Origin of the sequence: Trinickia mobilis (assembly GCF_017315705.1) — a bacterium.
Lineage (GTDB): Bacteria > Pseudomonadota > Gammaproteobacteria > Burkholderiales > Burkholderiaceae > Trinickia_A > Trinickia_A mobilis.
In genome coordinates, this window is sequence record NZ_JAFLRF010000002.1 from 57672 (window position 1) to 288357 (window position 230686).

208 protein-coding genes and 8 pseudogenes (2 of these 216 only partly in view) are annotated in these 230686 nt (G+C 63.2%); 99 read left to right on the forward strand and 117 right to left on the reverse strand.

Annotated elements, in window-relative coordinates:
- Positions 1–1083 carry the 3' portion of an AMP-binding protein gene (locus J3489_RS03080; RefSeq protein WP_206996181.1) on the forward strand. 573 nt of this gene lie to the left of the window's left edge, so 1083 of the gene's 1656 nt are visible here — the last part of the coding sequence; its start codon lies beyond the left edge, outside the window; it ends in the stop codon at positions 1081–1083.
- A gap of 17 nt (positions 1084–1100) precedes the next feature.
- On the opposite strand, the gene J3489_RS03085 is transcribed toward J3489_RS03080, so the two are convergent.
- The gene (locus J3489_RS03085) at positions 1101–1793 is read right to left on the reverse strand and encodes a Crp/Fnr family transcriptional regulator (RefSeq protein ID WP_206996586.1); all 693 of its coding nucleotides are present in this window, start codon (positions 1791–1793) and stop codon (positions 1101–1103) included.
- A gap of 1020 nt (positions 1794–2813) precedes the next feature.
- Between J3489_RS03085 and J3489_RS03090 the strand changes: the two genes are divergently transcribed.
- Positions 2814–3077, forward strand: coding sequence for a DUF4148 domain-containing protein (locus tag J3489_RS03090; RefSeq protein WP_206996183.1), 264 nt, complete (start codon positions 2814–2816; stop codon positions 3075–3077).
- 174 nt (positions 3078–3251) lie between these two features.
- Positions 3252–3539, forward strand: a complete 288-nt coding sequence (locus tag J3489_RS38255; protein WP_206996184.1) for a dioxygenase family protein — start codon at positions 3252–3254, stop codon at positions 3537–3539.
- A 20-nt stretch (positions 3540–3559) separates the two neighbouring features.
- Here J3489_RS38255 and J3489_RS03100 read toward each other — a convergent pair whose 3' ends face one another.
- The 3 genes from J3489_RS03100 to J3489_RS03110 form a co-directional block, all read right to left on the reverse strand.
- Positions 3560–4012, reverse strand: a complete 453-nt coding sequence (locus J3489_RS03100; protein WP_206996186.1) for a hypothetical protein — start codon at positions 4010–4012, stop codon at positions 3560–3562.
- A 1408-nt stretch (positions 4013–5420) separates the two neighbouring features.
- Complete coding sequence (locus J3489_RS03105) at positions 5421–6389, reverse strand: SIR2 family protein (RefSeq protein ID WP_206996188.1); 969 nt, start codon at positions 6387–6389, stop codon at positions 5421–5423.
- A 193-nt stretch (positions 6390–6582) separates the two neighbouring features.
- The gene (locus J3489_RS03110; RefSeq protein WP_206996190.1) at positions 6583–6780 is read right to left on the reverse strand and encodes a hypothetical protein; all 198 of its coding nucleotides are present in this window, start codon (positions 6778–6780) and stop codon (positions 6583–6585) included.
- 961 nt (positions 6781–7741) lie between these two features.
- Between J3489_RS03110 and J3489_RS38725 the strand changes: the two are divergent.
- From J3489_RS38725 to J3489_RS03130, 3 genes and pseudogenes are all read left to right on the forward strand, one after another.
- Positions 7742–8095, forward strand: a pseudogene (locus J3489_RS38725) (carboxymuconolactone decarboxylase family protein); the annotation flags it as partial.
- Positions 8096–8500: 405 nt separating this feature from the next.
- Positions 8501–9397 (forward strand): annotated as a pseudogene (locus tag J3489_RS03125) (LysR family transcriptional regulator); the annotation flags it as partial.
- Positions 9398–9740: 343 nt separating this feature from the next.
- Positions 9741–10349, forward strand: a complete 609-nt coding sequence (locus J3489_RS03130) for a TetR/AcrR family transcriptional regulator (RefSeq protein ID WP_242539748.1) — start codon at positions 9741–9743, stop codon at positions 10347–10349.
- Between the two features lie 413 nt (positions 10350–10762).
- Here the strand turns inward: J3489_RS03130 and J3489_RS03135 are convergent, their stop codons facing one another.
- The 5 genes from J3489_RS03135 to J3489_RS03155 form a co-directional block, all read right to left on the reverse strand.
- The gene (locus J3489_RS03135) at positions 10763–11824 is read right to left on the reverse strand and encodes a zinc-binding dehydrogenase (protein ID WP_206996196.1); all 1062 of its coding nucleotides are present in this window, start codon (positions 11822–11824) and stop codon (positions 10763–10765) included.
- A 72-nt stretch (positions 11825–11896) separates the two neighbouring features.
- Positions 11897–13420: an efflux transporter outer membrane subunit gene (locus J3489_RS03140; RefSeq protein ID WP_206996198.1), complete on the reverse strand. Its 1524-nt coding sequence runs from the start codon at positions 13418–13420 to the stop codon at positions 11897–11899.
- A gap of 7 nt (positions 13421–13427) precedes the next feature.
- Positions 13428–16622 (reverse strand): efflux RND transporter permease subunit, encoded by a 3195-nt coding sequence (locus J3489_RS03145; protein ID WP_206996201.1) that lies wholly within the window; start codon positions 16620–16622, stop codon positions 13428–13430.
- A 45-nt stretch (positions 16623–16667) separates the two neighbouring features.
- A complete protein-coding gene (locus J3489_RS03150) occupies positions 16668–17843 on the reverse strand; it encodes an efflux RND transporter periplasmic adaptor subunit (RefSeq protein WP_206996202.1) in 1176 nt (391 codons plus the stop codon).
- A 29-nt stretch (positions 17844–17872) separates the two neighbouring features.
- Positions 17873–18694 carry an alpha/beta hydrolase gene (locus J3489_RS03155; RefSeq protein ID WP_206996210.1) on the reverse strand — a complete coding sequence of 274 codons (822 nt, stop codon included), beginning with the start codon at positions 18692–18694 and terminating at the stop codon, positions 17873–17875.
- A gap of 200 nt (positions 18695–18894) precedes the next feature.
- Between J3489_RS03155 and J3489_RS03160 the strand changes: the two genes are divergently transcribed.
- Positions 18895–19056, forward strand: coding sequence for a hypothetical protein (locus J3489_RS03160; RefSeq protein ID WP_206996212.1), 162 nt, complete (start codon positions 18895–18897; stop codon positions 19054–19056).
- A 756-nt stretch (positions 19057–19812) separates the two neighbouring features.
- Here J3489_RS03160 and J3489_RS03165 read toward each other — a convergent pair.
- On the reverse strand, positions 19813–20415 hold the full coding sequence (locus J3489_RS03165; RefSeq protein WP_206996214.1) for an NADPH-dependent F420 reductase: 603 nt from the start codon (positions 20413–20415) through the stop codon (positions 19813–19815).
- A gap of 373 nt (positions 20416–20788) precedes the next feature.
- The gene (locus J3489_RS03170) at positions 20789–21259 is read right to left on the reverse strand and encodes a sigma-54-dependent transcriptional regulator family protein (protein WP_206996216.1); all 471 of its coding nucleotides are present in this window, start codon (positions 21257–21259) and stop codon (positions 20789–20791) included.
- 484 nt (positions 21260–21743) lie between these two features.
- On the opposite strand from J3489_RS03170, the gene J3489_RS03175 reads away from it, so the two are divergent.
- From J3489_RS03175 to J3489_RS03190, 4 genes are all read left to right on the forward strand, one after another.
- Positions 21744–22814 (forward strand): aldo/keto reductase, encoded by a 1071-nt coding sequence (locus J3489_RS03175; RefSeq protein ID WP_242539749.1) that lies wholly within the window; start codon positions 21744–21746, stop codon positions 22812–22814.
- A gap of 49 nt (positions 22815–22863) precedes the next feature.
- Positions 22864–23394: a flavin reductase family protein gene (locus J3489_RS03180; protein WP_206996227.1), complete on the forward strand. Its 531-nt coding sequence runs from the start codon at positions 22864–22866 to the stop codon at positions 23392–23394.
- A 26-nt stretch (positions 23395–23420) separates the two neighbouring features.
- Positions 23421–24548, forward strand: coding sequence for an LLM class flavin-dependent oxidoreductase (locus J3489_RS03185; protein WP_206996229.1), 1128 nt, complete (start codon positions 23421–23423; stop codon positions 24546–24548).
- 172 nt (positions 24549–24720) lie between these two features.
- Positions 24721–26169: an NAD-dependent succinate-semialdehyde dehydrogenase gene (locus tag J3489_RS03190; protein ID WP_206996230.1), complete on the forward strand. Its 1449-nt coding sequence runs from the start codon at positions 24721–24723 to the stop codon at positions 26167–26169.
- A gap of 214 nt (positions 26170–26383) precedes the next feature.
- On the opposite strand, the pseudogene J3489_RS03195 reads toward J3489_RS03190, so the two are convergent.
- Positions 26384–26572, reverse strand: a pseudogene (locus J3489_RS03195) (IS5/IS1182 family transposase); the annotation flags it as partial.
- 363 nt (positions 26573–26935) lie between these two features.
- Positions 26936–28537 carry a peptide chain release factor 3 gene (locus tag J3489_RS03200; protein ID WP_206996232.1) on the reverse strand — a complete coding sequence of 534 codons (1602 nt, stop codon included), beginning with the start codon at positions 28535–28537 and terminating at the stop codon, positions 26936–26938.
- Positions 28538–28846: 309 nt separating this feature from the next.
- On the opposite strand from J3489_RS03200, the gene J3489_RS03205 reads away from it, so the two are divergent.
- The 3 genes from J3489_RS03205 to J3489_RS03215 all read left to right on the forward strand — a co-directional run bounded on the left by J3489_RS03205 (position 28847) and on the right by J3489_RS03215 (position 31133).
- Complete coding sequence (locus J3489_RS03205) at positions 28847–29998, forward strand: hypothetical protein (protein ID WP_206996234.1); 1152 nt, start codon at positions 28847–28849, stop codon at positions 29996–29998.
- Complete coding sequence (locus tag J3489_RS03210) at positions 29976–30446, forward strand: hypothetical protein (protein ID WP_206996236.1); 471 nt, start codon at positions 29976–29978, stop codon at positions 30444–30446. Before J3489_RS03205 ends, J3489_RS03210 begins: the two co-directional genes overlap by 23 nt.
- Before the next feature lie 222 nt (positions 30447–30668).
- Entirely contained in the window at positions 30669–31133 is a 465-nt protein-coding gene (locus tag J3489_RS03215) for a hypothetical protein (RefSeq protein ID WP_206996244.1), read from the forward strand.
- A gap of 57 nt (positions 31134–31190) precedes the next feature.
- Here the strand turns inward: J3489_RS03215 and J3489_RS03220 are convergent, their stop codons facing one another.
- From J3489_RS03220 to J3489_RS03265, 10 genes are all read right to left on the reverse strand, one after another.
- A complete protein-coding gene (locus J3489_RS03220; protein WP_242539774.1) occupies positions 31191–32312 on the reverse strand; it encodes a glycosyltransferase family 4 protein in 1122 nt (373 codons plus the stop codon).
- A 95-nt stretch (positions 32313–32407) separates the two neighbouring features.
- Positions 32408–33616 carry a glycosyltransferase family 4 protein gene (locus J3489_RS03225; protein ID WP_206996248.1) on the reverse strand — a complete coding sequence of 403 codons (1209 nt, stop codon included), beginning with the start codon at positions 33614–33616 and terminating at the stop codon, positions 32408–32410.
- Entirely contained in the window at positions 33613–35100 is a 1488-nt protein-coding gene (locus J3489_RS03230) for a glucose-6-phosphate isomerase (RefSeq protein ID WP_206996250.1), read from the reverse strand. The genes J3489_RS03225 and J3489_RS03230 overlap by 4 nt, the downstream gene beginning before the upstream one ends.
- A gap of 7 nt (positions 35101–35107) precedes the next feature.
- Positions 35108–36262 (reverse strand): glycosyltransferase, encoded by a 1155-nt coding sequence (locus J3489_RS03235; RefSeq protein WP_206996252.1) that lies wholly within the window; start codon positions 36260–36262, stop codon positions 35108–35110.
- 101 nt (positions 36263–36363) lie between these two features.
- Positions 36364–37287 (reverse strand): glycosyltransferase family 2 protein, encoded by a 924-nt coding sequence (locus J3489_RS03240; protein ID WP_206996254.1) that lies wholly within the window; start codon positions 37285–37287, stop codon positions 36364–36366.
- Between the two features lie 7 nt (positions 37288–37294).
- Entirely contained in the window at positions 37295–39529 is a 2235-nt protein-coding gene (locus J3489_RS03245; RefSeq protein WP_206996265.1) for a polysaccharide biosynthesis tyrosine autokinase, read from the reverse strand.
- A gap of 88 nt (positions 39530–39617) precedes the next feature.
- Positions 39618–40784, reverse strand: a complete 1167-nt coding sequence (locus tag J3489_RS03250; RefSeq protein WP_242539750.1) for a polysaccharide biosynthesis/export family protein — start codon at positions 40782–40784, stop codon at positions 39618–39620.
- Positions 40778–41212, reverse strand: a complete 435-nt coding sequence (locus J3489_RS03255) for a low molecular weight protein-tyrosine-phosphatase (protein ID WP_206996268.1) — start codon at positions 41210–41212, stop codon at positions 40778–40780. Before J3489_RS03255 ends, J3489_RS03250 begins: the two co-directional genes overlap by 7 nt.
- Positions 41213–41257: 45 nt before the next feature.
- The gene (locus J3489_RS03260) at positions 41258–42664 is read right to left on the reverse strand and encodes a UDP-glucose dehydrogenase family protein (RefSeq protein WP_206996270.1); all 1407 of its coding nucleotides are present in this window, start codon (positions 42662–42664) and stop codon (positions 41258–41260) included.
- 74 nt (positions 42665–42738) lie between these two features.
- Positions 42739–44151: an undecaprenyl-phosphate glucose phosphotransferase gene (locus J3489_RS03265; protein WP_206996272.1), complete on the reverse strand. Its 1413-nt coding sequence runs from the start codon at positions 44149–44151 to the stop codon at positions 42739–42741.
- A gap of 87 nt (positions 44152–44238) precedes the next feature.
- Between J3489_RS03265 and J3489_RS03270 the strand changes: the two genes are divergently transcribed.
- Together J3489_RS03270 and J3489_RS03275 are read left to right on the forward strand one after the other, a co-directional pair.
- On the forward strand, positions 44239–44559 hold the full coding sequence (locus J3489_RS03270; RefSeq protein ID WP_206996273.1) for a hypothetical protein: 321 nt from the start codon (positions 44239–44241) through the stop codon (positions 44557–44559).
- Positions 44560–44599: 40 nt separating this feature from the next.
- The gene (locus J3489_RS03275; RefSeq protein ID WP_206996274.1) at positions 44600–46126 is read left to right on the forward strand and encodes a mannose-1-phosphate guanylyltransferase/mannose-6-phosphate isomerase; all 1527 of its coding nucleotides are present in this window, start codon (positions 44600–44602) and stop codon (positions 46124–46126) included.
- 13 nt (positions 46127–46139) lie between these two features.
- Here the strand turns inward: J3489_RS03275 and J3489_RS37365 are convergent, their stop codons facing one another.
- From J3489_RS37365 to J3489_RS03295, 4 genes are all read right to left on the reverse strand, one after another.
- Positions 46140–47285 (reverse strand): DUF6566 family protein, encoded by a 1146-nt coding sequence (locus J3489_RS37365; protein WP_242539751.1) that lies wholly within the window; start codon positions 47283–47285, stop codon positions 46140–46142.
- A gap of 610 nt (positions 47286–47895) precedes the next feature.
- A complete protein-coding gene (locus tag J3489_RS03285; RefSeq protein ID WP_206996275.1) occupies positions 47896–48477 on the reverse strand; it encodes a DUF3501 family protein in 582 nt (193 codons plus the stop codon).
- Positions 48478–48553: 76 nt separating this feature from the next.
- Entirely contained in the window at positions 48554–49891 is a 1338-nt protein-coding gene (locus tag J3489_RS03290; RefSeq protein WP_206996276.1) for a (Fe-S)-binding protein, read from the reverse strand.
- A 177-nt stretch (positions 49892–50068) separates the two neighbouring features.
- Complete coding sequence (locus J3489_RS03295; protein ID WP_206996277.1) at positions 50069–50491, reverse strand: rubrerythrin family protein; 423 nt, start codon at positions 50489–50491, stop codon at positions 50069–50071.
- 439 nt (positions 50492–50930) lie between these two features.
- Here J3489_RS03295 and J3489_RS03300 point away from each other — a divergent pair, with 439 nt between their 5' ends.
- The 3 genes from J3489_RS03300 (at position 50931) to J3489_RS03310 (ending at position 53944) form a co-directional block, all read left to right on the forward strand.
- Entirely contained in the window at positions 50931–51959 is a 1029-nt protein-coding gene (locus J3489_RS03300) for a YncE family protein (protein WP_242539752.1), read from the forward strand.
- Positions 51960–51974: 15 nt separating this feature from the next.
- Positions 51975–52946, forward strand: a complete 972-nt coding sequence (locus tag J3489_RS03305; protein WP_206996278.1) for a sterol desaturase family protein — start codon at positions 51975–51977, stop codon at positions 52944–52946.
- Between the two features lie 407 nt (positions 52947–53353).
- Positions 53354–53944 (forward strand): hypothetical protein, encoded by a 591-nt coding sequence (locus tag J3489_RS03310; protein ID WP_206996279.1) that lies wholly within the window; start codon positions 53354–53356, stop codon positions 53942–53944.
- A gap of 131 nt (positions 53945–54075) precedes the next feature.
- Here the strand turns inward: J3489_RS03310 and J3489_RS03315 are convergent, their stop codons facing one another.
- Positions 54076–54567 (reverse strand): Lrp/AsnC family transcriptional regulator, encoded by a 492-nt coding sequence (locus tag J3489_RS03315; RefSeq protein WP_206996589.1) that lies wholly within the window; start codon positions 54565–54567, stop codon positions 54076–54078.
- A gap of 116 nt (positions 54568–54683) precedes the next feature.
- Here J3489_RS03315 and J3489_RS03320 point away from each other — a divergent pair, with 116 nt between their 5' ends.
- The 4 genes from J3489_RS03320 (at position 54684) to J3489_RS37370 (ending at position 58431) form a co-directional block, all read left to right on the forward strand.
- Complete coding sequence (locus J3489_RS03320; protein ID WP_206996280.1) at positions 54684–55715, forward strand: histone deacetylase family protein; 1032 nt, start codon at positions 54684–54686, stop codon at positions 55713–55715.
- A gap of 61 nt (positions 55716–55776) precedes the next feature.
- Positions 55777–56856 (forward strand): ornithine cyclodeaminase, encoded by a 1080-nt coding sequence (ocd, locus tag J3489_RS03325; protein WP_206996281.1) that lies wholly within the window; start codon positions 55777–55779, stop codon positions 56854–56856.
- Between the two features lie 45 nt (positions 56857–56901).
- Positions 56902–58035 (forward strand): branched-chain amino acid ABC transporter substrate-binding protein, encoded by a 1134-nt coding sequence (locus J3489_RS03330; RefSeq protein WP_206996282.1) that lies wholly within the window; start codon positions 56902–56904, stop codon positions 58033–58035.
- A 162-nt stretch (positions 58036–58197) separates the two neighbouring features.
- On the forward strand, positions 58198–58431 hold the full coding sequence (locus tag J3489_RS37370) for a hypothetical protein (protein ID WP_242539753.1): 234 nt from the start codon (positions 58198–58200) through the stop codon (positions 58429–58431).
- Here the strand turns inward: J3489_RS37370 and J3489_RS03340 are convergent.
- From J3489_RS03340 to J3489_RS03355, 4 genes and pseudogenes are all read right to left on the reverse strand, one after another.
- Positions 58407–58760, reverse strand: a pseudogene (locus tag J3489_RS03340) (DUF2778 domain-containing protein); the annotation flags it as partial. The gene J3489_RS37370 and the pseudogene J3489_RS03340 sit on opposite strands and share 25 nt — an antisense overlap.
- Before the next feature lie 160 nt (positions 58761–58920).
- A complete protein-coding gene (locus J3489_RS03345; RefSeq protein ID WP_206996284.1) occupies positions 58921–59658 on the reverse strand; it encodes an SAM hydrolase/SAM-dependent halogenase family protein in 738 nt (245 codons plus the stop codon).
- Positions 59659–59699: 41 nt separating this feature from the next.
- A complete protein-coding gene (locus J3489_RS03350; RefSeq protein ID WP_206996285.1) occupies positions 59700–60086 on the reverse strand; it encodes a VOC family protein in 387 nt (128 codons plus the stop codon).
- Position 60087: 1 nt separating this feature from the next.
- Complete coding sequence (locus J3489_RS03355; protein ID WP_206996286.1) at positions 60088–61362, reverse strand: MFS transporter; 1275 nt, start codon at positions 61360–61362, stop codon at positions 60088–60090.
- A 111-nt stretch (positions 61363–61473) separates the two neighbouring features.
- On the opposite strand from J3489_RS03355, the gene J3489_RS03360 reads away from it, so the two are divergent.
- Positions 61474–62346, forward strand: coding sequence for a LysR family transcriptional regulator (locus tag J3489_RS03360; protein WP_206996287.1), 873 nt, complete (start codon positions 61474–61476; stop codon positions 62344–62346).
- Positions 62347–62384: 38 nt separating this feature from the next.
- On the opposite strand, the gene J3489_RS03365 is transcribed toward J3489_RS03360, so the two are convergent.
- Positions 62385–63266, reverse strand: a complete 882-nt coding sequence (locus J3489_RS03365) for an aldo/keto reductase family oxidoreductase (RefSeq protein WP_206996288.1) — start codon at positions 63264–63266, stop codon at positions 62385–62387.
- 102 nt (positions 63267–63368) lie between these two features.
- Between J3489_RS03365 and J3489_RS03370 the strand changes: the two genes are divergently transcribed.
- The 4 genes from J3489_RS03370 to J3489_RS03385 all read left to right on the forward strand — a co-directional run bounded on the left by J3489_RS03370 (position 63369) and on the right by J3489_RS03385 (position 70009).
- Positions 63369–64271 carry a LysR family transcriptional regulator gene (locus J3489_RS03370; protein ID WP_206996289.1) on the forward strand — a complete coding sequence of 301 codons (903 nt, stop codon included), beginning with the start codon at positions 63369–63371 and terminating at the stop codon, positions 64269–64271.
- A gap of 161 nt (positions 64272–64432) precedes the next feature.
- Complete coding sequence (locus J3489_RS03375) at positions 64433–65839, forward strand: TolC family protein (RefSeq protein WP_242539754.1); 1407 nt, start codon at positions 64433–64435, stop codon at positions 65837–65839.
- Between the two features lie 10 nt (positions 65840–65849).
- Entirely contained in the window at positions 65850–66965 is a 1116-nt protein-coding gene (locus J3489_RS03380) for an efflux RND transporter periplasmic adaptor subunit (RefSeq protein ID WP_242539755.1), read from the forward strand.
- On the forward strand, positions 66962–70009 hold the full coding sequence (locus J3489_RS03385; RefSeq protein ID WP_206996292.1) for an efflux RND transporter permease subunit: 3048 nt from the start codon (positions 66962–66964) through the stop codon (positions 70007–70009). The genes J3489_RS03380 and J3489_RS03385 overlap by 4 nt, the downstream gene beginning before the upstream one ends.
- On the opposite strand, the gene J3489_RS03390 is transcribed toward J3489_RS03385, so the two are convergent.
- The 4 genes from J3489_RS03390 to J3489_RS03405 all read right to left on the reverse strand — a co-directional run bounded on the left by J3489_RS03390 (position 69983) and on the right by J3489_RS03405 (position 77739).
- On the reverse strand, positions 69983–71587 hold the full coding sequence (locus tag J3489_RS03390) for an EAL domain-containing protein (RefSeq protein ID WP_206996293.1): 1605 nt from the start codon (positions 71585–71587) through the stop codon (positions 69983–69985). The genes J3489_RS03385 and J3489_RS03390 overlap by 27 nt on opposite strands.
- A gap of 468 nt (positions 71588–72055) precedes the next feature.
- Positions 72056–72733, reverse strand: a complete 678-nt coding sequence (locus J3489_RS03395; RefSeq protein ID WP_242539756.1) for a glycine-rich domain-containing protein — start codon at positions 72731–72733, stop codon at positions 72056–72058.
- Between the two features lie 18 nt (positions 72734–72751).
- Complete coding sequence (locus J3489_RS03400; protein ID WP_206996294.1) at positions 72752–76168, reverse strand: bifunctional diguanylate cyclase/phosphodiesterase; 3417 nt, start codon at positions 76166–76168, stop codon at positions 72752–72754.
- A 482-nt stretch (positions 76169–76650) separates the two neighbouring features.
- On the reverse strand, positions 76651–77739 hold the full coding sequence (locus J3489_RS03405) for a porin (RefSeq protein WP_206996295.1): 1089 nt from the start codon (positions 77737–77739) through the stop codon (positions 76651–76653).
- A 403-nt stretch (positions 77740–78142) separates the two neighbouring features.
- Between J3489_RS03405 and J3489_RS03410 the strand changes: the two genes are divergently transcribed.
- The 4 genes from J3489_RS03410 (at position 78143) to J3489_RS03425 (ending at position 83522) form a co-directional block, all read left to right on the forward strand.
- On the forward strand, positions 78143–79567 hold the full coding sequence (locus J3489_RS03410) for a C45 family autoproteolytic acyltransferase/hydrolase (protein WP_206996296.1): 1425 nt from the start codon (positions 78143–78145) through the stop codon (positions 79565–79567).
- A gap of 100 nt (positions 79568–79667) precedes the next feature.
- Positions 79668–80918 carry a phosphatidylserine decarboxylase family protein gene (locus J3489_RS03415; protein ID WP_206996297.1) on the forward strand — a complete coding sequence of 417 codons (1251 nt, stop codon included), beginning with the start codon at positions 79668–79670 and terminating at the stop codon, positions 80916–80918.
- Positions 80919–81230: 312 nt separating this feature from the next.
- Positions 81231–82832: an MFS transporter gene (locus tag J3489_RS03420; protein ID WP_206996298.1), complete on the forward strand. Its 1602-nt coding sequence runs from the start codon at positions 81231–81233 to the stop codon at positions 82830–82832.
- A gap of 54 nt (positions 82833–82886) precedes the next feature.
- A complete protein-coding gene (locus tag J3489_RS03425) occupies positions 82887–83522 on the forward strand; it encodes a flavin reductase family protein (RefSeq protein WP_242539757.1) in 636 nt (211 codons plus the stop codon).
- A gap of 52 nt (positions 83523–83574) precedes the next feature.
- Here the strand turns inward: J3489_RS03425 and J3489_RS03430 are convergent, their stop codons facing one another.
- Complete coding sequence (locus tag J3489_RS03430; RefSeq protein ID WP_206996300.1) at positions 83575–84459, reverse strand: LysR family transcriptional regulator; 885 nt, start codon at positions 84457–84459, stop codon at positions 83575–83577.
- A gap of 234 nt (positions 84460–84693) precedes the next feature.
- Between J3489_RS03430 and J3489_RS03435 the strand changes: the two genes are divergently transcribed.
- Positions 84694–85440: a pirin family protein gene (locus J3489_RS03435; RefSeq protein ID WP_309491321.1), complete on the forward strand. Its 747-nt coding sequence runs from the start codon at positions 84694–84696 to the stop codon at positions 85438–85440.
- A gap of 45 nt (positions 85441–85485) precedes the next feature.
- On the opposite strand, the gene J3489_RS03440 is transcribed toward J3489_RS03435, so the two are convergent.
- Entirely contained in the window at positions 85486–86382 is an 897-nt protein-coding gene (locus J3489_RS03440) for a LysR family transcriptional regulator (protein ID WP_206996302.1), read from the reverse strand.
- A 105-nt stretch (positions 86383–86487) separates the two neighbouring features.
- Between J3489_RS03440 and J3489_RS03445 the strand changes: the two genes are divergently transcribed.
- A complete protein-coding gene (locus tag J3489_RS03445) occupies positions 86488–87555 on the forward strand; it encodes an alkene reductase (RefSeq protein WP_206996303.1) in 1068 nt (355 codons plus the stop codon).
- Between the two features lie 254 nt (positions 87556–87809).
- On the opposite strand, the gene catC is transcribed toward J3489_RS03445, so the two are convergent.
- From catC to J3489_RS03460, 3 genes are all read right to left on the reverse strand, one after another.
- The gene (catC, locus tag J3489_RS03450) at positions 87810–88100 is read right to left on the reverse strand and encodes a muconolactone Delta-isomerase (RefSeq protein ID WP_206996304.1); all 291 of its coding nucleotides are present in this window, start codon (positions 88098–88100) and stop codon (positions 87810–87812) included.
- Positions 88101–88204: 104 nt separating this feature from the next.
- A complete protein-coding gene (gene catA, locus J3489_RS03455) occupies positions 88205–89110 on the reverse strand; it encodes a catechol 1,2-dioxygenase (protein ID WP_206996591.1) in 906 nt (301 codons plus the stop codon).
- A gap of 56 nt (positions 89111–89166) precedes the next feature.
- Positions 89167–90327 carry a muconate/chloromuconate family cycloisomerase gene (locus J3489_RS03460; protein WP_206996305.1) on the reverse strand — a complete coding sequence of 387 codons (1161 nt, stop codon included), beginning with the start codon at positions 90325–90327 and terminating at the stop codon, positions 89167–89169.
- 93 nt (positions 90328–90420) lie between these two features.
- Between J3489_RS03460 and J3489_RS03465 the strand changes: the two genes are divergently transcribed.
- Positions 90421–91308, forward strand: coding sequence for a LysR family transcriptional regulator (locus tag J3489_RS03465; protein ID WP_206996306.1), 888 nt, complete (start codon positions 90421–90423; stop codon positions 91306–91308).
- 25 nt (positions 91309–91333) lie between these two features.
- Here J3489_RS03465 and J3489_RS03470 read toward each other — a convergent pair whose 3' ends face one another.
- The 3 genes from J3489_RS03470 to J3489_RS03480 form a co-directional block, all read right to left on the reverse strand.
- The gene (locus tag J3489_RS03470) at positions 91334–92017 is read right to left on the reverse strand and encodes a lysozyme inhibitor LprI family protein (protein WP_206996307.1); all 684 of its coding nucleotides are present in this window, start codon (positions 92015–92017) and stop codon (positions 91334–91336) included.
- A 147-nt stretch (positions 92018–92164) separates the two neighbouring features.
- Positions 92165–93793, reverse strand: a complete 1629-nt coding sequence (locus J3489_RS03475; protein WP_206996308.1) for an NADP-dependent glyceraldehyde-3-phosphate dehydrogenase — start codon at positions 93791–93793, stop codon at positions 92165–92167.
- A gap of 81 nt (positions 93794–93874) precedes the next feature.
- The gene (locus tag J3489_RS03480; RefSeq protein ID WP_206996309.1) at positions 93875–94729 is read right to left on the reverse strand and encodes an urea carboxylase-associated family protein; all 855 of its coding nucleotides are present in this window, start codon (positions 94727–94729) and stop codon (positions 93875–93877) included.
- A gap of 325 nt (positions 94730–95054) precedes the next feature.
- On the opposite strand from J3489_RS03480, the gene J3489_RS03485 reads away from it, so the two are divergent.
- Together J3489_RS03485 and J3489_RS03490 are read left to right on the forward strand one after the other, a co-directional pair.
- Positions 95055–95693, forward strand: coding sequence for a LysE family translocator (locus J3489_RS03485; RefSeq protein ID WP_206996310.1), 639 nt, complete (start codon positions 95055–95057; stop codon positions 95691–95693).
- Positions 95694–96011: 318 nt separating this feature from the next.
- Positions 96012–96818 (forward strand): hypothetical protein, encoded by an 807-nt coding sequence (locus J3489_RS03490; RefSeq protein ID WP_206996311.1) that lies wholly within the window; start codon positions 96012–96014, stop codon positions 96816–96818.
- 122 nt (positions 96819–96940) lie between these two features.
- On the opposite strand, the gene J3489_RS03495 is transcribed toward J3489_RS03490, so the two are convergent.
- Positions 96941–99148: a xanthine dehydrogenase family protein molybdopterin-binding subunit gene (locus J3489_RS03495; protein ID WP_206996312.1), complete on the reverse strand. Its 2208-nt coding sequence runs from the start codon at positions 99146–99148 to the stop codon at positions 96941–96943.
- Positions 99149–99151: 3 nt separating this feature from the next.
- Positions 99152–99613 carry a (2Fe-2S)-binding protein gene (locus J3489_RS03500; RefSeq protein ID WP_206996313.1) on the reverse strand — a complete coding sequence of 154 codons (462 nt, stop codon included), beginning with the start codon at positions 99611–99613 and terminating at the stop codon, positions 99152–99154.
- Positions 99614–99855: 242 nt separating this feature from the next.
- Between J3489_RS03500 and J3489_RS03505 the strand changes: the two genes are divergently transcribed.
- Complete coding sequence (locus J3489_RS03505; RefSeq protein WP_206996314.1) at positions 99856–101169, forward strand: MFS transporter; 1314 nt, start codon at positions 99856–99858, stop codon at positions 101167–101169.
- Here J3489_RS03505 and J3489_RS03510 read toward each other — a convergent pair.
- Positions 101166–102200: an AraC family transcriptional regulator gene (locus J3489_RS03510; protein ID WP_206996315.1), complete on the reverse strand. Its 1035-nt coding sequence runs from the start codon at positions 102198–102200 to the stop codon at positions 101166–101168. The genes J3489_RS03505 and J3489_RS03510 overlap by 4 nt on opposite strands.
- 167 nt (positions 102201–102367) lie before the next feature.
- Between J3489_RS03510 and J3489_RS03515 the strand changes: the two genes are divergently transcribed.
- Positions 102368–102652: a hypothetical protein gene (locus J3489_RS03515; RefSeq protein WP_206996316.1), complete on the forward strand. Its 285-nt coding sequence runs from the start codon at positions 102368–102370 to the stop codon at positions 102650–102652.
- Between the two features lie 395 nt (positions 102653–103047).
- Positions 103048–103788 (forward strand): SDR family NAD(P)-dependent oxidoreductase, encoded by a 741-nt coding sequence (locus tag J3489_RS03520; RefSeq protein WP_206996317.1) that lies wholly within the window; start codon positions 103048–103050, stop codon positions 103786–103788.
- Positions 103789–103864: 76 nt separating this feature from the next.
- Here the strand turns inward: J3489_RS03520 and J3489_RS03525 are convergent, their stop codons facing one another.
- A complete protein-coding gene (locus J3489_RS03525) occupies positions 103865–104125 on the reverse strand; it encodes a hypothetical protein (RefSeq protein WP_206996318.1) in 261 nt (86 codons plus the stop codon).
- A 140-nt stretch (positions 104126–104265) separates the two neighbouring features.
- Entirely contained in the window at positions 104266–104907 is a 642-nt protein-coding gene (locus J3489_RS03530; protein WP_206996319.1) for a TetR/AcrR family transcriptional regulator, read from the reverse strand.
- A 228-nt stretch (positions 104908–105135) separates the two neighbouring features.
- Here J3489_RS03530 and J3489_RS03535 point away from each other — a divergent pair, with 228 nt between their 5' ends.
- Together J3489_RS03535 and J3489_RS03540 are read left to right on the forward strand one after the other, a co-directional pair.
- The gene (locus tag J3489_RS03535) at positions 105136–105537 is read left to right on the forward strand and encodes a nuclear transport factor 2 family protein (RefSeq protein ID WP_206996320.1); all 402 of its coding nucleotides are present in this window, start codon (positions 105136–105138) and stop codon (positions 105535–105537) included.
- A gap of 43 nt (positions 105538–105580) precedes the next feature.
- Positions 105581–106336 carry an SDR family oxidoreductase gene (locus tag J3489_RS03540; protein WP_206996321.1) on the forward strand — a complete coding sequence of 252 codons (756 nt, stop codon included), beginning with the start codon at positions 105581–105583 and terminating at the stop codon, positions 106334–106336.
- A 68-nt stretch (positions 106337–106404) separates the two neighbouring features.
- Here J3489_RS03540 and J3489_RS03545 read toward each other — a convergent pair whose 3' ends face one another.
- Complete coding sequence (locus J3489_RS03545; RefSeq protein ID WP_206996322.1) at positions 106405–107313, reverse strand: LysR family transcriptional regulator; 909 nt, start codon at positions 107311–107313, stop codon at positions 106405–106407.
- Positions 107314–107440: 127 nt separating this feature from the next.
- Here J3489_RS03545 and metE point away from each other — a divergent pair, with 127 nt between their 5' ends.
- Together metE and J3489_RS03555 are read left to right on the forward strand one after the other, a co-directional pair.
- Entirely contained in the window at positions 107441–109735 is a 2295-nt protein-coding gene (metE, locus tag J3489_RS03550; RefSeq protein WP_206996323.1) for a 5-methyltetrahydropteroyltriglutamate--homocysteine S-methyltransferase, read from the forward strand.
- A gap of 415 nt (positions 109736–110150) precedes the next feature.
- Entirely contained in the window at positions 110151–111521 is a 1371-nt protein-coding gene (locus tag J3489_RS03555; protein WP_206996324.1) for an MFS transporter, read from the forward strand.
- A 124-nt stretch (positions 111522–111645) separates the two neighbouring features.
- Here the strand turns inward: J3489_RS03555 and J3489_RS03560 are convergent, their stop codons facing one another.
- The 7 genes from J3489_RS03560 to J3489_RS03590 form a co-directional block, all read right to left on the reverse strand.
- Positions 111646–112131 (reverse strand): aminoacyl-tRNA deacylase, encoded by a 486-nt coding sequence (locus tag J3489_RS03560; protein ID WP_206996325.1) that lies wholly within the window; start codon positions 112129–112131, stop codon positions 111646–111648.
- Between the two features lie 203 nt (positions 112132–112334).
- Complete coding sequence (locus J3489_RS03565) at positions 112335–112532, reverse strand: hypothetical protein (protein WP_206996326.1); 198 nt, start codon at positions 112530–112532, stop codon at positions 112335–112337.
- 74 nt (positions 112533–112606) lie between these two features.
- Positions 112607–113299 carry an OmpA family protein gene (locus J3489_RS03570; RefSeq protein WP_206996327.1) on the reverse strand — a complete coding sequence of 231 codons (693 nt, stop codon included), beginning with the start codon at positions 113297–113299 and terminating at the stop codon, positions 112607–112609.
- Positions 113300–113331: 32 nt separating this feature from the next.
- Positions 113332–114096, reverse strand: coding sequence for a flagellar motor protein (locus tag J3489_RS03575; RefSeq protein WP_206996328.1), 765 nt, complete (start codon positions 114094–114096; stop codon positions 113332–113334).
- A gap of 132 nt (positions 114097–114228) precedes the next feature.
- A complete protein-coding gene (locus tag J3489_RS03580; RefSeq protein ID WP_206996329.1) occupies positions 114229–115464 on the reverse strand; it encodes a Crp/Fnr family transcriptional regulator in 1236 nt (411 codons plus the stop codon).
- A gap of 237 nt (positions 115465–115701) precedes the next feature.
- Positions 115702–117294 carry an MFS transporter gene (locus tag J3489_RS03585; RefSeq protein ID WP_206996330.1) on the reverse strand — a complete coding sequence of 531 codons (1593 nt, stop codon included), beginning with the start codon at positions 117292–117294 and terminating at the stop codon, positions 115702–115704.
- Positions 117295–117426: 132 nt separating this feature from the next.
- On the reverse strand, positions 117427–118905 hold the full coding sequence (locus J3489_RS03590) for an MDR family MFS transporter (RefSeq protein ID WP_206996331.1): 1479 nt from the start codon (positions 118903–118905) through the stop codon (positions 117427–117429).
- A 187-nt stretch (positions 118906–119092) separates the two neighbouring features.
- On the opposite strand from J3489_RS03590, the gene J3489_RS03595 reads away from it, so the two are divergent.
- From J3489_RS03595 to J3489_RS03610, 4 genes are read left to right on the forward strand one after another with little or no spacing between them, the layout of a single operon-like run.
- A complete protein-coding gene (locus J3489_RS03595) occupies positions 119093–119569 on the forward strand; it encodes a ferritin-like domain-containing protein (RefSeq protein WP_206996332.1) in 477 nt (158 codons plus the stop codon).
- A 26-nt stretch (positions 119570–119595) separates the two neighbouring features.
- Complete coding sequence (locus J3489_RS03600; RefSeq protein ID WP_206996333.1) at positions 119596–120282, forward strand: ABC transporter ATP-binding protein; 687 nt, start codon at positions 119596–119598, stop codon at positions 120280–120282.
- Between the two features lie 6 nt (positions 120283–120288).
- Complete coding sequence (locus J3489_RS03605) at positions 120289–122904, forward strand: FtsX-like permease family protein (RefSeq protein ID WP_206996334.1); 2616 nt, start codon at positions 120289–120291, stop codon at positions 122902–122904.
- A 4-nt stretch (positions 122905–122908) separates the two neighbouring features.
- The gene (locus J3489_RS03610) at positions 122909–124048 is read left to right on the forward strand and encodes a lipocalin-like domain-containing protein (protein ID WP_206996335.1); all 1140 of its coding nucleotides are present in this window, start codon (positions 122909–122911) and stop codon (positions 124046–124048) included.
- A 30-nt stretch (positions 124049–124078) separates the two neighbouring features.
- Here J3489_RS03610 and J3489_RS03615 read toward each other — a convergent pair.
- A pseudogene (locus tag J3489_RS03615) lies at positions 124079–124258 on the reverse strand (GNAT family N-acetyltransferase); the annotation flags it as partial.
- A 64-nt stretch (positions 124259–124322) separates the two neighbouring features.
- Complete coding sequence (locus J3489_RS03620; protein ID WP_206996336.1) at positions 124323–124796, reverse strand: YbhB/YbcL family Raf kinase inhibitor-like protein; 474 nt, start codon at positions 124794–124796, stop codon at positions 124323–124325.
- A gap of 762 nt (positions 124797–125558) precedes the next feature.
- Here J3489_RS03620 and J3489_RS03625 point away from each other — a divergent pair.
- A pseudogene (locus tag J3489_RS03625) lies at positions 125559–125968 on the forward strand (cupin domain-containing protein).
- 380 nt (positions 125969–126348) lie between these two features.
- Here J3489_RS03625 and mdtD read toward each other — a convergent pair.
- Entirely contained in the window at positions 126349–127770 is a 1422-nt protein-coding gene (mdtD, locus tag J3489_RS03630; protein ID WP_309491322.1) for a multidrug transporter subunit MdtD, read from the reverse strand.
- A gap of 82 nt (positions 127771–127852) precedes the next feature.
- Between mdtD and J3489_RS03635 the strand changes: the two genes are divergently transcribed.
- The 3 genes from J3489_RS03635 (at position 127853) to J3489_RS03645 (ending at position 131998) form a co-directional block, all read left to right on the forward strand.
- Positions 127853–128713, forward strand: a complete 861-nt coding sequence (locus J3489_RS03635; RefSeq protein WP_206996338.1) for a LysR family transcriptional regulator — start codon at positions 127853–127855, stop codon at positions 128711–128713.
- 195 nt (positions 128714–128908) lie between these two features.
- The gene (locus J3489_RS03640; RefSeq protein WP_206996339.1) at positions 128909–130951 is read left to right on the forward strand and encodes a bifunctional DedA family/phosphatase PAP2 family protein; all 2043 of its coding nucleotides are present in this window, start codon (positions 128909–128911) and stop codon (positions 130949–130951) included.
- Between the two features lie 15 nt (positions 130952–130966).
- Positions 130967–131998, forward strand: a complete 1032-nt coding sequence (locus J3489_RS03645; RefSeq protein ID WP_206996340.1) for a VTT domain-containing protein — start codon at positions 130967–130969, stop codon at positions 131996–131998.
- Here J3489_RS03645 and J3489_RS03650 read toward each other — a convergent pair.
- Positions 131995–134034 (reverse strand): M3 family metallopeptidase, encoded by a 2040-nt coding sequence (locus J3489_RS03650; protein ID WP_206996341.1) that lies wholly within the window; start codon positions 134032–134034, stop codon positions 131995–131997. The genes J3489_RS03645 and J3489_RS03650 overlap by 4 nt on opposite strands.
- Positions 134035–134335: 301 nt before the next feature.
- On the opposite strand from J3489_RS03650, the gene J3489_RS03655 reads away from it, so the two are divergent.
- Positions 134336–135697: a sensor domain-containing diguanylate cyclase gene (locus J3489_RS03655; RefSeq protein WP_206996342.1), complete on the forward strand. Its 1362-nt coding sequence runs from the start codon at positions 134336–134338 to the stop codon at positions 135695–135697.
- A gap of 43 nt (positions 135698–135740) precedes the next feature.
- On the opposite strand, the gene J3489_RS03660 is transcribed toward J3489_RS03655, so the two are convergent.
- Together J3489_RS03660 and J3489_RS03665 are read right to left on the reverse strand one after the other, a co-directional pair.
- A complete protein-coding gene (locus tag J3489_RS03660) occupies positions 135741–136160 on the reverse strand; it encodes a DUF1810 domain-containing protein (RefSeq protein ID WP_206996592.1) in 420 nt (139 codons plus the stop codon).
- A gap of 80 nt (positions 136161–136240) precedes the next feature.
- The gene (locus tag J3489_RS03665; protein ID WP_206996343.1) at positions 136241–137488 is read right to left on the reverse strand and encodes an MFS transporter; all 1248 of its coding nucleotides are present in this window, start codon (positions 137486–137488) and stop codon (positions 136241–136243) included.
- A 99-nt stretch (positions 137489–137587) separates the two neighbouring features.
- On the opposite strand from J3489_RS03665, the gene J3489_RS03670 reads away from it, so the two are divergent.
- The 9 genes from J3489_RS03670 (at position 137588) to J3489_RS03710 (ending at position 146345) form a co-directional block, all read left to right on the forward strand.
- A complete protein-coding gene (locus J3489_RS03670) occupies positions 137588–138544 on the forward strand; it encodes a LysR family transcriptional regulator (RefSeq protein ID WP_206996344.1) in 957 nt (318 codons plus the stop codon).
- A gap of 196 nt (positions 138545–138740) precedes the next feature.
- Positions 138741–139355, forward strand: a complete 615-nt coding sequence (locus J3489_RS03675; RefSeq protein WP_206996345.1) for a LysE family translocator — start codon at positions 138741–138743, stop codon at positions 139353–139355.
- Positions 139356–139630: 275 nt separating this feature from the next.
- Positions 139631–140548: a LysR substrate-binding domain-containing protein gene (locus J3489_RS03680; protein WP_206996346.1), complete on the forward strand. Its 918-nt coding sequence runs from the start codon at positions 139631–139633 to the stop codon at positions 140546–140548.
- Between the two features lie 120 nt (positions 140549–140668).
- Positions 140669–141886 carry a CaiB/BaiF CoA transferase family protein gene (locus J3489_RS03685; RefSeq protein WP_206996347.1) on the forward strand — a complete coding sequence of 406 codons (1218 nt, stop codon included), beginning with the start codon at positions 140669–140671 and terminating at the stop codon, positions 141884–141886.
- Entirely contained in the window at positions 141883–142881 is a 999-nt protein-coding gene (locus J3489_RS03690; RefSeq protein WP_206996348.1) for a hydroxymethylglutaryl-CoA lyase, read from the forward strand. Before J3489_RS03685 ends, J3489_RS03690 begins: the two co-directional genes overlap by 4 nt.
- 91 nt (positions 142882–142972) lie before the next feature.
- On the forward strand, positions 142973–144331 hold the full coding sequence (locus J3489_RS03695) for an MFS transporter (protein ID WP_206996349.1): 1359 nt from the start codon (positions 142973–142975) through the stop codon (positions 144329–144331).
- 6 nt (positions 144332–144337) lie between these two features.
- The gene (locus J3489_RS03700; protein ID WP_206996350.1) at positions 144338–144496 is read left to right on the forward strand and encodes a hypothetical protein; all 159 of its coding nucleotides are present in this window, start codon (positions 144338–144340) and stop codon (positions 144494–144496) included.
- 122 nt (positions 144497–144618) lie between these two features.
- Positions 144619–145944, forward strand: a complete 1326-nt coding sequence (locus J3489_RS03705) for an MFS transporter (protein ID WP_206996593.1) — start codon at positions 144619–144621, stop codon at positions 145942–145944.
- A 152-nt stretch (positions 145945–146096) separates the two neighbouring features.
- A complete protein-coding gene (locus tag J3489_RS03710; RefSeq protein WP_206996351.1) occupies positions 146097–146345 on the forward strand; it encodes a hypothetical protein in 249 nt (82 codons plus the stop codon).
- Between the two features lie 47 nt (positions 146346–146392).
- Here J3489_RS03710 and pcaC read toward each other — a convergent pair whose 3' ends face one another.
- The 9 genes from pcaC to pobA all read right to left on the reverse strand — a co-directional run bounded on the left by pcaC (position 146393) and on the right by pobA (position 154092).
- Positions 146393–146794, reverse strand: a complete 402-nt coding sequence (gene pcaC, locus J3489_RS03715; protein ID WP_206996352.1) for a 4-carboxymuconolactone decarboxylase — start codon at positions 146792–146794, stop codon at positions 146393–146395.
- Positions 146791–147582 (reverse strand): 3-oxoadipate enol-lactonase, encoded by a 792-nt coding sequence (gene pcaD, locus J3489_RS03720; RefSeq protein WP_206996353.1) that lies wholly within the window; start codon positions 147580–147582, stop codon positions 146791–146793. Before pcaD ends, pcaC begins: the two co-directional genes overlap by 4 nt.
- Positions 147583–147587: 5 nt before the next feature.
- Positions 147588–148955 carry a 3-carboxy-cis,cis-muconate cycloisomerase gene (locus J3489_RS03725; RefSeq protein WP_206996594.1) on the reverse strand — a complete coding sequence of 456 codons (1368 nt, stop codon included), beginning with the start codon at positions 148953–148955 and terminating at the stop codon, positions 147588–147590.
- Positions 148956–149088: 133 nt separating this feature from the next.
- Entirely contained in the window at positions 149089–149748 is a 660-nt protein-coding gene (locus tag J3489_RS03730; protein WP_206996354.1) for a 3-oxoacid CoA-transferase subunit B, read from the reverse strand.
- Positions 149749–149820: 72 nt separating this feature from the next.
- Positions 149821–150522 carry a 3-oxoacid CoA-transferase subunit A gene (locus J3489_RS03735; RefSeq protein ID WP_206996355.1) on the reverse strand — a complete coding sequence of 234 codons (702 nt, stop codon included), beginning with the start codon at positions 150520–150522 and terminating at the stop codon, positions 149821–149823.
- A gap of 324 nt (positions 150523–150846) precedes the next feature.
- Positions 150847–151557 carry a hypothetical protein gene (locus J3489_RS03740; RefSeq protein ID WP_206996356.1) on the reverse strand — a complete coding sequence of 237 codons (711 nt, stop codon included), beginning with the start codon at positions 151555–151557 and terminating at the stop codon, positions 150847–150849.
- Positions 151545–152231 (reverse strand): DUF6402 family protein, encoded by a 687-nt coding sequence (locus tag J3489_RS03745; protein ID WP_206996357.1) that lies wholly within the window; start codon positions 152229–152231, stop codon positions 151545–151547. Before J3489_RS03745 ends, J3489_RS03740 begins: the two co-directional genes overlap by 13 nt.
- A 10-nt stretch (positions 152232–152241) precedes the next feature.
- Positions 152242–152835 carry a DUF6402 family protein gene (locus J3489_RS38260; protein ID WP_206996358.1) on the reverse strand — a complete coding sequence of 198 codons (594 nt, stop codon included), beginning with the start codon at positions 152833–152835 and terminating at the stop codon, positions 152242–152244.
- A gap of 78 nt (positions 152836–152913) precedes the next feature.
- Positions 152914–154092: a 4-hydroxybenzoate 3-monooxygenase gene (pobA, locus tag J3489_RS03755; protein WP_206996359.1), complete on the reverse strand. Its 1179-nt coding sequence runs from the start codon at positions 154090–154092 to the stop codon at positions 152914–152916.
- A 123-nt stretch (positions 154093–154215) separates the two neighbouring features.
- Between pobA and J3489_RS03760 the strand changes: the two genes are divergently transcribed.
- Positions 154216–155142, forward strand: a complete 927-nt coding sequence (locus tag J3489_RS03760; RefSeq protein WP_206996360.1) for a LysR family transcriptional regulator — start codon at positions 154216–154218, stop codon at positions 155140–155142.
- Between the two features lie 140 nt (positions 155143–155282).
- Positions 155283–155921, forward strand: a complete 639-nt coding sequence (gene folE / locus J3489_RS03765; RefSeq protein WP_206996361.1) for a GTP cyclohydrolase I FolE — start codon at positions 155283–155285, stop codon at positions 155919–155921.
- Positions 155922–156053: 132 nt separating this feature from the next.
- Here the strand turns inward: folE and epsC are convergent, their stop codons facing one another.
- Both epsC and J3489_RS03775 read right to left on the reverse strand, forming a co-directional pair.
- Positions 156054–156980, reverse strand: a complete 927-nt coding sequence (epsC, locus tag J3489_RS03770) for a serine O-acetyltransferase EpsC (protein ID WP_206996362.1) — start codon at positions 156978–156980, stop codon at positions 156054–156056.
- Between the two features lie 92 nt (positions 156981–157072).
- Positions 157073–157312, reverse strand: coding sequence for a hypothetical protein (locus tag J3489_RS03775; protein ID WP_206996363.1), 240 nt, complete (start codon positions 157310–157312; stop codon positions 157073–157075).
- A 271-nt stretch (positions 157313–157583) separates the two neighbouring features.
- Between J3489_RS03775 and J3489_RS03780 the strand changes: the two genes are divergently transcribed.
- On the forward strand, positions 157584–158072 hold the full coding sequence (locus J3489_RS03780) for a DUF3005 domain-containing protein (protein ID WP_206996364.1): 489 nt from the start codon (positions 157584–157586) through the stop codon (positions 158070–158072).
- An 88-nt stretch (positions 158073–158160) separates the two neighbouring features.
- The gene (locus J3489_RS03785) at positions 158161–158766 is read left to right on the forward strand and encodes a short chain dehydrogenase (RefSeq protein WP_206996595.1); all 606 of its coding nucleotides are present in this window, start codon (positions 158161–158163) and stop codon (positions 158764–158766) included.
- A gap of 138 nt (positions 158767–158904) precedes the next feature.
- Here J3489_RS03785 and J3489_RS03790 read toward each other — a convergent pair whose 3' ends face one another.
- From J3489_RS03790 to J3489_RS03805, 4 genes are all read right to left on the reverse strand, one after another.
- Complete coding sequence (locus tag J3489_RS03790; RefSeq protein WP_206996365.1) at positions 158905–159318, reverse strand: GtrA family protein; 414 nt, start codon at positions 159316–159318, stop codon at positions 158905–158907.
- Positions 159319–159698: 380 nt separating this feature from the next.
- The gene (locus J3489_RS03795) at positions 159699–159875 is read right to left on the reverse strand and encodes a DUF1427 family protein (protein ID WP_206996366.1); all 177 of its coding nucleotides are present in this window, start codon (positions 159873–159875) and stop codon (positions 159699–159701) included.
- A 304-nt stretch (positions 159876–160179) separates the two neighbouring features.
- Positions 160180–161004: an AraC family transcriptional regulator gene (locus J3489_RS03800; RefSeq protein WP_206996367.1), complete on the reverse strand. Its 825-nt coding sequence runs from the start codon at positions 161002–161004 to the stop codon at positions 160180–160182.
- 46 nt (positions 161005–161050) lie between these two features.
- Complete coding sequence (locus tag J3489_RS03805; protein WP_206996368.1) at positions 161051–161989, reverse strand: SMP-30/gluconolactonase/LRE family protein; 939 nt, start codon at positions 161987–161989, stop codon at positions 161051–161053.
- 289 nt (positions 161990–162278) lie between these two features.
- On the opposite strand from J3489_RS03805, the gene J3489_RS03810 reads away from it, so the two are divergent.
- Together J3489_RS03810 and J3489_RS03815 are read left to right on the forward strand one after the other, a co-directional pair.
- A complete protein-coding gene (locus tag J3489_RS03810; RefSeq protein WP_374193424.1) occupies positions 162279–162935 on the forward strand; it encodes a helix-turn-helix domain-containing protein in 657 nt (218 codons plus the stop codon).
- Positions 162936–162993: 58 nt separating this feature from the next.
- Positions 162994–163809 (forward strand): DUF72 domain-containing protein, encoded by an 816-nt coding sequence (locus J3489_RS03815; RefSeq protein WP_206996369.1) that lies wholly within the window; start codon positions 162994–162996, stop codon positions 163807–163809.
- A gap of 91 nt (positions 163810–163900) precedes the next feature.
- Here J3489_RS03815 and J3489_RS03820 read toward each other — a convergent pair whose 3' ends face one another.
- The gene (locus J3489_RS03820; protein ID WP_206996370.1) at positions 163901–164794 is read right to left on the reverse strand and encodes a LysR family transcriptional regulator ArgP; all 894 of its coding nucleotides are present in this window, start codon (positions 164792–164794) and stop codon (positions 163901–163903) included.
- Positions 164795–164904: 110 nt separating this feature from the next.
- On the opposite strand from J3489_RS03820, the gene J3489_RS03825 reads away from it, so the two are divergent.
- Both J3489_RS03825 and J3489_RS03830 read left to right on the forward strand, forming a co-directional pair.
- On the forward strand, positions 164905–165558 hold the full coding sequence (locus tag J3489_RS03825; RefSeq protein ID WP_206996371.1) for a LysE/ArgO family amino acid transporter: 654 nt from the start codon (positions 164905–164907) through the stop codon (positions 165556–165558).
- A 193-nt stretch (positions 165559–165751) separates the two neighbouring features.
- Positions 165752–165940 (forward strand): hypothetical protein, encoded by a 189-nt coding sequence (locus J3489_RS03830; protein ID WP_206996372.1) that lies wholly within the window; start codon positions 165752–165754, stop codon positions 165938–165940.
- 35 nt (positions 165941–165975) lie between these two features.
- Here J3489_RS03830 and J3489_RS03835 read toward each other — a convergent pair whose 3' ends face one another.
- The 3 genes from J3489_RS03835 to J3489_RS03845 form a co-directional block, all read right to left on the reverse strand.
- Positions 165976–166353 (reverse strand): cupin domain-containing protein, encoded by a 378-nt coding sequence (locus J3489_RS03835; protein ID WP_206996373.1) that lies wholly within the window; start codon positions 166351–166353, stop codon positions 165976–165978.
- Positions 166354–166403: 50 nt separating this feature from the next.
- Positions 166404–167648 carry an MFS transporter gene (locus tag J3489_RS03840; RefSeq protein ID WP_206996374.1) on the reverse strand — a complete coding sequence of 415 codons (1245 nt, stop codon included), beginning with the start codon at positions 167646–167648 and terminating at the stop codon, positions 166404–166406.
- Between the two features lie 205 nt (positions 167649–167853).
- Entirely contained in the window at positions 167854–168729 is an 876-nt protein-coding gene (locus J3489_RS03845; protein ID WP_206996375.1) for a LysR family transcriptional regulator, read from the reverse strand.
- A gap of 285 nt (positions 168730–169014) precedes the next feature.
- Here J3489_RS03845 and J3489_RS03850 point away from each other — a divergent pair, with 285 nt between their 5' ends.
- Genes J3489_RS03850 through J3489_RS03860 form a run of 3 tightly spaced genes read left to right on the forward strand, consistent with a single transcriptional unit; the run spans position 169015 to position 170007 of the window.
- A complete protein-coding gene (locus tag J3489_RS03850; protein ID WP_206996376.1) occupies positions 169015–169506 on the forward strand; it encodes a flavin reductase family protein in 492 nt (163 codons plus the stop codon).
- 57 nt (positions 169507–169563) lie between these two features.
- Positions 169564–169761: a CDGSH iron-sulfur domain-containing protein gene (locus tag J3489_RS38730; protein WP_374193426.1), complete on the forward strand. Its 198-nt coding sequence runs from the start codon at positions 169564–169566 to the stop codon at positions 169759–169761.
- Between the two features lie 24 nt (positions 169762–169785).
- The gene (locus J3489_RS03860; protein WP_206996378.1) at positions 169786–170007 is read left to right on the forward strand and encodes a CDGSH iron-sulfur domain-containing protein; all 222 of its coding nucleotides are present in this window, start codon (positions 169786–169788) and stop codon (positions 170005–170007) included.
- Positions 170008–170118: 111 nt separating this feature from the next.
- Here J3489_RS03860 and J3489_RS03865 read toward each other — a convergent pair whose 3' ends face one another.
- The 4 genes from J3489_RS03865 to andAc are packed head-to-tail and all read right to left on the reverse strand — an operon-like array spanning position 170119 to position 173475.
- Positions 170119–171336: an NAD(P)/FAD-dependent oxidoreductase gene (locus J3489_RS03865; protein ID WP_206996379.1), complete on the reverse strand. Its 1218-nt coding sequence runs from the start codon at positions 171334–171336 to the stop codon at positions 170119–170121.
- Positions 171337–171363: 27 nt separating this feature from the next.
- Positions 171364–171696, reverse strand: a complete 333-nt coding sequence (andAb, locus tag J3489_RS03870) for an anthranilate 1,2-dioxygenase ferredoxin subunit AndAb (protein WP_206996380.1) — start codon at positions 171694–171696, stop codon at positions 171364–171366.
- A 14-nt stretch (positions 171697–171710) separates the two neighbouring features.
- Complete coding sequence (gene andAd / locus J3489_RS03875; protein ID WP_206996381.1) at positions 171711–172187, reverse strand: anthranilate 1,2-dioxygenase small subunit AndAd; 477 nt, start codon at positions 172185–172187, stop codon at positions 171711–171713.
- A gap of 1 nt (position 172188) precedes the next feature.
- Complete coding sequence (gene andAc / locus J3489_RS03880; RefSeq protein ID WP_206996382.1) at positions 172189–173475, reverse strand: anthranilate 1,2-dioxygenase large subunit AndAc; 1287 nt, start codon at positions 173473–173475, stop codon at positions 172189–172191.
- Between the two features lie 230 nt (positions 173476–173705).
- Here andAc and J3489_RS03885 point away from each other — a divergent pair, with 230 nt between their 5' ends.
- On the forward strand, positions 173706–174725 hold the full coding sequence (locus tag J3489_RS03885; protein WP_206996383.1) for an AraC family transcriptional regulator: 1020 nt from the start codon (positions 173706–173708) through the stop codon (positions 174723–174725).
- Between the two features lie 9 nt (positions 174726–174734).
- Here J3489_RS03885 and J3489_RS03890 read toward each other — a convergent pair whose 3' ends face one another.
- Positions 174735–175907: a porin gene (locus tag J3489_RS03890; protein WP_206996384.1), complete on the reverse strand. Its 1173-nt coding sequence runs from the start codon at positions 175905–175907 to the stop codon at positions 174735–174737.
- Between the two features lie 331 nt (positions 175908–176238).
- On the opposite strand from J3489_RS03890, the gene J3489_RS03895 reads away from it, so the two are divergent.
- On the forward strand, positions 176239–176532 hold the full coding sequence (locus J3489_RS03895; RefSeq protein ID WP_206996385.1) for a DUF1330 domain-containing protein: 294 nt from the start codon (positions 176239–176241) through the stop codon (positions 176530–176532).
- An 80-nt stretch (positions 176533–176612) separates the two neighbouring features.
- Here the strand turns inward: J3489_RS03895 and J3489_RS03900 are convergent, their stop codons facing one another.
- The gene (locus J3489_RS03900; RefSeq protein WP_206996386.1) at positions 176613–177611 is read right to left on the reverse strand and encodes a PDR/VanB family oxidoreductase; all 999 of its coding nucleotides are present in this window, start codon (positions 177609–177611) and stop codon (positions 176613–176615) included.
- 68 nt (positions 177612–177679) lie between these two features.
- Positions 177680–179218, reverse strand: a complete 1539-nt coding sequence (locus tag J3489_RS03905) for a Rieske 2Fe-2S domain-containing protein (RefSeq protein WP_206996387.1) — start codon at positions 179216–179218, stop codon at positions 177680–177682.
- A 189-nt stretch (positions 179219–179407) separates the two neighbouring features.
- On the opposite strand from J3489_RS03905, the gene J3489_RS03910 reads away from it, so the two are divergent.
- On the forward strand, positions 179408–180076 hold the full coding sequence (locus tag J3489_RS03910) for a GntR family transcriptional regulator (RefSeq protein WP_206996388.1): 669 nt from the start codon (positions 179408–179410) through the stop codon (positions 180074–180076).
- 1 nt (position 180077) lies between these two features.
- Here the strand turns inward: J3489_RS03910 and J3489_RS03915 are convergent, their stop codons facing one another.
- Together J3489_RS03915 and J3489_RS03920 are read right to left on the reverse strand one after the other, a co-directional pair.
- Complete coding sequence (locus J3489_RS03915; protein WP_206996389.1) at positions 180078–181391, reverse strand: MFS transporter; 1314 nt, start codon at positions 181389–181391, stop codon at positions 180078–180080.
- Between the two features lie 97 nt (positions 181392–181488).
- Positions 181489–182331, reverse strand: coding sequence for a class II aldolase/adducin family protein (locus J3489_RS03920; protein WP_206996390.1), 843 nt, complete (start codon positions 182329–182331; stop codon positions 181489–181491).
- 116 nt (positions 182332–182447) lie between these two features.
- Here J3489_RS03920 and J3489_RS03925 point away from each other — a divergent pair, with 116 nt between their 5' ends.
- The gene (locus tag J3489_RS03925; protein WP_206996391.1) at positions 182448–183356 is read left to right on the forward strand and encodes a LysR substrate-binding domain-containing protein; all 909 of its coding nucleotides are present in this window, start codon (positions 182448–182450) and stop codon (positions 183354–183356) included.
- Positions 183357–183479: 123 nt separating this feature from the next.
- Positions 183480–183564, forward strand: a pseudogene (locus J3489_RS37375) (aquaporin family protein); the annotation flags it as partial.
- 5 nt (positions 183565–183569) lie between these two features.
- Here J3489_RS37375 and J3489_RS03930 read toward each other — a convergent pair.
- Both J3489_RS03930 and J3489_RS03935 read right to left on the reverse strand, forming a co-directional pair.
- On the reverse strand, positions 183570–184730 hold the full coding sequence (locus tag J3489_RS03930; protein WP_206996392.1) for a DUF6895 family protein: 1161 nt from the start codon (positions 184728–184730) through the stop codon (positions 183570–183572).
- Positions 184731–184813: 83 nt separating this feature from the next.
- Entirely contained in the window at positions 184814–185050 is a 237-nt protein-coding gene (locus J3489_RS03935; protein ID WP_206996393.1) for a hypothetical protein, read from the reverse strand.
- 111 nt (positions 185051–185161) lie between these two features.
- On the opposite strand from J3489_RS03935, the pseudogene J3489_RS37380 reads away from it, so the two are divergent.
- Positions 185162–185296, forward strand: a pseudogene (locus J3489_RS37380) (transcriptional regulator); the annotation flags it as partial.
- Positions 185297–185395: 99 nt separating this feature from the next.
- On the opposite strand, the gene J3489_RS03940 reads toward J3489_RS37380, so the two are convergent.
- The 5 genes from J3489_RS03940 to J3489_RS03955 form a co-directional block, all read right to left on the reverse strand.
- Positions 185396–186229, reverse strand: a complete 834-nt coding sequence (locus J3489_RS03940; RefSeq protein WP_309491334.1) for a sensor histidine kinase — start codon at positions 186227–186229, stop codon at positions 185396–185398.
- 14 nt (positions 186230–186243) lie between these two features.
- The gene (locus tag J3489_RS38265) at positions 186244–186378 is read right to left on the reverse strand and encodes a hypothetical protein (protein WP_255554909.1); all 135 of its coding nucleotides are present in this window, start codon (positions 186376–186378) and stop codon (positions 186244–186246) included.
- A 219-nt stretch (positions 186379–186597) separates the two neighbouring features.
- Positions 186598–187200 carry a DUF1326 domain-containing protein gene (locus J3489_RS03945; RefSeq protein WP_206996394.1) on the reverse strand — a complete coding sequence of 201 codons (603 nt, stop codon included), beginning with the start codon at positions 187198–187200 and terminating at the stop codon, positions 186598–186600.
- A 277-nt stretch (positions 187201–187477) separates the two neighbouring features.
- A complete protein-coding gene (locus tag J3489_RS03950) occupies positions 187478–188314 on the reverse strand; it encodes a c-type cytochrome (RefSeq protein WP_206996395.1) in 837 nt (278 codons plus the stop codon).
- A gap of 67 nt (positions 188315–188381) precedes the next feature.
- Positions 188382–189317: an AraC family transcriptional regulator gene (locus tag J3489_RS03955; protein WP_206996396.1), complete on the reverse strand. Its 936-nt coding sequence runs from the start codon at positions 189315–189317 to the stop codon at positions 188382–188384.
- A 92-nt stretch (positions 189318–189409) separates the two neighbouring features.
- Between J3489_RS03955 and J3489_RS03960 the strand changes: the two genes are divergently transcribed.
- Positions 189410–190342: a zinc-binding dehydrogenase gene (locus J3489_RS03960; RefSeq protein WP_242539780.1), complete on the forward strand. Its 933-nt coding sequence runs from the start codon at positions 189410–189412 to the stop codon at positions 190340–190342.
- Between the two features lie 24 nt (positions 190343–190366).
- Here J3489_RS03960 and J3489_RS03965 read toward each other — a convergent pair whose 3' ends face one another.
- The 3 genes from J3489_RS03965 to J3489_RS03975 form a co-directional block, all read right to left on the reverse strand.
- The gene (locus tag J3489_RS03965; RefSeq protein ID WP_309491324.1) at positions 190367–192634 is read right to left on the reverse strand and encodes a xanthine dehydrogenase family protein molybdopterin-binding subunit; all 2268 of its coding nucleotides are present in this window, start codon (positions 192632–192634) and stop codon (positions 190367–190369) included.
- A gap of 163 nt (positions 192635–192797) precedes the next feature.
- Positions 192798–193250: a (2Fe-2S)-binding protein gene (locus J3489_RS03970; protein WP_206996600.1), complete on the reverse strand. Its 453-nt coding sequence runs from the start codon at positions 193248–193250 to the stop codon at positions 192798–192800.
- A gap of 169 nt (positions 193251–193419) precedes the next feature.
- The gene (locus J3489_RS03975; protein WP_206996397.1) at positions 193420–194418 is read right to left on the reverse strand and encodes an aldo/keto reductase; all 999 of its coding nucleotides are present in this window, start codon (positions 194416–194418) and stop codon (positions 193420–193422) included.
- 145 nt (positions 194419–194563) lie between these two features.
- Here J3489_RS03975 and J3489_RS03980 point away from each other — a divergent pair, with 145 nt between their 5' ends.
- The 6 genes from J3489_RS03980 to J3489_RS04005 all read left to right on the forward strand — a co-directional run bounded on the left by J3489_RS03980 (position 194564) and on the right by J3489_RS04005 (position 199810).
- The gene (locus tag J3489_RS03980; RefSeq protein ID WP_206996398.1) at positions 194564–194950 is read left to right on the forward strand and encodes a winged helix-turn-helix transcriptional regulator; all 387 of its coding nucleotides are present in this window, start codon (positions 194564–194566) and stop codon (positions 194948–194950) included.
- A 472-nt stretch (positions 194951–195422) separates the two neighbouring features.
- On the forward strand, positions 195423–196322 hold the full coding sequence (locus J3489_RS03985; RefSeq protein ID WP_206996399.1) for a phosphate/phosphite/phosphonate ABC transporter substrate-binding protein: 900 nt from the start codon (positions 195423–195425) through the stop codon (positions 196320–196322).
- Positions 196323–196408: 86 nt separating this feature from the next.
- Complete coding sequence (locus tag J3489_RS03990; protein ID WP_242539759.1) at positions 196409–197179, forward strand: phosphonate ABC transporter ATP-binding protein; 771 nt, start codon at positions 196409–196411, stop codon at positions 197177–197179.
- Positions 197176–197976: a phosphonate ABC transporter, permease protein PhnE gene (gene phnE / locus J3489_RS03995; protein ID WP_206996400.1), complete on the forward strand. Its 801-nt coding sequence runs from the start codon at positions 197176–197178 to the stop codon at positions 197974–197976. Before J3489_RS03990 ends, phnE begins: the two co-directional genes overlap by 4 nt.
- A gap of 27 nt (positions 197977–198003) precedes the next feature.
- Positions 198004–198660 carry a DapH/DapD/GlmU-related protein gene (locus J3489_RS04000; RefSeq protein ID WP_206996401.1) on the forward strand — a complete coding sequence of 219 codons (657 nt, stop codon included), beginning with the start codon at positions 198004–198006 and terminating at the stop codon, positions 198658–198660.
- Positions 198661–198784: 124 nt separating this feature from the next.
- Complete coding sequence (locus J3489_RS04005; RefSeq protein ID WP_206996402.1) at positions 198785–199810, forward strand: aldo/keto reductase; 1026 nt, start codon at positions 198785–198787, stop codon at positions 199808–199810.
- 19 nt (positions 199811–199829) lie between these two features.
- Here J3489_RS04005 and J3489_RS04010 read toward each other — a convergent pair whose 3' ends face one another.
- The 3 genes from J3489_RS04010 to J3489_RS04020 form a co-directional block, all read right to left on the reverse strand.
- Positions 199830–201128, reverse strand: coding sequence for an MFS transporter (locus J3489_RS04010; RefSeq protein WP_206996403.1), 1299 nt, complete (start codon positions 201126–201128; stop codon positions 199830–199832).
- Between the two features lie 78 nt (positions 201129–201206).
- Positions 201207–202028: an N-acyl homoserine lactonase family protein gene (locus J3489_RS04015; protein WP_206996404.1), complete on the reverse strand. Its 822-nt coding sequence runs from the start codon at positions 202026–202028 to the stop codon at positions 201207–201209.
- A 67-nt stretch (positions 202029–202095) separates the two neighbouring features.
- Positions 202096–203643, reverse strand: coding sequence for a UxaA family hydrolase (locus J3489_RS04020; RefSeq protein ID WP_206996405.1), 1548 nt, complete (start codon positions 203641–203643; stop codon positions 202096–202098).
- A gap of 123 nt (positions 203644–203766) precedes the next feature.
- Here J3489_RS04020 and J3489_RS04025 point away from each other — a divergent pair, with 123 nt between their 5' ends.
- Entirely contained in the window at positions 203767–204642 is an 876-nt protein-coding gene (locus J3489_RS04025; RefSeq protein ID WP_206996406.1) for a LysR substrate-binding domain-containing protein, read from the forward strand.
- Between the two features lie 14 nt (positions 204643–204656).
- Here the strand turns inward: J3489_RS04025 and J3489_RS04030 are convergent, their stop codons facing one another.
- The 5 genes from J3489_RS04030 to J3489_RS04050 all read right to left on the reverse strand — a co-directional run bounded on the left by J3489_RS04030 (position 204657) and on the right by J3489_RS04050 (position 209617).
- The gene (locus tag J3489_RS04030; RefSeq protein WP_206996407.1) at positions 204657–205364 is read right to left on the reverse strand and encodes a ribonuclease activity regulator RraA; all 708 of its coding nucleotides are present in this window, start codon (positions 205362–205364) and stop codon (positions 204657–204659) included.
- 49 nt (positions 205365–205413) lie between these two features.
- Positions 205414–206199, reverse strand: coding sequence for an SDR family oxidoreductase (locus J3489_RS04035; protein ID WP_206996408.1), 786 nt, complete (start codon positions 206197–206199; stop codon positions 205414–205416).
- Positions 206200–206263: 64 nt separating this feature from the next.
- Positions 206264–207550 (reverse strand): MFS transporter, encoded by a 1287-nt coding sequence (locus tag J3489_RS04040; RefSeq protein ID WP_206996409.1) that lies wholly within the window; start codon positions 207548–207550, stop codon positions 206264–206266.
- A gap of 99 nt (positions 207551–207649) precedes the next feature.
- Positions 207650–208591 (reverse strand): SMP-30/gluconolactonase/LRE family protein, encoded by a 942-nt coding sequence (locus J3489_RS04045; protein ID WP_206996410.1) that lies wholly within the window; start codon positions 208589–208591, stop codon positions 207650–207652.
- A 24-nt stretch (positions 208592–208615) separates the two neighbouring features.
- Positions 208616–209617, reverse strand: coding sequence for a 2-hydroxyacid dehydrogenase (locus tag J3489_RS04050; RefSeq protein WP_206996411.1), 1002 nt, complete (start codon positions 209615–209617; stop codon positions 208616–208618).
- A gap of 115 nt (positions 209618–209732) precedes the next feature.
- Between J3489_RS04050 and J3489_RS04055 the strand changes: the two genes are divergently transcribed.
- From J3489_RS04055 to J3489_RS04080, 6 genes are all read left to right on the forward strand, one after another.
- The gene (locus J3489_RS04055) at positions 209733–211472 is read left to right on the forward strand and encodes an IlvD/Edd family dehydratase (protein WP_206996412.1); all 1740 of its coding nucleotides are present in this window, start codon (positions 209733–209735) and stop codon (positions 211470–211472) included.
- Between the two features lie 124 nt (positions 211473–211596).
- A complete protein-coding gene (locus tag J3489_RS04060) occupies positions 211597–212340 on the forward strand; it encodes a GntR family transcriptional regulator (RefSeq protein ID WP_206996413.1) in 744 nt (247 codons plus the stop codon).
- Positions 212341–212521: 181 nt separating this feature from the next.
- Complete coding sequence (locus J3489_RS04065; protein WP_374193425.1) at positions 212522–213697, forward strand: mandelate racemase/muconate lactonizing enzyme family protein; 1176 nt, start codon at positions 212522–212524, stop codon at positions 213695–213697.
- A 31-nt stretch (positions 213698–213728) separates the two neighbouring features.
- Positions 213729–214511, forward strand: coding sequence for an N-acyl homoserine lactonase family protein (locus tag J3489_RS04070; RefSeq protein ID WP_206996414.1), 783 nt, complete (start codon positions 213729–213731; stop codon positions 214509–214511).
- Positions 214512–214527: 16 nt separating this feature from the next.
- Positions 214528–215337, forward strand: a complete 810-nt coding sequence (locus J3489_RS04075; protein WP_206996415.1) for an NAD-dependent epimerase/dehydratase family protein — start codon at positions 214528–214530, stop codon at positions 215335–215337.
- Positions 215338–215439: 102 nt separating this feature from the next.
- Positions 215440–216486, forward strand: a complete 1047-nt coding sequence (locus tag J3489_RS04080) for a LacI family DNA-binding transcriptional regulator (protein WP_206996416.1) — start codon at positions 215440–215442, stop codon at positions 216484–216486.
- Positions 216487–216568: 82 nt separating this feature from the next.
- Here J3489_RS04080 and J3489_RS04085 read toward each other — a convergent pair whose 3' ends face one another.
- On the reverse strand, positions 216569–218050 hold the full coding sequence (locus J3489_RS04085) for an MFS transporter (RefSeq protein ID WP_206996417.1): 1482 nt from the start codon (positions 218048–218050) through the stop codon (positions 216569–216571).
- Between the two features lie 248 nt (positions 218051–218298).
- Here J3489_RS04085 and J3489_RS04090 point away from each other — a divergent pair, with 248 nt between their 5' ends.
- The 5 genes from J3489_RS04090 to J3489_RS04110 all read left to right on the forward strand — a co-directional run bounded on the left by J3489_RS04090 (position 218299) and on the right by J3489_RS04110 (position 223048).
- Entirely contained in the window at positions 218299–219606 is a 1308-nt protein-coding gene (locus tag J3489_RS04090) for an MFS transporter (protein ID WP_206996418.1), read from the forward strand.
- Positions 219607–220250: 644 nt separating this feature from the next.
- Positions 220251–220808: a c-type cytochrome gene (locus J3489_RS04095; RefSeq protein WP_206996419.1), complete on the forward strand. Its 558-nt coding sequence runs from the start codon at positions 220251–220253 to the stop codon at positions 220806–220808.
- A gap of 161 nt (positions 220809–220969) precedes the next feature.
- The gene (locus J3489_RS04100) at positions 220970–221593 is read left to right on the forward strand and encodes a cytochrome b/b6 domain-containing protein (RefSeq protein WP_206996420.1); all 624 of its coding nucleotides are present in this window, start codon (positions 220970–220972) and stop codon (positions 221591–221593) included.
- 2 nt (positions 221594–221595) lie between these two features.
- Positions 221596–222387, forward strand: coding sequence for a molybdopterin-dependent oxidoreductase (locus J3489_RS04105; protein ID WP_206996421.1), 792 nt, complete (start codon positions 221596–221598; stop codon positions 222385–222387).
- A gap of 46 nt (positions 222388–222433) precedes the next feature.
- Positions 222434–223048, forward strand: a complete 615-nt coding sequence (locus J3489_RS04110) for a hypothetical protein (RefSeq protein ID WP_206996422.1) — start codon at positions 222434–222436, stop codon at positions 223046–223048.
- Positions 223049–223115: 67 nt separating this feature from the next.
- Here J3489_RS04110 and J3489_RS04115 read toward each other — a convergent pair whose 3' ends face one another.
- From J3489_RS04115 to J3489_RS04135, 5 genes are all read right to left on the reverse strand, one after another.
- The gene (locus tag J3489_RS04115) at positions 223116–224267 is read right to left on the reverse strand and encodes a porin (RefSeq protein WP_206996423.1); all 1152 of its coding nucleotides are present in this window, start codon (positions 224265–224267) and stop codon (positions 223116–223118) included.
- A gap of 209 nt (positions 224268–224476) precedes the next feature.
- Positions 224477–226705 carry a xanthine dehydrogenase family protein molybdopterin-binding subunit gene (locus J3489_RS04120; RefSeq protein WP_206996424.1) on the reverse strand — a complete coding sequence of 743 codons (2229 nt, stop codon included), beginning with the start codon at positions 226703–226705 and terminating at the stop codon, positions 224477–224479.
- Positions 226702–227166, reverse strand: a complete 465-nt coding sequence (locus J3489_RS04125; protein ID WP_206996425.1) for a (2Fe-2S)-binding protein — start codon at positions 227164–227166, stop codon at positions 226702–226704. Before J3489_RS04125 ends, J3489_RS04120 begins: the two co-directional genes overlap by 4 nt.
- 141 nt (positions 227167–227307) lie before the next feature.
- Entirely contained in the window at positions 227308–228792 is a 1485-nt protein-coding gene (locus J3489_RS04130; protein ID WP_309491325.1) for an MFS transporter, read from the reverse strand.
- Between the two features lie 81 nt (positions 228793–228873).
- Positions 228874–229845, reverse strand: a complete 972-nt coding sequence (locus J3489_RS04135; RefSeq protein ID WP_206996426.1) for an amidohydrolase family protein — start codon at positions 229843–229845, stop codon at positions 228874–228876.
- A 168-nt stretch (positions 229846–230013) separates the two neighbouring features.
- On the opposite strand from J3489_RS04135, the gene J3489_RS04140 reads away from it, so the two are divergent.
- Positions 230014–230472, forward strand: coding sequence for a MarR family winged helix-turn-helix transcriptional regulator (locus J3489_RS04140; protein WP_206996427.1), 459 nt, complete (start codon positions 230014–230016; stop codon positions 230470–230472).
- 65 nt (positions 230473–230537) lie between these two features.
- On the opposite strand, the gene J3489_RS04145 is transcribed toward J3489_RS04140, so the two are convergent.
- Positions 230538–230686: the final stretch of a cupin domain-containing protein gene (locus J3489_RS04145; RefSeq protein WP_206996428.1), read on the reverse strand. It continues 283 nt past the right edge of the window; only the last 149 of its 432 coding nucleotides appear in the window; its start codon lies off the right edge, out of view — the gene reads right to left on this strand; its stop codon occupies positions 230538–230540.

The following is a 230686-nucleotide window of genomic DNA, read 5'->3' on the forward strand; positions in this document are numbered from 1 at the left end:
TCCGGCACGACCTCCGACCCGAAAGGGGTCGTGGTCAGTCACCGTGGGGTTCACCTGATGAGCATGCTCCAGTTGATTGACTGGGGCATGCCTCGCCGGCCGGTGTATCTCTGGACCCTCCCAATGTTCCACGCCAACGGCTGGTGCTTCGCCTGGGCAGTCACGGCAGCGGGTGGCACCCATGTCTGCCTGCGCAAAGTCAATGCCGCAGGGATATTTCGAGCCATCCGCGAGTACGGCGTCGACCATTTTTGTGCGGCGCCTATCGTCCTGGCCGCGCTGGCAGACGCGCCCGCCAGCGAGCGTAGCCCGTTACCTCGCGTCGTTCGCGTGCGCACGGCGGGTTCGCCGCCCCCGGCAACCGTGTTGAATTCGGTAAGCGAGATGGGATTCGAGGTTGAGCACGTATACGGCATCACCGAAGCCTCCGGCACGCCGGTCAGTTGCTTGATTCAGGCAGACTGGCGCGCATTGGCCAACGAGGAGCAGGCGCGCCTGAAGGCGCGGCAAGGTTATCGGGCCTCTGGACTGGAAGCCGTGCGAGTAGCAAATCCCACCACGCTTGAGTCAGTTCCTGCGGACGGAAAGACCGAGGGAGAGGTACTTCTGCGCGGCAATGTCACGATGAAAGGGTATCTGAAGAACGAGGAAGCTACGCGAAACGCCTTCAAGGGTGGCTGGTTCCACACCGGCGATATTGCCGTGGTACACCCGGACGGATACATGCAGATCACGGATCGTTGCAAAGACATCATCATTTCGGGTGGCGAAAATATTTCATCGGTAGAGGTGGAGGAAATATTGCACCAGCACCCGGCTGTACTCATCGCGGCAGTGGTGGCGCAGCCCGATGCCAGGTGGGGCGAAGTGCCCTGCGCATTTGTCGAATTGAGGCAGGGTATCGATGCACCTTCTGAACGAGAGCTGATTACGTTCTGTCGAGAGCGGCTCGCTCACTACAAGTGTCCTGTGAGGATCGTGTACGGCGAGCTGCCAAAGACAGGCACAGGAAAAATTCAGAAATTTCGACTTCGAGCACAGGCTGGCAGCCGGGAAGCCATTACGAAGCTGTCTGACGCGTAGTCACGTACGCGGCCTAATCAATCTTCGGAATGCGCAAAATCTCGAAGTCCTGTTAGGTCAAGAATTCGGACTGAGCCATATTCGATCGTCAAAAGCCCCGCACCAGCGAGCTCGTGAAGCGCCCGGTTGGTGTTCTGCCTCGAAAGGCCGGACAAACGTCCAATTTCTTCTTGCGAAAGACCCAGCGTCAGATCAGTGACGCCAAAGAGTTGCGGGTTGAACAGTTCAGCGAGACAGAAAGCGACTCTTGCAGACGCTTTCTGCAAACGGAGGTTTCCAACCAGACCGACGTAGTATCCACACCGTGCATTGAGCTGATCGATGACAAACCGACTGAACGAATGGCTATTGTCAAGCAGCCACTCAAATGTGCTGTGCGGAATAAACCCGACTTCGCTATCGCGCAGCGCTACCACCGAGTACGGGCGAGGCTCATCTTTTAATAGGGCTCCCTCGCCAAACCAAGAACCCGCCGGCACGCCGGCGAAGGTCGTGGCCCGCCCACCTTTCGAGACCGTATCGACTTTGACTAACCCTTCGATCACGCCTATCCAATGATCGGCAGGGGCTCCGCGATGACAGACCAGCGCGCCGGCAGAATACGACCGTTGAAAGGCATCTTTCTGGACGCGAGCGAGTTGCTCCTGTGTCAGTTTAGCCGACCAGGCGGAGCGCGATATGAAGCACTGCAACTCGACTGACAGGGGCATAGCCAAGTTAGGTTCGAAGGGTCCAGAGGCTCTAGTTTAACCATTTGCCGGCCGACGTTTCCCAATGATCCAATCGGCTGATATCTGCTCGAAGGTCCGGTCCGCAAACCCAAAGTCGCCGTTCGCGAGATCGCGGATCAAGTTCGCCTTGAACGTCCCCTATCGAGAAAACGAATAGTCACTGTCGGCTCAATCCAGAGGCTCGAATTCATCGCACGAAAGACTGCTCTGTCGTCTATGCGAACAACCGGTTAGCGTAGACATCACGTTGTGCGGATGTCCTCTTCCGCCGCGTGTGAACGAGACCGCGGCAAGAATCGTCCATACGACCACCACCAGCGCAGCGCTAAATCGCCACCATTCGTTGATCAGACCTGGAGCGGCACTCCGTACAAGCGCTTCCTGTCGGAGCTCAACCGCTGAATAGGGCGATCCCCTAGCCTCTTTTAGCAACGGCGCCTTATTCATGCGCATGCGGTCGGGGCATACAGTGTAGTCATGCCTGTCGGCGTGCCGCGATCGTTGGGCGGGGGGCAGGCGCAACCCAAAAGCTCCATCGGGGTCGCCGCCACGAACATCAAATTCCAGCGAACCGTTGTAGTTCTGATTTCCGCACTGTCGTGGCCCTATGGATGGACCGCGGGAGATAGGACTTGCCCATCCAGACACAGCCTTGAGTTGGCTTGCGTGGGCTATGCGGACGCTCTGCTTTCAGAGCAGAAAAATAATTCCAATATTGTTCCGACTGGAACAACCAGCAGAGCATCCAGAAACACCAAGGGAGTAAGTTGCAGGTAAGAAAAATAGTTCCAGGCTGGATGCCCGAGGCCCATCCTCGAGCGGTCGTGATACCACAAAAAGAGCTAACTCGGGGATAAAGGAAATTCTGCATTGGTATTGCAAGAGCGTGCCAAGTCCTCGCAAGAACTTTTAATGCCTTTCGAAGCGGCACGAAATCCCGGCGCAAACTGCATGATTCGATTGGCGTCGGGTATGTCATGCATCATGCTGGAGGATACGATGAACACTCTGACTTTAATCCCTATTGCCGCATTGACGTTGTGCACCACACTGGCCTATGCGGGTGACAACAGTGACGCATCCAGCACGGCCTCCGACAGCAACGCAGCTATGACGTCGGACGCAGTCGGCGGCACGTCAGGGGGCGGCAGCATGAGCGGTGCCCCCAGTGGCAAGACTCGCGCGGAGGTCTATCAGGAATTGCTGCGGGCCCAGAAGGACGGCACGCAGGAGCGCTTGAATGCGCTTTACGGCGGGCAGTGAGCAGATGCACGGGATGCCGTACGGTGCGCGCCGCACAGCGTCCCGGGAGACGACGCCAAAGATTGGAGCGAGGGGCCACAGCCCGGGAGAATGACAGGACTCGCGCCGGGCGGCAGAACGACCATGGCGAGCGGCACAACGATGAGCACAAACGGGACATAGCATCGTCGGGATGTGCCGAGGATACCCGTAGTCTTCGGCGCGATCGGCGCGTGCGCTCCGCTCAGATTCGCTCTTGCGCAGTCGACGCTGCTGCGCACCCCCGACGAGATCCTCGGCCCCTTCTACCCGGTGGGGAAAACGCCTGACCCGGGCGCCGGCCTGACGCAACTGCCCGGCAAGCCGGGGCAGGCCACGTGTCAGCTTCTAAATGTGATGGGACGTGTCCTGAACATCAGGGGAGAGCCCGAGCGCGATGCGAAGCTGGAGATATGGCAGGCGAACGCGTACGGTCGCTATTGAGGGTCGGCCGGGATTCGGCTTTATGGAACGCTTCGCATAAGGCCGACGACATGTTCGTAGAACCAGTCGTTGAACGCGTCGAAGCCCTGCACGGTCAACCCGAGCCGGTGCGCATTCTCGCAGGCCCGCACCAGCATCCAGCATGCAGCCTCCTCGAGGTCGGCTTCGAAGTCCGGCGCATCGGCCTTGTCAAAGTACCGCACCACGTTGGCGACCAGGTTCTCCGCGTCATCGAAGGCCGTGGGATCCAGCGGCCGGCCATGCAGCTTCGTGTGCGCCAGGTCGGTCGCATCGAACTTCCAGTCGAGGACCGCCTGCTGCCCATTGTTGCGCAGCGCCTGCGCCAGTACGCGCTCGGCCGCGCTGGCCAGGGTGATGGCCGACGCGAAGCGGTGGCGCTCCAGAAACGCGTCAAGGGCCATCTCGAGTTGCTCGAGTGCGAGGGCGACGCGGTTGCAGGTTTGCGAGGTCATGGTCAGCCTCCGGAGACGGATGTGGAGGTCCCAGTCTACTGCCGCCGCCCTTCCCGCGTTGCCGAGGTGAATATTTGACGGTCATCGTGTCGGACACGCCGACCGCGCTTGCTTCCTGACGACAAGCACGCGCGCGAAGTCCGCGCGGTGCGCAGCGTCACGGCTAATACGACGACCGCCACGGGGCAGCAGGCTCGCGCGGATCGAGTGACTGCTTCAGAGCGACGCGACAGACACGCTTGATGACCCCTCTCGGCCACTTGGCTGCTGGTTGTTGAAACGCCGAAGAGGCAAGGAATCGACCATCGCCAACTTCGGACTGAACGACCGCTCGTCGACACTCTCCGGGCCTTCCGCAGGCAGAGCAACTTGCCCGACTGCAGTCGCTCGGAACGCCTAGTTCGCCGCTAAGGAGCGATAGTCGAGATCCTAATGAATTGCGGTGGTTTCAACGCACTGTGCGACGTCAATCTACTTTGCGTCCTGCAATGCCCTCTCCCATGCTGGGGCGCCCTCGGGGAGTTCGCGACAGCAGTCAAGGCTAGCCAGTCGTCGACCACTTGCGATATCGACCAGCGTGCACGCCATGTTGAAGTGCAATGATCCAGTTTGATAAGCGACCTGTTTTCCGTTTTCCCGAAATATCCATCTCCACACAAATGGATCTCCTTCGATTCGACGAATAACGTGCCTCCGCTGGGCAATAACCAAGGTAGTGGGGTAGTTCAGACCGCCCGCAAACGGAAAGCTCTCTGTCCATCCTTCAAGGTTGTGCGGCCTCGCCCGATGTGCTGACTCGATTGGTTCGTCTGCCGTCGATGCGTGAGCAGAGACACCGCCTGTCAACAGGAGCATGCCGATCATCGATAATATTCTGCCTATGCTTCGCATGGTTGAGGGGGGAGCGGTACCCGCGAGATAAACGTCACCAACTTCTACCGTGATGTAGGGGGATCAAGGTTCCGATGGCGCGTCGCGTGTACGCTTACGACGGTTCGGGTCGAAACGTCGACAACCCGCTGCCGGTTTCCATCGACTTTCATACCATCGTGTGGCGCACGGAATAGGCTCGTAAGCCAAACACGAAAATCATTCACACGTGGGCTCCCGGGTAACCTTGGCGTAAGCGAAGCGTTTAGTGGTAAAAAAAAATACGCCAACTAGGTTCCCGTGCGTGACTCAATTTTGTTCAATTGAGCTATTTCTAGAATCACCCGCATACTTTCCTGCCGTTGTTCGGATCACCGGAATAATCTCAACAAGCGCGTCAACCGATCGCAATTGGAGTCGCGGTGCGCATGCTGAAGAACAAGGCATCGTCATGCTTAACGATGCCCTCCTCTAACGTTAGCCGCCTCGGCATGCGAGTGAGCAGTTGAGACATGTCCGATCGGGCGCTAGAGGCCATCTAGCAGTCGAGGAATCGCAAGACCTTCTTTAGTTCGAGCGTTTCGCGTTCCCCAAATATTTCGTTTAGCGGCCTGCGCGACGCTCCTATGAGTCCGTGACGGAAAGCATTCTCGACGAGGGCTCGCCCCCCGCGTTCGTCGCCGGACGACAATGGCGCATTCGCGGCTGCGTCCGAACCCTCCGGCGCTATGACGTAAAGCTGCAATCCGTTTTCAGCCACTGCCTTCGCGATTACATCGTTGATATAGATGTCACGAAAGCCGTAGCCAATAGTCATAAGTCGATGGTTAGGCTGAGAGACATAGCGCGCGAACTGCCGGTGATACCAGTCGAGAATGGGAGGGAGTCCACGCGCGCGAGCGTTCTCGCCTCCTGTGATAAGCAGCGAGCCGCCTACGCTGTCAAGCCAATTCCAGGACCCGTGTAGCTTGAAACATGGCTGGCGATTCGCAGTGGTGCGAAATTCGCTTTCATTCTCAGGAACCCATTGGTCCGTCCAAGGAATTCCGCACGGACCAGTGCCCACGTTCGAAGACAATCGCATCCCAGGTAGCTCGACCCCGTCCCACCGCTGGAGATACTGATACTCCAGAAGGAGATCCTGGTTCAGGGTGAAGATTGCATCGAAGCGACTTAGCAATTTGCGCACTGATCCGTTCCCGAGACCGAGGTCGAAATTTGCAAGGCGGGATATGCAATAGTCCATCGCGCTGAACATAGTTCGAATCGCAGTCTCGAAGCTTCGCAAATCGGCGGAGTGTCTTTCGGGATCGAGCCTTGCCCTACCTTGCAGCTCCGCCAAAACCGATTCAAATCCACCAACTTCGTTGAAGCTCCAAAGCAACTCCTTGATGGCCGGTGACGATCCAACCTCGGGACATCCGAGCAAATATTCGAAAGCCTCCGACCCAAGCCAGCCACCCCAATTACGGGTGAACCCTGCTCCCAGCAATACCGAACAAGCCATCTCCCCTCCGCAAGGAATAGAAAACCCGTTCCTACTATCTTTGACGGGGTCGCCGGTTTTACTGACAAGCCTGAACCCATTTTATAAGTTGCCGCATCCGTGTGCATCGTGTGCACCGTGCCCCACCCAACGCCCCGTTCGCGCACGAATCCGCTCGTGCTGATGCCACGGTTGTCGGGCGCAACGCTGCGTCTCACGCTCCTACGCTGCTGGCGGCGAGTTCGCGTACCGAAGAAAGAGTCTCGCCCGACAGTTCGGGATCGGATTTCTCTACGGCGCGAGAGAACGCGACACCGCCAATCACAATCGTGGGAATTCCAACCGGCTTGATGCGCCGCGGCGCTGCGCTCGCCTCCGACGCCTCTCCGATCGCCTGCTGGCGAGGTGACATCAGTGACGTCCAGCGGCTACCGAGCCTGCTCAAGCCACTGCCCAACGAAATTCCTCCACTCAACCGGTAGGGGCAGAAACAGCATTATGCCTATGCACCGTCGGTCCATTGACAATTCTCCATCTATCTGGCGTACACTCATCATTCAGATTTACGCCTACAGGACGACAATGCCATCATGGGACATTCTCAGTCAGATAAGTTGCGGACCCACAAGCGCATCCTCGAAGTAGCGGCCAAACGGTTTCGCGAGCGTGGAATCCAAGGTGTTAGCATCTCCGAAATAATGGAAGAAGTCGGCATACGGTTGGAGGCTTCTACAAGCATTTCCCCTCCAGAGAGGCCTTGATCGCGGAAGCGGTGTCCGTGGCGTTCTCGCGCTAGCAAGGCAGCTGCGATTCTCTCTGCACTTGTGGGCGCATCACTGCTTGCACGAGGAACGTCCGACAGGAATCTGGCTCAGATGCTGTTCGGCGCCGTCTCGGCCGAGCTTCGCTTCGCATACCTCTCAGAGGTCGTTCCGTCGCAGTGACCGTGTGATCAACCAACTCCGGCCCGAGCAATGAACAATCGACACCGGATACGCTCAATTGCTTGCATAATCTGAATTGAGAGCGATTAACAACAGCTTTTTCGCAAATCGTTACATTGAGACAAAGTGGGTGAATACATTCACCAATCGCCGGCCGACGGCCAGTGTCCGGAACGAATAAAAGCGCGAGCGGCAGTGCCAGCAACGTCGCAGGCATGCAGGTTACATGGTCCGACATCTCCTCCGACGAAAGTGTCAATGGAGAGTTATCGATGAGCGATGATTTATTGGTGCGAGGACTGGCTACAAAACGGAAACTTTCGAGCCAACGGGAACTCGACGAGGCGTTCGATGACCCCCAGACCCTGCGTGCAGCTGTTTGAAGAGTTTGCTACCGCACACTATTGATGAGAGTGTTGGTCTGACGAAACCTTGGGTTATCGTGAGCGCAGCCGGCTGAGTTTAGGGATGACTGCAGTACCCGGACGCCTCCATGACTTCGCCAATGCAGTCAGGTCTGCTCTGAACAGTGGCGTCACCGAAGCGGAAATACACGCCGCAATCAGGCAGATTGTCGTTTGGCGTGGCATGTCAATCGGTTCGGAGTGTATGAGGATAGCGCGGGAAGCGCTCGCTTGCACCAAGCCCTCAGCCGCCAGATCATCCACCGGCAAGCGCCAGCGAAGGCCTTTGACCCAAGTGAATCTCGCGCCGGGAGGCAGCGTTTTCCCCGGACGGCGGCGACTACTCACGAAGCTTCACTGGAAACGCTACCCAGTATGAACGCGAAGTAAAGTTGAATTGTGGAAGCCCGTCCCACTACAAGGATTGGCCAAGGCTATAGGCTATACACGAGGTAACACCAACGCATTGACGCTGTTACTCCGGATCCTTTTCCATCGATCAACAGGCCGGCGAAAGCGTGCACATTGTTCAAACTCACACGGGCGCCCACGAACCATTCACCGTTAATTTGATTGTTCCAAGCAAGCAAGTAGAGTATTTTTGAAAGCTCGGTTTATTCGTCCAGCGGTACCTATAGGGTGCAAATTTTTTGGATTGAAAACAATGGGCAGACCGCCGAAGAAACAGCAATTAGATGAGCTGGATATTGACGGCAGCAGAAGTATCAACTGCGTCCCCGCTTGATTTCCCGGGGGTATGTCGCTGAGCGTGAGGCAAGGGAATATGGACAGGCTCCTGGCTATGAAGGTCTTCACCAAGGTCGTCGAGATGAACAGTTTCTCCCGTGCGGCAGATGCATTGCAAATCCCACATGCGTCGGCAACCACCATCATTAAGAACCTGGAGGCGTACCTGCAAGTACGCCTGATGCAACGGACCACTCGCCGGCTTAACCTTACTCCCGAGGGCGCGGAGTACTACGAAGGCTGCGTGCGTATCCTCGCTGACATTGACGAGACGGAGCACAGTCTTGCCAACGCGGGCAAAGGCCCCCGCGGAAAACTGAGAATCGACATGCCGAGCTCACTCGGTCGTATCGTGGTGATGCCCCGCATTGAAGAGTTCAGACACAAGTACCCTCACGTCGATCTCATGATTGGGTTTGGTGACCGTCCCGTGGATCTGATTCAGGAAGGTGTGGACTGCGCTATCCGGGTCGGCAAGCTGGAAGATTCCAGCCTTGTTGCGAGGCGGCTAGGCGTGCTCTCCACGGTAACTGCTGCGAGCCCGTCTTATCTCGCGCGGTATGGCGAACCACATTCGCTGGAAGAACTGCAGCAACACATCGCAGTACAGTATTTCTCAAGTCGTACTGGCCGGACTACCGAACTGAACTTCGAAGCGCATGGCAAAAGCACCGAAATCAAGATGGGCGGGAGCCTCTCTGTCAATGACGCTGACGCCTACGTAATGTGCGGACTCCACGGAGCAGGCATCATCCAGCCACCTCTCTTCATGATCGTGTCACACCTGGCCTCAGGCGAGCTTACGGAAATCCTGAAACCGTGGAAGGCCCGCTCCATGCCGTTATCCGCCGTATACCCACACAACCGGCACCTTGCCCCCAAAGTTCGGGTCTTCGTCGAGTGGATAGCGGAAATCTTCGATCAATCCCAGTTGCGTCCACAGAAAGAAAAAAGTCGTTGACGGCGTCGATGATAACGGCCGCGCGCTGACGTCGCTACCGCCGCTCGCCAACCTCGCCTCCAGAAATGAGACCGACATGACGCCCGGCATGTGAAGGGAGGTTGGCTGGCGCAAAGTCTGGTGCCGAACTGATCCTGATTGATCCGGCCTACACACCGCCATCGGTGCGGTGATGTATGCATCGCGACAGGGCTGGAGTGTGCTAGGCACCGGCACGGTTGTCCGACCGGTCAGCGCGGGCTCGCTGCTCCCAAAACACAGTGATCAACGCAAGAGTTCAGCCAATTCAATGACTTTTGTTTCGCTGAGGATTACAATGCAGCTCCTGAAGCATCGAGCCGAGATAATGGGACATTCTCAAGCTGACAAGATCGCCACGCATCAGCGTATTGTCGACGTCGCCGCCAAGCGTTTCCGCGAGCTTGGAATCGAGGGTATCAGCATAGCTGACCTGATGAAGGAAGCTGGCTTGACCGTTGGTGGTTTTTATAAGCATTTTTCCTCCAGAGAAGAGCTGGTGGCTGAGGCTTTCGAGCATGCGCTGCGTGACATCGACCCATGGGAAGCATCAATTGCGACAGCCCCGCGCCAAGCGATGCGGACCTATATTTCAGAAACACACCGCGATACTGTCGCAACCGGCTGCCCGATTTCGGCGCTGGCCAACGACATGAGCCGCAGTACCGACGAGACCCGCGAAATCTACACAAACCGCGTCAGGCACATTCTTGAGCAGATATCGAAGGTACATCCTGCGGAAGACAGTGCAAGCAAGCGTTCGGAAGCCGCGCTTATATTCAGTGCATGTGTCGGCTCGATTACGCTCTCCCGTGCTGCCTCCGACCCAAAACTCTCAAAGCAGATTTTAGATGGTACTTTGACGAAAGTCCTCGAGTTGCTTTCGACGAAGCGCAGTCGGAAATAGAAGGGATTCCTTGACAGGGTTTTCGGCCGCCCGCCGTCGAAGACGCCAATGCTGGAAAGCGGCCGAAGTTCGACCTCTCGAGCGAATCGCGAACCAGCTGGACTCAGCCGCCCCCTCGAGTCTGCCCAAGTCAATGACCGCATAGCCTGTGCCTGATCGGGTGTTCATTTGACGAACTGTTTCGCCTGGACGTCGTCTTCCGAAACGAATGAAGCGCGTCGCCGTGCGCCAACGTTTGGACCCGCTGAGAAGTCCTCCACCTCTGCGTGGTTCAACGCCTTGATTACGCGCGCTTCGCGACAGAGCCGCTCGGCGGCTGATCTTTCATTTCGGTGATGGCAAGCTCCGACATTCATGCCGATAAGTTCCGGCAGGCCATGCAGCCTGCCGATCGCATCGAGCTATGGTCCGACCTAGCTTGTTAGAAGGACCACACCAGTCTTTCCTGGTCCACTCGCATGTTCAATTGCTTTTCTGAAATCGACAAGAGGATACTCGCCCGCAATCGCGAAAACGTGAGGAGCTTCTTTGGCGAGCCGGATGGCCATGTCGCGATGTTGCTTCTGCTCCTCTAAAGAGAAGTTCATCCATTCGGTAAAGACCACGCCTTTAAACGCCAACCCTCTCGGCGCAAACTCAGACAGATCCGACGCGCCATTGCCCAGCCAGCCAAAGTTGACGAACGTTCCCCCGTCTGAGAGGAACGAAACGAGGCCATCAACCATCGCTCCGCCGACCGCGTCGAAGATAACGTGCACAGGGCTGGACCCAATCGCGGAGTGCACCTGCTCCTTCCACTCGCTCGCCTCTGTCGCAATCACCCGCGAGCCTGGCAAAGACGCCTCGAGAAGTTCGACGCCCTCCTCTGTCCGGACAAGCCGAATCAAAGTCAGGCCGATCTTCTGTCCGAAGGCCGTCACGATACGCATCACCGATGAGCCTGCCGCCGTCTGGATTACCGTAACAGGCAATTCGGGGACCGGCAAGGCGTTGTGTCCGGCGCGAAGCACGACCTGAGCGGTCATGGTGTTGATGAGAATTTGTGCCGCTACTCCGTCGCTCACTTCGTCCGGAACTGCGACCAGAGAAGCGACAGGAACCTTTGAATACGTTGCCCATGTTCGCGCCGCTCCGGAAAGGAACATCACTCTTTGCCCAACAGCAAACTGCCCTTGCTGCGCGGCATTGTTCCCAAGTTTTTCGATCACGCCAACGCCTTCAAAACCCGGCGTACGTGGCGCTTCCGCCGCGATCGGGGCCGCCCTTCCACCGCGTTTGTCGCCGGCAATCATCAGGAGGTCTCCCGGATGGATTGGGCGCTTTGAGACGCGCACAAGTGCGTCGTGCGGCCCGGGTTCAACCTCGGACATCGGACGCGCGACAAGGCGCAAGACCGAAGTGGGGTTACCATATTCCGCATGTTCAATCGCAGTGAAAACGCCCACATCTGCAGCTTCTTTCTGATTTGATGACATAGCATCTCCTGATTAAAAGCTCCGTGTGCGCTACGCATGCTTGATGCACCGCGCACACACGCAACACGAAACCTACTTGGTCTGTTGTTGCGTATCGGCAGATCCGACGGTTACGGCATCGCCCCACCCGCCACCCAGTGCGCGGATAAGGTTTACCGTAGCAGCCGCCTGAAGCCCGGAAAGCTGAACGGCCGTCGTCTGCGACTGAAGTACCGTGCGCTCAGCGTCGATCACGTCCAGATAATTGACGGCGCCATCCCTGTACTGGGTGCGCGAAATCTCTGCAGCGCGCGTCGACGCCTGTACTGCCTCGTTCTCGGTTTGCGTCTGCTGCTCAAGAATCCGCAGGTCCGACAGGTTGTCCTCGACTTCCTGGAACGCCTGAAGCACCTGCTGACGATAGTTCGCAACGTCTTCGTCGAACACGGCTCGTGCGTTTGCGAGGTTTCCTTTGCGACGGCCCCCGTCGAAAATGGGCACGGTTAAGGCAGTGCCAGCCAGAGGGCCGAGGAGAAAGGCTCGACTGGACCATTTGAAAAGGTCTCCCAACGTCGCCGACTCGAATCCGGCATTACCGGTTATCGATAGCGACGGGAAATAGGCCGCCTTGGCTACACCGACTCGCGCATTGGCTGCAGCCATTGCCCGCTCGGCCGCAGCAATATCTGGCCGCCGCTCAAGGAGCGCGGACGGCAGTCCCGGGGGAATCCGAATCTGAACAGCTTGCAACGGGCTCGACGCCATCGAAAATTCCGACGGCGCCTTGCCCAAAAGAACCGCGAGACTATGCTCGGCGGTCGCCCGTTGTCGCTGTGCCGTCATCTCGTCAGAGCGCGCAGTTGCCAGTTCGGCCCGAGCCCTGGCCACATCGAGCTCGGCAATGTCGCCATTCGCAAATTTCGATTGCACGAGTTTCAGTTGCTGCTCACGAAGCGAAACGTTTTGCGCATAGACCTGCAGTTCCGCGTCCAACTCGCGGACCTTGAAGTAGTTCGCGGCGACATCTGCCTGCAGGGTAAGCTGTACCGAGCGCAGGAGCGCTTCCGATTCCTCGCTTTCTGCACGACTCGCCTTGACCGCGTCAGACACCCGTCCGAAAAGGTCCGCTTCATAACTCGCGGTTGCTTGAGCGCGCCACAACGTCTGAGCCGGAACATTTCCACCATCGGGCTGGAATTGCGACGCGGGCGAGACCTTTTCTCGTGTTGGACCAAAGCCTGCGTCGATAGTCGGAAACAGGCCCGCGCGGGTGGCCTGCTGGATCGCGCGAGCCTCCTTGACCCGCGCAGTTGCCGCAGCCAGGTTCTGGTTTGCGGCGAGCGCCTGGTCTTCAAGCTCATTGAGGGTGGCGTCATCAAAAATCACCCACCACTTTCCTCGAGGAATCTGGTCGGACGGCTGCGCGATTTTCCAGGTTCCCGCCTCGCCTTCCGCTTCGGCCGTGGCCGTTGTGGCTGGTGCCTCCTTGAACGCCGATGAGTCAGCAACGTTTGGCGTTCTGTACGCCGGCGCAAGTGAGCAGCCTGCTGACAGCAGTGCTGCGCTCAAAAGCGTCAACGAACCCCAAAGAACGCGCTTCACTTTATTTGTCGACATGGTGACCTCACGCTTCAACCGAGGCATCGACACCGCGCACGTGCGGGTGATGTCCGTGCTTGTCCACGATGTGCTCTGTCCTTGCGAGCTTTCGCAGAACCACATAGAAGACGGGCGTAAGCAGCAACCCGAACAAGGTCACCCCAAGCATCCCGAAGAACACGGCGATACCTATGGCATGACGCATCTCCGAACCTGCGCCACTTGAGACGACCAGCGGCACCACGCCCATGATGAACGCGAAGGATGTCATCAGGATTGGCCGCAAACGCAGCCGGCTAGCCTCGATGGCGGCCTGGACGATCGAGCGCCCTTCCATCTCCAGCTCGCGAGCGAACTCGACAATGAGAATCGCATTCTTCGCCGACAATCCGACAAGCACCATGAGGCCAATCTGCGTGAAGATGTTGTTGTCTCCGCGAGTCAACCAGACTCCGAGCAGCGCTGAAAGCACGCTCATGGGGACAATCATCAGAATGGCCAGAGGCAATGTCAGGCTTTCATACATCGCTGCCAGCACCATGTAGACAAGCAGAACGCTGATAGGGAACACCCAGAGAGCAGCGTTGCCAGCAAGAATCTGCTGATAAGTCAGGTCAGTCCACTCGAACTTCATGCCGCGCGGCAACGTCTTGGCGGCAATCCTGTCGATGGCGGCCTGCGCCTGCCCCGACGAGTAACCCGGTGCGGGACCGCCATTGATGTCAGCAGAGGTGTAGCCGTTGTATCGGACGACCGAATCAGGACCATAGGTCGGGGTGACCTTCACAAGAGTCGACAGCGGCACCATCTCACCCTTATCGTTACGCGTCTTCAGCAATCCGATGTCGTCCGTATGTGCGCGGAATGGTGCATCCGCCTGCACCCGCACCTGGTACACACGGCCGAAACGGTTGAAGTCATTCACGTAGAACGAACCGAGATAGACCTGCATAGTCTCGAAGATGTCGGGTACGGACACGCCGAGCTGCATGGCCTTCACGCGGTCAATATCGACATTCACCTGCGGCACGTTGATCTGATACGTGGAGAACGACGGACCGAGCTCCGGCGCTTTCGCTGCCTCCTTGAGGAAAGCCTGGGTAGCGTTGTCGAGCGCGGTATAGCCCTGGGCCTGCTGATCTTCAATCTGAAGCTTGAAGCCACCAAGCGTGCCCAGGCCCAAAACCGGCGGCGGCGGGAAGACTGCGACGTACGCCCCCTTGATCCCCGAGAGTCGCTTGTTCAGTTCTGCAGCAATGCTCAGACCGGTCAGTGACTTGCTCTTACGCTCTTCGAAGGGCGTTTCGCCCAAGAAGATGACCGCCGAACTCGACGAGTTAGTGAAACCGTTGACGGACAGGCCCGGGAACTGCACGGCTGCCTCGACGCCTGGCGTCTTCAGCGCGACGTCGCCAACTTGTCGCACGACCTCTTCGGTCCGGTCGAGGGAGGCGCCGTTGGGCAGTTGCACGATTGCGACCAGGTACTGCTTGTCCTGGACCGGAACAAACCCACCCGGCACAACTTTTCCCATGAGAACCGTCAATCCCAGCAAGACGGCGTAGATGACGAGGATGATGACCTTGCGGTTGACAACCCTGGCTACCCCTCGGCTGTACGATTCAGAGCCGCGGTGAAATACGTTGTTGAACGCGTTGAAGAACGGTCCGAACACCTTGTCCATGGCGCGCGAGAGCCAATCCTTCGGCTCGTGATGCCCCTTAAGCAGCAAAGCGGAAAGAGCCGGTGAAAGCGTGAGCGAGTTGAAGGCAGAAATGACCGTCGAAATTGCAATGGTCATCGCGAACTGCTTGTAGAACTGGCCCGTCAGACCACTCATGAACGCGAGCGGCACAAACACGGCAATCAGCGTCAAAGCGATTGCGATAATCGGCCCGCTCACCTCCTGCATGGCCTGGTGGGTTGCCTCCTTTGGAGACAGGCCCGTGGCGATGTTGCGCTCGACGTTTTCGACCACCACAATCGCGTCGTCGACCACGATGCCGATGGCGAGCACCATGCCGAAGAGCGACAAAGCGTTCACCGAGAAGCCAAAAGCAAGCATCAGCGAGAACGTCCCGACTATCGACACAGGTACGGCGATCAGCGGGATGATCGATGCGCGCCATGATTGCAGAAATACGATGACCACCAGCACGACCAGTGCGACAGCTTCCAGCAGCGTGTGAATCACCGCATGGATACTCGCTCGCACGAACTGCGTCGGGTCATAGACGATCTCATACTTCACGCCTTCCGGCATATCGGCCTGGAGCGCCTTCATTTGTTCCCGAACGTGTTGCGAAATATCCAAAGAGTTCGCGCCCGGCAGTTCAAAGATCGCCATCGCGACTGCCGACTTGTTGCTCAGTAGCGAGCGGCGTGCGTATTCAGACGCGCCCAATTCGACGCGTGCGACGTCCTTGAGTCGCGTCACGGCGCCATCGGGTGATGTCTTCAGGACGATATCGCGGAACTCGTCTTCCGTATGAAGCCGGCCCTGTGCATTCACGTTAAGCTGCAGCGGTACATCCGGAGTCGACGGAGACGCGCCTATCTGACCGGCAGCAATCTGGAGGTTCTGTGCCCGAATCGCCGTCACTACGTCGTTTGCGGTCATATTGTGCTCGGCCACCTTCTGCGGATCGACCCAGACGCGCATGGAGTAGTCGCCGGAACCCCACAAGGTGACCTGACCAACGCCAGGAATACGCTCCAGACGGTCACGAACGTTGATGAGCGCATAGTTCCGCAGATACGTGCCGTTGTATTTCTCGCTCGGCGAAATAAGGTGGACAACCATGGTAAGCGTCGGGGACGACTTGACGGTCGTCACCCCAAGGCGCTGCACGTCTTCAGGCAAGCGAGGCAACGCCTGGTTCACCCGGGTCTCTACCTGCTGCTGTGCAAGGTCAGGATTCGTCCCAAGCTTGAACGTGATTGTCAACGTGAGCGTGCCGTCGCTATTGGCCTGCGACTGCATGTACAGCATGTTCTCGACACCGTTGATCTGTTCTTCAAGCGGCGAAGCAACCGAGTCAGCGATAACCTTGGGGTTAGCGCCGGGGTATTGCGCCGTCACCACGACGGACGGCGGTACGACATTGGGATATTCCGATATGGGCAGATTGACCATGGCGATCAGACCCGCCAGCAGAATCGCTGCTGACAGGACCGCCGCAAATATCGGACGCTCGATGAAAAATTTGGAGAGGTTCATGACAGTCTCTGGCTAGGTACGAAGCGCGTTGTGGAACGTGCGCACTCAGGAAGCGCCCGCCGCGGAAGCGGCGTCGCCCGACATCTGCACGAGGTTCGGCTTGACGGGGTCGCCCGGACGGACTCGCTGCATGCCGTTCACCACAATGCGGTCACCCGGCTGCAGCCCACTGGTGATGACGCGCAAGCCCCGATGCTGGTCACCCAGCTTCACTTCCCGGTACTGGACCTTGTCTTCCTTGTCCACCAGCAGCACGAACTTCTTTTCCTGATCGGTCTGGATTGCTGCGTCACTGACCAGCACTGCTTGATGCGGCGCGCCACCACCAACGCGAGCCCGAACATAGAGCCCCGGTACCAGCACGCCGTCCGCGTTGTCAAAGCGCGCGCGCACACGAATCGTCCCGGAACTAGTGTCAAGCCGGTTGTCCACGGAATCGATCACGCCCTGTCGGGAATAGCCCGTCTCGTTGGCCAGGCCAATCCAGGTCGGAACCGTCACCTTCGAGTCGTGGCTGAGAAAACGCAGGTACGTCCGCTCGTCGACGTCAAACGACGCATAGATGGGTGACATCGAAACCAAGGTCGTCATCACGGGAGCGTTCGTCCCTGTAGAAACCACGTTTCCGACTGTTAGCAACGCACGAGAGACACGCCCGGACACGGGCGCCGTAATTGCCGTGTAGCCCAGATTGATCTGTGCCGCTTCAAGCGCTGCTTTCGCGGCCTTCACACCTGCCATGTCTTCACGGTTGGCGTTCTGCGCCTCGTCATAGTCGCGTTTGGCGATTGCATTGTCGGTCAGCAGTCTCTGGGCACGCTCCCAATCAGTCGAGGCATATCCGCTGCGGGACTCCGCCGAAGCGAGTTGCGCTGCTGCCCGATCGACCTCCGCCTGATACGGACGCGGGTCGATGGTAAAAAGCAGGTCTCCCTTCTTGACCATCGCGCCGTCCTGGAAATGGACGGCGACGATCGTTCCCGAAACGAGGGGCCGAATCTCTACATCGTTGATGGCCTCGATTCGACCCGAGTACTCCTGATAGTCGGTGATGGACCGCGAGACAACAGTCGCAACATCAACGTCCGCTGCGGGCGGCGCTGCAGCGGCGGCCGCCTCGGGGACGGGTGCGCCACCGGACGTGTGATACATCGCGCCAACGCCGGCGATGACCGCCAGGGAAATCGCGCTGGCGGCAACCAGCTTGCGCTTGAAGACCATTTCAAACTCCCATTTACTGGTGATATGAATCAGGATCGGGATCGCTCTGAAGTCGCGCCGAATATCCTGTTGAAGAACGCGGCAACGTCAGCGAGCACCTCCTGTCGTGACGCCAGTTCGTTGTGCGCGACGTTCTGGTAGCGCGTAACCGTCGTGGGTACGCCCGCGGAGATCAGTTCTGCAGCGTACTTCTCTGCTTCCACGTGCATCAGGTCGTTCTCCGCGCTGGCAATGAATGCAGCAGGCAGGCCCTTCAGGCGGCGGGACTCGATCGGTGCGGCGTACGGATGCAGCCGGTGAGACATGAACGGCAGATATGCCCTGTAGCCATACGCACACTCTTCTACATACATATCTGGATTTATATCGCCACCCAGATCGGCGATGCGCGTCATGCTCGGATCGAGCAGTGGTGCAAGAAGCGCTTGAGCCGAAAACCGGAATTCGGCTTGGTCACGCACCATGGCCGCCAGGCCCGCAGCCAGATTGCCGCCGGCGTCATGTCCAGCCACAGCCATACGTTTTACGTCTGCGGAAAGTGGACGTGCGTTGGCCACAACCCACTGTGCAGCACAGTATCCGTCGCAAAGCGCGGTAGGAAATGGGAATTTAGGCGCCAGCGAATAACCCACGGATACCACCAGGGCCTGCGCTTCCGTAGCCAGTTGGGAGCAAATCGTGTCGGCCTGCTCGGGCGTCCCCTTAACAAAGCCGCCGCCGTGAAAGAAGAAGATGACAGGCGTCGCGCCGCGCTTGATTGGGAGACGATACGTACGCAATCGGATCGCCTTTACGTGGCCGTCCAGTTCCACGTCCCGAATTTCGATTACCTGTTCGACATTGGATTTCATACCTTTCAGGCCTAGTGCCTTCCCGGATGTTTCGATAGGGTGGATTGTGATTGCGGACCGCAAACAGATAAATGGTTGTAATTCAGAACACAATTCACGCCAACCGAAGAATCAGCTTCATCCGCGAGCTATTCTTTCCGCACGTCCGGGATATGCGGCCAGTTTGTATGGGGTAATCGAATATGGACAGGCACCTGGCGATGCAGGTCTTCACCAAGGTCGTGGAGATGAACGGCTTCGCATGCTCGGCGGAGGCTCAAGGAATTCCGCACGCGTTGGCCGCAACAATCATGCAGAAGCTGGAGGCTCTCTGCCTGTTCGTCTCGTGCAACGGACGACGCGCCACATCAAGCTGCACCTGATGGCGCGGAATGTTACGAGCGCTGTGTGCGTACCCTCATCGATATCGATGAGACGAACGAAAGGCTAACCAGTAGAGCCACGGGTGTTCGCGGCAAATTCAGAGTCGATATGCATAGGGGCGGGTGCTTGTCATGACACGTATAGAGTGCCGTGAGCGATACCCAACGTTGAACTCAAGCTGCCTTTTCAGGAACCCGCCTGTGGACCTGATCCACGAAGAAGGCGACTGCGCGCTCCGGGCGAGCCAGTTGGATGACTTCGGTCCGGTCGCGCAAGGACCCGGCACCATTCCCACTATGATTGCCGCAACCTCAGCATACCGTGGGCGCTAGCTGAATTCGATGTCCGTATAGTCGATCCAGATAAGAAGCCTGTCTTCCATTACCCGGTAACTATCGTCGCAGAGATACGCTCTTCTCCGATTCGGAATCAACAGGCCGTTCGAGTTCGACAAATCATATGCGTAATTCGCAACGTTTACACCGCCCGCAATATCCAGCGTGTAGTCTTGGCGACGCATCAGGAATCTATCGTCGAAATAAAACGTCTGGATGGGACTATGACTGACAATTGCGGACGGAAAAGTTACGCGCAGTGCATGCCACGTCTCTAATCACAGAATCAGCGAGTACGCACAATCTTCCTGTCCCAGAATGACCGTACTCGCGCGGTTAGATAATCGGCGCCCACGCCGTGGCATTGAAGCGAGATGTCCGATTCCAACCTATCCCGCGAATTCCCAGGAGTAAAGCGATCTACGGAGCCACGACCCAGTCGCGACCAGCGATCGGACCACCGGCTTGCTGCATGCGACCGCCGGCAACGAGACCGCCAAGATCCACGGACGCGTAGCCAAACTGTTCGACGAGGCCAATCACCACGGCCTTTGCGTCCTGGTCGTCACCCGAGACAAAGATGACGCGCTTTCCCCCATGAAACTGCGGGCCCTTGTCGTAGTGTTCCATACGGATGGCGTTGAACGCCTTGACTACCCGAGCCCCAGGTGCGAGTGCCGCAACAAGCTCGCTAGCACCTGTACCGCCCAGGTCCGCCAGTACGAGCTCAGGTTCGACCTGCGCAAAAGGGTTGGTTGTATCCACCAGAATGCGGCCTTCCCAATTCGGCAAACCTTCTAGAGCTGCTGGAACTTGAAGCCACGGAACGGCAAGCACGACCATTTCGAGCCGAGCCGCCTCCTCCACTGACACTGCCGAAGCCTTCGTACCGAGTACGCCCACGATATCGCGCAAACCCTGCGGTCCACGCCGCGCGCTCAAGAGAACCTCGTGCTCAGCCTGAATGGCGCTTTTGGCAATAGACCGCGCTACAGCGCCGGCTCCAATGAAACCAATCTTCATGTCGACTCCTGTTCGGCAATCTGACTCGATAAAACCATGCCCGCATAGGAGCATGGCTCCTGGAAAACGGTCTGTTCAGTAAAACGTGCGCTGGGTGTCCACGAACTTCAGCGGTTTGCCAGACTCGGCATTACACGGGTACAAAGTTCGAATTGCCAGCCGACCAGCTACGCGCCCTCAATGTCTCCCCCCTGAGAGGCGGGAAAACAATTGCCCGTCGCTTCGTGGTGCATCTGCGAACGAGTTTTTGCGCGGCGACGCTCGACTGGTGTCGTGGGTGCGCTTTTGAGCGAGCTCGCTGCACCGCCATCCACTTTTCATTCGGACAGCAATATTGGAGCGATCACTCTTTTATGGCATCATAGGTTCGCCTCTATAGATGACTGCCGAAATGATCTCCCATCACGACGGACACGGCCTGCCTTTCTTGAATGCACGTGCCGATTCCATTGGTTCCCTGGTGAGACTCGCCCCATACGCTACCAAGAATCAAATGATGACTCGTCACGCGGCTCAGAAGCGCTTCGGGGCAACGCAACGCAACGAGTACACCATCTCGTTGGGCTAGTGAGACCAGATAATCCTGAGATTCGAGCCGCGAATACAGGCGGTCGACTTCCGGTCGGGCCACCATAAGGAGCTCGTCCAAAGGACCTAGCACGTCCTTGTACGCGTCGCCTTCCAGAATTCTCGCCTCCGGCACCCGGTCCGGCTGCAGCCCATAGTTCGTAATGCACCGTTCCCAGGACGAGCGGACCGTGTCTGGAAACGTGTGCACCCCATCGAGTGCCGCCGGCCGAGCCAGTTGAGTCAGCACGCCAATTGCGTGGGAAGACGTGTTCATTGAATCGATTCCGTGATTACGCCGTTTCGGCTGCCGATGCCTCTGAATACTGCGGGCCAGAAAATCCAAGCGCAAAGGCCCGACTTTCGCATCGGCGTGGTGAAACGCAATCCGGAATTGCCCTCATCAGCCTTTCTGGCGGGGCCAGACGAGCGGATGACCTCGTCCGGGCCTCGGACTGCTGTCGCACTTGCGACGTTCCAGTGTCGCGCTAGTGTCGCGCCACACCCTGGCGCAAAACCCTAAGTGGTTGATTATCTGTCGATTATTTGCGCTGGCACGATGCATGCGGATGTCGTGTGCGAAGGCAAGGCGCACACGGTTCGATCGCGTTGCCGCATTCCGAATCGAACCGGTGAACGGGAAGACGCTCGTTTTAACTGCCTGACGCAGCGCAGTGCCTCGCCATCATGTAAGCGACTTTGAATCAACACACCGCAGTCCTGACTGCAACCGCTCCGGCGAGAACATGAAGGAGACGAAGATGAGAAACCTCGAAACACGCGCACTTGGCAAGTCCAGCGTGAATGTCACCGCGATCGGATTGGGAACGGTGCCTCTGGCTGGCTTTGGCGTAGGCGTGGACTATGCGCAGTTCGAGAGCACGTTGTTGAGCGCGTACCAGCAGGGCATACGCTATTTCGATTGTGCTCCGATGTATGGCCTCGGGAAGGTCGAGCACTTCCTCGGTCACTTTCTTCGCACCCACGGCATCAGATCAAATGTCGTTGTCAGCACAAAGGTCGGTCGCTTGCTGAAGCCCGTCAGCCGGGCGACGAAGGGCGACGTCATCTTTGGAATCGACTGGATAGACGCGCTGCCGTTCGCAGAAGAGTTCGATTACTCATACGACGGAATCATGCGTTCATTCGAAGACAGTCAGCAACGACTGGGACTGGACTTTATCGACGTCATCTTGGTACACGACATCGGTCGCCTCGCCCACGGCGAAAAGAACGCAATCTATTGGAAACAGCTGACGAGTGGTGGCTTGCGCGCGCTCGATGAACTTCGCCGCAGTGGCTGCACGAAGGCAATCGGGATCGGCGTGAACGAAACAGCGGCCGTTCTCGAGATGGCTGATGAATTCGATCTCGACTGCTGCCTGCTCGCCGGCCGATATACCCTGCTCAATCACGAGCCGCTAACGCACTTCTTTCCGGAATGTATCCGGCGCAAGATCTCGGTGATCGGCGCAGGCGTCTTTAACTCGGGGATCCTGGGCGCCGGCACCCGTGCGGTAATCCGAAGTTACGATTATCAGGCAGCACCGGACGACATTCTTTCCCGAGTTCGGTCTCTTGAAGAGGTCTGCGCGAAGCACAACGTAGCCTTGCCGCAAGCCGCCGTTCAGTTCGTCTATTCCCACCCAGCCGTATCCAGCCTGGCGCTTGGAGCCAAAAACGTCGGCGAAGTCACTCAGAACATCGCCGCGCTATCGGCACCCATTCCGGCTTCGTTCTGGGACGAACTCAAGGAACGCCGACTCATCCCTGAAGAAGTGCCGCTGCTCCCCTCGCGCAATGCGGCATCAGAAGTGGCTCGGACCACCTGATCGATGGCAGGCGCACGTTGCAACAAGCCTCTTACGACGGTGACTGAAAATGTCCGAAATCTTTGAAGCAAAGCGAGCGGTTATCGACTGCTCGAATGTCCTTCCCGCATTCAAGGCCGCCCTGCGGGGCATGGCAAGCTCGGTATGTGTGATCACAACATGCGACGAGGCCGGCAAGCCTCACGGCATGGCTGCGTCGGCCGTCGTTTCCGTATCTTTCGATCCGCCGTCGATGCTCATTGCCGTCAACGATTCGGCAAGCATTGCTGAGCGGCTGAAGGCAAAAAGAGCATTCTGCATCAACGTCCTGACGTCCGACCATGGTCCGGTCGTCGAGGCGTTTTCCAGTTCCGCAATGCGCGAACACCGCTTTGCGTCGCAACAGTGGGTACGGGGGACGCGAGGTCTTCCTTACCTCCGTACGGCACAGGCGTCCATTTTTTGCGAGGAAGACGGCTCCTTGAGATACGGCACGCACACCGTGTTCATCGGCCGGGTCTTCGAAGTCGCCCTGGGCAACACGACGGGTCCCTTTGTCTGGCACAACGGCACCCGGGTTGAAATTCAGACCGCTGCGTAAATCATCAATCTATTCTGGAGACTACTGTGAAACTCGGCCTTTTCCAAATGCCGCTCCATCCGGCAAATCGTCCCTTCCACGAAACGCTGAAGGAGAACGCCCGGAAAATCATTTACGCCGACAAGCTTGGGTTTGATCAGGCATGGGTAGGCGAACACTTCTCCGCGACAACGGAACCCATCGCAGCGCCCATGATGTTCATGGCTTCGCTCTTGCCGCAGACCAAGAACATCGTTTTCGGTACGGGGGTTGTCGCCTTGCCGAATCACAATCCTGTAATCGTTGCCGCTGAAGCCGCGCAATTCGACCATATGTCGGAGGGGCGCTTCATGTTCGGCATCGGTCCGTCCGGCCTGTCAAGCGACCACGAACTGTTTGGCAATACCGACGGCAAGGTGCGAACCGAAAAGCTCCTGGAGTCGATCGATATCATTACCAGGATCTGGCAACAGGACCCGCCCTACGACATTCAGGGCAAGTACTGGCAGGTCAAGATCACCGAGTCGATTGTTCCTTCGCTTGGAATCGGCTACATGCCGAAGCCCTACCAGCGGCCCCTTCCGCCGATCGCGATGTCTGCGATGTCGCCGTATTCGAGTACCGTCAAAACGGCGGCCGAACGCGGCTGGATGCCGATCAGCGCCAACTTCTGCCCTGAGTACATCGTGGCGAGCCATTTCAAGAAATACGTCAAAGGATTTGAAGCCGTGGGACGCGCACCAGACGGAAAGGACTGGCTCGTGGCACGCAACATCGTCATAGCCGACAGCGAGCAGGAAGCGCTCGACGCCGTACTCGATCCCAAGGGTAGCCTCTACTACTACTTTGACTATCTCTGGACGGTCATGAAACGGGCCAACTATACGGTCGTGATGAAGGAAGACCCAAACTCGCAAGACGATTCGCTCACCACGGAAGACCTCATCAGAAGCATGACGATCTATGGATCTCCGGCAACGGTCACGGAGAAGCTCGCTGCATTTCGCGAGCGTGTCGGTCCTTTTGGCGGTTTGCTCATGTCGTCGCCTGATGGGTCGGGGCCGGAACTCGAGCGTCAACTGAAAACGATGCGACATCTGGCGCTCGATGTCATGCCGAAGCTGCGGTCGTATGCCGCCAGGCAGGAAACGCTGATGGCAACTTCGGATACCTGACACCTGAGAGACCTTCTGGTGAGCTGTGGCGGCCGATGTCCCGGTTCATCCTCGCTGCGATAATATTAAGCATTCCTATACTATTCGTTGCGCGCCCGGCCACTGGTGAGAATCTTCGTCGAGCAACCGGGCAGCGCAGAAGTCACTCCGGTCATGAATCAAGGAACCAGACATGAATTTGAAGAATCCGGCCCTCTTCCGGGAGCTGGCATACATTGCCGGCGAATGGCAAGGTGCCGACGACAACGGCACGTTCGATGTGTTCAATCCGGCTGACGGGACCATGCTGGGTAAAGTCCCCAGGATGCGTGCACCGGAGACCCGGCGGGCCATTGACGCCGCCAGCAGGGCCTGGCCTGCCTGGCGAGCCAAAACCGCCAAGGAACGTGCGACAATCTTGCTGAAGTGGCACACCTTGATGCTCGAGAACGCCGATGACCTTGCCCTGATCTTGACAAGCGAGCAGGGAAAGCCACTGGCCGAAGCGCGGGGCGAAGTCCTGTACGCGGCGTCCTTCCTCGAATGGTTCGCGGAGGAAGGCAAGCGTGTCGCGGGCGACACCCTGCCGACACATGCGCCTGACAAACGAATCTTCGTCACGAAAGAGCCGATTGGCGTCTGCGCAGCCATTACGCCTTGGAATTTTCCGGCGGCGATGATCGCCCGTAAAGTTGGGCCCGCCCTCGCCGCAGGCTGTCCGATCATCGTGAAGCCTGCTGAATCAACTCCGTTTTCGGCGCTGGCAATGGCCGTGCTTGCCGAGCAAGCAGGCATCCCTCGCGGCGTCTTGAGTATCGTGACCGGCGAACCCAGGGACATTGGCGCCGAATTGACCGGGAATCCCACCGTCCGGAAACTTTCCTTTACGGGCTCGACCCAGGTTGGGCGCTTGCTGATGGCCCAGTGTGCTCCGACAGTCAAAAAAGTCTCGTTGGAGCTCGGTGGAAACTCACCGTTTATCGTTTTTGAGGATGCGGATATCGACAGCGCCGTAGAAGGCGCGCTTGTCTCCAAGTATCGTAATTCTGGACAAACTTGCGTCTGCGCTAATCGCTTTTACGTGCATGAGCGGATCCACGATCTGTTCGCGGAAAAGCTCGCAGCTGCCGCAATGCGCCTCAAAGTCGGCCCCGGAATCAGTGCGAATGTCGCGCTCGGGCCGCTCATCAACGAAGCCGCCGTCAAAAAGGTCGAATCCCACATCGAAGATGCGGTCGGGAAGGGTGCAAGAATTGTGACGGGGGGTAGGCGGCATTCACTTGGCCAAAGCTTCTTCGAGCCCACGGTAATTACTGGGGTGACATCCGACATGAGGTTTGCCCGGGAAGAGACCTTTGGACCTGTGGCCGCCATCTTCAAGTTCTCGACGAACGACGACGTCATCAAGCTCGCGAACGACACTGAGTATGGGCTTGCCGGTTACTTCTACAGCCGCGACGTTTCGCGGGTCTGGAAAGTAGCCGAAGCACTCGAATATGGCATCGTCGGGATCAACACCGGACTGATTTCGACTGAGACCGCCCCATTCGGCGGCGTCAAGCAATCCGGGCTCGGACGCGAAGGCTCGAGCTATGGCATCGATGACTATCTCGTGATCAAGTACATCTGCATGGGAATTTGACCGAGCTGGCGCGCAGATCGGCGGGGCAAGAGACGCAGCGAATTCGCAAGGCCCAGTTCGATCTCGCGAAGCTCGGCCTCGAGGATACCGCTGCGCCTGCTGTACAGAATGCTGTCCGGTTCCATCGATAAAGCGCCCTGCCGATAGCAAACTTCTCGCCGATGTTGTTGCATAAATCCGGCGTGAGGACGAAGCGGTGCCTTTGTTCACGATTTCAGGCGATGCGGACGGACTGCGGGCGCGCGAGCTCGATCATCCGGATAAGCACGCCCACGCGCACAGCGACTTCGGTCGCCTGCGAGTCGATACGTCGAGCCCAAAGGCATGCGCCGGTGAGCGTCTTGAACCGGTACATCGCATTTTCGGGCAGCGAGCGACGGTGATAGCCGCTGCGTTTCCTCCATGGTTGTTGCGCGTAAACGTCAGGCGACTGCGCGACGGCCGGTTTTATGCAACAACGCCGTGGAAAGCAACATTCTCCTTCAAGCGCCACCGCCTTCTCCTGCCTCCTCCCTACGCCGCGTACACCACTTTTAACGATAGCTCGCAATTCAATCAGGGAGCCGACATCATGAACAGCAATATCGCCGGAAAAGTCGTCGTCGTTACGGGCGCAAGCTCGCGTGGGCCAACCCAGGAGAAAAACGCCTAAATCTTAGTTTTTAATAGAGTAAGTTCAGATCAGGTGACGCCAACGTGATCCGAACCCAAATGACAACTTTATTTTAAAAATGACGACTCTATTCGAATCGGACAGCCCAGCCCATCACATGCTCTTTCTGAACGGCGCGCCCGAGTGCTCGCGCAACTCGTTGAAGACGATCTTCGGCCAGGCCTTCTGCGCGACCTCGATCTCCGAGATGTGCGACGCGAGATAAGTCGGTGCGTTCGACGCGTCGAGCGCAATCCGCGCCGCGTAGGCGTCCATGAAGCGCCGCAGTTCGCCCGCATCGTCGCAGGTGACCCAGCGCGACATGCGATAGCGCGCCGGCATGATCCGCACGTCGACCTTGTACTCGGCGGACAGCCGGTGCGACACCACCTCGAACTGCAGTTGCCCGACCGCGCCGAGAATCGTCGACCCGCCGTGCGCCGGGCGGAACACCTGAATCGCGCCCTCCTCGCCCAACTGCTTCAGCGCTTCGCCGAGCTGCTTTGCGCGCATCGGATCGACCACCTCGATCGTCTGGAAGATTTCCGGCGCGAAGAACGGCAGGCCGACGAATTGCAGCGTCTCGCCTTCGGTCAGCGTGTCGCCGAGGCTCAGCGTGCCGTGGTTCGGGATGCCGATGATGTCGCCGGGATAGGCTTCGCTCACGGTTTCGCGACGCTGCGAGAGGAACGTCACGACGTTGTTCGCGCGGAACGTCTTGCCCGAGCGCGACACCTTGAGCGCCATGCCGCGCTCGAAGCGGCCCGAGCACACGCGGATGAACGCGACGCGGTCGCGGTGCGCCAAGTCCATGTTCGCCTGCACCTTGAACACGACGCCCGTGAATTTCGGCTCGTCCGGCTGCACCGGACGCTGGACCGCCATGCGCATCGACGGCGGCGGCGCGAGGTCGACGAGCGCGTCGAGAATTTCCTTCACGCCGAAGTTGTTGATCGCCGAGCCGAACAGCACGGGCGACTGGTCGCCGGCGAGAAACGCTTCGCGGTCGAAGGTCGGCGTCGCGCCCGAGATCAGCTCGACCTCCTCCATCGCCTTCTTCCAAGGAAAACCGAAACGGCGCTCGCCTTCGTTGTCGTCGATGGCTTGCAGCGTCTCGACGTCGCCGCCCGCGGTGTCCTGCCCGGCGCGGAACACGCGCACCTGATCGCGCTCGACGTCGTAGACGCCGTGGAATTCCTTGCCCATGCCGATCGGCCAGGTGAACGGCACGGCCGACACGCCGAGGTGCTGCTCGATCTCGTCGAGCAGGTCGAGCGGCTCGCGCACTTCGCGGTCGAGCTTGTTGATGAAGGTGACGATCGGCGTGCGGCGGCTGCGGCACACTTCGAGCAGCTTGAGCGTCTGCGCTTCGACGCCGTTCGCGCCGTCGATCACCATCACGGCCGCGTCGACCGCGGTCAGCACGCGGTAGGTGTCTTCGGAGAAGTCCTCGTGGCCGGGGGTGTCGAGCAGGTTGATGACGGCGTCGCCGTATTCGAACTGCATCACCGAGCTCGCGACCGAAATGCCGCGCTGCTTTTCGATCTCCATCCAGTCGGAGGTCGCGTAGCGGCCGCTCTTACGGCCCTTGACGGTGCCCGCGATCTGAATCGCGCCCGAGAACAGCAGGAGCTTCTCGGTCAGCGTCGTTTTACCGGCGTCCGGGTGGGAAATGACCGCGAACGTGCGGCGGCGTTTGAGTTCAGATACGGGCATGTTGGTCGGCGATTCGGGGATTTTGGGGCAACCCGGAATGATACACGGGGTTGATCCCGCCCTTCTTCCGGCATCAGTCTCCGTTGCCGTGCAGCAGTTCGCTTTCCAGGGGCAAGCTCCGCGAGAACGTCAGCGAATACGCCCGTTCCTTCGCCGGCACAGGAAGACTACGCTGATCAGCGCAACGTCGACGTTTTGCCATAGTCCGATAGCCAACCGATCAGAAATGAGAATGGTCTCATAGCGTCCTAACGGCCTTGTCGGCTACGCTTCGTCTCTTTCATTAGACAAACAACAGGGAGACAAGCCATGCGGGACCGACCGCTCTTTTTCGGCATACCTGAACTGCTGCGCATGCGCGACCTGACTCCGGAACAAGCGTTTCGCGTCGAGCTGCCGATCTTCGCGTGGCCGCCGCTCGCGTGGCAAGCTCAGTCGGCTTTGGTTCACATGGAGGTCGATTACGAACCCTCACATGTCGGCGAGCACCAGTTGACGGCATTCCTCGACGACACGCTCGGCTCGGACTGGCGCCGTGCGCCGGTGAGAAACGAAATGGTTTGGCGGGCGATGCTCGATCGCCTGCAGCGTGAAATCGAGCAGGGCACATGGGTCAAGCTGGCGAGCACGAAATTCGGCACAGGGCTCGTCGATTGGGTCGACGATCTTGAGATGCCGGATGGCGGGCGCTGGCAGGTCAATCGGAAGGGGCACAACTCGAGCATCGGCGGGGCGCTGCGGTGGCAGCTCGATTATGTGTATCGGCAGCGGTCGATGCGGGCGGGTGCCAACCAAGAGAAAGACGGCGGCGCTCAGGTGGAGCGGGAAGTTGCGGCGGCTGCTTGGCGGGTCGCTCCGCCGATGCCCAAGGCGCCGAAGCCTCAGACTACTGTGGAAGTGCCTGAGTTGGGCCAGTCAGCCAATGCGATCCTGGCGAAATCACCGACGTTGCAGCGGGATTTGAAAGAGCTGGCAGCGAAAAAGTGGGAGCTTTCTTACGGACAATCAGGCAAGGGCTCTTTTGCCAATCGCGTCTCTGACGATTCAGATTCGCCATCTCAAATCGTACTGGACGGTATTTATAAAAATGATCCGCGCGGCGCAATTCAAACCTTGGCGCACGAAGTCGGACACGCTAAATACACATACGCCGTAGACCCGACCAACAAAGCTGCTTGCGTCAATTCATTTTTATCTGACGAAGGGGCCGCAACGATAAAAAACATCGAGGTCCAACGTGAAATATTGGCTAATGGCGGTCCTGACATTGGCATCGCCGGCGATCCACGCAACCACTCAGCCTACAACCGAGCTTATGACAGCTACCTCCAATCCGGCAATGCCAAGCAAGCTCGCAGCGACATTGGAGCCATCCTCGGAAACGGCGAATACACCTCAAATACTCGTCAGACCTATGGCAGCTACTATGGAGATTGGTGTGAAAACAACGCAGGAAAATAAGTCCTTCAACGCCGCTCAAGCGAATATCTGGAGCTTTACCGCCGCATTTGTAGAGGTTATCCGCACGCAGCAACTCGACGAGGTCAAGAAGTTCCTGGGCGATCTTCGCATTCGCCAACAAAACGAGTTCTTCACGTTCTACACAGCCAAGTCCGTGGACTTGGCCTCGGGCGAACGCGTCATGGCGTTTTCGATCGCTTCGGATCGAAACGGAACGAACATCAGCGCTAGATTTGAAGTTTCGAACCGCTGCATTTCGCACGATGAGGTCAAACTACACTACCCAGGCTGGCGCATAGTCGCGGGTCCTCGTGGCGGCAGCTTGGAAGAGGAAACGCGCTATCAAGTCAATATCGGCGGTTACGCCTATACATTCGGCTTTGCCGAAAAGGCGCCTGATTGCCTTAATTCAATAGGTGTAGGCCGGCTGAGCAAGCCCGAGTCCTGAGGCAGGTTGTTGAGGTACAACGTGAAATATTGGCTAATGGCGGTCCTGACATTGGCATCGCCGGCGATCCGCGCAACCATGCCGCTTACAATCGAGCCTACGACAGCTATCTCCAGTCCGGCAACGCAAGCCAAGCGCGCAGCGACATCGGGACCATCTACGGGAACGGCGAATACACGTCCCGTACCAATCAAACCTATGGCAAATACTACGGAGACTGGTGTGAAAGCAACGCAGGAAAATAGCTCCCCCAACATCGCTCCCACAGATATCTGGAGCTTCACTACCGCTTTTATTCAAGTGGTCCGATCGCAAAACATGGACGTGTTCGCCGAACTATTGAGCGGCATTCGGGAAGAAGAGAGAAACGAATACGTAACGTTTTACACCGCGGACCCGATAACCTTGCCGTCCGGCGAGCGCTTAAGAGCAATCTCGATATCCGAAAATCGATACAGAAAGCGAATCGGCGCCGGCTTCGAGATTTCGAACCGCTGCATTTCCCGCGACGAGGTCAAGCAACACTATCCTGGTTGGCGTGTGGTTGAAGCCCCGCGCGGCGGCAGCTTAGAGGAGCAAACGCTGTTTCAAGTCGATGTCGACGGTTACGCCTATACATTCGGCTTTGCCGAAAAGGCACCCGACTGCCTCAATTCGATCAGTGTCGGCCGTTTGCGCAAACATTGACGGCCCGAGGGGCCAGCCCCATGCGCCGCGCTCGCCATTGCCACTCCATCTCCAACCTCACCCCGCCGCAATCGCCTCCGAATACACCTCGGCCACCCGCCGCGCGATCACCGCGTTGTCGAAATGGTCCCGCGCATAGGCGTGGCAGGCTTGCGCGTCGGGCAGCGCGATCTCCCCGTCGAGCACCGCCCCGACCCCTTCGGCGATCGCCCCGGCCCCGGTCGAGCGCAGCACGAGGTCCTTCGACAGCCCCGCCACGGCCTCCGGCAGACCGCCGACCGGCGTCACCAGCACGGGCGTACCCGCAGCAAGCGATTCGACCGTGATCAAACCGAACCCTTCCAAAGCCACCGTCGGCACCACGCTGATCGTCGCCGCGCGGTACAGCGCGGCCAGATGCTCGTCGGGGACGAAGCCGAGCAGCTTCACGTTGTCCTGGAGCCCGCTCGCGTCGATGCGCGCCTGCAGCTCGTCTTGCAGCCGCCCCTTCCCGGCGATCAGCAGCAGCACGTCCGGGTGCCGCTCCTTCACCACCTTGATCGCGTCGATCAGATCCTCGAGCCCCATGCGCCTGACGAGCCGCCGCACCGCCAGCACGAGCGGCCGGTCCTGCGGCAGTTGCAGGCGCCGGCGCGCCTCGCGCTTCGTGATATCCAGATCGAACTGCGCGACGTTCACGCAGCCCGGCACCACGCGGATGCGGTCCGGCGCGATGCCGTAGCGCGAACTCAGAATCTGCCCGAACGCCTCCGACAGCACGATCAGCCGCGACGAGCGCGCGTACACCGTGCGCTCCAGCATGTGCTTCGCGCGCTGCCCGAGCGAATCGGCGCCTTCGACGTGGCTCTCGTCCGCCCACGGCCCCTGGAAATGCGACACCTGCGGAATGCCGCGCAGCACGTCGAGGCCGGGAAACGTATACAGCGCGAAGTGCGACGAAATCACATCGGGCCGCTCTTCGCGCACGACGTTCGCGAGCATCTTGCGCGCCGCCATCAGGCGCAGCGGCAGCGAGCGCGCAGCCGGACCGAAGCCCTGGATCGCGCCGCCGGTATCGGCGGCGACGCGCGGCGAGCCCGCCACCATCCCGCGCACCGCGACGCCCGCCCCGGGCAGCGCGCCGACGAGCGAGTAATACATGCGGTCGAGGCCGCCCGCGCGCTCGGGAAACCAGTGCATGCCGATTTGCAGCGACTTGATCGGGCGCGCGGGCCGGCCGCCGGGGGCGGCATCCGTCGCGCGAAAAGCAAGGATTCGTGCCGCAGCAGCTTGGCTCATGACTGTTTCGCTCCTTCGTTGGGCGCAAACTGCGCCGGTGCGAGATTCGAATTCGTGCGGGCGCGCAGCTCGCCCTTCGCGTCGGCCATCTGCCGGTACAGCGCGATGTATTGCATCGCCATGCGCGACCAGCCGAAATCGCGCGCGAGCCGGCTCGCGGCGGCGCCCATCGCGCAGCGCGTGCGGTCGTCGCTCGCGAGTCCCGCGATCGCGTTCGCGAGCGCAGGCGCGTCGTCGGGATCGTCGAGGACGATGCCGCATTCGGGCGTGATGATCTCGGCGCCGCCCGCCGTGCGCGCCGTCACGACCGGCAAGCCCGCCGCCATCGCTTCGAGCAGCGACAGGCTCATCGCCTCGTAGCGCGACGGAAACACGAACGCATCGACCGAATGCATCAAAGCCGGCATCTCCTTCACGAGCCCGAGAAAGTGCACGCGCGATTCGATCTTCAGCGCGCGCGCCTCGTCCGGATAGGGGCTGCCCGGCAAATAGCCGGCCACGGCGAGATGAACGTGCTGGGACAGACGCGTGAGCGCTTGCAGCACGGTGCCGAGGTTCTTGCGCGGCGTGCGCAAGTCGCCGACGAACAGCAGCACAAACGCATCCGGCGGCAAACCGAATTTGCGGCGATCGCCGAGCGCCGCCGCGAACGTCTCGGTATCGACGCCGTTGTAGATCACGCCGACCTTCTGCGCGGGCACGCCGGTATGGCGGATTTCGGCGGCGACTTTCTGCGAGACGGCGGCGACCATGCGCGAGCGCCGATAGGCCCAGCGTTCGAGCCGCGAGTTGAGGTACGTATAGACGAACTGATACCCGGACCACAGGCCCTTGCCCAAGCCGAACGGGTAGTACGGGCTCGCGAACCAGCCGCCGTGCACGAAGTGCGCGGTGTTCACGTCGGCATGCGCCCACGAGATGAAGCCGTTCACGTGCAGCACGTCATATTCGTCGCGGTGCTGCTTCAGCCACAGTCCGCTTTTCAACGCGAACACCTGCTGGCGCAGCAGATTCGACGGCCAGCCGCGGCCGATGCGGATCGGCACCCAGCGCACGCGCGGGTTCGCAAGCAGTTCCGGCGCGACGTGCGAAGCGATCAGCGTCACCGAGATGTTTTCTTCCAGCGCGGCGCGCGCGATTTCGTAGTTGACGCGGCCTTGTCCGTCGTTATGACGTACCACGTGCGTAACAATGGCGACTCTCAATTTGACGGACTCCCCCGTAAAAGCCGCAAGCGCTGGATCTTCTGCCAGTGCGCGGCGGACAGCAGTAAAAACACGCTCATGAAGAGCAGCAGGCCCCCGGTGCCGATGAGCGAATTGGTAAAGACGAGCATCGCGAACACCGCGAGCGCGAGGCTCAGGCAGGCCGCGGCGAACTTGTCGTCGCCGAGCGCGAACGACGCGCGCACGGCGCGCGCAAGCAGCCACACGATGCCGGAGAGATAGAGCAGCGTGCCCGGCCAGCCGAGCACGAACGGGATGTTCATCACGCCGCTGTCGAAGTTGCCGTACTTGCCGAGTTCGCCGCCGTCGTTCGAGAGCTTCGTCGACGTGCCCGTCGCGCCCATGCCTTCGCCGGAGACGTCGGTAAACGCGGTCTGCGCGAACGTCGCGTAGAACTGGTTGCGCGCTTCGTAGCTCTGGTCGTCGTGGAGATTGCCGACCGTCTGCAGGCGCGTCGACAAGCGGTCGGCGACCGGCCCCACCGCGAGCAGCGGCACGCTCAATCCGGCGAGCAAGACGGCGCTCATGATGATCCGCACGCGCACGCGGTTGCTCGATTTCGCGAGCTGGATCACGACGGCGATCACCCAGCCGCCCCACGTCGAGCGCACCAGGCTCAAGCAGAACGCGATGAAGCCCGCCGCGCCCGCGAGCCAGCGAATCCGCTGCGCGGCCGCGAGCACGAAGACGAGCGAGCCCATCATCGCGAACGCAAACGGTCCCGACGAGTTCATCGTGCTGAACACGCGCACGCCGAACGGCACGGGGTCGCCTTGCGAATTCATCTGCGAGCCGAGCATCCACAGCGCGTCCCACGGCGGCATCACGAAGAACTGCACCATGCCGTAGACGCCCATGATCAGCATCCCCCAGACGAACGCCGAGAGGATCGCCTCGCGATACTGCGGATAGTTGCGCGAGTCGGCCATGATGTGAAAGCCGATCAGGATCGGATAGACCCAGTTCGCGAGGTCGTAGACGGCTGCGAGCGGGCCGCTCGCGACCACGCCGACGAGGAACGCGTAGATGAGGCCGAGCAGGACCAGGAGCACCGGCAGGCCGCGCCGCTGCGCGAGCATCCGGTAGTGGCGCAGGAGCGTGAGGCCGCTCAGCATCGTCACGGCGAGCGGTGCGATCTGGATCAGGCTCGTCGGCGTGAACGCGCCTTTCGCAAAGTCGGCCAGACGCCGCACCTCGGGGCTCAGGAACCACATCCACCACATGAAGCCGACATAGCGCGCGGGGCTCTTGAAGTAGAGCCAGAGGCCGGCCATCGTCGCGAGGACCGGGAAGGCGAGCGTGAGAACCGTGCCCTGATGCGCGGCGATCAGGACGAGCGTGATGAACCACAGGATCGCCTGCGCCGCCCAGTGCTTCGGGTCGGTGCTGAAGAGGCCGCGCTTCGCGCTTTTCGCTTCGGCCGATGCAGCCCTGAAGTTGCGTACGAGGTCGGGAGTGCTCATGCGGACTTTAGCGGCGCTCGATCGGGACGGCGCGCTCGGCGATCCGTACGTCGCGAGCGCTATTACGCTCGCGAACCGCAGGTGCGCCGCGCTCGCTGAGCATCGCGCGCGTGATCTGCACGTGCTGCTGCGCGAAGTGCTGCGTCGTCAGTCGGCGGGCGGTCAATTGCGCGCCGGCTGCCCACACGCGGCTCAGCGTCGCCTCGGGATGCGCCGCGAGAGCGTCGGCGGCGCGGCGCAGCGCGGCGGCATCGTGCGGCGGCACGTAGCTCACTTGTTGCGCGGTGAAGTAGTCGCGCAGGCCGCCTACGTCGGTTGCGATCACCGGCTTGCCGAGCGCCGCCGCTTCCAGCACGACCGTGATGCCCGAGGCGTGGTAGTTCGGCCGCAGCGGCACCACCACGAGATCCGCCCAGTCGTACAGCTCGCGCTGCTTCGCGAGCCCGGAAGCGGGCGCGATCTGCACGTTCGGCGCATGGAGCGCTTGCGGGATCTTGCGGCGCGTCGCAAGCCGCACCGTATAGCGCGGATCGTTGCCGAACGCTTTGACGAGCGTGGTCCAATCGCGGTCGCGGTCGTTGCCGATCGCGGCGATCCGCAGCGGCGCATGCGGCTGCCACGTGTGCGGCTCCGCAAGCGGAAAGTCTGTCATGTTCAGGCCGTAGTGGACGCGGATCGCATCGCGCTTCAAATAGCGGCGGCACAGCTCGGCGTTGTCGCGCGCGAGCGTCGTCAGCACGTCGGCGCGCGCGAGCAGTTTGCGATAGACCCAGCGGCGCAGCGCGCCGTAGCCGCGCCACTTGTCGAAGAGCCACACGCTTTGCGCGAGCAGCAACGGCTTCCTGCCGCGCTCGCCGGCCAAGAGCAGCACGAGCGCGACGGCCAGATGCTCGGCTTCGGTGTGCGTCCAGATCACGTCGGAGCGCAGGATCTCATCGCGATTGCGCAGCGTGTGGATCAGATCGAAGCCGAGCACCAGCTTGAGCGCGCGGCGCGCGACGCTCACGGGCTTGCTTTCCTTCGCGTCGCACGAATAGGTCAGCGCGAACTCGTCCGACTCCGCATGGTGATAGCCGTACAGACAGCCGAAGTCTTCGCCCTTGCGGTAGACGCGCGGGTCGGCGCCGTAGAAGAGGTGCACGTGCACTTTGGTCGCTTGCATGCTTGAACTCCGGTGAGCCGGTGTGGGGGGCGCGTGGTCGTTCGCCGGCGGCGGGCTGCGGCGGGCCGCTCGCGCATCGGCTGCAGCGCGCCGAGCGCCGGTCACGGCGTCACCCGCCGCGCGTCTTGCGCGCCGAGGCGCACCGCGCGCCAGCGCGAGCGGACGGCCGCGCCGTTCTTCGAGGCCGCCGACAGCACCGCGTGCACGAAGCCCGGATACACGCGCGTGCCGACCAGCGTGTACCACCACCACGCGGTCTCGCGCTTGAGCGGCGGCAAGTGCTCGCGCAGCACGAGATGCAGGTTGTAGGCGGCGTTGCGCACCGCGGCCATCGTCTGCACGTCGCGCCTGTTGTCGTCGAAACGCTCGGCGGGGTAGTGATCGACGGCCACGTGCGGGTCGTACATGAGCTTCCAGCCCGCGCGCTTGACGCCCATGCTGAACGCCATGTCGTTGTGGACTTGCGCGCCCGCGCCGCGCAAACGCTCGTCGAAGCGCAGGTTCGCAATCGCGGCGCGCCGGTAGCTCATGTTCGCGCCCTTGAGCATGTCGACTTCGCGCGCGGCGCCCACGCCGAGATGGTGATTGCCGATGATCTTGCCCGACGGCAGGATCTTGCCGACGCACTCGCGCCGGCCGTCGAGAATGCGGCCCCTTTCGTGCACCCAGTCGCGTCCGCCGAGCGCGCCGAGCTGCGGGTCCAGCTTGAACGCCGCGGCGATGCGCAGGAGCCAGTCGGGGCGCGGCGCGGCATCGTCGTCGGTGATCGCGATCACGTCGCCCGACGCGGCGTCGAGCCCGCGATTGAGCGCCGCAACCTGCCCCGGCACTTCGATCAGCGCGACGCAGAGCGGCAGCATGCCGCGCACCGCAGGGTCGGCGAGCCGCTCATGCGTCGCGTCGTCCTCGGGCCGCGCGACGACGATCACTTCGTCGGGCTGCTTCGTCTGCCGCTGCAGCGCGATCAGGCAACGCGCGAGGTCGGCGGGACGGCGGTAGGTCGGAACCAGTACGGATAGCTTCATGCGGTCCTCATGTACTCAGGTATTCCTGCACGGCCGCGTAGCCGGCACGCCCGTAGCCGCGCTGATGCCGCGGCATCGCGTTGAAGATGCCGCCTTGTACCTGGATGCCGGCCGCTCTCAGGCGCTTGAGCGAATCGGTGATCTCGACTTCGTTGTGCATGCCCGAGCGCAGCACGAGGAAGGTCGAGCCGGCCAGCTCGGCGAAGATCGAGGCGTCGGTGACGGCGAGCACCGGCGGCGTGTCGACGAAGATCACTTCGTAGCGCTTGCTCAAGCCCTCCAGATACGTTTGCAGACGCGGCGACATCAGAAGTTCCGACGGATTCGGCGGACGCGTGCCGCTCGAGACGAAATCGAGGCCCGTCACGACGGTCGGACGAATCGCTTCCTCCAGCGAGATCTGTCCGCTCAGCAACTCCGAAAGGCCGTTTTCGCGCCGGCCGCCGATATAGCGCTCGAGCGAGCCGCGCCGCATGTCGCCGTCGATCAGCAGCACGCGCTTGCCGGAGTTCGCGAGGAGCACCGCGAGATTCATGGTCAAAAAGCTCTTGCCGATGCCGGGCGAGGGACCGGTCAGCACCGTGACACGATTCTTCGCGTCCATCAGCGTGAACTGCATCGACGTCCTCAAACTGCGCAGGCTTTCGACGCAGACATCCTTCGGCCGCAAGAGCGCGAGGATCGGACGGTCGACGCGATTCGCGCGCTCGTTCTGGAGATCGAGCTTGACGAGTTCCTGGCTGAGCGGCACGAGGCCATAGAGCGGCAGGCCGAAGTTGCGCTCGACGCGCTCGGGATCGTCGATGCCCGCGAACAGGTTGCGGCGCAGGAACACGACGCCCGTGCCGACGATGAGCCCCAGGAACACCGCCGCCGACAGGATCAGCATCTTCTTCGGCTTGACCGGCTCGCCGGGGCGCAGCGCGGCGTCGATCAGATGCACGTTGCCGCCGGTGCCCGCCTTCTGCACGGCAAGCTCCTGCACGCGGTTGAGCAGCAGCACGTAGATGTCTTCGGCGACCTTCGCGTCGCGCTGCAGCGCGACCGCCTTCACTTCCGATGCGGGCAGGTCGCGGAAGCGGTCGGAGAACTTCTGCTGCTCGCCTTCGAGCTGCGAGAGCTGCTGCTTGGCGGTCTGCATGACCGGGTTCTCGGCGCCGAAACGCTGCTCCATCGACGCGATCTGCAGGCGCAGCGCCGCGATCTGCTGCTCGTACTGGATGCTGCCTTCGAGGTAGACCTTCGCTTCGTCGCTCGCGTTGATCGAGCCGGACTTTTGCTGGTATTGCGTGAGCGCCGCCTCGGCGCGTTCGAGATCGGACTTCAGGCGCGGCTCTTCGCTCTGCAGGAAGCTCAGCATCTTGCTCGCCTCTTCCTGCTTGCTCGCGATGTGCTGGCGCAGGTATGACTGCGCGAGCGCATTGGCGATTTCCGCCGCGTGCGCCGGATCTTTGTCTTCGAGCGAGATTTCGATGACGCCCGTCTGCTTGCCTTGCTCCGACACCGTGATCGCCGATTGGAACGCGGTGATCGCGTCGAGATCGTTCGCGCGCATCACCTTGAATTGCGTGCCGGGGCGCGCGACGAGCCGGCTGACCGTGATCGTCACGCCGCCGCCCTTTTCCTGCTCGCCGACGCGGCCCCGCAGGAGCAGCCCGCCGTCGGCGGTCTGCAGCGTGTACTGGCCGTCGCCGAGCGCGGTCATCGTGAGCTTTTCGTTTTCGAGCAACGGCGTCACTTCGATCGAATCGACGTCGGCCATTTCGCCGCCCCACGCGTACGACTTGAGGCCGAGCCACGGCTTCGCCGGCTTGCCCGGTTCGGCGAGGTGCGCGGCGATGCTGCCCAAGAGCGGAATCGTCTTCGGCGTCACCGAGAAATTCAGCTTCCAGTGCTCGACCACCGGCGCGACGACGCCGCGGCTCTTGATCATTTCGATTTCGGCGTCGGTCGGCAGCGTCGGCGGGCCGCTGCTGATGACCGCGCCGGTTTGCGTCTGCGTGAGCGCCTGCGAGGTGTTGTCGCCCGCCTCCACGCGCACCTGCGCGTCGGCCGAGTAGATCGGCTTGGCGAGGTAGGTATAGAGCGCGGCCATCATGACGATCGTGAGCGCAATGCCGATCAGCCACCCGATGTCGTCGAGAATCACCTGCAGCAACTGGCCGAGGACGAGATCCTCCTCCTCGGTCTTGATCGCCGCGAGGGGGGCGGTATGGGTGTGCGTGCTCAAACTTGTGCTCATGCTTCGTTCCCGTTTCTGGTCACGGCCGCCGCCGAGCGGCAGCGGCCTAGGGGCCCTAAACTCATTTCGGTCACTTCGGTCGCTTCGGTCACTTCGTCAGCTCTTTCAGATAGAACGCCGTCTCCAGTGCCGGCAGCACCTGCTGGATGACGCGGTTGACCTGGACTGCGCTTGCGGTGCCGACATAGACCACGTCAAACGGCTGCAACTGGAACTGCGCCGACAGGAGCAAGGCATCGGGCTGCGTCATGTCGAGCCGGTAGATGTCGGGCGTGCCCTGCTTGCCCTTCAAGCCGCGGATCACGTAGACCTGGCGCGGATTCGCATCGGTATCGAGAATGCCGCCCGCGTTCGTCAGCGAATCGGCGATCGTCAGGCTTCCGCGGATCATCGGCACCGGCATCGGCGTCTTCACTTCGCCCATCACGAACACGCGGCTGTCCGAGCGATCGGGGACGTTGATGATGTCGCCGTCTTGCAGCATCACGTTGTTTCTCACGTCGCCGCGATCGAGCACGCCGTTCAGGTCGATCTGATAGAACTGCTTGTTGCGCGTGAGGCGCACGCGCTGCAGATCGGCATCCGCATTCGCGCCGCCGGAGCGCGTGACCGCATCCACGAGCGTAAGCGGCACATCGGTGACCGCGAGGGGACCGGGCGTCTTCACATCGCCCGTCACCTGGATCTTCTGGCCGCGATACGCGAGCACGCGCACGTCGAGCTGCGGGTTCTTGATGTACGGCCCAAGCGCGGCGGAGAGCTGGTCGCGCACTTCCTCCGTCGTCTTGCCCGCCGCCTTGAAGCGGCCGATGAACGGAAAGAAGATCGTGCCGTCGGCGGACACCGTTTGCCCGAACGGATCGGCCTGGCCCGGCAACGCGGTGGTGTACGGCTGCGCGAGCGCGCCGGCGATCGATTGCGTGGTGTTGCCGCCGGTCGAGAACGACTGGCCTTGCTGCGTCGTCAGCTCGGGATGGTCCCAGACGGTAATGCCGAGAATGTCTTGCGGCGAGATGCGGTAGACATATTTCGAGGCGTCGGCAAAGCGCGCTTGCGGCAACGGTGCCGGGGCCGCTTGCGCGGTTGCTTCGTCCCTGAGCAGCGTGGGCGTGATCAGATGGACCGGATAGGTCTCGGTCGGCGCCGGGTCGTTGTCCTTGAGGCGCGACGTATCGAGGTCGTAGCCGGGTGCCCAGGCGCAGCCTGACAGAAAAGCCGCCAGCAAAAGAGAAGTCGCAGCGCAACGTTTCAGCATATTTTGTTCAGCCATCCGGTGACGAGATGTTCGATGAGGGCGAAGCTCCGGCGATAGGCGTCTTCGTGGCCGCCGTGGGGGTCGTCGACGTCCGAGTCCTCCCACTTGCCGAGCATATGGACCTTGCCGCGCGAGGTGGGCGCGAGCGATTCCACTGCGGCGATTTGCTGACGCTCGCTGACGAGGATCAGGTCGGCGTCGCGGATGTACCGCAGGTTCAGGCGCTTGGCGCGGTGTTCCGTGCTGTCTATCCCGTGACCGGCCAGCAGACGGCGCATCGTGGGGTCGATCGATGCGCCGTCTTGGGCGCTCAGGCCCGCCGACCGGAACTCCATGCCCTTGTGCGGGCGCCGCGCCTTGAAGAGCAGCTCCGCTGCGGGGCTTCGGCAAACGTTGGCGTGGCAGACCACCAGGATGTTTTTAAACATAAGCCGTTGTCTCGCTCGTTGGCCCGCTTTCGAACAAACCCAGCGTCAGCGCGCCGCGACGGCAACCGCACCCGCCCCAGCGCCGACAACCGCGCCGCCGCGTCCGATCGCGTGATACTCCACGCCGATCTCGCGCATCGCGTCCGGCTCGTACAAATTGCGCCCATCGAAAATCACGGGTGCCTTGAGCGCCTTCTTGAGGCTGTCGAAGTCCGGGCTCTTGAACGCCTTCCACTCGGTGAGAATCACGAGCGCATCGGCGTTCCTGACGGCCTCCATCTGCTCGTTGGCAAACGTCAGCCGTTCCAGCCACTCGGGCTCATCCTGCAAGTCGGCAGCGATGACGCGCCTGGCGTCCCGAATCGCAACCGGGTCATAAGCCACGACTCGCGCGCCGCGTGCGAGCAAGGCGGCGATCAAGGTCCGGCTGGGCGCCTCGCGCATATCGTCGGTATTGGGCTTGAACGCCAGCCCCCAAACCGCAAACGTGCGATCCGACAAATCGTCGCCGAGGCGCGCGACGATCTTCTGTGCCAGCACTTGCTTCTGCGCATCGTTGACGGCCGACACCGCCTTCAGGATCTTCAGCTCGTGCGCGTTATCGGCCGCCGTGCGGATCAGCGCTTCGACGTCCTTCGGGAAGCACGAGCCGCCATAGCCGCAGCCCGCATACAAGAAGTCGTAGCCGATGCGCGGGTCCGAACCGATCCCGCGCCGCACGGCCTCGATATCGGCGCCGATGCGGTCCGCGAAATTCGCGAGTTCGTTCATGAATGAAATGCGCGTCGCGAGCATCGCGTTCGCCGCGTACTTCGTGAATTCCGCCGAACGCACGTCCATCCACAGGGTGCGTTCGTGATTGCGGTTGAACGGCGCGTAAAGACGGCGCATCAGCTCGCGCGCCTTCTCGCCCGGCACGTCGTCGTCGCAGCCGAGCACGATGCGGTCGGGCCGGGTAAAGTCTTCGACCGCCGCGCCCTCTTTCAGGAACTCGGGATTCGACACGACCGAGAACATCGGCTCCTCGCCGCGCGCGGCCAGCTCCGCCGCCACGGTCTCGCGCACGCGCAGCGCCGTGCCGACCGGCACCGTCGATTTGTCGACGATCACCTTGAAGCCGGTCATATGGCGGCCGATGTTGCGCGCGGCCGCGAGCACGTATTGCAGGTCGGCCGAGCCGTCTTCGTCCGGCGGCGTGCCGACCGCGATGAACTGCACGTCGCCGTGCGCCACCGCGGCGCGCACGTCGGTCGAGAACTTGAGGCGGCCCGCCGCCAGGTTGCGCGCGATGACTTCCCGCAGGCCCGGCTCATGGATCGGAATGCCGCCGCCATTCAACACGTCGATCTTCTTCTGGTCGACGTCGAGGCAAAACACGTCGTTGCCGATGTCGGCAAGGCATGCGCCCGTCACGAGACCCACGTAACCGCTGCCAATGATGGTCAGATTCATCCGTTACTCCTAGAAACAGGAAACTGAGCAGAAAAGTGTCGCGAAGCCGGCATGCGATGCGCACCGGCCCGCTTTCAATATGCGTTGCTGCCGGCAAAGCCCTTCCACAGAGTCAGGGCGACGATCTTGATGTCGAGCCAGAAAGTCCAGTGCTGCATGTAGTACAAATCGAGCTTTACGCGGCCCATCATCTTTTCGATGCGGTCGGTTTCGCCGCGGTAGCCGTTGATCTGCGCCCAGCCCGTGATGCCGGGCTTGATCCGGTAGCGGTGCATGTAGCCGCGCACGAGATCCTTATAGATGTCGTCGTGCTCGAGCGCGTGCGGACGCGGCCCCACCACCGACATCTCGCCCTTCAGCACATTGATGAACTGCGGCAGCTCGTCGAGACTCGTGCGGCGCAGGAAGCGCCCGAGCGTCGTGACGCGCGAATCGTTCTTCGTCGCCTGAGTCACGGTGCCGGCCTTCTCGGCATGCATCTTCATCGAGCGGAACTTGTAGATCTCGAACTCGTTGCCGTCGATGCCCTTGCGCTTCTGCCGGAAGAACACCGGCCCCGGCGAGGACAGCTTGACCATTACCGCGATCGCGGCCATCAGCGGCGAGAGCGCAGTGAGCGCGCAAAGTGCAAAGAGGCGATCGAACACGAACTTCGGCAGGATGCGCACGTCGGTGATCGGCGACGCCGCCAAGTTGATCGCGGGCACGCCCAGCAGATCGACCACCGCATGATTGAACAGCGAGAGACTGCGCACGTCGGGAATGAAGCGGATGTTGACGAAGTCGTTCTTGAATTCCGTCACCATCTTGTGAATCGTGCGCTCCTGAGAAATCGGCAAGGCAAGCCACAACTCGCGAATGGCGCGGCTCTTCACGAGCTTCGTCAGCTTCGCGAAGTCGTGCTCGATCGGCACGCCGGCCACCGTCGCCGCTGCAGCGGCTGGGGCTCCGGCGCCTTGAATGCCCGCATCCTCGCCGGGGTCCTCATTGAAGATGCACACCGGGCTGAATCCCGCATCGGGACGCTTGTGCATCTGCTCGACCAGAAACTGCCCGTACTGCCGGCCGCTCACCACGGCGACCGCTTTCTGATTGAAGCCCTCGCGGCGCAATTGGCGCAGGATCGCGTAGACGAGCGTCTTCGTAATGAGCAAAAGCGCAATCGTCGCTACGGCCCAAAAAGCGAGCCACAAGCGCGACAGCTCCTCCGCGCGATGCGCGCTGAAGCTCATGAGGATGCCCGTGCCCTCGACGATCAGCCAGCCGAACGCCACGCGCCACAACAGCTCGCGCACCGGCTTGCCGCGCCACGACTGATAGATGCCGAGCGCCGGAAAGAACACGATCACCAGCACGCCGTTGAATGCGACGGCGATGGTTTCCATATCGTTGAGCCATACGAAGCGGCCTTCGTGCAGCCGTGCCGCAATGAGCGCGCCTAGAGCGGCCATTGCGATGTCGATGATTCTCGATAGAACGCTCAGCATCCGATACACCCCAGTTCGTCAGTCACGTTCCGCGTATTGATTCGGTGTCGCCAGGGTTCGAATGCCTGCCGCGATTCGTGGAAACCCTTGCTTGACGACAATGAAGCGGCATTAAAAAACATGCTGCAAGTGCAGCAATATTTCGAAAATTATTCAGCAAGAATTGCCGAATTTTTTCCGATTTCGTGTGGAATGTTTTTCCGAATTCGGAGTGGGAAGGCAGTGCTGGCGGGCAAATCGGCGGGGGACGGACGCGATTTCGCACGGGCCTCGGCAGACGAGCGCGCAACACGCCGCTCGACGCCTTGGTCACGCGCAATTCAGGTTCTCAATTGTTTTCTATTTTTTATTCCAAGCGCTTCAAATTGCGGAAACACAATCTTTTATTGTGAATTTACGTCGTGCTAAAACTTGAGGCATTCCTTTTCATGCCCCAAGGAGTACCACCATGATTGCTCCGGTTGCCGTGGCCGACATCGATCTCGCCGCCACGCAGGAACGTCCGCGTACGGCGGGCGTGCGGCTCGAAGTGCACCCCGTGATTCTGGCAGGCGGCTCAGGCACGCGCCTGTGGCCGATGTCGCGCGAGCACTTTCCGAAGCAGCTCATCGGCTTGCTAGGCGAGGAGTCGCTGCTTCAATCGACCACGCATCGCCTGGAAGGACTGACGAGCAGCTACGCACTCGCCGAGCGCGTCATCGTCGTTTGCGGCGAGGAACACCGCTTCACGACCGCCGAACAATTGCGCGCGAGCGGCCACGCCTCGCGCATTCTGCTCGAGCCGCTCGGGCGCGATACGGCGCCCGCGCTGACGATCGCGGCGCTCGATATCGCCGCCGATGCCGGCGACGCGCTGATGGTCGTGATGCCCGCGGACCACGCGGTCGCCGATCTCGAAGGCTTCCAGGCCGCCGTGGCGGCAGGCGTGCACTACGCGTCGGAAGGCATGATCGCGACGATGGGCATCGTGCCCGATCGTCCGGAAACGGGCTACGGCTATATTCGCCTCGGCCAGCCGGTCGGCGAAGCGGGCGGCATCGCGGCGCGCAAGCTCGAACGCTTCGTCGAAAAACCGCACGTCGAACTCGCGCAGCAGTACGTCGCCTCGGGCGAGTACTGGTGGAACAGCGGCATCTTCATCGTGCGCGCATCGACGTGGCTCAAGGCCGTCCAGTATTTCCAGCCCGCCATTCACGAAGCCTGCGTGCGCGCGCACGCAAGCGGCAAAACCGACGGCGACTTTTTCCGGATCGACGCCCAAGCGTTTGCCGATTCGCCCTCGAACTCGATCGACTACGCGGTGATGGAGCCATTGAGCAATGATCAGTCCGTGTGCGGCGGCGTGGTCGTGCCGTTGAACGCGGGGTGGTCGGATGTCGGCTCGTGGGACGCGATCTGGAAGATTCTGCCGAAGGACGACAACGGAAACGTCGCGCGCGGACGCATCATGTTCGAAGGCGCACAATCGACGCTCGCTCACTCCGAAGGCCGCTTGATCGCCTGCGTCGGCACGCAGGACCTCGTCGTCGTCGAGACGGCCGATGCGATTCTCGTCGCCGAGAAATCGCACGTGCAGGACGTCAAGAAGATCGTCGGCCGCCTGAAGGCCGAAAGCGGCCCCGAAGCGGCGAGCCACCGCAAGGTGCATCGCCCGTGGGGCCACTACGATTCCGTCGATAACGGCGAGCGCTTTCAGGTCAAGCGCATTGTCGTGAAGCCCGGTGCGCGGCTGTCGCTGCAGATGCACCACCACCGCGCGGAACACTGGATCGTCGTGCGCGGCACCGCGCTCGTCACGCGCTGCGAGGAGTCGTTCATCCTGTCCGAGAACGAATCGACTTACATCCCGCTCGGCGTCACGCACCGGCTCGAAAATCCCGGGAAAATGCCGCTCGAAATCATCGAAGTGCAATCCGGCGCCTATCTCGGCGAGGACGACATCGTCCGCTTCGACGACAAGTACGGACGCGAATAACGCGCCCCCTCGCTCATCCGATCTGGTAAAGCAGTTCGGATGACTTAGCATCCGGGCGGCTGTCTTTGGCGGCACGCCGCTCGGGCGCGGTGCGTTTGACCACCGGCTCGAGCGGGCGCGTGACGCTCGTCACCGTAGGCTTGGTCGGGACCGGAGGCATCGCTGCGGCAGAAGCGGAGGCAGGCGCAGGAGCAAACGGCGCGGACGGCACGGCAGAGGCTTCATCGGCGCTGCCGTCTGCGGCGGCTGGCGCAACGCGGTCGACGGCTTCCGTGCGGCTTTGACCTTCGATCCAGTCGCGGCCCCAATCGAGCGCGTAGTGCTGAGCCGCTTCGGCGTCGGTGAAGCGAGGGCCGATCAGCCCGGAGCGCTCGGTGCGCTTGCCGTCCTTCACGATTTCCGTCCACGCGCGATACATCAGCTTCGCGACGGGCTGCGCCGACGCGTAGATCGTGTAGCCCTTGTAGTTGTCGACCTGCGCGTCGCTCGACCCGAAATGCACCCAGGGCGTGCCGCGCGGAAGGCCGCGCTTGGCCGCCTTGCCGGGCGCAGCGAGCAGGCCGGCGCCGGGCAAAGGTGCCGAGGCCCGCGCAGGGCCGGATGGCGTCGCTCGGCCCAGTTGCGTCGCAGCCCAGGCATCGGCACGCAAGCGCAGGCCTTGCAGAGCGTCGTCGGCCTCGGGTGCGGACAGCAGCGCCTCGCCGCCGGAGAGCTGGCGCGTCATCGCGGCAATCGGGTCGCCCGGCGCGCAAACGTTTGCGTGGACCGGCGACGATTGCCACGATTCGGGATTTTTCCAGAACACGCCGCGCAGACGGTCGATATCGGCTGCGGGCTCCGGGCGCGGCGCGGCAGCGGGCACAGGCGGCTCAGGAATATATGCGAACGAGCGGCCGAACTCCTTCAGCAAGCGGATCATTTCCAGCATCGTGCCGTCGACCAGCCACTCTTCGAAACGGCGCCGGCATGTGGGCCCGGACGGATAGCGTCCCGGCAGCTTCGACCAGGGGTTGCCCGTCGTGAGGATCCACAGCACGGCGTTCACCACTACCCGCGTTTCGGCACGCGGCCTGCCTCGACGATTCAGGCGCACCGGTTCATCGGCCACCAGCGGGGATAGTCGCCCCCATTCGTCGTTGTTCAACTCATCGAAGAACATGCTTTTTTTCTCCACGCGGCCAGGCCGAGCCGCGACTATCGGCAATTGTTGGCGGACCATGCGCATTCGCCATCAGGTTGCACAAATTGCTGGTTCGTTGGGCGCATCGGTCAATTTCGCACGTATGCAGTGCAGAATTTCCCTCGCTTGACGCACAAAACTCGGTCTCACTCGTGCATGGGAAAAATTGTGCAGGAAGCATACCATCGCTAGGGTTTGTCTGAATATCTGATCCTCTTTATGTTACGTACAGAAACAACTTGGCGGCAATTCGTTACAGAATTATGAATTGATTTTTTTTATTCGACTGTTATCTAGCCGACATGAAAGCAACCGTAAGGCATGTGGCTTAAGACCTCAAGCGCTAGCGGCTAAGCCTGTGGAGGCGGGCCTTGAACGATACAGGAAAAGGCGTAAATCAATAGCGAACAACCGGTAAGAAATTGCAAAGACGATGTAAAGGTGTATTGAATTTTGCTAAGCGGCCTTTACGGAGGAATGAAATGGAGGGGTAAGCGAGAAGAGCACGGCGGCACGTGTCGCGCACGCCGCCTGCAGAGGGGGACGCTCAGGCCAAACGGCCCAAGCCAAGTGACACGGACCTAAAGGCTCAAGCCAGATCCTTGAGAAGCGAGGCCAGCACATCAGGCTCAATCGGCGTAAGCGGCACGGGGTAATTCGGATGGTCGCTTCCCATCGAAAGCCCGGCGCCCTGCTTCAGCTTCGACTTCATTTGCGGCGTGAATTCGAAGCGCACGAAATGCACGGCCGAGGTCTTTTCGTCGTTCTCGCGCTCGAGGTCTTCGTCGGCGATCGCAAAGACGGGCGCTTCGCCGTCCACCTGCATGAACACGCGGTCTTCGATGCCGATCAGGCGCCCTAGGGCCGCGCGCCGCTCGATCACGTGCTCATATTCGATCTGCATCGTCGCGATGAGATTGCCGCCGTTGGGCACGAGCGGCAGATACGTGTTCAGCTCGCCGAGGATCCCTTCTTCGTCGAAAATCTTTTCGATGTGGAGCATTTCCTGAATTTGATAACGGATCGTCGTCTCGTCTTCGAACAGGAACGTGAGATGGTTGCCGAGATGCACGGCGCGAGTTTTCTTATGTTCGATTACCCTTGCGCGCATTTCAATGCGCACCTTCGAATAGGCCTCGAGCGTCAGCAGCGAATTCCTGGAAATGATCATTGCGCGTTCCTTGCATAAAAGAATGGGAGCGGCCTTAAGCGAGCCAGCCCTCGAACGTCATGTAAGCGTCATGCCGTCATACGCCATAGGCTTTGCGCAGCAACGTCAGCGGATGCGCAAGCGGCGCTTCCTTCAAGCCGTTTTCCTCGATGCCTTGTGCGATGTGGTGTCCCGCCAATTGGCAATCGGACGCAATGTAGTCCGGCTGCGCCCCCGCCATAGCCTTGAACACCGGCGTGCCGATCTGCATCGCCATGCGATGAAACTCTTTCTTCACGCCGAAAGTGCCCGCGTGCCCCGAGCAGCGTTCGACCACGTTCAACTCGGTGCCCGGCACGAGCGACAGCGTCTCCGATGTCTTGCGCCCAATGTTCTGGACGCGCCCGTGACAGGGCACGTGATACGAAATCTTGCCGAGTTCGTTTTTGAAGTCGGTCTTCAAGAGGCCATCGCGATGACGCGACACGAAGTACTCGAACGGATCCCAGAACGCCTCGCTGACTAACCGCGCCTCTTCGTCGTCGGGAAACATCAGCGGCAGCTCGTGCTTGTACATCAGCACGCAGCTCGGAATGGCCGACATCAACGCATAGCCTTCGCGCGCATATTTGGCGAGCACCGGCATGTTCTGCGCCTTCTTCGCCGCCACGCCTTCGAGATTGCCTTGTTCCAACAGCGGCATCCCGCAGCACGCTTCGCTCGACACGAGCACATACGGAATCTCATTGTGCGCAAGCACCGCGAGCAGGTCGTGGCCGATGCCCGGCTCGTTGAAATTCACGTAGCACGTCGCGTAAATCGCGACCTTGCCCGCCGTGCGCTCGCCGTCGCGCACGGCATGCTCCGGCGATTTCTGTGCGGCGCTTCTGAACTTGCGCGGCGCGAAGTCGGGCAGCCATGCGTTCTTGTCGACGCCTAACGCCGATTCCATCGCACCGCGTGCAAGCTTCGTGTGATTCACCGCGTTGACCGTCTGCGTGACGATCGGAATGCCCGCAAAGTGGCCGAGCGCATCGGTATTCGAAAGAAACTTGTCGCGCAGGCTCACGTCGCCGCGCCGGTAGCGCGTTGCCTTCGCGCGCAGCATCAGATGCGGAAAATCGACATTCCACGGATGCGGCGGCACGTACGGGCATTTCGTCATGTAGCAGAGGTCGCACAGGTAGCACTGGTCGACCACTTTCGGATAGGCGCTCGGGCTGACGTCGTGCGCTTCGCCGGAATCGGTCTCGTCGACGAGATCGAACAGCGCGGGAAACGCGCCGCATAGCGACACGCAGCGCCGGCAGCCGGCGCAGATATCGAACACGCGCGCGAGCTCTTTATCGAGTGAAGCCTGATCGTAGAAATCTTCCGAGCGCCAATCCAGCGGGTGACGGGTGGGCGCCTCGAGACTGCCTTCTTTATGTGGCATGACATCACACTCCTTGACGGTATCGGCCTTCAAAGCGATGAGCGAAGTGCGGAGCCAGGCTTAGGGGCTGCACACGCGTGCGACAGCCCTAAAGCGCGCAGCGCCCCCTTGGGCGCCGCGCGCTCATTGAAACGATGCTGCGCATGCCGGTGCTTACCGGCATGCTTTGCGCCCACGTCAATCGACGAGCTGGTCGAGCGCCTTCGTATAGCGATTGGCGTGACTGCGTTCGGCTTTCGCCAGCGTTTCGAACCAGTTGGCGATTTCGTCGAAGCCCTCTTCGCGGGCCACCCGCGCCATGCCGGGATACATGTCCGTGTATTCGTGCGTTTCGCCGGCCACTGCCGATTGCAGGTTCAGACGCGACGAACCGATCGGCAATCCGGTTGCCGGATCGCCCACTGCCTCCAGATACTCCAGATGCCCGTGCGCGTGGCCCGTTTCGCCTTCAGCCGTCGAACGGAACAGCGCCGCGACGTCGTTCTGTCCCTCTACGTCCGCCTTGGCCGCGAAGTACAAATACCGCCGGTTCGCCTGCGATTCGCCTGCGAACGCATCCTTCAGGTTCTGCTCCGTCTTCGTACCCTTGAGTTGTGTCATCTGAACCTCCTGTTGATCCGGCGCCGTGGGGACGCGCCCTTTCGGATCTGCAACGCTTGTAGGGATGATGCACGCCGCGGCGCCCGCCAGAGGGCACCGTGCTTTTAAATCTAGGAGGTGGAACGCCGGTTCCCAATAGGCATTTTCAATGCCTGCGATAGCAGGGACCGGCGCAAGGGGGGGAAGGTGGAAAATTCAAAGGAATTGCTGTGCCGCAGCGATTTTTGAGGGCTACGGCCGGCTCCCGCTGCCCTGAAACGGCGCGAACAGCGCGGGCTGGCGCACTTCCGCGCAATTCGACCGAAACCTTGAATCCCATGACGTAAATGAAAGAAACGATGCGTATAGTGACGTGCGACCGCTTCACCCTCTATTGGCTTGGCCCTTGCTGCAGACCTTCCCGTAGAAGACGCCGCCGCCCTCCGTACCGCACACATCCATGAAGCTTTCCCGTCGCGAACTGCTTGGCCGTAGTCTTGCCATTCCGCTCAGTCTCAGTCTGTCGCCAATTCTCGCGCTTCGCCCTCGTATCGCCGGCGCTGCCGCATCCGCTTCGGCACCCTCGCTCGCCATCGTGATGAATTCCGGCGAAGCGAGCGTCTCGGTCATCGACATGGCAACGCACCAAGTCGTCCGCAATCTGCCGACGCTGCGCGAGCCGAGCCACTGGGCGCTCTCGCCGGACCGCAGCAAGCTGTATATCGCCGACGCGAGCGGCAACGCGCTTTTCATCGTCGATCCGAAGAACGGCACCGCGCTCGGCCACAAGACGATCGCCGATCCGTACCAGCTCGGCTTCACGCCCGATCATCGCTACCTCGTCGTCAACGCGCTGCGCCTGAACTACGTCGATATCTACCGCGCCGACGATCTCTCGCTCGTCAAGCGCTTCTCGCCGGGCGGCATGCCGAGCCACCTCGATTTCTCGCCCGACTCGCGCTGGAGCTTCAACTCGATGCAGCAGTCGGGCACGCTGGTCTCGTTCGACCTGACCAACATGACGACGCGCTGGACCTCGAAAGTGGGCCCGACGCCCGCTGGCGTGCTCTGGCACAACGGCAAGGTGCTCGTCTGCGTGATGGGCGCCGACCACGTGGCCGAGGTCGATCCGGCGAACGGCAACGTGCTGCGCCGGGTGAAAACCGGCGTGGGTCCGCACAACGTGTTCCTCACGCCGGACGGCAGCACGCTCTATGTGACCAACCGCATCGGCGGCTCGCTCGTCGCGCTCGATCCCAACACGTTCGCAATCCGCCGCACGTATCCGTTCCATGCGGCGGGGCCCGACGATATCGGCATCGGCCCCGACGGCAAGCTGTGGGTGACGCTGCGCTTTCGCGAGCAGGTCGCGGTGCTGGACCCGGCGAGCGGCCAGTACGAGACGATCGACGTCGGGCGCTCACCGCACGGCATCTTCCTCTCGACCGAAATGAGCCGCCAAGGGTTGCTCACCGCGGAAACGCTATAACGAGGCTCAAGCGCCATGCTGGTATTTCTCGACCGATTCTTCAACATGCTCGCCGGCGAAATCGACCAATACCTGGTCTTGCCGGTGCTCTATCACTTCGGCTGGATGGAGTGGGAAGAACTCTCGTTCGATTGGGCGCTGATCTGCGTCTACGGGCTCTTTGCGGTGATCGCGACGTATGCCGTGTGCTGGCCGCTCGAAGCGTTCTTTCCGATCGAGAAGTGGGAAGACCGCAAAGCGGTGCTGACCGACGCGTTCTATACGATTCTCAACCGTGTCGGCGTGCTGCCTGTCGTGAGCTTTCTGCTGTTTTATCAGGTCCAGGTGTGGGTAAACGGTTTTCTCGTCGATCACGGCTATATTCCGCCGACGCTCGAAACGCTGATCCCGCCGCTGCTCGGACACCCGATCGTCACGTTCATCTGCTACGCGCTGATTCTCGATTGCGCCGATTACTGGCGTCACCGCCTCTCGCATTCGTTCCGCAGCTGGTATGCGCTTCATGCGCTGCATCACGCGCAGCGGCAAATGAGCTTCTGGTCCGATGACCGCAACCACCTCCTCGACGATCTCGTCGCCGGGATCTGGTTCGGCATCGTGGGCCTTGCGATCGGCATTCCGCCTCTGCAGTTTCCGCTGCTGTTCCTGTTCATGCGCTTCATCGAGAGCTTGAGCCACGCGAACATCAAGCTGTCTTTCGGCTGGCCGGGCGACCGGATTCTGGTGTCGCCGCGCTTTCATCGCCTGCATCACGGCCTGCGCGCAGCCGGCCGCAACTCCTGCAACTACGGTGCGGTGTTCCCGATCTGGGACATGATCTTCGGCACGGCCGATTTCTCGGCCGAGTATCCGCCGACGGGCGACAAGCGCGCGCCCGAATCGATGGCGACCGGCGGCTACCTCGCGCAGCAGCTCGGCGGCTTGCAGTTCTTCGTCGACGAGTTCAAGGCCGCGTCGCGCAGCAAGAGGATGCGCCGCAGCGCGTAAGAAGCATCGACAGCGGATCACTCGCTGCGAAACAGGCGCTCATTCCATACAACCGGGCTCGGCTCACCGACGACATGCCGGTGATGGTGCTGCTCGTCGACGATCACAACATCGATTTTCACTATGGAGCTGCGCTCGGGGTTTGCCCTGACTACGAGGTCCTCACTGCCTCTTTTTGTTCTCTGGCGAACAGACTCTTCTTGTCCGCTGGCAAAAATCTTGTCCACATAAAGAAGGGGAGAACAAACAACCGGGGACGAACCATGGCTAGCCAAATCGCGGTAAGAATCAGGTCTTCAGCGAATCGTCGGTGTGCATCCGTTATCTTAGTGCTCCTGACCGGCGCGGTCTCGGGTTGCACGGTGCCCCATCAGGGTAGCGAGCCGCAATCATCGACGCGTCCCTCCATGCCGGCCCCCGCCGCTCCAGCACCCGTCGAGACCACGGAGGACACGGGACTGTACGGCGTCGTGATTGCCAAGCCGATAGGGGGATTTCCGGAGTGCCCGACTCAGGTTGCCGTGCCTGCCGACAATGACGCCCCTGCCTATGCATGTTTCCAGCACGCCGACGCGCGGCGTTACGGTTTTGCGCCCTTCGGCACTGAGACGCTGTACGTCAAATGGCCGGCGGGCAAGCAGCCTGACCTTGTCAACGGCTACAGCATGTGCGTCAGCATCATCAACGGCATCGTCGAGGGCATCCGTATGAGCACCCGAGGGTTTGCACTCCAGCAACGCAATTACAGGTTGCTGGAGGCCCGGTTTGGTCGACCGGCATTCAAATGGAAGGTCACCATGAAAAGCCAGACGGGGGCCAGATTTGAAGTGCTCAAGGCGGCCTGGAAGCGGCCGGGACGAATCACGATCGTTTATGACGGTGCGGAGAATTCACCAGACTCCGGTGCGCTCTATATTGTTAGTGCCCGGGAACAGGCCCGTACGGACGCGGCGCTCGAGCAGAACCACACAGGAGGTCTCGCTTCGATCTCGAACTGACCTGAAGATTCCTTCCTAAGCGTGGTCGGCAGCTGATATGACATGAAGCGTCGTCCGTTCTCTGTATCGATTTTGCCGATCCGCTTTGGCATGCCGGTGCCAATCTTGCCCCCGGGTGAAAGAGGAAGCACTCAGCCTCCGTCAGGAATCGGAAAACGTGACGAAAACTTCACTTCGCGTAGCGCAAGGCTGGACTGTATCGAAGCGATGCCCGCCTGCCGCCTTAACACGCGCTCGACGAAATCGCCGTAGGCATCCAGATCGCGGGCGACGACCTGCAGGATATAGTCCGCGTCGCCCGTGATCTTGTGACAAGAGAGAACCTCGGGGCGACTGCGAATGACCGCTTCGAAATTGTCGGCCGTCTTGTCCGAGTGCATGTTGAACCTGACGTGCACGAATGCAAGCAGGTCTAGTCCGATCGCGCGCCGGTCGATGTTCGCTTGATACCCCGTAATCACACCCTGGTCTTCCAGGAGCTTGCGGCGTCTCCAGCAAGGCGTCACGCTGAGCGAAAGCTTCTCGCCGAGAGCGGCATTCGACAGCGCGCCGTCTTCCTGCAGAAGGCGCAGCATTGAGCGATCGACGGGATCCATCTCGATTTTTGGGCGGTTTGTGCTCATTGCGAATGATCCATAGGCAATTTTTCTAATAGTGTAGGCTTTGATGCAACCGAAAGCAAAATCATTGCAGCGGTGCGTCGCTAGACTGTTGGCTACCCTCAATAGCGTAGTCAGCCATGCTTACCATCTACAGCAGCGATCACAGCCTGCATCACGGCATCGAACTCAAGGACGGCGCGATCTCCGAATCGTTCGAGAAGCCGCTTCGCGCCGAAACGGTACTCGCGCGAGTCAAGGCAACTGCACTGGGCGATGTGATCAGCCCGAAGTCCCATGCACCCTCAAGTTACGTCGGCGCACACAGCCAGCGGTACATCGATTTCCTGGCGGGAGCGTGGAGGGAATGGTCCGCTACGGGCCGCAACTCCCAGGCGCTTCCTCTCGTGTGGCCCGTGCGCGGGTTGCCAGGCACGGACCTGCCGCAATTCATCGACGGCAAGCTGGGCTTCTTCTCGATGGATGCAGGTTCACCGATTAACTCGGGTACGTGGGATGCGGCATGCTCGAGCGCCAACGCGGCGCTGACGGGCATGGACGCCGTATGCGACGGTGCGCGCGCCGCATTCGCGCTGTGCCGTCCGCCCGGACATCATGCCGGGCGCGAGTACATGGGCGGCTATTGCTATCTGAACAACGCCGCAATCGCGGCGCACCATGGCATCAAACGCGGCGCGAGCCGCGCGGCAATTCTCGACATCGATTTCCATCATGGAAACGGCACGCAGGACATCTTCTACGACCGATCCGATGTGCTGTTCGTATCGATTCACGGTGATCCAAGCATTTCATATCCGTATTTCTCGGGGTATGCCCGCGAGCGGGGCGTAGGCGCCGGCGAGGGATTCAATTTGAATTTGCCCCTGCCGAAGGCAACGGCCATGAACGCGTTCGAGGCGGCGCTGCATCGCGCCGGCGCAGCGATCGGCCGACATGCGCCCGATACGCTGGTCATTTCCCTGGGTGTCGACACGTTCGAACACGATCCCATCAGTCACTTCCGCCTGCGTACGGCTGACTACCTGCGCATCGGCGAGATCATCGCGGGTTTCGACGTCCCCACACTGTTTGCGATGGAGGGCGGATACATGGTCGACGAGATCGGGATCAATGCTGTCAACGTTCTGCTGGGCTTCGAAGGACGTGCGTGACACGTCTTTCCAATGCATGGCAGCGCAACTCGGCAATTGCTTAAAGAGAGGAGCAAGAGTGATGACGCGATATATCGATGTCAACGATGTTTCAAAACTGGTTCAGGACGCAGGCATTACACGAGTGCTGTATTCGATGGCGAGTTACATCGAGCAGGACTATCGCCGTTGGCACACGTTCGAGAAAACGGCGCGGCTGGCAAGCCACTCGACCGGCGGCGTCATCGAGCTGATGCCGACGTCCGACGCCAAGCTTTACTCGTTCAAGTACGTGAACGGACACCCCAAGAACACCAAAGCGGATCTGCTGACCGTGATGGCTTTTGGCGTGCTTGCCGATGTGGACACAGGCTATCCGCTGTTGCTCAGTGAGATGACGATGACGACGGCGATTCGAACCGCCGCGACATCGGCGCTCTTTGCCCGCTTCCTGGCGCGACCGGACTCGCGTTCCATGGCATTGATCGGCAACGGCGCACAGAGCGAATTCCAGGCGATCGCGTTCCACGAAATGCTGGGAATCGACGAGATCCGGGTGTTCGATGTCGACCCGGCGGCAACCGACAAGCTCGTTCGCAACCTGGCGCACCTGAAGGGTCTTCAGGTCGTTCGCTGCAAGTCTGCGACGGATGCGGTGCGCCGCGCGGACATCGTGACGACGGTGACTGCGGACAAGACGAACGCGACCATTCTGACGGCGGACATGATCGAGGACGGGATGCATATCAATGCCGTCGGCGGCGATTGCCCCGGCAAAACGGAGCTGCACGCGGATGTGCTGCGGCGCGCGCGCGTGATCGTCGAGTATGAGCCGCAAACGCGAATCGAAGGCGATATCCAGCAGCTCGGGCCGGAGTTTCCCGTGGTCGAGTTTCATCGCGTGCTGTCCGGCGAGCAGAAAGGCCGCGAGTTTCCCACGCAGGTTACGGTGTTCGACTCGGTCGGCTTTGCGCTCGAAGATTTTTCGGCGCTGCGCTATCTGCATGCTGTCGCGCGCGAACGCGACATCGGCATCGAGCTGGACCTCATTCCCGCGCCGCACGATCCGAAGGATCTCTTCGGTTTGGCAGCGGGCGTCTGCCAGGACGAACTTGTGCGGCCGGCAGGGGCCGTGCGGGCCGAAACCGTCATTCGTCAATAGAAGGCACAAACGGGTGCTCGCAAGCGCCCATCAAGGAGACACGAAATGAAGCAAAGTTACCGGAGCGGCCTGGTTGCAGCAGCGGCCCTGGCTCTTTCATTTGCAGCACAGGCAGACGAGATCGTGCAGATTGGTCACGTGGCGCCGCTCACCGGCGGGACAGCCCATCTGGGGAAGGACAGCGAGAACGGTGCGCGGCTCGCGGTCGAAGAGATCAACGCCCGTGGCCTGTCAATTGGGGGAAAGCGCGTGACGCTGCGGCTCGATTCTCAAGACGATGCAGGCGATCCACGGACTGCCACCCAGGTTGCGCAGAAGCTGGTCGACGACAAGGTGCTCGGCGTTGTCGGACACTTGAACTCTGGTACGTCGATTCCTGCATCGCGAATCTACAAGGATGCCGGCATTGTTGAAATCTCGCAGGCCGCAACGAATCCGGCCTACACGCAGCAAGGCTTCAATACGACATACCGGGTCGTTGCCACGGATGCCCAGCAGGGGCCGGCACTCGCGGCTTATGCAGCGAAAAGCCTTGGTGTGAAGACGGTCGCTATCGTCGACGATTCCACGGCATATGGTCAGGGGCTTGCCGACGAGTTCGGGAAAGCGGCGGAAACGTCGGGCATGAAAGTGTTGTCGCGCGACGCGACGAATGACAAGGCGGTCGACTTCCGCGCCATCCTCACGAAGATCAAGGGCGAAAACCCCGATGCGATCCTGTACGGCGGCATGGATGCCACCGGCGGCCCGTTCGCGAAGCAGGCACGGCAATTGGGCGTGCGAGCGAAAATACTCGGCGGCGATGGCGTCTGCTCGACCGATGTCGTGAAACTTGCTGGGCCCGCAGCCGACAACATCGTTTGTTCGGAGGCCGGCATGGCGCTCGAAAAGATGCCCGGCGGCGCGGAGTTCGCGCGAAAGTACGAGGCTCGCTTTCACCAGCCACTGCAGGTCTACGCGCCATTTTCCTACGACGCCGTGTACATCATCGTCGACGCAATGAAGCGGGCGAACTCCACCGACGCAGCGAAAGTGCTCGCGGCGATGCCGTCAACGGACTACAAGGGCGTGATCGGCGAGACGAGCTTCACGGCACAAGGCGATCTGAAGCATGGCGCAATTTCGGTGTTCTCGTATAAGGATGGCAAGAAGATCCTGCTTGACGTAGTGCGGATGTGAAGCGGCCTAAATGGGTACCGAGAGGGATGCCATGCCGCATTTCCTTGTGTACCCATTTTCAGAGCCACTATGTGCGCCGTCTAATTGAGCGGCCCCCCGGTAAACAGTGCCATGATGTAAGCGAGTCTTCGGCAGACTTTTCGATGGGAAAGAAGCCGTGCGATGAAACGCAAACGCTTCCGTGTCGAGCAGATTGTGGCGGTCTTGAAACAGGCGGAGTGCGGCCAACTTTGGGCATTCGACATCGTTCCTCGAATTGCTGACAATAACGTTTCCTTCAGGGCTAGGCGGCGTGATATGAGATTTTCCGTTGAAATTCGCGATACCGCCCGGTATGAAAACGGCAAAGCAAAGAATAGCAATTGTTTTTTTCATTTCACCACAAGAACTCCATAAGCCTTCATATTCGAACCCGGAACGTCAATCATACTCGAGCGTAAAAGCATACTCCTAATTATCACAAAATCACTCCGTTCCTCGATCGTTACACATCCCTCACTGAGTCCGTTTGGCCCCTTCGGGTGCAATCGAAAATGTCCGCGCTCCACTTTATTGCAAAACGTATAATCGTCGATTTTTCCATCATTGGCATATAAGGCGAACCAATCTTCCTTGCCTTTAATGAAATCCATGACTGGGCCTAGCCGGCCGCCAGTCGGCCTATCGACAATATGATATTTACCTTTCGGAATCGCGCCAAAATTAGCAACGCATTGGTATATAGACTTATTCCTATATTACTTTTGACCCGAGAACGCCTTAAATTTCTGCACCCCATATGGCGACGAGCGCCGCCTCGATTGTCACGGTTTGCTTCGCCATGGCATGCCGATAAACACCGAGCTGCTTCTCGAACTCGAGCACTCGCATTTATCGAACAGGCATTTAGGCCGACAAAGTCACCCGCACCGCATCCCCCACCCTCACCCCAAGCTCCACCGCCGCACTCCCGCAATTCACCGCAATCTCCACGAGCCCGATCGAGTTCTCGTACCAGAAGGCCTGGCCGGGCGAGGCGTCGGCAAAGACCCGCGCATAAGCGACCTGTATGCCCGCAATGCCAAGCGTCGCGCTCTTTGCGACGGTCCCTGCCCGCAGCCCCGTCAGTGCGTTGCCATAGTGATCGATGTAGATGAGTTCGGCCAAATCGTCCGCGCCGAGCTGCACTTGCAAGCCCGCGGTCTCTTCAAGCTTGTCGGCGGGCAAGTCGCCACGGCTGACCCAGGCCGCCATCGGAGCGAACAGATCGCGGCCATGAAACGAGGCGGCAAGCGCTTCAGGACGCCACGTAATGCGCCATGTTCGAGTGCGCGCTGCGCGCGCCGCCACGACCGAGAGCAGCCCGTTGTCCGGTCCGACGAACCATTGCGTATCGGCTTGCAGCACGACGGCGTTGCGCGCGCTGCCCACGCCCGGGTCGACTACCGTCAGAAAAACCGTATCCGCGGGATACCAGCCTCGCAGCGCGGCGAGCAAATGGGCTGCGCCGCGCGGGTCGAAATTCGGCACGCTGTGCAGCCCGTCGATAAGCGTGGTGCCGGCTGCCGCGTGCTGCAGCAACGCGACTTTCATCTGGCCGACGTAGATGTCGTCGGCTCCGAAATCGGTAAATAGCGCGATCATCGCGTGGCCTCCTTCGAACCCAATGCCGCCCTCGCCAGCGCTCAACCGATCAGCTCCGAAATCTCGATCAGATTCAGATCCGGGTCGCGCACATAAACCGAGCGAATCTTCTGCGTCGCGCCGGTCCGTTCCACAGGCCCCACGACGATCGGACAGTTGCACGCCTTGAGGTGCGCGATAACGTCATCCAACGGCAGTGACGCGATGAAGCACAGATCCAACGCGCCCGGCACCGGCAGATGCGCTTTCGGCTCGAATTCACTGCCGCGCACGTGCAAGTTGATCTTCTGATTGCCGAAGCGGAATGCGATGCGCCCGGCACCGAACGTTTCCAGCCGCATTTGCATGACCTCGGTATAGAAACGCTTCGTCGCTTCCACGTCGACGCAGGTCACTACCAGATGGTCGAGATGATCGATCATTGTCATTTCATCCTCCTTGCTTGTTACGCGACTGAACTCGCGCGACGTATATCGCCAGCGCGCCGCACACCGCAAGCAGCGCAAACGCAAAGCCGGCAACCGAAGGCCACGCACCGTTTTGCCAGAACCAGCCGCCCCACGACCCGAGCACGCTCGACCCGAGGTAATACGCAAGCAGATACAGCGACGTAGCGTGTCCCTTGGCGCCGTCGGCCAGTTGCCCCACCCAGCCGCTCGCAACCGAGTGCGCGACGAAAAAGCCGATGGTCAGCACGACAATGCCGAGCACGATCGGAACGAGCGTGTGCATCATCGTCAACGCAATGCCGAGCGCGGCCACCGCGACGCCGCCGGTCATGATCGGTCCGCGCCCGCAGCGGTCGGCGAGCGCGCCTGCAACGGATGCCGCCACGATGCCGAAAATATACGCGCAGAAAATCAGGCCGGTTTGCGTGGCGCTGAGATCGAACGGCGGCGCCATCAGGCGAAAGCCCGCGTAGTTATAGACGGTGACGAACACGCCCATCGCCAAGCAGCCGATCGCGAAGACGGCGGGCAGTGTCGAAGCCGTCAGATGCTTGCGCCACAGCGCGAGGTGATGAGCCGGGCTCAGGTCGCGGCGTGCCGCGAAATTGCGCGATGCGGGCAACAGCAGCACGAACGCGATGGCGGCAGCGATGTCGACAACGCCGATCGCCAGCATTGCGGTGCGCCACGACAAGTGATCGCTCAAATAGCTCATGCCGACCCGGCCGATCATGCCGCCGAACGCCGTCCCGCCAACGTACAGCCCCATCGAAAGCCCCAGCCCGCGCGGATTGATCTCCTCGGCGAGATACGCCATCGCCACCGCCGGTACGCCGCCGAGCGCAAGGCCTTCCAACGCGCGCGCCGCCAAAATGCCGTGCCAGGTAGGTTCGACGGCGGCCCACAAGTTGCAGACCGCCGCCAGCGTCATCGACGCAAAAATCAAGCCGCGCCGCCCAAGCCGTTCGGAGAGCGCGCCCGCACAAAGAATCGAAAACGCCAGAAAACCCGTCGACATCGAAAGCGCCAGCGAGCTTTGCGCAGCGCCGATATGAAACTCGCTCGCGAATTCGGGCAAGAGTGGCTGCACGCAATACAGCAGCGAAAACGTGGCAAAGCCCGCAAGAAAAAGCGCCATGCTGATACGGCGATACGCTGACGAGCCGGGACTCACGCCGCCGGCGCCGTCCGCCCGCGGACGAACGGATGGCGACGGGGCACGGCTTCGTTGTACGACGGCGGGATCTGAGTTCATGGTGAATAGCGTTGCCTTGGACGTTCAACCTCGATGCGATCGATTGTCCTGCACCGCAGCTATACTGTCCAATATATAGAGCTAGCTAACCCGATACGTTTTAGCACTAGCATGGAACTCCGTCATTTGCGCTATTTCGTTGCGGTCGCAGCCGAAGGCAACTTCACGCGCGCCGCCGAAAAGCTCGGCATCGGGCAGCCGCCCCTCAGTCAACAGATCAAGCGTCTCGAACGCGAACTCGGCGTCGAGCTATTTCGCCGCATGGCGCACGGGGCGGAACTCACCGTTGCGGGCGAGGCTTTTCTGGTCGAGGCGCGGCGCGTACTGGACGGCGCCGAACGCGCGGCACGCGCGGCGCAACGGGCCGCACGCGGCGAAACCGGTCGCCTTCGCATCGGCTTCATAGGCTCAGCGGCGTTCAATCCTGTCGTCCCCGCGTTGATCCATCGCTTCAAGAGCAAGTACACCGCCGTGGACGTCACGCTCGAAGAAGCGAATACCCCAAGTTTGCTGCAAGGGTTGTTCGACGAGCGGCTCGATGCCGTGTTCTTCCGTCCGCGACTCGTGCCGCCGGACGGTGTGCAGGTGCATCGCTTTCCCGACGAACCGATGAAGATCGTGCTGCCGTCCACGCATCCGTTGGCAGCAAAGAAGCGTCTGCCGCTCACGGCGCTCGCCAACGACGCATTCGTGTTCGTGCCCGGACCTGCCGGCGCGGCGCTTTACGACGAGGTCATCCGTGCATGCGGCGAAGCGGGTTTCAGTCCGCAGCTCGCTCACCCTGCGCCGCAGGTCTCGTCGGTCGTGAATCTGGTTGCCGCGGGGCTCGGCGTTTCGATCGTGCCGCTCTCGATTGCACAGGTGCTGGTGAAGGGCGTGCGTTATATCGACGTGCAGGGGTCGACGCTCAGCGCCCATCTCGCGCTTGGCTGGCGGGAGGGCGACCGGTCCAACGCCCTCGGCAACTTCGTCGCGCTGTTGTGAGCCGTTTCATCGTGCAGCCGGGTCGGCCTACACGACGCTCACTGCTCTCCATTGCTCCGGCCAATCGCGTCGAGTTCGGCGAGCACGGCATCCGTCAGCACGCATTGCGCCGCCTTCATGTTTTCGCGCAGGTGCTCGAGCGACGACGTGCCCGGAATCAGCAGAATATTCGGCGAGCGATGGAGGAGCCACGCGAGCGCGACCTGCATCGGCGTCGCACCCATCCTCTGAGCGACACTCGACAGCGCCGACGATTGAATCGGCGTGAACCCGCCAAGCGGGAAGAACGGCACGTAGGCGATGCCCTTGCTCGCGAGTTCGTCGACGAGCGCGTCGTCTGCGCGATGCACCAGGTTGTAATGGTTCTGCACGCAGACGATCTCCACGATGCGCTGCGCCTCGGCGACCTGAGCCGAAGTCGCGTTGCTCAGACCGATGTGACGCACGAGTCCGCGCTGCTGCAACTCGGCCAACGCCGTCACTTGCTTTTCGATCGATCCTTCAGAGGGCGCATGAACGTCGCCCATGATCCGCATGTTGACGACGTCGAGCCCATCGAGACCCAGGTTGCGCAGGTTGTCGTGAACACCGCGCTCGATATCTTCGGGCTCGAACGCCGGCAGCCACGAGCCGTCGCTGCCGCGCACGGCGCCGACCTTGGTGACGATCACGAGGCCGTCCGGATAAGGATGCAGCGCCTCGCGAATGATCTGATTAGTCACGTGCGGCCCGTAGAAATCGCTCGTATCGATGTGATTGACGCCCGACGCCACCGCTTCGCGCAGCACGGCGATGCACGCGTCGCGATCTTTCGGCGGCCCGAATACGCCGGGCCCGGCCAGTTGCATCGCACCGTACCCCATGCGGCGCACCGTATGGCCGGCAAACGGAAACGTGCTGACAGGAATGAAATTCGACATGGCGCTCTCCTCAATCAAAGTTGAGAGCGAGTATGGCCGCGATTTCGTTGTTAGATAATCCGGCCTAGATCGTACGGGCTGTGCAAAAAGGTGAACAATGCTATGGAAATGAATGATCTTGCCGCGTTCGTTTCAGTCGCGCGTGCCGGGGGGTTTCGTGACGCAGCCCGAATCAGCGGCGTTTCCGCGTCGAGCCTCAGCACCGCCGTGCGGCGCCTCGAAGCGAAGCTCGGTTTGCGGCTGCTCAACCGGACCACGCGCAGCGTCGCCCCCACCGAAGCGGGGCTGCGCCTCATTGAAAAGCTGACGCCGCTGTTCAGCGAAATGGAAGCGGCGCTCGACGTCCTGAACGTGTTCAGGGACAAGCCCACCGGCACGCTCAAGCTCAACGTGCCCGCGAACGCCGCGCGCACCATCTTGCCGTCCATCCTCGCGGAGTTTCTGAAGACGTATCCCGACATTCGCGTCGAAGTCGTGGTGGAAGACGGTTTCGTCGACGTGCTTTCGATCGGCTGCGACGCGGGCATTCGCTACGAGGAGCGGCTGGAGCAGGACATGATCGCCATCCCGATCGGGCCGCGCGTGCAGCGTTTCGCTGCCGCGGCGGCGCCGCGCTATCTCGATGCGCACGGCAGGCCCGAGCATCCGCGCGAGCTGCTTTCTCATGCGTGCTTGCGCGTCCAATTCGCCGGAGGCGCCATGCCTGCCTGGGATTTCGAGCGCAACGGGGAGGTGGTGCGGCTCGACCCGCCGGGGCCGCTTCTGGTCAGGCCCGGCGCGGCACTCGATCTCGTGATCGGCGCTGCGCTGGCCGGCGTAGGCGTCATTTGGCTGTTCGAGGACATGCTCCGCCCGCATCTGGACAGCGGGGCGCTGGAGCCGATCCTCGAGCCGTGGTGGCAGTGCTTTTCGGGGCCGTTTCTTTACTACCCCGGGCACCGCCACTTGCCGGCGCCGTTGCGGGCGTTCGTCGATTTTTTGAAGCTCGAGGCCCCGTCATCTTGATCATGGAAGCCGTCGTGGAAATCACACAAACAGCTTTCATAGCCCTGCCTTAGCGCCCCGCTAAGGCTTATCTAAGCCAGTGCCTGCATAATAGGCACCCGTCCCAATGCGTGTCCCGCGGCCCCTGCGCATGCACGCCGTTGCCTGCCAGGAGCCCGAATTTGCGCGCATTTCCCACCGCCTGCCGCACGACGCTGCGCGTCCTCGCGCCTGCGTGCGTGCTGCTGTTAGCAAGCTGTACGTGGTATCACCGCGAGCCATTGTCCTTCAACGATACGTCGACGTCGGCGCGCTCCCTCGAGCGCATCCGGATCGATCCGTCGACGATGCCGCTGCCCGAACTCGCCGCCCATCGTTTCGATCCGTCCAACGGGCTCGATATCGAAGACGTCGCGATGCTCGCGGTCGCGAACAATCCCGATCTGAAACTCGCGCGCGACGATCTCGGCATCGCCCGCGCGCAGGCGTTTTCCGCGGGCCTGCTGCCCGATCCGCAACTGAGCGTTTCGAGCGACTATCCCGGCGCCGTGGGCTTCGAGCGCGCGTTCAGCTACGGGTTGAGCATGGACGTGCTGGCGATCGTCACGCGCGGCGCGAACAAGAAGTCGGCTGACGCGACCGTCGCCAAGACCGATCTCGGCCTGCTGTGGCAGGAATGGCAGGTCGTCGCGCAGGCGAAGCAACTGTTTCTGAAGGCGCGCTTTCAGGACGAAACGCTGCCGCTGCTGCAACAGCAGCGCGACCTCACGCGCACGCGTTACGAGCGCATGGCCGAAGCGCAGCGCGAAGGCAATTTGACCGAAGACACGTTGACCGCCGCGCTCACGTCCTACAGCGACGCGCGCAAGCAATACACGGACGCGCAACGCGCAGCGGAACAGACGCATCACGATCTCAACGCACTGCTCGGCCTTGCGCCCGAGGTGCAGCTACAGCTAAAAGGCGGCGGCGACGCGGCCCCGCTAGCCGATGCGACCATCGACGACGCCGTCGCCGCTCTGCCGAAACGGCGTCCCGATCTGATCGCGCTGCAAGCGGGCTACGAAGCGCAGGAGCAGAAATATCGCGCGGCGATCCTGAGCCAGTTTCCGAGCCTGTCGGTCGGCTTCGTCCGCTCACGCGACACGTCGGAAATCTATTCGAGCGGCTTCCAGATCAACCTGAGCCTGCCGATCTTCAACCGCAATCAGGGCAACGTCGCGATCGAAAAGGCCACGCGGGCGCGGCTGCGCGACGAATATCAGAACCGCCTGAACCAGGCTTATGCCGATGTCGCGCACCTGCGCGCGGACACCGCGATCCTCGCGCGTCAGCTCGAACAAGCCGAGGCCGCGATGCCCGGCGTCGAAAGCGGCGCGCAGCATGCCGGGCAAGCCTACGCCCGGCACGACCTCACGCTCGGCGCGTATACCGATGCGCAAAGCGCGCTGCTGGTGAAGCGCGTCGATGTCGCGACGCTGCGCGAATCGCTCGCCGAGCAGCGCGTCGGTCTGCAGGCGCTGCTCGGCAGCGCGATTCCCGACGCCTTCTCATCCGATCAGACCTACACCGACAACCATGCGAAATAGCCGCTACCTCATGCAATCGCGGCGCGCGGCAGCAAGCTTCATCGCTGCCGCCGCGACCGCCGCGCTCGCCGCCTCGGCAGGCGTCAGCCTCAGCGCCCACGCCGACGATGCGCCCGATGACGCCGTCGCCACCGTCCAGACCGTGCGCGTGGCGCGCAGCGCGATTGCGCAACCGGTGCGCGCGTACGGCGTCGTCGCCGCTTCCGCATCGAGCGTGACGACCGTGAATCTGCCCTACGTCGCGCGCATCGCGCAGTTGCGCGTGCAGCCGGGGCAGGCCGTCACGCGCGGCACGCCGCTCGCCGTCGTCGAGGCCGATCCGTCCGCCGTGCTGGCCGCCGCACAAGCCAAGAGCGCGCTGACGCTCGCGCAAGGCGAACTCGGCCGCACGCAATCGCTGTACGACAAGGGCCTCGCCACGCAATCGCAGCTCGCCGCCGCGCAGAAGGCGCTGCTCGACGCCCGGCAGGCACTGCGCGCACAGGACCTGATGGGGATCAGCGCGGGCGACAAGACGATCGTCGCGCCGTTCGACTCGGTCGTGCTGCAAGTGTCGGTCGCGCCCGGCGATCAGGTGCAAGCGGGCGCTCCGCTCATGCAGTTGAGCGCCGCGGCAAGCGGCAAGGACGCGCGCGCGAACGTGATGCTCGGCATCGAGCCGTCCGACGCGGCCGCCGTGCATGTCGGCGACACCGTCACGCTGCACGGCCTCTCCACCGCGCTCGCGAAGTCCGCGGTGACGGGCCGCGTGGTCATCGTCGGCGCTTCGGTCGATACGCAAAGCCAGCTCGTCGACGTCGGCGCCAGCGTGCCGGTCGACCAGACCGCGTTCATCCCGGGCACGCGCGTGGCCGCCGATATCGCGACGCTCACCGGCACGCACTGGGTCGTGCCGCGCTCGGCGGTCTTGCAGGACGACAAAGGCGAGTACGTCTACCAGATCACGCCGAATCACAAAGCGCGCCGCGTCTCCGTCTCGACGAAAGTCGAGGACGGCGGCCGCTACGGCGTCGACGGCACGCTCGACGCATCGCAGCCGCTCGTCGTCAGCGGCAACTATGAATTGAAGGACGGCATGGCCGTGCAGCTCGCGCAGGGCGTTGCAGCCGGGGGCGCTGCACGATGAATTTCGGCCAATGGATGCAGATGCACCGGCGGTCTTTGCTGTTCGTGATCGCGCTCGCCGCGATGGCCGGCGCGCTGACCGCCTTCCGTCTGCCGATCTCGCTGTTTCCGAACGTCGCGTTTCCGCGCGCGGTCGTCTCGCTCGATGCCGGCGACCGCCCCGCCGAACAAATGGCGACGCTCGTCACGATGCCCGTCGAAGAGGCGCTGCGCCGCGTGCCGAACGTGCTCGACGTGCAATCGACCACGAGCCGCGGCTCCGCCCAGATCTCGCTCAACTTCGCCTGGGGCACCGACATGGCGCAGGCCACGCTGCAGGCGCAATCGGCGATCAGCGAGATACTCGCGTCGCTGCCGCAAGGCACGACCATGCAGGTGCGCCGCATGGACCCGACCGTGTTCCCGGTGCTCGCCTACAGCCTCACGTCGAAAGCGCAGTCGCTCTCCGCGCTGCACGATCTCGCGCAGTTTCAGATCCGGCCGCTGCTGTCGTCGGTGGGGGGCGTGGCGCGCGTCGACGTGATGGGCGGCGCGCAGGACGAGTTCGAAGTCGAGACCGATCCCGAGCGCCTCGCCGCGTACAAGCTCACGCCCGCCGATGTGTCGAAGGCCATCGGCGCGAGCAACGTGCTGTTGGCGACGGGACGCATCGAGGATCACTACAAGCTCTACCTCGTCATCGCGAACACCACGATTACGCAGCTCGACGAGTTGAAGAACGTCGTCGTCTCCACGAACGGCACGACGCAGATCCGCCTCGGCGACGTCGCGACGGTCCGCCAGGGCGCGATTCCGCAATGGATGCGCGTGACCGCCGACGGTCAGGACGCGGTGCTCGTCAACATCTATCAGCAGCCGGGCGCGAACAGCGTCGCGATGGCCAAGGCGATCCGCGCCAAGCTCACCGGCTTCCAGAAGCAGATGCCGCCCGGCGTGCATCTCGCGAACTGGTACGACCAGAGCGAGCTGGTGGTCGCGTCGGCGAGCAGCGTGCGCGACGCGATCATGATCGGCGTCGTGCTCGCCGCGTTCACGCTGTTCGCGTTCCTGCGCAACTGGAAGATCACCGCGATCGCGGTGGCGCTCGTGCCGGTCGTGATGGCCGCGACCATCCTGCTGCTCGACGTGTTCGGCATGGGCTTCAACATCATGACGCTCGGCGGCATGGCCGCCGCAGTCGGCCTCGTGATCGACGACGCGATCGTGATGATCGAGCACATCGTGAGGCGCATGCGCGAAGCGGGCGCGCACGCGTTCCACGGCCGCGTGATGAGCGCGGCGCTCGAATTCACGCGTCCGCTCGCGGGCTCGTCGGCGGCGACGCTGATCATCTTCGTGCCGCTCGCGTTTCTGTCGGGCGTGACGGGTGCGTTCTTCAAGGCGCTTTCGGTGACGATGGCAAGCGCCCTCTTCATCTCGTTCCTCGTCACGTGGCTCGCGGTGCCGATCCTGTGCGACCACTGGCTGAAGGCGAAGGACGCCGAGGAGCACACCGAATCGCGCTTCGCGCTGTGGATGAACCGGCGCTACGCGTACCTGATCGAGCATGTGACGGCGAAGCCGGCGCTCGTGCTGATCGGGCTCGTGCCGCTCGTCATCGTCGCGGCGCTCGCGTTCACGCGGGTCGGCAGCGGCTTCATGCCGACGATGGACGAAGGCGGCTTCGTGCTCGACTACCACACCGAACCCGGCACCTCGATCACCGAGACCGACCGCCTGATGCAGCAGATCGAAGCGATCATCCGCGCAAATCCGAACGTCGCCACCTATTCGCGCCGCACGGGCGCGGGACTCGGCGGCGACCTCAACGAGCCCAACCGGGGCGACTTTTTCGTGCGGCTGAAATCGGGCAAGCGCGAACCGATCGAGACCGTGATGGAGGAAATCCGCACGAAGATCGAGACGCAGGTGCCGGGCGTCAACGTCGAACTCGCGCAGTTGATGGAAGACCTGATTGGCGATTTGACCGCCGTGCCGCAGCCGGTGCAGATCAAGATCTATTCCGACGATCAGGGCACGCTCGACACGACCGCGCAAAAGGTTGCGGCGCGCATCGGCAAGATCCCGGGCATCGTCGACGTGGACAACGGCATCAACCCCGCAGGCGACGCGCTCGAACTGCACATCCGCCCCGACGCCGCCGCGGCGGAAGGCATGGACCCGCAGTCGATCGCGCAAGCCGTGTCGGACATGGTCGAAGGCAACGTCGCGACGCAGTTCCAGACGGGGCCGAAGACGGTCGGCGTGCGCGTGCGCGTCGCGAATGCGATGAAGCTCACCGATACGCAACTGGGGCAGTTGCAGATCCGCGCGCCGGACGGCCACCTGTTCGCGCTGCGCCGCGTCGCGGATCTCGTGAAGGTGACCGGCCAGCCGGAGATCAGCCGCGACAACCTCAAGCGGATGGTCGCGGTGACGGCGCGCATCGACGGCCGCGATCTCGGCTCGACGATCGCCGATGTCCAGAAAGCGCTCGGCGAACCTGGCCTCCTGCCCGCGAGCGTCTACTACGAACTCGGCGGCCTCTATCAGCAGCAGCAGATCGCGTTCAAGGGCCTCTTGACGGTGTTCGGCGCGGCGGTCGCGCTCGTGTTCGGCCTGCTGCTGTTCTTGTACGAGCGCTTCCGCGTCGCGCTCGCGGTGATGGCGATGCCGCTGCTCGCGGCGGGTGCGGTCTTCGTCGGCCTCTGGCTGACGGGCATCGAGCTGAACATCTCCGCGATGATGGGCATGACGATGATCATCGGGATCGTGACCGAGGTCGCGATCTTCTACGTGTCGGAGCTGCAGGGGCTCGTGCGCGACGAAGGCGTGCCGTTCAGGCAGGCGGTGATCGACGCGGGCCGCAACCGCCTGCGCCCGATCGCGATGACGACGATCGCCGCGATTCTCGCGTTGCTGCCGCTCGCGTTCGCGCTGGGACAAGGTTCCGCGATGCAGCAGCCGCTCGCGGTGGCGATCATTTCCGGCCTGATCGTGCAGTTGCCGCTCGTGCTGCTGCTGTTGCCGGTGCTGCTGCTACTGCTGATGAAAAAGGTCGACTGACGGCGCCGGCGCAATGGAAGACGCCGTGCGGGCGCGCAAGTATTCGACGAGCGCGCTTGCCGGCATCGGCGCACCGAACAGCCAGCCTTGGCCGTACCGAACGTCGCGCTGCTCGAGATAGTCGGCCTGCGACGTGTGCTCGACGCCTTCCGCGACGATCTCCAGACCGAGCGCATGCGCCATCGAAATGATATGCGGCGCGACGATGCTGGTGGCCGCGTCCTGAGCGATGGTATCGATGAACGATTTGTCGATCTTGAGCACGTCGACCCTGAAGTTCTGCAGGTAGGACAGGCTCGAATAACCGGTTCCGAAATCGTCGATATAGACGGGGTGTCCTGCGTTTCTGAATGCCTCGATGGTTTTGCGGGTTGCGTCGGCATCCAGGAAACTGCGCTCGGTCGCTTCGATGCGGACCTGATCGGGAAGGATGCCCGTGCCCGTCAAGCTCGACGTCAACACGCGCAGGAAACGATCGGTCTGGAGATCCGCGCCGCCGACGTTGATGGACACATAGAAGGCAGGACGCGAGCGCAAGAGCGCCGCCAATTCGGCAAGCGTTTTCTGCAGGACGAGATCGGTCAGCGGCTGAACCAGGCCTTGTTCCTCGGCGACGGGAACGAAGATGTCGGGGGAGATGTCGCGCCCGTCGACTTGCCACCTGACGAGCGCTTCCGCCCCGACGCATTCCCGGTCCGACAGCCTGACAATGGGCTGGTAGTGCACGTCGACTTCCCGGCGCTTGATGGCCCGTTCGAGCAACGCCGGAAACGACAATTGGCGCGACAGCAGCCGGAACGCCAGCCACCCGACCAGCGCGCCCGCCAGAACGCCCACCGACAGCCACGCCGCCAGCAGGCCGGCCCAGCCGGCCAGCAAGCCGACGCGCGGCGACTTGACCACTACGCCCATCGGTCGCGTCGACGAACGCGCCACCGCGTACAGCCAATCACGGCTCGCCACTTTGCCCTGGCGCTTCCAGGCATCGAGCATCTCGGCGCTGTCCGCGCCGGGCGACAGCGCAAAGATCGCGTTCGTCTCGGCATTGACCGCGGCGACCGGCCGCCGGCCCTGATCGACGACATCGACGTAAGACCGCGGATCGATCGACACGTACTCGCCGTTGCGTCCGATCATGACATCCTCGCGCACCACGTCGAGCGGGCTTTTTTGATGGAACCACTCCAGGTAGCCGTCCTTGCTCTGCCAATCGGGCGGCGGCAGCCTCAGGTGCTTGAGCCTGACGTCGCCGAGCAGCGGCGAACACCGGTATTCGCCGTCGCCAAAGACGCCGGAGTCCTGAACGTAGCGGTAGGTGAAGCTGATGCGGGCCAACTGCTGGAGAAAGGCCGGCGTGCATCGCTGCCCGGACAGCGCCGCCATGTCGCCGATCGCGGACAACGCCTGGCTCGTGACGAGTTCCGAGCGGATCACGGCTTTCTCGGCGTACTCCTGGAGATCGCGTTGCTCCCTGCGCGCCGCTTCGCGATTCGCGACATAGAGGCTGGTGAGAACGGGCGCGAGCGTCGCCACGCACGCGACGGCAACGAAAGCGGAGATCAGCGAGAGACGGCGCATGGAGTTGGCCCCTGTGAGACCCGGATACGTGCCTGCCGCGACGCGCGCCCTTCAGCGGGTCGCGGCTCGAGCCGCACTCGTATGATCATATATCCCGGTGACGTTTTTGGGGTCTGAGGCTGGAAAACGAACCGCAAACCCGACCTGCTACTCAACGACGCCGAGGAATTTCGTCGGCTGCCGCAACCAGTGTCCACGTACTGACGGGAATTGCTGCTCGATGATCCGGTTGCCGCCTATCTCGCGATCGGCTGCCTGTTGTCGGTGCTCGTTGCGGCGGGGATGAAAAAGAGCTGAGTCGACGGCGGACCTGCGCTTGCCCGCGCGTGCAGGAAGAATCCGGCCTCGGCGTCGAAGCGAGCGGCATGCGTAAGGTTCGCATTGAGCTCGCGTTGAGTCTCGCTGGCCGGCCGTTGCGGCGTCGCCGCCGCTAACGTGGGTCGATGCCCTTTCCCGTGGCGTGCGGGATCAAGCGTCGAGCGCCCGTAAAGCCGCCGGCTCGATCGTCGTGACCGCAACGGTCCGGACGGCGCAATAGGCAGGGGCGTCGGCGACTGCGCAATAGGCTGGCTTGGTCGATGCGGCTACTGCGCAATAGGCGGGTTTGCTCGATGCGGACACCGCGCAATACGCCGCCTCGCCCGAAGCCGAAACCGAAGCCGAAACCGCACAGTACGCGGCCTTCCCCGCCGCCGAAACGGCGCAGTACGCCGCCGGCTCCACCACCGGCTTCGCGCAATACGCGCCCGCATCCGCCGCGTCCGCGCAAAACTCCGACGCCATCAGCTTGTTGGTCTCCTCCGCCAGGCTCATGAGCCGCGCTTCGTCCTGCGGCCCGTCGATGCCCACATACGGATCGTGATGCAGCAAGCCGCCGAAAATACGCCCGCAATCGGCCGCATAGCGCTGCGTGTCGAGAATGTGCGCGTGCCAGAAGTCGTCGACAGCCTCGCTCGGCACGACGGGCATCCGCGGATATTTCGCCGCGAGTTTCAAGAAGCGCCGATACCCCTCCTCCGCGTGCGCGAGCGTCGCGGCCGTCCACGTGCAACGCTCGCCGTGCAGCATCTTCTGCTTCATGCGGTCGAAGTCCAGTTCGTCGATGGCCTGCCACATCGCTGTAACGTTTCGCCCCCGTTGTTTCATGGTGTTTTCTCCTTCCTTTCAGGTGTGATACGCGCGTTCCAGGCTTTCGTCCTGGACGCGCAACGTAGCCGGTCTGCGCCGTTCGGCGGGACCGGCATCCTGCCGGCGATCGACAAAGCTGCCCACCTCGCCGGCGGGAATCGGTCGGCTGAAGAAGTACCCCTGGACTTCGTCGCAGCCCTCGTTGCGCAGAAAATCCACCTGCGCCTGCGTTTCGGCCCCCTCCGCGATCACCCTGAGCCCGAGGCTGTGCCCGAGCGCGATCACGGCGCTCGTGATCTGCGCGTCGCCGCGGCTGTCCGGGATGTCGCGAATGAACGAGCGATCGATCTTCACGACGTCGATCGGGAAACGCGTCAAATAAGCGAGCGACGAATATCCGGTGCCGAAGTCGTCGATCGACAGCCGCACGCCGGTTCTCTTCAAGCTCGAGAGCCACCGGGACGCCTGTTCGGGCTGGCGCATGACCATGCTCTCGGTCAGCTCGAGTTCGAGCGAATCGCCGGGCAAATGCGCTTCGTCGAGCGCTTCGAGAATGTGATCGAGGAGATCCGGCGTCGCGAATTGCGCCGCCGATAGATTGACCGCCACGCGTATCTGGCCGATGCCGGCCGCGCGCCATTCGGCGCTTTGCCGGCATGCCTCGCGCAGCACCCACGCGCCGAGCGGCACGATCACACCGGTCTCCTCGGCGAGCGGAATGAAATCCGCAGGCATCACGAGACCGAGCGCGGGGCTCTGCCAGCGCAACAGCGCTTCGACGCCCGTGCAGCGGTTCGTCGCGAGGCAAACGCGCGGCTGGTAGCGCAGCGTGAACTCACGATTCTCGACGGCCTGCCGCAGATGCGCCTCCATCTCGACGCGCCGCTGCAGCGACATGCTCATCTGGCGCATATAGAGCTGATAGGTGTTCTTGCCGCGCTGCTTCGCGCCATACATCGCAATATCGGCGTGCTTGAGGAGCGTTTGCGCGTCGTCGCCGTCGTCGGGGAACGAGCTGATGCCGATGCTCGCGCTCACTTGAAGCTGCATGTCGCTGACGACGACCGGCCTCGCGAGCGCGGCCTGGATCTCATCGACGGTGCGGGTGACGTTGGCGTGATCGCTGTGCTGCTTCACGAGCACCGTGAATTCGTCGCCGCCCAAGCGCGCAATCATTTCGGCATCCTTGACTTCGTCGCGCAGACGATCGGCGACCGCACGCAGCAGCGCATCGCCGACGTTGTGCCCGAGCGAATCGTTGATGTCCTTGAAGCGGTCGAGATCGATGAACAGCACGCGCAGCGTCGTGCCGTCTTCGCGTGCGTGCGAGAGCGCGTCGTCGAGGCGCTCCTTGAACATCAGCCGGTTGGGCAAGCCGGTCAGCGCGTCGTGATTCGCGAGGAAGTGCAGATTGTCTTCGGCCTGCCTGCGCTGCAGGAAGTGGCTCAGCTGGCTCGCGATCGAGCGCGCCATCGCGAGCGCATTCGGCTCGGCGTGGCCCCGCTCGCGCGAATAGAATTCCGCGACCCCCAGCACCACCGAGCCCGTGCGAAGCGGGAACGCGAACACGGTCAGGATGCCCGCTTCGGCCAGCCATCGCGCGTGCGCGAGCTGCGTCACCTGGTGTCCCGCGTACCACGACGGCACGCCAGGCAGGTCGTCGCTGTCGGGCGCGATCGGCGAGCGCGACGCGAGCCACGGTTCGAGATCGCGGCATGACGCGACATACGTCGGCCGCAACGACTGCTTGAGACCCGCTCGCGACGGCCAGAACGCGCCGGCTTCCCAGCCCATGCCCTGCGCGAGCGAAGCGGTCACCTGCTGGAAGACTTCGATTTCGTTCGTTGCCGTCGCGAGCTGCAGCGTGATCGCGTGCTCGAGTTCGCGCACCCGTTCCGCCGATTTCTGCTTCGTGATTTCGAGCGCGGTGCCGCGCAGCACGCGCTGATCGGCCGAGCCGTACGCGTAGCCGATCATGCGCAGCCATCCGCGCCGCCCGCGCTTCGAGCGGTAGCGGCACTCGAATTCGAAGGCGGCGCGGCTTAGCAACGTGTGCTTCACATGCTCGATCAGCGCGGGCCGGTCCGCCGGCTCGATGGCCCGCATCAGCGCGGTCAAGGTCGGCTTGCCGCTGCGCCGGCCGATGAGCCGCGCCATCTCGTTCGAAAGATGAACGACGCGGCGATCGAGGTCGACGCGCCAGTCGCCCAGATGCGCGATGCGCTGCGCTTCGGCGCGCGCCATTTCGCTTTCGCGCAGCGTGTGCGTGATCTGGTTCGCGAGCTTCACCGCGCGCACGCGCGAGGTCGACAGCGCATACGCGAGTCCCGAGAGCAGCATCGTGATGATCGCGCCCACGGCGAACGCGAGCGCGGGCAAGAAGCGCTGCGGACCGCTCAAGGCCATCGGGTCCGCGTCGAACACGATCAGCCAGCGGCGCCCGCCGAACGATTGCACGGCGCGCCGCTCCAGGCGCGGGTTGTCGCGATCGATCGCCGACACCGCATCGGCCGATTTGGCGCGGGCGGGCAACAACCGCGCGCCGGCGCTCGCGCCGGTGGCCGTCCGTTGAGCGCTCGTCGCGGACGAAACGCCCGCGATGCTGTCGTACAGCAGCGTCGAGGGCGTCGGCGGCACCGCGGGCACGCGGAACGAGCCAGCGTCGTAGATGCGGAATTGGATCAGGCGCTGCGTTTCTTCGCCGAGCAAGCCGGCCAGCAGGTCGCTCACGCGAATCCCCGCGCCGACCGAGCCGATATACGCGCGGCGCCGCTCGTCCACCGTCGCGAGCGGCAGGCCGCGGCGATACACCGGCATGCGCACCGCAAGCCCCACTTGCTGACCGCCGCCGTCGACGAAGATCAGGCGCCCGCTGCTGATCGCTTCATTGTTGTCGCGCGAGCGCTCGAGCGCCGTGAGCCGGCGCGCGTCCGAACCCATGTCGATGCCGAGCGACACGCGATTCTGCGCAAGCGGCTCGACATAGCTCAACACGTAGTATCCGGCACGTGCGCCCGGCGGGCGAATCGAGAAATCGATTCCAGCCTTCTGCAGAACCGGGTCGCGCTTCTGGCGCGCGACGAACGCCGCAACGTCCTCGCTGCGCACATAGGGCGCGTAATTCAAGGTCTGGAAACCCGGGTAACGGCCCGGCAAATCGAGGCCGTCGACAAAATCGCGAAACTCGCCGCGCGCCACTTCGTCTTTCGCGCCGAACAGCGCCTGCATCGTCACGAGCACATCGGAATAGAGCCGCACGCGCATGGCGATCTTTTGCTCGACGTCGCCCGTATCGTTGTCGAAGCGCAGCCTCGATTCGCGATAGACCAATTCGGAGCTGACGAGATACATCGTCACCGTTGCGCCCATGCCCAGCATCAGCACACCGAATGCAAGACCGGTGGAGCACCGGTTTCGTATCAGCCGGCGCATGAGTCCGAGTGTTTTGCGCATACCTCCCCCGAGCCGTGTCGGATGAACCTCGCGCTCATGCTGGTGCGCGCCGTCAATGCATGCCCCGATTCAGCGCGTCTTAGACGCACCAAAAACGCAAATGCCGAACTTGTATCGCTTAAAAAAAAACGAATTGCACGAATTGCACGGTTTAACCGTTCGGCTTCAGCGGTTTAAAGTAAAACTATTTCGCCGAAGCGAACCGAAAATATGCAACGCGGCCTCTCGCTGTTCCGGATTTCAGGGAGGCAAAACGTCAATCGGTTTGTTTTCTTTAGTATGGTATCGGCGATCGGCCCGATTCAATCAGGCGAATTCCCTAACAAAAACCCCGCAAGTCGGTGAATTGGCGTCCGCCTCGAAACCGCCGCACCATTAATAAAACGAGCGTACTTTTAAATCGCGCGAAAAAGGCCATTCCTATGCTCGGTTTCGTGTAAACAGTTAATTCCAAGGCGATTGCTTTCGGTCATGCAAAAGGGCTAGAACAGATGACGCAACCCGAGCGAAACAACCGTCTGCGTGTTCGTGCTCGACGCCGGCAACAGGAATAACTCGGCTTGCGTTCCGCTGCTCGCGTGTAAATACACCGCATTCAAATAGATATCGGTGCGCTTCGAAAACGAGTAATCCGTACCGATCGCCACTTGATTCCAATGGTTTTCCCCGAGCTTGGAATACGCATAGCTGGCTGCCAGCGACCACGCGTAGGTCACGTAATATTTCGCGCCGCCTTCCGCCGTGCGCAACACGTCGGATTCGCCGTTTTGCTGAAAATCGACCAGCGTGAACAACCCGTGGAAATAAGCCGGGCCGAGCTGATATCCGGCGCCGAATCCCGCCACGGTGACTTTGCCGAAGCTCGCCGGCTTGGCCAGCAAGCCGAGCTGACCCGTGCCTCGCAGCGATTCGCCGAGCACCGAGGTGCCCATGCCGAACGTCTGCACGTAGTTATGCATCGCCACGTATGCCGCCGCGAGATGCAATTGGCCGAGCGCGTACTGGAGGCCGAACGCGTTCGCGCTGTTGGCCGAGAAGTTTCCGGCCTCCCCGCCGAACGAATACAGCGCGCCGAGGCGCAGGCCATAGAACTCCGGTGTCTGGTACTTGACCGCGTTGTTGAGCCGCTCGCCGCCCAGGCGATCGAGATCGCCCAAATGAAACGCAAAGACCGAAGGCGTGACCGACCCCGCCGAAAACTCCGTCAGGTAGACCGTCATGAAGTCGTATTGACGGCCCATCGTCAGGCTTCCGAAACGATCGCTCTCCAAACCCACGAACGCCTGCCGGCCGAATTCCAATCCCCCTTGAGCCAATTGGCCGTTATTGAGGGTGAAACCGTTTTCAAGCCGGAATATCGCGCGATATCCGCCGCCAAGATCTTCTGTGCCGCGCAAACCCCAGCGATCCGATTGGCCGACGCCGCTGAATTGCGCCCACGCATGGCCGCCGCCTTCGTTGCTCACGTAAGTCAGCGCGTCGTCGACTATGCCGTAAAGCTGCACACTGCTTTGCGCCTGCACCGTATTCGCGAGCGCGAAAAACAACGCGCCAAAGAAGATGCGCTTCATGATTTCCCCCGGTCGACGGTACGCCGTCTGTTTAAGCGACGAATTGCTGAGGCAATGCAACTGGCTTCAGAGAATTTGCTTTTGCACGAGATCGGGGCAGTCCGATAGAGAGATATTCCTAATTCTTTATCGCGGCCATTGCAGCACTGATTGCGCCGCGGCAATACCTGCTAGAGATGACAGGCCGGGTTGTTGCCGATCACGCTTGATCGCGCGATTTCTTCTACATAGCGAATGCAATCGCATAGAGCGTGCCCGGGCCAGCACGTAGTCTCCCTCACTGTCATGGTTGACAGCTTTTACTCGATGGCACGCCTGCTACATTTTTTGTGACCCTCGCCGCCGGCGCGGCAGCATGTGCCGCGCACGCAAGACGGTCGAGACATGCCACCAGGAGACGCCCATGTCCAACGCAACGTCCAACACGGCAGCGGTAGCGGGAGGTGCAGGCCTCGAAGACTTGAACGCGCAGGAGCGCGCCTGGCTCGCCAAAGCGAGCCGCAACGACATCAACGGCTGGGTTCACCTGAAAACGCGCGGCGCGCCGTTCGAGCGCGGTTTCCAGCACGGTTTTCTCGCCGCACGCGAATACGCCGAGGCGCTGCGCGTCTACAAGGCGATGACGCTGCAGACGATCGGCATGGACTACTCGTTCTTCGTCGAAGCCGCCGCCAAATATCACGGCCCGATCATCGAGCGCGTCGCGCCCGATCTGCTCGAGGAAATGCGCGGCATCGCGGCGGGTCTCACCAAGGCGGGCGTGCCGTCGTCGCTCGCCGACATCATCGGCTGGAACGCCTACGAAGAGCTGACCGGCTACTGGTGGCCGACCGTCGCGCAGAACTATGCGTCGGCACCCGTCACGGCGGGCTCGCAGGCAAAGAGCCATTGCAGCGCGTTCATCGCGACGGGGTCGTCCACTACGGACGGCCGCATCGTGCTCGGTCACGAGAGCTTCACCGAGTTCTGGAACGGTCAGTACATGAACACCATCCTCGATATCGAGCCGGACGACGGCCACCGGATGGTGATGCAAAGCTGCCCCGGCTGGATCGCCAGCATGACCGACTTCTGGGTCACGGGGGGCGGCCTCGTCGTCGCCGAGACGACGATCGTCGGCTACAGCGGCTACGACATCCAGAAAGTGCCCGAATACATCCGCGCGCGCCGCGCGTGCCAGCGCGCTTCGACCATCGACGAGTGGATCGCGCTGATGGACGCCGGCAACAACGGCGGCTACGCGAACATGTGGCTCGTCGGCGATATCAACACGAACGAGATCGCGAAATACGAACAAGGCCTCACGTACCAGAATCTCGCGAAGAAAAAACACGGCTGGTTCTACGGCGACAACGCGCCCGACGATCCGCGCATCCGCAACCTCGAATGCACGGATGTCGGCTATAGCGACATCCGCCAGCAAACCGGCGCGCGCCGCATGCGCTGGCCGCAAGTGCTCGAGCAGTACGACGGCAGGATCGACACGAGCGCCGGCCAGGCAATGCTCGCCGATACGTTCGACGTGTACCTCATGCGGATCAACCCGTGCTCGCGCACGATTTGCGCGCACTACGACACCGACCCGATGGAATACGCGAGCGATCCGAACGCGGTCTGGAACGTGCCGTACTTTCCGGGCGGCTCGGTCGACGGCAAGGTCACGACGGCGGCGCTCGCGAGCAAGCTCGGCCTATGCGCACGCTTCGGACGCGCCGACGGCGCACCGTTCGATGCCGATGAATTCCTGCGCATCCATCCGCAATGGAACTGGCAGGAAGGCTATCTGGCGAGCCGCCCGCACCAGCCCTGGACGCTGTTCAACGAATAGACGAGCCGCCCGCCGCGGCGGCGCATGCCGCGGCACCACATCGCCGCGGGTGCCCAACGTCGCAACGCGGCGGCCTCATTACGCCAAAGAAGGGGACCCTATGAACGCGAAATCGAACCCGCCGCTCGACACCCGGCGCCGTCTCGGCTACTGGCTGCCTGCCGACGAAAGCGTCGTCGCCAACTTCCGCAAGCGGATTGCGGCGCAGGCGAAGGACAAGCAGGTCGTCACGCCGCTCTTGCCCGTCGTGCAGGAACTCGCCACGCTCGTCAACGAGGACCCCGTGCTGCGCATGGGCTTCACGCAGGCCATCGACGAAGCGCTCGCGCGCGGCTACAAGTTGCACTATTCGACGATCGACGAGCTGATGGTGCTGATCAACCACGTGATGACCTATGCGCCGCCGTTCGACACGACGGAGCTGGTCGGCTGCCCGCTCAACGCGCTGCTCGACTGGCCGATGTGCATGCCGGCCGGATTCGCGCTCTTCCGTTCGCCCGCGCTCAATGCGCAGTTCAAGCGCGTGCTGAACTTCTGGTGCTCGTTCTTGAGCGGACCTTATTCGCGCACGTACTTGAACACGACCGCGCCGAACGGCTGGTTCTGCCCCGAAGCGCTCAAGGCCACGGACATGTCGCAGTTCCGCAGCGATCCGGCGGCACCGTACTGGGGCTTTGCTTCATGGAACGGCTTCTTCACGCGCGAGTTTCTGCCTGGCGCGCGGCCCGTTGCGGACCCGTCGAACCACAAGGTGATCGTCAACGCATGCGAATCGACGCCCTATCACCTAAGGCACGACGTGAAGCTGCAGGACCGCTTCTGGATCAAGGCGCAGCCGTATTCGCTGCAGGACATCTTCACTGCGCAGCATGAGGATCTGGCGCAGAAGTTCGTCGGCGGCGACGTCTATCAGGCGTTTCTCAGCGCGTACAACTATCACCGCTGGCATGCGCCCGTGAGCGGCACGGTCGTGAAGGCCTATCTCGTCGACGGCACCTACTACTCCGATGCGGAATCGGAAGGGCTCGATCCCGCCGGCCCGAACGACTCCCAGGGCTACATCACGGCGGTCGCCGCGCGGGCGGTGCTCGTCATCGATTGCGACGATCCCGCGATCGGACTCGTGGGCTGCGTGTTCGTGGGGATGGCGGAGATTTCGTCGTGTGTCGTCGAGGCATTGCCCGGCACGCACGTGAAGAAGGGCGACGAGATCGGCTACTTCCAGTATGGCGGCTCGACGCACTGCCTGATCTTCCGGCCCGGCGTGATTCAGCGCTTCGTGCCGAAGCCCCCGTTCAATTTCAACGCGCCGCCGATCAAGATCAATACGCAAATCGCTACCGCGAATTAGTGAGGTGGGTATCGCCGCCGGCTGCAATGCGGCGGCTGAAGGACAAACGGCGTCGCGTAAGTCGCGACGCCGTTTTCACGTCGCACGCAGCCGTTGCTGCATCATCGGCTTGTCGCCTGCGAGCGCATCGCTGGTATTCCTGTTTCGAATAGAAGCGCTTGAATGTTTGATTACCCCCGCCAATTTGGCGCTTCTAGACTCGGCATCAGTATCGACTGCACGGCCAATTCGCGCGTTCGCCCATGCCTTTCCCGGCGTGTGCCGGGCTCGCCGAACGGCATGCCGACTCATTTCGAGGAGCGGGGAGACCAGATGAATGCCGATTCGATTGCCGGCTACGCGGCACCGACTGTTTCCAGGCGCGAGGAAATCAAGGTGGTGGTGGGTGCCTCCGTCGGCACCGTCCTTGAGTGGTACGACTTTTTTGTCTACGGCAGTCTGGCGGTCTTTTTCAGCGGGCACTTCTTTCCCGCTGGAAGTTCGACGGCAGGGTATCTCGCCTCGCTCGCCACGTTCGGCGTCGGCTTCGTAATCAGGCCGCTGGGCGCCGTCCTGTTTGGCCGTTTCGGCGACAAGGCCGGCCGCAAGGCCACCTTTCTCGTCACGATCGTCCTGATGGGGTCGTCCACGGCGGGCATCGGGGTGCTGCCGTCGTTCGAGTCGATCGGCTGGGCTTCGCCGATACTGCTCGTCGCGCTGCGACTGCTTCAGGGCCTCGCGCTCGGCGGCGAGTATGGCGGCGCGGCGACCTACATCGCCGAACATTCGCAAGCCAACCGGCGCGGCTTTGCCACGGGCTTTCTTCAGACGACGGCTACCTTCGGCTTTCTGCTATCGCTCGGGATCACGCTGCTTTGCCGGGCGTTCATCTCGAGCGATGCGTTTGCTCTTTGGGGATGGCGTCTGCCCTTCCTCATTTCGCTGATTCTGCTCGCCATCTCCACCTATATCCGCACAACGCTATCCGAATCGCCGGTGTTCTCGCGGATGAAGGCCGAGCATCGGTTGGCGGATTCGCCGATCAAGGAAAGCCTGTTCGTGTGGGCGAACGTGCGCAAGATGCTCGCGGTGCTGTTCGGCGCCCAGGCGGCGGTCGGCCTGATCTGGTACACGTGCAATTTCTATACACTGTACTTTCTCACCGCCACGATGAAGGTTCCGCCCGCGCAGGCCTATGGCTACATCGCCATCATGCTGACGCTCAGCCTTCCGCTCTATGTGTTCTTCGGCTGGCTGTCCGACAAGGTGGGGCGCAAGTGGATCGTGCTGGCGGGGTGCGGGTTGGCGGTCCTGACGTTCTTCCCGATTTATTCGCGGTTGTCGGAAGCGGTCAATCCTGATCTGGTCGCGTTCCAGCAAACCGTGCCGATCCGTATCGAAGCGAACGACTGCAGCGCGGGTCTGTTCGGCGCGCCGGCTACGGCCTGCGACCACGCGCGCGACTATCTCACCCAGGCCGGGCTGTCTTATACGGTGGAACCGGGCGGCGAGCGGGGCAGCTTCGCGATTCGCGTCGGAGAGAAGGTACTCGACGGCTTCGACGCGGGCGCGCTCAAGGCAGCGCTGATCGGTGCGGGCTACCCGGGCACGACGAACGTGCAGAAGATCAACCGGCCGCTGATGTTCGCCTTGATCGCGCTGCTGATGATCTGGGGCGCGATGGCCTATGGCCCGATGTCCGCGTACTACGTCGAATTGTTTCCCGCGAGGATCCGCTACACGTCGATTTCGGTGCCCTACAACATCGGCGCGGCGGTGTTTGGCGGCCTTGCGCCCTTCATGACGACTGCAATCGCCGTCAAGACGGGAAACGTCTACTACGGCATCTGGTATGCGATTGCGGTGGGCGGCGCCGCCGTGCTGATCGGTGCACGCTTCATGCGCGAAACCAAGGATCTCGACGTGACGCAGTGAGCGCGGAGAGGGAGAAACACCCATGAGAGGGAGTCGTCGATGAAGCATATCCCGATGGCCGGGCTGAGCGAAATGCAGCGGTACTGGCTGATTACCGGCAGCGTCGGTCCCCGCCCGATCGCGCTCGTCACGAGCCTCGCCCCGGATGGCTTGTGCAACGCCGCGCCGTTCAGCGCGTTCAACTACATGGGCGAGGATCCGCCGCTGTTTGCCATTGCAGTGGTGCGCTATGGTGAGGAAAGTCATCGGCTCGGCGAGGAGAAGGACACCCTGGCCAATATCCGGCGGCGCGAGGAATTTGTGGTGAACATGGTCGACGAATCGATCGTGGACAAAGCCGTGCAGTGCGGCAGCGATTTCCCCGCGCATGTGTCGGAGGCGGAAGCCGTCGGTTTGACGCTCGAACCGTCCACCACCGTGCTCGTGCCGCGCATTGCCGAGGCGCCCATTTCTTGGGAGTGCAGATTGTTCCGCATGCTCGACATTTCCGCGCAGCGTGCGATCGTGTTTGGCGAGATCGTGGCGATGAACTTTCGCGACGATCTTCTCGACGAAGAACGCTTGCGCGTCAACGTCGACCGGTTTTTCCCGGTCGGCCGGCTGGGCGGGCCCCACTATTGCAGCACGAGCGAGCGCAGGCGGATTCCAGTCCCGACCTATCTGGCGACGGCAGGCAAGCCCCGCGAGTGACGGTGCACGGCATGGCTGCGCGGATAGGTCGATGAAGTGTCGGGTAAGCAGCCTACTTCCTGAGCTGTGCGATGAAGGCGCGCGCCGCCGGCCCCGGCGGCGCGTCCTTGCGGTACACAACCTTCATCGCCATCTGCGCATCGCCCGGCAGGCCTTCCGTGCGAATCTTCACCAACGCGCCACTTTCGAGATCCGCCTTGACCATGTGCAGGGGCATATGCCCCCAGCCCAGGCCCGCCTTCAGAAAGGCATGCTTGGCCCCCAGATCCGCGAGCCTCCAAGTCAAGGGGGACAGCACACCGAAGTCGCGTCCCTCGGACAGGGCGGTTCGGTCGCTGAGGACGAGTTGCACGTGCTTCTTGATGACGGCCGCGGAAACGACGCCGCGGCGATTTGCGAGCGGATGAGAGGGGCTTACGACGGTCACCAGGTCGAGCTCGCGCAAAGGTTCGACCTGCAGTTCGTCCGTGACGATCGGCAGCGTGCCGATCACACCGATGTTGCAAGTCCGATCCGCCACCAGCTTCATCACGCCGCCCAGCGCCTCGACATAGAGCCGCAGCGGCGTGTGCGGGTAATCCTTCTTGGACTGCGCCGCCGCGCTCGTCAGGCTGTCCATTGGGTACATCACGTCCATCGCGACGGAGAGCTCAGGCTCCAGACCGTCTCGCATCGCGCGCGCTCGCGCCTTGAAGCCATCGATCGAGTCGGCCACGGAGCGGGCGTCGAGCAGCAAGCTCCTGCCTGCGTCGGTGAGCTGCGGGTAGCGGGCAGCGCGATCGAACAGCTTCACCTCTAGCTGCGCCTCGAGATTCGCGAGCGTCTGGCTGACCACGGATTGCGCGCGCCCGAGCTTTCGCCCGGCTGCCGAGAAGCTCCCTTCATCGACCGCCGCGATGAAGGTCCGAAGCTGGTCCAACGTCACGCCATCAAGCATATCCATCGCTCCTGACGATAGGTTATATCCAAATATATAGGCTTTCGAGATGGAAAGCGAGCTCTTACATTACGTGCATTGTGCTTTTTTGAGGGCAGAGCCATGAACATCTCAACAGCCGTACGCACCCCGATTCCGGAAACAAGGGTTGCGCCGCGCCGGGTTGCTTTTCGCACCGCTGGCAGGGCGCACGGCGGCATTACTCGTCTGGTCAGTCCTTCCGACATCGGAGAGTTGATCAAGCCTTTTGTGTTCCTTGACCACGCCGTGGTCGTGCCGACCGGCAAGCCGATGTTCGGGATGCACCCGCACTCGGGCATCGCAACCCTCACAACCGTGCTGAGCGGCGGCATCTCCTATGGAGACACGACCGGCAAGCATGGCGAACTTCCAGCCGGCGGCCTCGAATGGATGAAGGCCGGCAATGGTGTTTGGCACGACGGAAACGTATTGCCAGGCGAAACCGTACGCCTCTTTCAACTTTGGGTCGCCCTTCCGCCCTCGCTGGAGAATTCGCCGCCGGAAAGCCAGTACATCTCGCCAGCCCAGGTCCAGCGGGATGGGCCGGTCCGCGTAGTCCTCGGCCGCTACGGTTCTGCGGCGAGCGCTATCCGCGCGCCTGAGGGCATCAACTACTTCCATGTCGAATTGAACGCTGGGGAGTCGTGGCGATACGTGCCGCCTGCCGGACACAACGTCGCGTGGCTGGCGATCGACAAGGGCCGCTTGAACGCATCCGAGCCGATCGAGGCAGGGGAATTCGCCGTGTTCGAGGAATCCGACGGCGCGCCCATCGAGCTGCAAGCCGAGGGCGCGACGTCGTTCGTCATCGGCTCAGCCATCAAGCACCCCCACCCACTGGTGCTCGGCTACTACTCGGTGCACACGAGCCCGGACGCGCTTGCACAGGGTGAGGCCGAGATCCGCCGCATCGGTCGCGATCTCGCCGCACAGGGTCGCGTCGGCACGGCTCGACAATGATGCGGGGCCGAGGGGCGACGGAAACGACGAGCGCTCACACGCGCTCTACGGTTCGCGCAACCGCGCCTTCAGGAAATCGATGAACAGCCGCGTTCTTGCGGGCAGCAGACGGGTCTCGGTCACGGCGTGCACCTGAAGCGGCGCGAGGCTCCAGTCGACCAGCACGCGAACGAGGCGCCCCAACGCGACGTCGTCCAGCGCGAGCACGTTGTCCAGCACGGCGAGCCCGACACCTCGCATCGCCAGCGCGCGGCTCAGCGCGACACTGTTCATTGCAAAGCGTGTCCCGATCATCACGTCGACCGACTCGTCGCCGCGATAGAACGTCCTCGCAACTTGCCCCAGCCTCGCCGCCCCCTCCACGATGCACACCACGTGTCGGTCGAGATCGTTCGGGTGCGTGAGCGGCGCGGCGCTCCTCAGGTAATCCGGCGACGCGTACAGATAGCGCGGCAGTACCGAGATCGGCCGCGCGACGAGCGTCGACGGCGCCGTGGGCGGCGGACCGATGCGGATCGCGAGATCGAAGGGCTCCGTCTGCAGATCGACAGGGCGCGGCGACAGGTCGAACTCGAAAGCGATCAGCGGGTACGCCTTCGCGAAATCCGCGATGATCGGCGCGAGATAACCGGTGGCGAGGTCCGCGGGCATCGACACCCGCAGCGTGCCGGTCGGACGCTCGGCCACGTCGAGCAGCGACTCGTGCGCGATCCGCGCTTCCTCGACGATGCTCTGGCAGCGCTTGAAATACACCTCACCCGCTTCCGTCAGCTCGACCTTGCGCGTCGAGCGATTCAACAGCCGCAGTCCGATCGCCTTCTCCAGCTCCGCGATGTGACGCGACAGCGTCGAGTTCGGCATGTCCAGCGCATCCGCCGCCCGGCGAAAACTCTTCGTGCGCGCGACCTCCACGAACAGACGCATGTAGCTCAGCAGTTCCACGTCGATTACTCCACTGATGGACCAGTGTTTTCAATTCTAGATCTTTATCCCACTGGTGAATCGGTTCATCGTGTCGATACTCCTTCAACCTTTCGAGGAATCGACATGAACGCTCTCAACGAAACCGTGCGCATCGGACGCCATACGCTGCGCAACCGTCTCGTCATGGCGCCGATGACACGCTCGCGCGCCGACGACGCGACCGGCGTGCCCTCCGCCCTCGCCGCGCAGTACTACGCGCAGCGCGCGGACGCCGGCCTGATCATCGCCGAAGGCACCTTCCCGTCGCCGATGGGCAAAGGCTACGTGCGCACGCCGGGCATCCACTCCGCCGCGCAGATCGACGGATGGAAGCGCGTCACCGACGCGGTCCACGCGCGGGGCGGCTTGATTTTCGTGCAGTTGATGCACACCGGACGCATCTCGCACCCGAGCCTGCTGCCGAACGGCGCGACGCCCGTCGCGCCTTCGGCGATCGCCGCCGTTGGCCAGGTGTACACCGCGACAGGACCCCAGGACTTCGTCGTGCCGCGCGCGCTCGAGACCGGCGAGATCGCCGGCATCGTGGACGAATACCGACGCGCCACGCGACACGCGTTGCAAGCCGGCTTCGACGGCGTCGAACTGCATGCGGCCTCCGGTTATCTGCCGGAACAGTTCCTGTCGTCCGGGACCAACCGACGCACCGACCGCTACGGCGGATCGCCGGAGAATCGCGCGCGCTTCATCGTCGAAGTGCTGAACGCGATGATCGACGAAGCGGGCAGCGACCGCACCGGCATCAAGATCTCGCCGGAGATGGGCTTCAACAGCGTGACCGACGCGGCGCCGCAGGAAACCTACCAGTACCTCGCGCAGCGGCTCGGCATGCTGAAGCTCGCGTACCTGCATCTCGTGCGGACCGGCAGCGCGTTCGATTACCGCGCGCTGCTGCGGCCGCTGTTCGACGGCACGCTGCTTCTCGGCGGCGGACTCGACCGGGACAGCGCGGCGTCGCTGATCGCGCAGCGCGGCGCCGACGCCGCCGTATTCGGCAGCCTGTACCTCGCGAATCCCGACCTGCTGCAACGCTTCGCCGCCGGTGCACCGCTCAATGCGCCGGAACGCGACACGTTCTATTCCGACGGCCCCCAAGGCTACGTCGACTACCCTGCTCTGGAGCAAACACGATGAACCGCCCACTTGGCATCCGTGCTTAGGGCGGCTGCGCGGCCGTATCGATCGATCAGGCGCAGCAAGCGGCTTCCCGTGCGCCTGCGATTCGCACTCCGAACTATGCCGACGCTGATTTTGATTCACTCCCGCTGTCGGTGTCTGTGCTGTCGTTCGCCGCGAGCGTAGTCGATTTGATCTGATCGATGCGAGAAGGCCCGTTGTCTCGCATGGAGGCAATGGGCCGCCTACGGAAGTTCGTCGCGACGACGGTATCAGCGGTCGTCTTCGTGAATCGACGACGGATGCCGGCACAGCGCATCCACTTCGATTTCCATAAAACGGAACAGCGGCAATTGGAACAGCAGTTCGTTGAGCTGAGCCGCGCTTTCGACATCGAACACGCTGTAGTTCGCGTATTGCCCGGCGATTCTCCAAAGATGCCGCCATACGCCGTCACGCTGGAGCTTCTGCGCGAACGCTTTCTCTTCCGCGATGAGGCGCTGCGCCGTTTCGGGCGGCAGGTCGTGCGGAAGCTTAACGACCATCTTGACGTGAAATAGCATCGGATTCCCCGTTGGCCAACGCGTATCCGCCGCGAAAGCGGACCGCGCTTCGTTTCGACAGCGCCGCGGGCCTCGAGAAAGGCTCGCAGCGCGCTTCACCCGCCTTACGCGATTTCGGCGCGAACGCGCTCGACTTCGGTCGACGGCAGGCCTTGGCGATCATGCACCAGCGTGAAGTCGAAGTCGATCAGTGAGAACTGTCCATCGATGCCGTACGACTTGCCGGCCGCGCCCTCTTCCTTCTTCACTGCCGGCACGAGGCCTTCGCGCGTCGCGAACGCGAAATCGTCCCACAGGTACGGGTCGCCCTCGATGTTGATCTGCGTGGTCAGCTTCCGGTAGCCGGGCGCCGAGACGAAGAAGTGGATGTGCGCGGGCCGATGGCCGTGACGGCCGAGGAGATCGAGCAACTGCTGCGTCTTGCCCTCGGGCGGCACGCTGTAGCCGATCGGCACCACGCTGCGGAAGCTGTACGTGCCATCCGCATTCGTGCGGATCGAGCGGCGCAGGTTGAACTCCGGCTGCGATGCGTCGAAGTACGAGTAGTTGCCGAGATGATTCGCGTGCCACACTTCGACGAGCGCGCCGGCGACGGGCGTGCCGTCTTCGGCTGCCACGCGCCCGCGCATCACGAGCGTTTCGCCCGGCTCGTTGCCGTTGTCGAGCCGCGCGTGACCGGTCGATTCCGGTGCGCCGGCCACATAGAGCGGGCCCTCGATCGTGCGCGGCGTGCCGCCGGCCAGCCCGGCTTTCTGCTCGGCTTCGTCGAGGCGCACGTCCAGGAAGTGCTCGAAGCCCAGGCCCGCGGCGAGCAGCCCGAGTTCGGGACCGGCTTCGCCGAGATAGTTGAGCGCGGCCCAGAATTCGCTCGGCGTCACGTCGAGGTCTTCGATCGTATAGAAGAGGTCGCGCACGATACGATTGACGATCGCCTTCGCGCGCGCATTGCCTTCATGAGTGGCGCTTGCATCGATCTTGCCGAGCAATGCGTCAATGGCTTTCTTGTCCATCTGTGTCTCCTTGATAGAGTCAATATCCATGCTTGGCTGCAGTTACGGCCGTCGCGTCAACGGGTGACCGTCACGCTCGCACCACGTGTCGCGTCGCGGCGCAGCCGGCCGATCCGCTCCCAATCGAGTTGAATGCCGAGCCCCGGCCCGTCGGGCAGGGCCAGCGAAAAATTCTCGTAACGCAAAGGCTCGGTCAGAATCTCTTCGGTCAAGAGGAGCGGGCCGAACAGCTCGGTGCCCCATTTAAGCTCGTCGAACGTGCTGAAGAGCTGCGCCGACGCGATCGTGCCGACCGCTCCTTCGAGCATCGTGCCGCCGTACAGGTCGATGCCCGAGGCGAGCGCGATGGCCGCGACGTCGGCCGCACCCGTCAAGCCGCCGGATTGCGCGATCTTGACCGCGAAGACGTCGGCGGATTTCGTGCTCGCGAGCGCAAACGCGTCGACAGGCCCATGCAGCGCCTCGTCCGCCATGACGGGCACGCGAGCGAGCGCCGTGAGCCGTTTGAGCCCGCGCGGGTTGCCGGCGCCGATCGGCTGCTCGACCAGATCCACGCCCGCGTCCGCCAAACGCCCGATCGCCCACACGGCTTGCGCTTCGCTCCACGCCTGATTCACGTCGACGCGCACCTCGGCACGGCTGCCGAGCGCCGATTTGATCGCCGCGACATGCGCCACGTCATCGGCGACGGCGCGTGTGCCGATCTTCAGCTTGAAGACGCGATGGCGTTTCATCTCCAGCATCGACTCCGCTTCGTCGATATCGCGGCGCGTGTTGCCGCTCGCGAGCGTCCAGGCGACGTCCACCGAATCGCGCACCCGCCCGCCGAACAATTCCGACAGCGGCACGCCGGCCCGGTGCGCTTGCGCATCGTAGAGCGCGGTTTCGATCGCGCACTTCGCAAAGCGATTGCCCTGGAACAGCGTGCGCAGCCGCTTCATCGCCGCGCCGGGCCGCGTCGGGTCCGTTCCGGCGAGCATCGGGGCGAAGTATGTGTCGATGTTGGTCTTGATGCTCTCCGGACTTTCCTCGCCGTATGCGAGTCCGCCGATCGTCGTTCCCTCTCCCCAGCCCGTTATACCGTCCGAGCATCGAATTCCGACCAATACCAACGTCTGACGATTCATCGTCGCCACGGACAGCTTGTGCGGGCGAATCGTGGGCACGTCGACCAGAATCGTCTCGACGGCCTCTATTTTTAGGGGCTTTGCTATCATGCGGCTCTCTCCTGCTGTTGCAGACCATACTAAGAGCAGCGGGCGGCGCAGTCCAACACCGATTCGATCTACTTTCATACTTTGCGGGTATGCATGGAACTCCGACTCCTCCGGTATTTCGTGGCGGTCGCCGAGGAAATGAACATCACGCGCGCGGCCGAGCGTCTGCATATGACGCAGCCGCCGCTGAGCCGCCAGATTCAGCAAATCGAGGAAAGCGTGGGCCTCGCGCTGTTCGAGCGCGGCTCGCGCCCGTTGCGGCTCACGGAAGCGGGCCGCATCTTCTACGCACAGGCCCAGCGCCTGATCGCCGAGAGCGATGAGCTGCTGCCGCTCACGCGCCGGCTCGCTCAGCTTGCCGAGCGCATCATCATCGGGTTCGTGTCGTCGACGCTGTATGGGCCGCTGCCGGAGGTCATCCGCGCCTTCCGCGCGGCCGCGCCTCACATTCAGCTTTCGCTCGTGGAGATGTTTACGATCGAGCAGCTAAGCGCGCTGAAAGGCGGACGCATCGACGTCGGCTTCGGCCGCCTGCGCTTCGACGACCCGCAGCTCGCGCGCGAAGTGCTGTTCGACGAGCCGTTGATTGCCGCGCTGCCCGAGGGCCACCCGCTTGCGGCGGCAAACGCGCCGGTCACGCTCGAAGCGCTGGCTTCGGAAACGCTGATCGTGTATCCCTCGACGCCGAGGCCCAGCTTCGCGGATCAGCAGCTTTCCGCGTTTCGCGACCATGCGCTCGAGCCAGGCAGCACGCAGGAGGTGCGTGAATTGCAAACGGCGCTCGGGCTGGTCGCCGCGCAGGTCGGCGTGAGTCTCGTGCCGGCGGGTGTCGACGGATTGCGGGCGCGCGGCGTCGTTTATCGTCCGCTCGCGGACGCGCACGTGAGCTCGCCGATCATCATGAGCCGCCGCGTCCAGGATCAAAGCGAAACGACGGCGCTCTTCTGCGAGCTCGCGCGGAAGTTCTTTGCGCCGGCGTAACTGCGCTTAGGGATCGCGCACCGCGTCACGGCACCCCGCGTGAGATCAAGTCCGGCTTGGCGTTCGGATCGCGATCCGCAGCCACGTATGTGCCGTCGTAGTAGACATCGAGCCCGGCGCCGCACATAGGGGCGTCGCCTTTCTGATCCACCTCGAGGTGGTTCAATACGCGCTTGAACGTCAGCACGCATCCTTGCGTGTCGCTCGCCTCGTCGCCGCGGTAGCGCGCGGCGTCTGCGGCATCGAGCGAGGCCTTGCCCAGCAGTTCGCCCGAGTTCGCACCGGCCCACGCGCTGATTTCAAATTCGAATCCTCGCTTGGTTACCTCGCGAACGATGAGTTCCGACGACGACAGGCCGCTCGAATCCACCCGCCACCAATGCGCGTCCCATTGAAACGGCTGGTTGCCCGCACGCAGCACGGTAAGGCGCTCCGCGTATTGCCGGCGCAGGCACCCGTCGTCGTTTCCGCAGCGGTTGCGATCGGCGAGCCATGCGCGCTGGTCGGCTTTCCAGGCATCGGCGGCGGGGGGCTTGAGCACTTGCTGGTAGGCGTCGCTCAAATCGCGGTCCATCTTGGTCAGCAACGGGTCCGCGCAGATGCGCTGCTCGGCCGGCGATTTCGCCTTCGAACAATCGAAGCCCGCCGCGGCTGCGAGCATCGGCAGCATCAGCAACATCGGCAGCAGGAAGAGCGGCTTTTTTATCACTGTCCTCGGTCCTGTAGACAAACACGTCCAAACGGTCCCTCGATGCCCGCCAGCGAATCAGGCGGCGACGCCGCGAACACCCGCTCGATGTCGCCTGGCTCAGATGAGAGGCAGCGGAAAGGCCGCCGACGGACGGCGGCCCTTCCCTCAAAGAATGAACCCGGTATTGATGAACTTCGACTGATGGTTGTTGACGATCGAATCGAGCAACGCTTTGCTTGCATCGGTTTCCTTCGCCGCGACCATCGAGCGGATCGAAAAGCACCGCAGCGCATCGGTCACCGAAAGCGTGCCTTCCGCCGAGTCCTTGCGCCCCGCGAACGGGAACGTATCGGGCCCGCGCTGGCATTGGCAGTTCAGGTTCACGCGGCACACCTGATTGACGAGCGGATCGACCAGCTCGCCGATCTGTTCCGGGTTCTGCCCGAAGATGCTGACCTGCTGGCCGTGATCGGAAGTGATCACGTAGTCGAGCGCCGTTTCGAGGTCGTCGAACGGCGCGACCGGAATGAGCGGCCCGAATTGCTCCTCGCGGTAAAGCATCATGCCTTCGCTCACCGGAAAGACCACCGCGGGATAGAAGAGCGTCTTGCAGAACACGCCGCCGCCTTCGTTCACCACCGTTGCGCCCTTGGCCCTCGCATCGTCGATGGCCGCGGTCATATAGGCGGTCCGGTGCATGCCGGGCAGCGGCGTGATGTTGACGCCCGCCTCCCACGGCATGCCGACCTTGAGCTTGCCCAGCTCCTCGACGAACCGCTTCAAGAACGGCTCGACGATCGAACGATGGACGAGCAGCATCTTGAGCGCCGTGCATCGCTGCCCGTTGAACGACAGCGCGCCGAGCAGGCACTCCTTCACGGTCAGATCGAGATCGGCATCGGGCAGCACGATCGCGGCGTTCTTTGCATCGAGCCCGAGGATCGCGCGCAGCCGGTGCGACCTCGGATGCTGCTTCTTCAAGTGATCGGCCACCTTGCTCGAGCCGATCAGCGCGAGCACGTCGATCTTGCCCGATGCGAGCATGTGCGGCACCACGACGGCGCCGGGCGCGTAGATCGTATTGATCACGCCCTTCGGGAACGCGGTGCGAAACGCTTCGAGCAGCGGCTCGAACAGCAGCGTTCCGTACTGCGGCGGCTTGAACACCACGGTATTGCCCATCAGCAACGCTGGAATCAGCGTCGCGAACGTCTCGTTGAGCGGATAGTTGTACGGCCCCATGCACAGCACGACGCCAAGCGGCGTGCGGCGGATCTGGCCGATCGTGTGCTCGTTGATGACGAAGCGCGAGTTGCTGTTGTCGAGGTCCTTTAGGGCGTCGATCGTCTGCACCATGTAGGTGACGGTGCGATCGAATTCCTTGGCGGAATCCGCCGCGCTTTTGCCGATCTCCCACATGATGAGGTTCACGATCTCCTTGCGCCGCGCCGCCATTTGCCGGATGAAATCCTGCATGCAGGCGATCCGCTGTGCGACGGTCATCGTCGGCCATTCGCCGCGGCCGTGGTCGTAGGCACGCACGGCGGCATCGAGCGCGGCATCGCTTTCGGGCTCGCCCATGACCGGGTAGCTGCCGATTTCGACTTGCTCGACTTCGCCGGACGACGCGCGCACGCAGACCGGGGACAGCACCGTCTTGCATTGGCCGTCCCACGATCTGAATTCGCCGTCGACCAGCGACACGCGCTGATGAATCGGGGCCGGCATGCCGGCCGTTTCCGGCACTTGGCCTGCTTCGGGAAAGATCTGCTTCAAGTCGTCAAACGTGATCATGGGCGTCGCTCCGCGTGAGGGTTGTCGGACTTCGCAGCCATGCTACCGCCAATTGCAGGCGCTCGACGCGAGATTCGAACCTCAGCAGCACTTCTTCCAATCGGGCACCTCGACTTTGAGCCCGTGCAGCCCGCGATACGCGGCCACTTCCGGCGAATGCCATCCTTCGAGCAATTCAGGCGCCAGGCGATACACCTCGATTCCAAGCGGCCGGCACACGTCGAGCGGATCGCGCGCATCGGGCCCCCACATCGGCACGGACAAGTCGCCGCCCGGGCAAGTCGAGAGCGCGCACAGCAAGTCGATTTCCGCAAAGAACTCCAGATAATCGCCCTTCTTCGCCGGGCACGCCTTCATGAAGTACTGATCGTCCAGGTTGAGGCCCGTGCATTGAAAGACGTTGAGCACGTCGTGCACGTCGAACTCGGTGAGCCCATACGGCAAGATCGCGCGCGTCAGATTCGAATGGCAATGGAAATGAAAGTCCTCGCCGGTCAGCATCCGGTTCACGTACGGATCGCAGCGCGTGCCGAGCAGGTCGTGCACGCGGCCGCCGTGCTCGTCGACGCCGTAGTTGGCGAGGCTGTCGCCGGTGATGGTCACCATCGGGCGCAGGAACGGCAGCGTCGACCACAGGCGGTCGAACGTGCTCACGTGCGCCTGCTGCAATTGCCGCGTGCGCGACGCCCAGAAGCGCTCGCGCGGATCGTGGCGGTTCCACATATTGAGGTCGGCGACCTGCGGGCCTTCGATCGTGACGATCCGGAACACGTGGCCGGCCGGCACCGTCCATGCCTGCCCGGAACGGATCGGCACGACGATCGATTCGACGAGCGTGCGCGTGTCGTGCTGCGAGGCGATGCGGCGGTAGAAGTCGCGGTCGACGTCGAGCGCGGAGCCTTTCGTGACTTGATAAGCGGCGGGATAGTTGAGCATGGTCGAGGTCCTCCTTGGCACGGTTGAGCGCGACGCGAAAGCTGCCGAATCGCTGAACAAAACGGAAGCGTCAAGCGAACATTAAAGCGCTTTCGGGAACGGCCCGCACTTAGTGCCCTAGGCGGCCCCTTCAAAGCTCCAGCCGTCCGCTGAACCTGAACTCGCGCGCCGCTTCGATCGTCACGAACGGCAGATCGGTAATGCGAATTATTAACAGCAGAAAATATTTCTAGACGCTTACGACGGCCGTTTGCGCTCGCCCGATGCGGGCAGCCAAGCGCACAATGACCGGCTCGATTCCCGCTTATCCGCCTGGAGACAACCTATGACCGCAACAACGGCGATCGCCACCATCCTGGCCACGCTGCTGGTGGGCGCCATGAGCCCGGGTCCTAGCTTCATCATGGTCGCGAGAAACGCCATCGGCCTGTCGCGGCGCGACGGGCTGGCGACGGCATTGGGGATGGGAATCGGCGGCGTCTGCTTCAGCAGCCTCGCGCTGGTCGGGCTGTACTCGCTGCTGCAGTCGGTCGAGTGGCTGTACGCCGGCCTCAAGGTGGCGGGCGGCGCTTACCTCGTCTACATGGCGGCGAGAATCTGGCGCGGCGCGTCCACGCCGCTTGCGCTCACGAGCGAGCGCGCCTCGGGCCGCGGCGACGCGCGCAAGTCGTTCTGGATCGGGCTCAGCACGCAGTTGAGCAACCCGAAGACGGCCATCTTCTACGGCAGCATCTTTGCCGCGCTGCTGCCGCAGCATCCGCCGCTGTGGGCTTACTTCATTCTTCCACCGGCCGTGTTCACGATCGAAGCCGGCTGGTACACGGTGGTCGCGCTGTGCTTTTCGAGCCGTCGGCCGCGTGAACTCTATCTGAGCTGGAAGACCGGAATCGACCGCATTGCGGCGGGGGCGATCGCCGCGCTGGGCCTGCGCTTGATGTTCACTGCGTTCAAGCGCGGGATTTGATGGGTTGAGGCCATCGCCGGTCACGGCGTCGGCGAGCTCATCGGGCAGGCGCGGACCGTGGGTTCGGTTCTCCTCGGTTGATCGAGCATTGCATTCGTCAAGCGCTTACGAAAGCAGCCGCTTTCGTGCTGCTCACGATTCAGCGATAACCGCGCATCGGACATTCCCTTAGACGCATTTTTCCCCCTTCAGAACTCAAGAAAGGCGCCGATAACGCAGGGACGCGGCGGAATCGAAGGCTTAAGGCAAAAGCCTGCGCGGCATCCGGCGGTTGCCGGTCACCCTTCCCGTCGTCGTATAGCGAATCGAGGTGAAATCATGGGAATGAAATTGGCGCTTGGGGTGTCGATGGCACTGGTGTCGTTGACGGGCGTGCTGCATTCGGCGCCCGCGCTCGCCGATGGTCCGAAAGCGGCTTACGACAATGGCGGCGTGGCCGATGCGTCGCTCGATCCGGGCGAAGAGCGCATGACCGCCGACGAAGAAAACAACGCGCGCCTCAAAGACCTGAGCGACGCGTATCACAACGGCTACAACGCGCGCGCGAAAGAAGACGCCGAAACGTATGCGTCGCTGCGCGATCAGTTGAAACGTCCGCCGCAGCAGCAAGCGTCGTCCCAGCTCATGCCGCCGCTGCCGGAAGGCGCGCCTCCGGGCCAGGAAAACGCGCAGATCAGACCGGTGCAGAAGCCTCAGGTTGCGCAGCGCGCGTTGCAGCCGCAGCCGCAACAACCGCAGTATCAGCAAGCCTATCAGCAGCCGCAGTACGCGCCGCCTGCACCGCCGCCGCAAGCGCCGCGGTATCAAGCGGCACCTCAGTACGCCGCTGCGCCGGCCTATCAAGAAGTCGCGCAGGCATATCAGGAGCCTGCGTACGAAGAAGAGGCGTACGAACCGCCGCCGCCTCCGCCGCCGCAGACCTATCAATATGTGCCGGTCTACACGCAGACCGCTTATGTGCCGCAGCCGCCGGTTCAGGCATTGGTGCAGCCCGTGGTGACGATTGCGCGCCCGGTTGCGTATCCGGTGTATCGGTCCGCCTACTGGGCGCCGCGCTACCGGCGCGCGTACGCGGTCCGCTATGGCTATCCGGTTCAAATGGCCGGGTACGCCGGCTGGGAGTAAGCCGGTCCCCGTCCGGCGAATGCGGCGCGAGCGTTCAACGCGCTTCCGAAAGCTTCGCCACGCAGCGTTCAGCAGGAGCGCCCAGCGCGAGCCGACCGCGGCGACGAGCGCAGCCTTGGCCGTCAAGCCTCGCTTTTCCCCTCGAACGGCAGCGCATGAAACCGCTTGCCCGTGGCCGCAAAAATCGCGTTTGCAACCGCGGGCCCGACCGGCGCCACCCCCGGCTCGCCCACGCCGGTCGGCGCCTCGCCCGACGGCACGATATACACCTCGACCTTCGGCATGGCGTTCATGCGCAGCACGTGGTAGCCGTCGAAGTTGTTCTGCTCGACGCGCCCGTCCTTGAGCGTGATGGCGCCGTACAGCACGGCCCCGAGACCGAACCCGATGCCGCCTTGCATCTGCGCCGCGATGATGTCGGGGTTGATCGGCGTGCCGCAATCCACCGCGCACACCACGCGATCGACCTTGACCTTGCCGTCCTTGTCGACGGTCACTTCGGCGACCTGCGCGACGTAGGTATTGAACGCTTCGGCGACCGCGATGCCGCGGCCCTTGCCCGCAGGCAACGGCGTGCTGCTCCAGCCTGCGCGCTCGGCCGCCAGCTCGAGCACCGCCTTCATGCGCGGCTCGTGCGCAAGCAGGTTGCGCCGGAACGTGTACGGGTCCTGGCCGGCCGCGTGCGCCACTTCGTCCATGAAGGCTTCGACGGCAAACGCGGTATGCGAGCTGCCGACGACTCGCCACCACAGCACCGGCACCCCCGTTTGCGTCGTCGTCAATTCCACGGAGACGTTCGGAATCGCGTAGGCGATGTTCGCGGCGCCCTCGACTGAAGTCGAATCGATGCCGTCCTTGACCATCGCCGAGAACGGCGTGCCCGCGAGGATGGACTGCCCGACGATGTGGTGATGCCAGCCGGTCAATTGGCCGTTGGCGTCGAGGCCCGCTTCGAGCTTGTGGAAGTACATCGGGCGATAGAGGCCGCCGTGGATGTCGTCCTCGCGCGTCCATTGCAGCTTGACGGGCGTGCCGTTCGCGCCGAGCGCCTTCGCGATCGACACCGCTTCGACGATGTAGTCCGAACCCGGATTCGCGCGCCGCCCGAAGCTGCCGCCCGCATAGAGCGTGTGGATGCTCACCTTCTCGGGCGGCAGGCCCGCCGTGTGCGCGGCGTTCGCCTGATCGACCGTCTGGAACTGGTCGCCCGCCCAGATCTCGCAACTGTCCGCCGTGAGCTTGACGACCGCGTCGAGCGGCTCCATCGGCGCATGGGCGAGGTACGGAAATTCGTAGGTGGCCGAAATTTTCTTCGCGGCGCCCTCGATCGCTTGCGGCGCATCGCCCGCGACGTGCGCCGGACGGCCCGGCTGTTCGGCAAGCCGGCGGTACGCGTTCATGATGTCCGCGGAGCTGCGCTTTTCCGCGTGCGTGTCGTCCCACTCGACCTTGAGCGCATCGCGTCCCTGCTTCGCCGCCCAGAAGCTCTTCCCGACGACGGCAACACCGCGCGGCACCTGCACGACGTCCACCACGCCGGGCACGGCCTTGGTTGCGGACGCATCGAAAGACTTGACCGTCGCGCCGAACTGCGGCGGACGCTGGAGCAGCGCCACGAGCATGCCGGGGAACGTGACGTCGATCGTGAACTGCGCCGTGCCGTTCGACTTCGCCGCCGCGTCCACGCGCGGGACCTGCGTGCCGATCAGCTTGAACGCCTTGGGGTCTTTGAGCGTGACGGTATCCGGCACGGGCAGCTTGGCCGCGGCGGTTGCCAGCGAACCGTACGTCGCGCGGCGTCCGCTCGCCGGGTGATGGACGCTGCCGCGTTCCGTGCGCAGATCCGCGGCCGGCACGCGCCATTTCGCGGCCGCCGCCGAGACCAGCATCGCACGCCCTTTCGCCCCGGCTTGGCGCAGTTGCATCCACGAATTCGACATGGCCGAGCTGCCGCCCGTGCCCTGTATCGTGCCGAACGCGAGATTCGCGTAGCGCTTCGCATCGGCCGGCGCGCTCTCGACGCGAACCTGCGCCCAGTCGGCGTCGAGTTCTTCAGCGACGATCGTCGCGATGCCGGTGTAGGCGCCTTGGCCCAACTCGACGTGCTTCGCGATCACGGTCACGCTGTCGTCGGTCCCGATGCGCAGGAAGGCGTTGGGCGTGAAGGCGCCCCCCGCCTGAGTGGCAGCGGCCGCGAACGCGCGCCGCGCCGGGCCGGCCCATTCGAAGCCGATGGTGAGCGCCAGCGCGGCCGCGGTGCCCGCGCCCTTGAGAAAGCTGCGCCGCGCCGGACGCTCGGCGTCAACGATATCGGTCGTGTCGGTCGTCATGGTTCATCCCTTGATCGAGTCGGCGGCGCTGTGGATGGCCGCGCGAATGCGGGCGTAGGTCGCGCAGCGGCAGAGGTTGCCGTTCATCGCGGCGTCGATGTCGGCATCGGTGGGCGCGGGGTTTTGCTCCAGAAGCGCCGACGCCGACATGATCTGCCCGGACTGGCAGTAGCCGCACTGCGGCACCTGGAGCTTGACCCACGCCGCCTGCACGGCCTTCGCGGGCTTGCTCTCCAGGCCTTCGATGGTGGTCACGTGCCGGCCGGCGACGGCCGCGAGCGGCAGGACGCACGAGCGCGTGGCCTGGCCTTCGAGATGGACCGTGCACGCGCCGCATTGCGCCATGCCGCAGCCGAACTTGGTGCCGTGCAGTCCCGCGACTTCGCGGATGGCCCACAGCAACGGCATGTTGGGATCGGCATCCAGCGTGGTGGGCTTGCCGTTGAGAATGAAGGAGGTGGACATCGACGGCTCCGTGGGTTGTGCTCGGAACCGGTGGAGTGTGCCGCGATCGAGGACGATTGTCTTGGTTCGATTCTCTGAATTTCTTGCCCAATCCTGTTGAGCGCGAGCCGCCGCACAGGCAGCGGGTTTCGCGGCGAGGCGGCATAAAGATTTCCGTCCGCCGGCCGTAAAGATGGGCACGTCATGTTCCATTCGGCGCGCCGCGCGCCGGCATCCCGGAGAGCCGCACGCCGCCCCCGCTCATGCACAACGTCGCCGACAAGATAGCCGTCCCGGCCCGAGCCGATTTCACGCGATTCATCGTCGCGATCGTGATCGGCAACGGCTTCGTCGCGTACGACTTCACGGTCTACAGCTTCTCCGCGGTCCTGATCGGCAAGCTTTACTTTCCGTCGGGCAGCCCCGCGTCGTCGGTGCTGCTTTCGCTCGCCACCTTCGGCGCGGGCTTCGTGATGCGGCCGCTCGGCGCGATCCTGATCGGCCATATCGCCGACACGCGCGGCCGCAAAGCCGGCATGACCGTTTCCCTGCTGCTGATGACGATCGGCACCTGGACGATCGCGTGCTTGCCGACGGCTGCGTCGATCGGCCCCGCAGCGACCGTGCTCATGGTGGCCGCGCGATTGATACAGGGGCTCGCGGCGGGCGGCGAGATCGGGCCCGCGTCCGCGACGCTGATGGAGTCGGTGCCAGAGGAACGGCGCTGCTTCATGGTGAGCTGGCGCGGCGCGAGTCAGGGCGCGGCGGCGTTCGCGGCGGCGCTGGCCGGGGCGCTCACCATCGCGCTCTTGTCGCCCGCGGCCATGCAGGACTGGGGATGGCGCGTTCCTTTCGCGCTCGGCGGCCTGATCGGCCCGGTCGGCTGGTATCTGCGCCGCCGCATGCCGGCCGCGAGCGCGGATCGGCAGCCGCGCGAAGTCACGCCCGCGCGCTTGCTTGCCGAGCATCCGCGCACGCTCGTCTACGGCATCCTGAACATGGCCGCGTCTTCGGTGAGCATCTACCTGACGGTGTTCTACATGCCGGCCTACCTGGTTCGGACGCTGCACCGCCCTCCTGCCATCAGCATGCTGACCGCCTGCCTGTCGGGTCTCGCGATCCTGGTGACGACACCGCTCGTTGCCCGCGCCGCCGACCGGCACGCGAGCCGCAAGACGCTTCAGTACGTGTTGCTCGCGGCGTCGCTGGCTGCGGCCTACCCGACCTTCTGGGCGCTGACCCACGGTGCCGGCGACGTCGCCGCGCTCGTCATCATCACGGCCTACGTGGCGATTGCGGTGAACAACGCCGGCGCGAGCTCGACGATGATGCTCGAAGCGTTTCCGCGGCATCGGCGCGCGGCGGGCCTTGCCGTGATCTACGCTTTAGGCGTGGTGATATTCGGCGGATTCTCGCCGTTCCTGGTGACATGGCTCATCGAGCTGACGCGCAACCCGATGATTCCCGCGTGGTATCTGATGGCCGCGACGGTCGTCACGCTCATCGGCTTGCACCGCTTTCCCGAGCCCGGCCGATCGACCGCTGCGCGTGCGCGAAGCGAGCGCGAGACCGACTAAGCCGATACGCCGCCATGCTGCAGCACGAGCGCGCGTTCGCGCATTTCCTGCGGACTCATCTCGAACGCGCGGCGAAACGCACGTGAGAAATCCGATGTGCTGTTAAAGCCGAGCCCGTAGGCGATTTCCGTGATCTGGAGATGCGGGTAGCGCACCAATTCGTCCGCCGCTTCCCTGAGCCTGCGATTGCGAATGTATACGCCGAGTCCGCCCTCGTGCTCGAACCAGCGATAGATCGTCGAGCGCTTCAAGCACAGGCCGTCGACGACGCTCGCGGGCGTCAGGTCGCTCCGGTGCAAGTTGGCTTCGACGTAGCGCCGAATTTGCCCCATGACCGCCGTCTGCAGCGCCGCACGGCTCGACCCCGTCAGGCGTGACTGCTCTCGAAACGCCGCGATCAGAAGCTCGGCGCCGGCGTTCATTGCGCCGGCTGCGCTGTCGCGATCGAGTGTCGGCATCTCCCTGACGATCGCCGCCACGTGATCCAGGATCAGACGCGCAAGCTGCGACTCCTGCGGGACGACCCGGCCATGAATCGAATCGACGTCCGGCAGCCCTGCGGCCACGATCTGCCTCGGCACGAACAGCGTCAGCACGCGGCAGGCGCGACGTTCGACCTTGAACGGCTGGTTCAAGTCGAGCGCGACGATGCCCTGCTGCGGATCGGCGGCACTGCGCTTCTTGTGCATGCCCATGAGGTTGCCGATTCCGCCCTCCAAGAACATATGAAAGCCGATGTTCCGATTCGCGTCGGTGGAAACGCGCGCGACCGAGCGCTCGAGGACCATCGCGTCGGTGCTGCAATCGGTGAAAGCCAGCCCGCCAATTCCATAAAAGTCGATATGGCCGTCGAACCCGTCGGCCAGCTGCCGCTTCGAAGGCGGCACGTCGACCACGTGCCCCACCCGCCCGCGCCAGGCCAGCAATTGCTCGTCGGCGGTGAACGAACGCGTGCTGAAGGTGTGCGTCACGACGCCGTCGCGAAGTGCGGCGTCGCGGGCGGATCCGTTCGGCGTCGAGCGTTCGGTCATGGTGCCTTTCGACAAGGGAAAAATGCGGTGCCGCCGTTGGCGGCTGCAGCAACCGCAAATTGCGGCGCTGCCGGCGTCGAGAATTGAGACGCACGGTAAAGCGTAGCAAAAAAACCGCGCTATCGTTGCACGGGTGGAGGCTCAAAAAGCCTCGATAAGAGACCAACATGACTGTCACCAACGAACAACCGACGGTCAAGACCGGGGAACTGCTGCCAGCCCAGCTGGCGGACAGCCAGCTTGACCACTTCGAGCGCATGGTCCAACTCGTCACGCGCGCCGACGCCAGCAGCGCGTCAAACCGGTTCGATCTCGAATACTGGGAAAAGCGCATTCGAGCGCTCGTCAAAACGCACGAGCTGGTGACCACGCAGCGACACCGCGTGATCGTGATGCTCGACTTGCTCGAGCGGCATGCGCTGATCAGAATGCGCGACGGCGCGGCGAGCTGAGGCAGGCGGCAGAAATCAAGCGGCGCCGCACGCGCGCAGATGTGGGCCGAATTGTAAAAAAAACTACAGTCCAAGAACCTGAGAGTCACGCTATCGACGGCGCTTTGCCGGGAGCCAGGACGTTGCGCTTGCCAATCAGCGGCAGCTGAGGTCCGTTTGCTGCTTCGACGAATCCGCGCTATCGACCCGATATGGCGGGCATTCCACCGACTCCATAGCGGCCGTTCCTTGCGTCGTTCGGCCTCCTCCTGCTATGCCCGAGAGGCATGCCCCCCCTGCATACAAGGTCTTTGCCGCACGCTCTACGGAAACCTATAGTCGTTGCACCACCTTGGATCAAAAGTGGCGCTACGAAGAAGTTCGTTGGTTTGATTGCAGAAACCTTAGGAAATCACATGTCCAAGTTAGCTCAGAAAGTGGCACTCGTTACCGGTGGCTCACGCGGCATCGGTGCGGCAATCGCGAAACGTCTGGCGGCGGATGGAGCGAGTGTGGCCTTTACCTACGCGAAGGACGCCGGCGCGGCGTCGGCCGTGGTCAAAGAGATTGAACTCAATGGCGGAAGGGCCATTGCGATCCAGGCGGACGCTGCTGACGTCGAGGCCGTCGAGGCGGCGGTCGAGAAAACTTTTGCGACCTTCGGGCGGCTGGATGTGCTGGTGAACAATGCGGGCACGGCCATTCCGAAACCGTTTGAAGACACGACGCTGGAGGAGATGGATAAAGTGATCGACATCAACATCCGCGGCGTATTCGCTACGACCAAGGCTGCGCTGAAGCACCTGAGCGAGGGTGGCCGCATCATCATGATCGGCTCGGCGGTGGGCGAGCGTGCCATCGCGCCCGGGCTGGTGCCCTACGCGGCCACCAAGGCAGCGGTCAGGATGTTCACCCAGGCGCTGTCCAGAGAGTTGGGAGGCCGGGGCATCACGGTCAACAACGTCCAGCCGGGGCCGATCGATACAGACTTGAATCCCGCCTCAGGCGATTGGGCGGTGCCGCAGAAGGCCGCCACAGCGCTCAATCGATACGGGCGCGCCGAGGAGATCGCCGCAATGGTAGCGTTCGTCGCCGGCCCGGAGGCCTCGTACATTACCGGGACGAATCTTACGGTGGATGGCGGGATGAACGCCTGAGCCTGGGCACCTATTCGGCCTACGGATTTGACGAAGGGCGACGACCGTGCGAACGCGCCGGGGAGTCGCTGTCGGACTAGCGATAGTTAATGAAGTCGATGATGTCGTTGATGAACCACGGCAAAATCAATTGCGTATCGGGATAGCTGACACCGACGCTGAGTCTCGGCGGCTTTGACGTGGAGTTGCCGGGCGTCGCACCTTCGGTAGTATGCAGAATGTAGGTATCCGTGGCGGCCGGACTTGGCCGGGCGGTCTGATTATTCGTGGACGACCCTGTCGACGCGCAGCCGGCGGTGAGCACGAAGAGGGCCGCTGCGAAGCAAAAGGGCTTCATGATGGTGTGAACTCCAGCAACGTGACTTTGACAATAGGGTCGATGAAGAATTCGTCGCGGTACGTGCCTGGACTCTGCCGAACGCAGGAGGCGCAGTCCGGCCCTGAGCGGACCTCCGTATCCGCTGAGTATCGAGCTTGTTACGGCCGTCGGCGCGGGCGTGCGCGCGATTGAATTCCGGGTTGCGTGTCCACGGCGGTGAGGAGATGCTGACGGCCCTCGTCAAGAATTTCATCCGCGAGCGCCGGGTCAACGTCTGCAACAGCACGCGAAAGCAGCAGTGTACCGACCATCTGGGTGAACAAAGTAATCGCCTTCCTGCGGCCGCCTTCGCTGATCCCCTCTGCCTCTTCGATGACCTTGGCGAATCGTTCGAGGTTCGTCGCAAGACCTTGCGCGTAAGAACCGCGCGCCACGCCGTCGAACCGGGGGGCGTCGCCGACAAAACCCGACCAGGGGCAACCCGCATCGACATTCGCGCGATGCTCGGGGGACAGGTACCACTGAATGTTTTCCTTGACCGGGTCGGCGTCAGCTGACCTGGCGTTTTCGATGAGGGAGGCAAAAGCCTCTCCACCCTCTTCCATCGCCTTTTCCATCACTGCGGCGACCAGCGCGTCCTTCGATTTGAAGTGGTTGTAGAAACCGCCCTGCGTAAAGCCCGCCGCCTTCATCAGCTCGGCGAGCCCGACCGCATCGACGCCGCGCTCGCGAAACAGCTTCTCGGCGGCGGCCACGATTGCGCGCCGGTTTTCAACCGCCTGCTGCCTGGAAACACCCACTTCCCCTCCCTTCGGCCGGCTACGGCCCAATAAGACCCATCGAAAAATACAATGTCGATCACCATTGACATTACCCGTGCGGGCGCCCACAATCCGTCGCAATGACAATGTCACTCACCATTGTCATGAGTATAGCCTTCTTTACCTGAACGTTCAGGCAGCAGGGGGCACAACGGCTATCTGACGCCTGAGGGCGTCGTCACCCGAATCTTGAAAGAGGGCCTCGACATGACGAAGACAACCCCTGAACAGAACAAGGCGCTCGTGCTGGAAGCATTCGACACCCTGTTCAACAAGCGCGACTACGTTGCAGCACAGCACTTCTGGTCCGATCGCTACATTCAGCACAGCGCCCATATTGCACCGGGTCGCGACGGCCTGTTCAACCTGGTTCGCGCGCTGCCTGACACCGCGCGCTACGAGAACCAGCTGATCGTGGCCGAAGGTGACTATGTCATCGCACATGGCCGCTTCACCGGGATCGGCAGGTCCGCTGCGTGGATAGCAGCCGACGTCGTCCGCTTCGAGGACGGCAAGCTCGCCGAGCACTGGGACGTCCTCCAGGACGAAGCGACCCAGGCGCAATCCGCGAGCGGCCTGCCGATGTTCGGCGACCGGTTCCCTGCCTGAGCGCGCAACCATCAACCCCTGATACATCAACAAGGAAACGATCATGAAACTCACCGGAAACACGATCTTCATCACGGGCGGCGGTTCGGGCATTGGCCGCGGGCTCGCCGAGGCGCTCCACAAGCGCGGCAACAAGGTCATCATCGGCGGCCGCCGGCGCAGCCACCTGGACGAGGTGGTGGCGGCGAACCCTGGCATGGCCGCGGTCGAGCTCGACCTCTCCGATGCCGCCAGCATCGGCCGGGTAGCGGCGCAGTTGATCGCGGACTATCCCGATCTCAATGTGCTGATCAATAACGCCGGGATCATGCAGCCCGACCAGGCGGGTGGCCAGATCGACGACGCGCTGATGGTGTCCACCATCACGACCAACCTCATGGGGCCGATCCGCATGACGTCCGCGCTGATCGATCACCTCAAGACCAGGAACGATGCTGTCGTCGCCTATACCAGCTCGGTGCTGGCTTTCGTGCCGTTGGCGGTGACCGCCGTGTACTCGTCGACCAAGGCGGCGCTTCATTCGTACGTCCTGTCGCAACGCTTCATGCTGCGGGACACGACGGTTCGCGTGCTCGAGATCGCACCGCCTTGGGTGCGCACGGACCTCATGAACAGCCGCGAAGCCGAGCAGGCGATGCCGCTTGAAGCGTACATCGACGAAACGATGGCTGTCCTCGGAACCGATGCCGATGAAATTCTGGTTGAAGGCGCCAAGCTGTTCCGCGGCAACCCGGGTCCCGATGAACACGAGCTGGTCAACGGCTTCAATGCACAGATGACGGAAGTGCTGGGCGGGTGAATTGCCGGCTGCCGGAGACGTGATCCAGGCGATTCGCGGACGGATGAGCCATCCGCCCGTCGCCGCGCCTACCGTCTCGCGCGCGGCGCGCCATGCTTCGCGCCGCGCGCGAGTTCTACAAACGCGTGCAGATAGTCGATGCCGGCATCGGCCTCTCGCGTACCCAGAAAGATCTGCTTCGCGACACCGTTGCGTCCAAGTTTGACGCTCGCCACAGGCATACGGTCCGCATACTCGTCGGCGAGCCAGCGCGGCAGCGCGGCCACGCCGCGATCGCTCGCGACCATCTGCAACATGATGTCGGTGGTCTCGATCGTCTTGTGGCGGCGCGGCACCACGCCCGCCGGCCGCAGGAACTGAGTGTAGATATCGAGCCGATCGGTCTCGACCGGGTAAGTGATCAGCGTCTCGCCGACGAGTTGCTCCGGCGTCACATAACGGACATTCGCGAGCCGATGCCGTTCCGAGACCACGAGCACCTGCTCGTAGTCGAACACCGGATCGAAGCGCAATCCCGGCCGCATGAGCGGATCAGGCGTGACGAGCACGTCGATGTCGTAGCCGAAGAGCGCGCCGATGCCGCCGAACTGGAAACGCTGCTTCACATCCACGTCGACATCGGGCCAGCGCGACAGATACGGCGACACCACCTTGAGCAGCCACTGATAGCACGGGTGGCACTCCATGCCGATGCGCAGCGTACCGCGCTCGCCGTCTGCGTACTGCTTCATTCGCGCTTCCGCGTGCTCGAACTGAGGAAGGAGCCGGTTGGCCAGCGAGAGCAGGTACTGCCCCGCCTGCGTAAGCCGCAGCGTTCGTCCTTCGCGATCCCAGATCGGCGTGCCGAGCTGTTGCTCGATTTTCTTGACGGTATGGCTGAGCGCCGACTGCGTGAGATGCAGCGCGTTGGCCGCTGCCGTCAAAGAGCCTTGACGCTCCACTTCACGGATGATGACGAGATGAAACCGTTCCAGCATGGCAAGGACTCGCAAAAAGTGACATGAACAAATCTAATGGATCAATGAAAAAATGCCATTTTATTTCATGAGATGAAAATCCTACCATTGCTGCCAGATCTTTCCCTCTTCCTGAACGGCAGCTTCCATGGTTACGACACACAATCTCGGCTTCCCGCGCATCGGCGCCAAACGCGAACTGAAATTCGCCCTCGAGAATTATTGGAAGGGCCAGTCCTCGCGCGACGAACTCAAGGCACTGGGCGCGCAGTTGCGTCAGCGTCACTGGGAGAATCAGCAAGGTCTCGATCTGGCTCCCGTCGGCGACTTCGCGTTCTATGACCAGGTGCTCGACATGAGCTTCACCCTGGGCAACCTGCCGGAGCGTGTGCGGGGCTTCCACGGCGACGCGCTCGACAACGCCTTCCGTGTGGCGCGCGGCCGTTCTGCGCAGACCGCAGAAGAACATGGCGCGTGCTGCGGCGGCGTCGCGGCGGGCGAGATGACCAAGTGGTTCGATACGAACTATCACTACATCGTGCCGGAGTTCTCCGCGACGACCGGCTTCACGCTGGACGCGTCACGCCTCGTGACGCAGCTGACCGAGGCCCGTTCCTTCGGCATGAACGCAAAGCCCGTGATCATCGGCCCGGTCACGTACCTGTGGCTCGGCAAGGCGAAAGACGATTCCGACCGCCTCGCGCTGCTGCCGAAGTTGCTGCCCGTGTACGGTGCGCTGCTCGACAATTTCGCCGCACAGGGTGTCGAGTGGGTGCAGATCGACGAACCGGCGCTCGTCACCGAGCTCGATCCGGCATGGCAGCAGGCATTCGTCACCGCGTACGAGGCACTTGAGACTCGCAGGGTCAAACTGCTGCTCGCGACGTACTTCGGTCAGTTGCAGGACAATCTCGCGCTCGCGTGCTCGCTGCCGGTGGATGGCCTGCACGTCGACGCCATCAATGCCCGCGACGAGGTCGCGAAGGCGGCTCGCGAACTGCCGGCGGACCGGGTGCTCTCGGTCGGCGCGATCAACGGCCGCAATATCTGGAAGACCGACCTGACCGCGGCCCTCGAATGGCTCGAACCGCTTGCGCAGACGCTCGGCGCGCGGCTGTGGATCGCGCCGTCGTGCTCGCTGCTGCACGTGCCGGTCGACCTTTCGAGCGAGCAGAAGCTCGATCCGGAGATCCGTTCGTGGCTGGCGTTCGCCTTGCAGAAGCTCGACGAACTGAAGGTGCTCGCGTCTGCGCTCAATCATGGCCGCGCGTCGGTTGCCGCGGAGCTGGCGTCGAATGCGGCGGCGATCGAGAGCCGTCGTGCGTCGCCGCGTGTCCACAACCCGGCCGTCAAGGCGGCTCTGGGCCGCATCGACGCTGCGCTCGGCCAGCGTCAGAACCCGTATGCCGCCCGCGCGCCGAAGCAGACCGCGCGCTTGAGGCTGCCGGCATTCCCGACCACCACCATCGGCTCCTTCCCGCAGACCGCCGAGATCCGCCATGCGCGCAGCCAGTTCAAGGCCGGCGCGCTCGACGAGGCGGGCTACCAGGCCGCCATGCGGGCCGAGATCGCACGCAGCGTCCGTGAACAGGAGGCCCTGAGCCTGGACGTGCTGGTTCACGGCGAGGCCGAGCGCAACGACATGGTCGAGTATTTCGGCGAGCAGCTGGACGGCTATGTCTTCAGCCAGTTCGGTTGGGTTCAGTCATATGGCTCGCGCTGCGTGAAGCCGCCCATTCTGTTCGGCGACATCAGCCGCCCGAAGGCGATGACCGTGGAGTGGATCCAGTACGCGCAGTCCCTCACCAGCAAGCCGATGAAGGGCATGCTGACCGGGCCCGTGACCATCCTGAACTGGTCCTTCGTCCGCGACGACCAGCCGCGCCCGGTGTCCTGCCACCAGCTTGCGCTGGCGATCCGCGAAGAGGTGCTGGACCTGGAGCGCGCCGGCATCCGCGTGATCCAGATCGACGAGGCCGCGCTGCGCGAGGGCCTGCCGCTGCGCCGGTCGCAATGGCAGGGGTACCTGGACTGGGCGGTCGAGTCCTTCCGTATCACCGCCAATGGCGTGCGCGACGAGACCCAGATCCACACGCACATGTGCTACTCGGAGTTCAACGACATCATTGCATCGATCGCCGACATGGACGCGGACGTGATCACGATCGAAACGTCGCGCTCGGATAGGGAGCTGCTCGATGCCTTCGACAACTTCAAGTATCCGAACGAGATCGGGCCGGGCGTGTACGACATCCACTCCCCGAACATTCCGAGCCAGGAACATATTGTTCAGCTCATGAAGAAGGCAGCTGAACGCATTCCCGCGGAGCGCCTGTGGGTGAACCCGGACTGCGGCCTGAAGACGCGTCAGTGGGCGGAAGTCATTCCGGCGCTGACGAATATGGTGGCCGCCGCCAAAACATTGCGCCGCCAGGCGCAGTAACTTCACAAGTTCGCGATGCCTCGAATTCTGGTCCCGGTTCGATTCTATTCGGTAGGTCTTTCAGAGTGGTCGCGCGCCCATCCGGCCTCTTTCAGAACCCAGAGATGTTTCGAAACGGCCCGAAGCAGGCTGCCGGCGTCGCGTGTCCAGCCCGGGCATGCCGCTTGCTGGGCCTCAAGGAAACGACGGCGCCCGCTGTCCGGAACGCGATCCCCTCACCACGATAAGGCATTCTGAACATGTAGCGATCTCACACTGCAAACCTCCATCTGCAGCAGTGCGCTCCGGTGTGCCGGTTCTGTTGCCATGCCGGCAAACGGGACGCGCTCTTGCCGGCCGCACCGCGCGCCATTGCAGAATCTCTCACGGTGCAAATTGTCTAATTGTGTACGTCCCTTTTACGGGGGGATGCAAAATGGCTGCCACTTCATCCGGGGCAATGCCCCTTTCCGATGAGGAGACTCGGCGCCAACTCCGCCGCGCCGTCATCGCAAGCACGATTGGTACCACGATCGAGTGGTACGACTTCTTCCTCTACAGCATCGTGACCGGCCTGATTTTCGCAAAGCTGTATTTTCCGGAGTCGAACCCGCTCGTCGGCACACTGCAGGCTTTTCTGATCTATGCCGTCGGCTTTGTAGCACGGCCGGTCGGCGCGGCCATTTTCGGCCACTACGGCGATCGCATCGGACGCAAGGCCACGCTGATCGTCACGCTGTTGTTGATGGGTCTCGCCACGTTTGCCGTGGCCTTCGTCCCCACCTATGCGACGATCGGCATCTGGGGGGCCATTGCACTCACCGCACTGCGCTTCATGCAGGGGGTGGGCGTCGGCGGCGAATGGGGCGGCTCGGTCTTGATGTCGATGGAATGGGCGCGCACTAACTCGCATCGAGGCTTCATTGCCTCCTGGCCGCAGTTCGGGGTGCCGGCGGGCCTGTTCCTGGCTAACCTGGCAGTGCTGGCCATGAGCCGGATTTCCGGCAGCAGTTTCGCCACCTGGGGCTGGCGAGTGCCGTTCTTCCTGAGTATCGTGCTCGTCGCGATCGGCCTCTATATCCGCTTAAATATTCTTGAAACGCCGATCTTCGCGCGGCTCCTGGCCGAGCACAGGATCGAGAAGAAGCCGATGCTCGAGGTGTTGCGCCGCCAGCCGAAGGACATCCTTCTCTCGGCCTTTGTCCGCATGGCCGAACAGGCGCCTTTCTATATTTTCACGGCCTTCGTCTTCACCTATGGCGTCAGGAACCTGGGCGTGACACGCGACCTGTTGCTGACGGCGGTGCTGGCGGCTTCAGTTCTGGAATTCGGCACCATCCCGCTCTTTGGCCATGTGTCCGATCTGATCGGGCGGCGCCGGATGTACTTGATCGGTGCTGCCGCCGCCGGGGTATTCGGCTTCATCTATTTTGCAATGGTCGATACCAAGGATCCGATCTGGATCTTCGTGGCGATTGTGCTCTCGCTGGTGCCGCACTCGATGATGTACGGCCCCCAAGCCGCTTTGATCGCTGAATCCTTCACGGGACGAATGCGTTACAGCGGCGCATCGCTGGGCTACCAGTTGGCGTCGGTCATCGCGGGCGGCCCTGCGCCGCTCATTGCGACCGCGCTCTTCGCTTACTACCACTCCGGCTATGCAATCGCGTACTACATCCTGGCATGCGCGGTGCTCAGCCTGATCGCGGCTTCGCTGATGGGCGATCGCACCAACAAGGACATCTCGCGGGAATACGACGACGCGCGGGCGTTGGGAGAGGGCGGACACCCGACCCCGGCCGCATGATCGATAGCGACTGGAGAAAAAAGAAGCGGCTGGTTTCGACGCCAGCCGCACAGCCGTTCGGTGAGGACGCCGGATCAGCCGAGACCTATGTGGCAGTCCATGCACACCAGGTCTCGGCTCCGGTTCAAATCGTCATTCCCTGCATCCGCCGTCCGAAATGGGCACGCTCTGCGCGGTCCATCAGCGTCAGGAACTGATCGGCGTCCATGTGAACCAGTTCTTCGTGATTGCCGGCCTCGAAGTAGACGTCCGGCTGGCTGGCCAGGCTTTCGTCGAGGTAGGTTTTCATGCCATAGGCCGTGCACACGGGCGGCAGCGCGCCGTATTCACAGTCCTTGAACAGTTCTCGCAGATCGACTTCCTTCGCAAGCGCGAGACGGCGTCCGGTCTTCGACCATAGTTCGGACAGCTTTACGGCATAGGTCGACGGCAGCACAGCGGCAATGTAGCCCTGCTCGTCTTCGAAGAGCACGGTCTTCGCGAGGCGGTCGCCCGGGATGTGGGCCGCCGCCGCGGTTTCCATGCTGGAATGGCTATAAGGGTGATGCAGGATTTCGTACCGGGAGCCCTTGCTGCGCAGGCAATCCTCGAGGGTTGCACACATTGACATGGCACACCTCCTGTCAGATATCGCATTGAATAAACAACTCAGTGTGATCTTTCAGGATAGTTCGCTTGCGCGCGATAAGCACGCGAACATCGGCATGACGACCGGGCACCATGCGCAGCAGCACCGCACGCCCGCGTGTCTCTCCCTTGCTGCTCAGGCTGCGGCCAGCCCCGCTGCGATGCCGAGCGGGGCCCCGTCACCCCCTATTCCACGTAGGTCAGCTCGTCGGCTAGCTTGTCGACCAATGTTCCCAGGTATTTGGCATCGTTGTTCGCATGTGCTGCCGCGACACCGACTTCGGATGCGCTTCCCATCAGACGAATTGATCCACTCTGCACCGCCGCTTTAACGATTTCCGCTGCGATCTTCGCTGCATCTCCGCGACTAAACAAGTTTGCCATTCGCCTTCCCCATTTGGTTAAGGAATTACCATCCTAGCAAAGCGGATCGCTGATTTCATGCAGGTCGGACGGACTCAATACTGCACCAGAATCGTCACGCGCCGATTCGCTGCGCGCGCCGCTTCATCGTCGCCGATGACGAGCGGAATATTGTCGGCTCGGCCGATCGCCGCGAGTCTGTGCGGTTCGATGCCTTTGTCGACGAGAAACCGCACCACCGCCCCTGCGCGCGCCGACGAAAGCTCCCAATTGGATTCGTACTTCCCGGTGGAAATCGGCACGCTGTCAGTGTGCCCTTCAACCAGAATATTGCTCGACGAATAGGTCTTGAGCACATCCGCCACTTGGCTCAGCACATCCATCGAATCCGGCAGCAGATGCGCGTCGCCCGAGTGAAACAAGACCTTCGCATTGATTCCGATCTCCACGCCTTGCGAATTCTCGCTCAACGTCAGCTGCTTTTTGTCGCGAAGCGCGCCGAGCAGCGACAAGAGTTCCTTCTTCGCCGCCTCTTTCTTTCCGCTCGCAGGGTCCGCATGCTCGACGCGCTTAGCCGCCTTGACGATTCGCTGCGACTCGACCGTCGTCTCCAGCTGCCGGTATTTCGCAAGCTCCAGCGCGTAGAGCGCGAGAAACAGCACCATCAGCGTCGTGATCAGATCCGAATACGAAATGAGCCAGCGCTCGGTGCCGCCTCCCGCATCCTCGTCTTTGTGCACATCGTTCTTTTCGGACGCGAGGCGCCGGATCTCGGTGCGGACGTTCATCTCTCAGGGTTCCAGGTTCGAGCGCGAACGCGTTACGCCAGCACTTCCTTCGAGCGCTGACGCACGTCACCGGTCAGACGCGTCTCGATGGTCTGCGGCGATTCCCGGCGGGAAATGGCAAGAAAGCCGTCCAGATAGAGCTTTTGCAGACGCAACTCGCTATCCACTTGCGCCTTGATCTTCCCGTACAGCGGCAAAAACATCAGGTTTGCGAACCCAAGCCCGTATAGCGTCGTGACAAACGCCACCGCGATCCCTTGGCCGAGCTGCGACGGCTCCAGAATGTGGCCCGTCACCTGGATCAATCCGAGCACCGAGCCCAGAATGCCGAACGTCGGCGCGTAACCTCCCGCTTGCAGCCAGATTCGCGCAGCGGCCATGTGGTTGCGTTCGTAGGCCTCCAGCTCGCGCTGCAACGCATCTTCGAGCACCGCCGTGGAGACGCCGTTCGCAAGCAGCTCCAGTCCCCTTCTCGCAAACGGATCGATGCCTTTGACGTCCATCCCTTCAAACGCAAGCATCCCGTTCAGCTTCGCGTGATCGCCCCATTCGAGCAGCCTGGACAAGCTGTCCTGGTCGACCGCTTTTGCCTTCGTGAACGCGAGGCCGAGCTGCCTGACGCCATCGGAAAACCGCGCCCAGGTGTTCTGGATCATGACCGCGCCGATCGTGCCGCCGAGCACGATCACGAGCGCTTCGAGCTGAAACAGCGAAGCGAAGCGCCCGCCTTCGAGCGAGAACCCGAACACGATCGCCGCCACCCCGAGCAGCGCGCCGCATAGCGTCAGGATGTCCATGTCAGTACTCGCCGGGCCGACCCAAGAGTGCTGACACCCCCTCGGGGGGCAGCGTGTCGATCCGGGGTTAGCGCTTTAGCGCTTACTCGGGTCCCATGCAAAGCAAGAAGTGAGCGTGGGGGCTGTTTCATGTCATTCCTTGAAGGCGGGCGGCATCGACGAATTGACCGACGAAGACTTGATCGCCTTCACCGTTTCCATGAACCGCTGCTCGATCTCCTGAACTTCAATCGGATCGATCTTGATGTCGCGCCGCATGATCCACGAGACCTCCTTCTTGCGCGCTTCCGTCATGACGGAGAGCAGCCGGTCGGAGATCGACGGATCCGCGATCGCGGCAAGCAGCTTCGCGAGATCGTACGTGTCGAATGCGCTGACGGCATCGAACAGCGCGCGCTCGTCGACGAACTCGAGGTCGCTGAGCGACTCCAGCTCGGCGACCGCGCGGCGGTTGCGCCGCGTGAAGTACGAAACGCCCTTCTCTTCGACGTAATTCAGCACGCTCGATTTGCGGAACGCAAAGATGTCCTCGGCGATCTCCCCATGAGACAGCTTGTTGAGAATCACCTTCTTTTCCACGCCGATCAGCGCTTCGAGATCGGACAGCTCGATCAATTCGAGTTCGCTCGTGATCGCCAGGTCGAGATCCTGGTCGGCCACCTGCTGCGCGCGGTCGGTAATTTTCACGGGATCGAACGTGACGAGCTGGCGGCTGAGCGCGCCCTCGTCGGCGGGAGGCGACGCCGATGCTTTGCCCAGGTATTCCGTGCGCCCGGCCTCCATCGAGATCAGATTGAGCCTCTCCATGCGCTTGAGCATCGCCATCACGTGCAGGCGCGAATGGCCGGCAATCGCGCGGCACTTCTTGACGACTTCGGCAAGCGGCACCGAGGCTTCTTCCTGGCGCGAACGTCCGAGACGCTCTTCGCGGTATTCGGCGCCCGCCATCAACGAAAGCACGTGCGCATACGAAAGCACGCCCGGAAGGAATTCGGCATGCGTGTAGGTCGCGAGCAGATCGTCCTTTCGCTTGAGGCGGCGAATCATCGTTCGCACCATGTGGCGCAGCAGCGGCGAAACCCTTTCCAATTCTTCCTCGACCACGCTCACGTCGATGACGCTCAGCTGGCAGAAGGACAACGCCTTCGCGGTGGACGCGCGCGGCTCCGACGGCAGCAGCGCCGCCTCGCCGAAGAACTCGCCTTTGCCGAGCGTCGCCAGCACGACCTTCTTTTCGTCGCAACGCGTGGAGATCTCGACTTTGCCGTCCGCGATCACGTAGATCACCGGCTTGCCTGCATAGCCTTCGGAGTAGATGACTTCGCCCGGAGCCGCCGTGCGCGACCATGACGAGTTTTGCTGCTTCACGATGTTCCCCTGGGGATCTTGTTATGGGCTGTTCGGCACTTTGCGGACGCGCGCAGCAGACACGCCCATCATCGCTGACGGCCCTCACTCGCGGTCCTCATTCACTACTAGGGATATCGACACGGCTTACGCAGACTTTAGCGTTTTGGCCGTCGTCGAAAGACATGAAATCGCGCGCAAACGTTTGTCTTTTCGGGCGCTCGAAATAGTCTGACGAAAGATTTGCCTGACAGCGGGTCAACCTTGCCGTTGTTGGGCCTCGAGAAAGCCCACCTTCACGGGCGGCACGAACCACGCCAGGCACAACCCGATCAACGCGGCCGCCGCGGCTACGGTCAGGCCCACGTGAATCGAATCCACCAGCGCGCCGCGTGCGGAACTCATCATCGCGTCGCCGGCATGGCCCGCGCTCACGAGGCGGTTGATCAACGCGGCCTGCTCGGCGCGATCGATGAGCAACTCGGGGCTCGCAAACGACTTGAACCACTGTGTGGCCTGATAGGAATCCAGCGAGCGATGCACGCCCATCGTGTAGAGATGGCCCAGGAGCGCACCCGTCATCACCGTGCCCAGCATGCCGCCGAACGTGCGCAGCGATTGCAGGAGCGCCGTGGCCGCGCCGAGATGATCGCGCGCGACGATCTGCTGGGAACACACGGTCAGGCTCGTCCCCACGAGCCCAAGGCCGAGGCCGCTCGCGCCCATGCACGACATCCACACGACATGCGGTTCGTTGCCCTTCAGCGCGACCACCGAGAGGCTCGCGAATGCGGCGAGCGCAAACCCGATGTAGATGATCGCGTTCGCGCGCCGGATGCGCGTGACGACGCGATTGTTCACGATGCTGCCAAGGGTCGTGCCGAGCAAGAGCGGCGTGATCAGCGTGCCCGAATCGTGCGGCGACATCGCATACCCGCCCTGGAACAGGAGCGGCACGTAGAAGACCAGCGAGAAGAGCGCAAAGCCGCCGAGCACCGACATCGCGAAGAGCGCGCCGAGCTTGCGATCGAGCAGCATGTCCACGGGAATGATCGGGTAGCCCATGCGCTTTTCCCAGAAGAACAGCGTGAGCGCGCAGACCGTCACGATCGTGCCGAGCCCCATCGTCAGGGTGTTCCAGCCTTGCTTGGGCAACAGCTCGATCATGAGCTGCAGTGCGCCGAACGTTACGGCGACGACGAACGCGCCGACCCAGTCCAAGCGCAAGCGCTCGCCTTCGCGCCGATGGCGAAGGTGCGGTAGGAATCGGCGCACGAACAGCAGCGCCACGATGCCCACCGGCACGTTGACGAAGAACACGAGGCGCCAGCCGCCGTACTGGGTCAGCATGCCGCCGAGCATCGGCCCGACCATGTTGGAAAGCGCGAACGCCGACGTGACGAACACGAGCCAGCGCAGGCGCAGCCTGGGATCGGGAAACAGATCGGCGACGGTCGCGAACACGGTGCCGATCATGATGCCGCCGCCGATCCCCTGCAGTCCGCGCGCGAGCACGAGCGACAGCATGTTGGTCGCCATCCCGCACAGCACCGATGCAACGGTGAAGACGATGATCGCGGCCAGCATGAACGGCTTGCGTCCGTAGAGGTCGCCCAGGCGCCCGAAAATCGGAATCGTGATGACGGACGCGAGCATGTAGGCGGTCGCGACCCACGCATAAAGATCGAAGCCCTTGAGATCGGCGACGATGCGCGGCAGCGCGGTGCCGACGATCGTCTGATCGAGCGCGATCAGCATCGACACCGAGGCCACGCCCAGCATGGCCAATACCGACTCGCGAAACGGCAGCAACTGCCGGCCTTCCTCGTGCACATCGATGCCAGTGGCCATGAGACGCTCCCAACCGGTTCCAGGCGGTCGACCTGTTGCACGCGGCGCGCCGCTGCTGCGCCGGGTTCATCCACTTCGATGCCGTATACGCGCCAGCGCGTGCGAACGGATGCGTTTTGCGCGCGGGAAGCGCTAGATCGCCTCGCTCGCGGACACGTGGCGCGCCTGCTGGCCGAGGCGGACCGCCGGCACGAAGAGCAAGGACACGACCGCCGCCACGACGATCGCGAGCAAGGCCCAAAACGTCTGATGTAGCGACTGATGCAGCACGAGCCGGATCGATTGGTCTTCGACACGCGCCGCCGACGCGTCGAGCAGCTGGCGCAACTGATCCGCCGTGACCGCCGCCATGCCCTGCGCGTGGCTCAGCCCGTAGTTGAGCACCGCGCCGAAGATCGTCGCGCCGAGCGTGCTGCCCAGATTGCGGGCGAAGAGATTCGACGCCGTCGCACTGCCGCGCTGCAGCGGGCTCACGATCTCCTGGATCAGCACGAGACAGCAGACGCTCGACATGCCCATCCCGAGCCCCATCACGAGCGAGCCCACGCCCGCCGTCACCGGCGAGCTGCCGGGGTTCAGCACGACGAACGGCAGCGCGCCGATCGGCAGGAAGAAACTGCCGCCGATCATGACGCGCCGCAGCCCGAGGCGATGGAACGAGCGCGCGGCGAGCGTCGACCCCGCGGGCCAGCCCAGCATCATCATCGTCAGCGCGAGGCCCGCGACGACCGGCGAGCGATGCAGCACGCCTTGCACGTACATCGGCAGAAACGTCGTCAGACCCATCAACGCCATGCCGCAAAAGAGCGTCGACGCGTTCGCGGCCGCGATCGGCCGGTGCGCCCACAGCGAAAACGAAATCATCGGCTCGGCCGCGCGCCGCTCCTGCCAGACGAACAGCACGGAGCACACGCCGAACAGCGCGAATGCGAGCCACATACGCTCGCCGCCGGTGCTGACGTCGGTGAGCCCCATCATCAGCGCGCCGATCGCGACCGTGAAGAGCGACGCGCCCAGGATGTCGATCGAACGCCGTTCGTGCCGCTCCTCTTCGTGCAGGTAGGCAATGAACCCCGCAGCCGATGCGAGGCCGATCGGCACGTTGATCCAGAAGATCCACGCCCACGAGAGATCCTTGATGATCAGGCCGCCCGCCATCGGTCCGAGCACGGCCGAGATCGCCCACACGCTCGCGAGGTAGCCCTGCACTTTGCCGCGCTCGCGCGCGGGATACAGGTCGCCGACGATCGTGAGCGTCACCGGCTGGATGCAGCCCGCGCCCACGCCCTGGATCAGCCGGAACACGATCATCGCAGGCATCGACCACGCGAATCCCGCGAGCACCGAGCCGATCAGGAAGATCACGAGTCCCGCGAGCATCACGGGCTTGCGCCCGTACAAATCGGCGAGCTTGCCGAACATGACCGTCGTTGCGGTCTGCGCAAGCAGGAACGAAGCGAAGACCCAGCTGTATAGACTGAGGCCGCCCAAGTCGGCCACGATTTGCGGCATGGCGGTGGAGACGATCGTCGCTTCGATGGCGACCATCGCGCTCGCGGCCATCACGGACGCCACCACGAGCGGCCGGGAAGTTTGTGGTTTACCTGACATTGAGCTCGCTCGGTTGGCGAAAAAATTTGCGTAGGAAAATGACGGCGAAAACCTGAATTATGAGCGCATCCAGGCAGACGTGCTCAGCGTGCCCCCAGCGACTGACGAGGGCGTACAGCGGCAAACCCCGATAAGTGCAACAATCGTCAGCGCGCTTGCAATCTCTTTCGGCGACACGGAGGCGGACATGGCTGAGATCGAGAAGGAACCGGTCGTGGCAGTGCTGAACAAGATCCTCGAGTCCGAATTGGCCGGCGTAGTGCGATACACGCACTATTCGTTCCTGGTGTTCGGATTCGGCCGCATTCCGATCGTGTCGTGGCTGCGGCAACAGGCCGACGAATCGCTCATCCACGCGCAGCAGGCCGGCGAATGGATCACGACGCTCGGCGCGTATCCGTCGCTCGCAATCGGTCCGCTCCTCGATTCCCACACGTTCGATATCGCGTCCATCCTGCGCGAATCGCTGCAAGCCGAGCAACTCGCGCTCGGCCTTTACCGCGAGCTGCTCGCGCTCGTGGAAAACCGCTCCGTTGCGCTCGAAGAGTTCGCGCGCCAGATGATCCACGTCGAAGAGCTGCACGCGGGCGAGGTCGACAAGATGCTGCGCCGCCCTGGCTCGACCGTGACGTCGCCGCAGCGCGGCATGGGGCTCGCCGAATAGGCGGCGTCCGACGCGAGAAACGCATCATGCTGACGCTCGCGAACGTCTCGAAGCACTACGACGGCAAGACAGCGCGCAACGTGCTGCGCGGCGTGAATCTCGAACTGCGGGCCGGGGAATGCGTGGCGATCATGGGCGAATCCGGCGTCGGCAAATCGACGCTGCTCAATCTCGCCGCCGGACTCGACCGGCCGGATGCGGGCCAAATCGTCTTCGACGGACACGACCTCGCCGCGCTCGACGATGACGCCGCGACCCTGCAGCGCCGCCAGAAAATGGGCTTCGTGTTCCAGGCGTTCCATGTGCTGCCGAATCTCTCCGCGGCGCAAAACATTGCGCTGCCGCTGCTCTTGAACGGCATGCGCGCGAAAGACGCGCAGGTGCGCGTGTCGTTCGCGCTGCTCGCGGTGGGGCTCGGCGGGCGCGAGCATGCGTTGCCGCGCGAATTGTCGGGCGGCGAGCTGCAGCGCGTGGCGATCGCGCGTGCGCTCGTGCATCAGCCGCGTCTCGTGCTGGCTGACGAGCCCACCGGCAATCTCGACCACGACACGGCGATGCGCATCCTCGAGCTTCTGCGCGAGCTGACGCAAAAGAACGGCGCGGCCGTGCTGCTCGCCACGCACTCGGCCGCCGTGGCCGCGGCCGCCGATCGCGTGCTGCGGCTCACGCCCGAAGGGCTCGAGCCGTATGCGCCGAGCGCAGGCGGAGCGTAGCCGGCGATGCGCTGGCCTGGCGCCGTGCGTTCGTTGCGCGACTTCGCGTCATCGCGCCGCTCGGGCAATCGCATGCCTGCGGGCGGATTCGGCGCCGCGCTCCTCATCGGCGAAATGCGCGGACACCCCCTGCGCACGTTGGTCGGCATCCTCGCGATCGCCGCGGGCGTCGCGATGGGCTACGCCGTGCAATTGATCAATCGCGCGGCGCTCACCGAACTGTCGGCCACCGTCAATTCGCTGATGGGCAACGCCGATATCGAGCTGCGCGGCCCGCGCGCGGGCTTCGACGAAGCGCTGTACCCGCGCATCGCACGCCTGCCCGAGGTGGCGGCGGCGAGCCCGGTGGTCGAGGTCGATGCGCGCGTCGCGGGCCGCGATGCGCCGCTGAAGCTGCTGGGCGTCGACGTGTTCCGCGCGGGCTACGTCACGCCGAATCTCGTCGGGCGCGTGGATCAAGCGGAAAAAACGGATAAAGCCAAAGCCGGCACCCTCGATCTGCTCGCCCCCGACACCGTGTTCCTCTCGCCCGCCGCGCTGACATGGCTCGCGCTCAAGCCCGGCGATCCGCTGACGGTGCAAGTCGGGCTCGATTCGGTCGCGTTGCGCGTCGCGGGCGTGCTGCCCGCGTCGGGTGAAGCCGTGCGCGTCGGCGTGATGGATATCGGCGGTGCACAGTGGCGCTTGCAGCGGCTCGGCACGCTGCAGCGCATCGACATCAAGCTGAAGCCCGGTGTCGACGCCGACGCGTTCGCGCGCTCAGTCGCGCCGCTCTTGCCCGCGGGCGTCGCCGCCGTGACGCCGCGCGACAACGCGCACCGCACGTCGATGCTCTCGCGCGCTTACCGCGCGAACCTGAACGTGCTGGCGCTCGTCGCGCTGTTCACGGGCGCGTTTCTCGTCTTCACGATGCAAGCGCTCGCGGCACTGCGGCGCCGCGCCCAGTTCGCGCTGCTGCGCGCGATCGGCGTGACGCGGCGCGGCGTGCTGCGGCTCGTCGTGGCGGAGGGCGCGGCGCTCGGCGCACTCGGCGCCGCCGCGGGCCTCGCGATCGGCTTCGCGCTCGCCGCCGCCGTGCTTCGCTACGCGGGCGGCGATCTCGGCGGCGGCTATTTCGAAGGCGTCCAGCCGCGCGTGCACTTCGATGCGCTTCCCGCCGCGATTTTTTTCGCGCTGGGGGTCGCCGCAGCCACGCTCGGCAGCCTCGCGCCGGCGCTCGAAGCGGCGCGGGCGCGTCCCGCGCAGGCTTTGAAAGCGGGCGACGAGGAAGCGCCTGCGGGACGGCTGCGCACGAAGCGAACCGTCACCGGCGCAATCGCCGCTTTGTGTGCCGGGCTCGGGTCGGCGCTATTGCCGCCCGTGGCCGGCTTGCCGGTGTTCGGCTACCTCGCGATCGCGCTGCTGCTCTTGGGCGGCGTGCTCGCGATGCCGGCCGTCGCGCGCGCGGTGTTCGCCACGCTGCCCCGCTCGCGCCATGCCTTGCCGCAACTCGTGCTCTCGCAGCTCGCCAACGCCCCCGGCCGCGCGACGATCGGCCTCGCGGGCATCGTCGCGAGCTTCAGCCTGATGACGGCGATGGCGATCATGGTGTCGAGCTTTCGCGTCGCGGTCGACGACTGGCTGCAACTGCTGCTGCCCGCGCCGCTCTATCTGCGCGCGTCGCCGGGCGGCGACAGCGCGTTTCTGTCGCCGGGCGACCAGGCGGCCATCGCGGCTACGCCCGGCATCGCGCGCGCCGAGTTTCTGCGCGCGACGCAGATCTCGCTCGACGCCCGCCTGCCGCCCGTCAGCCTGCTCGCGCGGCCGATCGATCCGCACAATCCCGCCGCGCGCCTGCCGCTCGCTGCTGCGCCGCTCGTGCCGCGCGACGGCGACCCGCCGCCCGTGTGGATCAGCGAGGCGGTCGCCGACTTGTACGGGATGCAGCCGGGGCAACGTATCACGCTGCCGCTCGCGGGACAGCGCTTGCCGTTCACGGTGGCCGGCATCTGGCGCGACTACGCGCGGCAGTTCGGCGCAATCGTGATCAACGCGAGCGACTATCGCCGGCTCGCGCACGACACGCGCGTGACCGACGCGGCCTTATGGCTCGCCTCGGGCATGCCGCCGGCGCAAGCCATCGCGCGCTTGCGTGCGAGCGTGCCCGGCGGACAGCGGCTCGAATTCGCGCAGCCCGGCGAGATCCGCGCGGCGAGCCTCCGGATTTTCGACCGCAGCTTCGCCGTGACGTATCTGCTGGAAGCCGTCGCCGTGATCATGGGCCTGTTCGGGATCGGCGCGAGCTTCGGCGCGCAAGCGCTCGCCCGCACGCGCGAATTCGGCATGCTGCGGCACCTCGGCGTGATGCGGCGTCAGATCGGCATCATGCTGGCGATGGAAGGCGCACTCGTCGCGCTGCTCGGCGTGCTGGCCGGTTTGACGCTCGGGTCGAGCCTCGCGATGGTGCTCGTGCATGTGGTCAATCCGCAGTCGTTCCACTGGACAATGAGCGTGCATATGCCGTGGGGGTTGCTGGCGGCGCTGGCGTCGGCGGTCGTCGCCGCCGCTGCGCTGACGGCGCTGTTGAGTTCGCGCGCGGCGATGTCGGTGGATGCGGTGCGCGCGGTACGCGACGACTGGTGACGTGATGAAACGGCGCACGTTCCTGTTATTGCCGTTGGCGACGCTGTCAGTGCGTCCCGCATGGGCGCGCATGCCGGACTTTCCCGCTGTCGCGAGCGGACGGCCGTTGGTGTTCCCGCGCGACTACGGCGCGCATTCGAGCTATCGCACCGAATGGTGGTACGTGACCGGCTGGCTGCAAACGGATGCAGGAGGCACCGCGGGAGCATCGCTCGGCTTCGAAGCGACCTTCTTCCGCTCGCGCCCCGCCCTCGACGACGCGAACCCCAGCCGCTTTGCGCCGAGTCAATTGCTGTTCGCCAATGTCGCGCTAAGCGACCCGCGCGCGGGCAGCCTGCAGCACGACCAGCGCGCGGCGCGGCGCGGTTTCGGCTTAGCGCAAGCGAGCGAAACGGACACCGCTGTCCATATCGACGACTGGTCGCTCGAACGCAACGCGGACGGCCGCTATCGCCTGAACGTCGCCACGCCCCGCTTCGCGTTCGCGTTCACGCTGCAGCCGACGCAACCGGTGCTCGTCAACGGCGCCGGCGGCTACAGCCGCAAAGGCCCGCGGCCCGGCGAGGCGAGTTACTACTACAGCGAGCCATGGCTGCAAGTCGATGGCGTACTCAAGCGCGACGGCAATTCGCCCGGCAATCAAGCGCACGTGCGCGGGCAAGCGTGGCTCGATCACGAATGGTCGTCGGCGCCGCTTGCCGACGAAGCGGTCGGCTGGGACTGGATCGGCATCGATCTCGACGACGGCGGCGCGCTGATGGCCTTTCAGATCCGCGACAAGGCGGGCCGCAAGTTTTGGGCAGGCGGCACCTTGCGCGCCGCCGACGGCAGCACGCATGCGCTATCGCCCGATAGCGTGAGCTTCACGCCGCTGCGCCGGTGGCGCTCGCCGCATACCGGCGCGCACTATCCGGTGGCGATGCGCGTCGATGCGCAGGACGTCCATCTCACGCTCGTGCCGCTGATGGACGATCAGGAGTTCGACAGCCGCGCGAGCACCGGCGCGGTGTATTGGGAAGGGGCGGTGACGGCGTTTCGGGCGGGGGCTGCCACGACGGACGCAGCAGGCGCCGCAAGCACGGTGAAGCCGCTCGGACGCGGCTATCTCGAACTGACGGGGTATGTTCAGCGCCTCGAGCTCTAGGATCGGCTTGTCGACGCGGAATCCACTCCATCACCCCAGCTCGAACGACGTCACCCCAAACACGCGATCGACGGCAATCGCGGGCGCGTCCTTCGTGAACATGCGCGCGGTTTCGAAGACGCTCGTCATGCCGTGTCTTTCCGCCAGCGCGACCGCAGCCGGGTTCGTCTCCGGCACGTCGAGCACGATGACCTCGCCGGGCGTGCTCGCCGGCCGACATGGCGCGCACGATGAAGCCGCCGCTTTCATCCACGGTTCGTCCCGGTGTCTTCGTTCAGTGCTTTTGATACGTGCCGACCAATTCGCCATGCGCGAGGATGTGCCCCTTCATCGCCTTTTCCAACGCGGCTTTGTTGGGCTTGCCGAGGTCGGGCAGCACGGTATCGAGCGCATAGAGCTTGACGAAATAGCGGTGTCGGCCAATCGGCGGACACGGCCCGTTGTATTGGGCGCGCTGCCAATCGTTGGCGCCCTGCAGCGCGCCGGCCGGCAACGCCCCGCCGCCAGCGCCTTCCGGCAGCCCGCTCGCGCTCGCCGGAACGTTGTAGAGCACCCAATGCACCCAGACCACCTTGGGCGCTGCCGGGTCAGGCGCGTCGGGGTCGTCGACGATCAGCGCGAGGCTCTTCGCGTTGGCCGGCACGCCGGACCACGCAAGCGGCGGCGACACGTCGGCGCCCTGGCAAGTGTGACGCGTGGGGATTTCGCCCCCCGGTTGGAAGGCTTGAGAAGTCAAGGTCAAGGACATCGCGGACTCCTCGCCGGAAGCGTTGAACGCCGGTGCAGCAAGGCAGACCAGCGTAGGCAGCAAGACGGCAATGTAACGGCGCATGGTTTCGGGCAAACCGCAGAAATGGATGAGGGTCGGAACGCGTCCGCGTGTTCGGAGCTTGCGAGCCTCCGGCGGACATGCCCAATAATTAGACCACGTTCACGCCAATTTCAACGGCGCGATGCGAGCCGTACGCGGCGGCCGCATGACGCGCTCTGCCGATTAGAAGGACGGCCGGGATTCGTTCAATACCCGCCAAATCTCGACCTACGCTGCTGATTTGAAAGCGAAATCGATGATCGGATCGAGCGGTGGAACGGGGCCTTGAAGATCCAGCGGATAGTCCCCGAGCCAGTTGAGAGCACCGCGCGCGTAGCGCGGTCAATGACGCGGCGTCGGGAAATAGCAGCGGCAGCATAAACTTCGGCGTCCAGATGATTATAGGCACCAGAATGATGATGGCGTGACGATTTGGTCGCGACGCGTTTCGCAAAGCGGTGACACGCTGCCGACGACGAGCCGAAGCTTACTCCGAAGCGTCGCGCGAAGAAGATGCACCGAATTTCCGCATTCCCCTCGACTAAACATGATTTGTTATCCTATTGAAAAATTTCAGATTGCCTACCATCCGCACGCGCGCCATGTCAATGGCAAATCGACCTGGTGATTTACACAGAATTATTTAGTATGCTTTATCAATTCACACACCAGACCAAAGTGCTCTGATAGGAGAAGATGATGCTAAAGCCACACCTTGAATTTTTCTCGCTGGATTTGAACGAAGGCTGGAGTGCCCACCGGGCTATCCGGAAGGAATCGAAGAGAAGGTTCTTTGTGGCTCACTCTCACCAAAAACGGCTACGGGAAGCCGAACCCGATTGCTTCGCTTTGCCCCTGGCGTCTATACGACCGCGCCGTTCGTACACGACTATTGGGAAGAGGTCTATCTCATGCAGGGCGACCTCACTGTCGGGAACGACGCAAAGGGGAACGGCGGAACGCCATTTGGCGAAAATACCTACGCGTGCCGGCCACCTGGCGCATTTCATGGTCCGTTCAAGTCCGAAAACGGCTGCATGCTGTTGGAGATTCACTACTACGCGAAAGATCACGTGGTGGCGGCAGCATCAAACGCCATCTCGGAATGATGGGCCTTCCTATGCATGAGGAAGAACGACGACGACTTCGGCTTGCGCAATGGACGGCATTCTGGCTTACGACCGTGGCTTATATGGTGTCGTTCTTTCACCGTATTGCGCCTGCGGCGCTATCGATGGAACTGCAATCCGTGCCCTCGAAGCAAAGGGCGGCGCCCCATAGGCACAACCCGGATCAACGAAGCTGCGCGTCTAGCTCAACAGCATGAGCTGCTGTAAGCGCCATTGTTTGCCGGCAGTTAGCGAATCCCCAACAATTTCAATGCCTTAAATCGAAATGTGGCGGATTTTTTCGAATCCCGGTCATCCCTCGATTTTTTTCTGCGCGTCCAGCAGCTAGCCGAAGCGGCAGGCGGCCGACGCTCGCCCGATCAGCGCCCCGCGCCCTGTGCCGTGCGGCGCATGACTTGCGCGGGTGCCGGCTCGTTATCGAGCCGCCGGAACACCAGCGCCGACAACAGCGTGATCACGCCGACGCAAACGAAGCTGAGCCGGAACCCTATCGCGGCGGAGCCCCATTGCGCGGAGAACACGTTCACGAGCCCGCCGCCGATCGACACGCCAAGCCCCATCGCGAGCATCTGCACCATCGAGAACAGGCTGTTGCCGCTGCCCGCATCCGCATGCGAAAGGCCCTTGAGCGTGACGCTGTTCATCGCCGCGAACTGCATCGAGTTCGCGGCGCCGAACACGGCGAGCACGGCGATTTCCACCGCGAGCGGCGTGCCCTTCGAGATCAGCGCGAACGCCACGATGGCCGCACCGACGATCAGCGTGTTGACGAGCAAAAACGTGTCGTACCCATAGCGTTGAATGAGCGGCGCGATCCAGCGCTTGGCGACGGTGCCCGCCAGCGCGGCGGGCAGCATCATCAAGCCCGAATGCAGCGGCGTGAAACCGAGCTGCAACTGCATCAGGAGCGGCAGCAGGAACGGCACCGCGCTCGACCCGATGCGGCACACGAGATTGCCGATCAGGCCCACGCTGAAATTCGGTTCGCGAAAGAGCGCGAGCCGGAAGAGCGGATTCCGCCGGCGCTGCGCGTAGGGGATGTACGCGAGCGCGGCAATCAAGCCGATCGCGAAGAGCCCTGCGGACCACGCCGCACGATGCGTCTGCACCGGCGCATCCGTGGCGAGCGAGAGCGCGATCATCGCGAGCGAAAGCAGCGCGCAGCCGACGATATCGAAAGGCGGCGCCGTGCCCGACGTGTCGCGAGGCAAATAGCGATGCACGGCGGCCAGCCCGATCGCGCCGATCGGCACGTTGATGAGGAAGATCCAGTGCCACGAAATCGCCTGCGCGAACCAGCCGCCGAGCGTCGGGCCGACGATCGGCCCCACCTGCCCCGCAATCGAAACGAACGCGAGCGCCGACACGTACTGTTCGCTCGTCACGCTGCGCAGCACCGCCAGCCGCCCGATCGGCAGCAGCATCGAGCCGCCGATGCCTTGCAGCACGCGCGCGATCACGAGCTGGTTCAGCGAATGCGCGCTCGAGCAGCAGATCGAACCGAGCACGAAGATGAGGATGGCGGCGAAGTAGACGCGGCGCGTGCCGAAGCGGTCAGCGAGCCAGCCTGATGCGGGCGTCAGCAGCGCCATCGTGAGGGTGTAGGCGACGACGATCGGCTGCATCGCCAGCGGCGATTCGTGCAGGCTTTGCGCGATGGAGGGAAGCGCGGTATTGACGATCGTCGTGTCGAGGGCCTGCATGAAGAAGCCCGTGGCGACGATCCAAAGCAGCGCGGTTTGTGAGGAATCCTTGTTCATGGCGTTGGTTCTTTCAGCCACCGTAATGTTATTGACAACTTGGTCAATCGGGAACCCCACTGGCGTCGTTGACTGTCATCGGATTTGCCGATGACAATGGCGCATGCTCAATCCCATCTGGCTCAAGACGTTCGCGACCGTGGCGGCCTGTCACAGCTTCACCGAGGCCGGGCGGCAGCTCGGCCTCACGCAACCGAGCGTGAGCGACCACATCCGGCGGCTCGAAGGCAGCATCGGGCGGCGGCTCTTCGTGCGCGACACCCATTCGCTCGCCATGACGCCCGACGGCGAAGCGATGCTCGCCCACGCGAGCGTGATCCTGCAGGCGATGGCGCGCGCCGAGTCGCAGTTCCGCGGGCCGCGGCTGAAGGGCCGCGTGAGGCTCGGCTCGTCGGACGATGTCGCCTTAGGTCCCCTGCCCGCCGTGCTGGCGGCGTTTCGCGACGCGCACCCCGATGTCGAGCTCGAAATCACGATCGCGATGACAGGCAAGCTCTACGAGCTGCTCGATGCGGGCTCGATCGACCTGATGGTCGGCAAGCGGCGCGTCGGCGGCCGGCGCGGCGTGCCGCTTTTCACGTCGCGGCTGGAGTGGCTCGCGAAGACGGGCACGCTCGTCGATCTCACGCAGCCGCTGCCGCTCATTCTCGTCGCCGAGCCGAGCGTCACGCGCGCCGCTGTGCTCGATGCGCTCGCGGAAAAAGGCGTGCGCTGGCAAGTGGTGTGCACGAGCACCAGCTACGCGGGGTGCGTCGCCGCCGCGCGCGGCGGGCTCGGCGTCACGGTGCGCTCGCAATACCTGGCCGCGCGCGGTTTGACGCCGCCCTTGAACATCGCGAGCCTGCCGCCGCTGCCCGACGTCGAATTCATCTGCCTCGCGGCCAAGCGGCTCAGCCGCCCGGCAGGCACGCTGCTGCAGTTGCTGCAGGAAAGCGATCTGCGCGGGGATTGGGTGGGCGAGTAGCGCGCGACGCAATCCGCACGGCGCGAGGCCGCGCGGGCGCCGCCGGGCGGGCCTGGCAGCGCTGTATTAAAGTAACGTCACCAGCCGGCCGCGGCCTCGGGCGCATCGCCGGCGCCATAGGGCTTGTTCACGCGAATCGCAGGCCCTGCATCCCGCCCCACCCGACCGAGCGTTGCGTATCCGCCGGAGACCCAGATGGAGCATGCGTACGCTCAACTCTTGCACGCGCTCGCGGAGCACGCAGGCTGGGCGCTGACCGTCGTCTTCCTCGCGGCGTTTCTCGAAGCGGTCGCCGTCATCGGCACCTTCATTCCCGGCAGCACGATCCTGTTCGTCGCGGGCGCGCTCGTCGGCACGGGCGCGCTGAATCTGGGCTGGCTCTTCACGAGCGCGGTCGCCGGCGCCGTTTGCGGGGACGGCATCAGCTATTGGATCGGCCATCGCTACCGGGACTCCATCGCGTGCCGCCGGCCGTTCAGCACGCATCCGAACCTCCTCGAAGGCGGCCGCCAGTACTTCGCGAAGCACGGCGTCCTGAGCGTCGTGACCGCGCGCTTCTTCGCCCCGCTGCGGGCCATCGTGCCGGTCGTCGCGGGCATGCTGGGCATGACCCCGGCGCGCTTTTACACGATGAATGTCCTGTCGGCGCTGCTATGGGCGCTCGCACACATCCTGCCGGGCGTCGTGTTCGGGGCGTCGCTGGTGCTCGCGGGCGCGGTTTCCTTCCGTCTCGTGACCGTCATAGCGATTCTCGCCGCGGCGTTGTGGGTCAGCGTCCGCGCGGTGCGCGTCGTGCTCGACCACGCGCGCAACTGGGCGAATTCATCGCGCGATGCCCTGAAGCGTTGGGCACGCAATCACGAAGGCAAGGTTGGCGGCCTCGTCATGCGGATGTTCGACCCCGCCCGGCCGGTCATGGGTTCGCTCGTCGCGCTCACGGTGCTCGTCGTGCTGGCGGCGGCGATTTTCTTCGGCGTGTTCGCCGGCGTGGTGAGCGGCGCGCCGCTCGTTCAAGTCGACCTCTCCGCTTACCGCTATCTGCAATCGATCCGCTCGCCGTGGGCCGATGCCGTGTTCTCCGTGCTCGCCACGCTCGGCACCGTGCCGACACTCGCGGCGCTCGTCGCGACCGCCACGCTGCTGATGGCCTATGAGCGCCGCTGGCGCACCATCGCCTACTGGCTGACCGCCGTGGTTTTCTCGCAGATGCTGATCCTCGTGATCCAGTTGAGCGTGCTGCGCGCGGCGCCCGGGCACGCGGGTTCCGACATCTACTCGTTCCCGAGCAATCACGTCGCCGCCACGGTCACGATCTACGGCTTTCTCGCGTTCCTGCTCACGCGCCGCGTCGGCCGCATCCAGGGCATGGCGGTGGCCGCGGTCGCGACCGGCATCATCGTCGCCGTCGCGTTCGCGGGCCTCTACCTCGGCCGGTTTGCGCTGTCGGACGCGCTGGGCGGCGCGGCCTTCGCGGCCATCTGGGTCGCCATCGCCGGGCTGTTCAGCGTCTGGAAGCATCCCGATCCGCCGCCGAGCCGGCCGCACATGCCCGCCGTATTTCTCGTGATGATCGGCGCGAGCGTCGCGTGGCAGGCGGGCAGCAGCGTGTCGAGCAACGCCGCGTCCGAAGCGCCGCCAAGCGCGCCCATCGCGGTCAGCGAAGCGAAGTGGGCCGACTCGGTCTGGAAGATCTTTCCGTGCTATCGCTCCGACATGATCGGCGACCGGCGCGAGCCCATGACCGTGCAATGGGCGGCCGATCCGCAGCAGCTCGAAGCCCAATTGGAAAGCCGGGGATGGATCCAAGGCCCGCGTCTGACGACGCGCAGCCTGCTCTCGCTCGTGTCGCCCGACGTCTCGGCGACGGACTTGCCGGCGCTGCCGAAGCTCAACAACGGCGAACCGTCGACGCTCGTCTTCACGCGTTCGCGCGACATGCGCGACGAACGCGACGTGCTGCGCTTCTGGGCGACCGGTTATGCCGTCGACCGGCGCGACGGCGAACCGCCGGCGCCGATCTGGCTCGGCTCGCTCGTTCACGAGCGCTTGCTGCGGCCGTCGTGGCCGTTCAATATCCTGCGCCCCGACAAGCGCGTGGGCCGTCTCATCGCGGACCCAGGCAAGCCGGCCGCATGGCGCGAACTCGAAGTAGCGAGAGGCACGGGCTGCGACGGCATGCCCGTCAATTTGTTATCGTCGGACCCACGGCAGCAGGCTGCCGCGGCAAACAAGAAGTAACGGGAAACGAAGCCAATGCACCCAATTCCTCCTGCGGCGATTGCAACCTGGGGCGCCGGTGCCGTCTTTCTGAACGTGCTGTTGACGCGGCTCGGCGTCCCGGTCCCGGCCGTGCCGATATTGGTGCTCGCGGGCACGGCAATCGCGAACGACACGCTGTCGTTCTGGCCCGTGCTGCTCGGCGCGGTGTGCGGTGCGCTCGCGGGCGACGGCGTGTGGTTCGCGGCGGGACGCCGCTACGGCGAGCGCGTGTTCGACGCACTCGCGCGGCTGTCTCCGTACATCGAGATCACCGTACGGACGGCGCGCTCGATGTTCGAGCGCTTCGGCGTGTCGATCACGGCCGTGTCCAAGTTCGTGCCCGGCCTCGCGTTCATTACCCCGCCGCTGATGGGCACGACGCGTGTCGATACGCGCATCTACATGGCCTGGGACGTGGTAAGCGCCACCGCATGGGCCGGGTTCTGGCTGCTCGGCGGCGTGCTGGTGCAAAAGGAATTGCACGTGTTGCTGAGCGTCGTCAGAGCGCACAACGCCACGTTCATCGACGTGCTCGCCGCCATCGTCGCCGGATACTTCGCGCTGCGCCTGGTGCAACGGTGGCGCCTGCGCCGGCTGCTGGTCCGCATGCGGCGCACGGCGCATGCCATGGAGACGCCGTGGCTGCACGCCACGCCGTCGCCGATCGTCCTCGATGCGCGCCCGGAGCCGATTCGCAGCCACGCGGCGCATTGCATTGCGCGCGCCCGGCCGCTCGATCTGACCTGCGCGGAGAACGTGGACGAGGCGCTTCTCGCTGACGATGCCGTCGTCTACTGCGTCTGCCCGGACCCCGCCAGCGCGGATGAAATCGGCCGAAAAATGCGCGAGAAAGGCTTCACGCGCATCCGTACCGTCAAGGGCGATCTCGATGCGTGGAGGCGGCGCGGCTATCCGATCAACACGTCGCCTCACGTCGACATGCATGGCGTCGAATCGCCGGATACGCCGCCCGAGCACACGCCGCTGACCGTGCGATGCGTCGCGCCCAAGCGGCCGCGCACTTAAGCCGCCAGCAACCCCCGCTTGCGCAACATCGGCGCCGCTTGCGGATCGCGGCCTCGGAACGCGCGAAACGCGGCGCGTTCCTCGCGGCTGTCGCCCGCGCTGTAGATGTAGCGATGCAGCTTCTCCGCCAGCACCGCATCGAACGCGTTGCCGGCTTCCTCGAACGCGTCGAACGCCTCGGCCTCCAGCACTTCCGCCCACATGTAGACGTAGTAGCCCGCCGCATAGTACGAGCCGCTGAACACATGCCCGAAATGCGGCAAGCGGTGACGCATGCCCACTTCGCGCGGCACGCCGAGACGCTCACGCTCTTCCGCTTCGAAAGCCGCGATATCGATACCGGCGGGATTCTCCTGCAAATGCAGCGCCATATCGATCAGCGCCGACGACGTATACGCGACCGTTTCGAACCCCTGGTTGAACGTCTGCGACGCGCGGATGCGCTCGATCAGCGCGGCAGGAATCGGCTCGCCCGTGCTCACGTGACGCGCGTGCTTGGCGAGCACCTCCGCAACCGTGGCCCAATTCTCCATCAGTTGCGAAGGCAACTCGACATAGTCGCGCGGCACCTGCGTGCCGGACAGACGCCCGTAAGTCACGTCGGACAACAAGCCGTGCAAGCCATGGCCGAACTCATGGAACAGCGTGCGCACATCGTCGAAACTCAAGAGCGTCGGGCCGTCGCCGCCGCGCGCGAAATTGTTGTTGTTCACCACGACCGGAATCGACTTGCCGCCGTTCTTCGACTGGTTGCGGTAGACGCTCATCCACGCGCCGCCCTGCTTGTTGGGCCGCGCAAAGTTGTCGCCGAGGAAGATGCCCACCCGCTCGCCGCCGCGGCGCACTTCCCACAAGCGCACATCCGGGTGATACAGCGGCACGCCGGTTTGCTCGACGAACTGCACGCCGAACAAGCGGCCCGCGCAATCGAACATCGCGCCGATCATCGCGTCCAGGCTGAAATAGGGCTTCACTTGGGCATCGTCGAGTGCGTAGCGTTCGGCGCGCACTCTTTCGGCGAGGTAGTACCAGTCCCAAGGTTCGATGTCCGTGGGCTCGCCGAGCGCCGCCGCTTGCGCGGCCAGCGCCTCGCGCTCTTCTCGCGCGCTGGCTTTGGCGGGCTCCCACACTTGCCGGAACAAGTCATAGACCGCAGACGGCTTGCCCGCCATCCGGTCCACGAGCGCATAGTCGGCGTAGCTGTCGTAGCCGAGCAATTGCGCCTGTTCGTGGCGCAACGCCAGGATTTCGCGCGCGAGCGGACGGTTGTCGCGTTCCGGCGTTTCGCCGCGGCCGGTCCAGGCGCGCCACGCCGCTTCGCGCAGATCGCGGCGCGTGGACCACGTGAGAAACGGCAGCACCAGCGAGCGCGACAGCGTGATCACGCAGCCGTCCACGCCGCGTTCCCGCGCGGCGCTCTTCGCGGCCTCGCGCAGAAAATCGGGCAAGCCGGCGAGGTCGGCCTCGGTTTTCAGCGGCAACTGGTAGCTCGATTCGTCGGCGAGCACGTTTTGCGCGAACCGCGTGTGCAAATTCGCCAGGCGCTCAGCGATCGCGGCAAAGCGCTCGCGTGCGGCGCCTTTCAGCGTCGCGCCCGTACGCACGAAATCGGTATGCAAGCGTGCCAGCAAGCGTTGCTGCTCTTCGCTCAACGGCAGCTCGGCGGCTTGTCGGCGGACCTCGTCGAGCCTCGCAAAGAAGGCGGCGTGCATCGACACCTTGCTCGCATGCGCCGCCAGGAGCGGCGCCATTTCGCGCTCGACCGCCTGCAGCTCGGGCGGCGCCTCCGACGAGCAGAGGTTTTCGAAGACCAGTTGCACGCGCTGGAGGCGAACGCCGGCGGCGTCGAACGCGGCAACCGTGTTGTCGAACGTGGGCGGGGCGGAATGGGTTGCCAATGCATCGATTTCGGCGAGATGCTCGGCGAACAGCGTCGTGAAGGCGGGAATGAAGTGTTCGGGTTGGATTTGCGCAAACGGCGGCAACTGGTAAGGGGTTTGCCAGTCTTGCAGCAGCGGGTTGCCGGGCTCGTTCATGTCGATCTGCCTTGTGGGCGGTCAGCTTCGGGAAGCGGACATGATATGCCAGGGCGCGCGCTGCAGCAGGTGCGCCTTCTCGAAGGATCGTTCCAGCGACGGAACGGGAGCCCCGCTTGGCGCCTGCGCCAAGCGGGGAATCTCACGCACTTTTAAAACGCACTGCACGCTCAATTGCGGTTCGATCTGTAGGAAAATAACGAACCGGCGGGCGCGAACAACAAACCCGGGACCAACCGCAACCAATTCCGCATTGCTCGCCGACAGCAAAGACAGCACGACAACAAACGGGACACGTGGGATGGAAGACTTGCTGATACAGCGCGCAACGCGCAAACAGGTCGCAGTTGCCGGGGTCTTCGCGCTGCTCATTCTGCTCACGCTGGCGATCGCCGCGCCGCGCGCGCACCTTGCACTTCCGCCGGTCGCCCCGTTCCTGCCGATGTGCGCGCTCACGGTGTTCACCACCGCGTGTATCGCCGCGTTCCTGCTCAGCGCCCGTTTTGCCGCGACGCGTCAATTGATGCTCTGCGCGCTCGGCGGCGCTTACGCTTACACGGCCGTAGCCGTGGCTTTGCAACTGCTGACGTTTCCGGGCGTCATGACGCCTTCCGGCCTCTTCGGCGCCGGACCGCACAGCTCCGGTTGGATCTGGGTGTTCTGGCACGGCGGGTTTCCGCTGCTCGTGATGCTGGCCGCCTTGATACGCGGGCGTTTCAAGCAACGGCCCATCAATCCCGCGCACGTCAGTTCGTGGGCCTGGGCGCTGATCGGCGGCCCGGTGGCGATTGCCGTCGCTCTCGGCGCACTCGCGATCCATCTGCAACTGCCGCAGGCACTGAATCCCGCCGCCGACGCCGGCAATCTCTCGAGCGATCACACGGCGCTCGTCATCCTGCTCTTCAACATCGTCGCAATCGTCGTCGTGCTGTCGACGGGACGGCTGCGCTCCCTGCTCGACTTGTGGCTCGCGATCGCCGTGCTCGCCTGCTTCATCGACATCTGCCTGAATCTGCTGAGCGCAGACCGCTTCACGGTCGGCTGGTACATCGGGCGCGTTTTCAGCATGCTCGCCCCGGGGATCCTGGTCTGCGTGCTGGTATGGGAAGTGACGGTGCTCTACCGGAGGATGTCCGACGCGTACGCGTCGCTGCTGCAAAGCTCGGTGCTCGATGCGCTGACCCGCATTTACAACCGCACTTACTTCACCGACCAGCTGCGCAAGGAATTCGACCGCGCGAAACGCAACGTGGAGCCGCTGTCGCTCGTCATGTTCGACGTCGACTACTTCAAGCGCTACAACGATGCCTTCGGCCATCTTCAGGGCGACGCCTGCCTGAAGGCGGTGGCGAACGCGCTGGCCGGCGTCGTGCGCCGCCCTGCCGATTTCGTGGCGCGCTACGGAGGCGAGGAATTCGCGCTCGTGTTGCCCGATACGGACGCACACGCGGCCTCGGCCATCGCCGAGCGGGCACGGCAAGCGGTGGTATTGCTGGGCCTGGGCGCGCCGACGCAGCTCGGCTGCGTCACCGTCAGCGCCGGGTGCGCCACCCGTGAGCAGGGCACGCTGACGAGCCCCGACGAGCTGGTCAGCGCGGCCGACGCCGCGCTTTACGCCGCCAAGCGCGCGGGACGCAACCGGATTCACACGGGCCCCGAGTAAGTGCTCTGTTCAGAAGCGATCTTGAGCCGGCGGGCCGCCGGCGCTAGATTCGCTGCAGCGTTTGCGGATCGGGCTCGCCGTCGAAATACTTGCGCAAGGCTTCCACGAAGACTTCGTTGTCGTCCGTTGCGCGCGCAAAGAGGGTGATCGACGAGCGAAATTTCAGGTAGTCCGGGTAGCCGAAGATCTCCTTGATCGAACGGCCTGCGACGAGGCTCACGAGCCTCGTCGATTCCCGCAGGCGCTCGCCGAGCACAGGGTGGCGCAAATAAGCCTGAGCCTCGGCCAGCGACGAGATCGCATACCGCTGCGCCATCGCACTGTCCCCAAGCCCCTCTATCTGCGGAAACACGAACCACATCCAGTGGCTTCGCTTGCGGCCGTCGCGCAGTTCGTCCGCCGCCTGCGCGTAGACCCGATCCTGCGCATCGACAAAGCGCTGCAGGTCATAGGGATCGTCCATCTCGCCCTCCGTATCGACCGGCGCGGCTTGCCGCTCGCAAGCGTTCATTCTCGCGCTCGCTCATGCGGCACGCAATTGCATCACAAGAATCGGAGGGCCGCCCTCGGCGGCCACAACCGCACGGCCAGCGCCGCGCACGACGTCGCAACCGCAAGCGCCGTGACCGCGATCCAGCCCCATTGCGCGAGCAGCATGCTGCCGAGGCCGGCGCCCGCCGACATGCCGGTGAACATCCCGACGAACAGTACGGCGTTCAAGCGGCTGCGCGAGTTCGGATCGATGCCGTAAATGAGGGTCTGGTGCGCGATCAGCGTGACCTGCACGCCGAGATCGAAGCCGACTGCGCAGATCGCCAGCAGGACCAGTTGCGCGCGCGGCGGCATCAGCGGCGCCAGCGCCATCGCCGCGAACGACACGATCGCGAGGCTCGCGCCGAGCCGCGTGACCGGTTCCGGTCCACGGCGATCGGCGAGGCGTCCCGCCAGCGGCGCGGCCAGCGCGCCGGCCGCGCCGGCGAGGCCGAATGCGCCCGCCGCCTCGCTGCCGAGATGGAAAGGCGCGTCGTGGAGCATCATCGCGAGCGTCGACCAAAATGCGCTGAAGCCCACCGCGATCAGTCCCTGCGCGAACGCGGCGCGCCGCAACGCGCCGTGGCGCCGCCACAGTTGCCCGAGCGAGCCGAGCAGCGCGCCGTATGAGACGCGCGTCGTGGGCGCAAAGCGCGGCAGGCCGCGCCGGGCCGCCGCGCCGATCGCCGCGACGCTCGCGGCCGCGATCACGAACATCGCACGCCAGCCGAAGTGCTCGGCGACGTAGCCGCTCACCACGCGCGACAGCAGAATGCCGAGCAAGAGCCCGGTCATGACGGTGCCCACCGTCTTGCCGCGATGCGCGTCGGGCGCGAGCGTAGCCGCAGCGGGGACGATGTCCTGGGCCATCGTGGCGGCCACGCCCATCGCGAGACTCGCGGCCAGCAGCAAGCCGATCGAGGGCGCGGCAGCGGCGAGCAGCAGCGCGAGAACGAGCGCTGCCGCCTTGCACAGAATCACGCGGCGGCGATCGAACCGGTCTCCGAGCGGCGCGAGAAACAGGATGCCGAGCGCGTAGCCGAGTTGCGTCAGCGTCGGCACCAGACCCACGATGCGCGCGGAGGCGCCCGTGTCCGCGCTCAGCACGCCGAGCATCGGCTGGCCGTAATAGAGCGGCGCGACCGAAAAGGCGGCGCCCGCGGCAAGCAGCAGCACCAGTTGCGGACTAAGCGCCGAGGTTTCCGCGGGCGGATCGAATTCCGCGGCGGCCACTGTATCCGCGTCGTGCATGATAGACATCGAACATATCCCTCTGATTGACGGCTCGGTTGAGATTGTGCGGATTAAGTTCGCATAACGGTAGTCGCACGCGCCGAACATTTGCTATACGCTCGACGCATGACCAGCGCACGCCCCTCCCCCCCGCTCGCCGGCGGCTTCGCTTCGCCCGCCTCCGGCGATCGTCTCCAATTGATGGAGACCTTCGTACGCATCGTGGAGGCCGGCAGCCTGTCGGCGGCTGCCGCGCAGCTGAACGCGACACAGCCGACCATCAGCCGCCGTCTCCAGGCGCTCGAGCAATCGCTCGGCGTGCGTCTGCTGCAACGCTCCACGCACGTCATGCGGCTCACCGTGGACGGCGAGCGCTGCTTCGAGCGTGCCAAGGAGCTGCTCGCGAGCTGGGCATCGTTCGAAGCGGATCTGCGCGGCGCGCAGGAGGAACCGGAAGGCACGCTGCGCATCACGGCGCCGCACGCGTTCGGGCAGGAGCAATTCGTCGTGCCCTTGGCCGAGTTTCTGCACCGGTATCCGCGCGTATCCGTCGAATGGCTGCTGCGCGACGACGTGCGCGACTTCATCGCGGCCGGCATCGATTGCGCGATCCTGGCCGGCGAACCGGCGGACCCTGCCGTCGTCGCGATCAAACTGGCGGCGGTGCCGCGCATCGTGGTGGCCTCGCCGTCGCTCTTCGAGGGCTCGCGCGTGCCGCAACACGCGGCCGACCTCGCCGGCTTGCCGTGGCTTGCATTGCGCACGTACTACCGCAACGAAGTGAAGCTGACGCACGAAGCGACGGGGGAAGCCGTCCGTTTCCCGATCCGTCCGCGCATCAGCACCGACAATCTCTACGCACTGCGAAGTTCCGCGCGGCTGGGACTCGGCGTGGGCATCGGCTCGGCGTGGCTGCTGCACGACGATATCGCGCAAGGGCGGTTGTTGCACCTCGCGCCTCAATGGCGGGCCGCGCCGCTGCCGCTTTATCTGACCTACCCTCACGCGCAGTTTTACCCGTCGAGGCTGGTCCGCTTTGTCGAGATGATGCGCGAGGTCGTGCCGGCCATCGTCGAGGGATGACGCTCGACATCTGATACAGGGACGCCGCCACCGCTTGCGGACGCGAACAGTGGCATCCGCGTGCGATGGATTCCGGCATTCAAGCGCCTGAAACCGCCCTCATCCGTACCGGAAACCATCAAGCAATCTGTATCGGTACTGTACCGGAACCGTTCGATACACTAGCCCAACTGTGTAATCGACCGGACCTTCCACCATGCCACTCGACCTCCCGAACGCCTTGCCCGCCGGCATCCTGTTCGCGCTCGTCACGACGATCACGCCGGGCCCGAACAACGCGATGCTGCTCGCCTCCGGCGTCAACTTCGGCTTTCGCCGCACGCTGCCGCACATCTGCGGAATCAGCGCGGGCGTCGCCGTCTTGATGCTGTCGGTCGGCTATGGTCTCGGCGAAGCGTTCCGCCTGTTTCCGCGGCTGTACACGGCGCTGGAGACGGCAAGCGTCGTCTACCTGCTGTACCTCGCCTGGAAAATCGGCTCGTCGGACCAAGTGCAGGTGAAGAAGGGCGAGCCGCGCCCGATGACGTTCTTCGAAGCCGTCGCGTTCCAATGGATCAACCCGAAGGCCTGGATGATGGTGCTCACCGCCGCGACCACGCTGCACCTCTCCGATAACTTCGGTTTCAACGCGACGCTGATGGCGGCGGTGTTCGTCGTGATCGGCTTTCCGAGCATCAGCCTGTGGGCGGCCGGCGGCCTCGCGCTGCGGCGCTTCCTGTCGAACCGGCAGCGGCTGCGCACGTTCAACATCACGATGGCGGTCCTGCTCGTGCTGTCGCTGTATCCGGCCGTCGAGCACTTCCTCGCGTGACGGGATAGCGAACGCGGTGCTCCATAATCGTGGCATTGCCACGTTCGGAGTCACCCTGAAGTTGAACTACCCCCACGCTCACTATCGTTCGCTGTCGACCGGAGTTGGCGCTTTAGCGCTTACTCCGGTCCCATGCAAAGCTCCCCCCAAGGGGGCTGATGCCTCCCTTGGGGCGGCCCGGCGGGAGGCATCATGAACTACCCCCACGCTCACTATCGTTCGCTGCCCCCCAAGGGGGCTGATGCCTCCCTTGGGGCGGCCCGGCGGGAGGCATCATGAACCTCCATCGCCTCGACTTCGTTTCGCTATCGCTCTTTACGCTCGTCGTTCGCAGCGGAAGCATCAGCAAAGGGGCCGAACTCGCGCATCTCGCGGTAGGCGCGGCGAGCAAGCGCATCGCCGATCTGGAAGCCGCCGTCGGCACCGAGCTTTTAGAGCGCCACTCCCGGGGCATCACGCTCACCGCAGCCGGCGACGCGCTACTGCGCCACGCCCAGCGCATCCTGAATGACGTCGACCAGTTGTCGGCCGATCTTTCCGATTACGCGGCCGGCGTCGTGGGCGTAGTGCGGCTGTGGGCGAACACGTCGGCGATCACGCAGTTCCTGCCCGCCGAGATTGCGGCCTTCACGGCGGCGAATCCGGAAATCCGCATCGAACTCGAAGAGCAAAACAGCGAACAGGTGGCGTTGGCCGTCGTCGATGGGCAAGCCGATTTCGGCATCCTCGCGGACCAGATGCCGACGCTCGGCTTGCAGACCACGTTTTACCGTCGCGATCAGCTCGTGCTGGTCGTGCCGACCTCCCACCCTTTGGCCCGCCGCAAAGCCATTTCCTTCGATGAAGCGCTGGACTTCGACTTCGTCAGCCTCGCGCGCGATACGTCGCTGGCCAAGCGCCTGCAGCTCGCTACCGACGCCTCCGGCAAACGCCTGAAACTGCGCATCCAGGTGCGCAGTTTCGACGCGATGTGCCTGATGGTCGCCGCTGGACTTGGCATTGCGGTGCTGCCGGAAGCGGCCATCCGTCCGCACTTGCGCTCGATGGGCTTGCACAAGATCGCCTTGTCCGAGGATTGGGCCGAGCGCGAGCTGCTCATCTGCGCGCGTGACCTCAGCGCGCTGCCCAAGCCCGCGCGTCTGCTCGTCAACCATCTGATCGGCGCCTCGCCGGACCCATCGGCGGCTGCCTGACGCTCGTCTCGATCGCCTCGCACCCGCTTTCGCGTTTCGCGAAAGCGGGTTCTCCCACTGCCGCATTCCGCCCGCGCGAGCTCGCGTGCACAATCGTCTCCATCACAAGGAGACTTCATCATGAGCGGCCACCCCCCCATCCCGGCGTCGCCCGCCGCGCTCAAAGGCGTGCGCGTGATCGAAATGGGCCAACTGATCGCCGGCCCGTTCGCCGGCAAGACGCTCGGCGATTTCGGCGCCGACGTCATCAAGATCGAGCCGCCCGGCACCGGCGACCCGCTGCGCAACTGGCGCTTGATGAAGGAAGGCACCTCCGTCTGGTGGCAAGTCCAATCGCGCAACAAGCGCTCGCTCGCGCTCGATCTGCGCTGCGCCGACGGCCAGGACATCGCGCGCAAGCTGATCGCCGAGGCCGACGTCCTCATCGAAAACTTCCGCCCCGGCACGCTCGAAAGCTGGGGCATGGGTTACGAGCCGCTGTCGGAACTCAACCCGCGGCTCGTCATGCTGCGCATTTCCGGCTACGGCCAGACCGGCCCCTATCGCGACTTGCCGGGCTTCGGCTCGATCGGCGAGGCGATGGGCGGGCTGCGGCATCTGACGGGCGAACCGGGGCGCGTGCCCGTGCGTTGCGGCATCTCGATCGGCGACACGCTCGCCGCGCTGCATGGCGTGATCGGCGTGCTGACCGCGCTCTATCACCGCGACGCGAACGGCGGCAAAGGGCAGGTCATCGACGTCGCGCTTCACGAAGCCGTGTTCAACGTGATGGAAAGCCTGGTCCCCGAATACAGCGCGTTCGGCGCGGTGCGCGAAGCGGCCGGCAGCGCGTTGCCCGGCATCGCGCCGTCCAACGCGTACCGGTGCGCCGATGGCTACGTGCTGATCGCGGGCAACGGCGACAGCATCTTCAAGCGCTTGATGACGGCGATCGGCCGCGCCGATCTCGCCGCCGACCCCGCGCTCGCGAACAACGCGGGACGTGTCGAACGCGTCGACGAACTGGACCAGGCGATCGAGCGCTGGAGCGTCGAGCGCTCCGTGAAGGACGTGCTCGCCGCGCTGTCGGACGCCGGCGTCCCCGCCGGCAAGATCTACACGGCCAAGGACATCGCCGAAGACCCGCACTACCGCGCGCGCGGCATGATCGTGAGGCAAGCGACGCGCGACGGCTATGAAGTCGACGTGCCGGGCATCGTGCCGAAGCTGACGGCGACGCCGGGATCGATACGCTCGTCGGCGCCGAAGCTCGGCGACGACACCCACGATGTGCTGCGCGAAATCGGACTTTCCGGCGCGCGCATTGCCGAGCTGCGCGAAAAAGGCGCCATCGCATGAACGTCTGGAACGGGGAACGCCGTCGCATCCATATGCAGGAGGTCGGCACGCGCGACGGTTTGCAAGCCGAATGCGCGTTCGTCGACACCAAGGACAAGATCGCGCTCGTCGACGCGCTGTCGGAGTCGGGCGTGGCGAAGATCGAGGTGACCGCGTTCGTGTCGCCGCAAGCGATCCCTGCGCTGCGCGACGCCGAGATCGTGATGCGCGAGATCGAGCGCAAACCGGGCGTCGTCTATACCGCGCTCGTGCCGAACGTGCGCGGCGCCGAGCGCGCGATCGACGCGCGCGCGGACGAGCTGAACCTCGTGATGTCCGCGAGCGAGAGCCACAACCTGGCGAACCTGCGCATGACGCGCGACCAATCGTTCGGCGCGTTGAAACACGTCGCGAACCTCGCGCGCGACGCGAAGCTGCCCGTCAACATCTCGCTGTCTTGCGCGTTCGGCTGCCCGATGGAGGGCGACGTGTCCGAAGCCACGGTGCTCCGCTGGGCGCAACGCCTGATCGACGAGGCCGGCGCGCACGGCATCACGCTTTGCGACACGACCGGCATGGCCTATCCGAGCCAAGTCGCCAAGCTCACGGCGATGTTCTCGGAGCGTTGGCCCGGCACCGAACTGACGCTGCATTTCCACAATACGCGCGGCATGGGCCTCGCCAACGTGCTGGCCGCGATCGACGCGGGCGCGAATCGCTTCGACGCGTCGCTGGGCGGGATCGGCGGCTGCCCGTATGCGCCGGGTGCGAGCGGCAACGTCTGCAGCGAAGAGATCGTGCACGCGCTGGAGTGGATGGGATACGACACCGGTGTCGATCTTGCCGCGCTGATCGCGGCCTCGAAACGTCTGCCGGCGCTGATCGGCCACGACACGCCGGGCCAGATCGTCAAGGCAGGACGGCGGCTCGATCTGCATCCGCTGCCCGCGGATTTCGCGGCGATCCGCGAACGTGCGCTGCAACGCGACGGTAGGGCAGCAGAGCAACGAGATTAAGCGCAACCTATATCGCGAACAGTACGGGCGCCCCCACGGCAGACGATGAAAAATCGCTAAGGCGCCTTCCCCTAGCCCAGGAGACGACAACATGCAAGAAACCGACATCGCGCAGCCACCCAAAGCGCACTGGTACGACGGCCTCACACCCACGCACTGGCGCGTGCTGCGCGGCAGCTTCCTGGGCTGGATTTTCGACGGCTTCGAAGCGCTCGCGCTCGTCGTCGTGCTCGCGCCGATGCTCAAGTCGGTGCTGACGCCCGCGCAAGCGTTGTCGACGCCCGTCTACGCGGGCGGCGTGATCGGCATCACACTGCTCGGCTGGGGCGTCGGCGGCATGGTGGGCGGCATCCTCGCGGACTATGTCGGACGCAAGCGCATGATGCTGTGGTCGGTGTTCCTCTATGCGTTGTTCTCGGGGCTGACCGCGTTCTCCGGTTCGTTTTTGGTGCTGTGCTCGCTGCGCTTTCTCACGGGCCTCGCGATGGGCAGCGAATGGAGCACGGGCGTCGCGCTCGTTTCGGAAACGTGGCCCGAGCACGCTCGCGCGAAAGGCGCAGGGTTCTTGCAATCCGGATTCGGCTGGGGGACGCTGCTGGCGGTCGTCGTCTGGTATGCGCTCTCGTCGATGCATCCGCTGGGCGGACAGACGTGGCGCCTGATGTTCGTCGCCGGCGCACTGCCTGCGTTGTTCGTGCTCTATCTGCGCCGCGGATTGAGCGAATCGGAGAAGTGGCAAACGGCGGTCAAGGAGAAGCGCTGGAGCGCGACGGCCGACGCGAGCGGCCATGCTGTCGCGAAGGCAGGCAATCGAGACAAGCGCCCGTTCACGCTCAAGCAATTGTTCAGCGAACGCGAAGCGCTGCGCCGCACGCTGCTGACGATGCTCCTGTCGATCGTTTCGACCACGGGCTGGTGGGCCATCTCGAGCTGGCTGCCGACGTTCACGGTGTCCTTGGCGAAAGCGACGGGAGCCGCCGACGCCGTGGCGTGGGGCTCGCGGATCTCGATCGTCTACACCGCGGGAGCGATCGTCGCGTATCTGGCGGCGGGCTTCATCGTCGATTCGATCGGCCGGCGCGCGTTCCTGTGCATGACGTTCGCCGGCGCGCTGATCACGACGGTCATCACGTACCAGTACACGGCGACGCTGGGCGGGATGCTGATCATCGCGCCGATCAACGGGTTCTTTACGCTCGGCTGCGCGTATGCGTGGATGGCGATCTATCCGTCCGAGCTGTTCACGACGACCGTGCGCTCGACGGCGATCAGCTTCGTGTTCAACGCGGCGCGTTTGATCGCGTGGGTGTTTCCGATTCTGTCGGGATCGATGATCAAGACGTTCGGCGGGGTGTCGCATGCGGCGCTGATCATGAGCTCGTGCTACCTGCTCGGGATCGTGATTCCGTGGTTCTTGCCGGAGACGCGGGGCAAGGGCATGCCGGAGTGAGGGAGCATGAAGCGCGGCGCGTCAAACGATGCGCTGCACGATGCGCCGACGATCGCCGCCGTCATCGTCGAGACCTTACGGTTTGCATTCATCGGCTCGTCAGGAGCGGCCCAGGAGTCGGTATTCGCACGCATTGTTGAGTGCATTAGCAATGTGCGACATTAGCGCGGCTCGGAGACCGCCCGATAAACACGTCCCAAAACCAAGAGGCAACAATGTCCCACCAGAAGTCGGCTGAAATTGCTGCGCGGTTCGACCGCCTGCCCCCGTCGCGCACCGTCTGGACGATGGTGATCCTGATCTCGCTCGGCGGCGTATTCGAGTTCTACGACCTGTTCTTCACGGGCTACGTGGCGCCCGGCATGGTCGAATCGGGGCTCTTCAAGCCCGAATCGCTCGGCATCTTCGGCTCGCTCGCCGGGCTCGCGGTGGCCGGCTTCGGCACCTTCGTGTTCTCGACGTTCGCCGGGCTCTGGATCGGCGCGCTGATCTTCGGCTCGGTGGCCGACCGCTTCGGGCGACGCTTCATCTTCACGTGGTCGCTCGTCTGGTACATGGTCTGCACGATCATCATGGCGTTCCAGACCTCCGGCCAGTGGATCAACATCTGGCGCATCATCGCGGGCATCGGCATCGGCGTCGAGCTCGTCACGATCGATTCCTACATCTCCGAGCTGATTCCGAGCGCCGAGCGCGGCCGCGCGTACGCCGCGAACCAGTTCATCACGTTCTCCGTGGTGCCGGTGATCGCGTTCCTCGCGTGGGCGCTGAAAGGGACGCAGCCGTTCGGCCTCGAATATTGGCGCGTGGTGATTCTGATCGGCTCGGTCGGCGCGCTCGCCGTGTGGTTCATCCGCCGCAACGTGCCGGAAAGCCCGCGCTGGCTCGCGCGTCAGGGCCGCGTCGACGAAGCCGAGCGCATCATCGCCGACATCGAAAGCCGCGTCGCCAAGGAAAAAGGCATCGCGCTGCCGCCGCCGCAAGTCGCGGCGCAGGAGCGCGAAGGCCGCGGCTCCTACGCCGAGATCTTCGGCCCGCTCTATCTGAAGCGCACGATCATTCTGTCGATCTTCAACATGGCGCAGGTCATCGGCTTCTACGGCTTTGCCGCGTGGGTGCCGACGCTCTTGATCCATCGCGGCGTCCACGTGACCGCGAGCCTCGGCTACGCATTCATCATTGCGATTGCGAACCCGTTCGGTCCGCTGCTCGGCACCTGGTTCGCCGACAAGGTCGAGCGCAAGACGCAAATCTGCACCGCGCTGTTTGTGATGGGCGTCGTGATCGCGCTCTTCTCGCAGGCGTCCGACCCGACGATCCTGATCATCCTCGGCGTGCTGTTCACGCTCGCGTCGAACATCATGTCGTACGCGTATCACGGCTACCAGGCGGAGCTGTATCCGACGCGCGTGCGCGCCCGCGCGGTGGGCTTCGTCTACTCGTGGAGCCGGATCGCGGCAGCCTTCGCGGGCCTCGCGATCGGCATTCTGCTGCACGGCTACGGCGTGCCGGGGGTCGCCGTGTTCATCGGCGCGTCGATGGTGGTCGCGATCTGCATGATCCTGCTCGGGCCGTCCACGCGTGGGCGCTCGCTCGAGTCGATCAATCATTGACGGCGCGCGCAGCGATGCTGCGGTGACGCTCGCGTGACATTCGTCTGGCGTTTTGCACCCGCAACGTGCGCAACGCCAGCGTTCGGCGTACGCTTGACGGCAGCGCCGCTGTCGCGCTACATCGCGCGGCCGGTGCCGATAAGGGGACACCGATGAAAGCACCCGTCAGAACCGGCACCCATATCGAAGGCATTCACTGGGTGGCCGAATACTCGGAGACGGCGCACGAGATTCGCGTGCTGCGTGAAGGGTTCGAAGTCGGCGTCTATTGCGCGCCGCCTACTCTATTCGGCGACGAGGCCGACGCCGGCTCGAAAAGCTGCGCCGACCATCGCGCCGTAGAGGCCGCCATCCGCGCGTTCCTGATGCGCTTCGTCGCCGACCACGACGCGGAGGAATAGCGGGGCCGCCGCCCCTCTTGGCCGCCTCTCTTCATGACGCGGCGGTCTTATTCGGCGGAGGCCGCCCCGCCCGCGTCTTCCTCGCGGAACACCTTGTCCGCCAGGTGAAACGCCGAATTCGCTGCCGGCACGCCGCAGTAGATCGCTGTCTGCAGCAGCACTTCCTTGATTTCGTCGCGCGTCACGCCGTTGTTCTTCGCCGCGCGCAAATGCATCGCCAGCTCCTCGCCGCGGTTCAGCGCCACCATCATCGCAATCGTCAGCAGGCTGCGCGTATGGCGCGGCAAGCCTTCGCGCGCCCAGATCTCGCCCCACGCATAGCGCGAAATGAAATTCTGGAACTCCGTCGTCAGCTCCGTGCGGTTCGCGAGCGAGCGATCCACGTGCGCGTCGCCGAGCACCGCGCGGCGCACCTTCATCCCAGCTTCGTAGCGTTCTTCGTCGTTCATTGCGGCCCTGCCAGGAAATCGAGCACTGTCGGCGTAAATTCATCAGCCCGCTCGATATTGGAAATGTGGAAGGCGTCCAGCTCGGCGTAGCGCGCGCCGGGAATGCCGCTCACGAGCGCGCGGCCTTGCTCGGCAGTGGTCGAGACGTCGTGCGTGCCCGCGATCACGAGCGACGGCACCTTGATGCCGGCGAGCTCGCCGCGCAGATCGGCTCCGTCGATGGCTTCGCAGTTCGATGCATAGCCTTCGTTGTTCGTGTGCACGAACACGTCCCGGATCTGGGCGAAGACGAGCGGCTCGCTCTCGATGAACCCGGCGCTGAACCAGCGCGACAGCACCGCATCCGCAATCGCGAGCATGCCCTCTTCGCGAGCCCGCTTCGCACGCGGCACCCAGATTTCCGGCGAACCGATGTGCGCCGCCGTGTTGGACAGCACGACACGGTTCAAGCGCTCAGGATGGCGCGCCGCGAGCGCGATCCCCGTCAGGCCGCCCATCGAGATGCCGCAGAAATTCGCGCGTTCGATCGCGAGCGCATCGAGCAGGCCGAGCACATCGCCGGTCAATTGCTCGATCGTGTACGGCCCCTTGGGCGCATCGGAATGGCCGTGGCCGCGCGTGTCGTAGCGCAGCACGCGGAAGTGCTGCGAAAAAGCCTCGACTTGCGCGGTCCACATCGACAGATCCGCGCCGAGCGAATTCGACAGCACGAGCCACGGCGCGGCGGCGCGCCGGGCGCCATCGACACGATAGTGAAGGTTGATGCCATTGACGGCAGCGTGGGGCATTGCGATTACTCCTGGTCGGCTGCAGCGGCGTGCAGCAATAGAACGGCGTCGACGTACGCATGCGCCTGCCCGACGTACTGCGCCGGATCGAGCAGTTGCTGCAAGCGTGCGACGGGAAGATGGGCGGTGACGGCATCGTCGGCGGCGAGCACGTCGAAGAGCGTTCGGCCCGTTTGCACGGCCGTCTTCGACGCGTGCTCGACGAGCTTGTGCGCGTCGAGCCGGCCGATCTTGTCGCCGAGCGCGAGCATCACCGCCTCGCCGAGAATGAGGCCGTGCGTGACTTCGAGATTGGCCGCGAGACGCTCGACATCGACATTCAGGCCCGCGAGGATCTGGCCGGTCTGCGCGAGCGCGCCGCCGGCGAGACGCGCGAGATCGGGCAACGCGTCCCACTCGGCCTGCCAGCCGCCGAGCGCGCGCTCGTGCTCCTGAACCATGCCGGCGAACACGGTGGCGACAAGCCCCGGCGCGCGAGCCGCCGCGGTCAGCACCGCCGCGCAGCCGACCGGGTTGCGCTTGTGCGGCATCGTCGACGAGCCGCCCTTGCCGGGCGCCGCGGGTTCCGCGAGCTCGCCGATTTCGGTCTGCATTTGCAGCGAGATGTCGCGCGCGATCTTGCCGAGCGTGCCGATCAGCATGCCAAAGAGCGAGGCCGATTCGGCAATCCGGTCGCGCTGCGTGTGCCACGGCACCGCGGGCAGCGCGAGGCCCAGCTCCTTTGCAAGCGACGCGGCCACGGCAGGCGCCGCATCGCGCAAGCTCGCGAGCGTGCCGGCCGCGCCGCCGAATTGCAGCACGAGCACGCGCGCACGCAATTCGCCAAGGCGCGCGCGGTGCCGCAACAGCGCGTCGAGCCACTGCGCGAACTTGAGGCCGAGCGTCATCGGCAGCGCCTGCTGCAGCCACGTCCGGCCGATCAGCGGCGTCGCGCGATGTTGCTTCGCCAGCGCGGCGAGCGCATCGCAAGACACGCGCAAATCGGCGTCGAGCAACGCGAACGTATCGCGCAGTTGCAGCACCGTGGCCGTATCGATGACGTCCTGGCTCGTCGCGCCCCAATGGACGTATTTCGACGCCTCGGCATCGATATCCTTCACGCTCGCCGTAAGCTGCTTGACGAGCGGAATCGCCAGATTGCCGCCGAGCGCCGCATCGCGCGCAAGCGCGCCGGCGTCGAGCCGGTCCGCGTGACACGCGGTTTCGATCGCGCCGACCGCCGCCTGCGGAATCACACCATGCGCCGCCGACGCGCGCGCAAGCGCCGCTTCGACATCGAGCATCCGCTGCAGCGTGGCGCGCGGCGACCACACGTCGTTCATCGGCTGCGTCCCGCAGATGAGGCTAGTGAGGCGTGCGCTGGCTTCTAGCATGAAATGGGTGGACATTGAAAACCGCGCCGTGGCTGCAAAGGCGGGAAACGAGCGGCGCGCGAGACTCGCGAACTGCCATTGTCTCGCGAAGCCGCTTTTTGGGTATGCGTGAATACGCCCGGCTAAGGGCGTTTCAAGCCGAAGCGGCGGCCTGGGTCGCGTCGATGAGCGCGATGCCCGTCAGCTTCTGTAATTCGTCGAACGAGATGTCGGAAAAGATCTCGCGCACGGCGAGCCCTTCTTTCGTGACGTCGATCACGGCGAGGTCGGTATAGATGCGGTCGACGCAGCCGATGCCCGTCACCGGGTACGAGCACTGCCCGACGAGCTTGCTTTCACCCTGCTTCGTCAAGTGCTCCATCATCACGTAGACCTGCTTCGCGCCAATCGCGAGATCCATCGCGCCGCCGACGGCCGGAATCGCATCGGGTGCGCCCGTGTGCCAGTTCGCGAGGTCGCCCTTCTCCGAGACCTGGAACGCGCCCAGCACGCAAAAATCCAGATGGCCGCCGCGCATCATCGCGAACGAATCCGCGTGATGGAAGAACGCGCCGCCCGTGAGCAGCGTCACGTGCTGCTTGCCGGCGTTGATCAGCTCGTCGTCTTCCTCGCCGGGCGCCGGCGCCGGGCCCATGCCGAGCAGGCCGTTTTCGCTGTGCAGGAAGATTTCGCGGTCGGCGGCGAGGTGGTTCGCCACCAGCGTCGGCACGCCGATGCCGAGGTTCACGTAAGCGCCTTCAGGGATGTCCTGGGCGACGCGCTTGGCCATTTCATCGCGGGTCAGTCGTTTCATCGTCGATTCTCCTGTCGGTCGGAGTTGGCGCTTTAGCGCTTACTCTGACCTCATGCAAAGCTCGGGCACTCGTTAGGCGGCTTGTTCGGCGTGGGCGTCGCGGTGCACCGTCTGCGGCACCGCGACCACGCGCTGCACGAAGATGCCGGGCGTGACGATCACTTCCGGATCGAGCGCGCCGAGCGGCACGACTTCCGACACTTGCGCGATCGCGGTCTTCGCCGCACTCGCCATGATCGGGCCGAAGTTGCGCGCCGTCTTGCGGTAGACGAGATTGCCCCAGCGGTCGCCCCGGTACGCCTTGATCAGCGCGAAATCCGCGTGCAGCGGCGCTTCGAGCACATAGTGCTTGCCGTCGATCAGACGCGTTTCCTTGCCCTCGGCGAGCTTCGTGCCATAGCCGGTGGGCGTGAAGAAGCCGCCGATGCCGGCGCCCGCCGCGCGAATGCGCTCCGCGAGGTTGCCCTGCGGCACGAGCTCCAGTTCGATCTCGCCTGCGCGATAGAGCGCGTCGAATACGTAGGAATCGGTCTGGCGCGGGAACGAGCAGATGATCTTGCGCACGCGCTTGGTCTTGAGCAATGCGGCCAGGCCCGTGTCGCCGTTGCCCGCGTTGTTGTTCACGATGGTCAGATCGCGCGCGCCCTGCTCGATCAACGCATCGATCAGCTCGGACGGCATCCCGGCCGTGCCGAAGCCGCCGATCATGATCGTCGCTCCGTCGTATACGTCGGCCACCGCCGACTGGAGGGATTCGAAAATCTTGTTAACCATGCTGTCTTCCTGATGTTGCGGCGCTGTCGGCTGGCCTTAGCGCTTTAGCGCTTAGGCCAGTCCCATGCAAAGCTGCCGACCGCTAGGTGAAGGGGCGCGCCCGAAAGCGTGCCCGGCGTCTCCGTCAACCGTCGCGCGGGAGGTGCGTCGGCTGCGTTTTGTTCGTATTTCGAACATAGATTCGATTAGCGAACGTTTCAACGCATCATAGAGTCGGGGCGAACCGCTTGTCAAGGATCGTCAGACGGGCAGCCTTGACTGCGCGCCTCCTTGGCGCTACCGCACGTGCGATGCATATCGCCGTCATGCACGCGCGCAAAACGCTCAAGGAAATCGCGCCCGCAGCCAATCGAGCTTGGTAGGCGGCAGGCTCAGCCTGCCGCCATAGCCGTCGTCGTCGCCATGACCGTAATTCAATTTGCCGGGCTTTGTCGTGATCACGCGGGCATCCCAGAACCCATCGCCTAGAGAAAAATAGAATAAGCGCTCCGCCAGTAAGTCGCCCGTCGCGGCGGAAAATAGCTGCAACCGCATTCTTTTCTCAAAAAACGGGGCCCACGAGGCGACTTCGCATAGCCGTACTTCATAGCGCCGTCCGCCATCTTCGAATACGTTACCGCCCATTGTCTCAGTCATCATCGCGGTGTACTTCTCGCAACCGTACGGACCCGAGCTCCACACCGGACCGGAGTTCCACCACAGGTTCCAAAGGTTGAGCAACAGTGCGGCAATGCCGATCCGCAACGCCACCGTTGTGGCCAATTTGAATGTGCGGTGTGCACGGCCTGATGCCGAATCGGCGAATACATAGGCCCAGCTGCGTAGCAGGCAAATTGCAATGAAGGTGAACTTTATTGCGCGCCAGAGGAATTCTGGTACGAGCATGCTACGCAGTAGCGTTCGTTCGAGAAAGGGCGCTGTGTCCCAATAGTCATAAAGATCGTAGACAGCTTGTGCCATCCATACCAATGCGATCATCAACGTGATCGTGTATTTCAACTGCGGCTGCCTGATGGCTCGGATTAAAGAAGACATTCGGGCAGCTCCACAGTAATCGGGGTTTTCAATTGAATGAATATTCGATCTGAATAAATCAGGAAATCGCCGCCTTGCTGGTGTTGCCGCTGCCAAGCTCGGAAATCTCGATTGCGGATCGGATAATAGACGCTGCGCTCCAACAACGGGAGTTCGGTATAAACCGGGTTGTCGGTGCCATTCCACAGGTGGGGGCGTATTTGCGGTTGCTGTCCGAACTCCTTACTTACATAGTCACCCGCCAACGATGCCGCCAGCCACAACATGTCATGCTTATTCCAATGCCCAAGATATTGCGAATGGCCATCACCATCATCCGCAAAAGAATAGTTTTCCTTGGCATAGACATAGATGTGCGTAATGTGCACGGTTCGCCGTATGTAATAGCGCACGCCATGGCTTTCGTGGCGCCCATAGGTTTGGCTTTCGACCCGCGCCAAACCGGTAGCGGCATAGAAATAGAAGTTGCCCAGCGCGGCGGATATATCGCGTGCGAATACCGAGCGCCAAATATCCACCTTACTATGCTGAAATTGAAACCGCGCATGCAATTGCTCAATATCCTCCCCGCACAACGCCCAGGTAAGCAGCCAACCGCTTTTCATCCCCGTTCGATCGAAGAACCGCTGCAGCATCCCTGGCCCCTCGCCAGGCTTGCCTTTTAGCACCTCCATTGCCCCTGAGCTATAAATGGCATTTTTTACTCAAATCATCGTACTGGCTCTGGATCAAGTCATGCCGCAACAACCACTCCAACTTTACGCTCTCGGTATCTACCATGCTTTTTGGATACGGTTGGCCGAATTGATTGATGCCATAGGTTTCATCGTGCTTGGTCCGCGAATAATTAAGCTGACCAGCAAACCAGCGGCGCATCAATTTCGCCGAGACTTTCAGCCCGAGTGCATCCATTGCGCGGGGAATGTCTTGGATGTCAAACGGTGGCACGGTAGGTGCGGGCGGCGCGGGTGGCTTCGGCGCCGCCTTGACCTTGGGCATGGGCGGAGGCGGCGGAGTACGCACCCAATCGATGAAATCGAGAATGTCCGTCACCATTTTCACCACGCCATCGGTCTCAACCCGCGGCGGGGTCTTCACGGGTGGCGCAGGCGGGGGTGGCGACGCATGGATCAACTTCGGCGGCGGCCGCTCCAGCCTTAAGCACACGTCCTCGATCCGAACCGGCGTGCAGCCTTGCTCGCCTTCATGTAATTGCCAGCGCGGCCTGAATAAGCCATCCAGCTTGTAATACGGCGATGGGCCGTTTGTATTGTCCAATGCTTGCCTCCTCTCGTGTACACACAAACCGGAGATTGTAAGCATATCGAAATGAATACGCCATGCGACACCATGTCTCTACGCCACAAACGGCAGCCCCACATAGTTCTCCGCCAGCGATTGCGCCGCCGCGCGCGAGCTCGTCACGTACTTCAGCTCCGCCATCTTCAGGCGATTGCCGAACGGCGTGTCGTCGTAAGACGAGTGCAGCATGTTGGTCATGAAATACGAAAAGTGCTCCGCACGCCAAATGCGTTCGAGGCAGGTCTGCGAGTAGGCGTCGAGCAGATCGGCGCGCGCATCGCGGTAGCGCGCCGCCAGCGCCTTCGACAGCACGCGCACGTCGGACACGGCGAGATTCATTCCCTTCGCGCCGGTAGGCGGCACGATGTGCGCCGCGTCGCCCGCGAGGAACAGGCGCCCGAACTGCATCGGCTCGGTGACGAAGCTGCGCATCGGCGTCACGCTCTTCTGCGTGATGCGCCCTTCGTTCGGCAACCAACCGCTGCTATTTTCGAAGCGCGTGCGCAGCTCTGCCCAGATGCGCTCGTCGGACCACTGCGCAAGGTCTTCCTCGGGATGGCATTGCAGATAGAGGCGCGTGACGCTCGGCGAACGCATGCTGAAGAGCGCAAAGCCGCGCTCGTGATGCGCGTAGACGAGCTCGTCCTTGGACGGCACCGCGTCTGCCAGGATGCCGAGCCAGGCGAACGGATAGACGCGTTCGTAGGTGCGCAGCACGCCGGCCGGAATCGACGCGCGCGAAATGCCATGGAAACCATCGCATCCCGCCACGTAGTCGCAATCGATCCGCTGCTCGACGCCGCGGTGCTTGAAGCGGACGTGCGGCGCATCGCTTTGCAAATCGTGCAGCGACACGTCCTCCGCCTCGAAATAGAGCGGCTGTTCGTGCTCGAGCGCAGCCGCGATGAGATCGCGCACGACTTCATGCTGGCTATAAACGGTAATCGAGCGCCCGCCCGTGAGCGCCGTCACGTCGATGCGGTGCAGTTCGCGCCCGAACAGCAGTTCGATGCCGTGATGCACGAGCCCTTCGCGCTGCATCCGCGCACCGAGCCCGGCTTCGTTGAGCGTATCGACCGTGCCTTGTTCGAGCACGCCGGCGCGGATGCGGTTCTCGCAATACTCGCGCGCGCGCGCCTCGACGATCACGGAATCGATGCCTTGCAAACGAAGCAGATGGGAAAGCAAGAGGCCTGCGGGCCCCGCGCCGATGATGGCGACTTGTGTGCGCATGTTCGTCTCCTGAACATTGGTTCGATTAATGAAACGATTGTCGGCGCTTTCCCCAATATGCGGCAACGCGATTATGCGAATACCTTGTATACGCAATAGCGATAAAGGTAGCGTAAGACCGCGATGCAAGAACTCGACTTGAATTTGATTCCTTACCTGGTCGCGATGGAAGACGCGCGCAACGTAAGCCGCGCCGCCGAGCTGCTAGGCGTGAGCCAGCCGCGCGTGTCGACGGCGCTCGGGCGGCTGCGCAAGTATTTCGGCGATCCGCTCTTCGTGCGCACGTCGCGCGGCATGGAGCCGACGCCGCGCGCGCTCGCCCTCATCCCCGCCGCGCGCGAGGCGCTTCTATCCATCGAACGCGGGGTGCTCGACGCTCAGCAGTTCGACCCGGCCACGACGACCCGCACGTTCTCGATCGCGCTCTCCGACGTCGGCGAGATCGTGTTCCTGCCGCGCCTCTTGCAGCTCTTCGCCGAGCGCGCGCCGCACGCGAACCTGCGTTCGGTCTCGCTGCCGCCCGCGCACGTCGAACGCGGGCTCGAAACGGGCGACGTGGACCTCGCGATCGGCTATTTCCCCGACCTCTCCGGAAGCAATTTTTTTCAGCAACGGTTGTTTACGCACCGCTTCATCTGCTTGCTGAGAAGCGGCCATCCGCTCGCGGGTGCGCCGCTCGCGCTCGACCCGTTTCTCGCCTGCGGCCACGCGGTCGTGCGCGCCGAAGGACGCAGCCAGGAAGTGCTCGAAAAGTTCCTGGAGAAAAATCGCATCCGCCGCCGCGCCGTGCTCGAGACGCCGCACTTCATGAGCCTGCCGTTCATCCTCGCACGCACCGACCTGATCGCGACCGTGCCGCATGCGATCGGCTTCGCGTACGCCGCCGAGCATGCGTCGATCACGCTCGCCGAGCCGCCTTTGCCGCTGCCGCATTTCGATCTCAAGCAGCACTGGCACCGCAAGTATCACAACGATCCGCGGCTGTCGTGGCTGCGCGGCGTCGTCTCCGAACTGTTCAACGACGCTGCCGACGAATGGCCCAAGTCATGACCCGATTCATGACTCGAGTACGCTGCGCGAAATGAAGTCGGGGTGCCCCGGGCGGCGCCGCAAAAAACATGGAACAATGCGGAACGCGTGACGGATAGGGATTGCCCGGCTGCGGCGAATCGGCACATCAGGAGCCAAGGATGACGAACGAATCTCGAGCAAAAAAGCACAACGGCGACGCTTTGAGCCGGCCGACACGCGAAGAAGCGGAAGCCGCAGTCGGCGTGCTGTTGCGCTGGGCCGGCGACGATCCCGAGCGCGAAGGCTTGCTCGAAACCCCGGCGCGCGTCGTGCGCGCGTACGAAGAGTTCTTCTCGGGCTATCAGCAGGACCCGCGTGAAATCCTGGCGCGCACGTTCTCCGAAGTGGACGGCTACGACGAAATGATCGTGCTGAAGGACATCCGCTTCGAAAGCTATTGCGAGCACCACATGGTGCCGATCATCGGTCGCGCGCACGTTGCGTACTTGCCGGAGCATCGCGTGGTCGGCATTTCGAAGCTCGCGCGGCTCGTCGACGCGTTTGCGAAGCGTCTGCAGATCCAGGAGAAGATGACCGCGCAAATCGCCGATACGCTGAACGAGATCCTGCAGCCGAAGGGCGTCGGCGTGATCCTCGAGGCGGCCCATCAATGCATGTCGACGCGCGGCGTGCACAAGCCGGGCGTCGAGATGGTCACGTCGCGGATGCTCGGCACGTTCCGCACGGATCCGTCGACGCGGCGCGAGTTTCTATCGATCGTGTCGAACAGCACGGCGTACAACGTGCCGAATACGTGAGCGCTAGGGAGATCGGCTCGGACGAATGCCTGCCCATTTCGAGATGGGAATTGTCACAAATGGCAATGTCATTACAACCAGGCTACAGCTGTATTTCGAACCTTACCGGCCGGACCGTCGGCAAGCCCGGCGTCACGACTTCGCTTCGTCGCGGCGATCGCCTTCGCGGATCTTGCCCTGCGACACGCTGCTGCCCGGCGGCACGCTGTGCGTGAGCCATACGTTGCCGCCGATCACCGAACCCCGCCCGATCGTCACGCGCCCGAGTATCGTCGCGCCCGCATAGATCACGACATCGTCTTCGACCACCGGATGGCGCGCATTGCCCTTGACGAGCGCGCCGTCGCCATCGGCTGGAAAACTCTTCGCGCCGAGCGTCACCGCCTGATAAAGACGCACGCGTTCGCCGATGATCGCCGTTTCGCCGATCACGACGCCCGTGCCGTGGTCGATGAAAAAGCTCGGGCCGATCTGCGCGCCGGGGTGGATGTCGATGCCGGTCGCCGAGTGCGCGATCTCGTTGATGAAACGCGCAAGCAACGGCACGCCAAGACGATGCAAAGCGTGCGCGAGCCGATGATGCATCATCGCCAACACGCCGGGATAGCACAGCAGGATTTCGGTGATGTGCTGGGCGGCCGGATCGCCCGCATACGCGGCCTGAATGTCGCTCACGAGCAGCGCGCGAATCTTCGGCAACTGCGCGCCGAAATCGCGCGCGATTGCGAATGCCGTCGCTCTCAGTTCGTCGTTGGAGGTATCGGCGTGCTCGGGCAGAAAGCGCAGCGCGCGGCGGACCTGTTCGGCGAGCAGCCGCAGCGTGCTTTCGAGCGTGGTCCCGACGTAGTAGTCGACGCTTTCGTCGGTCAGATCGGGCGCACCGTAGTGCGTCGGGAAAAGCGCGGCGCGCAGGCCGGTGACGATGCCGCAGATCGCATCGCGGGAAGGCAATTCCCGAATGCCGCGCGGATGGCGCGTGCGATGCAGTTGTTCGCGCGAGGCGCGCAACTCGGCGACGATTTGCTCAAGACCCCAGTTGTGGGACTGCGAATTCGACATGATGACGCGGCAGCCGCTTATCGCGGCTGTTAAGTGAAGTGTCCGCAAAGATTACCGCTTTTTTGCCGCCTTCGCGCGAGGCCCGATGGGAGTCAGATCGTCACGCTGCTCGCGTCGATCCAGCGCACGGCCCAGTCGCGCGCGTGCGCAATCGCGGAAGCTTCATCCGTAAAACGCAGCTCATTCGGAAAGAAACGATTGGCGACGAGTTCTCCGTCGCTCGAACGGGAGATCACGACATACGCCTGGTAGGTGCCGTCGCCCGAGCGCGCCGGCGCGCAGTTCAACAAGTAGCCGCGATGTGTGAATGCAGCGTCGAAATCGAAATGCATGAGTCACCTGCCCTGAGTGCCCTGCCTGGTTTATTCGAGTTGTACGCACAATTGGGGAGTTCGCCGCGGGTTTGAACGGCACGCACGACGAACATGTAATGATGGCGTGCAAGCTCTGAGGAGAGGATCATACTCTGTACAAAGTGCGTGTTCTACGAAAAAAAATCGGACGCTAACCCTTCTTTACGGTTCCAGTGCGCGACCCCTCATGCCTGAGCGGCGGAACGGCTTTTGCAGCGCTTTCATCGATTGCTTTTTTATGGGGATCGTCATGAATGCGACAACCGACAACCCAATCGGCGCGCGCGGCGCCGATCGCGCGACGAATGAACCTGACGCTCAACCCGGACCGCTCGGCCTGACGAACCGGCGTCCGCGCAGCGTCGATTTGAGCAACGATGCGACCTTCGACAGCACCGTCGATACCGACGGCAAGTATCGCGAAGCCGAGCGCCTCGCGAACGGCGAACCGATTTCGCCAGACGAAGTGACGTGTTGCGATGCGACGCTCGACAACAGCGTGCCCGAGCAAGGAGACGGCTTCGCCGGTTTCGACAGCCGGGTCGGCGGCAGCAAGCTGCTGCTTGCGCTCAAGCCCGGCTACGACGTAGTGGACAAGGGCGTACAGCTCACCCAAATCCCTTACCTGCAGATACACGGCAGGATGCGCCGGTCGGCAAACGACATCGATTGGGAATGGGAGCTGCAGCACATGCGCCCGACGCGTCTCTTCGAGATTTGCCCCTCGAAGCCGCATTGAGCCGATTTTTTTCGGGGCTCGCAAATGCCCCCCACGCTCTCTTACGTTCGCTGCCTCCCTTGGGGCGGCCCGGCGCCCCAAGGGAGGCATCATGAAGATCGTCGTCATCGGAGCCAGCGGCACGCTCGGGCGCGCCGTGTCGGCCGAACTCAAGACCCGCCATCAAGTGATCGAAGTCGGCGCGACGCACGGCGACTATCACGTCGACGTCACGAACTTGCCGAGCGTCGAGCGGCTTTTTCACGAGATCGGCAAAGTCGATGCCGTGGTGACGACCGTCGGCAAAACGCACTTCGGCCCGTTTCACGAAATGACGGCTGATCAGTTCTGGATCGGCCTGCGCGACAAGCTCATGGGACAAGTGAACGTCGTGCTCGCCGCCCAGCATCACGTGAACGACGGCGGGTCGTTCACGCTGACGACCGGCATTCTCACCGACGAGCCGATTCGCGACGGCGTCAACACGACGACCGTCAATTCCGCGCTCGAAGGGTTCGTGCGCGGCGCGGCGATCGAGTTGCCGCGCGGGATTCGGATCAACGCGGTGAGCCCCACCGTGCTCGAAGAATCGATGGGCATGTACGGGCCGTATTTCCGCGGCTTCGAGCCGGTCACGGCACATCGCGCCGCGCGGGCGTATTGCCGCAGCGTGGAAGGCGCGCAGACGGGGCGGGTGTATCGCGTGGGAGACTGAACAGCCTATTCAGGGCCGCACGGCGCTGCGGTTTTGCATCTTTCCAATCGATCGACCGCATCCAGGCAGCAAGCTTCGACATCCAGAGGAGACCTCGTTATCCGGGGTTGTTCAGGGAACGCCAAACGTTTGCTTTGCTTAGCGATGTCGAAACACCCAGAACTTGGCGGACACGAAATTCACGCCAAGACCGGCGACCGATCCCACTGCGACGGCAAAGAGCGGCAGGAATCGCATGGGGTGAAGCAGGAAGACCGTTGCCGAATAGGCGAGATAATTGACGGCCCCGCCGCCCGACATGGCGAACAGATACCGCCACCACTCGCTCCAGAGCGAGCGGGCGCGACGCGGGGTTGCCGGCATGGCGCTCGCCCGCGGCGTAAATGTGTAGTGCCGATTGATTTGCCAGGTGACGAACACGGCGCCCAGGAACGACACGACGCGGCCGGCGTAATAGCCGAGGCCGAGCGCAAGCATCAAATACAAGACACCCGCATCGGCAAGAAAGCCCGCCATGCCGGCGACGCCAAAGTGAAAAAGCTGTTTGCGCATGTCAGGGGACGGGCGTGTCCGCACCCGACGAATTGTTGTCGAAGACATGGACGCGGGCCTCCGGAAGTGCCGTCCGGAAATTGCGGACCACGGCGCCGACTGTCGCGGCCGCGTTGTAACCAGGCACGAGTACCGCGATCCGTAGCGGAGGAATGCCGCGCGGAACTGTCATGGATTCGTAATATTTAAATGGGCAGTTGAGTCAGACAAGGCAAGAAGCATCCTTTTCAGCCTAAAAGAAACTTTGCGAAAAAAGCCTTGCCATAGCGGTAAAACGCGCGGTGGAGCGCATCCGGCGCTAGCCGGCCCCGGCCTCCACCGGCCGCGGCATCCTAAAGGCCACGCGTGGCGATGTCAACTTCGACACCCGCCGGTCCGACTCAGCCCCAAACCCGCTCAAACACAGCCCGCACAACCGGAATCAAGCGTTCGCCGCCCAGCATCCCGAACAGACCGACCAGCGCGACCGTCGGCGGCGCAGGCGATCTCACGCCGAACGCACTGTAAATCACGCCGACCAGCAAACCGAGCGCCAGTGAGACTAGATAAGGTTTCATCGCCAGCCTCCTCTCACATGTCGATGACGACGCGTCCGGCCGTACCGGCCGCCACCGCTTCATAGGCTGCGCGCGCCTCGCGCCTTCGCGATCTGCGTCACCGCGCCGCCCACCCCGCCGCTCACGCCGATCGCGGACGCTTCGCCGTGGCCGAACGACTTGAGTTGAATCGCTTTCATGGCGATCTTTCCTGGCGGTAGTTGGCTGCCGAATGCAGCGCACGACCGAAGTCTAGATGTCCGGGATGCCGGCGTGCCGACAAGTGCTTTCGAATTTCGGACAGACTTCGCGCGCGGTCGTTTTGCTATTCGTCGACGAGATCGGCGGGATCGCCCGCTTCGAGGCCCGAGGCTTTGAGCGTCTGATGCGGATAGAACTCGGTGGGCGGCGCACCGAGCTCGCGGCGAAACATGTCGCTGAAGCTGCTCGGCAGGTAGCCGAGCGAACGCGCGACGCTGCTGACCGAGCGCCCTTCCGCCAGACGCGCCACCGCGACCGCCAACTGAACCTGCCGCCGCCACTCGGCAAAGCCGATGCCCAGCTTGCGTGTGAAGAGCCGTGCGAGCGTGCGCACGCTCGCACCCACGGACACGGCGTGCTGCTCGAAGCTGATGTCGATTGAGGGATTGTCGATCACGGCGCGGCAGAGCGATTCGAGGCGCCGGTCCGAGGCGCCGGGCAGGGCAATCCGCAGCGAATAGCGCGGCGCGTGCTCGAGTTCGAGGACGACCATCCGATAAGCCGCGTCGAGATAAGTCCGATCGCGCTCCCCTTCACGCTCGGCGAGCGTCGTGATCAGCTCTCTTAACAGCCCGTTGATCTCGAAGACGTCACACTGCCGGCTCAGATGCCGCACGAACGGCGCGCGCAGATAGACGTTGCGCATTTCGACGGCACTCATCATACGGATCGAGTGCACGGTGCCCGCCGGCAGCCAGACGGCCCGCTGCGGCGGCACCAGCAGCGCTTCCTGGCCGACCTCCACCCACATCACGCCCGAGACGGCGTAGAGCACCTGGGCCCAATCGTGCGAATGCGGCTCGATGTGCAGCCCGCGCGGATAGCGGCGCGCGAGCGAGCGTCCCTGTCCCGGGGTATCGCGAAGATCGGGGGGCGCAGCTTTGGGCATGGCGGTGTGGTCTTCGACGGATAGTGATCGCTGCGGGTCACGCTACTCACCCGCCCTTTACGCCTTGCGTGTTCACATACAGCGAATAGAGCCCGTGGCTCGCCGCCATGAAGAGGCGATTGCGGTGGCGCCCGCCGAAGCACACGTTCGCGCAACGCTCCGGCAGCGCGATATGGCCGATCGCCTCGCCTTGCGGCGTGAAGACGCGCACGCCGTCGAGCTCGTCGGTCCCCATGCCCCAGCCGCACCACAGGTTGCCGTGGATGTCGACGCGAAGACCGTCCGGCGTGCCGGGGCCGGCGTCGATCAGCACGCGGCCGTTCTCGATCGACGTGCCGTCCGAGGCAACGTCGTACGCGCGGATCTTGCGCGGATTGGCGCGCGATTCGACGATGTACAGAATCGATTCGTCGGGCGAGAACGCGAGACCGTTGGGGCCGGCAAGATCGTCGGCGACGACGGACAGCTCGCCCGTCCGGCCGTCGATGCGATAGACGGCGGCAACCCGTTCGGACTCCTGCTGTTCGCCCTCGTAGAAGCCGTCGATGCCGAAGGTCGGATCGCTGAACCAGATCGAGCCGTCCGATTTCACGATCACGTCGTTCGGCGAATTCAGCCGCTTGCCCCGATAGCGGTCCGCGAGCACGGTGATCGAGCCGTCGTATTCGGTGCGCGTCACGCGCCGCGTCAGGTGCTCGCAAGTCACAAGCCGGCCCTCGCGGTCGCGCGTGTTGCCGTTCGCGTTGTTCGACGGCTTGCGAAACTCGCTGACTGCGCCCGTCGCTTCGTCCCAGCGCAGCATCCGGTCGTTCGGAATGTCGCTCCACAGCAGGTAGCGTCCGTCGCCGAACCACACCGGTCCTTCGGACCAGCGCGCCCCCTGATACCAGCATTCGACCGAAGCCGATGCGACACGCAGTGCGTTAAAGCGCGGGTCGAGCACACGGACGGCGGGATCCGGATAGCGGCGGGAGTTGTCTGTCATGAGGTGCCTTTTCGTTGATCGCGTTGGGGGTCTGGATCGGTCCAACGCGGCGTTATGCCGCTAAATGCACAGGGCTTGCGGTGGGACAATCACTTCATCGTAAATGAAATTGCTTCCGCCGATCATGCTGACTCCCACCGTGGTCCCCTTACGTAGCCCAAGTAGCCCAAGTAGCCCAAGTAGCCCGAGTAGCCCGAGTAGCCCAAGTCACCGAACTCATTCGGCCACCCAGGTTGTTCCGATTAACCGCACGGCTTTGCGCCAAAACGCCCATTGCTCGAGCTGCGCTATGCGCCACTTGTGCATGCCGCAGGGCCTCGCGGCCGACGAAATTCCGAAGCTCGAAGCGCTCGTCTGCACCGCGCGAACCGTCAAGCGCGGCTCCACGCTGTACCGTTCGGGCGAACCGTTCAGCAATCTGTACGCGGTCCGCACGGGCTCGCTGAAAACCGTCCTCACGCATCGCGACGGCCGCGAGCAAGTCACGGGCATCCATCTGGCCGGCGAAGCGCTCGGGCTCGACGGCATCGGCGAAGACACACACACCTGCCACGCCGTCGCGCTGGAAGACAGCTCCGTCTGCATCATGCCTTACGACGCCCTGAAAGCCCTGTGCCGCGAATCCGGCTCGGTGCAGCAGCGCCTGCACAAGCTGATGGGCGAGCAAATCGTGCGCGAAACCTCGCACATGATGCTGCTCGGCTCGTTGAACGCCGAAGAGCGCGTCGCCACGTTCCTGCTCGATGTCTCGGAGCGCCACGCGAAGCGCGGCTATTCGCCGAGCAAATTCCATCTGCGCATGACACGCGAGGAAATGGGCAGCTATCTCGGCATGTCGCTCGAAACCGTGAGCCGCATGCTGTCGCGCTTCCAAAAGCGCGGGATCATCGAAATGGAAGGCAAGCTGATCCGTATCGCCGATTTCGCCGCGCTGCGCAGCATGTAAATCCGTTTGCTAAAGTTGCCCCGTTTGGAGATCGGCTCACTCGACAATCGGATCGACTATGGCACCTCGCAAAAAGCACGACATTCGCGTCGGCATCGGCGGTTGGACCTTCGCACCCTGGCGGGGCACGTTCTACCCGCCGGACCTCACGCAAAAGCGCGAACTCGAATACGCAAGCCGTCAACTGACGTCGATCGAAATCAACGGCACCTTCTACGGTACGCAGCGCTCCGACAGCTTCGCGAAGTGGTACGACGAGACGCCCGAAGGCTTCGTCTTCGCACTCAAGGCGCCGCGTTTCGCGACGCATCGCCGGGTGCTCGCCGAGGCGGGCGAATCGGTCGAACGGTTCTTCGCGAGCGGCGTCATGAGGCTCAAGGAAAAGCTCGGGCCGATCAACTGGCAGTTCCGGACGACCCAACCATTCAACGCCGAGGATTTCGAGGCCTTTCTCAAGCTGTTGCCCCATGAAGTGGACGGACAGGCGGTGCGGAACGCGGTGGAGGTCCGTCACGACAGTTTCAAGAACGCCGATTTCATCGCGCTTCTGCGCCGCTACGGCGTGGCCGTCGTCGTCGCTGGCGATTCTCAGTACCCGCAGATCGCCGATCTCACCGCGCCCTTTGTCTACGCCCGCATCATGGGCACCGCCGAAACGGAAGCGCGGGGCTATTCCGATGACGCCCTCGATCTATGGACCGAACGCGCGCAGCAGTGGGCGGCGGGCGGCGCACCCGGCGGACTCGAAACCGTGGCCGAGGCGCCCCGCAAGGCGAGCAAGCGCGATGTCTACCTTTACGTGATCAGCGGCTTCAAAGTGCGCAATCCGGCGGCGGGAATGGCAATCATCGAAAGGCTTCAGAAGGCCAGGTAGGCGCACTCGGAGCGGCACAGGCGGGCGCGCCGGTGTCTGGTGCCGTGCCGTGCCTTGCCTTGCCGTGCAGCGCCGTGCTCGCGTCCGGGCCTCAATCCAGAAACGCCCCCGCCCGCTTTTTCAGCTCCGCGCCGAAATCGTCGAGCCAGCCGATCGAAAGCCGCCAGCTCTGCCAATACAGGTCGACGTCGAGATGCTTGCCCGGCGCAATCTCCACCAATTCGCCCGCCGCAAGGTGCGCGGAAATCATCGGCACCGGGCACATCCCCCAACCCATTCCCGTCATCGCCGCACGCAGGAAACCGCCAACGTGTGGAATCCAGTGCAGCGGCGGATCGACTTCCGCGCGCGTAATGCGCCGCATAAAGCGCGTCTGCAACGCATCTTTCGGATTGAACACGACGCACGGGGCGCGCCGCAGCGAGTCGCGGTTCACACCGTCCGCAAAATAGCGCGCGAAGAAAGACGGCGACGCGACAGCCAGATACCGCATCCTCCCGAGCCGCGTCGAACGGCACCCCTGCACCGGCTCGGCCTGCGTCGTGACCGCCCCTTGCACGCTGCCGTCGCGAATCCGCTGAGCGGTGTGGTCCTGATCGTCGATGACGAGGTCGAGCAGCGTTTCCCGTTCGACGCAGAACGGCGCGGCCGCATCGACGAACCAGGTGCCGACGCTGTCGTCGTTCACGGCCACCCGCAGCGTCGGCCACGATTCGGCGAGCGAACCGGGCATCGACGGCACCTGCCCGGTCAGTTCCGACTCGAGCAGCTTGACGCGTTCCGTATGGCGGCACAGCAGCGCGCCCGACGTGGTCGCGGCGCAAGGCTGTCCGCGTTTCACAAGCACGCTGCCGACGCGCTCTTCGAGCAGCTTCACGCGCTGCGAGACCGCGGACGGCGTGACGTTCAGCGCGCTCGCCGCGCGATCGAACGAACCGTAGCGGATGACGGCGGCGAGCGCGTCGAGCAAGGCATAGTCGAGCATTAGCGTTCCTTAATCTGCATTAGCTAAATTAGCTTTTCTTACGCATGCAAAACACGCAGACTAGCTCCGTTCGCTTCTCTCGTCCACCCGTCTCGTCCGCCTGAATCGATATGAACTGGACCGCTTATTCGCACGGCGCGGCATTGTGCGCGTCGCTCATCGTCACCATCGGCGCGCAGAACGCCTTCGTGCTGCGCCAGGGCATCATGCGCTCACACGTCGGCAAGATCGTCCTGTTGTGCACGCTGTCGGATCTCGTGCTGATCGCGGCGGGTGTGGGCGGTGCGTCCGTGCTCGTCGAGCGCTATCCGGTGTTTATCCACGCAGTGCTGTACGCGGGGCTCGCGTATCTCGCCTGGTTCGGCATCAGCGCATTGCGCCGTGCGCTGCGTCCGGGGCATGCGGTGATGGACGTCGGCGCGCAGCCGGCGAAGTCCTCCGGTGCGGCAACAGCCGCCGGCGGCACGCCGGCGGCGCTTCGCCCGTGGCCTGTCATCCTGATGACGCTCGCGTTCACGTGGCTCAATCCGCATGTGTATCTCGACGTGTTCCTGCTGATCGGCACGGCGGGCGCGCGCGAACCGGAAGGCGCGCGCATGGCGTTCGCGCTCGGCGCGATGTCGATCAGTCCGCTGTGGTTCGTGGGCCTCGGCTACGGCGCGCGTCTGCTCGCGCCCCTGTTCCGCCGTGCGAGCGCCTGGCGCGTGCTCGACGGCGCGATCGGCGGCATGGTGCTGCTGCTCGCCGCCGCGCAGTTGCGCTGAGGTTTGCTTGCGCGGCACCAGGCCACGCAACGCCCCCTCGCATCGTTGCGCCTCGCCCCCGTAAGCTGCGTTTGCATGTCACGCGCGCATGGTATATACCTGCAACGCGGCATTTGCGGCTTCGCGTCGGACAGGTATATCCAATGCCGCTTATTTGGCGGTTGTCCGAACGACCATACGAGTAGAGGACACGATGGGGTACTTGAGATTCCTCGGCTACGGCATTTTGTGCGCGATTGCCATCGCGTTGCTGATCGTCATGTGCGCGATCCTGAAGGAGAACGTCGTCACGCACGGCGCCGGCCAGCACGACCAGTCCGTAGGCGTCGTCATCCGGTCGTCCGAACCGGCCGGCGTGACCAAGGTGTCCGCGTCCCAGTAGGGCCAATCGTTCCCACCTGACGGAAGCCGTCTCGACTAAGGGCGTTGTTTGGCTTGCAGTTGTTTGCGCACCCGCGGCGGATCGTAGATGCTCAGCAAGATCAAATGCCCTTCCCCGCTGTTGCGGATAGCGTGAACCACACCGCGCGGGACACGCACAACCGCCCCCGCGCGCACGCGATAGCACTGGTCGGCCACGTCGATATCGGCCTCGCCGTCGAGGATATAGAACGCGTGATTGTCATGGTCGATGTGCAGCGGCGAGTAGCCGCCGGGTTCGACGCGCGCGATATCGATGTTGTATGCGTCCGTGTACTCGCTCCCAAGAATATTGAAAATGAACTCGTAGCCCTTGGACCCTTCGATCCGATGCGAAATCCAAGGGACATCGAACGTGTTCGTAACGTGTTGCATCTAGCGCCTCCCAAAAAATTGGCTTTGAAACCATACTCGTCAACCGCCATTCAGCCCGCGCGCCGCTCCTTGACGAAAAGCATGCACAGACCGCCGAATAACGGCCCGGCCGCGAGCGTGGCGAACGCGGCAAAAAGAGAATGCGTAGCCTGAAATGTCATGCCGACCGCCGCCGGGGCCAGCGCGGAGCCGAGTTGCCAGACTGCGTTTGCGACCCCCGCCCCCGACCCGGCGAGTTGCGCTCCGGCCTGCTCCGCGACCATCGTCACGAGCAGCGGGCTATAGACGAACGCGCCGATGCCGACGAGCGGCGCAACGATGCGCAACGTCGCGGCCCCTGACAGGCCGCCGAAAATCAGCAGCATCACGCAAAAAAACAAGAGCGAGACGATCGTCAGCAATTTGCGCCGCGCGCCGAGACGGTCCGAGAGCCAACCGATCGACGGCTTGCTCAGGAGGCCCGCCACGCCGGCGGTCGCGACGATCCAGCCGGCGTCGGTGGCGCTCATCCCGTGCCCCTTGACCATGAGCGGAATGGCCCACGCCGCGAAGCCGAGCGTGCCCCAGAATGCGCCGCAGCCGGCGATGGCGAGCAAGGCGAAATTCTTCGTCGATAGCGCTTGGAGGCCGGCCTTGAAATGGGCAGATCCGCGCGCCGGAGGCGGCACGTTCTCGCTTGCCTGCGGCCCGCGATCGCGCACCACGCAGAACACCACGAACGCAAATGCAAGCACCGTGAGCCCCAACCCGCGATAGACGGCGCGCCATCCGTATGCTTGAACCAGATAGGGCAACAGCGCATTGGACACGATCACGGCAACCGACGACGCGCTCATCAGCAATCCGATTGCGCGGCCTCGGCGCCGTTGCGCAAACCACGTGCTGACGAGCTTGACTCCCGCGGCGTAGTCGGCGCCGGCAGTCAGCCCCATCAGCGCCTGCAATATCAAGCCGGCCGCGAACGAAGGGGTATAGCCGAAGCAGATCGTGGCGGCCGCCAAGCCGACGAGCGAAACCGATAGCGCAATGCGGCCGCCGAAGCGGTCCGTCGCGACACCGCCAATCACGTTCGACAGCACATAGCCCGAGTAAAACGCGGTCACGAACACGCCGAGCGCCGCGATCGGCAGCGCCAACGAATGGCCGAGCGGCAGCGCAACGGACGCCCAAGCGAGCCGGCAGACCGTACTCAGCAACAACGCCATCCAGACGCAGGCCAAGACGATCCAGCGTTGTCCCGTGCCCGCTGTTGCGTCCTGTGCAGGACGGACGTCGTCAACCGGTTTTACTAGCATGCGCGCTCCATCGTAGGCTCACGTCGACCCGGCGCGAAATTGCGGGGTCATCGATCCCTATGATCGGTTAAACCCATTCACTGAGCGCATCGCGTTGGCGAAACACGGTGTTCCCCGCCTGGAACGCATGGGCGAAATGCAGCTTCGCGTGGCGCGCGGCGCTTTCGGTGCGCCGAGTTCATGCGGCACCGAATCGATCGAGCGGCTACTTGTTGAACCGGCTTCCCAGGAAATCGATGAACGACCTGACCTTCGGCGACAGCGTGCGATGCTTTGAAAACACCGCATGGATGTCGCGGTCGCCGCGCGCCCACCCCGGCATCACGTGCACGAGACGCCCTTCCGCCAAGTCCTGCTTGCACAGATAATCCGGCAGCCAGCCGAGCCCGAGGCCATCGAGCAGCACGGTGCGAACCGTGCCCGTATCGTTCGCGGAGAAACGAGGGCGCACATGAATCGCCAAGACTTCGCTGCCGTTGCTCAATCGCCATTCGCTGCCGCTCGTGGCGATATCGAGCAACGCATGCTTGACAAGCGCTTCCGGCGATTCGGGTGCGCCGTATAGCTCGAGATAAGCCGGCGTCGCGAGCAGCTTCAACGAGGCCGTGCCGAGCCGCTTTGCGATCAGGCGGCTGTCCTCGAGTTCTCCGGTGTGGATCACCACGTCGACCTCGTCCATCAGCGGTTCGACTTTGCTGCTCGTAAGCGAAAGCGAAACTTCCATCTCGGGATACTGCCGCAGATAGTCGCCGATCAACGGCGCGATCATCCACTGGCCGGGCGTCACAGGCGCACTGACGCGCAGCAGGCCGCGCGGCGTGTGGCGGATCTGCCCTACCTTTTGCTCGGCATCGTCGACATCGTCGAGAATCTTGCGTGCGTGCGCCGCAAACAGCACGCCGGTCTCCGTGAGCGAGATTTTCCGGTTCGAGCGATAGATCAGCGCGACGCCGAGATGCTGTTCCAGCCTGCTGAGGCTGCGGCTCGCGGTGGACTTCGGCAAGCCCAGCGCATCCGCCGCCCCACTGACGCTCAACAATTCACTCACTTTTGCAAATACGCGAAGGTCTAGCAGTTCCATGGCAGCTCGGCGTGTTGTGCGCCGGCGGCGAGCCGGTGCAATGGCGGTCAGCGAATCGGAACGGTTCTTTTAGCGGCGCCAAAAAACCGGGACAAATAGGATTAGCGCGCATCTCGCTTGCGGCCCAAAGCCGGTTCCAGAAATGGAACACGCCGTTCCGCGCACGCGCCTTGCGGCCCATTTTGGCGGCTGCGAACATAGGCTGGATCATCCGTCATATCCGCAATCGAACCGCAACGTCCGGCGACACGGCCCGGCACACCGAAGTCAGGAGAAGCCCATTCCATGCTAGACCCCGAAGAATTCCGCAAAGGCCTGCGCGCTTTTACGACAGGCGTCACCGTCATTTCGATGCCCAACGACGCCGGCGGCATGCACGCCATGACGGCAAGTTCGTTTGCGGCCGTCTCGATCGATCCGCAGCTCGTCGCGGTCAGCGTAGCGAAAACCGCCAGATCGCACGCGATCCTGAGCACCGACCAGCTCTACGCCATCAATATCCTCGGCGAAAACCAGGCCTTCCACGGTCACTACTTTGCGAACCGCATTCCGGAAAAGTGGAACCCGCCCTACGAATGGCACGAAGGCGCGCCCGTGCTCACCGGCACCATGGGCTGGTTCGTCTGCCGGCGCTGGGCGGCTTATGAGGGCGGCGACCACACGATTCTCGTCGGCGAAGCGCTCGAGATTCATCGCACCGACAACCGGCCGCTCGTGTGCAGCCGCGGCCATTTCTATTCGCTTGGCGCGGCGGTCGAATCCGTGCGTCCGGAGTAACGACGTTTCTCTCTCTTGCATCAAGGAATACCGATCGTGGCAAGCACTATCACAATCATGGATGACGGACCGATCGAAGTGTCGGGGGAATTCGAAATGGTCGACGACAACGGTGTCGCATTTCGGCGCAGAAAACGATGCCTGCTGTGCCGGTGCGGCCTGACGAAGCGCGCGCCGTTCTGCGATGCGTCGCATGAAGAGGCGGCGTTTTCGAGTTGTCCGCGAGCGCCGCAAAGCGCTTCCCAGTCCCGCTAGCCCCTCCTTGGAAAGCTTCGCATCATGTCTGCACTCAAGATCACTGTGATGAATTCCGGCCCGCTTCATCTGACGGGCGACTTCGAAATCGTGGACGCCGCAGGTCACGCGTTTCCGAATCAAGGCATTTTCAGCCTGTGCCGCTGCGGCAAGTCGGCCCGCAAGCCGTATTGCGACGGCACGCATCGCGCGGAGAGATGGGAGAACGAGGCGCACTCGGACGACGTGCGAATCCCCAACGCGTGAAACCGAAGCCGCGGCCCTGGCGCATCGACGCTCAGAGCCACGGCTTCGCTATCGTATCGAGGTCTGTCTTCGTATCGTCAGCGGCTGCGCGTGGTCACGCGCAGCCGGCTATCAAAGCCGCGATAGCGCAACACTGGCGTCAGCCAGGCTTTCTGCCGATACCGCGCGCCGGCTTTCGATCAGGCGGCGCGCAAATCGCAGGTCTCGCGCCGCATCGACGCCGATGGCCGCCTTGACGCAATGCCCCTCGAGATAAAAGCGAATGAAGCTGCTGCTTTCCGGCTGCCGGCGTTCGATCAGCGTGTGCGAAGCGTGAGGAAATCCGTAGATCTGAAGATTGACGCCGTGCTGATCCGACCAGAACCACGGCAACGGCTGATACCGCACCGCCTGCCCGAGCGCCGACTTCGCCGCACAGATGCCCTGCTCCTGCGCGTTTTGCCAAGACTCCAGGCGCAGACGCCGCCCGGCCCACGCGTTGTGTGCGGCTGCGACGTCACCGGCGGCGAAGATAAACGGATCGGAGGTGCGGCACTGTTCGTCGACGATGATTCCCCCATCGCATGCGATGCCCGCTGCTCTCGCCAGCTCGTCGTTGGGAATGAGCCCCACGCCGGTCACGACTGCATCGCAAACCCGTTCGCGCCCGTCGCGAAGCGTGACCGACAGCTTGCCGCCGGCTTGCCGGGTGAAACCCACCACCTCCGCGCCGAGCACCACGGGCACACCATGCGATGCATGAAGCTCTGCGAGGTAAGCGGAAACGTCGGGCGGGACGGTACGCTCGCACAGCCGCCGAGCGCTCTCGACGACAGCCGCATGACCGCCCATCTTGCGGCACGTCGCGGCCACCTCCAGACCGATCCAGCCGCCGCCGATCACGACGATCGATACGCCCGGCTGCAACAGCGGGCGCAACGCCAAGGCATCGTCGAGCGTGCGCAGCCGGTGGACGCCCGGCAGGTCCGCGCCCGGCACGCTCAACTCGCGCGCGCGTCCACCCGTGCAGAAGATCAGCGCGTCGTAGCGGAGCGTCTCTCCCCCGTCCAGCGTGACGCGCTTTGCCTCGCGTTGCAGCGCTGTGATCCGGACGCTGCTCCTCCAGTCGAGCGATAGTTCGGCGAAGTCGCCAGCGCCAAACAGATGCGTGCTCTCGACCGGCTTCTCGCCGGTCAGCACCGCTTTCGAAAGCGGCGGACGCTCGTAAGGGGGATGCGCCTCGTCGCCGACAAGGACGACGCGTCCGGCAAATCCTTCCTTGCGCAACGTCCGCGCGGCCCAGCCGCCAGCCTGTCCCGCGCCGGCCACGATGATGGTTGGCTCGCTCATGTTGTTTACCTTGGAGATGACGAACGATCAGCCGGCCAGTGCGATGTGCGGCATCACCTGGACCTCCACGCGTCCCGCGGCGATACGTATCGGATACGTCTGCACGGGCTTCTCGCAAGGCGCCTTGCGAGCCTCCCCCGTACGCAGATCGAAAAGCCCTTGGTGAAGCGGGCATTCGACGCAGCCATCCTCGACGAATCCTTCCGATAGCGGCGCCGTTTCATGCGTGCACAGATCGTGCAGCGCAAAGAGCTCGTCCCCCATGCGGAAAATCGCAATCGATACGCCATCCGCGCTCACCGCGCTTGGTTCGTCTTCGACAAAATCGTCAAGCGCGCCGATGTCATGCCAGGTGCTCATATGCGTTTACCTCTTCAGATCGGAGTGGCGAGCAAGGTCTGGACACGCGACGTGTCGTAGACCACGCGTTTTTCGCGGAACAGCCACACGCCCTCGCGTTTGACGGCGGTGTCCCGGTAGCACCCTGCCTGATAGACGACGGAATCGCCCGCCGTGCCGGTGCTCACCACGATGTAGCTGGAGGTCAGCTTGACCTCGTCGCCGTTCATCTCGTCGATGACGAGGCCGCCTAACGCGTGGCGATAGGTATGCGCCTCAAAGATGTTCGCGTGACGCAGCGCCACGATCCGGTCGCGCATCATCTTGCGGTTGCGGCAGTAAATGATGGGCGCAGGCAGCCCGCGGTCCGCATTCTCCTTCGAGACGATCGTGTAGCTCGCGTCTTCCGTGAAGAAGTCCGGCCATGCTTCGAGCTTTCCGCTGTCGATCGCGTGGGCGTAACGGTGTTGAAGCGCGCTCAGTTCGAGCCAGCATTGCAGATGCTTATCCATGTCAGTAGCCCATCGCCTTCTGGTATCCGGTCCAGAATCGGCGGATCAGGTTTTCGGTGATATTGCTGTTGGTCTGTTCCGGCGCATCGAGCCCCATGCCGATATACGATGTCTTGTCGCCGTCGCGCACCGTACCGCGCTGAACGAGTTCCGTCGCCTCGGTGTCTTCCATCGAGATGTAGCCGGCAGGACCCACGAGATTCGTCTGCAGCAGGCGCAGATCGCGCAGTTCCTGCGTGTCGTCTTCGTAGCCGAAGAAATGAAAGATCAGCTCGAAATTGTTCGGACCTTTAGGCAGCAATTGGCGCGCGACCAGCGTGTTATGGATCTGCTGTATGACGAGCTGCGGGAAAATCGGCTGGATGTGATTCGTGCAGTCCTCATCGAACTCGGAGATCTGCCCGAGCACCGCAGGATCTTCGAGCGCGAAGCCTTCTTGCATCGAGCGGATCTTCTGATCGGTGTACGCCGTCGCCGTATTCGTATCCGCAATCGGCTTGGTCACGGTAATCAGGCTGTGCAGGCCATGCGTTTCGTCGGGAATCGAGCGAGCGCTCATGCCGACGCGGAAAATGTTGAAGGTCGTATGGAACAGATGCAGGAGACTCGCGTGATACGGGTCCTTCACGTTCTCCAGATACAGCTTCCAGTTCGATTTCGAGTATTGGCGGGTACAGCCCAGATACACGATCGGCTTGTGAAATACGCGGTCGACCCACGGCCGCATCTGTGGGCCGATGTAGTCGGAAAGCGGCGGCGTTTCATCGCTGAACGTCGCAAACACGAGACCCTTGTATTCCTCGACGCGCAGCTTCTGAAGACCATGACTTGCCGGATCGAAAGCCTTGGCCATGCCGATCAGCATCGTGCCGCCCTGCTTCTGCCCGCGCCGGAACGGCACGCCCTGCAGGTCGCCTTCGCATGAGTAGTTCCACTGGTGGTAAACGCACGTATGCGAAGCGGCATTGCCGTATTTCTCGCGGCACACGACGGCGCCGCGATGCGCGCAACGATTCACCCAGCAGGCAAAGCCGTTCGCCGTGCGGGTGACGACGACCGGCGTGTCGCCGACAAACGTGCTCTTGAAGTCGTTGACGTTCGGAATTTCGCAAGCAAGCGCAACGAAACTCCAGTGCGGGCCGCGATAGATACGCTCCTGCTCGCGATCGTAGACTTCCTGGGAACTGAAAACGCTATAGGGAACGCACGAGCCATCGGGCTGTGGAAACGCGACGCGCCGTTCCGTTGCGCGCTGCGTGAGGTCCGCGAGTTCTGGCGCTTCTGACATTGAATATCTCCATACCATGTCGTTGTAGGGCGAATCTTAAGAAGACCATTTTTCCGCCGCTATCCGAAACCGGCGAAAAACGCTCGGGCTCTATCCGCTTTTTGCGAGGCTCGTTCGGACACCTCCATGACGCGAAGATTTTTTTCTGACAGAATCGAAGCATTCCAACCTCCGCGCGCGCTTGCTTTCAGCAATCCTTCAGTTGCGGCGCGACGACTCGGAGAAAATCGATGTCGCTGTCCCCCAAGAGCGAGGTCCTTTCGGGGCTCTACCGGAATTGCCTGTTCCGCTCCGATGTCCGCGTGAGCGTCCACGATCAGGTTGCGCACGAGCTTGCGGATCACGTCCTGCATTGGAGACGAGGCGCGCCCGATGCGGCCCTTTTCAAAGGCAAACTGAATCAGCTCACGGTGTACGCGTTGCAGTACGGGGCGGATGTCGAAGTCGTCCCGAGCCCGTTCGACGATTTCGCGCTGGTCCATACATCGCTGCAAGGCGGGGCCGAAATCGAAGCCGACGGGCACACGCTCAACGTGTCCGAAGGACGCACTGCGATACTCGCCCCGCGCGATCGCTTGCGGATGCGCTGGTATGCCGGCACGCGGCAATTGATCATCAAAATCCCGCATGCGCTTTTGCGGGCGGCGACGGCGCACGATGCTGCTCATGAAGCGAGCCTGATGCCCGGCTATCTCGTGCCGCGAGAATTGAATCTGCAATGGGACCTGCTGGTGCAGTCTCTGCTCGGGCTGTTATCGAGCGAGCAGGCGAGCGCCGTGCACCCGTCGTGGCTCGATCATTTCGAGCGCAACATCGCGCTGTTCCTGCTCGCTCATCAGCCTGCAGCGCCGATTTTCCCGCTCGGTTCGGCGGTTGAGGCGGCCTCCTCCAGTCAGGGACACTTCGACGAGTACGTGGGCTCTTCGCGTCGGACGGATGCATTGCTGGAATACGTCGACGCGAAGCTCTCCGCTCCGGTGTCGCTCGAAGACCTTGCCAACGCCGCTGGGATCAGCGTGCGTTCGTTGAACGCATTGTGTCAAAGGCACTTCGGCGTCGCGCCGATGACCTTGCTCCGCAACATGCGGCTCGACGCCGTGCGCGCTCGTCTCGTCCTGGACCCGAGCGCGAGCGTGACCGATACTGCGCTTGCGTACGGGTTCGGTCACCTGGGCCGCTTCTCGGCCTACTATCAGGCAAGGTTCAACGAATTGCCCCGAGAGACGCAAAAAAAATCAGGAATCCTATAAGATCGCCGGCTAAAAATTCGCGACTATGCCGATAGACGCGCCGAACTGCCCGTGGCCGAAATTCGGATTCGTGTTGAACGGCAGGGCGTGCACCGGGTCGTCGTTCGAATTCGCTCCGTATGGATCGCTAAAGCCGTTTCCAAGACCGATATTCGACGTCGAGCTGTTCCACACATAGCCCAATTCCGTATACAGGAAGGTTCGCTTCGAGAGTGCATACGTAGCGCCTGACGTGAACAACGTTGCGTTGCCGTTCCCGCCGTTCGCATTGGCGTGATAGACGGCAGACGTCAGCCACGTGAACGGCGTGACCTTCCACAACGCGCCTAGCCACGCATAGTCGACCGTGGCCGGCAACGATACGCCCTGCGGACGCAACGGCGGCGGCGCGCTGCCGAAATAGCCCTGGTTCGATGCAGCGGGCGCACTGAGATGCTGGTACCCGGCATATAGCGTAACCGGATCGATCTCGTAGGTGACGCCCGCCAACAGCGACCGCGACGCCGTGTACACGTTGCTGAAGTTTCCGTTCGGGTCGCGAATCTCGTCGTAGATGACGCGCAAATGCGCGGGATCGCGGCTATAGCCGACTTCCAGGCCATCGGACCTGCCTTGCGCCTGGCCTATCGTTCCCGGGCCGCTTCCCGGGTTTCCCGCATTCCAGGCCGGGCTGTTGGTCAAATCGTATTGGCCTTTGAAAAACAAGCCATGAATCTCGGGCGACTGATATTCCAGCGCGTTGCCTGCCTCCGACCAATTGCGCCCTCGCACCAGCGTCGAAATGCCGAACCACTGGAATCGCTCGGGATCGACGTCGAAGGAATCCCCCGCGATTTCGTGCACCCCAATGTAGCCCATTCGAAACGTGCCCCAGCGATCGCTCCGCAAACCCACCGTGGCCCCGCGTCCCCAGAAGTCGCCGAGCGTCGACCCGTCGTTGACGTCGATGCCCATCGTCAAGTTGAAGATCGCCGCGAGCCCGCCTCCCAGATCCTCGATGCCTTGCAGCCCGAGCTCGCTGGCTTCCAGATTGCCGCTTTGCGTGCTGAGCAGGTGTCCGTGCGGCAAGCCAGTCTGGAATTCGAGGCCTGAATCGAGACGGCCATAGAGCGTTACGCTGCTCTGGGCGTGCGAAATCGGGCACATCGCCATGCAGATCGAAAGTAAGCAGAGTCTTTTCATGGTCTCGCAGTTCGGGGGTCGTAGTCGTGCAGGTTGATCGGCTGCGAACGGCGATCGCAGTCCGCGTCGGATGCGGTTAGGCGATCCTCACGGGACAAAATTGGAAGAAGAAGCCGGCGTACAGCAAAACCGTGTTCCCTGAACGGAACGATCGGCGTTGCTTAACCAGGAGGAAGGCTTCGAAGTGTTGCTGGCGGAGCCGGCGGTAAAGCGCTCCGCTGCAAGCTCGAGTGGTTGCTGATAAGCTCGCCGTGCACGTTCGAACCGGACGCAAACCCGCGTCCGGCCGGTTGAAACGAAATGCACTGTCTAGAGCGAAAAGGAGATTGTCGTGGCAAAAGGCTATTGGGTTGTCGCTTATCGGAAGATTCTGGATGCCGAGAGTTTGGCCGCTTACGGGAAGCTGGCCAGCCCTGCGATCAAGGCTGGAGGCGGACGGCTTATCGTTCGCGGCGATGCGGCATATGCAAGCGGCGCGGGAATCCAGGAGCGTACGGTTGTCGTCGAGTTCGACAGCCTGGAAAGCGCAATGAGCACCTATAAAAGCGACGCGTACCAAGCAGCGCTGGTCGCGTTCGGCAAGGCCGCCGAACGCGACTTCCGCATCGTCGAAGGTACTGAATAGGCGCGCTTCCGATTCAGCCGTCATGCGCGCGGCGGCCTCTTCGGGTTGGCACCTTGCCTCGGTGCACGGCGGGGCAAAACCTATAAATCGAGCACCAGAAGTTCGCTCTTGGCACGCGACACGCAAATGGTCAGGAAATTCTGCTGGTCGTCGCCATCGAGGATGCAATCCTGATGTTCGACTTCGCCGCTCAGATACCGGACCTTGCATGTCGCGCACAACCCGGCTTCGCACGACGTTTGCACGGGAACACCCGCGGCTTTGAGTACATCCGCGATGCTTTGGTCGACGGGGACACGCAACCGCTCGCCCGTGCTGGCGATTTCGACCGTGAATCCGCCTGGCGTCCGCTCGTCACGCGGCACTGCGCGCTCCGGTGCCTTGAAATGCTCGCAGTGCACCGTGCCCTTCGGCCAATCCGCCGACGCGTCGGCGCACGCGCGCATGAAGCCGGCGGGCCCGCAATAATAAACATGCGTGCCGTCTTGCGCTTCATTGCGAAGGAGTTGCGCGATATCGAGTCCCTTCGCCGGATCGCCGCCGTCGAAGTGAAAATGCAGCCGGCCGGGTTCGATCAACGACGCTAGTTCTTCGGTGAAAGCGGCGGATTGCGCATCACGCGCGCAGTAGTGAAGTTCGCAGCCCGCGTCGTCCCGGCCGGCGAGCTGATGCGCCATCGACTTCAGCGGCGTCACGCCGATTCCGCCCGCGATCAGAATGACTTTGCGCGCCCCTTCGGCCAGTTCGAAATGGTTGCGCGGACAACTGACACGCACGCGGTCCTGCACCTTCAAATGCTCATGAACGGCTTTCGATCCGCCTCGGCCCTTTTCGTCGCGCAGCACCGCGATGACATAACGCCGGCGATCGCCGGGTGAATTGCACAGCGAATACTGCCGGACGATGCCGTTCTCAAGATGCACGTCGATATGCGCGCCCGCCGTGAACGGCGGCAGATCCCTGCCTTCCGGATCGACCAGTTCATACGACTGGATATTGCGGCCTTCGTACCGGACTTGCCGCACGAAAAGCTCCTGCGTCGACGACGATGCCGCCGCTGCCTGATTGCCTGCTGTCACTTGATCTCTCCCAGCACCATGAGTCCGTCGCGCGATGCGGCGCCGCGTAAGCGCCGCACGTCACGCCATCAGGTGCGCGTCGATTGCTCCAGTTCTTGCATCTTTTCGCGCACGAACGCAGCGCGCGCTTCGCCCTTCAGGTGATCGCTCTGCGTGAGAATCGCGACGACCGCTTTCGAAATGCGGCGGCGCTGCGCGACTTCCTCTTCCACGGTGGCGGCCTCGGGAATCTCGAACACGTTGCCCGAGCAATAGCTGTTCGGCGTTGCGCCTACGTTGCGCAGCCACTCGGCGAATTCGGACGGCGATGCGGCAGGATTCGTGCCGCGCACGGCATCGCGCAGCATCTTGCGGAACAGATAAAGACCCGCGTCGAACTTGGTCGGATGCTCGAGCGAATGGACGGCGATGGGGCGCTGGCTGATGATCGCCTCGTAGTCGCCCGGCGCGTATTGCGCGTCCTTGTAGTGCTCGCGCTCGCGATGGTGCTTCGGAATCGGCGGCATGTCTTCGAGCGCGTACTTGCCGAAGCGTTCGGGCCTGCGCATCGCCACCTGGCCTTCGAGGAAGTCGATCGTTTCATAGCCGACCAGCGACTTGTCGCCCACGCCGCGCGTATCGACGCCCGGCCCCATCACACGCCAGCCGATCATCTTGCTGTTCTCGTCATCGACGGGCACCGTCCAGCGGATCATGTGAAAGCGGCTGAACAGCTTCTTGCTCAAACCATCTTCCGACGTGTAGGCGTGCAGGCTCAGATTCGGCAGAACCTGATGCTGCACGCGCACGAAAAGGTGATCCTTGTCCGCGCGGCGCGCGCCCGCACACGCGAGACTGCGGCCTTGCTGAACCGGAATGAACTGCATGTCGGGCGGCACTTCCATGGAAGCCGCGCCGACTTCGTCGAAGGTCGTGCCCTGGTAGTTGCCGCCCACCACGTTCTTGCCCGCGTGCAAGGCCGCCGTGTGATAGTTATCCGCGGCGTTGTCCTGAACCTGCAGCCAGTTGCAGTGCTGGAAATTGCTATAGGGCACGAGTTCGTCGGTCGGCAGCACCGTGAAATTGCCTTCCCACTCGGGGAACGGCGGCTCTTCTTCAGGCGGCCCCATGTACGCGAACACGAGCCCGTTGCGCTCGACGGCCTTGTACGCGCCCTGCCTGATCGAGCACGCGTACTTTTCTGCTTCCGTCTCTTCGCCTTTCGGAAACGGCGCGTGCAGGCAGCTGCCGTCTACGTCGAACACCATGCCGTGATAGCAGCACTGGATGCCGCGCTCCTGGATCGCGCCATATTCGAGCGACGCGCCGCGGTGCACGCAATGCGCGTGCAGCACGCCGACGCGCCCGCTGCCGTCGCGGAATGCGACGAGCTCTTCGTTCAGGATCTTCAGGAAGCGGGGCGTGTCGGTCAGCTCCATCGACATGCAGACGGGATGCCAGAAGCGGCGCATGTATTCGCCCAGCGGCGTGCCGGGGCCCGTCTCGGTGAGTTCGACGTCGTGCGCCGGCACCTTGTTCGTGTGGTAGCCGCCGTAGGGAATCAGCTTCTTCACGACCGCGCCGCCCGCACTGCCGCCCTTCTCCCTCTGTTCCGACTTGATCGTCATGACCGCTCCTTGTGACTATGGGTAAGTGAAGACAGCCGTTCCGGCCTGCCTTTCGACGTTTGAATACGGATACCGAACTCTGTATACAAAGACTAGGCGCACACTTAATGCCCGCCAATATGGGTTTACACCTAAGGTTGACGCCTATCCTTTCAAACTGTAGTCTGTATCCAAAATGCAGAGGCTGCCATGACACTCAAGTTTGAAAAGATCCAGACCCGTCCCGACTACGTCGACGAGGTGTATCGCGTGTTGCTCGATGCGATCAGCGACGGGTCGCTCGCGCCGGGTACGCGTCTGACGCAGGAAGAGATCGCCGAACAGTTCGCAGTATCGCGTTCGCCCGTGCTGCAAGCGTTGCGTCTGCTCAAGAAGGATGGGCTCGTACAAGACGCGCCGGGGCGCGGCGTGCTCGTCGCGCCGCTCGATGTCGAGTGGACCAGCCGGCTCTATCAGGTGCGCGGCGCGCTCGACGCGCTCGCCGCGAAGCTTGCGGCTGAACGCGGCGCGATCATCGACAGCGCGCTCATCAGGCGTGGCCGGCTCGTGTCGAAGGGCAAGGATGTGAAGGCGATGATCGATGCGGATATTGCGTTTCATCAGGCCATCTACGAAGCGTCGGGCAACCCGTTGATCGGCGAAAGCGCGCAATTGCATTGGGTGCATCTGCGCCGCGTGATGGGCGCCGTGCTGCAATCGTCGCGGCTGCGCGATTCGATCTGGGATGAACATCAGGCGATCGCGGACGCCATCGCAGCACGGGAACCCGCGCGTGCCGCGGAGCTGACCGAACTGCATGCCAGCCGCGCGCGACAAAATCTCGTCGCGCGGCTTGGAGAAGTGCTGAAGGCGGGTTGAGTCAGCTGCGATTCGACGGGTTGTTCACGTGCGCGCGGCGCAACGTAAGCGTCAGGAGGCTGCCGATCACCATGCTCGCGGCAATTCCCACGACGCCGCTTCCCGTCGAACCCGTCGACGTCTGCAGCCAGCCGATCACGTAGGGGCTTACCACGCCGGAGATCGAGCCGACCGAATTCGCCAGCGCAATGCCGCCCGCGGCCGCCGCGCCCTGAAGCACGGCAGGCGGCACCGTCCAGAACTGCGAGATCGTCGTGATGACACCCATGGTGCCGACCGTCAGCGCGATGATCGCGACGACCGTATCGTGCGCATACAGGACGCTCGCGCAGAGTGCCAACGCGCCGATCACGCCGGGAATGGCCAAGTGCCAGCGGCGTTCGCCGCGACGGTCCGAACTGCGGCCGACGGCCACCATCGCAATCGCTGCCGCCGCATAAGGCACCGCCGACAGCAAGCCGATATTCAGCGTCCCCGACACGCCCGAGGCCTTGACCAGCGACGGCAGCCAGAAGCTCACGCCGTACAGGCCCATCGTGAAGAAGAAGTAGATCGCCGACAGCAGCAGCACGCGCGGGCTCGCGAGACCATCGCGCAGCGAATGCAGCTTGTGATGACCGGCTTCCGCTTGCAGATCGCCAACGATCACGGTCTTCTCGTCGTCGCTCAGCCAACGTGCGTCCGAGACCTTGTCGTCCAGATAGAAGTACGCGACGATGCCGACCATCATGGTCGGCACGCCTTCGAGCAAGAACAGCCATTGCCAGCCGGCCAGCCCATGCGCGCCGCTCAGCGAATGCATGATCCAGCCCGACAGCGGACCGCCGATGACGCCCGACATCGGAATGCCCGTCATGAAGAGCGCCGTGACCTTGCTGCGCCGGCCCGCGGGAAACCAGTACGTCAGATACAACAGGATCGCGGGGAAGAAGCCCGCTTCGGCCACGCCCAGCAGAAAACGTACGGCATAGAATTGCGCGGGCGTCGAGACGAACATCATCAACGCGGAGATGAGGCCCCATGTCACCATGATCCGCGCGATCCAGCGCCGGGCCCCTACCTTCAGCAGAACGAGGTTGCTCGGCACCTCGAACATCAGATAACCGACGAAGAAAATCCCTGCGCCGAGCCCGTAGACGGCATCGCTCATCCCCAGATCCCGGAGCATCTGCAGCTTCGCAAAGCTGACGTTGATACGATCGAGGTAAGCGCACAGATAGCAAAAAAACAGAAAGGGGATCAGGCGCCATGCGACCTTCGCATAGGTGCCCGCTCCCGAAGGTTTCAGATACACGTCCTCGCTGATCGAACTCATGGGGATGTCTCCGTCGTGTTTTGATCGTTGCGGCGAGCGGGCACCGAGCCTGCCCGCCGCGCGGTGATGCAATGCGATGCGGTGCGATGCACCGGCTTTAGTCGAACATATCGGGCTGCGTGTTGACGAGCTGATCCCAGATGGTCTGGAAATGCAGCCAGCCGATGTATTCGCTGCCGACGTGTTCGCGGCTATATCGGGCCCGCTCTTGCGCCACGAAACGCGGCTTGATGCCGGTGGACTCGATCATCAATTGCTGCTGGCAGCAGCGCTCGAGCGCGATGAACCAGAACGCGGCGGATTCGATGCTGTGCCGGCTTGCCGTCAGAAGCCCGTGATTCTGGTGAATCGCCGCCTTCACGCCCTTGAATGCATTCGCGACCTTATGACCGGCCTTGACCTCGACGGCGACCTGACCTGCTTCTTCACCGATCACGACGTGGTCTTCGAAGAACGCGGCCGCGTCCTGGCTGATGGGATCGAGCTTCTTGCCGAGCGACGCGAACGCGGTGCCGTACACCGTGTGCGCATGGCACATCGCGACGATGTCCTGATGCATCTCGTGGACGGCGGCGTGCAGCACGAAGCCTGCGCGATTGATCGCGTGCTCGCCCTCGACGACGTTGCCTTCGTGGTCCGCGCAAATGAGGTTCGAAATCTTGACCTGAGAGAAATGCACGGCCATCGGGTTCGTCCAGTAGAGGCCCGGATTCTCGGGGTCGCGCACCGTCAGGTGACCTGCGAAGCCATAGTCGAACCCCTGCAGTGCGAACGCACGGCACGCGCCCACCAAGCGTTCCTTCAGATGCTGCCGGTGCTGCGCAGGGTCCTTGAACGTCGGCAACTGCGGAAAGATCAGACCCTCCTGCTCGGGCTGATAGATCGAGATGCGGCCCTTGAGATCGACCGGTTTCGATGAGGCTTCCATCACTTCGGACATATCGGCTCCTTTGAACATGTGGACATTAGGTCAGCACATGGTCAACTCCGCCGGCCGCGTTGACAAACGATCGTTGTTCATGAAAGCATGAATGACATTCACCTGTTAGGGAAAACATGAGGCGGATGCCGAACTTCGTGCTGCTGCGCGCCTTCGAAGCAGCCGCCCGGCTCGAGAGCTTCGCGCTCGCCGCGCAGGAACTCCACCTGACGCCCTCGGCCATCAGTCATCAGGTGAAAGAACTGGAGGCGTATTTCGGCCGCCCGCTGTTCCTGCGCCGCAACCGGCGCATCGAGCCCACGCCCGAGGCCATGCGTTTGCTGGAAACCCTGAGCCGCGTATTCGATGTCGTGGAGACGGCATGCAGCGAGGTCACGCTCGCGCCGGATGCGCAGGTGCTCGCCGTGCATTGCGCGCCGAGCTTCGCGGTGAAGTGGCTAGGGCCCAAGCTGCCTGATTTCAACCAGACCTATCCACGTATCACGATTCGTCTGTCGACGGGCGCGGAGCCGCTCGACCTCACGCGCGTTCAGGAAGTCGACATCGAGATCTCATACGGCGGCGCGCTCCATCGTCCCGGCCTCGAGATCGTTCCGCTCGGCCGCGAAGCCATCGTGCCGCTTTGTTCGCCCGCTTTGCTCGACAACGGCACGCCCTTGGCGCGGCGCATGAGCGAACTGACGCTGATCGATACGCCGCTGAGCCGCGTCACGTGGGCCGACTGGTTCGCGGCCAACCAACTCGACATGCCGACCACGCCTCGCCCTTCCTTCGATCGCGCCGCGCTCGGCATATCGGCCGCCGCGGACGGCATGGGCGTCGTGCTCGAAAGCACGCGGCTGGCCGAACGCGAGATCGCGCGCGGCGATCTCGTCGAAGTCCGCAGCGATGCATTCGCGCACTTCGAGCGGGAAACGCATTTTCTTTCTTACCGGAAAAACGAGGCCCAACTTGAGAAAGTTGCGGCGTTCAGGCTGTGGCTGCTGAAACGCGCGGGCGTCGAAGCGGAAGACCAAACGCATTGAAAGCGGCTTCCGGACGACATGCCGGCCCGCAGTTGCCCGTCGATTTTCTCCGTAAGAGATCTACCGTTACGGAATGCTCCCAATCGCTGCCGGCTCCGCAACCTCCAGGTCCGTCAATGCGGGGCGGCCGCCGGCCTGCTGCTCGTCATCCTGCGCGCACCGGCCGGACGCGCGTCGATCATGGTGGCTGCGTACATCGGCTCCGCGAGCACCTCAGTGTCGTGGCTCGAGTTCCAGCCGCCTATAAGCACTCGCTCTAAGCGTTTGACAGATCGCTTCCGCAGCAACCTCGCATGTTTCGGATACTCGGAGTATGCAGGCATTGCGATGTTGTTCCAATTCTTGCATCAGTTCTACTCCACGTGCTTCCCGAGCGAGCTTAATCAGCTTCGAATTTGCTGCCACCACTTGTTCATCTGAAGGGGTCACGTCATCCAAATCGTGTCCCACGGTGTCTTCACCACGTATCAAGCCGAGACTGCATAAAATTCCGTAAACGTACGTGCTATGATACCCATGCACCATGGCATATTCCATTTTCTGATTCTCCAGTAACGCGTTATACGTTTCAGCAACGAAATTCGGTCCCGGCATGAACCAGTCGCGCGAAAACACATCCGACAATACGGAACTCGCTGTTTTTGAAAAAATCGAATCGCGAGATTGAAGAAAACGCTGAACCATGACAATCTCGCCGAGCAGATCCCAGTCAGAATAGGCAAGACACCAGGAGATGGAGTGGTCAATAAATCCACATAATTGCCATCGATCTATACTGGGACAAAATGTCGAACGACCGAAATCGGTTAGATACATCGCCGCATGAGTGATTGCATATGCGTCTTCCCGCCGCATGAAGATGGGATGCGTGGGTTTATTAATGATGCTGCACGGGAGCAAATCCGAGAAATCTGGGATTGTATTGGAGTAGAGACCGTATAGCCATCTGATCTCCATCTGTCGAAAATTGGGTCGATCGATTGAATCAATATAGGGCGATGCAAATGCTGCCTGTACTGCGGCGTCGAAGATTTCATCCCGTTCGCCTAGACACGTCAGTGCAATATGAGCCAGGGCAATGCCTCCGACGGCTTGTGGGCTCGAAGCCAGCAGGAAGAGATGCCGAGCCGTGCGGGCGTGCGGGGATAAAATCGCGCTCAGCTCACTAATATCTGTTTGAAAACCGTAGTCTTCAGGGATACGACTTGCTACAAGGAGCAGCAACGCCGTTTCAGCAACCAGCTTATCCAGGATTTGATGTCCATCCAGCGCAGGATCATAACGGGATGACAATTCCACAAATCTGTCCAGATCCATCAGCAAGGATCGCGCGAATCTAAGAACGTGTGCAAGATTATCTCGGGTGTCGCGCATTGACGGGCTCGCTTGGAAAAATCGCCCGCTTCCTCGCGGGCGGAAATGGCTAAGTGCGTTAAGTCCGGGGCTTATACGGCGCGTTACTGGCCGTTTCCTTGCGCAGCGGCACCTTGATTGATCACAGCAGCACCCGGGTTTTGGCCACAGACGATGACATAGTGATCGCCACCCAACGCGTACCAGCCGGCTTGAACGCCTGGATTGGTGATACTGTCCGCAGAAATGGATAGCAAATCGTTCAGCGTGGTGCTGGTATTCAGGATGTTCTTGTTGTTCATGTCAGTGACGAGGCGATGAATATCGCTGATGTTCGGCATGATGGATCTCCTTGAGTGGTTGAAAATCACGTCGGGATTGACGTGACAAGCAGTAAACGGGGAGTGCCTGCTTTTTTATGAAGAATTGAGCAATTTTTTTTATTGGGACCCATTCCGAACGGAAACGACAATTTGCTTGGCGCCGATCTCAGGGGCCGTCGCGCGAAACGCGACCCCGCGGCTTTGGGGTTCCCCATCGCCCGGCGGCGCACGCCGGGATTGCGGCGCGAAGAAGTGGCGCGACGTCACGCGCCGTTCGAATCGCGACGCTCGATAGCGGCAATGAAAACCGGTGCTGGGGAAAAGGCAACCGGCAGCACCGGCGAGCACGCGCTCATCACGCTTCTAAAACCAGACGGTAAAGCGGGTCCCGGTCGCGAGGCGGCTCACCGTCAACCGCCATTCGTGCGCGATGGCAATTTCCTTGCAGATGGCAAGCCCGAGGCCCGCGCCGTCGTGCCTCGCATCGGGCGCACGCCAGAACCGCTTGAAGAGAAACGGCAGGTATTCCTGCCGGATACCCGGCCCTTCGTCGCGAATCTGGATCGACACCTCGTCGATCCATAGCGATACGACGCCATTGGGCGGCGACACGTTGATCGCGTTCTCGACCATGTTCTTGAGCATGATGAAGAGCGCACTCCGGTCGGCCCATATCGACGGCAGTCCCTTGCGCTCCTCGAGCTCGAGCTTGACCTGCTTCGCGTCCGCCTTGCGCGCCAGATAGGCGACGACTTCCCGCGCCACATCCACGATGCTCACCTGACCGAAGCTGAAGTTCTGCGACTCGCTGACTTCCGCGAGATGCAGCAACTGGCGAACCTGCCGCGCCATCAGATCGATCTCGCGCAGCAGCAAGTCCCTATCCTTGATCTCCGGTTGCAGCTCGATCTGGCCTCTGACCAGCGTCAACGGCGTTTGCAATTCGTGCGCCGCTGCCGCAAGAAACTGCTGCTGAACCGTAAAGCCGTTTTCCAGCCTGCTGAGCGCTTCATTGAAGGCGCTGATCAGCGGCTTGAAGACAGTCTTCCCCCTCGAGACCCGCTCGGTGGCGACGGCATACGGTCTGCCGCCGATGGCCACATGGGCGATCGTGCCGGCATCGGACGGGCGGCCGGCCAGCCACGGATCGCCGTTTCTCGCGTTCGCGGACGCCAACAACACGCGTCTGAGGCACACGTTCGTGGCGTGGCTCAAATGGTCAGGCCGGAGTCGTCGGCGCCCGACGGGTCTGCGGCCGCGCCGTCGGCCCAGGCGGTGCCCGATGAAAGCAGGAGCGAAGCAACGGCGAGCAACAGCGGGCGTTCGCGGCGGAGGGGGTTTTTCACGGTCGTGTCCCGGAGGTCGATGATTGCAACAGATGCGACTCTAGGACCGGTCGACTTACTCGTTACTTACTCGCCAAAAACGCAAGACACGGAGAAACGGGAGGCCCGTCCGCCTCACGGAAAGCACAAAGAGTGACGTCTCGGCGCGCAGCCGGTAAGCGAAGCGCGTAGTGAATACCCGTCGCAGTGGGCGGCGTTGAATACCGGCCAAGAACTGGCTCAGCCTTCGTAGGCAAACGGCGAATAGAAGCCGTTTCGATCTGAAATTTCTCGGGTGAATCCGTAGTCGGTGAAGCGAAAGCGTTTCGACTTCCCGATCACTGCGGGAAAACCTGGCACGGCGGTGAACGGGTGGTTGGAGATCGTAACGTCGCCTCCGTCCTGGCCAGCCAGAGCTTCGATTTCTACCTCGGCCACGTCAGGAATGCGCAGGCTGCGCCGTTTCCCGTCGATCTGGTACTCAATGGCGACCGCCCTGACACCCATCACTTCGCCGATCAGCGGACCGAGCGCCGCGAGCGGTCCGCCGGCCTGGCCCGAGAAAATCGCACTCAATACCTGTTGCTGCGGGGGCGTGGCGCGTTCGTCGAGATACAGGGCCACCCTCCACTTGGTTTGCAACATGTGGCCGGGCACGTAGGCAAAGAAAGCTGCATTGAGCCCGTCAAGCGCCACGCCACCGGACGTGCCTTGGTCGATGTGCCAGCCGACGAGCACCCCACAATCCTCCTGGGACGGTGGTCCCAGGCAAACGCAACTGCAGGGGGCAAGACAGTTGCAGCTTTCGAAATAGGTACCGGAAACCTTCCAGGTGTCAGCCATGGCATTACCCCTCCAATGTTCCCGACGAGGTCGCAGACCGATCCTTGCAGTCTAGGCCACAGGAATGGGGCCGTATCAAGATGAGGCAACGTTCGTCTTCGGCAATCGAATGGCCGTTTGCTGGGCGGAGCCGACGTCTGAACGTCCGAGCGATGGTGCGTGCGGACGCATCATGGCCGATCTCTGTCCGCCACAGTGACCGCCTGACGGAGCAAATTCCACTTTGCACAGGCCGGTGAAAGACGATTGCGCATCGCCCAACCCTTGACTCGTAGCCTTACCGTCCAACCTTCCGCTGCGCCATATACGCAAGATAAGCGACGATCAGATCGATCTCGCGATCGCTCAGTTGGTCCTGCGGGAAAGCGGGCATGGTCCGGCCGGGCCAGTCTCGAACCGATGCCGGATTGCGAATGTAGCGGTGCAATGCAGCGGGCTGGAAGTACTCGACAGGATTCATCGGCACGTTGAGGTCGGGGCCGGTGTCCGCGCTGCCCGCGCGGTTGAGCCGATGACAAGCGAAACACTGAGTGATGAACAAGCTTTGGCCCGCGCGGATCGGATCGGTTGCCGGCAGCGCCGGATCGACGGCGAGCACCGGCCAACGCGCGGATGGCGACGGTTGCGTAGCCAGTCGCGCGATCTGGTAAGGCCACTGCTCGCTGCGGACAGAAGCCGCTTCCCTGCCGACCCAGACCAAGTAGAACGGTCCCGCGCTGACCGGCTTGCCCGGCAGCTTCGGCCACGGCTGCGCCGGGTCCTCGACCGCGAGCCATGCGACGGCTGTCGCAGGATCACGGTTGCGCACGAGGTCCATCGGCAGTTGCGCGGCGAAGCCGTCGGTCGCACGCGCCTCGAGCACGCTGTCCGCAGGCAACGCCGCACCGTCGAGCAGGTCGGCCAGCGGCACTGCGCGGTACGTCGTCGACGAACCGTAGGCGACATCTCGCGGAACGTGAATCTCGACGGCATCCGGCCGCGCCAGCAACGCCCTTTGGCTAAACGACTGGGTCTTGCCGCCAATCGTGAGTTCGATCGTGGGCTGCGCGGCCTCACAATGCCCGATCGCGCCAAGCGTCAGCAGCAATACCGCAAGCAACACGTGTTTCGACATTTGTCCTCCATGCATCGTCGTTGCCGGCGACATCCGTAGCCATCACGCAGCCCGTTGTCACCCGTACTCATGCCTCGGCCACTCGCCGGCCTGCCGTCCGGTAACGCCCCGGGCTCTGTCCGGTCCATCGCTTGAACGCGATGCTGAAAGCCGTATCGGACAGGTACCCGATGCGCGCAGCGATATTGACCAACGGTTCTTCCGAGTGCCGCAGTGCCGTGCGCGCAATTGTCATGCGCCATTGATTCAGATATTCGAGCGGCGCACGACCGACTGAGCGGCGAAACCGAACTGCAAAAGCGGTGCGCGACATGCCGACTGCGCTCGCGAGACTTTCGACCGTCCATCGTTCGCCGGGCTTCGCGTGCATCATCGATAACGCGGCGCCGATCTTGGCGTCGGACAGCGCACCGAGCCAGCCTTCGGGCTGTTCAGTCGACGCGAGATACGCGCGCAGCGCATGGACGAGGACCAGCGTAGCAAGACTGCCCTTCGCGACGTCGGCGCCCGGATAAGCGGCGCTGGTCTCCCATTTAAGCAGATCGAGCACGCGCGCCAATGCGTGCGAACCCACATCCGCGGCGCGCAGATGAATGAGCGGCGGCAGTTGCCTGAGCAAAATCTCCGTCACGTCGTTCTCGAAGATGAAGCGTCCGCTCGCAAGACTCACGAGGGCACCCTCGCCTTTGCCGTGGTAGCGGACGACACCGTCCGCGCCTCGAATCGAGCGATACGTCGCGGGACCGTCTAGCGGCGCACGTGCAGGATCGCTCGCGGAGCGAAACGGCAGGCCGTTGGTCAGCAGATAGAAATCGCCTTCCTCGATCAGCAGCGGTGAGCCTTCGCCCTCGATCCACAGATGGAAGTGCCCCGACAGCACGCTGCCGAACTTGACGTGCCGGTACGCCGGAAAACGAAATGCCCATGCGCCCCGCCCTTCGAAGCGCGAAGAGAGGGCGCTGCTGACCCGCAGCAGCGACAGCACGTCAGAAAGAGCGTCCATAAATGTACGATCTAATAAGAAAAAAGCTGTTTTGATTATACAAACCCAGCCTTCGTCGCGCGATCATTGCATCCAACTCCGTCGACGGCAAGCTGCCGGTCCACCACGCGCCGGAGGGTCGGTTCATCCCGGGTGGAAACGGCCTCGGCGTGATCCACGCGGTGGGGTCCGAGGTCTGGCATCTGAAGGCCGGGCAGCGCGTCGTGATCTCGTCGCATTTCGTCGCGCAGGAAAACGTTGCGAACCCGGCGCAGATCCTGATCGGGGTCACTGCGGCGGGCGCCGTCGCCGAGCGCGTTCAGGCGGACTGGCGCAACGGCACGCTGGCTGACTACGCGTTGCTGCCGGCATCAACCGTCACGCCGGTCGACGACTGCCTCGATATCGACGCCGCCCGCCTCGCTGTGTCGATGCGCTACGTGGTGCCGTGCGGCGGCTTGCTGCGCGGACGCCTCGCCGCCGGTGAGACCGTCGTCGTCTCCGGCGCGACGGGCGCGTATGGCACGGCCGCCGTTCTGCTCGCGGTGGCGATGGGCGCGGCGCGCGTGATTGCTGTCGGCCGGAATGCGGCGGCGCTCGACGCGCTGGCGGAAGCGGGACGCGGGCGCGTCACGCCGGTCGCCGCGACCGGCGACAGCGCGGCTGATGCCGACATGATCCGCGCCACGGCTCACGGCGGCGCCGACATGGCCTTCGACATGGTCGGCGGCGCGCGCGACCCGAACATGACGCTTGCGGCGCTGCGCAGTCTCGTCCCCGGCGGCCGACTGGTTCTCATGGGCAGCATGGCTGTGCCGCTGCCGCTTCCCTATACCGAAGTCATGGTGAATAGCTGGGAGATTCTCGGCCAGTTCATGTATCCGCGCGCCGCGTACCGGCGCCTGCTCGCGCTCATCGGGACCGGCGCACTCGACATGAGCGCGATCCGCCCGGTGACCTTTCCATTGCATGCGTTGCCCGACGCAATCGAGCGGGCAGCAGCGGCGGGCAATTTCGAATGCGTCGTCATCGAGCATCACGAGTGAACCCTATGCAATCGGCGCCCTCCGTTACGCCCGCTTCAAGACTGCGCTATCCACCGGCAACACCCGGATCCGCGTGCCTGTCGCGTTGAAGATCGCGTTGCAGATCGCCGCCGAAGTCGGCGGCACGCCCGGTTCGCCGACACCGCCAGGCGGCGCATCGCTCGGCACGATATACACGTGGGTTTCCGGCACGGAATCGATGCGGGCGACCCGAAAGTCGGTGAAGTTCGACTGCTCAGCCGCGCCGCCGCTGAACGTGAGCTCGCTGTACAGCGTGTTGCCGAGCGCCATCACCACCGCCCCTTCGAACTGCGCGATCACGCGATCGGGATGAACGATACGCCCGCAGTCCACCGCCAGGTCGACACGCGTCACGCGCACCGAGCCGTCGTCGGCCACCTGCACTTGCGCAACCGCGGCGACGTAAGTCAGAAAGCTGCGATGGACCGCAATGCCACGCCCGTGGCGAGCAGGCAACGCAGCGGACCAGTTCGACCGCACGGCGGCTGCCCGGACCACCGCCGCATAGCGCGCGGTGTCGATCGGATACTCGTCGATCGACGCGCCGTAGTTCGGATAGTCGACTCCCAGCGCGTGCAGGTCGACATGGCGCGGACTGCCCAGCAGCGCGAGCAGATGCTGCACCGGGTCCTGTCCCGCGGCAGCGGCGAGTTCGTCGACGAACGAGCCCTGTGCGAAGCCGTGCGGAATGTTGTACACCGAGCGATACCAGCCGATCCGCGTATGCGCCGTCGCCGCGCCATTCTCGCACTGCACGTTGGCGACTTCATAAGGCATGTCGGTCACGCCCTGCCCCAGTTCGCCCGCTGAACCATAGACCACGTTCGGCGTAAACGTCGAACCGATCGACGGAAACACGCTCCGGTGCAGCCACGCAATCGTCTTGCCCTGCGCATCGAGTCCGCCTTCCATGTGCTGCGCACACACGGCATGGAAGTAGTCGTTGCGGATGTCGTCCTCACGTGTCCACGTCAGCTTGACCGGTGCGCCGGCTTCGCGCGACAGGAATGCCGCCTCGGCCACATAGTCCGGCTTCGACTTGCGGCCGAAGCCGCCGCCGAGCAACGTGACGTTGATCGTGACCGCCTGTTCGTCCAGGCCGAGCACCTGTGCGACCGTCGTGCGCGCTTGCTGCGGGTTCTGCGTGGCAGTCCATACCTCGACCGCGCCGTTCGCGAACGACGCAGTCGCGGCAAGCGGCTCCATCGCCGCGTGGGCCAGGTGCGGCACGTAGTAGTCCGCCGACACGCGTCTTGCGGCGTGCCTTAGCGCGCCCGCGGTATCGCCGTTGTTGCGCACGACCTTCCCCGGCTGCCGCGCGGTATCTTCGAGCATCTTGCGATACGCGCGGCTATCGTAGCCGCCGTTCGGCCCGAGGTCCCATACGAGCTTCAGTTGCCGGCGCCCCTCCTGCGCTGCCCACGTATTGGTCGCCACTACCGCGACGCCGCCCAACGGCCGAAAGCCGGCAGGCAGCGGCGCCGCGGGAATGCGCACGATGTGCAGCACGCCGGGCACCTTCATCGCTTCGGTCGAATCGACGCTCTTGAGCGTTGCGCCGTACACGGGCGAGCGCTCGACCGACGCGTAAGTCATCCCGGGCAACACGACGTCGATGCCGTACGTCGCACGGCCATGCACGATGTCGTCGAGATCGACGATGGGCAGCGACTTGCCGATATAGCGCCACGTGTCCTCGTTTTTCAGCTGCAACGTGTCGCGCGCCGGCACCGGCTGCCGCGCGGCCGCCGCCGCGAGCGCGCCATATGAAAGGCGCCGCCCGCTTGCCGCGTGCACCACATGGCCGGGCTCGGTCCCGCAGCTCGCCGGCGCCACTCGCCACTGGAGCGCGGCGGCCGCTACCAGCATCTGCCGCGCGGAGCCGCCCGCTTCGCGCAACGGCTGGAAGAACTGGCGGATACTGCGCGAGCCATCGGTGTTCTGGTCGCCGTACTTCGCATTGCCTTGCGCCTGCACCACTTTGACGGTGCTCCAGTCGGCATCGAGCTCGTCGGCAAGAATCATCGCGAGGCTGGTGCGGATGCCTGTCCCCATCTCGGAGCGATGCACGACCAGCACGACCTCGCCCGACGGCGCCACCGACACATAGACGTTCGGTTCAAACACGGCTTTGACACCGCTCGCCGAAGTCAGCGGGCTTGCCGCCATCGCCATACGCGCGCCGCCGATATGCAGGCCCAGCACGATCCCGCCCGCCAATGTGCCCTTCAGTACCCGGCGTCGGCTGAGATTGACGATTTCGTCGGTCACGATGCCTCCCGCTGGGCCGCCCCGAGGGAGGCATCCGCCCCCTCGGGGGGCAGCGAACGTAAGTGAGCGTGGGGGCGGTTCATTTTCTCCCGCTGGGCCGCCCCGAGGGAGGCATCCGCCCCCTCGGGGGGCAGCGAACGTAAGTGAGCGTGGGGGCGGTTCATCATGCTTGCTCCGCCGCGGCCTTGATCGCAGCCTTGATGCGTTGATAGGTGCCGCAGCGGCAGACATTGCCGGACATCGCATCGACAATCTGCTCGTCGCTCGGCCTCGGCGTCTGTTTGAGCAGCGACGCGGCCTGCATGATCTGACCAGGCTGACAATAGCCGCACTGCGGCACATTCGCCGCTTTCCACGCTCGCTGCACCGGATGCTCGCCGCCTTTGCTCAAGCCTTCGATCGTCGTCACCGGCTTGCCCTGTACATCCGCCAGTGACGTGACGCACGAGCGCACCGCAACGCCATCCAGATGCACGGTGCACGCGCCGCATGCGCCCACGCCGCAGCCGAACTTGGTGCCATGCAGCCCCAACAGGTCACGCACGGCCCATAACAGCGGCATGTTTGCGTCGGCGTCGACTTTGCGATGCACGCCATTCACAATCAGCTCCATCAGTTCACTCCATGTTGTCGGCGTTCGCGGCACCCGGCGGCGCTGCTTAGCATCGCCTTACCTGCGCACGCCGTTCACGCTCTTGCCTGATAACCGCTGCACCAGCCCGAGCCGCTCACCTGCTTTGCGCCGAACAGCGCGTCGACGGGCTCGCATGTTCGATGGCGCCCTGTCACGCTGCGAGCGCGCGTTGCGGCGGCGCCATGAACTCAGGACCGACCGGGTCCTTGATGAAGTGCGCGACAATCGCGTCGATCTGCTCGAACGCCTGCTCGTCGAGGTGCCAGCCGAACGCCTCTTCGATTCCGTCCAGTTGTGCCGGGCGGCGTGCGCCCCACAGCGCGATCGTCGGGCCGCGGTCCAGCACCCAGCGCACCGCGAGCGCGAGCACCGACTTGTCGAAGCGATCGCGCGCGAACGCATTCAGCGCGGCCACGGCCGCGACATACTGCTCGCGGCGCGGCTCGCGAAACTTCGGGTCGCGCTGACGCAGATCGTCGCCCTCGAAGCGCGTCCCGGCGTCGATGCGTCCCGCCAGCAGCCCGCGGCACAGCGCGCCATAGGCAAGCGCAACGAGGCCATGCTGCTTGGCATACGGCAGCACGTCTTGGTCGATATCGCGCTCGAACAGGTTGTACGGCGGCTGCGTGGTCGCGAGCGGCGCGACGCGCCGGAACGCATCCATTTGCGCAGGCGAGAAATTGCTGACGCCCAATGCCCGCACCTTGCCCGCGCGGCGCAGATCGTCCAGCACCGCGGCGGTCTCTTCGATCGGCACGAGCGGATCCGGCCAGTGAACCTGGTACAAGTCGATGTAATCCGTCCGCAAGCGACGCAGCGTATCCTCTACTTCTTGACGAATGCGCGCGGGCGACGAATTGCGGAACACGCCGCCGTCGCGCCATTCCAATGCGACCTTGGTCGCGATGACCGCCTTGTGCCGATACCCGTCGGCCAGCGCCTTGCCCACGATCTCTTCCGAGACGCCGAAGCCGTACACCGGCGCGGTGTCGACCAGATTGACGCCGCTGTCGAGCGCCCGGCGAATCACCGCGATAGACGCTTTCTCGTCGGTGCCTCCCCACATCCATCCGCCGATCGCCCAGGTGCCGAGGCCGATGCGTGAGACGGGTGTCGTTAAACCTTCAATTGCGATTGTTTCGATAGTCATGTGGAGCTCTCTGATCAAAGCAGCGCATCGTGGTCGAATGCGATCTGTCAAACCGCGCCGAGCCCGACGGACGGGCAGGCGAACCGATTATTTCAGCGGCATCCGCCGCTCACAAGAAGGCACCTGACGGTTTCATACTTTCCCCATGGAAACAAATTGCTGCGACGGCGCTAACGCGCACGAGAACCCGCAAAAAAAAACCGATGACCTTGCGCGAAACATCATCGAGCAGATCGCGGACAAGTGGACGATCCTCGTCATCGACGCGCTCGGCACTCACGGCGAGATGCGTTTTTCGCGGCTGCGCGATGAGGTCGCGGGCGTAAGCCAGAAGATGCTCACCAAGACGCTGAGGCAGCTCGAGCGCGACGGCCTCGTTTCGCGCTACGTGCATCCGGTGATACCGCCGCGGGTCGACTACCAGCTGACGCCGCTGGGGCGCAGCCTGCTCGACAAGATCTGCGGGATATGGGACTGGGTCGAGGCCCATATGAGTGAGATGGAACGGGCGCGCCGCGAGTTCGACCATTGACGGCGGTCGGAATCGGCGCGCCAAGCATCGTGCAGCTTTGTCGGTCTATGTCACGGTTTTGTCATCCCCCTCGGTTCAAATCATTCCCTAGCTGCGCCATGTAGGGAGCAAGCCATGCCGGAAATGTCGGCCGGACAGCATGCGTCACGCTCCAAATTGTCGCGCCCCTATACATCTAGACGTTTAGATGCCTAGATGAATCGTCCGGCAGCAGCACTGCGCTGGGGCCGACACGCATATGGAGCATGTCGATGCTGATCAGGAACGCCGGCTTCGTCACGCGGGACGAAGCCGGCGGGCGATCCATTCATCTAGACGTCTCCATACATACACCAATGTGCCACATGAGATTCTTAGAATGCGTCAGGTTGGACAATTGGCCTGCGTCGATTACCTGCGCAGGAGGCAAGCCTGGAGACAGGCAGGGGTCGTTGAACGAGTTGGCACACTTGAAACATAACTTGAGGTAAATATGAAGGTATCCAAACTTTTAGCTGCCGCGGCGTTCGCCACGGGTCTCGTCTCCGGTGCAGCCCATGCAGCCGGCACCTGTCCGAACAACGGCGTGGTCCGCTTCGGCGTCGAGCCGTACGAATCGGCGCAGCGCATGCTGCCCGTCTATACCGACCTCGCAAAGCTGATCGGCGACAAGCTCGGATGCACGGTACAACTCTACGTCGCAACCAGCTACAACGCCGAAATCGAGGCGATGCGCAACAACAAGCTTGAGATCGGAGAATTCGGCCCGCTCGGCTACGTGCTCGCGCACCAGGTCGCGCACGCCGACGCCGTTGCCACGTTTGCAGGCGACGACGGCAAGCCGGCCACCTACTACGCCTCCATCGTCACGTGGCCCGGCTCCGGCATCAAGACGGTGGCCGACACCAACGGCCGTTCGTTCGCCTATGCCGATCCGGCGTCCACGTCCGGCCACTTGTTTCCCGCCTACGGTCTGCGCAAGAACGGCGTCGACCCGGACAAGGGCGTGAAGGCGATCTACGCGGGCAGCCACACGGCATCGTTCGAGGCACTGCGCAATCACAAGGTCGACGCGGGTGAGTTGAACAGCGAAGAAATCGCCAGCGCCAAGCTGCACAACGAGTTCGATCCTTCGGCCTACGTGACGCTGTGGCAATCGGACCCGATCCCGCTCGACCCGCTGGCAGTGCGCGGGGACTTGCCCGCTGATTTCAAGGCGCGTTTGGCAAGCGTGCTGGGTTCGCTCGATCTGCATCAATTGCCCGAGGCCGACCAGAAGTTCCTCGCGGCGAACGAAAACCCGGAGCTCAGGACCGTGCCGCAAACGGATGCTGCTTACAACCAGATTCGCGATCTGGTTTCTACGCTTCATATCGATCTCGCAAAACTGTGAATACCCTGTCTAGTCTTTCTGGCGACATCCCGGCGGACCCGGCAGCCGCATTCGCGGCGGCCGGGTCCTCCGGGCCCGGGACAGCCATGCGCACCACGCTCGCGCCAGGCGTGAAGTTAGCCGTCCACGATCTGACGATGCGTTATGCGAACGGTCATACGGCGCTGCGCAACCTCAACCTGTCGGTCCGTGCCGGCGAGATCGTCGTGGTGCTGGGCGCCAATGGCAGCGGCAAGTCGACCTTCATGAAGTGCGTGGTCGGACTGAACCGCCCCACTGCCGGTTCGGTCGAGGTTGCCGGACGCAATCTGGCCGCGCTCTCGGGCGAAGCCCTGCGGCAGGCGCGTCTGCCGCTCGCACTGATTTCCCAGAACGCGAACCTGGTGAAGCGACGCAGCGTGCTTGCCAACGTCTGCTGTGGCGCGTTGGGCAGGCACCGGACGCTGGCGACGGCATTCGGGCGTCTCCCACGCGAGGCAATCGAACCCGCGCAGGCCTATTTGGACGAAGTCGGCTTGCTGCATCTCGCTCGCCAGCGCGCCGGCACGCTCTCGGGCGGACAGGCGCAGCGCGTCGCGGTGGCCCGCGCACTGGCGCAGCGTCCGCACGTATTGCTGGCCGACGAGCCAGTCGCCAGCCTGGATCCGGAAGCCGCCGACGAGGTCATGCGGCTGTTGCGCCGCCTCGCCACCGATGATGGCCTCGCGGTGGTCTGCGTACTGCACCAGCCCGAGCTGGCAATGCGCTATGCCCATCGGCTGGTCGGCCTGCGCCGCAGCCAGTTGGAATTCGATCGGCCGGCTTCGGAAGTCTCCAGTCAGCAGATCGCGAACCTGTATGTGGGTGAAGCATCGTGACCAAGGCTCTTGAAATGCGCGGGCCGGCTGTCTCGTCGAGCGCACGCACCGTATGGTCGGTATGCGCCGCGGTTGTCGCACTTGCGCTGTTCGTGCAGGCATGGATCGTCGTCCAGGCTCGTCCGCAGGATCTGGTGACCGGCGCCCACGGCATGGCCGATATCATTTCGCGCGCGATGCCGCCGGCGTTCGACCAGTTCGGCCCGAGCCTGTGGGCCGTGCTGGAGACGATCGATCTGGCGATTTTCGGCACCGTGTTCGGAGTGCTTCTGGCCTTCCCGCTGTCGATCCTCGCCGCAGCGAACGTCACGCCGGCGCGGCCCTTGTACTACGCGTCGCGTGCGCTGATCGGCGTCACCCGGGCCGTGCCCGACCTGGTCTGGGCGCTGCTGTTCGTCACTGCCGTCGGGCTGGGGCCGTTTCCAGGCGCGCTGGCGCTGGCGGTCCATTCGGTCGGCATGCTTGGGCGGCTGTTTGCGGAAGTGATCGAGGACATGGATATGGGCCCGGTCGAGGCACTGACGCTGACCGGGGCCGGCCGCTTGCAGGTATTGAGCCATGCGGTGGTGCCGGGCGTGTTGCCGTCGCTGCTCGGCATCGGGCTGTTCCGCTTCGACGAAAACCTGCGCTCCTCGCTGGTGCTCGGCTTCGTCGGCGCGGGCGGGATCGGCTTCCAATTGCTGACCGCGATGAACCTGTTCCAGTATCAGACGGTGTCGTTCCTGCTGATCGCCACCTTCGCACTGGTCACTTGCGCCGAACGCGTATCGGCTTACCTGCGCGGCCTGGTCGCGTGAGTGCGGGCATCGAATTAGAGAGAACTCATGCTTATCAATCATGGCGTCGCCGGCGACCCCTGGACGCTCGGTCGCGTCCTGTCGGAAGACCCGGAGATACACCCGACGGCGGTAGTTCGCGCGAGCGACTTCGGCCGCTACACCTTTCTTGGCCCGCGCAGCCATGTCGCCGAATCGGTGCTCGGCGACTACGGCTATGCGATGGGCGACAACCAGATCGCCCACGCGCGCATCGGCAAGTTCGCCAACATCGCCACCGGCGTGCGGATCAACCCGCCCAACCACCCTTCGTGGCGGGCGACCCACCATCACTTCACCTATCGTTCACGCTCGTACGGACTGTCTCTTGACGACGACGCCGACATCTTCCAGTGGCGCGCGCAGGACCGGGTCCAGATCGGTCACGACGTCTGGATCGGCCACGATGCGATCATCATGCCGGGCGTGACCATCGGCACGGGTGCGGCCGTCGGCTCGGGAGCCGTCGTGACCAAAGACGTGCCGCCTTTCGCGATCGTCGTCGGCGTGCCGGCGCGCGTGCTGCGCTTTCGCGTCGACGCGCACACGTCGGAACGCCTGCAGCAGATCGCCTGGTGGGACTGGGGCCCCGAGCAGATCGACGCGGCGCTGGCCGATTTCCGCGCGCTCAGTGCGGTTGAGTTCACCGAGAAGTACGGCCGGTGACAAGCCGATCCTGACGTGTCATGGCGTCGATTAACTCATCTAGACATCCGGATCTTATGGGACGCGTTACACGAGGATTTCAGAATGGGCTGAAACCCTCTCACACTACGGAAACCACTCTGAAATGGAACATCGGCAACTGGGCCGCAGCGGCCTCAAGGTTTCGACACTGACTCTCGGTACGATGCTGTTCGGCGGTCCGACCGACGAGGCGAGCGCAGCACGCATCATCGACAAGGCGCATGAGCAGGGCGTCAACTCGATCGACACCGGCGACGTCTACGCCGGCGGTGAATCGGAGCGCGTAGTCGGGCGCTGCATCGCCGCCCGGCGCGATCGCTGGGTGCTGGCGACCAAGTTCGTCAGCTCCTTGGACGACAGCGACGTCAATGCGCGCGGCGCGTCGCGCAAACACATGATGCGCGCCGTCGAGGCGAGCCTGAAGCGGCTGAACACGGACTATATCGATCTGCTTTACCTGCACGCTGAAGATCACGCTACGCCGGTCGACGAAACGGTGCGCGCGTTGAACGACCTGGTGCAGGCCGGCAAGCTGCGCTACTACGGCCTCTCGAACCACCGCGGCTGGCGGATCGCCGAATTCGCTCATACGGCGCAGGGGCTCGGCCTGGATGCGCCGGTGGCCAGTCAGCCGCACTACAACCTCGCGAATCGCCAGGCCGAAGTGGAACAGCTTACCGCCGCGCATCGCTATGGCCTCGGCGTGATCTCGTACAGCCCGCTCGCCCGAGGCGTGCTGACCGGCAAGTACGAACCGGGCGCGGCCCCGGCGTCCGATACGCGGGCTGGCCGCGGTGACCGGCGCCTGCAGCAGGCCGAATGGCGTCCCGAGTCGCTCGAACTGGCGCGGCGCGTCCAAGAACACGCGGCAGCGCGGGGCTTGAGCGCGGGACAATTCGCTCTCGCGTGGGTGCTGAACAGCCGCTATATCAGCTCGACCATCGCCGGCCCGCGCACCGAAGCGCAATGGGACGATTATCTGCCGGCCCTGAGCTATCGCCTGAGCGCCGAAGACGAAGCTTTCGTCGACTCGCTCGTGCCTTCCGGCCACCCTTCGACTCACGGGTTCAACGATCCCAAGCATCCCTTCTTTGGTCGAATCCCACGTCATCGTTCCCAAGAGGAATAGCAGGGTTCCTTCGCCGGGCTCAGCTACGGCCCATGTTCGGCTGCGCCGTCATATCGCGGTGACGGCGCGGCCTCGCGGCTTCCTTGATCAACATCACGAACGCACTCGTGCCGACCAGACAGACGCCCATCACCAACAATCCGGCGGAAAACGAGTGGGTCAGCGAGCGCGCGTAGCCGACGATGTAAGGCCCTCCAAATGCCCCGATCATGCCGATGCCGTTGATCATGCCGCTTATCCGAGCCGTCACTTCGGGGGGCAGCAGCTCGGTGGCAATCGACCAAAGTACCGGCTGCGATCCGTAAAGTGTCGCGCCGGCGATCACGAGCAGCGCCATATTCGCGACGAACGAATTGGACCCATAGGTCTCGCCGCCGACCAGGAGCGCCAGGCCGGAAATGGCCAGCGGTATCGCGGAAAAGAGTCGCCGGTCGAGTCTGCGGTCCGACCAATAGGTCAGGATCGGCATGAGCACAATCGCGAATGCGTAGGGAATCGACGAGAGCCAGCCGATGTCTGTCGACGAAAGCCCCGGCTGTTGATGAATCACGCTCGGCAGCCAAATCACAAAGCCGAGGAACCCCGTGTTCCACAGCAGGATCGACGCCGCGAAAAGCCACACCGCCGGACGCCGCAGTTGCGAGCCGAACGACACCGGCGTCGGCGACGGCGCTTGCGACGCGTCCCGCTTGTTTTCCGAGTCCAGGCGTTCGAGCAGTTGCGACCGATCGGCAGCTTTCAGCCACTTCGCGCGGCGCGGAGAATCGGCAACACCCCACAGCCACACGAATACCCATACGAGCGGGAACACGCCCTCGACGATGAACAACGTGCGCCAGTCGCCGAGCCTCAGGATGTAGCCCGCGATCGGGCCGCTGGCCATCGCGGCGAACGGGTAACAAAGCTGCCAGATGCCGTTTGCGCGAGCACGCTCGGCCGGCGCAAACCAGTTCCTCACGAACAGCAAGAATGTCGGGAATATGCCGCCTTCGAATACGCCGATCGCGAAGCGTACGACGACCAGCTCCTGCGCGTCGTGCACAAAACCCTGCGCCATTTCGATGATGCCCCACAGCACCATGAGCACCGCGACCAGCGCCTTGCCGTAGCCTTTGTCGGCGATCCAGCCGCCCAGGACCTGTGAAGCGCCATAGCCGAGAAACAGCACGCCCGACGCGAATCCGAGGATCGAGGCGGTCAGCCCGAGCTCCTTGCCCATCGATGGAATCGCAAAGCCGATGTTGGTGCGATCCATGAACGCGATGATGAGGGTCATCATCATCACGGGCAGCAAGCGAAACCATCTTTGGTTCATCATCTGTCTCCATGTTTAGCGCGCTCGCCGGCAAGGCAGCAACTGGCCCTGCGCGAGAGCACGCTTTATCTTTGTTCCAACTCACGTGTACCGGTGCGGAGCCGGCAGCCACTTCTTCCAGAAGCCGGGATCGTGGCAGATCACCAGTTCACCGCCGAAGAACTCGCACAGCAAGCGCAGCCGCGCGATCGATGCGATCGCCTGTTCCGTCGTGTGCGCGTTGCCCGGCGGCGAGTCGGGGTCGAGGTTGGCCGGGCAGAACACTGCGTCCCCGGTCAAGATCATCAGCGAGCCCGACGGAAGACGCACCATCAGCGATTGATGTCCCGGCGTGTGGCCCGGTGTCGCGAGCACGGCCACACCGGGTTTGACCACCTGATCGCCGCGCAGCAGTTCGTAATCGATGTCGCAATCGAAGTAGGCGCGCTCATACGGCCGCGCGACGAAGCTGTCCGGCTGATAAGCAAAGCGGTATTCCGAACTCTGCACCAGGAAGCGCGCGTGACGGAATATCCGGTTGCCGCCCGAATGGTCCCAGTGGAAGTGGCTGTTGATGACGATCTTGACGTCCTCCGGCGTGCGGCCGAGGTCGGCCAGCCGCGCGCGAATGTCGTCCTGTCGTTCATACCGGGCGATCATTTCGGAAAACCGCTTCATCGACAGACAGCGATCGGCGCCGTCATTCCGTTCGCAGTCGAACGGCAGAAGACCGGTATCGAACAAGATATGCTCGCCGTCCGCCATCTCGATCCATGCACCGGTCACGGGCACTTCGACCCGCGTGCCCATTCCGCGCCGCATCGTCAAGGACGACTGATCGTTGATCAGCGTGCCGAGGTTGAGCAGCGAAACGCTTCTCACAAGCGTTTCGGTCGCGCCACGAAGGCTGACTGGCACAGTCATCGTCTCCTTCCTTTGATGGGTCGCCAAGGTCTCGGTCCCTGCCTGCCCCGACGGCCGCAAACTCGGCTCAGCTCATGATTCCGATCTGCCAAGGCACGAACTCATGATCGCCAAGGCCCAATCGCTCGCTCCTCGTGCGCTCGCCCGAGGCAGTCTTCAAGATGGCCTCGAAAATTTCCCGGCCGGCGCTTTCAATCGACGCGACGCCATCCAGGATACCGCCGCAGTTCAGGTCCATATCCTCGATCAGCCGCTCGTACATCGCCGTGTTCGTTGCGATCTTCAGCGACGGCACCGGCTTTGCGCCGAACATCGACCCGCGTCCGGTCGTGAAAGCAATCACGTTTGCCCCGCCGGCAATCTGGCCGGTCGCAGACACCGGGTCGAAGCCAGGCGTGTCCATGAAGACGAGACCGCGCGTCTTCACGGGCTCGGCGTATCGATAGACCTCCATCAGCGGGCTCGTGCCGCCCTTCATCGCCGAGCCGATGGACTTTTCATAGATATTGGCAAGACCGCCCACTTGATTGCCGGGGCTGACCTTGCCATTGATCTGCACGTCGCGGCCCACCGAATACTGCTCTTTCCACCAGCGAATCCGGTCGACGAGCTTCTCGCCGACTTCGCGGCTTGCCGCGCGCCGGGTGAGCGTGTGTTCGACACCGTAAATCTCGGGCGTCTCCGACAAGATCGCCGTTCCGCCATGGCGCACGAGCAGGTCCATCGCCGCGCCGAGCGCCGGATTCGCCGTGATCGATGAAAAACCGTCCGAGCCGCCGCACTGCAGGCCGACCTTCAAGTGGCTCGCCGGCAACGTCGTGCGCTCGACCCGGTCCGCCTCGGGCAACAGCGCCTTGACCGCTTCGATCCCGGCTTCGATCGTGCTTCGGGTGCCGCCGTTCTCCTGCATGACGAACGTGTGCAGCCGCGAACTGCGTTCGAGCCCCTCCTGGTCCATCAGTCCTGCCAACTGATTCCGCTCGCAGCCCAGCCCGACGATCAGGGTCGCAGCCAAATTCGGATGACGCGCATAGCCCGCGATGGTCCGCCGCAGGAGCGCCATCGGCTCGCCGCTCATCTCCATGCCGCAGCCGATGCCGTGGCTGAAAGCGACCACGCCATCGACGTTCGGGTAGTCCGCAAGCCGCTCCGGCGTGAACCAATCGGCGATCTTGTGGACGACCGTCGCCGAGCAGTTCACCGTTGCGAGCACGCCGATGTAATTGCGCGTCGCGACTTCGCCGTTGCTCCGCACGATGCCCTCAAACGTTGCCCGCGCTGCCTCCGGCACCATCTCCACCGGCTGGTAGTCCGCGCCGAACGCGTAGTCGCGGTCGAACTCGCGAAACTCGAGGTTATGACTGTGGACCATCGTCCCGGCCGCAATTTCGCCTGCCGCGAAGCCGATCACGACGTTGTACTTGCGAACCGGCTCGCCTTGCTTGATCGCGCGCGCCGCGATCTTGTAACCCGCCGGGACCTGACTGCGGCAGGTGAAGCCATAACCCGAAACGGGCGTCCCGATCGCGATGTCGACGCGCGCGATCACGACGTTGTCGTCAGGATGGAGCCGAATGACCGGCCCGGCCATCGTCTTGCTGGCTGATTCAATCATGGTGGTGACTTTGTTTGCCGGTCGCCCGATGCCGAACCGGATGAGTGATAGCGGCGAGTATGGTGGTCACCGCGCATCAAAAGAAGTAATCTTTGCTTTCTTCAAAACATAAAATTTCTTTCGGTGGACACCCGCTATCTTCAGAGCTTTGTCTACGTAGTCGAATTGGGCTCGATCGCGGAAGCCGCTCGCCGGCTCGATCTGACGCCGGCCGCGGTCGCACAGCGCGTGAAGATGCTCGAGGCCGAGCTCGGCGGTCAGCTCGTGCGCCGCTCGGGACGCACGGTCGGCACGACGGAGGCCGGTGAGCGCATCCTCGAACGCGCCCGCAAGGTGCTGCACGACATCCGCGATCTGAAGTCGGATCTGGAGAATGCGTCGACGCTCGGCGGACAACTGCGCCTCGGCGGCATGGGAACGATGATGACGAGTCTGATCCCCGACATGCTTGCCGAACTGCTGGCGCGTCACCCTGGAATCGACTTTTATCTCGAGCCTGGCAGCTCGCTCGACCTGCATCGGAAAGTCGTCGGCGGGGACCTTGATGCCGCCGTCATCGCACAGCAACCGTTCAGCCTACCGAAAAGTTGCGACTGGCACACGTTCAGGGAAGAGCCGCTCATCCTGCTGACGCCGGCCGCAATGACGGTGACCGATCCGCACGTCACATTGCAGACGGAACCGTTTCTCCGTTACGACCGCAATGTCGTCGGCGGGCAGCTCGCCGAGAGCTACCTCCGGCAACATGGAATCAGGCCGCATCAGCGCTGCGAGCTGGACGGGCTCGGCGCGATAGCCGCGCTGGTGGACCGCGGTCTTGGCGTCTCGCTCGTGCCCGACTGGACGACCAAGCCGCTCACTGAACTATCGCTTGCCAAATGGCCGCTGCCCCATCCCTTTCCGAAGCGCGTGGTCGGGTTGCTATGGGGGCGCTCCTCAGCCCGCATCCGACTGATCCAGGCCTTTCTGCAAGTGGCCTCGGAGTTCGAATGCGGCTAAGCGGCATCGAGCCGCTACTTGCGGCCTTGCTTCGCCGCTTCGTAACGCGCCTTGTTCTCCTCGTTCGGAGGATAGAGTCCCGGCAAGGACGCGCCGGCTTCGATCTGTTCCATGATCCAGCCTTCGAGCCGCTCCTGTTCAGGCGCGGCTTGCACGATGTCCTCGACGAGCGCGGCCGGAATCACGACTGCCCCGTCGGCATCGACGACGATCAAGTCGTCCGGAAACACGGCGACCCCGCCGCAGCCGACCGGCTCCTGCCAGTTGACGAACGTGAGCCCGGCGACGGACGGCGGAGCCGCCACGCCTCGGCTCCATACCGGCAGGCCGGTTCCGAGCACGCCTGCGACATCGCGCAAGACGCCGTCGGTCACGAGGGCGGCCACGCCGCGCTTGTGCATGCGCGCGCAAAGGATGTCGCCGAAGATGCCGGCATCGGTCACGCCCATCGCGTCGACCACGGCGATGCACCCGGCCGGCATGGCCTCGATCGCCGCGCGCGTCGAGCGTGGCGAGGACCACGATTCAGGCGTCGCCAGATCCTCGCGTGCCGGCACGAAGCGCAGCGTGAAGGCCCGGCCGACGATGCGCGGCAAACCGGGGGCGAGCGGCTTTGCCCCTCGGATCCATACGTTGCGCAATCCGCGCTTGAGCAGCAGCGTGGTCAGCGTGGCTGTCGTGACGCTCGAGAGCGTATCGATGATTCGTTGGTCGATGGTCATGGAAGTTTCTCTTTACAAAGAAGGCGCGCGCTCGGTGCACGCGTGTGACTCAAATGCTCGCGATCAGCCCGCCGTCCACGCGGACGACGCTGCCCGTGACATACGAAGCACGCTCGCTCGCAAGGAACGCGACAACGTCCGCATATTCGCCCGGCTCGCCGTAGCGCCCGGCCGGAATCGACGACGTGCTCTCCGCCGCGACGGATTCGACCGTACGGGCCTCGCGGCGCGCCTTCGCTTCGTCGAGGAAACGAATGCGGTCGGTGGCGACGCGGCCGGGCACCACGACGTTCGCGGTGACGCCGTCGCGTGCCACCTCCCGCGCAAGCGTCTTCGACCAACCGACGAGCGACAGGCGCAGCGAGTTCGACATGCCGAGATTCGGAATCGGCGCGACGACCCCCGACGACGCGCTCGTGATGACGCGTCCCCACTTGCGCTCGCGCATCGCCGGCAACACGCGATCGGTGATCGCGATCACGGGGAGCACCATCGATTGAAAATATTTCTGCCATGCCTCGGACGGCTGCCCCGAGGCAGGCGTCGGCGGCGGGCCGCCGGTGTTGTTCACGAGGATATCGACGGCCCCGAAGCGCGCTTCGATCGCCAAGACGTGGCCTTCGATCGACGACAGATCGCTCAAATCCCAGCGCAGGGTCAGCGCTTGGCCGCCGGCGTCCTCGATCGCTTGCGCGGACAGCTTAAGCGCGGCTTCATCGATATCGGCGATCGCGATGTTCGCGCCCTCGTGCGCGAGCGAAACTGCGATCGCGCGCCCCAGTCCGCCGCCCGCGCCCATGACCAGCGCTGTCTTCTTGCCCAGTCCTAAGTCCATTGCCTTGCTCCCGGCTGATCAGCCGCTTGGTTAATGAAGGTCCGCCTGCGGCGCGCTCCGGCATTCAGGCTGCCGAATCCGGCACCATCGCCCGCATGCCGCCGTTGCTGCGCACGACGAGTGCCATCGCCAGCACGCCGATGAGATCGATCGTCGCGCCCAAAGCGAAACCGCTGCTGTAGCCGCCGAAGTATTCGACCGCGAAGCCGGTGACGGTCGGCCCGACGATTCCCGAAATGTTCGACATCAGATGCACGAAACCGCTGACGCCACCGAGATGCCTGCTCGGCACGAGTTCATGAACGACGGCCCAAACGGCCTGCGACGACGCGGTAAGAAACAGCACCGCCGCTGCGACGAACGTGACGGCAAGCGCCGTCGACGAGACGATGCTCACCGCGACCATGGCAAGCCCCGACACGGCGAGCGGCACCACCGCGGCAAGCTTTCGCGCGAGCAGCTTGTTCGCCATGCGCTTGAACAGCGCATCTCCCGCGAGGCCGCCGCCGAAATAGCCGATCGTGCCGCATGCCCAGGGAATCGCCGTCATCAGACTCATGCTCTGCAGGTCCAGATGCAATGCGTTCGTGAAATAGCTCGGCAGCCACGAGATAAAAATGAACAACGTGTAGTTCACCGCGAAGAGGCCGACGCCGAGCGCAAGCGTGCTCGGGCGAAACAGATAGGCGCGCAACGGCACGCCGTCGGCACCTTGTTCGCTCGGATGGGCGACGCTGCGGCTGCGTTCGATCAGTTCGCGCTCCGGCTGCCTCACGCGCCGGCTCTGCGCGGGCGTGTCGGTCACGAAGAACCGCCAGACCGCGATCCACAGGAAGCCGAGCGCAGCGATCGCGATGAACGACACGCGCCAGCCGAAGGCGATCGCCACGAGGCCGACGAGCGGCCCGGCAAGCGCATTGCCGAGCGTCTGTCCCGAGAACGTAAAGCCGATCATCGAGCTGGTCTCGTCGCGCGGAAACCAGTTGGTGATGGCGCGGTTCGTCGTCGAATTCATCGGGCCTTCGCCGAAGCCGAAGAGCGCCCGCAGGATGAACAGCGAGACGAAGCCCATCGCCCCCGCTGTCATGCCGCAGAGCAGGGACCATGCGCCCATCGCCCACGAAAAGACGCGCACTGGGCCGAAGCGGTCGGCAAGATGGCCGCCGACGAACGAAAAGATCGAATACCCGACGAAGAAGCTGCTGAAGATAATGCCAAGTTGCGACGGCGACAGGCTCAACTGTTTGCTGATGATAGGCGCGACGATGCCGAGCGCCGCGCGATCCATGTAGTTGATCATGCCCGCAGCGAACAGGAGCCCCGCCACGGCGAATCTGTATTTTCCGGACATTGCGCCTCCAATATGATTAGGATTTCTGATTGAACATGCTTCGCTGCTTCGCCTGGCTCGATGCCGCGCCGGCGAAGCCGGCCCTGCCTGACGCGGACGTCAGCCCCCGGCGACTCCTTGCGTGTTGACGTAAAGCGCATATACCGACTGACACGAAGCCATGAACAGGCGGTTGCGCATCAGTCCGCCGAAGCAAAGATTGGCGCATCGCTCGGGCAACGCGATCCGTCCGATGAGCTTGCCGCGCGGCGAAACGACCATTACGCCGTCGAGCTCGTCGCTACCCATGCCCCATCCGCACCATAGATTGCCGTGCACATCGCAGCGCAGGCCATCGATCGTGCCCGCGCCCGCGTCGAGAAACACACGGCCGTTTGCGATCGCCGTGCCGTTATCGACCACGTCATACACCCGTATCATGCGATTCGGCGTACCGCGCGACTCGATGACATAGAGCAGGCTTTCGTCGGGCGAGAAGCAAAGGCCGTTCGGCCCTTTGATGTGGCCGGCGACGACAGTCGCCGCGCCGGATGCGCCGTCGACGCGATAGACGTTCTGCGGCAGCTCGGGCTGCGCCTGCCGGCCTTCGTAGTTGCCGAGAATGCCGAAGGGGGGGTCCGTGAACCAGATCGAACCGTCCGACTTGACCACCACGTCGTTCGGCGAGTTCAGCGGCTTGCCGTCGAAACGATCGAGGATCACCGTGAGCGAGCCGTCATACTCCGTGCGCGTGACGCGCCTGCCTCCGTGCTCGCAGGTAATCAGGCGTCCTTGACGATCGCGCGTGTTGCCGTTTGCATAATTCGACGGGCTTCGGAACACGCTGACGGCACCGGTTTCCTCTTCCCACTTCATCATGCGGTTGTTCGGAATGTCGCTCCATAGCAGGTAGCGCCCGTCTCCGAACCAGACGGGCCCCTCCGCCCAGCGAAAGCCGGTCGCAAGGCGCTCGACGGCCGCATAGGGAAGCCGAAACTTCTCGAACTCGGGATCGAATACCTGAATGCGCGGATCGGGATAGCGCTCGCTCGCTTGCCACATGAAATAGGCTCCTCGTTCAAGGTGTCACTGCGCTTGCCGCGCTTCGCGGCGCACGGCGCGCGCTTCGGGATTGACGGTCGCTGCCGCCGCCCGGCCCTCCAGCGTCTCGATCAGGTTGAGCGCCGCACGCTGTGCCATCGCCGCGCGCGTTGCGCGCGTCGCCGAACCGATATGCGGCAGCGCGACGACGCTCGGCAGCGCGTACAAGGGGGACTCGGCCGGCAGCGGCTCGCGCTCGAAGACATCGAGGCCGGCGCCGCGGATCCGGCCGGCTTTCAGCGCATCGACGAGCGCCCACTCGTCGACGACCGGGCCGCGCGACGCGTTGATCAGGATCGCGCTTGACTTCATCAGCGCGAATTCGCGCGCGCCGATGAGGTGATGCGTCTCGCTCGAAAGCGGCACCAACGTGCAAACGAAATCCGCTTGGGCGAGCAGCTCGTCGAGGGGGCAGCGCACGGCGCCGTAAGCGGATTCGGCTTGCGCATTCGGCTGCCGGTTCGTGTAGAGCACGCGCATGCCGAACCCGAGCGCCGCGCGGCGCGCCAGTGCGCCGCCGATACGCCCGAGCCCCACGATGCCGAGCGTCTTGCCGTGCACGTCGACGCCAAATAAGCGTTCATCGACATTGCCGGCCCACGCCCCGCTCTTCGCCCAGTTGGCAAGCTCGACAACGCGGCGGGCGCTCGCCAGCATCAGCGCGAACGCGAGATCCGCTGTCGTTTCCGTCACCTCGCCGGGGGTATGGGTGAGCACGATGCCGCGGCGCGTCAGCTCGCCGACGTCGAAGGCGTCATAGCCCGCCGAAATCGTCGACGCCGCCTCGAGCAACGGTGCCGCATCCAGCAAGTCCGTCGTGATCTTGAGCATGTTGCCGATGATGCCGTGAGCGGCCCCGAGCGCTTCGATGAACGCGCGGCGATTGCCTTCGTCGACCGCGGCGAACTCGGTGACGTCGAAATGCCGGCGCAAGACGTCGACGACGTCCTTGGGCACCGCGCGGTAGAGCACGACTCGCTTTCTCATCTCTCGATCCTTTGAAAAGGGTCCCCGGCACGACCGCCCGGCTGCTGACTTGCGGCTCACTATAAAAGCCGATATGATCGCTGTCAAGATTATTGATAATTTGGTTGATACGATTATGGACAAGAAGGCAGAGCAGGGCGGACTCAAGCAAGGACTCACCAATTACGGTGACGAGGGCTTTTCGCTGTTCCTACGCAAGGCGTTCATCAAGGGCGCGGGCTACACGGACGACGCGCTGTTGCGGCCGATCGTGGCGATTGCGAACACCGGCAGCGCATACAACCCCTGCCACGGCAACGCGCCGCAACTCGTCGAAGCCGTCAAGCGCGGGGTGATGCTGGCGGGAGGGTTGCCGGTCGAATTTCCGACGATCTCCATCGCCGAGAGCTTTTCGCACCCCACCAGCATGTATCTGCGCAATCTCATGTCGATGGACACCGAGGAGATGCTCCGCGCGCAGCCAATGGACGCGGCCGTGCTGATCGGCGGCTGCGATAAGACGGTGCCGGCCCAGTTGATGGGAGCCGCAGCGGCAGGCGTACCCGCGATCCAACTCGTCACCGGTGCCATGCTGACGGGCTCGCATCGCGGCGAACGGGTCGGCGCATGCACCGATTGCCGGCGCTACTGGGCGCGCTTTCGCGGCGACGAAATCGACGCGCGCGAAATCGACGACGTCAACAACCAGCTCGTGCCGACGGTGGGCACCTGTTCGGTGATGGGCACGGCAAGCACCATGGCTTGCATCGCAGAGGCGCTCGGGATCATGCTGCCCGGCGGCGCGAGTGCGCCCGCGGTGACGGCGGACCGCATCCGCATCGCCGAACGCACCGGCGCGGCAGCCGTGGCGATGATCGCCAACCGGCTGACGCCCGATCGCATCCTCACGCCAGCCGCATTCGAGAACGCATTGCGCGTGCTGCTCGCCGTCGGCGGCTCGACGAACGGGATCATTCACCTGACGGCGATTGCCGGCCGCCTCGGCATCGAAATCGAGCTCGACGCGGTCGACAAAATGGCACGCGAAACGCCGGTACTCGTCGATCTCAAGCCGTCGGGCCAGCATTACATGGAAGACCTGCACAAGGCCGGGGGGCTCACGGCCGTGCTGCGCGAACTCAAGCCGCTGCTTCACCTCGATGCGCTCACCGTCACCGGCCGCACGCTCGGCGAGGAACTCGAGGCCGCACCGGCGAGCTTCAAGCAAAGCGTGGTGCGCCCGTTCGATGCGCCGATCTTCCCGCAAGGCGGCATCGCCGTATTGCACGGCAACCTTGCGCCGCGCGGCGCGATCATCAAGCAGTCCGCTGCCGACGCCGAATTGATGGAACACGAGGCGCGCGCAGTCGTCTTCGAGAACGCCGAGGATCTCGCACGGCGCATCGACGACCCCGGGCTCGATGTCGAAGCCGACGACATCCTCGTGCTCAAGGGCATCGGCCCGGTCGGTGCACCGGGCATGCCCGAAGCGGGTTACATCCCGATCCCGAAAAAGCTGGGCCGGCTCGGCGTCAAAGACATGGTGCGCATCTCCGATGGCCGCATGAGCGGCACGGCGGCGGGAACGATCGTTCTGCACGTGACGCCGGAAGCGGCGATCGGCGGTCCGTTGGCGCTCGTGCGCACAGGCGACCGGATTCGGCTGAGCGTTGCCAAGCGATCGATCGAGCTGCTCGTCGATGACGATGAACTGCGCCGGCGCCGTGAGCAACTGCCGGCGCACACCATCGATCCGCACGAGCGCGGCTACAGGAAGCTGTTCCTGACCTCGATCACACAAGCGGACCAAGGCTGCGATTTCGATTTCCTGCGGGCGTCGCAGCAGACCGCGAAGGTGCCTAAGCTGCGCGAATGAGCGTGCGCTCTCGCGCACGGCGAGCCTGCCGCCCGCGAGCGGCAAGCCGTGACGGTTCGCGGACGACTTTGTTTATACTGGGCGGCTTTCCGGAACACCCACGCATCTGCGTCATCCGATCGACATGAAAAGCGTCCCGACTTCCAACCGGTCATCAGGCAAGGGCCCGAGCCGCGCGCCGCGCGCCGCGGCCGTGCGGGACCGTGACATCGACGCCAACGTCGCCCGCGTGTCCGACACGCTCGAAGAGCAGATCGTGCTCGGCGTGCTGCATCCGCGCGAACGCCTGGTGGAGGACGACCTCTGCGAGCGCTTCACGTTGAAGCGCCATGTGGTGCGGCAGGTGCTCGCCGAGCTCGAGCAACGCGGTCTCGTCGAACGGCGCAAGAATGTCGGCGCGCTGGTGAAGTCATATACGCCGCAGGAAGTCACGGATCTATATGCGGTGCGGGAGATTCTCGAAACCAGCGCAGCCCAGCGCATTGCCCTGCCGGTCGCGCCGGAGCAGCTCGCGGAGCTCGCCGAAATCCAGAAGGCGCACGACGCCGCCACCCTGGCGGGCGACATGCGCGGCGTGTTTCGGTCGAACATGGCGTTTCACCGCGCCTTGTTCGCGCTATCGGAGAACCGCGCCTTGACCGAAGCCATCCGCGAGTACGAGCGGCGCACGCATGCCATCCGTTCCGCCACCCTGATGTTTCCGCAATACGTCGAGAAGGCCCGCATCGAACATCATCAAATGCTCGAAGCGCTCGCGGCGCGCGACCAGTCGAGGCTCGTCGAGCTGTGCCGCGAGCATCTGATCCCGGCGCGCGATGCGTATATCGAGGCGTACCACCGCCGCCTCGGCGCGGCGGCCATCAGCTAGGGCGGACAGGCGCGCCTGGCGCCCGCGCCGCGCACACCCTGCCGTTTCCGATTTGACTTCGCAGTGCTCGCCGCCTATAGTTGGCCACTGGTAAGCGCTTACAATTCAAGGTCGGCAATCAAAGCGCGGGGCCGAATCGGCGTTATTTTCAGCTTTATTCGATGATGAATTGGCGGAGACGATGGACAGCATCACCCAGCAACTCTGTGAAAGCGCTTACATGCATGACGCGCGAATCGAGCGGATTCAAGCCCGAACCGTGCGCGTTCCACTTGCCCGTCAAACCTCGTTCGCCACTCGCCGAGTCGAATCGCGCGATTACACGATCGTCCGTATCGAGACGGCCGACGGCTGTTACGGCATCGGCTTTTGCTACGGCGGCCACCGAGGCGGCACGCTGGTGACGCATGCCGTGCGCGAACTGTTTGCCCCGCAATTGCGCGGACGTTCGGCACTCGAAGTCGAAGGGCTGTGGCGCGAGATGTACCAGGACTCGCTGCTGCATGGACGAGCCGGCTCGGTGATGCGTGCCCTGTCGGCCATCGACATCGCCCTGTGGGACCGCAATGCGCGCGCCGCCGGATTGCCGCTCAGCCGCTATCTCGGCGCGACCGCCGCCGAGCGGGTGCCGGCCTATGCGAGCGGCGGCTACTACCTCGACGGCAAGAGCCCGGCCATGCTCGGCGAGGAGCTCGCCGGATACGTGGCGCTCGGCTTCAACGCGGTGAAGATGAAAGTCGGACGGCTCGACCCGAAGAGCGAAGAGGCGCGTATTCGCGCGGCACGCGAGGCCATCGGCGACGACGTGCTGTTGATGCTCGATGCGAACAATGCGTGGAGCGACGTTTCCACGGCGCTCGAGTACATGAAACGCTACGAGCCGTACGATCCCTTCTGGATCGAGGAGCCGTTCAGCCCGGACGACATCGAGAGCCACGCGCAGCTCGCGCGCCGCACGCCGGTCGCGGTCGCGACCGGCGAGATCGAAGCGGGTCGCTGGCGCCATCACGAACTGCTTGAAAAACGCGCCGCGTCCATTCTGCAATCGGATGCTGCGGTCTGCGGCGGCATCAGCGAATGGCGCCGCATTGCGGCCATGGCGGCGGGTTTTGGCGTGACCGTCTGCCCTCACTGGTTCCACGATCTGCACGTGCACCTCGTGGCTTCGACCTCGAACGCGCGATATGTCGAGTTCTTTCCCGACGACGCCGTGCTCAACTTTCGCCGCTTGATCGATCGCCAGCTCGTCGTCGAACAGGGTGCGCTCGTGGTGCCGACAGCACCGGGGCTCGGCTTCGATTTCGACGAGCGTGTGCTCGACAGCTACGATGTCGACGCCGGCGACGCCGGCGCGTGAGCGGCGCCCGGCTCGAAATGAAACCCTCACCATGTCCACCTTCACTATCGTGCCGATTCGCTGCGGCGACATCGTGAATCACGCGCGCTCGTGCTTTCTCTACCGCAAGGATTGCGGCGGCGCGCATCTGAATGCACCTTGCATCGCTTGGCTGCTGCGAAGCGATGCACACACCGTTATCGTCGATGCCGGCCCCGGGTCGCGCGCACGAGCGCCGCAGTGCTACACCGAATCCGACGCCGGCCACGACGACTTGCTGCAGTACGGCCTCGCGAGAGCAGGCGTGGAGCCTGACGCCATCGAGCTGGTCATCCTTACGCACCTGCACCACGACCACGTGGGCGGAGCCCGCCTCTTCCGCAACGCGAGGTTCCACGTTCAGGAGGCCGAACTGAAGGAGGCGGTGTGGCCGGTGCCGTTTCAACGCCCGATCTACGGGACGAATCAGCGGGGCAAGACGCCGCCCTGGATCGACGTGCTCGACCGCATGATGGTCGCTCACGGCGACGAAAACGTACTGCCCGGCATTCGCGTGCTGAAGCTGCCGGGACACACCGCCGGCTCGCAGGGGGTACTCGTCGACACGGACGACGGTCCGTATCTCATCGCAGGCGACCTGATCCCGCTCTACGAGAACTGGCCTGCGCACGGCGGCGAGCCGGTGCCGAACGGCAACCATACGGACTTGCGCGCCTACGACGACAGTTTTCGGCGCATCGCCGCGCTGCGCGCCAAGGTGCTGCCCGCACATGACCCGCGCGTCTTCGAATGCGCATCGTATCCGCCGGGGCAAGACCCCGCCGTCAATCCCTAAACGAAGGAGCCATTGGATGACTCGAGTTTTGATCACAGGTGCCGCGGGGCACATCGGCCGCGTCTTGCGAAAGGGCTTGCAGGGCCACTATTCCCTCGTGCGGCTCGCCGATATTGCCGCTCAGGAACCGGCCGGCCCCGGCGAACAGGTGGTGAGCGTCGACATCACCGATCCCATCCAGCTCGCGGGCGCGATGGACGGCATGGATTGCGTCGTGCATCTCGCGGGCATTCCCGATGAGGCCAGCTGGGACCGCATCCGCCGCATGAACATCGAAGGCTGCTACAACGTTTTCGAGTCGGCGCGCAGTGCGGGCGTGAAGCGCGTGATATTCGCCAGCTCCAACCACGCGGTCGGCTTTCATCGGCGCGACCGGATGATCGACGACACCGTGACGCCCCGCCCCGACAGCCGGTACGGCTTATCGAAGGTGTTCGGAGAGGCAGTGGGACGGCTGTATGCCGACAAGTACGGTCTTTCCGTCGCCTGCCTGCGCATCGGGTCGTTCCGCCCCGACGACCGCCCGACCGCCCCGCGCCATCTGTCGACGTGGATCAGCCACCGTGACACCGTGCAGCTCGTGCGCCGCGCGATCGATCATCCGGACTATCACTTCATCGTCGCGTATGGCGTGTCCGCCAACGCGCGCAACCGCTGGGACAACTCGAACGTGCGCTTCCTCGGCTACCAGCCGGAGGACGACGCCGAACACTACGCCGCGCAAATCCTGGCGACGGGCGCGCGCGAAGACGAGCGGGAGGCGCTGTTTCATGGCGGCTTCGGCTGTCTCAACGAGTTCGCGGGACGCATCGAGGAGATCGACTGATGCGGTATGCGGGCCCCGGTGCTCGGGCGGCTCGCCCGCGCACGGTTCAGCCGGCCGTCGTGCCACGCCCGTCTGTCTTTTCGCCAAGCATGAGGTGCGCCGTTGACTGCCGGATCGAATAAGCGGGCGCCGCGCCGCACGTCGCAAGCGGTGTCGGTACTCGATGTCGCGCGCGAAGCGCGCGTGTCGACGGCGACGGTGTCCCGGGTGCTGAACGGCAGCGCCAACGTCGGCGAGCCGCTGGCGAGCCGCGTGAGGGCTGTCGCCGTCGAGCTCGGCTACACGCCGCACGCGGCCGCCCGCGCGCTCGCGACGCAGCGTTCGACGACCATCGGCGCGGTCATTCCGTCGCTCGAAAACCAGAACTTCGCGAGGGGCGTCTTCGCACTGCAAAAGCGCATCGTCGATGCCGGCTACACGCTGCTGCTCGCCTGCTCGTACTACGACCCCGAAGAGGAGCTGAAGCAGGTCCACGCGCTCGTAGCCGACGGCATCGCGGGCTTGATGCTCGTCGGGCGCACTCATGCGCCCGCGCTCTATCAGTTGCTGGCGAAGAAAAACATCCCCTTCGTGAACTGCTGGACCGTCGACAGCCAGCACCCGTACGTGGGCTTCGATAACGTCGAGATCGGCAGGCGGCTCGCGGACTATCTGTTCGATCTGGGCCATCGCAACTTCGGCATCATCGTGCAGCGCGTGCAAAGCAGCGACCGCGCGGCCGATCGAATTTCCGGCGTGCGCGAGGCCCTTGCCGCACGCGGCCTTGAATTGAAGCGCGAGCACTTGATCGAGACCCCGCATCGAAGCATCGAGGGGCAAAACGCGATGAAGAGCCTGATGCAGGGGCCGAACCGCCCGAGCGCCGTGATCTGCGGCACGGACGTGCTTGCCATCGGCGCTCTCGTGCAGGCCCGTCAGAGTGGAATCGAGGTGCCTCGCGACGTGTCGATCGTCGGCATCGACGACATCGAGTTCGCGAGCTTCACGACACCGCCCCTCACGACGATGCGGCTGCCCGCCGAGGAGGTCGGCACGCGCAGCGCCGAATACCTGCTGGACCGCATCGCGGGGCGATCGGTCAGCGCCGCAAATACGCTATCGGTCGACCTGATCGTGCGCGGCACGGCGGCGGCACCGCGCGAGCATTAAACAGCGCGGATCGAAAACACGCGCTTTGCATGGGTGCTCGACAGATTGCGCATCGTCAAATGCTCCGTTTGATTCGGCTCGTTCATTCCCATTGCCGGACCGACACGGACGGGCGCAAGTGCACGCCAACGATGCGCCGCGCGCAGAGCAGCGCCCCGCACGCCACCACGACGTCGATGACGAAACCCACGTGAACCGCGTGCACGACGGCGACCCGATCGTCGGCGAGCGAACCCTGTCCGGCGCTGGCGACGACGTGCGCCAGGCTGCGCGAGACGAGCGTGCCGATCGTGGCCGTTCCCAGCATGCCGCCGACCATCCGCGTCGACTGGATCAGCGCGGTCGTGATGCCGAAACGTTCTGGCCCGCTCAATTCCTGCGCAAAGACGTTCAGATTGTTGAAGATGAAGCCGAGCCCGACACCCGCCGCCGCCATCGACGCTGCGCTCAACCCATGCGAACTCGTGCCGCCCAGCATCGTCGCGCCGATGCAGCCTGCGCCGATCAGCGCGAAGCCGACCGTGACGATCGTCATCGGCGCACGCAAGCGCGTGACGATCCGCGTATTCGCGAGACTGCCGAGCGCCAGGCACACCGGTAGCGGCGTTACCGCAATGCCTGCCGCCTGCGGCGTCATGCCGACGCCCGTTTGCAGCAGCAGCGGCGTAAAGAACAGCAGCGAAAACATCGCAAAGCCGGCGGCGAACGACAGCACGAACAGCCGCACGAGATTGCGGTCGGCAAACAGGTCGATCGGCAGAATCGGATGCGCGTGGCGTTTTTCCCATTGGTACAACAAGACGCATGTGCCGACCGCGAGTGCGACAAGCGTGAGCGTCGAAAAGGTGAGCCCCCTGTTGGGCAGCCGCTCGATGGCCATTTGCACCGATCCGAGCAGAATCGACAACAACGCCGCACCGGCCCAATCGATCGTGGTGCGCCGGCTGCCCCGCTGCTCGACACGAGGCAAATACCTGATCACGCAATAGAGCCCGGCGAGCCCGACCGGCAGGTTGACGAGGAACGTCGCGCGCCAGCCATAGACAGCGCTCAGGAATCCGCCGAGAAACGGCCCGGCTGCCGTGGCGATTCCGTAGGAACCCGCCATCACGACCTGCCAGCGCACACGGGCGTGCAGATCGGGAAACAGATCGGGGATCGACGCGAATGCGGTGCCCACCATCATCCCGCCGCCGACTCCCTGCAGCACCCGCGCGAATACCAGCATTTGCACGTTCGGCGCGAGCCCGCATAGCGCAGACGCGAACGTAAACGTGGTGATCGATGCAATCACGAAGCCCTTGCGGCCGAAGTAGTCGCCGAGGCGGCCGAAGATGGGTACCGACACGACGGACGCAAGCAGATAGACGCTCGCAATCCAAGCGTAGTAATCGGCGCCCTTCAGATCGGCGACGATGGAAGGCAGCGCGGTGCTGACGACCGTCTGATCGAGTGCGACGAGCATGTTGACGAGGCCGATACCGAGCATCGCCAACAGGGATTCGCGAAATGAGCGAGCAGCGGCTCTGTCATGCGGCACGGAACCGCCTTCACCGCGCCCCATTGGCGCCTCCTTGACCATTTGAATGCGAACCCGAGTGTGATCGCCCTTGACGATCAAAAACAGTATCCGTTGGTTTCTTTAGTCGATAAGACTTTTATCGATCGACTCGCGCCCTCTTCGCGGGCCGGACACAAAAATATTTAAAATTTGAAGCAACCGGCCGCCGCTTTCTCATGCGCCTGTCGCACGCCATACTGCGGTCGCCAGCCACTGCAGCCGACAACATCAAGGCGGGCCAGGAGACAGTCATGTTCGTCCGCACCTCCGCCGCCCCCGCGCTTGAATCGAATCACGCCGATTCGCTTTTCAGGCGCGTCGCATGGCGATTCATGCCGCTGCTGTTCGTCGGCTACGTGATTGCGTATCTCGATCGCGTGAACGTGGGTTTCGCGAAACTGCAGATGGTCAACAGCCTGCACTTCAGCGAAGCTGCGTATGGACTCGGCGCAGGGCTCTTCTTCGTCGGCTACTTCTTTTTTGAGGTGCCGAGCAACCTGCTGCTGCATCGACTCGGCGCACGGCGCTGGATTGCGCGCATCATGGCGACGTGGGGGGCGCTGTCGATCGCGACCGCGTTCGTGCACACGCCGATGATGTTCTACGTCATGCGCACCCTTCTCGGCATTGCGGAGGCGGGCTTCTTCCCCGGCATGGTCCTTTACCTGACCTACTGGTTTCCTTCTCACCGCCGCGGCAAGATGGTCGCACTGCTGATGGCCGGCAATCCGGTGTCCGGTCTCTTCGGCGGCCCGCTCTCCGGCTACATCATGCATGTGATGCACCACACCTGGGGAATGGCCGGCTGGCAATGGCTTTTCATCATCGAGGCATTGCCCGCAATCGTGCTTGGGGTCGTGGTCTTCTTCTATCTCGACGACCGCGTTGCCGACGCACCATGGCTCGGCTCCGATGAAAAGCGCACGATCCAGAACGAGATCGATGCGGATGCCTCGACGCACACGCACGGCTCGGTGCGGAGGGTGTTCACCTCGATGCGCGTCTGGCTGCTGTGCCTGATCCTGTTCGGCATCGTGATGGGCTCGTACGCGATCGGCTTCTGGCAGCCGACGATCATCCGCGGCACCGGCATCCGCGATCCGTTCATGATCGGCCTGCTGACGATGATCCCGTACTCGGCGGCCCTCGTGGCGATGATTGCGGCTGGCCGCAGCGCCGACCGCACGCGCGAGCGGCGGCTGCATGTCGCCGTGCCGGCGGTCGTGGCCGCGCTCGGGTTCACGATCTGCGCGTTCAACGGCGACCACGCGCTGCTTTCGATGATCGGGCTCACGCTCGCAGCCGGCGGCGTCGTGACCGCGTTGCCGATGTTCTGGTCGCTGCCCACTGCGTTCCTCGGGGGCACGGGTGCGGCAGCGGGTATCGCACTGATCAACTGCACAGGCAATCTCGCCGGGTTCGTCAGTCCGGCCGTTATCGGGTGGCTAAAGACGGTCACGCATACTTTGACGTCGGGGCTGCTCGTCGTCGCAGCTTCGCTGACGCTATCTGCTGCTTTGATCATCGCGCTGATTCCCGGGCGGTTGGTGAACAAGTGATGTCGATCCCGCCGCTCTGACTTGCCCTATCCGTTCCTCCCTCCGTTTCTCGCCCGCGCCGCACCCTTCTTCGAATCACTCGCTTGTGACCAACTGGTTTCGCCATGCAGCGTTTGAGGCAGACAACCTGAGCGCCTGCAATTCCTTGTCGACGATGATGCGGCTCATTGCTGAAGATCCGGTCGTTACCGGTCGATGACAAATCTGTAATCAACGGGCAAGCGTGCCGTCAGCCGCCCGATCGAATAATGAACGCACGGTCTCAACGTTAACAAGCCACGCTCCAGTGCGGTCTATCGAGTCGACCGCGATACCTGCCGCGATGGTGGACGGAGCGCGAAAGTCAACCTTGACCGCATCACCGTTCACGCCCCACGTAAAAAGCACCGGTGTCGCCGGGCGTTCTTGCCGCAGACCATGGGCTTCTAACGAATACCCGGATTTTCATGAAAGCCCCATTTCGCCTTGCCATCGTTCTCGTCGCGCTTGCCGCCGGCGGTTGCGCGAATACTCCTCCGATTCGATCTGGAACAGGGACTGAATCTAACGCCGACGGACGAACGTCGTCCTGGACGCCCTACCCGTGCCAGTACCTGCACGTAAAGGTGAACTGCACGGCCTGAAACCACCACAGGTGATCAAACATGAGCGTAGCCAAAGACTCCTCTTTTCTTGTCCGTCATTCCACGCTGAGCGTTTTCGCTACAGCCGTTGTCGCGGTCGTGGCGGCGGGATTCGGCTTCATCTATTCGGGGCTGTACGATGTGTCCGCCGCATCCGGACACAACCCGCTTGTCGCCTGGGTGCTGCATAAGACCTACCTGCAGTCGCTGCACCGCCACGCGGCCGCTATCCAGGTCCCGGCCGACCTGATGACCCTCGCCCACGTCGAAGCCGGCGCGCGTCTCTACCGGAGTACCTGCGTGGCGTGTCACGGCGCACCGGGACAACCGCTGAGCCCGATTGGCCAGGGCATTCTTCCGATCGCGCCGGAATTGCTGAGCGCAACACGCCGCAACAATCCTCAGATGATGTTTTGGGTCATCAAAAACGGCGTAAAAATGACCGCGATGCCTGCGTTCGGCAAGACGCAAGACGACCAGACGATCTGGGACTTGACGGCGTTCCTCTACAAAGGCCGCGGCATCTCCGCTCAAGACTTCGAAAAGCTAAGCGCAGCCAAATCGAACTCCCGGCCGTAGGCGTTGGGGACTTCAGGTGCTGCGCGGCCACAACGCCGCTCATGCATTCGGAGCGTCGGCCTCTCGTAAGAAAAATTATTTGTCGTGCAGTGGAATAGCTGCTCGCCGGTGATGTTTACCCATAAGGACACAGCCTGGTCGCGGCCGACCGGCAGTCCGACATGGGCAACCTCATCAATCACGAGATCGCTTTGAGCCACGCATCGAATCAACCCGCCTGGGTCCGCATCACACACTGGATTAACGCGCTCGCTGTCGTACTGATGGTGACAAGCGGCTGGCAGATCTATGACGCCTCGCCGCTCTTTCCAGCTTTACAGTTTCCTTCCGCTATCACATTGGGCGGCTGGCTCGGCGGCGCCTTGCAATGGCATTTCGCGATAATGTGGATGCTGGTTGTGAATTTCCTCGTCTATGTCGGGCTGAATATCGCTTCGGGACGTCTGCGCCGAAAACTGCTGCCGATCAGCTTCAAGTCGCTGGCAACCGATCTCGTCGCCGCCCTGCGCGGCACGCTCGGGCATGAGGACCTCACACGCTATAACGCCGTACAGAAGTTCGCCTATCTCGTCGTCATCGTCGATATCGCGCTCGTGGTCCTGTCGGGACTGGCGATATGGAAGTCGGTGCAGTTCCCGCTGCTGCGCACGCTGATGGGCGGGTACGACAATGCACGCGTCGTGCATTTTGCTGCAATGAGCGTGCTGGTGGCGTTCTTCGTCGTGCACGTCGTCATGGTCGCACTGGTGCCGCGCTCACTGCTTCTGATGATTCGTGGACGGTAACCATGACTTTTCGAAAAAGGGCTGGGAAGCCCGATACGTTTCTTTCGTCTCACGCTGAATCCATCATCAAGGATGCGCGCAACGAACTGAAAAATCCGGCGCGCCGGATGCTCGGCAAGCGAGTTCTCACGCTCGGCGGCATTGCGATGCTGTCAGGCTGCGATTTGTCCAATGACAAGTCGGTCAACACCATGCTGCGCAGAATGTCGTTCTTCAACGACGACGTGCAAGCCCTGCTGTTCAATCCGAACGAGATGGCCCCGACCTATCCGGAGTCGATGATCACGCGGCCGTTTCCCTTCAACGCGTTTTACGGCATCGACGATGTGCCCGAAGTCGACGCCGCTGCCTACCGGCTCCAGGTGGGCGGCCTCGCGAACGGCAAACGTGTCTGGACGCTCGACGAGCTGCGCGCAATGCCGCAGGAAAGCCAGATCACGCGTCATATCTGCATCGAAGGATGGAGTGCGATCGGCCGATGGGGCGGCGTGCGCTTCTCCAATTTCCTGAAGCATTCGGGCGCCGACATCACGGCGAAGTACGTGTCGCTGCACTGCGCGGACAACTACTGGACCAGTATCGACATGCCCACTGCGCTGCATGCACAGACGCTGCTGACGCTGACCTACGACGGCCAGGTGCTGCCGCCGAAATACGGCTTCCCGATGAAGCTGCGCATGCCGACCAAGCTCGGCTACAAGAATCCGAAGCATATCGTCGCAATCAGTGTGACGAACGAATACCCCGGTGGTTACTGGGAGAACCAGGGCTACAACTGGTTCGGCGGGTCCTGATGTGCATTGGTCCACTCGAAGCTCAACCATCCTTTACGGAGCATCCATGTCTATTCGCATGAAACTTGGCGTCACCCTCGCCGCGCTGACTTTTGCCGGTGTCGCGCTCGCTCAGGCGCCCGCTGCCAAACCGGCGCGCATCCGCGGCGATATCGTCTCGCTCGACGGCGACGTCCTGAAGGTGCATCGCCGTAGCGGCGACACGGTCTCGATCGAGCTTAAACCGACCATTGCCGTATCGGCGGTCAAGGCCATGCAGCTTTCGGACATCAAGCCGGGCTCCTTCGTCGGCACGGCCGCAACGACGGGCACTGACGGAAAGTTGACGGCCACCGAAGTGGTCGTCTTCCCGGAATCCGCGCGCGGCACGGGTGAAGGTCACTACGCTTGGGACCTCGGTCCGAACAGCACGATGACGAATGCGAACGTCGACACGGTTGTGCAGGGTACCAGCGGCCGGAATCTGAAGCTGTCGTACAAAGGCGGGAGCAATGAGGTGACCGTCCCGCCCAACGTACCGATCGTGACTTTCACGCCGGCCGCACGCACCGACCTGACTCCGGGCAAGCAGGTGTTCGTGGTCGCGACGGCCGCATCGCAGGGTGCGTTTGTCGCGCAGCGCGTGGTGGTCGAAAAGGATGGAGTCGCGCCGCCGATGTAAGCAGTTAGCGTGTGGATGGCCTGATCGGGCTTCGGCAGCGCAGCGACATCGAGCGGCCACGGGCCATTTAGAAGAGGTGGCGAATCCCCACCATCGCTCCGGTTTGATCCACGCCTGGCAATGGCGTCGAAGCGGGCGGGACCGTGCCGCCGTCAATCGAGAACGCTGCGTTGCGCTGGTTGAACACACGCCCTGCAGTGACGTACACCGAGGTGCGCTTGGACAAGAAGTACATCGCGCGCGCTGCGATCACGGAGCCTCCCGAGGCGCTACCGCTCACGGTTATATGGCCGAACTGGGCGTCAAGAGCAATGTCCGGACGGGGCAAATAGCGTCCACCGATCCACCAGTAGTTGCTGGTCGCGTCGAAAACGGTCGGCGTCTGCTCTCCGTGATTGATTCGGTGTTGGAATCCCGCGCCGAAAGTCGCATTGGCAATCTTCACGTAGCCATTGACGAGGGCGCGCGTATCGGTTTGCGAGCTGAGGGGCAGGGGCGAGCCGGCGCCGCCCCCACCGTAGTTGCGATCGATGGCCGCCGCTACGCCCCATTTCCCCGCATCATATTTCAGCATGGCGGACATTGACTTGCAGGCCCGCCAGTCGGTCGGCGATTGGCCGGCGCACCCTCCGGCCGCCGCGCTATCCACCGCGTCACGGCCGAACGAATACATCGCGCTCGCGGTCAGCCCCGATGACGTGAAGGTATAGACAATCGAGTTGTCAACTCGCGGCTGGGTCAGGTAGGGATCCAGATCGGCGGCGGCATAGAGATTCGGCGCCAACGTGTCGCCCGTTAATACCGCCCAAAAGATTTGCGAATATTGCCGCCCGAGCGTCAAGGCCCCCCACCGTCCCGAAAGCCCGACATAGGCCTGCCTGCCAAACAAGCGGCCTCCTTGATTCAGCGTGCCCTGTGACGGCGCAAAGCCCGACTCCAAGACAAAAACGGCGCTAAGACCGCCACCCAGATCCTCTTTGCCACGGAGGCCCCAAAGTGATGGCAGCGAGGCCGTCAGCGTCGGCATGCGTACTGCGCTCGACTTCCGAGGTCCGATGTTCGTCACATATTCAACGCCGGTATCGATGACCCCATACAGCGTGACAGCGCTCTGCGCATGCGATGCGCTCGACGCACATGCTGCAAGCAACGAGAGCGCCCACCAAAACACCTGGCGCCATGAGTGGCCGCCTCTGGCCCGATTCAACCGTGAACTCATTATTCATCTCCAATGTTGTTGAAATTTACTTAGTTATACTTATTTAAATAATCCACACGTCGGGCCGCACGAGGACGAGGACGGGGACGATGACGAGGTCGCGCTCATAGACGGCGCGAAGCGCGGAATCCGGGGACCACGAGCACGCCAACCGTGCATCTTTCACTCAAACGGATGCAACTCACCCCCTGACCGGGGGCGAGCACCCGTCAGACGAGACGCTCGAGAACCTTGTCCGGCACCATAGGCAGATCGCGCATGCGGGCACCGCTTGCATGCGCTACCGCGTTCGCCAGCGCGGCCGCCGTCGGGCCGAGCGAGCATTCGCCTGCGCCAAGGGAAGCCGCATCGGGAGGGGCCAGCAGCACGACGTCGATCGGCGGCACCTCGGCGAAGGTCAGGATTGGGTAGTCCTGCCAACTACGCGTCGTGATTTCGGTGCGACTGAACATGACGCGTTCCTTGAGCGCCCAGCTCAGTGCCTGGACGATGCCGCCCTCGATCTGGTTCTTCACGCCGTCAGGATTGATCACGCGACCCACGTCAATGGCAGCGTTCACTTTTGTCACACTGACCACGCCCGTGGAGCGGTCGACGTGCACGTCGACGACGATCGCCGCGTACGCCCCAATGTTTTTGTAGCGTGCATAGGCGAAGCCGCGTCCGCGCTGCCCGTCGCCCTTCAACCCGGCCTGCCATCCGGAGCGGCCTGCCGCCTCCCGCACCACGGCAATCGCGCGCGGATCACTGAGGTGCGCCAGGCGGAACGCGACCGGATCGGCATTCGCCGCGAGCGCAAGCTCGTCCATGAACGACTCGATCGCAAATACGTTCCCGTAAGCGCCCAACGTGCGGAGCGAGCTCGTGCGAATGGGTGCGTCCAGCAGCAGATGGTTCGTCACTCTCTTGCGCGCCAGATCGTAGAGCGGCACCGCATTGCGGTCGCCATTGCCGTATGGCTGTGGAATCGGTACGGGCGCCGACGGTCGAAAGGGCTTGGCGAGATGCCAGGCGGCCAGCAGATTCACACCACCGGGTTGGCCCGGCCGCATTGCGTGCGAATTGCTCCACACCTCATAGTGCCAGTCGACAATGCGGCCTTCCTTGGAGAGGGCCGCCTTCGCCCGCATCACCATTGCCGGACTGATCGGCGCCCATGCGAATTCGTCATCGCGCATCCATTGAACCTTGACCGGCCGTCCCGCCACTTCGCGAGCAAGCAGCGCCGCGTCCAGCGCCACATCGTCGGCGCCATTGTGGCCGTAGCACCCCGCACCCGGCACGTGCACCACGTCGACCGCGTTCATGGGCATTTCGAGCACCACGGCGAGATTGCCCCGCAGCGGAAACGCGCCCTGCGTGTGAGACCAGACGGTCATGTGCCCGTCCTGGAGCAGCGCCACGGAACACGAAGGTCCAATTGACGCGTGTGAAAGGTAGGGGCGAGAGTAGGTAGCCTCCAGTTGCGTCGCGCTATCGGGCGCGGGCGTATCCTGTCCCGATTCGCCAACCACGGCATCTTCGCTTCGCCAGTGTTGCAATGCCCGCTGGAGATGGTTCACGTCCGGCAACGCGACATGATCCGCGCTCCACTGTGCCGACCCCTGCAACGCACGGCGCGCAGCGATCGCTTGCTCTTCGCGCTCGGCGACGACACCGAGGAAGTTGCCATTGCGAACCACGGCGACTACACCCGCGAGCGCCCTGACAGATGCGTCGTCGAGCGAAACCAGCTGCGCGCCAACCCTCGGAGGCCGCACGATACGGCCGAACAGCATGCCCGGCAGACGCATATCCTGAACGAATGCCGCGCCGCCGGTGAACTTTGCCGGAAAATCAATGCGCGGCACCGACTTGCCGACCAGCTTGTATTCCGACGGACGCTTTGGCGTGACGTCCGCCGTCACCTCGCGCGCGAGGAGTTCCCGTTCGTCCCTTGCGATCTCCGCGTACGTCATGCGGCGGCCGTCGGCGGTCAGCACGGCACCGTTCTCGACGCGAAGATCCGCCGCCGAAACGTGGAATCGCCGGCCCGCCGCGCCAAGCAGGACCGCCCGCGCTTGGGCTGCGGCAGCGCGTATCGCCGCCCCGCCTTGCTCGACCGATTGGCTGCCGAAGGTGTAGTTCTCGTTCGGGCTGCGGGCCGTATCCGCGGAAATCATGCGCACGCGAACCCAATCCACATCGAGCTCGTCCGCAGCGATCTGCAAGAGCGCGGTGAGAATACCCTGCCCCAGCTCGGCCTTTCCCGTAAAGATCGTGAACGTGCCCGCCTCGTCGACTCGAATCCAACCGTCAAGCCTGCGATTGGCACGAAGATCAACCGGGAGGTCGGGCTCGGCCCACGCAAACGCCGAGAATGGCGCAAGCGAGAAAGTCGCGACGACCGCCCCTGCCAGCTTGCCGAACGCGCGTCGAGAAAGTCTGACGGTGTTCATCCGCGCAACTCCTGCGCTGCGCGCTGAATCGCACGGACGATTCGGTTGTGCGCGCCGCACCGGCATTTCTGGCCGGCCAACTCGCGTCGTATGGTCGCCGGGTCCGGATCGGGAATTCGCTCCAGCAGGGCTTTTGCGGTCATCAACATCCCGCTCGAGCAATAGCCGCACTGTGCGGCCTGCTCAGCGAGGAAGGCCTTCTGCAACGCATGAAGCCGTTCGCCGTGGCCCAAGCCTTCGATAGTGGTCACCTGAGCCGCACCTACCGCGCCAACCGGAAAAACGCAGGAGCGCGTCACATCGTTGCCGACCATAACCGTGCATGCGCCGCACTGCGCTTCGCCGCAGCCGAACTTTGGACCGTTCAACTGGAGATCGTTGCGCAGCACGTAGAGCAGTGGCGTATCAGCTGCCACGGCCAGAAGGTGCCGCTTGCCATTCACCGCGATCGAAATGTCCATGTCATCTTCCTTGACGTCCCATGCCTGGTGCCATGTCTTCGTGGATCAGCCCGACGCAGAAACCGCCGTCACGAATTCTATTTTATATTCGTAGTACTAATTTAAATATCGAAAGATTCTCACTGAATCTGTCGCAACCCGCTAACACTCGACGCAATCGGTCCGATTGCTCCCCGAAACCTGGCTGAGGAAAAGAAGCATCAGACACGATGCCAATGCGGGCACGGCGGCCGCGACGAACAACGCGGTGTTCGACCACTGCAGCTTGATCAATTGTCCGGCCACTACAGGACCGATAATTGAACCCGCTCGGCCAATTCCCAGGCTCCAGCCAACCCCGGTGGCCCACAACGAGGTTGGATAGCGTGTCGCGGTCAACGCGTTGACCGCCGGCTGCCCACCCACAATGCAGATCCCGCTTATCAGCACGACGGCATAGCGCAATCCCGTCGATAGATCAGGGAGACCGACGGACGCCACCGCAAATGTCGCCACCAAAAAGCTGAGCGCCAAGACACGATAGAAGCCGAAGCGGTCCATCAACGGGCCCATCAGCAGCGCACCCGCGGTACCGCCGATCTGCAATGAGGTACCGATGAGCACAGCCGTCGACACACCGTGGCCGACTCGCAAGGAAAGCATCGGAAGCCAGTTCGACAGGAAAAAGAGATCGAGCAGGTTCGCGAAGTTGATGCCCCATAGCAACAACGTAGTCGTGCCGCGGCCATGTCGAAAGAGCTCGCCAACGGAGGCCTTCGCGTGCGTCTGGCCGTGAACGGCAAAGCGGGTCCCCGGCCCGATTTGGACGTTCGGCGCGATTCGCCCAAGCCACTGAGCAATCCTTTCCGGGCTACGCTGTTTGACCACCAGCAGCTGGAGCGATTCGGGCAGATACCTGGCCATCGCGACGGCGATGACCAGCGGCAATATGCCCCCAACGAGGAACACCGACCTCCAGCCCATCGACGGGAGCAGGGTTGCGCAGAGAAGCCCTCCGGCGATTGCCCCACCCGTGAAGCCACACGAGACCCATGTCATCAGCGACGCCCGATATTTCTGCGGACTGTACTCGCTGACCAGCGCGATAGCGTTACCCATCACGCCGCCGATACCGAAACCGGTCAGGAATCGAATGACAAGAAATTCCGGCACGCTCTGAACCAGGGCGGTACCGAGCATGCATAGCCCATAGAAGACCGTCGCTCCGACCAACACCGGCCGGCGCCCCGCGCGATCGGCCATGGCGCCGAAAACGATGGACCCCGCGAGCATCCCCAGCAAGCCGGCGCCGAAAACGGGGCCGAGCTCGGCTGGGCTGATGCCCCACGCCCGGACAATCGCAGGCGCGACAAAACCCATCGTCTGCACATCGAATCCATCCATCACCACCGAGCAACCGATCATTACCATGATCCATTTCTGGAAGGTGCTCAGTGGCTGGCTATCGATCAGCGCGCCAATGTCGACGATCGAAGAATGTGCCTCTTGCACTCGCTGCGCAGTACCGGGGGTCAATTTCGCACCTTTTAAAAATGGATAAGCGGGCAGGTCTCGTTCATTGATGACGGGACCAAGATGGAAATCGCCCTTGAAAGGATCGCCAACCGATAGCGCCTTGGTTTCCACCCGCCGCTATAGATTTTGTTACGCCACACGTCTGCTGGCGCCAACTCGGTCACGGACATCCGATTTCTCCGGTTTCTCGCATCATTCAAGACTGAACAGGCGTCGTGCGTTTTCCCGTCCGATCTTCACGCGATCGGTTTCGCTGATCGGGCACGTGTCGAACCACTGGGACGCCTCGTCATGCGTTTCAAACGGGTAGTCGACCGAATACATGATTCGCTCACTGCCGACCTCCAGCATCGTGGACAGCAGCGTCTGCGTTCTGAAATTCCCGCTCGTCGTCACGTAGACGTTCTCCCTGAGATATTCGCCCACGCTGCGCTTGCACGGCAGCCCTCGCGGCGCCTTTCGGAGAATGTGGTCAACACGCCAGATGTTGAACGGAATGCCCTCGCCGAGATGGCCAAGAATCATCTGCAACCCGGGATTGCGGTCGAAGAGACCTGACGTCATCAGTCTCAGCGCGTGAATACTCGTTTCAACCGCGAACGCCCAGGTCGCTGCGGTCAGCCACGGAAAACCGTCGTAGATCGGTTCACGGGACGGCAACGGATCCCGCGGATGCATATAGAAAGGCTTGCCGAGCGCCGCCGCGCTCGCCCAGAAATCGGCGTACTGCGAGGCATCGTAATACACGACATTTTCCGCATCGCCCACCTGGGAAAAGCCATTCACCATGAAGCCATGGAATCCTAACTCCTTCACACTGCGCTCGAGCTCACGTGCCGCGGCTTCGGGGTCCTGCATCGGCAACGCGGCAAATCCACCCAGGCGAGACGGATGACGGGCAACATGTTCGGCGAGGACATCGTTGGCCCGCCTCGCGACATCAATCGCTTCTTTGATGTCCGGAATACCCTGGATGCCAGGCGAGTTGAGCGACAAGATTGAATACTCGGTTCCGCCCTGCTCCATCCGCTCGAGTCGCTGCTGCTCGATGTCCATCAGATTCGACTTCATCATCTCCCAAACATGGGGAGGTGCATAACCTTTCGATTGCTCGATAGTCAGGTCGATCGCAAAGTGCTCTTCAAGCGCAATCTTGTTTCTCATCAATCTGCTCCGGTTCAGCGTATGACGCGTTGCTCACGTCAGGAAAGGGGCGGGCTATCCGAGTTTGCCCAGCTGGCATTTATTTGATTTTTCAATTATTTTCGAGGTGAAGTATAGTTGATTTTTCAAATATCAGAACTCGCGTAAACCCTCAACCCACCGACGACCATGAAGACACCCAAGCGACCGCAAGAACTCGAACAGGCGATTCCCTTCCTGTTGACGCGCGCCGGAAGCAGGATGGGAAACGCTTTCGCAAAGGCACTGAAACCGTTCGACCTGAACCTCAGCGAGTGGCGAGTCTGCGCCTCGCTGCTGTACGTGCCTCATCAGACCTTGTCTGAACTATCTGTGCATGCGACGGCGGATATTTCCGCACTGTCCAGGATCATTGACCGTCTTGAGAGTCAAGAGCTGGTCAAGCGCGAGAGGAGCGCGACGGATGGACGGTCAATCAGGATTGCCCTGACGAGAAAGGGGGAGGAACTTGCTCTGCGCATCGTCCCCGTCGCAAAGCGACATGAGTCGGTGGTCCTTTCCGGTTTCACGGCAAACGACGTTCAGGCACTTCGCGCCATGCTGCTCAAGTTGTACGAGAACGCGGGGGCGCTTGACGACTTGCCTTAGCAGGCGGTGCGACGACGGACACCGCTACCGGAGACGCCGTGCCGTTCTCGGTCGACAGCTGAGTTTCAAGGGGCGTTTTCCAAACCAGAAAGCGACCCGGCTCGCTTCGGCTTCCCGTCGACGAGTATGACCGCGATTCGTGCAGGAACGGTACCTCGGTTGACCCACGCGTGATGGGTCCCGCGCTGCACAACGACGTCTCCCTGCCTAATCG

Excerpts from the sequence above, each read along its gene's own strand:
- J3489_RS03130 (WP_242539748.1), top strand. The coding sequence starts at position 9,741 with ATGCAGCTCCTGAAGCATCGAGCCGAGATAATGGGACATTCTCAAGCT.
- epsC (WP_206996362.1), bottom strand. The coding sequence starts at position 156,980 with ATGTCGAATTCGCAGTCCCACAACTGGGGTCTTGAGCAAATCGTCGCC.
- J3489_RS03260 (WP_206996270.1), bottom strand. The coding sequence starts at position 42,664 with ATGAATCTGACCATCATTGGCAGCGGTTACGTGGGTCTCGTGACGGGC.
- metE (WP_206996323.1), top strand. The coding sequence starts at position 107,441 with ATGGTTACGACACACAATCTCGGCTTCCCGCGCATCGGCGCCAAACGC.
- J3489_RS04005 (WP_206996402.1), top strand. The coding sequence starts at position 198,785 with ATGGAACATCGGCAACTGGGCCGCAGCGGCCTCAAGGTTTCGACACTG.
- J3489_RS03800 (WP_206996367.1), bottom strand. The coding sequence starts at position 161,004 with ATGCCCAAAGCTGCGCCCCCCGATCTTCGCGATACCCCGGGACAGGGA.
- J3489_RS03240 (WP_206996254.1), bottom strand. The coding sequence starts at position 37,287 with ATGAAGCTATCCGTACTGGTTCCGACCTACCGCCGTCCCGCCGACCTC.
- J3489_RS03660 (WP_206996592.1), bottom strand. The coding sequence starts at position 136,160 with ATGGACGATCCCTATGACCTGCAGCGCTTTGTCGATGCGCAGGATCGG.
- J3489_RS03460 (WP_206996305.1), bottom strand. The coding sequence starts at position 90,327 with ATGATAGCAAAGCCCCTAAAAATAGAGGCCGTCGAGACGATTCTGGTC.
- J3489_RS03170 (WP_206996216.1), bottom strand. The coding sequence starts at position 21,259 with ATGAACACGTCTTCCCACGCAATTGGCGTGCTGACTCAACTGGCTCGG.
- J3489_RS03795 (WP_206996366.1), bottom strand. The coding sequence starts at position 159,875 with ATGAAACCTTATCTAGTCTCACTGGCGCTCGGTTTGCTGGTCGGCGTG.
- J3489_RS04065 (WP_374193425.1), top strand. The coding sequence starts at position 212,522 with ATGGACAGCATCACCCAGCAACTCTGTGAAAGCGCTTACATGCATGAC.
- J3489_RS04030 (WP_206996407.1), bottom strand. The coding sequence starts at position 205,364 with ATGACCATCGACCAACGAATCATCGATACGCTCTCGAGCGTCACGACA.
- J3489_RS03110 (WP_206996190.1), bottom strand. The coding sequence starts at position 6,780 with ATGTCACCTCGCCAGCAGGCGATCGGAGAGGCGTCGGAGGCGAGCGCA.
- J3489_RS04125 (WP_206996425.1), bottom strand. The coding sequence starts at position 227,166 with ATGGACATTTCGATCGCGGTGAATGGCAAGCGGCACCTTCTGGCCGTG.
- J3489_RS03560 (WP_206996325.1), bottom strand. The coding sequence starts at position 112,131 with ATGTCAATGTGTGCAACCCTCGAGGATTGCCTGCGCAGCAAGGGCTCC.
- J3489_RS03700 (WP_206996350.1), top strand. The coding sequence starts at position 144,338 with ATGAAGCGCGGCGCGTCAAACGATGCGCTGCACGATGCGCCGACGATC.
- J3489_RS03320 (WP_206996280.1), top strand. The coding sequence starts at position 54,684 with ATGCTTACCATCTACAGCAGCGATCACAGCCTGCATCACGGCATCGAA.
- J3489_RS04000 (WP_206996401.1), top strand. The coding sequence starts at position 198,004 with ATGCTTATCAATCATGGCGTCGCCGGCGACCCCTGGACGCTCGGTCGC.
- J3489_RS03250 (WP_242539750.1), bottom strand. The coding sequence starts at position 40,784 with ATGCTGAAACGTTGCGCTGCGACTTCTCTTTTGCTGGCGGCTTTTCTG.
- J3489_RS03780 (WP_206996364.1), top strand. The coding sequence starts at position 157,584 with ATGAATGCGACAACCGACAACCCAATCGGCGCGCGCGGCGCCGATCGC.
- pcaC (WP_206996352.1), bottom strand. The coding sequence starts at position 146,794 with ATGAACGACGAAGAACGCTACGAAGCTGGGATGAAGGTGCGCCGCGCG.
- J3489_RS38730 (WP_374193426.1), top strand. The coding sequence starts at position 169,564 with ATGGATGACGGACCGATCGAAGTGTCGGGGGAATTCGAAATGGTCGAC.
- J3489_RS03665 (WP_206996343.1), bottom strand. The coding sequence starts at position 137,488 with ATGTCTATCATGCACGACGCGGATACAGTGGCCGCCGCGGAATTCGAT.
- J3489_RS37370 (WP_242539753.1), top strand. The coding sequence starts at position 58,198 with ATGAAACGCAAACGCTTCCGTGTCGAGCAGATTGTGGCGGTCTTGAAA.
- J3489_RS03950 (WP_206996395.1), bottom strand. The coding sequence starts at position 188,314 with ATGTCGAAACACGTGTTGCTTGCGGTATTGCTGCTGACGCTTGGCGCG.
- J3489_RS04075 (WP_206996415.1), top strand. The coding sequence starts at position 214,528 with ATGACTCGAGTTTTGATCACAGGTGCCGCGGGGCACATCGGCCGCGTC.
- J3489_RS03985 (WP_206996399.1), top strand. The coding sequence starts at position 195,423 with ATGAAGGTATCCAAACTTTTAGCTGCCGCGGCGTTCGCCACGGGTCTC.
- J3489_RS03890 (WP_206996384.1), bottom strand. The coding sequence starts at position 175,907 with ATGAAAAGACTCTGCTTACTTTCGATCTGCATGGCGATGTGCCCGATT.
- J3489_RS03515 (WP_206996316.1), top strand. The coding sequence starts at position 102,368 with ATGACTGTCACCAACGAACAACCGACGGTCAAGACCGGGGAACTGCTG.
- andAd (WP_206996381.1), bottom strand. The coding sequence starts at position 172,187 with ATGGATAAGCATCTGCAATGCTGGCTCGAACTGAGCGCGCTTCAACAC.
- J3489_RS03640 (WP_206996339.1), top strand. The coding sequence starts at position 128,909 with ATGGAGCATGCGTACGCTCAACTCTTGCACGCGCTCGCGGAGCACGCA.
- J3489_RS03645 (WP_206996340.1), top strand. The coding sequence starts at position 130,967 with ATGCACCCAATTCCTCCTGCGGCGATTGCAACCTGGGGCGCCGGTGCC.
- J3489_RS03160 (WP_206996212.1), top strand. The coding sequence starts at position 18,895 with ATGCAGGTCTTCACCAAGGTCGTGGAGATGAACGGCTTCGCATGCTCG.
- J3489_RS03830 (WP_206996372.1), top strand. The coding sequence starts at position 165,752 with ATGGGGTACTTGAGATTCCTCGGCTACGGCATTTTGTGCGCGATTGCC.
- J3489_RS03395 (WP_242539756.1), bottom strand. The coding sequence starts at position 72,733 with ATGAAACAACGGGGGCGAAACGTTACAGCGATGTGGCAGGCCATCGAC.
- J3489_RS04060 (WP_206996413.1), top strand. The coding sequence starts at position 211,597 with ATGAAAAGCGTCCCGACTTCCAACCGGTCATCAGGCAAGGGCCCGAGC.
- J3489_RS03705 (WP_206996593.1), top strand. The coding sequence starts at position 144,619 with ATGGTGATCCTGATCTCGCTCGGCGGCGTATTCGAGTTCTACGACCTG.
- J3489_RS04040 (WP_206996409.1), bottom strand. The coding sequence starts at position 207,550 with ATGTCCGGAAAATACAGATTCGCCGTGGCGGGGCTCCTGTTCGCTGCG.
- J3489_RS03405 (WP_206996295.1), bottom strand. The coding sequence starts at position 77,739 with ATGAAGCGCATCTTCTTTGGCGCGTTGTTTTTCGCGCTCGCGAATACG.
- J3489_RS03485 (WP_206996310.1), top strand. The coding sequence starts at position 95,055 with ATGACCGCAACAACGGCGATCGCCACCATCCTGGCCACGCTGCTGGTG.
- J3489_RS03365 (WP_206996288.1), bottom strand. The coding sequence starts at position 63,266 with ATGTCGAATTTCATTCCTGTCAGCACGTTTCCGTTTGCCGGCCATACG.
- J3489_RS03600 (WP_206996333.1), top strand. The coding sequence starts at position 119,596 with ATGCTGACGCTCGCGAACGTCTCGAAGCACTACGACGGCAAGACAGCG.
- J3489_RS04045 (WP_206996410.1), bottom strand. The coding sequence starts at position 208,591 with ATGTGGCAAGCGAGCGAGCGCTATCCCGATCCGCGCATTCAGGTATTC.
- J3489_RS03570 (WP_206996327.1), bottom strand. The coding sequence starts at position 113,299 with ATGAACGTCCGCACCGAGATCCGGCGCCTCGCGTCCGAAAAGAACGAT.
- J3489_RS03495 (WP_206996312.1), bottom strand. The coding sequence starts at position 99,148 with ATGACGACCGACACGACCGATATCGTTGACGCCGAGCGTCCGGCGCGG.
- J3489_RS03385 (WP_206996292.1), top strand. The coding sequence starts at position 66,962 with ATGAATTTCGGCCAATGGATGCAGATGCACCGGCGGTCTTTGCTGTTC.
- J3489_RS03175 (WP_242539749.1), top strand. The coding sequence starts at position 21,744 with ATGAGAAACCTCGAAACACGCGCACTTGGCAAGTCCAGCGTGAATGTC.
- J3489_RS03680 (WP_206996346.1), top strand. The coding sequence starts at position 139,631 with ATGAACCTCCATCGCCTCGACTTCGTTTCGCTATCGCTCTTTACGCTC.
- J3489_RS04020 (WP_206996405.1), bottom strand. The coding sequence starts at position 203,643 with ATGATTGAATCAGCCAGCAAGACGATGGCCGGGCCGGTCATTCGGCTC.
- J3489_RS03845 (WP_206996375.1), bottom strand. The coding sequence starts at position 168,729 with ATGGAACTGCTAGACCTTCGCGTATTTGCAAAAGTGAGTGAATTGTTG.
- J3489_RS03695 (WP_206996349.1), top strand. The coding sequence starts at position 142,973 with ATGCAAGAAACCGACATCGCGCAGCCACCCAAAGCGCACTGGTACGAC.
- J3489_RS03445 (WP_206996303.1), top strand. The coding sequence starts at position 86,488 with ATGAACGCTCTCAACGAAACCGTGCGCATCGGACGCCATACGCTGCGC.
- J3489_RS03350 (WP_206996285.1), bottom strand. The coding sequence starts at position 60,086 with ATGACAATGATCGATCATCTCGACCATCTGGTAGTGACCTGCGTCGAC.
- J3489_RS03525 (WP_206996318.1), bottom strand. The coding sequence starts at position 104,125 with ATGAAGCCCTTTTGCTTCGCAGCGGCCCTCTTCGTGCTCACCGCCGGC.
- J3489_RS04110 (WP_206996422.1), top strand. The coding sequence starts at position 222,434 with ATGTCTATTCGCATGAAACTTGGCGTCACCCTCGCCGCGCTGACTTTT.
- J3489_RS03145 (WP_206996201.1), bottom strand. The coding sequence starts at position 16,622 with ATGAACCTCTCCAAATTTTTCATCGAGCGTCCGATATTTGCGGCGGTC.
- J3489_RS03745 (WP_206996357.1), bottom strand. The coding sequence starts at position 152,231 with ATGGAGGTGCTAAAAGGCAAGCCTGGCGAGGGGCCAGGGATGCTGCAG.
- J3489_RS03980 (WP_206996398.1), top strand. The coding sequence starts at position 194,564 with ATGGAAACAAATTGCTGCGACGGCGCTAACGCGCACGAGAACCCGCAA.
- J3489_RS03400 (WP_206996294.1), bottom strand. The coding sequence starts at position 76,168 with ATGCGCAAAACACTCGGACTCATGCGCCGGCTGATACGAAACCGGTGC.
- J3489_RS03735 (WP_206996355.1), bottom strand. The coding sequence starts at position 150,522 with ATGGTTAACAAGATTTTCGAATCCCTCCAGTCGGCGGTGGCCGACGTA.
- J3489_RS03410 (WP_206996296.1), top strand. The coding sequence starts at position 78,143 with ATGTCCAACGCAACGTCCAACACGGCAGCGGTAGCGGGAGGTGCAGGC.
- J3489_RS03345 (WP_206996284.1), bottom strand. The coding sequence starts at position 59,658 with ATGATCGCGCTATTTACCGATTTCGGAGCCGACGACATCTACGTCGGC.
- catC (WP_206996304.1), bottom strand. The coding sequence starts at position 88,100 with ATGCTATTTCACGTCAAGATGGTCGTTAAGCTTCCGCACGACCTGCCG.
- J3489_RS03190 (WP_206996230.1), top strand. The coding sequence starts at position 24,721 with ATGAATTTGAAGAATCCGGCCCTCTTCCGGGAGCTGGCATACATTGCC.
- J3489_RS03725 (WP_206996594.1), bottom strand. The coding sequence starts at position 148,955 with ATGCTAGAAGCCAGCGCACGCCTCACTAGCCTCATCTGCGGGACGCAG.
- J3489_RS03105 (WP_206996188.1), bottom strand. The coding sequence starts at position 6,389 with ATGGCTTGTTCGGTATTGCTGGGAGCAGGGTTCACCCGTAATTGGGGT.
- andAb (WP_206996380.1), bottom strand. The coding sequence starts at position 171,696 with ATGAGCACCTGGCATGACATCGGCGCGCTTGACGATTTTGTCGAAGAC.
- J3489_RS03235 (WP_206996252.1), bottom strand. The coding sequence starts at position 36,262 with ATGCAAGCGACCAAAGTGCACGTGCACCTCTTCTACGGCGCCGACCCG.
- J3489_RS03540 (WP_206996321.1), top strand. The coding sequence starts at position 105,581 with ATGAAACTCACCGGAAACACGATCTTCATCACGGGCGGCGGTTCGGGC.
- J3489_RS03205 (WP_206996234.1), top strand. The coding sequence starts at position 28,847 with ATGCGGGACCGACCGCTCTTTTTCGGCATACCTGAACTGCTGCGCATG.
- J3489_RS03655 (WP_206996342.1), top strand. The coding sequence starts at position 134,336 with ATGGAAGACTTGCTGATACAGCGCGCAACGCGCAAACAGGTCGCAGTT.
- J3489_RS03825 (WP_206996371.1), top strand. The coding sequence starts at position 164,905 with ATGAACTGGACCGCTTATTCGCACGGCGCGGCATTGTGCGCGTCGCTC.
- J3489_RS03180 (WP_206996227.1), top strand. The coding sequence starts at position 22,864 with ATGTCCGAAATCTTTGAAGCAAAGCGAGCGGTTATCGACTGCTCGAAT.
- J3489_RS03945 (WP_206996394.1), bottom strand. The coding sequence starts at position 187,200 with ATGGCTGACACCTGGAAGGTTTCCGGTACCTATTTCGAAAGCTGCAAC.
- J3489_RS03165 (WP_206996214.1), bottom strand. The coding sequence starts at position 20,415 with ATGAAGATTGGTTTCATTGGAGCCGGCGCTGTAGCGCGGTCTATTGCC.
- J3489_RS04115 (WP_206996423.1), bottom strand. The coding sequence starts at position 224,267 with ATGAGTTCACGGTTGAATCGGGCCAGAGGCGGCCACTCATGGCGCCAG.
- J3489_RS03330 (WP_206996282.1), top strand. The coding sequence starts at position 56,902 with ATGAAGCAAAGTTACCGGAGCGGCCTGGTTGCAGCAGCGGCCCTGGCT.
- J3489_RS03265 (WP_206996272.1), bottom strand. The coding sequence starts at position 44,151 with ATGCTGAGCGTTCTATCGAGAATCATCGACATCGCAATGGCCGCTCTA.
- J3489_RS03685 (WP_206996347.1), top strand. The coding sequence starts at position 140,669 with ATGAGCGGCCACCCCCCCATCCCGGCGTCGCCCGCCGCGCTCAAAGGC.
- J3489_RS03850 (WP_206996376.1), top strand. The coding sequence starts at position 169,015 with ATGCTAGACCCCGAAGAATTCCGCAAAGGCCTGCGCGCTTTTACGACA.
- J3489_RS04070 (WP_206996414.1), top strand. The coding sequence starts at position 213,729 with ATGTCCACCTTCACTATCGTGCCGATTCGCTGCGGCGACATCGTGAAT.
- pcaD (WP_206996353.1), bottom strand. The coding sequence starts at position 147,582 with ATGCCCCACGCTGCCGTCAATGGCATCAACCTTCACTATCGTGTCGAT.
- J3489_RS04035 (WP_206996408.1), bottom strand. The coding sequence starts at position 206,199 with ATGGACTTAGGACTGGGCAAGAAGACAGCGCTGGTCATGGGCGCGGGC.
- J3489_RS03915 (WP_206996389.1), bottom strand. The coding sequence starts at position 181,391 with ATGAGTTCGATCAGCGAGGACGTGTATCTGAAACCTTCGGGAGCGGGC.
- J3489_RS03905 (WP_206996387.1), bottom strand. The coding sequence starts at position 179,218 with ATGACGATCAAGTCGGAACAGAGGGAGAAGGGCGGCAGTGCGGGCGGC.
- J3489_RS04140 (WP_206996427.1), top strand. The coding sequence starts at position 230,014 with ATGAAGACACCCAAGCGACCGCAAGAACTCGAACAGGCGATTCCCTTC.
- J3489_RS04055 (WP_206996412.1), top strand. The coding sequence starts at position 209,733 with ATGGACAAGAAGGCAGAGCAGGGCGGACTCAAGCAAGGACTCACCAAT.
- J3489_RS03610 (WP_206996335.1), top strand. The coding sequence starts at position 122,909 with ATGAAACGGCGCACGTTCCTGTTATTGCCGTTGGCGACGCTGTCAGTG.
- J3489_RS03100 (WP_206996186.1), bottom strand. The coding sequence starts at position 4,012 with ATGACCTCGCAAACCTGCAACCGCGTCGCCCTCGCACTCGAGCAACTC.
- J3489_RS03430 (WP_206996300.1), bottom strand. The coding sequence starts at position 84,459 with ATGCTTGATGGCGTGACGTTGGACCAGCTTCGGACCTTCATCGCGGCG.
- J3489_RS03590 (WP_206996331.1), bottom strand. The coding sequence starts at position 118,905 with ATGTCAGGTAAACCACAAACTTCCCGGCCGCTCGTGGTGGCGTCCGTG.
- andAc (WP_206996382.1), bottom strand. The coding sequence starts at position 173,475 with ATGTCAGAAGCGCCAGAACTCGCGGACCTCACGCAGCGCGCAACGGAA.
- J3489_RS03810 (WP_374193424.1), top strand. The coding sequence starts at position 162,279 with ATGCGCCACTTGTGCATGCCGCAGGGCCTCGCGGCCGACGAAATTCCG.
- J3489_RS03670 (WP_206996344.1), top strand. The coding sequence starts at position 137,588 with ATGACCAGCGCACGCCCCTCCCCCCCGCTCGCCGGCGGCTTCGCTTCG.
- J3489_RS03290 (WP_206996276.1), bottom strand. The coding sequence starts at position 49,891 with ATGCCACATAAAGAAGGCAGTCTCGAGGCGCCCACCCGTCACCCGCTG.
- J3489_RS03295 (WP_206996277.1), bottom strand. The coding sequence starts at position 50,491 with ATGACACAACTCAAGGGTACGAAGACGGAGCAGAACCTGAAGGATGCG.
- J3489_RS03355 (WP_206996286.1), bottom strand. The coding sequence starts at position 61,362 with ATGAACTCAGATCCCGCCGTCGTACAACGAAGCCGTGCCCCGTCGCCA.
- J3489_RS03575 (WP_206996328.1), bottom strand. The coding sequence starts at position 114,096 with ATGGACATCCTGACGCTATGCGGCGCGCTGCTCGGGGTGGCGGCGATC.
- J3489_RS04085 (WP_206996417.1), bottom strand. The coding sequence starts at position 218,050 with ATGGGGCGCGGTGAAGGCGGTTCCGTGCCGCATGACAGAGCCGCTGCT.
- J3489_RS03490 (WP_206996311.1), top strand. The coding sequence starts at position 96,012 with ATGGGAATGAAATTGGCGCTTGGGGTGTCGATGGCACTGGTGTCGTTG.
- J3489_RS03910 (WP_206996388.1), top strand. The coding sequence starts at position 179,408 with ATGACACTCAAGTTTGAAAAGATCCAGACCCGTCCCGACTACGTCGAC.
- J3489_RS04095 (WP_206996419.1), top strand. The coding sequence starts at position 220,251 with ATGAGCGTAGCCAAAGACTCCTCTTTTCTTGTCCGTCATTCCACGCTG.
- J3489_RS03305 (WP_206996278.1), top strand. The coding sequence starts at position 51,975 with ATGCTGGTATTTCTCGACCGATTCTTCAACATGCTCGCCGGCGAAATC.
- J3489_RS03790 (WP_206996365.1), bottom strand. The coding sequence starts at position 159,318 with ATGCGCAAACAGCTTTTTCACTTTGGCGTCGCCGGCATGGCGGGCTTT.
- J3489_RS03805 (WP_206996368.1), bottom strand. The coding sequence starts at position 161,989 with ATGACAGACAACTCCCGCCGCTATCCGGATCCCGCCGTCCGTGTGCTC.
- folE (WP_206996361.1), top strand. The coding sequence starts at position 155,283 with ATGACGAACGAATCTCGAGCAAAAAAGCACAACGGCGACGCTTTGAGC.
- J3489_RS03565 (WP_206996326.1), bottom strand. The coding sequence starts at position 112,532 with ATGGCAAACTTGTTTAGTCGCGGAGATGCAGCGAAGATCGCAGCGGAA.
- J3489_RS03860 (WP_206996378.1), top strand. The coding sequence starts at position 169,786 with ATGTCTGCACTCAAGATCACTGTGATGAATTCCGGCCCGCTTCATCTG.
- J3489_RS04120 (WP_206996424.1), bottom strand. The coding sequence starts at position 226,705 with ATGAACACCGTCAGACTTTCTCGACGCGCGTTCGGCAAGCTGGCAGGG.
- J3489_RS03085 (WP_206996586.1), bottom strand. The coding sequence starts at position 1,793 with ATGCCCCTGTCAGTCGAGTTGCAGTGCTTCATATCGCGCTCCGCCTGG.
- J3489_RS03920 (WP_206996390.1), bottom strand. The coding sequence starts at position 182,331 with ATGTCCGAAGTGATGGAAGCCTCATCGAAACCGGTCGATCTCAAGGGC.
- J3489_RS03650 (WP_206996341.1), bottom strand. The coding sequence starts at position 134,034 with ATGAACGAGCCCGGCAACCCGCTGCTGCAAGACTGGCAAACCCCTTAC.
- J3489_RS03360 (WP_206996287.1), top strand. The coding sequence starts at position 61,474 with ATGGAACTCCGTCATTTGCGCTATTTCGTTGCGGTCGCAGCCGAAGGC.
- J3489_RS03585 (WP_206996330.1), bottom strand. The coding sequence starts at position 117,294 with ATGGCCACTGGCATCGATGTGCACGAGGAAGGCCGGCAGTTGCTGCCG.
- J3489_RS03415 (WP_206996297.1), top strand. The coding sequence starts at position 79,668 with ATGAACGCGAAATCGAACCCGCCGCTCGACACCCGGCGCCGTCTCGGC.
- J3489_RS03885 (WP_206996383.1), top strand. The coding sequence starts at position 173,706 with ATGTCGCTGTCCCCCAAGAGCGAGGTCCTTTCGGGGCTCTACCGGAAT.
- ocd (WP_206996281.1), top strand. The coding sequence starts at position 55,777 with ATGACGCGATATATCGATGTCAACGATGTTTCAAAACTGGTTCAGGAC.
- J3489_RS04090 (WP_206996418.1), top strand. The coding sequence starts at position 218,299 with ATGTTCGTCCGCACCTCCGCCGCCCCCGCGCTTGAATCGAATCACGCC.
- pobA (WP_206996359.1), bottom strand. The coding sequence starts at position 154,092 with ATGCGCACACAAGTCGCCATCATCGGCGCGGGGCCCGCAGGCCTCTTG.
- J3489_RS03835 (WP_206996373.1), bottom strand. The coding sequence starts at position 166,353 with ATGCAACACGTTACGAACACGTTCGATGTCCCTTGGATTTCGCATCGG.
- J3489_RS03955 (WP_206996396.1), bottom strand. The coding sequence starts at position 189,317 with ATGGACGCTCTTTCTGACGTGCTGTCGCTGCTGCGGGTCAGCAGCGCC.
- J3489_RS03605 (WP_206996334.1), top strand. The coding sequence starts at position 120,289 with ATGCGCTGGCCTGGCGCCGTGCGTTCGTTGCGCGACTTCGCGTCATCG.
- J3489_RS03535 (WP_206996320.1), top strand. The coding sequence starts at position 105,136 with ATGACGAAGACAACCCCTGAACAGAACAAGGCGCTCGTGCTGGAAGCA.
- J3489_RS03930 (WP_206996392.1), bottom strand. The coding sequence starts at position 184,730 with ATGCGCGACACCCGAGATAATCTTGCACACGTTCTTAGATTCGCGCGA.
- J3489_RS03380 (WP_242539755.1), top strand. The coding sequence starts at position 65,850 with ATGCAATCGCGGCGCGCGGCAGCAAGCTTCATCGCTGCCGCCGCGACC.
- catA (WP_206996591.1), bottom strand. The coding sequence starts at position 89,110 with ATGGACAAGAAAGCCATTGACGCATTGCTCGGCAAGATCGATGCAAGC.
- J3489_RS03420 (WP_206996298.1), top strand. The coding sequence starts at position 81,231 with ATGAATGCCGATTCGATTGCCGGCTACGCGGCACCGACTGTTTCCAGG.
- J3489_RS04100 (WP_206996420.1), top strand. The coding sequence starts at position 220,970 with ATGGGCAACCTCATCAATCACGAGATCGCTTTGAGCCACGCATCGAAT.
- J3489_RS03975 (WP_206996397.1), bottom strand. The coding sequence starts at position 194,418 with ATGACTATCGAAACAATCGCAATTGAAGGTTTAACGACACCCGTCTCA.
- J3489_RS03865 (WP_206996379.1), bottom strand. The coding sequence starts at position 171,336 with ATGAGCGAGCCAACCATCATCGTGGCCGGCGCGGGACAGGCTGGCGGC.
- J3489_RS03155 (WP_206996210.1), bottom strand. The coding sequence starts at position 18,694 with ATGAAATCCAATGTCGAACAGGTAATCGAAATTCGGGACGTGGAACTG.
- J3489_RS03690 (WP_206996348.1), top strand. The coding sequence starts at position 141,883 with ATGAACGTCTGGAACGGGGAACGCCGTCGCATCCATATGCAGGAGGTC.
- J3489_RS03510 (WP_206996315.1), bottom strand. The coding sequence starts at position 102,200 with ATGACCGAACGCTCGACGCCGAACGGATCCGCCCGCGACGCCGCACTT.
- J3489_RS03140 (WP_206996198.1), bottom strand. The coding sequence starts at position 13,420 with ATGTCGACAAATAAAGTGAAGCGCGTTCTTTGGGGTTCGTTGACGCTT.
- J3489_RS03815 (WP_206996369.1), top strand. The coding sequence starts at position 162,994 with ATGGCACCTCGCAAAAAGCACGACATTCGCGTCGGCATCGGCGGTTGG.
- J3489_RS03090 (WP_206996183.1), top strand. The coding sequence starts at position 2,814 with ATGAACACTCTGACTTTAATCCCTATTGCCGCATTGACGTTGTGCACC.
- J3489_RS03840 (WP_206996374.1), bottom strand. The coding sequence starts at position 167,648 with ATGCTAGTAAAACCGGTTGACGACGTCCGTCCTGCACAGGACGCAACA.
- J3489_RS04015 (WP_206996404.1), bottom strand. The coding sequence starts at position 202,028 with ATGACTGTGCCAGTCAGCCTTCGTGGCGCGACCGAAACGCTTGTGAGA.
- J3489_RS03390 (WP_206996293.1), bottom strand. The coding sequence starts at position 71,587 with ATGCGCCGTCTCTCGCTGATCTCCGCTTTCGTTGCCGTCGCGTGCGTG.
- J3489_RS03255 (WP_206996268.1), bottom strand. The coding sequence starts at position 41,212 with ATGTTTAAAAACATCCTGGTGGTCTGCCACGCCAACGTTTGCCGAAGC.
- J3489_RS03220 (WP_242539774.1), bottom strand. The coding sequence starts at position 32,312 with ATGCACTGGTTTCCCGAGCGCGCGGGCGGCCTCGACCGCATGTATTAC.
- J3489_RS03245 (WP_206996265.1), bottom strand. The coding sequence starts at position 39,529 with ATGAGCACAAGTTTGAGCACGCACACCCATACCGCCCCCCTCGCGGCG.
- J3489_RS03635 (WP_206996338.1), top strand. The coding sequence starts at position 127,853 with ATGCTCAATCCCATCTGGCTCAAGACGTTCGCGACCGTGGCGGCCTGT.
- J3489_RS03285 (WP_206996275.1), bottom strand. The coding sequence starts at position 48,477 with ATGATCATTTCCAGGAATTCGCTGCTGACGCTCGAGGCCTATTCGAAG.
- J3489_RS03925 (WP_206996391.1), top strand. The coding sequence starts at position 182,448 with ATGAGGCGGATGCCGAACTTCGTGCTGCTGCGCGCCTTCGAAGCAGCC.
- J3489_RS04135 (WP_206996426.1), bottom strand. The coding sequence starts at position 229,845 with ATGAGAAACAAGATTGCGCTTGAAGAGCACTTTGCGATCGACCTGACT.
- J3489_RS04050 (WP_206996411.1), bottom strand. The coding sequence starts at position 209,617 with ATGAGAAAGCGAGTCGTGCTCTACCGCGCGGTGCCCAAGGACGTCGTC.
- J3489_RS03480 (WP_206996309.1), bottom strand. The coding sequence starts at position 94,729 with ATGCTCAACTATCCCGCCGCTTATCAAGTCACGAAAGGCTCCGCGCTC.
- J3489_RS03315 (WP_206996589.1), bottom strand. The coding sequence starts at position 54,567 with ATGAGCACAAACCGCCCAAAAATCGAGATGGATCCCGTCGATCGCTCA.
- J3489_RS03425 (WP_242539757.1), top strand. The coding sequence starts at position 82,887 with ATGGCCGGGCTGAGCGAAATGCAGCGGTACTGGCTGATTACCGGCAGC.
- J3489_RS03310 (WP_206996279.1), top strand. The coding sequence starts at position 53,354 with ATGCCGGCCCCCGCCGCTCCAGCACCCGTCGAGACCACGGAGGACACG.
- J3489_RS03595 (WP_206996332.1), top strand. The coding sequence starts at position 119,093 with ATGGCTGAGATCGAGAAGGAACCGGTCGTGGCAGTGCTGAACAAGATC.
- J3489_RS03300 (WP_242539752.1), top strand. The coding sequence starts at position 50,931 with ATGAAGCTTTCCCGTCGCGAACTGCTTGGCCGTAGTCTTGCCATTCCG.
- J3489_RS03465 (WP_206996306.1), top strand. The coding sequence starts at position 90,421 with ATGGAACTCCGACTCCTCCGGTATTTCGTGGCGGTCGCCGAGGAAATG.
- J3489_RS04105 (WP_206996421.1), top strand. The coding sequence starts at position 221,596 with ATGACTTTTCGAAAAAGGGCTGGGAAGCCCGATACGTTTCTTTCGTCT.
- J3489_RS03370 (WP_206996289.1), top strand. The coding sequence starts at position 63,369 with ATGGAAATGAATGATCTTGCCGCGTTCGTTTCAGTCGCGCGTGCCGGG.
- J3489_RS37365 (WP_242539751.1), bottom strand. The coding sequence starts at position 47,285 with ATGTTCTTCGATGAGTTGAACAACGACGAATGGGGGCGACTATCCCCG.
- J3489_RS03775 (WP_206996363.1), bottom strand. The coding sequence starts at position 157,312 with ATGCATTTCGATTTCGACGCTGCATTCACACATCGCGGCTACTTGTTG.
- J3489_RS04010 (WP_206996403.1), bottom strand. The coding sequence starts at position 201,128 with ATGATGAACCAAAGATGGTTTCGCTTGCTGCCCGTGATGATGATGACC.
- J3489_RS03275 (WP_206996274.1), top strand. The coding sequence starts at position 44,600 with ATGATTGCTCCGGTTGCCGTGGCCGACATCGATCTCGCCGCCACGCAG.
- J3489_RS03740 (WP_206996356.1), bottom strand. The coding sequence starts at position 151,557 with ATGTCTTCTTTAATCCGAGCCATCAGGCAGCCGCAGTTGAAATACACG.
- J3489_RS03730 (WP_206996354.1), bottom strand. The coding sequence starts at position 149,748 with ATGAAACGACTGACCCGCGATGAAATGGCCAAGCGCGTCGCCCAGGAC.
- J3489_RS03200 (WP_206996232.1), bottom strand. The coding sequence starts at position 28,537 with ATGCCCGTATCTGAACTCAAACGCCGCCGCACGTTCGCGGTCATTTCC.
- J3489_RS03675 (WP_206996345.1), top strand. The coding sequence starts at position 138,741 with ATGCCACTCGACCTCCCGAACGCCTTGCCCGCCGGCATCCTGTTCGCG.
- J3489_RS03150 (WP_206996202.1), bottom strand. The coding sequence starts at position 17,843 with ATGGTCTTCAAGCGCAAGCTGGTTGCCGCCAGCGCGATTTCCCTGGCG.
- J3489_RS03500 (WP_206996313.1), bottom strand. The coding sequence starts at position 99,613 with ATGTCCACCTCCTTCATTCTCAACGGCAAGCCCACCACGCTGGATGCC.
- J3489_RS03545 (WP_206996322.1), bottom strand. The coding sequence starts at position 107,313 with ATGCTGGAACGGTTTCATCTCGTCATCATCCGTGAAGTGGAGCGTCAA.
- J3489_RS03520 (WP_206996317.1), top strand. The coding sequence starts at position 103,048 with ATGTCCAAGTTAGCTCAGAAAGTGGCACTCGTTACCGGTGGCTCACGC.
- J3489_RS03990 (WP_242539759.1), top strand. The coding sequence starts at position 196,409 with ATGCGCACCACGCTCGCGCCAGGCGTGAAGTTAGCCGTCCACGATCTG.
- J3489_RS03505 (WP_206996314.1), top strand. The coding sequence starts at position 99,856 with ATGCACAACGTCGCCGACAAGATAGCCGTCCCGGCCCGAGCCGATTTC.
- J3489_RS03475 (WP_206996308.1), bottom strand. The coding sequence starts at position 93,793 with ATGATCACGTTTGACGACTTGAAGCAGATCTTTCCCGAAGCAGGCCAA.
- J3489_RS03710 (WP_206996351.1), top strand. The coding sequence starts at position 146,097 with ATGAAAGCACCCGTCAGAACCGGCACCCATATCGAAGGCATTCACTGG.
- J3489_RS03555 (WP_206996324.1), top strand. The coding sequence starts at position 110,151 with ATGGCTGCCACTTCATCCGGGGCAATGCCCCTTTCCGATGAGGAGACT.
- J3489_RS03620 (WP_206996336.1), bottom strand. The coding sequence starts at position 124,796 with ATGTCCTTGACCTTGACTTCTCAAGCCTTCCAACCGGGGGGCGAAATC.
- J3489_RS03230 (WP_206996250.1), bottom strand. The coding sequence starts at position 35,100 with ATGAGCACTCCCGACCTCGTACGCAACTTCAGGGCTGCATCGGCCGAA.
- J3489_RS03820 (WP_206996370.1), bottom strand. The coding sequence starts at position 164,794 with ATGCTCGACTATGCCTTGCTCGACGCGCTCGCCGCCGTCATCCGCTAC.
- J3489_RS03760 (WP_206996360.1), top strand. The coding sequence starts at position 154,216 with ATGCAAGAACTCGACTTGAATTTGATTCCTTACCTGGTCGCGATGGAA.
- J3489_RS03135 (WP_206996196.1), bottom strand. The coding sequence starts at position 11,824 with ATGTCATCAAATCAGAAAGAAGCTGCAGATGTGGGCGTTTTCACTGCG.
- J3489_RS03935 (WP_206996393.1), bottom strand. The coding sequence starts at position 185,050 with ATGCCGAACATCAGCGATATTCATCGCCTCGTCACTGACATGAACAAC.